This is a genomic window from Erythrobacter sp. NFXS35 (assembly GCF_040148725.1).
Taxonomy (GTDB): Bacteria; Pseudomonadota; Alphaproteobacteria; order Sphingomonadales; family Sphingomonadaceae; genus Erythrobacter.
In genome coordinates, this window is record NZ_JAGDEB010000003.1 from 1 (window position 1) to 230,686 (window position 230,686).

Annotated in this window: 206 protein-coding genes and 1 other RNA gene (1 of these 207 cut by a window edge); 111 read left to right on the forward strand and 96 right to left on the reverse strand. The window is 64.3% G+C overall.

Features of this window, described 5'->3' with window-relative positions; translation table 11 throughout:
• The coding region (locus tag J3454_RS11635; protein ID WP_349513951.1) for a glycoside hydrolase family 16 protein at positions 1–1,259 on the forward strand (1,259 nt) is incomplete at its 5' end.
• Positions 1,260–1,324: 65 nt separating this feature from the next.
• Here the strand turns inward: J3454_RS11635 and J3454_RS11640 are convergent.
• From J3454_RS11640 to J3454_RS11660, 5 genes are all read right to left on the reverse strand, one after another.
• Complete coding sequence (locus J3454_RS11640) at positions 1,325–2,539, reverse strand: PQQ-dependent sugar dehydrogenase (protein WP_349513952.1); 1,215 nt, start codon at positions 2,537–2,539, stop codon at positions 1,325–1,327.
• A gap of 56 nt (positions 2,540–2,595) precedes the next feature.
• On the reverse strand, positions 2,596–3,657 hold the full coding sequence (locus J3454_RS11645; protein ID WP_349513953.1) for an ATP-grasp domain-containing protein: 1,062 nt from the start codon (positions 3,655–3,657) through the stop codon (positions 2,596–2,598).
• Positions 3,654–4,856: a tyrosine/phenylalanine carboxypeptidase domain-containing protein gene (locus J3454_RS11650; RefSeq protein ID WP_349513954.1), complete on the reverse strand. Its 1,203-nt coding sequence runs from the start codon at positions 4,854–4,856 to the stop codon at positions 3,654–3,656. The genes J3454_RS11645 and J3454_RS11650 overlap by 4 nt, the downstream gene beginning before the upstream one ends.
• Positions 4,853–5,731, reverse strand: a complete 879-nt coding sequence (locus tag J3454_RS11655) for an N-formylglutamate amidohydrolase (protein ID WP_349513955.1) — start codon at positions 5,729–5,731, stop codon at positions 4,853–4,855. Before J3454_RS11655 ends, J3454_RS11650 begins: the two co-directional genes overlap by 4 nt.
• A 115-nt stretch (positions 5,732–5,846) precedes the next feature.
• Positions 5,847–6,455: an exopolysaccharide biosynthesis protein gene (locus J3454_RS11660; protein WP_349513956.1), complete on the reverse strand. Its 609-nt coding sequence runs from the start codon at positions 6,453–6,455 to the stop codon at positions 5,847–5,849.
• A 243-nt stretch (positions 6,456–6,698) separates the two neighbouring features.
• Between J3454_RS11660 and J3454_RS11665 the strand changes: the two genes are divergently transcribed.
• From J3454_RS11665 to J3454_RS11675, 3 genes are all read left to right on the forward strand, one after another.
• Positions 6,699–8,657 (forward strand): alkyl/aryl-sulfatase, encoded by a 1,959-nt coding sequence (locus J3454_RS11665; protein WP_349513957.1) that lies wholly within the window; start codon positions 6,699–6,701, stop codon positions 8,655–8,657.
• Between the two features lie 124 nt (positions 8,658–8,781).
• Positions 8,782–10,251: a DUF1800 domain-containing protein gene (locus J3454_RS11670; protein WP_349513958.1), complete on the forward strand. Its 1,470-nt coding sequence runs from the start codon at positions 8,782–8,784 to the stop codon at positions 10,249–10,251.
• A 6-nt stretch (positions 10,252–10,257) separates the two neighbouring features.
• Positions 10,258–11,430 (forward strand): DUF1501 domain-containing protein, encoded by a 1,173-nt coding sequence (locus tag J3454_RS11675; RefSeq protein WP_349513959.1) that lies wholly within the window; start codon positions 10,258–10,260, stop codon positions 11,428–11,430.
• Here J3454_RS11675 and J3454_RS11680 read toward each other — a convergent pair.
• The 3 genes from J3454_RS11680 to J3454_RS11690 form a co-directional block, all read right to left on the reverse strand.
• Positions 11,427–13,811, reverse strand: coding sequence for a glycoside hydrolase family 3 protein (locus tag J3454_RS11680; RefSeq protein WP_349513960.1), 2,385 nt, complete (start codon positions 13,809–13,811; stop codon positions 11,427–11,429). The two genes, J3454_RS11675 and J3454_RS11680, sit on opposite strands and share 4 nt — an antisense overlap.
• Before the next feature lie 103 nt (positions 13,812–13,914).
• Positions 13,915–15,126 carry an MFS transporter gene (locus tag J3454_RS11685; RefSeq protein ID WP_349513961.1) on the reverse strand — a complete coding sequence of 404 codons (1,212 nt, stop codon included), beginning with the start codon at positions 15,124–15,126 and terminating at the stop codon, positions 13,915–13,917.
• A complete protein-coding gene (locus J3454_RS11690; RefSeq protein WP_349513962.1) occupies positions 15,123–16,190 on the reverse strand; it encodes a LacI family DNA-binding transcriptional regulator in 1,068 nt (355 codons plus the stop codon). The genes J3454_RS11685 and J3454_RS11690 overlap by 4 nt, the downstream gene beginning before the upstream one ends.
• 383 nt (positions 16,191–16,573) lie before the next feature.
• Here J3454_RS11690 and J3454_RS11695 point away from each other — a divergent pair, with 383 nt between their 5' ends.
• The 3 genes from J3454_RS11695 (at position 16,574) to J3454_RS11705 (ending at position 20,589) form a co-directional block, all read left to right on the forward strand.
• Entirely contained in the window at positions 16,574–19,432 is a 2,859-nt protein-coding gene (locus tag J3454_RS11695) for a TonB-dependent receptor (protein ID WP_349513963.1), read from the forward strand.
• Positions 19,433–19,512: 80 nt separating this feature from the next.
• Positions 19,513–20,436, forward strand: coding sequence for a glycoside hydrolase family 16 protein (locus J3454_RS11700; RefSeq protein WP_349513964.1), 924 nt, complete (start codon positions 19,513–19,515; stop codon positions 20,434–20,436).
• Between the two features lie 21 nt (positions 20,437–20,457).
• Positions 20,458–20,589, forward strand: a complete 132-nt coding sequence (locus J3454_RS11705; protein ID WP_349513965.1) for a hypothetical protein — start codon at positions 20,458–20,460, stop codon at positions 20,587–20,589.
• Positions 20,590–20,594: 5 nt separating this feature from the next.
• Here J3454_RS11705 and J3454_RS11710 read toward each other — a convergent pair whose 3' ends face one another.
• From J3454_RS11710 to J3454_RS11730, 5 genes are all read right to left on the reverse strand, one after another.
• Positions 20,595–21,563: an NAD(P)/FAD-dependent oxidoreductase gene (locus J3454_RS11710; RefSeq protein ID WP_349513966.1), complete on the reverse strand. Its 969-nt coding sequence runs from the start codon at positions 21,561–21,563 to the stop codon at positions 20,595–20,597.
• 48 nt (positions 21,564–21,611) lie between these two features.
• Positions 21,612–22,598 (reverse strand): L-histidine N(alpha)-methyltransferase, encoded by a 987-nt coding sequence (gene egtD / locus J3454_RS11715; RefSeq protein ID WP_349513967.1) that lies wholly within the window; start codon positions 22,596–22,598, stop codon positions 21,612–21,614.
• Positions 22,595–23,872, reverse strand: coding sequence for an ergothioneine biosynthesis protein EgtB (egtB, locus tag J3454_RS11720; protein WP_349513968.1), 1,278 nt, complete (start codon positions 23,870–23,872; stop codon positions 22,595–22,597). Before egtB ends, egtD begins: the two co-directional genes overlap by 4 nt.
• A gap of 108 nt (positions 23,873–23,980) precedes the next feature.
• A complete protein-coding gene (locus J3454_RS11725; protein ID WP_349514576.1) occupies positions 23,981–25,366 on the reverse strand; it encodes a class II 3-deoxy-7-phosphoheptulonate synthase in 1,386 nt (461 codons plus the stop codon).
• A 135-nt stretch (positions 25,367–25,501) separates the two neighbouring features.
• Positions 25,502–28,495, reverse strand: a complete 2,994-nt coding sequence (locus J3454_RS11730) for a M16 family metallopeptidase (protein ID WP_349513969.1) — start codon at positions 28,493–28,495, stop codon at positions 25,502–25,504.
• An 88-nt stretch (positions 28,496–28,583) separates the two neighbouring features.
• On the opposite strand from J3454_RS11730, the gene J3454_RS11735 reads away from it, so the two are divergent.
• The 7 genes from J3454_RS11735 to J3454_RS11765 all read left to right on the forward strand — a co-directional run bounded on the left by J3454_RS11735 (position 28,584) and on the right by J3454_RS11765 (position 32,971).
• A complete protein-coding gene (locus J3454_RS11735; protein ID WP_296720584.1) occupies positions 28,584–29,162 on the forward strand; it encodes a NifU family protein in 579 nt (192 codons plus the stop codon).
• Between the two features lie 29 nt (positions 29,163–29,191).
• On the forward strand, positions 29,192–29,800 hold the full coding sequence (locus J3454_RS11740; protein ID WP_349513970.1) for a malonic semialdehyde reductase: 609 nt from the start codon (positions 29,192–29,194) through the stop codon (positions 29,798–29,800).
• Between the two features lie 51 nt (positions 29,801–29,851).
• Positions 29,852–30,484 (forward strand): tRNA (adenosine(37)-N6)-threonylcarbamoyltransferase complex dimerization subunit type 1 TsaB, encoded by a 633-nt coding sequence (gene tsaB / locus J3454_RS11745; protein WP_349513971.1) that lies wholly within the window; start codon positions 29,852–29,854, stop codon positions 30,482–30,484.
• Positions 30,481–30,957 (forward strand): GNAT family N-acetyltransferase, encoded by a 477-nt coding sequence (locus J3454_RS11750; protein ID WP_349513972.1) that lies wholly within the window; start codon positions 30,481–30,483, stop codon positions 30,955–30,957. Before tsaB ends, J3454_RS11750 begins: the two co-directional genes overlap by 4 nt.
• Before the next feature lie 116 nt (positions 30,958–31,073).
• A complete protein-coding gene (locus tag J3454_RS11755) occupies positions 31,074–31,517 on the forward strand; it encodes a Ros/MucR family transcriptional regulator (RefSeq protein ID WP_349513973.1) in 444 nt (147 codons plus the stop codon).
• 130 nt (positions 31,518–31,647) lie between these two features.
• Positions 31,648–32,070, forward strand: coding sequence for a Fur family transcriptional regulator (locus tag J3454_RS11760; protein WP_296720572.1), 423 nt, complete (start codon positions 31,648–31,650; stop codon positions 32,068–32,070).
• A gap of 94 nt (positions 32,071–32,164) precedes the next feature.
• Entirely contained in the window at positions 32,165–32,971 is an 807-nt protein-coding gene (locus tag J3454_RS11765; RefSeq protein WP_349514577.1) for a lysophospholipid acyltransferase family protein, read from the forward strand.
• Here the strand turns inward: J3454_RS11765 and J3454_RS11770 are convergent.
• The 3 genes from J3454_RS11770 to ybeY all read right to left on the reverse strand — a co-directional run bounded on the left by J3454_RS11770 (position 32,968) and on the right by ybeY (position 35,383).
• Positions 32,968–33,852: a LysR substrate-binding domain-containing protein gene (locus J3454_RS11770; RefSeq protein WP_349513974.1), complete on the reverse strand. Its 885-nt coding sequence runs from the start codon at positions 33,850–33,852 to the stop codon at positions 32,968–32,970. The two genes, J3454_RS11765 and J3454_RS11770, sit on opposite strands and share 4 nt — an antisense overlap.
• Before the next feature lie 94 nt (positions 33,853–33,946).
• Complete coding sequence (locus J3454_RS11775) at positions 33,947–34,876, reverse strand: hemolysin family protein (protein ID WP_349513975.1); 930 nt, start codon at positions 34,874–34,876, stop codon at positions 33,947–33,949.
• Between the two features lie 27 nt (positions 34,877–34,903).
• Positions 34,904–35,383: an rRNA maturation RNase YbeY gene (gene ybeY / locus J3454_RS11780; protein ID WP_349513976.1), complete on the reverse strand. Its 480-nt coding sequence runs from the start codon at positions 35,381–35,383 to the stop codon at positions 34,904–34,906.
• A gap of 211 nt (positions 35,384–35,594) precedes the next feature.
• On the opposite strand from ybeY, the gene J3454_RS11785 reads away from it, so the two are divergent.
• Positions 35,595–36,098 (forward strand): DUF421 domain-containing protein, encoded by a 504-nt coding sequence (locus tag J3454_RS11785; protein WP_349513977.1) that lies wholly within the window; start codon positions 35,595–35,597, stop codon positions 36,096–36,098.
• A 6-nt stretch (positions 36,099–36,104) separates the two neighbouring features.
• Here J3454_RS11785 and J3454_RS11790 read toward each other — a convergent pair whose 3' ends face one another.
• From J3454_RS11790 to J3454_RS11800, 3 genes are all read right to left on the reverse strand, one after another.
• Entirely contained in the window at positions 36,105–37,136 is a 1,032-nt protein-coding gene (locus tag J3454_RS11790) for a PhoH family protein (protein ID WP_349513978.1), read from the reverse strand.
• A 151-nt stretch (positions 37,137–37,287) separates the two neighbouring features.
• A complete protein-coding gene (miaB, locus tag J3454_RS11795) occupies positions 37,288–38,631 on the reverse strand; it encodes a tRNA (N6-isopentenyl adenosine(37)-C2)-methylthiotransferase MiaB (protein WP_349513979.1) in 1,344 nt (447 codons plus the stop codon).
• Between the two features lie 356 nt (positions 38,632–38,987).
• On the reverse strand, positions 38,988–39,461 hold the full coding sequence (locus J3454_RS11800) for a peptidylprolyl isomerase (protein WP_349513980.1): 474 nt from the start codon (positions 39,459–39,461) through the stop codon (positions 38,988–38,990).
• 102 nt (positions 39,462–39,563) lie between these two features.
• Between J3454_RS11800 and mgtE the strand changes: the two genes are divergently transcribed.
• Together mgtE and J3454_RS11810 are read left to right on the forward strand one after the other, a co-directional pair.
• Entirely contained in the window at positions 39,564–41,036 is a 1,473-nt protein-coding gene (gene mgtE / locus J3454_RS11805) for a magnesium transporter (RefSeq protein WP_349513981.1), read from the forward strand.
• Between the two features lie 72 nt (positions 41,037–41,108).
• Positions 41,109–41,513, forward strand: coding sequence for a DUF1489 family protein (locus J3454_RS11810; RefSeq protein ID WP_296720550.1), 405 nt, complete (start codon positions 41,109–41,111; stop codon positions 41,511–41,513).
• Between the two features lie 22 nt (positions 41,514–41,535).
• On the opposite strand, the gene J3454_RS11815 is transcribed toward J3454_RS11810, so the two are convergent.
• Positions 41,536–42,591, reverse strand: coding sequence for a BLUF domain-containing protein (locus tag J3454_RS11815; protein WP_349513982.1), 1,056 nt, complete (start codon positions 42,589–42,591; stop codon positions 41,536–41,538).
• Positions 42,592–42,827: 236 nt separating this feature from the next.
• On the reverse strand, positions 42,828–43,790 hold the full coding sequence (locus J3454_RS11820; protein WP_349513983.1) for a Vgb family protein: 963 nt from the start codon (positions 43,788–43,790) through the stop codon (positions 42,828–42,830).
• Between the two features lie 168 nt (positions 43,791–43,958).
• On the opposite strand from J3454_RS11820, the gene J3454_RS11825 reads away from it, so the two are divergent.
• The 13 genes from J3454_RS11825 (at position 43,959) to J3454_RS11885 (ending at position 62,327) form a co-directional block, all read left to right on the forward strand.
• Complete coding sequence (locus J3454_RS11825; RefSeq protein WP_349513984.1) at positions 43,959–45,044, forward strand: putative urea ABC transporter substrate-binding protein; 1,086 nt, start codon at positions 43,959–43,961, stop codon at positions 45,042–45,044.
• Between the two features lie 34 nt (positions 45,045–45,078).
• Positions 45,079–45,894 (forward strand): ABC transporter permease, encoded by an 816-nt coding sequence (locus J3454_RS11830; protein ID WP_349513985.1) that lies wholly within the window; start codon positions 45,079–45,081, stop codon positions 45,892–45,894.
• Positions 45,895–45,898: 4 nt separating this feature from the next.
• A complete protein-coding gene (locus J3454_RS11835; protein ID WP_502878592.1) occupies positions 45,899–46,672 on the forward strand; it encodes an ABC transporter ATP-binding protein in 774 nt (257 codons plus the stop codon).
• 12 nt (positions 46,673–46,684) lie between these two features.
• Positions 46,685–47,167: a CopG family ribbon-helix-helix protein gene (locus J3454_RS11840; RefSeq protein ID WP_349513986.1), complete on the forward strand. Its 483-nt coding sequence runs from the start codon at positions 46,685–46,687 to the stop codon at positions 47,165–47,167.
• On the forward strand, positions 47,164–47,988 hold the full coding sequence (locus tag J3454_RS11845; RefSeq protein WP_349513987.1) for an urea amidolyase associated protein UAAP1: 825 nt from the start codon (positions 47,164–47,166) through the stop codon (positions 47,986–47,988). The genes J3454_RS11840 and J3454_RS11845 overlap by 4 nt, the downstream gene beginning before the upstream one ends.
• Positions 47,989–48,007: 19 nt before the next feature.
• Complete coding sequence (locus J3454_RS11850) at positions 48,008–48,643, forward strand: urea amidolyase associated protein UAAP2 (RefSeq protein WP_349513988.1); 636 nt, start codon at positions 48,008–48,010, stop codon at positions 48,641–48,643.
• On the forward strand, positions 48,640–52,221 hold the full coding sequence (gene uca, locus J3454_RS11855; RefSeq protein ID WP_349513989.1) for an urea carboxylase: 3,582 nt from the start codon (positions 48,640–48,642) through the stop codon (positions 52,219–52,221). The genes J3454_RS11850 and uca overlap by 4 nt, the downstream gene beginning before the upstream one ends.
• On the forward strand, positions 52,218–53,984 hold the full coding sequence (atzF, locus tag J3454_RS11860) for an allophanate hydrolase (RefSeq protein ID WP_349513990.1): 1,767 nt from the start codon (positions 52,218–52,220) through the stop codon (positions 53,982–53,984). The genes uca and atzF overlap by 4 nt, the downstream gene beginning before the upstream one ends.
• Positions 53,985–54,037: 53 nt before the next feature.
• Positions 54,038–55,543, forward strand: coding sequence for an ATP-binding response regulator (locus J3454_RS11865; protein ID WP_349513991.1), 1,506 nt, complete (start codon positions 54,038–54,040; stop codon positions 55,541–55,543).
• A complete protein-coding gene (locus J3454_RS11870; protein WP_349513992.1) occupies positions 55,533–56,459 on the forward strand; it encodes a response regulator transcription factor in 927 nt (308 codons plus the stop codon). Before J3454_RS11865 ends, J3454_RS11870 begins: the two co-directional genes overlap by 11 nt.
• Before the next feature lie 353 nt (positions 56,460–56,812).
• Positions 56,813–57,820 (forward strand): sterol desaturase family protein, encoded by a 1,008-nt coding sequence (locus J3454_RS11875; RefSeq protein ID WP_349513993.1) that lies wholly within the window; start codon positions 56,813–56,815, stop codon positions 57,818–57,820.
• A 28-nt stretch (positions 57,821–57,848) separates the two neighbouring features.
• Positions 57,849–58,556, forward strand: coding sequence for a hypothetical protein (locus tag J3454_RS11880; RefSeq protein WP_349513994.1), 708 nt, complete (start codon positions 57,849–57,851; stop codon positions 58,554–58,556).
• Positions 58,557–58,997: 441 nt separating this feature from the next.
• A complete protein-coding gene (locus tag J3454_RS11885; protein WP_349513995.1) occupies positions 58,998–62,327 on the forward strand; it encodes a TonB-dependent receptor domain-containing protein in 3,330 nt (1,109 codons plus the stop codon).
• Between the two features lie 176 nt (positions 62,328–62,503).
• Here J3454_RS11885 and J3454_RS11890 read toward each other — a convergent pair whose 3' ends face one another.
• From J3454_RS11890 to J3454_RS11900, 3 genes are read right to left on the reverse strand one after another with little or no spacing between them, the layout of a single operon-like run.
• Positions 62,504–63,211, reverse strand: coding sequence for a DsbA family oxidoreductase (locus J3454_RS11890; protein WP_349513996.1), 708 nt, complete (start codon positions 63,209–63,211; stop codon positions 62,504–62,506).
• Positions 63,208–64,098: an NAD(+) diphosphatase gene (nudC, locus tag J3454_RS11895; RefSeq protein ID WP_349513997.1), complete on the reverse strand. Its 891-nt coding sequence runs from the start codon at positions 64,096–64,098 to the stop codon at positions 63,208–63,210. Before nudC ends, J3454_RS11890 begins: the two co-directional genes overlap by 4 nt.
• Positions 64,098–65,414 carry a serine hydrolase domain-containing protein gene (locus J3454_RS11900; RefSeq protein ID WP_349513998.1) on the reverse strand — a complete coding sequence of 439 codons (1,317 nt, stop codon included), beginning with the start codon at positions 65,412–65,414 and terminating at the stop codon, positions 64,098–64,100. Before J3454_RS11900 ends, nudC begins: the two co-directional genes overlap by 1 nt.
• 116 nt (positions 65,415–65,530) lie before the next feature.
• On the opposite strand from J3454_RS11900, the gene J3454_RS11905 reads away from it, so the two are divergent.
• The gene (locus J3454_RS11905; protein ID WP_349513999.1) at positions 65,531–65,752 is read left to right on the forward strand and encodes a hypothetical protein; all 222 of its coding nucleotides are present in this window, start codon (positions 65,531–65,533) and stop codon (positions 65,750–65,752) included.
• Here J3454_RS11905 and J3454_RS11910 read toward each other — a convergent pair.
• Positions 65,749–66,792 (reverse strand): A/G-specific adenine glycosylase, encoded by a 1,044-nt coding sequence (locus tag J3454_RS11910; protein WP_349514000.1) that lies wholly within the window; start codon positions 66,790–66,792, stop codon positions 65,749–65,751. The two genes, J3454_RS11905 and J3454_RS11910, sit on opposite strands and share 4 nt — an antisense overlap.
• A gap of 29 nt (positions 66,793–66,821) precedes the next feature.
• Between J3454_RS11910 and J3454_RS11915 the strand changes: the two genes are divergently transcribed.
• The 4 genes from J3454_RS11915 to J3454_RS11930 all read left to right on the forward strand — a co-directional run bounded on the left by J3454_RS11915 (position 66,822) and on the right by J3454_RS11930 (position 72,427).
• On the forward strand, positions 66,822–67,373 hold the full coding sequence (locus tag J3454_RS11915; protein ID WP_349514001.1) for a DUF721 domain-containing protein: 552 nt from the start codon (positions 66,822–66,824) through the stop codon (positions 67,371–67,373).
• Positions 67,370–68,137 (forward strand): DsbA family protein, encoded by a 768-nt coding sequence (locus J3454_RS11920; RefSeq protein WP_349514002.1) that lies wholly within the window; start codon positions 67,370–67,372, stop codon positions 68,135–68,137. The genes J3454_RS11915 and J3454_RS11920 overlap by 4 nt, the downstream gene beginning before the upstream one ends.
• An 89-nt stretch (positions 68,138–68,226) precedes the next feature.
• Positions 68,227–68,973: a thioredoxin domain-containing protein gene (locus tag J3454_RS11925; RefSeq protein ID WP_349514003.1), complete on the forward strand. Its 747-nt coding sequence runs from the start codon at positions 68,227–68,229 to the stop codon at positions 68,971–68,973.
• Between the two features lie 31 nt (positions 68,974–69,004).
• On the forward strand, positions 69,005–72,427 hold the full coding sequence (locus J3454_RS11930) for a chromosome segregation SMC family protein (RefSeq protein WP_349514004.1): 3,423 nt from the start codon (positions 69,005–69,007) through the stop codon (positions 72,425–72,427).
• A gap of 3 nt (positions 72,428–72,430) precedes the next feature.
• Here the strand turns inward: J3454_RS11930 and J3454_RS11935 are convergent, their stop codons facing one another.
• The 5 genes from J3454_RS11935 to rpmF all read right to left on the reverse strand — a co-directional run bounded on the left by J3454_RS11935 (position 72,431) and on the right by rpmF (position 75,612).
• Positions 72,431–72,862 (reverse strand): MerR family transcriptional regulator, encoded by a 432-nt coding sequence (locus J3454_RS11935; RefSeq protein WP_349514005.1) that lies wholly within the window; start codon positions 72,860–72,862, stop codon positions 72,431–72,433.
• Between the two features lie 32 nt (positions 72,863–72,894).
• Positions 72,895–73,194 carry an integration host factor subunit alpha gene (locus J3454_RS11940; protein WP_198157200.1) on the reverse strand — a complete coding sequence of 100 codons (300 nt, stop codon included), beginning with the start codon at positions 73,192–73,194 and terminating at the stop codon, positions 72,895–72,897.
• Between the two features lie 140 nt (positions 73,195–73,334).
• Positions 73,335–74,309, reverse strand: coding sequence for a beta-ketoacyl-ACP synthase III (locus J3454_RS11945; RefSeq protein WP_349514006.1), 975 nt, complete (start codon positions 74,307–74,309; stop codon positions 73,335–73,337).
• Positions 74,306–75,397 (reverse strand): phosphate acyltransferase PlsX, encoded by a 1,092-nt coding sequence (gene plsX / locus J3454_RS11950; RefSeq protein ID WP_349514007.1) that lies wholly within the window; start codon positions 75,395–75,397, stop codon positions 74,306–74,308. The genes J3454_RS11945 and plsX overlap by 4 nt, the downstream gene beginning before the upstream one ends.
• A 38-nt stretch (positions 75,398–75,435) precedes the next feature.
• Positions 75,436–75,612, reverse strand: coding sequence for a 50S ribosomal protein L32 (rpmF, locus tag J3454_RS11955; RefSeq protein WP_296720492.1), 177 nt, complete (start codon positions 75,610–75,612; stop codon positions 75,436–75,438).
• 240 nt (positions 75,613–75,852) lie between these two features.
• Between rpmF and J3454_RS11960 the strand changes: the two genes are divergently transcribed.
• Positions 75,853–76,248 carry an MAPEG family protein gene (locus tag J3454_RS11960; RefSeq protein WP_349514008.1) on the forward strand — a complete coding sequence of 132 codons (396 nt, stop codon included), beginning with the start codon at positions 75,853–75,855 and terminating at the stop codon, positions 76,246–76,248.
• A gap of 97 nt (positions 76,249–76,345) precedes the next feature.
• Here the strand turns inward: J3454_RS11960 and J3454_RS11965 are convergent, their stop codons facing one another.
• Entirely contained in the window at positions 76,346–76,987 is a 642-nt protein-coding gene (locus tag J3454_RS11965) for an MBL fold metallo-hydrolase (protein ID WP_349514579.1), read from the reverse strand.
• A 40-nt stretch (positions 76,988–77,027) separates the two neighbouring features.
• Positions 77,028–77,708 carry a LexA family transcriptional regulator gene (locus tag J3454_RS11970; protein ID WP_349514009.1) on the reverse strand — a complete coding sequence of 227 codons (681 nt, stop codon included), beginning with the start codon at positions 77,706–77,708 and terminating at the stop codon, positions 77,028–77,030.
• Positions 77,709–77,831: 123 nt separating this feature from the next.
• On the opposite strand from J3454_RS11970, the gene J3454_RS11975 reads away from it, so the two are divergent.
• Positions 77,832–78,035, forward strand: coding sequence for a hypothetical protein (locus J3454_RS11975; protein ID WP_349514010.1), 204 nt, complete (start codon positions 77,832–77,834; stop codon positions 78,033–78,035).
• Positions 78,032–78,466 (forward strand): hypothetical protein, encoded by a 435-nt coding sequence (locus J3454_RS11980; RefSeq protein ID WP_349514011.1) that lies wholly within the window; start codon positions 78,032–78,034, stop codon positions 78,464–78,466. The genes J3454_RS11975 and J3454_RS11980 overlap by 4 nt, the downstream gene beginning before the upstream one ends.
• A gap of 99 nt (positions 78,467–78,565) precedes the next feature.
• Here J3454_RS11980 and J3454_RS11985 read toward each other — a convergent pair whose 3' ends face one another.
• The 7 genes from J3454_RS11985 to fsa form a co-directional block, all read right to left on the reverse strand.
• Positions 78,566–80,002 carry an aldehyde dehydrogenase family protein gene (locus J3454_RS11985; protein WP_349514012.1) on the reverse strand — a complete coding sequence of 479 codons (1,437 nt, stop codon included), beginning with the start codon at positions 80,000–80,002 and terminating at the stop codon, positions 78,566–78,568.
• Positions 80,003–80,122: 120 nt separating this feature from the next.
• Positions 80,123–81,781, reverse strand: coding sequence for an acetolactate synthase large subunit (locus J3454_RS11990; protein ID WP_349514013.1), 1,659 nt, complete (start codon positions 81,779–81,781; stop codon positions 80,123–80,125).
• 188 nt (positions 81,782–81,969) lie between these two features.
• Positions 81,970–82,908 (reverse strand): D-2-hydroxyacid dehydrogenase, encoded by a 939-nt coding sequence (locus tag J3454_RS11995; RefSeq protein WP_349514014.1) that lies wholly within the window; start codon positions 82,906–82,908, stop codon positions 81,970–81,972.
• A 100-nt stretch (positions 82,909–83,008) separates the two neighbouring features.
• On the reverse strand, positions 83,009–84,481 hold the full coding sequence (gene cysS, locus J3454_RS12000) for a cysteine--tRNA ligase (RefSeq protein WP_349514015.1): 1,473 nt from the start codon (positions 84,479–84,481) through the stop codon (positions 83,009–83,011).
• 151 nt (positions 84,482–84,632) lie between these two features.
• On the reverse strand, positions 84,633–85,304 hold the full coding sequence (locus J3454_RS12005) for a nitroreductase (RefSeq protein WP_349514016.1): 672 nt from the start codon (positions 85,302–85,304) through the stop codon (positions 84,633–84,635).
• Positions 85,301–87,139, reverse strand: a complete 1,839-nt coding sequence (gene cobT / locus J3454_RS12010; protein WP_349514017.1) for a cobaltochelatase subunit CobT — start codon at positions 87,137–87,139, stop codon at positions 85,301–85,303. Before cobT ends, J3454_RS12005 begins: the two co-directional genes overlap by 4 nt.
• Before the next feature lie 95 nt (positions 87,140–87,234).
• Positions 87,235–87,888: a fructose-6-phosphate aldolase gene (gene fsa, locus J3454_RS12015; RefSeq protein ID WP_349514018.1), complete on the reverse strand. Its 654-nt coding sequence runs from the start codon at positions 87,886–87,888 to the stop codon at positions 87,235–87,237.
• A 39-nt stretch (positions 87,889–87,927) separates the two neighbouring features.
• Between fsa and J3454_RS12020 the strand changes: the two genes are divergently transcribed.
• The gene (locus tag J3454_RS12020) at positions 87,928–88,623 is read left to right on the forward strand and encodes a DUF2490 domain-containing protein (protein ID WP_349514019.1); all 696 of its coding nucleotides are present in this window, start codon (positions 87,928–87,930) and stop codon (positions 88,621–88,623) included.
• Positions 88,624–88,629: 6 nt separating this feature from the next.
• Here J3454_RS12020 and J3454_RS12025 read toward each other — a convergent pair whose 3' ends face one another.
• Positions 88,630–89,328: a DUF4197 domain-containing protein gene (locus J3454_RS12025; RefSeq protein ID WP_349514020.1), complete on the reverse strand. Its 699-nt coding sequence runs from the start codon at positions 89,326–89,328 to the stop codon at positions 88,630–88,632.
• Positions 89,329–89,383: 55 nt separating this feature from the next.
• Here J3454_RS12025 and J3454_RS12030 point away from each other — a divergent pair, with 55 nt between their 5' ends.
• The 5 genes from J3454_RS12030 to J3454_RS12050 all read left to right on the forward strand — a co-directional run bounded on the left by J3454_RS12030 (position 89,384) and on the right by J3454_RS12050 (position 95,572).
• On the forward strand, positions 89,384–91,564 hold the full coding sequence (locus J3454_RS12030; protein WP_349514021.1) for a primosomal protein N': 2,181 nt from the start codon (positions 89,384–89,386) through the stop codon (positions 91,562–91,564).
• A gap of 138 nt (positions 91,565–91,702) precedes the next feature.
• Positions 91,703–93,286 carry a cryptochrome/photolyase family protein gene (locus J3454_RS12035; RefSeq protein WP_349514022.1) on the forward strand — a complete coding sequence of 528 codons (1,584 nt, stop codon included), beginning with the start codon at positions 91,703–91,705 and terminating at the stop codon, positions 93,284–93,286.
• A 385-nt stretch (positions 93,287–93,671) separates the two neighbouring features.
• Positions 93,672–94,358, forward strand: a complete 687-nt coding sequence (locus J3454_RS12040) for a hypothetical protein (RefSeq protein WP_349514023.1) — start codon at positions 93,672–93,674, stop codon at positions 94,356–94,358.
• 160 nt (positions 94,359–94,518) lie between these two features.
• On the forward strand, positions 94,519–95,154 hold the full coding sequence (locus J3454_RS12045) for a glutathione S-transferase family protein (RefSeq protein WP_349514024.1): 636 nt from the start codon (positions 94,519–94,521) through the stop codon (positions 95,152–95,154).
• A gap of 178 nt (positions 95,155–95,332) precedes the next feature.
• Entirely contained in the window at positions 95,333–95,572 is a 240-nt protein-coding gene (locus tag J3454_RS12050) for a hypothetical protein (protein WP_349514025.1), read from the forward strand.
• Positions 95,573–95,952: 380 nt separating this feature from the next.
• Here J3454_RS12050 and J3454_RS12055 read toward each other — a convergent pair whose 3' ends face one another.
• Both J3454_RS12055 and J3454_RS12060 read right to left on the reverse strand, forming a co-directional pair.
• The gene (locus J3454_RS12055) at positions 95,953–96,279 is read right to left on the reverse strand and encodes a hypothetical protein (protein WP_349514026.1); all 327 of its coding nucleotides are present in this window, start codon (positions 96,277–96,279) and stop codon (positions 95,953–95,955) included.
• A 282-nt stretch (positions 96,280–96,561) separates the two neighbouring features.
• Entirely contained in the window at positions 96,562–97,596 is a 1,035-nt protein-coding gene (locus J3454_RS12060; RefSeq protein WP_349514027.1) for a bifunctional transcriptional activator/DNA repair enzyme AdaA, read from the reverse strand.
• Positions 97,597–97,688: 92 nt separating this feature from the next.
• Between J3454_RS12060 and J3454_RS12065 the strand changes: the two genes are divergently transcribed.
• Positions 97,689–99,254, forward strand: a complete 1,566-nt coding sequence (locus J3454_RS12065; RefSeq protein WP_349514028.1) for a S1C family serine protease — start codon at positions 97,689–97,691, stop codon at positions 99,252–99,254.
• 15 nt (positions 99,255–99,269) lie between these two features.
• Here the strand turns inward: J3454_RS12065 and J3454_RS12070 are convergent, their stop codons facing one another.
• The gene (locus J3454_RS12070) at positions 99,270–100,097 is read right to left on the reverse strand and encodes a TauD/TfdA dioxygenase family protein (protein WP_349514029.1); all 828 of its coding nucleotides are present in this window, start codon (positions 100,095–100,097) and stop codon (positions 99,270–99,272) included.
• A gap of 208 nt (positions 100,098–100,305) precedes the next feature.
• Between J3454_RS12070 and J3454_RS12075 the strand changes: the two genes are divergently transcribed.
• From J3454_RS12075 to J3454_RS12115, 9 genes are all read left to right on the forward strand, one after another.
• Positions 100,306–100,860: a F0F1 ATP synthase subunit delta gene (locus tag J3454_RS12075; RefSeq protein ID WP_349514030.1), complete on the forward strand. Its 555-nt coding sequence runs from the start codon at positions 100,306–100,308 to the stop codon at positions 100,858–100,860.
• A 41-nt stretch (positions 100,861–100,901) separates the two neighbouring features.
• Positions 100,902–102,431: a F0F1 ATP synthase subunit alpha gene (atpA, locus tag J3454_RS12080; RefSeq protein ID WP_349514031.1), complete on the forward strand. Its 1,530-nt coding sequence runs from the start codon at positions 100,902–100,904 to the stop codon at positions 102,429–102,431.
• A 12-nt stretch (positions 102,432–102,443) separates the two neighbouring features.
• Positions 102,444–103,313, forward strand: coding sequence for a F0F1 ATP synthase subunit gamma (locus J3454_RS12085; RefSeq protein ID WP_349514032.1), 870 nt, complete (start codon positions 102,444–102,446; stop codon positions 103,311–103,313).
• Entirely contained in the window at positions 103,310–103,741 is a 432-nt protein-coding gene (locus J3454_RS12090; protein WP_349514033.1) for a hypothetical protein, read from the forward strand. The genes J3454_RS12085 and J3454_RS12090 overlap by 4 nt, the downstream gene beginning before the upstream one ends.
• A gap of 49 nt (positions 103,742–103,790) precedes the next feature.
• Positions 103,791–105,248 carry a F0F1 ATP synthase subunit beta gene (gene atpD, locus J3454_RS12095; protein WP_349514034.1) on the forward strand — a complete coding sequence of 486 codons (1,458 nt, stop codon included), beginning with the start codon at positions 103,791–103,793 and terminating at the stop codon, positions 105,246–105,248.
• A 39-nt stretch (positions 105,249–105,287) separates the two neighbouring features.
• Positions 105,288–106,076 (forward strand): FkbM family methyltransferase, encoded by a 789-nt coding sequence (locus tag J3454_RS12100; protein ID WP_349514035.1) that lies wholly within the window; start codon positions 105,288–105,290, stop codon positions 106,074–106,076.
• 37 nt (positions 106,077–106,113) lie between these two features.
• Positions 106,114–106,371 (forward strand): ATP synthase F1 subunit epsilon, encoded by a 258-nt coding sequence (locus J3454_RS12105; protein ID WP_349514036.1) that lies wholly within the window; start codon positions 106,114–106,116, stop codon positions 106,369–106,371.
• 127 nt (positions 106,372–106,498) lie between these two features.
• Positions 106,499–108,652 (forward strand): prolyl oligopeptidase family serine peptidase, encoded by a 2,154-nt coding sequence (locus tag J3454_RS12110; protein WP_349514037.1) that lies wholly within the window; start codon positions 106,499–106,501, stop codon positions 108,650–108,652.
• A gap of 248 nt (positions 108,653–108,900) precedes the next feature.
• Positions 108,901–109,140, forward strand: a complete 240-nt coding sequence (locus J3454_RS12115; RefSeq protein ID WP_349514038.1) for a DUF1153 domain-containing protein — start codon at positions 108,901–108,903, stop codon at positions 109,138–109,140.
• A gap of 3 nt (positions 109,141–109,143) precedes the next feature.
• Here the strand turns inward: J3454_RS12115 and J3454_RS12120 are convergent, their stop codons facing one another.
• The 3 genes from J3454_RS12120 to glmU all read right to left on the reverse strand — a co-directional run bounded on the left by J3454_RS12120 (position 109,144) and on the right by glmU (position 111,447).
• Positions 109,144–109,740, reverse strand: a complete 597-nt coding sequence (locus J3454_RS12120) for an SOUL family heme-binding protein (RefSeq protein WP_349514039.1) — start codon at positions 109,738–109,740, stop codon at positions 109,144–109,146.
• A gap of 70 nt (positions 109,741–109,810) precedes the next feature.
• Complete coding sequence (locus J3454_RS12125; RefSeq protein ID WP_349514040.1) at positions 109,811–110,077, reverse strand: HNH endonuclease; 267 nt, start codon at positions 110,075–110,077, stop codon at positions 109,811–109,813.
• Entirely contained in the window at positions 110,074–111,447 is a 1,374-nt protein-coding gene (gene glmU / locus J3454_RS12130) for a bifunctional UDP-N-acetylglucosamine diphosphorylase/glucosamine-1-phosphate N-acetyltransferase GlmU (protein ID WP_349514041.1), read from the reverse strand. The genes J3454_RS12125 and glmU overlap by 4 nt, the downstream gene beginning before the upstream one ends.
• A gap of 92 nt (positions 111,448–111,539) precedes the next feature.
• Here glmU and J3454_RS12135 point away from each other — a divergent pair, with 92 nt between their 5' ends.
• Both J3454_RS12135 and J3454_RS12140 read left to right on the forward strand, forming a co-directional pair.
• Positions 111,540–112,250 carry an HAD hydrolase-like protein gene (locus J3454_RS12135; protein ID WP_349514042.1) on the forward strand — a complete coding sequence of 237 codons (711 nt, stop codon included), beginning with the start codon at positions 111,540–111,542 and terminating at the stop codon, positions 112,248–112,250.
• Positions 112,251–112,388: 138 nt separating this feature from the next.
• Complete coding sequence (locus J3454_RS12140) at positions 112,389–113,318, forward strand: SDR family NAD(P)-dependent oxidoreductase (RefSeq protein ID WP_349514043.1); 930 nt, start codon at positions 112,389–112,391, stop codon at positions 113,316–113,318.
• Between the two features lie 64 nt (positions 113,319–113,382).
• On the opposite strand, the gene J3454_RS12145 is transcribed toward J3454_RS12140, so the two are convergent.
• Genes J3454_RS12145 through J3454_RS12160 form a run of 4 tightly spaced genes read right to left on the reverse strand, consistent with a single transcriptional unit; the run spans position 113,383 to position 116,510 of the window.
• Positions 113,383–113,748, reverse strand: coding sequence for a DUF2794 domain-containing protein (locus J3454_RS12145; RefSeq protein WP_349514044.1), 366 nt, complete (start codon positions 113,746–113,748; stop codon positions 113,383–113,385).
• Positions 113,745–114,476, reverse strand: coding sequence for a serine O-acetyltransferase EpsC (epsC, locus tag J3454_RS12150; RefSeq protein ID WP_349514045.1), 732 nt, complete (start codon positions 114,474–114,476; stop codon positions 113,745–113,747). The genes J3454_RS12145 and epsC overlap by 4 nt, the downstream gene beginning before the upstream one ends.
• 49 nt (positions 114,477–114,525) lie before the next feature.
• Complete coding sequence (locus tag J3454_RS12155) at positions 114,526–115,185, reverse strand: HdaA/DnaA family protein (RefSeq protein ID WP_349514046.1); 660 nt, start codon at positions 115,183–115,185, stop codon at positions 114,526–114,528.
• A 20-nt stretch (positions 115,186–115,205) separates the two neighbouring features.
• Positions 115,206–116,510: a heavy-metal-associated domain-containing protein gene (locus J3454_RS12160; protein ID WP_349514047.1), complete on the reverse strand. Its 1,305-nt coding sequence runs from the start codon at positions 116,508–116,510 to the stop codon at positions 115,206–115,208.
• 70 nt (positions 116,511–116,580) lie between these two features.
• Here J3454_RS12160 and purM point away from each other — a divergent pair, with 70 nt between their 5' ends.
• Genes purM through J3454_RS12175 form a run of 3 tightly spaced genes read left to right on the forward strand, consistent with a single transcriptional unit; the run spans position 116,581 to position 119,841 of the window.
• Entirely contained in the window at positions 116,581–117,678 is a 1,098-nt protein-coding gene (purM, locus tag J3454_RS12165; RefSeq protein WP_349514048.1) for a phosphoribosylformylglycinamidine cyclo-ligase, read from the forward strand.
• The gene (gene purN / locus J3454_RS12170) at positions 117,671–118,636 is read left to right on the forward strand and encodes a phosphoribosylglycinamide formyltransferase (RefSeq protein ID WP_349514049.1); all 966 of its coding nucleotides are present in this window, start codon (positions 117,671–117,673) and stop codon (positions 118,634–118,636) included. Before purM ends, purN begins: the two co-directional genes overlap by 8 nt.
• Positions 118,636–119,841, forward strand: a complete 1,206-nt coding sequence (locus J3454_RS12175; protein WP_349514050.1) for a sulfotransferase family protein — start codon at positions 118,636–118,638, stop codon at positions 119,839–119,841. The genes purN and J3454_RS12175 overlap by 1 nt, the downstream gene beginning before the upstream one ends.
• Positions 119,842–119,899: 58 nt before the next feature.
• Here J3454_RS12175 and ndk read toward each other — a convergent pair whose 3' ends face one another.
• The 5 genes from ndk to J3454_RS12200 all read right to left on the reverse strand — a co-directional run bounded on the left by ndk (position 119,900) and on the right by J3454_RS12200 (position 123,097).
• Complete coding sequence (gene ndk / locus J3454_RS12180; RefSeq protein WP_296720395.1) at positions 119,900–120,322, reverse strand: nucleoside-diphosphate kinase; 423 nt, start codon at positions 120,320–120,322, stop codon at positions 119,900–119,902.
• A 136-nt stretch (positions 120,323–120,458) separates the two neighbouring features.
• Entirely contained in the window at positions 120,459–120,977 is a 519-nt protein-coding gene (locus J3454_RS12185) for a hypothetical protein (protein WP_349514051.1), read from the reverse strand.
• A 66-nt stretch (positions 120,978–121,043) separates the two neighbouring features.
• A complete protein-coding gene (locus tag J3454_RS12190; protein WP_349514052.1) occupies positions 121,044–121,478 on the reverse strand; it encodes a DNA polymerase III subunit chi in 435 nt (144 codons plus the stop codon).
• Positions 121,475–121,624 carry a DUF2256 domain-containing protein gene (locus J3454_RS12195; protein WP_349514053.1) on the reverse strand — a complete coding sequence of 50 codons (150 nt, stop codon included), beginning with the start codon at positions 121,622–121,624 and terminating at the stop codon, positions 121,475–121,477. The genes J3454_RS12190 and J3454_RS12195 overlap by 4 nt, the downstream gene beginning before the upstream one ends.
• Before the next feature lie 12 nt (positions 121,625–121,636).
• On the reverse strand, positions 121,637–123,097 hold the full coding sequence (locus J3454_RS12200; RefSeq protein ID WP_349514054.1) for a leucyl aminopeptidase: 1,461 nt from the start codon (positions 123,095–123,097) through the stop codon (positions 121,637–121,639).
• 159 nt (positions 123,098–123,256) lie between these two features.
• On the opposite strand from J3454_RS12200, the gene J3454_RS12205 reads away from it, so the two are divergent.
• From J3454_RS12205 to rsmA, 4 genes are all read left to right on the forward strand, one after another.
• Positions 123,257–125,542 (forward strand): LPS-assembly protein LptD, encoded by a 2,286-nt coding sequence (locus J3454_RS12205; RefSeq protein ID WP_349514055.1) that lies wholly within the window; start codon positions 123,257–123,259, stop codon positions 125,540–125,542.
• 176 nt (positions 125,543–125,718) lie between these two features.
• On the forward strand, positions 125,719–127,086 hold the full coding sequence (locus J3454_RS12210; RefSeq protein WP_349514056.1) for a peptidylprolyl isomerase: 1,368 nt from the start codon (positions 125,719–125,721) through the stop codon (positions 127,084–127,086).
• Positions 127,083–128,099, forward strand: coding sequence for a 4-hydroxythreonine-4-phosphate dehydrogenase PdxA (pdxA, locus tag J3454_RS12215; protein WP_349514057.1), 1,017 nt, complete (start codon positions 127,083–127,085; stop codon positions 128,097–128,099). The genes J3454_RS12210 and pdxA overlap by 4 nt, the downstream gene beginning before the upstream one ends.
• Positions 128,092–128,916, forward strand: a complete 825-nt coding sequence (rsmA, locus tag J3454_RS12220; RefSeq protein ID WP_349514058.1) for a 16S rRNA (adenine(1518)-N(6)/adenine(1519)-N(6))-dimethyltransferase RsmA — start codon at positions 128,092–128,094, stop codon at positions 128,914–128,916. Before pdxA ends, rsmA begins: the two co-directional genes overlap by 8 nt.
• Here the strand turns inward: rsmA and J3454_RS12225 are convergent.
• On the reverse strand, positions 128,906–129,319 hold the full coding sequence (locus J3454_RS12225; RefSeq protein ID WP_349514059.1) for an ion channel: 414 nt from the start codon (positions 129,317–129,319) through the stop codon (positions 128,906–128,908). The two genes, rsmA and J3454_RS12225, sit on opposite strands and share 11 nt — an antisense overlap.
• A gap of 115 nt (positions 129,320–129,434) precedes the next feature.
• The gene (locus tag J3454_RS12230; RefSeq protein ID WP_349514060.1) at positions 129,435–131,534 is read right to left on the reverse strand and encodes a malate synthase G; all 2,100 of its coding nucleotides are present in this window, start codon (positions 131,532–131,534) and stop codon (positions 129,435–129,437) included.
• Positions 131,535–131,688: 154 nt separating this feature from the next.
• Between J3454_RS12230 and J3454_RS12235 the strand changes: the two genes are divergently transcribed.
• The 4 genes from J3454_RS12235 to J3454_RS12250 all read left to right on the forward strand — a co-directional run bounded on the left by J3454_RS12235 (position 131,689) and on the right by J3454_RS12250 (position 135,510).
• The gene (locus J3454_RS12235) at positions 131,689–132,903 is read left to right on the forward strand and encodes a hydrolase (RefSeq protein ID WP_349514061.1); all 1,215 of its coding nucleotides are present in this window, start codon (positions 131,689–131,691) and stop codon (positions 132,901–132,903) included.
• Positions 132,900–133,916 (forward strand): arginine N-succinyltransferase, encoded by a 1,017-nt coding sequence (locus J3454_RS12240; RefSeq protein ID WP_349514062.1) that lies wholly within the window; start codon positions 132,900–132,902, stop codon positions 133,914–133,916. The genes J3454_RS12235 and J3454_RS12240 overlap by 4 nt, the downstream gene beginning before the upstream one ends.
• Positions 133,913–135,163, forward strand: coding sequence for an N-succinylarginine dihydrolase (locus J3454_RS12245; RefSeq protein WP_349514063.1), 1,251 nt, complete (start codon positions 133,913–133,915; stop codon positions 135,161–135,163). Before J3454_RS12240 ends, J3454_RS12245 begins: the two co-directional genes overlap by 4 nt.
• 92 nt (positions 135,164–135,255) lie before the next feature.
• Positions 135,256–135,510 carry a hypothetical protein gene (locus tag J3454_RS12250; RefSeq protein WP_349514064.1) on the forward strand — a complete coding sequence of 85 codons (255 nt, stop codon included), beginning with the start codon at positions 135,256–135,258 and terminating at the stop codon, positions 135,508–135,510.
• Between the two features lie 3 nt (positions 135,511–135,513).
• Here J3454_RS12250 and J3454_RS12255 read toward each other — a convergent pair whose 3' ends face one another.
• From J3454_RS12255 to mscL, 3 genes are all read right to left on the reverse strand, one after another.
• Positions 135,514–136,221 (reverse strand): hypothetical protein, encoded by a 708-nt coding sequence (locus J3454_RS12255; RefSeq protein WP_349514065.1) that lies wholly within the window; start codon positions 136,219–136,221, stop codon positions 135,514–135,516.
• Positions 136,222–136,282: 61 nt separating this feature from the next.
• Positions 136,283–136,637, reverse strand: a transfer-messenger RNA (tmRNA) gene (gene ssrA, locus J3454_RS12260).
• A 133-nt stretch (positions 136,638–136,770) separates the two neighbouring features.
• Positions 136,771–137,199: a large conductance mechanosensitive channel protein MscL gene (mscL, locus tag J3454_RS12265; RefSeq protein WP_349514066.1), complete on the reverse strand. Its 429-nt coding sequence runs from the start codon at positions 137,197–137,199 to the stop codon at positions 136,771–136,773.
• 177 nt (positions 137,200–137,376) lie between these two features.
• Here mscL and J3454_RS12270 point away from each other — a divergent pair, with 177 nt between their 5' ends.
• From J3454_RS12270 to J3454_RS12290, 5 genes are all read left to right on the forward strand, one after another.
• Positions 137,377–137,979 carry a LemA family protein gene (locus tag J3454_RS12270; protein ID WP_349514067.1) on the forward strand — a complete coding sequence of 201 codons (603 nt, stop codon included), beginning with the start codon at positions 137,377–137,379 and terminating at the stop codon, positions 137,977–137,979.
• 5 nt (positions 137,980–137,984) lie between these two features.
• Entirely contained in the window at positions 137,985–138,833 is an 849-nt protein-coding gene (locus J3454_RS12275) for a TPM domain-containing protein (RefSeq protein WP_502878593.1), read from the forward strand.
• A gap of 3 nt (positions 138,834–138,836) precedes the next feature.
• Complete coding sequence (locus J3454_RS12280; RefSeq protein ID WP_349514068.1) at positions 138,837–139,511, forward strand: TPM domain-containing protein; 675 nt, start codon at positions 138,837–138,839, stop codon at positions 139,509–139,511.
• Between the two features lie 116 nt (positions 139,512–139,627).
• Positions 139,628–140,149: an NUDIX hydrolase gene (locus J3454_RS12285; RefSeq protein WP_349514581.1), complete on the forward strand. Its 522-nt coding sequence runs from the start codon at positions 139,628–139,630 to the stop codon at positions 140,147–140,149.
• 3 nt (positions 140,150–140,152) lie between these two features.
• Positions 140,153–140,944 (forward strand): SDR family oxidoreductase, encoded by a 792-nt coding sequence (locus J3454_RS12290; RefSeq protein ID WP_349514069.1) that lies wholly within the window; start codon positions 140,153–140,155, stop codon positions 140,942–140,944.
• Between the two features lie 90 nt (positions 140,945–141,034).
• Here the strand turns inward: J3454_RS12290 and J3454_RS12295 are convergent, their stop codons facing one another.
• The 3 genes from J3454_RS12295 to J3454_RS12305 are packed head-to-tail and all read right to left on the reverse strand — an operon-like array spanning position 141,035 to position 141,551.
• On the reverse strand, positions 141,035–141,250 hold the full coding sequence (locus J3454_RS12295) for a PspC domain-containing protein (protein WP_296719730.1): 216 nt from the start codon (positions 141,248–141,250) through the stop codon (positions 141,035–141,037).
• Between the two features lie 32 nt (positions 141,251–141,282).
• Positions 141,283–141,396 (reverse strand): enoyl-CoA hydratase, encoded by a 114-nt coding sequence (locus J3454_RS12300; protein WP_349514070.1) that lies wholly within the window; start codon positions 141,394–141,396, stop codon positions 141,283–141,285.
• A 41-nt stretch (positions 141,397–141,437) separates the two neighbouring features.
• Positions 141,438–141,551, reverse strand: a complete 114-nt coding sequence (locus J3454_RS12305) for an enoyl-CoA hydratase (protein ID WP_296719735.1) — start codon at positions 141,549–141,551, stop codon at positions 141,438–141,440.
• 240 nt (positions 141,552–141,791) lie between these two features.
• Between J3454_RS12305 and recF the strand changes: the two genes are divergently transcribed.
• The gene (gene recF / locus J3454_RS12310; RefSeq protein WP_349514071.1) at positions 141,792–142,880 is read left to right on the forward strand and encodes a DNA replication/repair protein RecF; all 1,089 of its coding nucleotides are present in this window, start codon (positions 141,792–141,794) and stop codon (positions 142,878–142,880) included.
• On the opposite strand, the gene J3454_RS12315 is transcribed toward recF, so the two are convergent.
• Entirely contained in the window at positions 142,877–143,611 is a 735-nt protein-coding gene (locus tag J3454_RS12315; RefSeq protein ID WP_349514072.1) for an arylesterase, read from the reverse strand. The genes recF and J3454_RS12315 overlap by 4 nt on opposite strands.
• A gap of 59 nt (positions 143,612–143,670) precedes the next feature.
• On the opposite strand from J3454_RS12315, the gene J3454_RS12320 reads away from it, so the two are divergent.
• Together J3454_RS12320 and J3454_RS12325 are read left to right on the forward strand one after the other, a co-directional pair.
• The gene (locus tag J3454_RS12320; protein ID WP_349514073.1) at positions 143,671–144,384 is read left to right on the forward strand and encodes an ABC transporter ATP-binding protein; all 714 of its coding nucleotides are present in this window, start codon (positions 143,671–143,673) and stop codon (positions 144,382–144,384) included.
• Positions 144,381–146,906 (forward strand): ABC transporter permease, encoded by a 2,526-nt coding sequence (locus tag J3454_RS12325; RefSeq protein WP_349514074.1) that lies wholly within the window; start codon positions 144,381–144,383, stop codon positions 146,904–146,906. Before J3454_RS12320 ends, J3454_RS12325 begins: the two co-directional genes overlap by 4 nt.
• A 28-nt stretch (positions 146,907–146,934) precedes the next feature.
• Here the strand turns inward: J3454_RS12325 and J3454_RS12330 are convergent, their stop codons facing one another.
• Entirely contained in the window at positions 146,935–147,324 is a 390-nt protein-coding gene (locus tag J3454_RS12330; protein WP_349514075.1) for a DUF805 domain-containing protein, read from the reverse strand.
• A gap of 121 nt (positions 147,325–147,445) precedes the next feature.
• Positions 147,446–150,112: a TonB-dependent receptor gene (locus tag J3454_RS12335; RefSeq protein ID WP_349514076.1), complete on the reverse strand. Its 2,667-nt coding sequence runs from the start codon at positions 150,110–150,112 to the stop codon at positions 147,446–147,448.
• 419 nt (positions 150,113–150,531) lie between these two features.
• Here J3454_RS12335 and typA point away from each other — a divergent pair, with 419 nt between their 5' ends.
• The 3 genes from typA (at position 150,532) to J3454_RS12350 (ending at position 154,842) form a co-directional block, all read left to right on the forward strand.
• Positions 150,532–152,370: a translational GTPase TypA gene (gene typA / locus J3454_RS12340; protein ID WP_349514077.1), complete on the forward strand. Its 1,839-nt coding sequence runs from the start codon at positions 150,532–150,534 to the stop codon at positions 152,368–152,370.
• Between the two features lie 173 nt (positions 152,371–152,543).
• Complete coding sequence (putP, locus tag J3454_RS12345; protein ID WP_349514078.1) at positions 152,544–154,028, forward strand: sodium/proline symporter PutP; 1,485 nt, start codon at positions 152,544–152,546, stop codon at positions 154,026–154,028.
• Between the two features lie 85 nt (positions 154,029–154,113).
• Positions 154,114–154,842 (forward strand): extensin family protein, encoded by a 729-nt coding sequence (locus tag J3454_RS12350; protein WP_349514079.1) that lies wholly within the window; start codon positions 154,114–154,116, stop codon positions 154,840–154,842.
• A gap of 163 nt (positions 154,843–155,005) precedes the next feature.
• Here J3454_RS12350 and J3454_RS12355 read toward each other — a convergent pair whose 3' ends face one another.
• From J3454_RS12355 to J3454_RS12390, 8 genes are all read right to left on the reverse strand, one after another.
• A complete protein-coding gene (locus J3454_RS12355; protein WP_349514080.1) occupies positions 155,006–155,626 on the reverse strand; it encodes a response regulator transcription factor in 621 nt (206 codons plus the stop codon).
• Positions 155,627–155,768: 142 nt separating this feature from the next.
• Entirely contained in the window at positions 155,769–156,515 is a 747-nt protein-coding gene (locus J3454_RS12360; RefSeq protein ID WP_349514081.1) for a proteasome-type protease, read from the reverse strand.
• Positions 156,516–156,621: 106 nt separating this feature from the next.
• On the reverse strand, positions 156,622–157,467 hold the full coding sequence (locus tag J3454_RS12365; RefSeq protein WP_502878607.1) for a transglutaminase family protein: 846 nt from the start codon (positions 157,465–157,467) through the stop codon (positions 156,622–156,624).
• Positions 157,468–157,486: 19 nt separating this feature from the next.
• Positions 157,487–158,431 carry an alpha-E domain-containing protein gene (locus tag J3454_RS12370; protein WP_349514083.1) on the reverse strand — a complete coding sequence of 315 codons (945 nt, stop codon included), beginning with the start codon at positions 158,429–158,431 and terminating at the stop codon, positions 157,487–157,489.
• 18 nt (positions 158,432–158,449) lie between these two features.
• On the reverse strand, positions 158,450–159,880 hold the full coding sequence (locus J3454_RS12375) for a circularly permuted type 2 ATP-grasp protein (protein WP_349514084.1): 1,431 nt from the start codon (positions 159,878–159,880) through the stop codon (positions 158,450–158,452).
• A 96-nt stretch (positions 159,881–159,976) separates the two neighbouring features.
• A complete protein-coding gene (locus J3454_RS12380; protein WP_349514582.1) occupies positions 159,977–160,798 on the reverse strand; it encodes an esterase/lipase family protein in 822 nt (273 codons plus the stop codon).
• Between the two features lie 72 nt (positions 160,799–160,870).
• Positions 160,871–161,404, reverse strand: a complete 534-nt coding sequence (locus J3454_RS12385; RefSeq protein WP_349514085.1) for a DUF3617 domain-containing protein — start codon at positions 161,402–161,404, stop codon at positions 160,871–160,873.
• Positions 161,405–161,471: 67 nt separating this feature from the next.
• Entirely contained in the window at positions 161,472–161,939 is a 468-nt protein-coding gene (locus tag J3454_RS12390; protein WP_349514086.1) for a DUF3617 domain-containing protein, read from the reverse strand.
• Between the two features lie 115 nt (positions 161,940–162,054).
• On the opposite strand from J3454_RS12390, the gene uvrB reads away from it, so the two are divergent.
• The 5 genes from uvrB to J3454_RS12415 all read left to right on the forward strand — a co-directional run bounded on the left by uvrB (position 162,055) and on the right by J3454_RS12415 (position 167,133).
• Positions 162,055–164,250: an excinuclease ABC subunit UvrB gene (uvrB, locus tag J3454_RS12395; protein ID WP_349514087.1), complete on the forward strand. Its 2,196-nt coding sequence runs from the start codon at positions 162,055–162,057 to the stop codon at positions 164,248–164,250.
• Positions 164,251–164,519: 269 nt separating this feature from the next.
• Positions 164,520–164,696 carry a type II toxin-antitoxin system RelE/ParE family toxin gene (locus J3454_RS16210; protein WP_502878608.1) on the forward strand — a complete coding sequence of 59 codons (177 nt, stop codon included), beginning with the start codon at positions 164,520–164,522 and terminating at the stop codon, positions 164,694–164,696.
• Complete coding sequence (locus J3454_RS12405) at positions 164,671–164,991, forward strand: HigA family addiction module antitoxin (protein WP_349514088.1); 321 nt, start codon at positions 164,671–164,673, stop codon at positions 164,989–164,991. Before J3454_RS16210 ends, J3454_RS12405 begins: the two co-directional genes overlap by 26 nt.
• Before the next feature lie 49 nt (positions 164,992–165,040).
• The gene (locus tag J3454_RS12410; protein WP_349514089.1) at positions 165,041–166,552 is read left to right on the forward strand and encodes a S10 family peptidase; all 1,512 of its coding nucleotides are present in this window, start codon (positions 165,041–165,043) and stop codon (positions 166,550–166,552) included.
• Positions 166,553–166,572: 20 nt separating this feature from the next.
• Positions 166,573–167,133 (forward strand): hypothetical protein, encoded by a 561-nt coding sequence (locus J3454_RS12415; RefSeq protein WP_349514090.1) that lies wholly within the window; start codon positions 166,573–166,575, stop codon positions 167,131–167,133.
• On the opposite strand, the gene J3454_RS12420 is transcribed toward J3454_RS12415, so the two are convergent.
• Positions 167,051–169,111, reverse strand: a complete 2,061-nt coding sequence (locus J3454_RS12420; RefSeq protein WP_502878609.1) for a protein-disulfide reductase DsbD family protein — start codon at positions 169,109–169,111, stop codon at positions 167,051–167,053. The two genes, J3454_RS12415 and J3454_RS12420, sit on opposite strands and share 83 nt — an antisense overlap.
• A gap of 160 nt (positions 169,112–169,271) precedes the next feature.
• Here J3454_RS12420 and J3454_RS12425 point away from each other — a divergent pair, with 160 nt between their 5' ends.
• Positions 169,272–170,438: an FAD-dependent monooxygenase gene (locus J3454_RS12425; protein ID WP_502878610.1), complete on the forward strand. Its 1,167-nt coding sequence runs from the start codon at positions 169,272–169,274 to the stop codon at positions 170,436–170,438.
• An 18-nt stretch (positions 170,439–170,456) separates the two neighbouring features.
• On the opposite strand, the gene J3454_RS12430 is transcribed toward J3454_RS12425, so the two are convergent.
• The 3 genes from J3454_RS12430 to hemC are packed head-to-tail and all read right to left on the reverse strand — an operon-like array spanning position 170,457 to position 173,090.
• Positions 170,457–171,386, reverse strand: a complete 930-nt coding sequence (locus J3454_RS12430; RefSeq protein ID WP_349514093.1) for a hypothetical protein — start codon at positions 171,384–171,386, stop codon at positions 170,457–170,459.
• A 49-nt stretch (positions 171,387–171,435) separates the two neighbouring features.
• Positions 171,436–172,152, reverse strand: a complete 717-nt coding sequence (locus J3454_RS12435; protein ID WP_349514094.1) for a uroporphyrinogen-III synthase — start codon at positions 172,150–172,152, stop codon at positions 171,436–171,438.
• Positions 172,149–173,090 (reverse strand): hydroxymethylbilane synthase, encoded by a 942-nt coding sequence (hemC, locus tag J3454_RS12440; protein ID WP_349514095.1) that lies wholly within the window; start codon positions 173,088–173,090, stop codon positions 172,149–172,151. The genes J3454_RS12435 and hemC overlap by 4 nt, the downstream gene beginning before the upstream one ends.
• Positions 173,091–173,134: 44 nt before the next feature.
• On the opposite strand from hemC, the gene tsaD reads away from it, so the two are divergent.
• From tsaD to J3454_RS12490, 10 genes are all read left to right on the forward strand, one after another.
• The gene (gene tsaD / locus J3454_RS12445) at positions 173,135–174,232 is read left to right on the forward strand and encodes a tRNA (adenosine(37)-N6)-threonylcarbamoyltransferase complex transferase subunit TsaD (protein ID WP_349514096.1); all 1,098 of its coding nucleotides are present in this window, start codon (positions 173,135–173,137) and stop codon (positions 174,230–174,232) included.
• Positions 174,229–175,260, forward strand: a complete 1,032-nt coding sequence (locus tag J3454_RS12450; RefSeq protein WP_349514097.1) for an NAD(P)H-dependent glycerol-3-phosphate dehydrogenase — start codon at positions 174,229–174,231, stop codon at positions 175,258–175,260. The genes tsaD and J3454_RS12450 overlap by 4 nt, the downstream gene beginning before the upstream one ends.
• Entirely contained in the window at positions 175,257–176,804 is a 1,548-nt protein-coding gene (locus J3454_RS12455; RefSeq protein ID WP_502878594.1) for a lipopolysaccharide biosynthesis protein, read from the forward strand. Before J3454_RS12450 ends, J3454_RS12455 begins: the two co-directional genes overlap by 4 nt.
• Positions 176,805–176,875: 71 nt before the next feature.
• A complete protein-coding gene (locus tag J3454_RS12460; RefSeq protein WP_349514098.1) occupies positions 176,876–177,841 on the forward strand; it encodes a vWA domain-containing protein in 966 nt (321 codons plus the stop codon).
• Positions 177,783–178,550 (forward strand): YfbK domain-containing protein, encoded by a 768-nt coding sequence (locus J3454_RS12465; RefSeq protein ID WP_349514099.1) that lies wholly within the window; start codon positions 177,783–177,785, stop codon positions 178,548–178,550. The genes J3454_RS12460 and J3454_RS12465 overlap by 59 nt, the downstream gene beginning before the upstream one ends.
• A gap of 96 nt (positions 178,551–178,646) precedes the next feature.
• Positions 178,647–179,291 (forward strand): helix-hairpin-helix domain-containing protein, encoded by a 645-nt coding sequence (locus tag J3454_RS12470; protein ID WP_349514100.1) that lies wholly within the window; start codon positions 178,647–178,649, stop codon positions 179,289–179,291.
• 75 nt (positions 179,292–179,366) lie between these two features.
• On the forward strand, positions 179,367–179,723 hold the full coding sequence (locus J3454_RS12475; RefSeq protein WP_349514101.1) for a response regulator: 357 nt from the start codon (positions 179,367–179,369) through the stop codon (positions 179,721–179,723).
• Between the two features lie 142 nt (positions 179,724–179,865).
• Positions 179,866–181,041 (forward strand): acyl-CoA dehydrogenase, encoded by a 1,176-nt coding sequence (locus tag J3454_RS12480; protein ID WP_349514584.1) that lies wholly within the window; start codon positions 179,866–179,868, stop codon positions 181,039–181,041.
• 193 nt (positions 181,042–181,234) lie between these two features.
• The gene (gene maiA, locus J3454_RS12485) at positions 181,235–181,885 is read left to right on the forward strand and encodes a maleylacetoacetate isomerase (protein WP_349514102.1); all 651 of its coding nucleotides are present in this window, start codon (positions 181,235–181,237) and stop codon (positions 181,883–181,885) included.
• Positions 181,882–182,892: a fumarylacetoacetate hydrolase family protein gene (locus J3454_RS12490; RefSeq protein WP_349514103.1), complete on the forward strand. Its 1,011-nt coding sequence runs from the start codon at positions 181,882–181,884 to the stop codon at positions 182,890–182,892. Before maiA ends, J3454_RS12490 begins: the two co-directional genes overlap by 4 nt.
• Positions 182,893–182,898: 6 nt before the next feature.
• On the opposite strand, the gene ald is transcribed toward J3454_RS12490, so the two are convergent.
• Positions 182,899–183,987 (reverse strand): alanine dehydrogenase, encoded by a 1,089-nt coding sequence (gene ald, locus J3454_RS12495; RefSeq protein WP_349514104.1) that lies wholly within the window; start codon positions 183,985–183,987, stop codon positions 182,899–182,901.
• 95 nt (positions 183,988–184,082) lie between these two features.
• Here ald and J3454_RS12500 point away from each other — a divergent pair, with 95 nt between their 5' ends.
• Positions 184,083–185,534 (forward strand): NAD-dependent succinate-semialdehyde dehydrogenase, encoded by a 1,452-nt coding sequence (locus tag J3454_RS12500; RefSeq protein WP_349514105.1) that lies wholly within the window; start codon positions 184,083–184,085, stop codon positions 185,532–185,534.
• A gap of 271 nt (positions 185,535–185,805) precedes the next feature.
• Here the strand turns inward: J3454_RS12500 and J3454_RS12505 are convergent, their stop codons facing one another.
• The 11 genes from J3454_RS12505 to J3454_RS12555 form a co-directional block, all read right to left on the reverse strand.
• A complete protein-coding gene (locus J3454_RS12505; RefSeq protein WP_349514106.1) occupies positions 185,806–186,972 on the reverse strand; it encodes an alpha-hydroxy-acid oxidizing protein in 1,167 nt (388 codons plus the stop codon).
• 70 nt (positions 186,973–187,042) lie between these two features.
• Complete coding sequence (locus J3454_RS12510; protein WP_349514107.1) at positions 187,043–187,393, reverse strand: thiol-disulfide oxidoreductase DCC family protein; 351 nt, start codon at positions 187,391–187,393, stop codon at positions 187,043–187,045.
• The gene (locus J3454_RS12515; protein WP_349514108.1) at positions 187,390–187,524 is read right to left on the reverse strand and encodes a DUF2474 family protein; all 135 of its coding nucleotides are present in this window, start codon (positions 187,522–187,524) and stop codon (positions 187,390–187,392) included. The genes J3454_RS12510 and J3454_RS12515 overlap by 4 nt, the downstream gene beginning before the upstream one ends.
• On the reverse strand, positions 187,524–188,522 hold the full coding sequence (gene cydB, locus J3454_RS12520) for a cytochrome d ubiquinol oxidase subunit II (protein WP_349514109.1): 999 nt from the start codon (positions 188,520–188,522) through the stop codon (positions 187,524–187,526). Before cydB ends, J3454_RS12515 begins: the two co-directional genes overlap by 1 nt.
• Positions 188,519–189,985: a cytochrome ubiquinol oxidase subunit I gene (locus J3454_RS12525; protein WP_349514110.1), complete on the reverse strand. Its 1,467-nt coding sequence runs from the start codon at positions 189,983–189,985 to the stop codon at positions 188,519–188,521. Before J3454_RS12525 ends, cydB begins: the two co-directional genes overlap by 4 nt.
• Before the next feature lie 142 nt (positions 189,986–190,127).
• Complete coding sequence (locus J3454_RS12530; RefSeq protein ID WP_349514111.1) at positions 190,128–191,885, reverse strand: SulP family inorganic anion transporter; 1,758 nt, start codon at positions 191,883–191,885, stop codon at positions 190,128–190,130.
• Positions 191,886–191,896: 11 nt separating this feature from the next.
• Entirely contained in the window at positions 191,897–193,123 is a 1,227-nt protein-coding gene (locus tag J3454_RS12535; protein ID WP_349514112.1) for an NAD(P)/FAD-dependent oxidoreductase, read from the reverse strand.
• 23 nt (positions 193,124–193,146) lie between these two features.
• Positions 193,147–193,566: a protein tyrosine phosphatase family protein gene (locus tag J3454_RS12540; protein ID WP_349514113.1), complete on the reverse strand. Its 420-nt coding sequence runs from the start codon at positions 193,564–193,566 to the stop codon at positions 193,147–193,149.
• Positions 193,566–193,985, reverse strand: coding sequence for a DUF6691 family protein (locus J3454_RS12545; protein WP_502878595.1), 420 nt, complete (start codon positions 193,983–193,985; stop codon positions 193,566–193,568). Before J3454_RS12545 ends, J3454_RS12540 begins: the two co-directional genes overlap by 1 nt.
• Complete coding sequence (locus tag J3454_RS12550; RefSeq protein ID WP_349514115.1) at positions 193,982–194,446, reverse strand: YeeE/YedE family protein; 465 nt, start codon at positions 194,444–194,446, stop codon at positions 193,982–193,984. Before J3454_RS12550 ends, J3454_RS12545 begins: the two co-directional genes overlap by 4 nt.
• Positions 194,443–195,375, reverse strand: a complete 933-nt coding sequence (locus tag J3454_RS12555; RefSeq protein WP_349514116.1) for an MBL fold metallo-hydrolase — start codon at positions 195,373–195,375, stop codon at positions 194,443–194,445. The genes J3454_RS12550 and J3454_RS12555 overlap by 4 nt, the downstream gene beginning before the upstream one ends.
• A 74-nt stretch (positions 195,376–195,449) precedes the next feature.
• Between J3454_RS12555 and J3454_RS12560 the strand changes: the two genes are divergently transcribed.
• The 11 genes from J3454_RS12560 (at position 195,450) to J3454_RS12610 (ending at position 215,796) form a co-directional block, all read left to right on the forward strand.
• The gene (locus tag J3454_RS12560; protein WP_349514117.1) at positions 195,450–196,100 is read left to right on the forward strand and encodes a peroxiredoxin; all 651 of its coding nucleotides are present in this window, start codon (positions 195,450–195,452) and stop codon (positions 196,098–196,100) included.
• Positions 196,100–196,447 carry an ArsR/SmtB family transcription factor gene (locus J3454_RS12565; protein ID WP_349514118.1) on the forward strand — a complete coding sequence of 116 codons (348 nt, stop codon included), beginning with the start codon at positions 196,100–196,102 and terminating at the stop codon, positions 196,445–196,447. The genes J3454_RS12560 and J3454_RS12565 overlap by 1 nt, the downstream gene beginning before the upstream one ends.
• A 230-nt stretch (positions 196,448–196,677) precedes the next feature.
• On the forward strand, positions 196,678–198,465 hold the full coding sequence (locus J3454_RS12570) for a DEAD/DEAH box helicase (RefSeq protein WP_349514119.1): 1,788 nt from the start codon (positions 196,678–196,680) through the stop codon (positions 198,463–198,465).
• Positions 198,466–199,062: 597 nt separating this feature from the next.
• Positions 199,063–201,864, forward strand: coding sequence for a maltotransferase domain-containing protein (locus J3454_RS12575; protein WP_349514120.1), 2,802 nt, complete (start codon positions 199,063–199,065; stop codon positions 201,862–201,864).
• On the forward strand, positions 201,857–205,111 hold the full coding sequence (treS, locus tag J3454_RS12580) for a maltose alpha-D-glucosyltransferase (protein ID WP_349514121.1): 3,255 nt from the start codon (positions 201,857–201,859) through the stop codon (positions 205,109–205,111). The genes J3454_RS12575 and treS overlap by 8 nt, the downstream gene beginning before the upstream one ends.
• Entirely contained in the window at positions 205,108–207,315 is a 2,208-nt protein-coding gene (gene glgB / locus J3454_RS12585; protein ID WP_349514122.1) for a 1,4-alpha-glucan branching protein GlgB, read from the forward strand. Before treS ends, glgB begins: the two co-directional genes overlap by 4 nt.
• The gene (glgX, locus tag J3454_RS12590; RefSeq protein ID WP_349514123.1) at positions 207,312–209,411 is read left to right on the forward strand and encodes a glycogen debranching protein GlgX; all 2,100 of its coding nucleotides are present in this window, start codon (positions 207,312–207,314) and stop codon (positions 209,409–209,411) included. The genes glgB and glgX overlap by 4 nt, the downstream gene beginning before the upstream one ends.
• The gene (treZ, locus tag J3454_RS12595; protein ID WP_349514124.1) at positions 209,411–211,111 is read left to right on the forward strand and encodes a malto-oligosyltrehalose trehalohydrolase; all 1,701 of its coding nucleotides are present in this window, start codon (positions 209,411–209,413) and stop codon (positions 211,109–211,111) included. The genes glgX and treZ overlap by 1 nt, the downstream gene beginning before the upstream one ends.
• Positions 211,108–213,093 (forward strand): 4-alpha-glucanotransferase, encoded by a 1,986-nt coding sequence (malQ, locus tag J3454_RS12600; protein WP_349514125.1) that lies wholly within the window; start codon positions 211,108–211,110, stop codon positions 213,091–213,093. Before treZ ends, malQ begins: the two co-directional genes overlap by 4 nt.
• Positions 213,090–215,432, forward strand: a complete 2,343-nt coding sequence (gene treY / locus J3454_RS12605) for a malto-oligosyltrehalose synthase (RefSeq protein ID WP_349514126.1) — start codon at positions 213,090–213,092, stop codon at positions 215,430–215,432. The genes malQ and treY overlap by 4 nt, the downstream gene beginning before the upstream one ends.
• Before the next feature lie 100 nt (positions 215,433–215,532).
• The gene (locus J3454_RS12610) at positions 215,533–215,796 is read left to right on the forward strand and encodes a hypothetical protein (protein WP_349514127.1); all 264 of its coding nucleotides are present in this window, start codon (positions 215,533–215,535) and stop codon (positions 215,794–215,796) included.
• A 25-nt stretch (positions 215,797–215,821) separates the two neighbouring features.
• Here the strand turns inward: J3454_RS12610 and J3454_RS12615 are convergent, their stop codons facing one another.
• The 4 genes from J3454_RS12615 to J3454_RS12630 all read right to left on the reverse strand — a co-directional run bounded on the left by J3454_RS12615 (position 215,822) and on the right by J3454_RS12630 (position 223,717).
• The gene (locus J3454_RS12615; protein WP_349514128.1) at positions 215,822–217,792 is read right to left on the reverse strand and encodes a tetratricopeptide repeat-containing sulfotransferase family protein; all 1,971 of its coding nucleotides are present in this window, start codon (positions 217,790–217,792) and stop codon (positions 215,822–215,824) included.
• A 91-nt stretch (positions 217,793–217,883) separates the two neighbouring features.
• Positions 217,884–220,556, reverse strand: a complete 2,673-nt coding sequence (locus J3454_RS12620; RefSeq protein ID WP_349514129.1) for a TonB-dependent receptor — start codon at positions 220,554–220,556, stop codon at positions 217,884–217,886.
• A 351-nt stretch (positions 220,557–220,907) separates the two neighbouring features.
• A complete protein-coding gene (locus J3454_RS12625; RefSeq protein ID WP_349514130.1) occupies positions 220,908–222,650 on the reverse strand; it encodes a BCCT family transporter in 1,743 nt (580 codons plus the stop codon).
• 305 nt (positions 222,651–222,955) lie between these two features.
• Positions 222,956–223,717 (reverse strand): SDR family NAD(P)-dependent oxidoreductase, encoded by a 762-nt coding sequence (locus J3454_RS12630; RefSeq protein WP_349514131.1) that lies wholly within the window; start codon positions 223,715–223,717, stop codon positions 222,956–222,958.
• A 548-nt stretch (positions 223,718–224,265) separates the two neighbouring features.
• On the opposite strand from J3454_RS12630, the gene J3454_RS12635 reads away from it, so the two are divergent.
• The 3 genes from J3454_RS12635 to J3454_RS12645 all read left to right on the forward strand — a co-directional run bounded on the left by J3454_RS12635 (position 224,266) and on the right by J3454_RS12645 (position 227,087).
• Positions 224,266–225,414 (forward strand): hypothetical protein, encoded by a 1,149-nt coding sequence (locus J3454_RS12635; protein WP_349514132.1) that lies wholly within the window; start codon positions 224,266–224,268, stop codon positions 225,412–225,414.
• Positions 225,415–225,485: 71 nt separating this feature from the next.
• A complete protein-coding gene (locus J3454_RS12640) occupies positions 225,486–226,307 on the forward strand; it encodes a mechanosensitive ion channel domain-containing protein (RefSeq protein WP_349514133.1) in 822 nt (273 codons plus the stop codon).
• A 462-nt stretch (positions 226,308–226,769) separates the two neighbouring features.
• Complete coding sequence (locus tag J3454_RS12645; RefSeq protein WP_349514134.1) at positions 226,770–227,087, forward strand: TFIIB-type zinc ribbon-containing protein; 318 nt, start codon at positions 226,770–226,772, stop codon at positions 227,085–227,087.
• A 127-nt stretch (positions 227,088–227,214) separates the two neighbouring features.
• Here J3454_RS12645 and J3454_RS12650 read toward each other — a convergent pair whose 3' ends face one another.
• Both J3454_RS12650 and J3454_RS12655 read right to left on the reverse strand, forming a co-directional pair.
• The gene (locus tag J3454_RS12650; protein WP_349514135.1) at positions 227,215–228,192 is read right to left on the reverse strand and encodes a calcium/sodium antiporter; all 978 of its coding nucleotides are present in this window, start codon (positions 228,190–228,192) and stop codon (positions 227,215–227,217) included.
• Positions 228,192–228,527, reverse strand: a complete 336-nt coding sequence (locus J3454_RS12655) for a hypothetical protein (protein WP_349514136.1) — start codon at positions 228,525–228,527, stop codon at positions 228,192–228,194. The genes J3454_RS12650 and J3454_RS12655 overlap by 1 nt, the downstream gene beginning before the upstream one ends.
• Before the next feature lie 446 nt (positions 228,528–228,973).
• On the opposite strand from J3454_RS12655, the gene J3454_RS12660 reads away from it, so the two are divergent.
• Entirely contained in the window at positions 228,974–229,945 is a 972-nt protein-coding gene (locus tag J3454_RS12660) for a zinc transporter ZntB (protein ID WP_349514137.1), read from the forward strand.
• A 110-nt stretch (positions 229,946–230,055) separates the two neighbouring features.
• A protein-coding gene (locus tag J3454_RS12665) for a class I SAM-dependent methyltransferase (RefSeq protein WP_349514138.1) crosses the window boundary here: on the forward strand, positions 230,056–230,686 show its start. The gene runs 671 nt beyond the window's last position; the window shows 631 of its 1,302 coding nt (coding positions 1–631); the start codon lies at positions 230,056–230,058; the stop codon falls past the right edge of the window.

Genomic DNA, 230,686 nt, shown 5'->3' on the forward strand with positions numbered 1-230,686 from the left:
AAGCACCGCCGCCCCCGCCCCCGCCCCCGCCGCAGCCGGTAACCAATCCTTCTGGCCCTGCCGCAGCAACGAACCCGTTCGCCGGTTTCGATTTCGTCGGCGGGACAGTGTACCCCTCGAAGGCGCAGGTGCGCATAGGGGACGCCAACGTGCCGGTAGGTGCGACCGAGGCCCACGTTCCGATCTCGCTCGACCGGCCGACCCCCAACACCGTGGTCGCCCGTGTGCTGACCCGCAATGGCTCGGGCGGCATATACGGGGTGGAAGGGCAGCATTTCAGCCGGGTCAGCACGCATGTCATTTTCCGACCGGGCGATCCGCTGGAACAGACAGTGCGTGTCCCCTTGAAGAATATGGATGCCGGCCGGCATTTCGATCTGATCTTTCCGGAAGGTGTGGCTGGCGGGGCCACCGCCGACGGCAGGGGCAAGATCACAGCGGTCGAGGGTGCGTCGGCGACAACCGCCAGGACGAGCGGGTTTCGTCCCTCCCGCAGTTTTGCCGCAACCGGCACTCTGGCCTATCGACTGGATCCGAAGACCGTGCGGTGGAGCGATGCAGGCGGGGCCGATACCTGGATCACCAAACTTCCGCATGGCCGCACCCAGCCGGCCAATGCCGAAACCGGGCTTTACCTGGACACGGTGCTGCACCAGTCGCCATTGCCGCCGTTCGGGGTGGAGAACGACGAACTGGTGATCAGAAGCCAGCAGTTGCTCAGCCCGATCCTGCATGACGGAACCTACTGGTATCATGGGGCGGCGATGCTGACCGGTCAGAAGATGCCGGCGACCCAGTTGCAGTATGGCCAATACGAATGGGAAGCGCTCATGCCGAACCGTCGCGGCGGTTGGCCAGCGCTGTGGCTGTTGCCGACCACGGGCTGGCCGCCGGAGATCGATGTCTATGAAGGTTTCGGATATTCATCCGATTGGAACTTCAGCCGAAATTATGCCGCTAACATTCATGGCGGAACGAAAGGCAAGCGCTCCTTTACCGCACTGATGCAGGTCAATTCGGCGAGCGTGTATGGCGTAAGCGGTTTCGATAGTTCGTATCATCGCTTTGCGGTCGATATTGCCGCCGATTACATCACGTGGTTCGTCGACGGTAAGGAAGTCTACCAGACGGTGAACCCCTTCCGCGGGACCTCCTGGTTTCCCTTGATGAACGTGGCGGTAAAGCACGGCGGCGACTATGTGGGCGGCACGGGCGAAATGCGGGTGCGATCGTTCGCGGTCTGGAAAGCGCCAAGTTGAACCATCAGACCGAACACGGCATTCGCCTGAGCGAGGTCCGAATTACAAGCGCAACGTCAAAAGGGTCACTGCCCGCGGGGCAGTGCGCCTGCTCCGCTGCGATTGCCGTCCGCGCTGTCGGGCTTTGTTTGTAGCGGCTCGATCCGCCACACTTCTCCCGCGTTGCCATCTTTGGCGTTGGTGAGAAGCCAGATCGCCCCGTCCGGCCCCTGTTCGACCTCGCGGATGCGCGTGTTGAGGGGGATGAACTCAGTCCCCGCCACTTCGCCGCCTTCCATATCGACCCGCTCGATGCCGCCTGCCGATAGCGCGCCGAACAGGATGTCGCCGCGCCAATCGGGAAACATGTTGCCGGTATAAACGATCATGCCCGAAGGCGAACGCACAGGGCTCCAGTATTGAGCGGCGCCCTTGAACTGCGGATATTCTTCCGGATCGGGGATGTCCGTGCCATCATAGTTGATGCCTCGGCTGACGACCGGCCATCCGTAGTTGGCGCCGCGTTCGATCCGGTTCAACTCGTCCCCGCCGAGCGGCCCCATCTCGACCACCCAAAGCGCGCCGGTATAGGGGTCGACTGCGGCGGCTTCGATGTTGCGATGGCCGTAGGACCAGATCGCCTCGTCCGCGTCATTGCGGCCAACGAACGGATTGTCGCGCGGAATCGATCCATCGTCGTTGAGCCGCACGACCGTGCCGAGCGTGTTGGACAGATCCTGCGCAGGCGCGAATTTGAAGCGTTCGCCGAGCGCGAGGTACAGCTTTCCATCGGGCGCAAAGACGATGCGATTGCCGAAGTGATTGGGGCCTTCGACCTTCATCTGCTGCCGCCAGATCACCTCGAAGCCTTCGATCCGGTCACCGACCATCCGGCCCCGGCCCAGCGCGGTTCCGGCGGTGCCGCCATCGCCCGCTTCGGCGAAGGTCAGGTAGACCATGTTATTGCTGGCGAATTGCGGATGCAGGGCCACGTCCATCAACCCGCCCTGCCCCTGCGCCCACACCTCGGGCGTTCCCGCCACCGGTGCTGACACGCTGCCGTCAGCGGACACGATCACGAGATCGCCGGGCTTTTCGGTCACCAGCATCCGTCCATCGGGCAGGAAGGTCATGCCCCACGGCGTATCGAGCCCTTCGGCGACCTTGCGCACCGACAGATAGGCATCCTGGGTGGCGACGGATTCGGCCTGGTCGCTCGGCTGGGCGAACGCGGGCAAGGCCGCGCCCGCCAGTGCCAGCGCGCCAATTGCGGCGGCGGAAATCGTACGTCTGGCGATCATGTGCATCTCCTCTCGGCGCGAACCGCGCCTGTTAGCGTTGCCCCCTCGCCCGCGCATCAGATCACAGCCAGCTGCCGGTTGGTCAGCGTGCCGCCATACTGGCGCCGCAGCCTGACCTTGCGTTCGAGATCGCTGATCACGACGCCGGAAAAGTCGATCCCGCTCAGGTCGTCGATGAAGTTAAGCGCTCCGGGCGTGTCGACATTAACCTCCATCATCTTGTCCCCGGCGATGTCGAGCCCAGCGAAATACATGCCGTCGTCGATCAGCTTGGGACCGACGATTTCAGCGATTTTCAGCGCCGCCGCATCGGGAACGGCCATCTCCATCCCGCCGCCTGCCGAAATGTTCGATCGGTGATCCTCGGTCTGGCTGAAGCGGTGAATGCAGGCATAGGTGCCATCGACCTTGAGCGGGCGCCCGTTGAGCGTGATCATCCTGAGGTCGCCCTCGGCCGCGGCGGGCAGGTATTCCTGCACGATTGCGTAGCCATCACGCGTCACCGCCTCGATGATCTGGTTGAGGTTCTGGCGGTTATTGTCGTCGATGATGAATACGCCATGCCCTCCCGATCCCTGCAGCGGCTTGATCACGCCCTTGCCGCCGTGCGCCTCGAGGAAGCGGTGCACCTCGGCGGCTTCGCGGGTGATCGTGGTGGATGGGCGCACGGCTTCGGGGAAGAACTGGAAATAGGTCTTGTTGACTGCGTCAGTGAGATGGTTGGGATCGTTGAGCACAATCGTGTCGCCGAGCGATGCGAGTTGGGCGAACAGCAGGCTGGATGAAGGCGCCCAACTGCGCGTGGTCAATTCCTCCGCCGGGTCGCCGCGCAACATCAGGATGTCGTAATCGGCCAGCTTGATCCGCTCGCGCCCTTTTTCCGGGTCTTGCAGGTGCGCAAGGTAGGTGGTGTCGTCATCGAACTCGGCAACCTTGCTGATCGTCGCCATCGCGCAGATGCCGTCCTGCCAATCGTAGATGAAGTCACCCAGCCCGATCAGGGCGACCTTATGCCCGCGCGCCACCGCCTTGCGGGCAAGGCGGATGGTTGAATAATCGTCCTTTTCGGTGGCGACATCGTTGACGACGAAGGCGATGGCGATTCGGGTTTCGGTCATGCGGCGGGGCTTTCGTGAAAGAGGGCGTGGAGCGGCGTTTCCCGCGCCTCGGCAAGGCGCTGCGTTGCAGCACCATCGGTCAGGAAGGACGGCAGGATTTCGGGCGGCACCAGCACACCTTCGGCCAATAATTGTTCGATCGTGTGGAGGTGCTTCAATGCAAACTTGCCCAGCATCAGTACCTCCAGGTCGCCCCCGCGCGCCAGATAGGCGAGCAATTCGGCCAGCCCCTTGAGATAAAGCGCATCCTTGGTCAGCCCGCCGCCGCGCTTGGCCCTGAGCGCAGTGTCGAAGGCGGTGTCGTGCGGGATCGCGTGTTCCTCCACGAGGCAGGCGAAGATTTCCGGCCCCATCGCTTCGCGCACTGCCATGTCCGCAGCGATCACCCGCGCCGCGAGCGTGCGCAGGCGTTCGGCCGGGAAATAGCCCGCGAGATATTCGGCCAGCACCGCCAGCCCTTCCTGCAGCTCGTCGTAATCAGCGAGCCCCCCAGCCAGCACCTTCAGCGGCTGACGCCGCCCGTTGTGGCGGCTGATCGCGTGGGTGCCGATCTCGTGCTGGATCAGCGGATCGATGCGCGATGTCGGCGTGGCGTAATCGGAGGCGATGTGAAGGTTGCCTGCCGATACATACAACGACACGCCCGGATGCGGATCGAGGATCACCTCGCACGCGAAATCGGGATGCTGCGCGCGGGTGCGGGCGACCTCGGCGCGCGCTGCAGCGGCCATTTCGGCAGCACCCGCATCGCATTCGTCATCGGGAAACACCGGGACTTTCTCAAGCACCTCCTCTGCGGTCGCCAGCAGCCGCTCGCTGGCATGGCCGAACAGGTCCATGCTCGCCAGAATGAAGCCCGAACGCCCGCGCATCGATACCAGTTCGATCTGGCGGTCGATCTCGCGCTGCTTTTCCAGCAGCAATGCCTGAACAAGGCGGTTCTGGATGTCTTCGACCGGCAGGGCGAACAGGGCTTCCCGCAAGGCCGGCGCATCGCGCTGCAGCCCTTCGGCAAAGCGGCTCGCGGGCATTTCGCGGTAGTTCGAGCGGACAAAGCCCTCCCAGATTTCGGCGACGTTGATGGGTGTCAGGCGCGACAGCCAGTCGACCCGCGCGTCCATTTGGGCAAGCGCAAGATCGACCGCCACCGCGGCATCGCACATTCCTGTGGCCGGGCTGTTTCGGGCTGGCATATTCATGTGCGGGCCGCCAGCCAGTCGCCCGCCCTGGCAAGTCCGGCGTGGAAGCCTTCACGCAAGTCCTGCAGCGCAAGAATATCAGCCTTGCCTGACCATTCGTCCATGAAGATCTTCTTGTATTCCAGCGTGATCACGCACGCCTTCGCGCCGAAGGTGGCGTGCAGCCATTCAGGGAAGTTGCCCCCGTCCTTCCACCGGATATTCACCCGCACGTCCGGCATCGCATCCCTGACCGGACGGGACGCCAGACCTTCGGCAAACGCGGCGAGCAAGCCGCCATGCGCATCGTGATCCAGCGTGGTCGCGCCAAGATCGATGTCGGGATTGCCCGATTGCGGCGCGAGGCGCGCGTTCGGACTGCCACGCCGGTGATTATAGCTGTGCAGGTCCAGCACCAGCACTTCACCATGCGCCGCTATCATCGCCTTCACCCGCTCTGCCATCAGCGTGTAGAAGTGGCGGTGCATCGCGCGGCTGGCCTCGATTTCGGCGCGGGGCAAGGTGTCGTTCCAGACCCTCACACCCCATGTTTCAGCGGGATCGCTGGTGATGCAGCGTTCCACCGGGCGGTTGAGATCGCATTCGAAACGCGAACGGTTGGCGCGCAGCACGGTGTCGCCGGCGGGGAGGAAATAATCGGTGAGCGGATCTTCCTCGCGCAGTCGTCCGGCTTCGTCCAGCGCGAGGTGCGGCTGCAGCGAAGGCCGGATGGTGTGTCCTGCGTGGATCGCCGTCACGAGCACCGGCCCTTCTGTGACGAGCAGGTCCCAAGGCGGCGAACACGCCTGCTCCGCTGCTGTATTCTTGCCGCTGTCCGCTCTTGTGCCCACCGCATCGCGGGCTGTTTCTTCAGTGTCGATTGTGTCGTCTTGCATGACCGATCAACCGGCAAGCCGATGGCGCTGTTCCGCTGCTTGCGATGGAGCGACGGGGACAGTCGGCAGAGCGGTCTGCGCCAGGAGTTTCGTGCTAGCCTGCATGGATCGCGCCCTAGCCCGCCAGTCCCATTCCGATTGCCAAGACTGCGATGCTTATGCCAACGGCTGCGATCAGCAGCAGCCCATCGCGCACCAACAACGCCAGCCCGAACGCCGCAATGGGCAGCATTGGCGCAGAGCTGGCAAAGGGCACGAATTCGAGTGGCGGCACCGTAAGGCACAACACGATCACCATGGCCGCCGCGATGCGTGGCCATGGCTGCTTGACGAAGCGCGGCAAACGACCATGGAACCAGCGGTCGAGCCAGGATGCGACAGGGTTGAGCTTGTCCGCCGCCTTGTGCAGCTTCCCTGCGGAGACCGACCGCCTTTGAATGAAGCCGGGCAACCACAGGTGGTCCTTGTCCCACAGCAGTTGGGCCGCGGTGATTGCGATGAACAGCGCAAGAAATGTCGGAACGCCGGGGATACCGCCGATGGGCGTGCTCTCGAGCAGCGCCGGGATCAGCAGGGCCGGGCCGTACGATCTGTCCCCGATTGCATCCAACACATCGCCGACACTGACCTTGTCGCGGCGATCGGCCGTGATGCGCAGAAGGTCCAGGATATCGCAGACCGAATGAACGGCTTGCCGATCGTCGCGAGGTTCGGCGTCGCTCATGCACCTTTGCCTTTCCGGCGAATATTCTGTCCCAATGATCCGTCCGTGCGGCCGTGCCAGCGCGGCGCCGGTTGCCTGCGAGGCGGGCAAGGTCGAATTTGCCGCCGACAGACACGCTCAGGTTGTCGGCAGTTGTCCTGCCTCGCACTCGCATGGATTAGGCGCGCAAAGGTCGGTGCAGGACCGCTTGAATCCCCTCCCCCACGCGGGCATCACAAGCTTGAGACAAAAGGGGAGTGGGTAATGCGCAAATCGATACTGGCAGCAGGCAGCGGGTTGGCCATATTGGCCGCGACAGGCGCGGGCGCGCAGACAACGGGTGACATTGCGCCTGCCTCGCAAGCAACCATCGCCGCGCAGCGATCTGCCGCCGACACGCTGCCGGACGACGGCACGCGCGATGCGGCATTCTCCACCCGCGGCTTCATTGCCACCCTGCCCGATCCGATGATCCGCAACGCGGCTGGCGAACCGGTCTGGAACCTCGATGCCTATGGCTTCGTCGCTGGCGCGGCCCCCGATAGTGTCCACCCGAGCCTGTGGCGCCACATGCGCCATCTGAAGCATCACGGACTCTACCGCGTCACCGAAAACCTGTGGCAGGTGCGCGGCTTCGACCTTGCCAACATGACGATCATCCGGGGCGAGACGGGCTGGATCGTGATCGATCCGCTGACCAGCGTCGAGACAGCGAAGGCGGCGATGGCGCTGGTGAATGCCACGCTGGGAACACGGCCGATCAGCGCGGTGATCTATTCGCACAGCCATGCCGATCATTTCGGCGGGGTGCGCGGGGTGATCGACGCCGACGATGCGACATCGGGTCGCGTGGTCGTGATCGCGCCCGAAGGCTTCATGGACGAAGCCACGTCAGAAAACGTCATGGCGGGCGGCGCGATGCTGCGGCGCGCGGCCTATCAGTTCGCCACCGGCATGGCGCCGGGGCCGCAAGGGCAGATGGGCAGCGGCATCGGAATGGGCGTATCGGGCGGAACATTGTCGCTGATCGCGCCGACCGATACCATCGCCGCCACCGGCGACACACGGGTGGTGGACGGGGTGCGCCTCGAATTCCAGATCGTTTCGGGCAGCGAGGCGCCGGCGGAGTTCAACGTCTTCATTGCGCCGGAAAAAACGTTCCTCGCCGCGGAAATCGCGACCTGCACGATGCACAATATCCTCACGCCGCGCGGCGCCAAGGTGCGCGATGCGCGGGCCTGGGCACACTATCTCGACGAGGCAGCGCGGCGCTACGCCCCGCAAAGCGACACGGTGATTTCGAGCCATTGCTGGCCGATCTTCGGGCGCGCCGAAGGCACCCAATGGCTGGAGGCGCAACGCGACAATTACCGTTATCTGCATGATCAAACCGTGCGCCGGATGAACCGCGGCGAGACCATGGCCGAGATCGCGGAAAGCCTGACCCTGCCTGCAGACCTCGGGCAGGAATGGTCGACCCACGGCTATTACGGCACCTACAGCCACAATGCGAAGGCGATCTACCAGTTCTATCTTGGCTGGTATGACGCCGTGCCCGCCAACCTCAACCCGCATCCGCCGGTGGAGCGTGCCGCGAAACTGGTCGATGCACTGGGCGGCGAGGGCCGCGTGCTGGCGCTGGCGCACAAAGCGATGGCGGGCGGCGATTACCGCTGGTCTTCGGACCTGTTGCAGAACCTCGTGTTTGCCGAGCCGGACAATGCGGCGGCACGCGCAGCGCTGGCGGAAAGTTACGAACAGCAGGGCTACCAGTCGGAAAGCGCGATCTGGCGCAACCAGTTCCTTGCTGCAGCGCGCGATCTGCGCGGCGCGGCCCCGCGCAACGCCGCGCCCCAGAGCACCGATCTGATCGCCGCCGTCGCCACGCAGGAATTGCTCGATTCCACCGCCACCCGGTTCGCTCCGGAACGCTTCGGCAATCGCAGTCTTACTGCCAGCCTGGAACTGACCGACCGCAAGGAGAAGGCGATGCTGGAGACCAATGGCCGCGTGCTGATCGGCCGTGTGGGCGATGCGCCAGCCGATGCCGACATCACGGTCCGCGGGCCGCGGGCAATGATGCTGGCGCTGCTGTTCCTGAAGCAGCCGGTCAGCGCCTTGCAAGCGGCCGGGCTTCAGGTCGAAGGCGATCCGGCTGCTCTCCAGCACCTGATCGACGCGCTCGATCCCATGCCGCAGGGCTTCGCCATCGTCGAACCGTAGAAGAGCGGCATGTCCGCACGAAGGGAACGCGGCGCTGATCCGTTCGGCAATGAGACGGCGGTTTGTCATGGGCCATGCCGCGAAAGGAAAACGCGATGGAGTCGATAAAAGACGAGATCCGTCGATGAGCAAGGTCGGCATTGCGCTCAACCGCTTCGGCTATGGCCTTGCACGGGGCGAGCGGCCACCGGCCGACCCCGAAGCTTATCTGCTGCGCCAGCTCGATACCTTCGACCCCGCGCCGCGCCCGATCGCTGCGCGCAGCGCGACACGCGGCAAGACGGGCGAAATGCTGCAATTGCTGCGGGACTTGCGCGAACGGATACAGCAAACGGGCGATCCGGCAATGAACGAGGCTGGCGTCGGCACGATGATGACCGAAGCCGGCATGGACAATCAGCGCGCCGCCGCGCTTGCCGCCTTGCCGCCCGAATACCGCGAGAAACTGGCCGAAGCGCGCCGCGTGGTGATCGACGATCTGGCGGTGCGGGTGAAAGTCGCCATCGACGGCCCCACGCCGCTGGTCGAACGGCTTGTGCATTTCTGGTCGAACCATTTCAGCGTCTCCGTCGGCAAGCCGGGGACGCAGTTCGAAGTCGGCCCGCTCGAATTCGAGGCGATCCGCCCAAATGTGCTGGGCCGCTTTTCCGACATGCTCAAGGCCGCCGTACTGCATCCGGCGATGCTGCTCTATCTCGACCAGTTCCAGTCGACCGGGCCGGGCTCCCGGGTCCAGCAACGCCGCAGGCGGTGGGCGAACCAGCAGGGCGGGCGCGGCGGGCTGAATGAAAATCTCGCCCGCGAAGTCCTCGAACTGCATACGCTCGGCGCCGGGGGCGGCTACGATCAGGACGACGTGACCGAGCTTGCCCGCGCGCTGACCGGATGGACAGTGCCGGGGATCGGGCGGGTTGGCCGGTTTGCCGAAGACCAGCCGAGCGGCGCGGCCTTCGTGGCGCTGGCGCATGAGCCGGGTGCGCGCACGATCATGGGCCGCCGCTACCCCGCGGGCGGCCCGCAGCAGGCGCTGGCGGTGCTGGACGATCTGGCCGCACATCCTGCCACGGCGCGCTTCATTGCCACCAAGCTGGCCCGCCATTTTGCCGGAGACACACCGCCGCCCAGCCTCATCACCCGGCTCGAAGCCGATTTTCGCACCACCGGCGGCGATCTTGCCGGCCTGACCCGCACCCTGATTGCTTCGCCTGAAGCGTGGGTGCCGGGGCCGGTCAAGTTCCGCGCGCCGTTCGAATGGTTTGTTGCCGCGGCCCGGCTCACGGGGATCGAGGGGCTGGAGCCGCGCCGGATTGGGCGCGCGCTCAACGAACTGGGCCAATCGCCGTGGCGCGCGCCCTCGCCCGCCGGCTATGATGATCTTGCCGCCAGCTGGGCCGCGCCCGACCTGCTGCTGCGCCGCGCCGAACTGGCCGAACGCATGGTGCAGGCTGTGCCCGCCGACGATGTCATCGCCCGCGCCGAAGCCGCCTTCCCCGATACACTGAGCGACACCACTCGCACGCTGCTCACCCGCGCCGAAAGCGGGCGGCAGGCGCTCGCGCTGCTACTGGTCGCCCCTGAAATGATGCGGAGATAGGCCATCATGCTCATCCCTCTCAATCGCCGCACGCTGATTGCCGGATCGCTTGCGCTGGGCGCCAGCGGATTCGCCCTGCCCCGCATCGCGCTGGCGCAGGCGAGCGGCACGCGCAATCTGCTGTTCGTGCTGCTGCGCGGCGCGGCCGATGGATTGTCGATGCTCGCCCCGGTCGGCGATCACGGCCTTGAAGCCCTGCGCGGGGCCAGCCTTGCCGATTACGACGGCGCACCCCGGATCGGCAGCTTCTTTTCGCTCCATCCGGCGCTGACGGAGATCGCCAAGGCAGCGCAGGCAGGCGAGGCGCTGTTCGTCCACGCCGCCGCCACCGCCTATCGCGAGCGTTCGCATTTCGACGGGCAGAACCTGCTCGAAAGCGGCGGGCAGGTGCCTTATGCGGCCAAGGACGGGTGGCTCAACCGGCTGGTCGGCCTGATGAACGCAGCGGCATCGGGGGAACCGCTGCGCGCATTGGCGATCGCGCCCTCCGTGCCGCTGGCACTGCGCGGCGATGCGCCGGTGTCGAGCTACGCGCCATCATCCCTGCCCGATGCGAGCGCGGATTTCATTGCCCGGGTTGGCGCGCTGTATGAAAGCGACGCCGAACTGGCGAGCCTGTGGGCACGCGCGCTCGAAACGCGGGCAATGGCAAGCGACGATGGCCTGCGGAACCTGCGCGATGCGAGCGCCAACGGAGCCCTGGTCGCCTCGCTGATGCGCGGAGAACGCGGCGCGCGGATCGCGATGATCGAACTGGACGGCTGGGACACCCACGCCAATCAGCGCGGCGCGTTTGCCCGGCAGGCGCGCGGGCTCGATGCGCTGCTTGCCGCCTATCGCAGCGGCATGGGCGATGGCTGGCGCGACACGATAGTGCTGGTGGCTACCGAATTCGGGCGCACGGCGCAGCTTAATGGCACCGGCGGCACCGATCACGGAACCGCCAGCACTGCGATGGCGCTGGGCGGCGGAGTGCGGGGCGGACGGGTGTTGGCCGATTGGCCGGGGCTTGGCACAAACCAGCTGTACGAAGGCCGCGATCTTGCGCCCACCACCGCGCTGGAAAGCGTGCTGGCCGGCGCGGTGGCCGAACATCTGGGGCTGGACCCGGCGCAGGCCATGGCCCGGCTGTTTCCCGGCCGCAGCGCCGCGCCGTTATCGGGTATCGTGCGCGGTTAGAACGAACACTCCGTCGCTTCGGCGGCGCTATCGCGGCTGATTTCGCTGATCTGGATCACGAAAGCGTCTTCGGACGCAAAGGTCAGGCGGCCCCCCGCTTCGCCCAGACACGCCGCGCTCAGCACCATTGCGCGCCAGCCCTTGCCCTCGGCGACTGAAAGCGGCTGGGTGATGTCGAACGGCTTGCCTCCTGCGGTGACGGTGACCGACGCGGTGGGCCGTGCGCTCACTTGATAGGCGATGCGCCACGCGGCCCCGCTGTCGGGCCCGGTCAGGGTCAGCTTTGCGCCGCGGGCAAAGGCGATGCGGCGGGCGTCTTCCTGCGCCTTGCGATCAATGCCGCTCGCGGTGATGCCATTGCCGGTGCCGCGCAGATCGGGCAGCACGGCATTATCGGCCACTGCCTGCACTTGCACGCCGAGCCGCCCGGCAGCGAACCACGCCGCGCCGTTATCGGCAGTCAGTGCATTGCAGGTTTCGTCCAGCGGCGCGAGGCGCGCGGCAGCGCCCAGATCAAGCCCGTAGCCCAGCGGAAACAGCGCGCCCTCGGGCCCGTTGAGCGGTGCGCCTTCGCAGCTTGCCGGCCAGCTGAAGGACAATCTCCCGGTTGCAGGATGCTGCCCGAACAACACGTCGGCCACCCCTGCCCCTTCGCTTCCGGGAAGCCATGCGGCGACAAAGGCTTCCGCGGCGTTGAGTTCGCGGTTCATCCACAGCGGGCGGCCAGACAGGAACACAGCCACGGTGGGGATGCCTTGCGCACGATACGCTTTGAGCAGTGCCAGCCCCTCTTCGTCGCGGAAGGCCAGATCCTTCCGGTCGCCGACAAATTCGGCATAGGGCTCCTCGCCGAACACGACGATGGCGACGTCAGGCTTCCCGCCCGCTTGTCCGTCCTTCGCCAGCACTGCTTGCCCGCCCGCCGCCTTGGCCGCAGCGGCAATCCCGTCAAAGATCGAGGTTGCGCCGGGAAAGTCGGCAGCGGTCAGATCGCCTCCGCCCTGCCACGTGACGGACCAGCCGCCCGCCTGCTGCGCGATATTGTCCGCCGCGCTTCCGGCCACTTCGATCCGCGCACCGGGCTTCAACGGCAGGACGCCGTGGTTCTTGAGCAATACCTGCGATTTCGCCGCCGCCTCGCGCGCAATGGCGCGGTGTTCGGGCGACCCAAGCAGGTCCCAGCGTCCGCCATAGGCGCGATCAGAGGGCTTCACCTGCCCATCGAACGTGCCCAGCTGCCGCTTAAGGCGCAGCACCCGCAGCACCGCTTCGTCGAGCCGCTGCATCGGAATGGTGCCGTTCCTGACCTGCTTGACCAGCGAGGCATGGAGCGCCTTCCAGTCTTCGGGCACCATGTAGACATCGAGCCCCGCCAGCAGCGCCTGCGGACAATCGGAATTGGTGCATCCCGCGACCTGCCCGTGCCCGTTCCAATCACCGACAACCACCCCGTCAAAGCCCAGCCGCCCTCGCAATTCGCCGGTCAGCAGCGGAGCATTGCCGTGCATCTTGGTGCCGTTGATTGAATTGAAGCTGGCCATCACGCTGGCGACCCCGGCCTCGATCGCGGCGGGGTACGGCGCGGCGTGGATCGCCATCAGTTCGGCAAGGTCGCCGTTCACATCGCCCTGATCAACGCCTTGCGCGGTGCCGCCGTCGCCAAAGAAATGCTTGGCCGTGGCCGCGACCTTGTCGGCGCCCAGAAAGCCCGGTTCGCCGGGGCGTCCCTGTAAGCCTTCAACCATCGCCGCGCCGAGCCGAGCGACCAGTTGCGGATCTTCGGAATAGCTTTCGTAGGTGCGGCCCCAGCGGTCGTCACGCGCGACCGCGATGGTCGGAGCAAAGGTCCAGTCGATGCCGGTGACCGCGATTTCAACCGCGGTGGCGGCACCGATGCGGCGGATCAGATCAGCGTCACCCGCCGCGCCCAGCGCAATATTGTGCGGAAAAACGGTCGCCCCGATGACGTTGGCATGGCCATGCACCGCATCGGTCGCCCACAGCGCCGGAACCGCCGGTTCGCCGCCGGGCAGCGGCGCCGTGGATGCTTCCCAGAATTCATCGGCGAGCTTCAGCCAATCCGCTGCTGGCGCCTTGTCATCGCCGTATGGCCCGGAATTGCCGCCGTTGAGAATCGTGCCAAACCGGTAGCGGCGCACATCGGCAGGCGTGATCGAGCCGATATCCGGCATGACGATCTGCGCCACCTTACGCTCGAGGCTCATCGCCGCGAGCAATTGCTCAGGGCTAGGAGGCGCAGCCTCTGACTGCGCGACAGGCGGTGTACCCATCGGCTGCAACGGAGCCGTTGTGGAACAGCCGGCCAGCAGGACAGCAAAGCCCACGCTCGCTGCAAGCTGCCCGAAAATTTTACGCGTCACCAGGCAAGTCCCTCCCAAGACCATCGATCGGCTGGCCGTGCGTTCTGTTGAGAACGTTATCAAGATACTACAAACCCCGCATCCTTTTGCAAGCCTCATGCGGTCAGGCGATGCAGGTTCCCACAGGTCGTGCAAAGGATGCCAGCAGCACCGCGCTCGCCAGCGACAGCCCCGCGAACAGCACGAACAGCGCAGAATAGCCAAGCCCCGGCACCAGCAGCACCGTCAGCCACGGCATCACCATTGCCGGCAGCGTGTTGGTGAGGTTGAACAACCCCAGGTCGCGCCCGCGATGTTGCGGCGCAGGCAGCACCCGCAAGGTCTGGCTGGTATGCAGCGAAAGAAAGATCGCCGCGGCTATGGCGAACAGCACATAACCCGCCACTGCCAACGAAAGCGTGCCCGCCCCCGCCATCACCAGCATTCCCGCTGCACACAACGCCGCGCATCCCGCCAGCGGCAGGATCGGGCGACCATGGCGGTCCGACCAGCGCCCCAGCAGCAGCGACAGCGGCACCGCACAGACCAGCACCACGCTGAAGATATTGGCAGCCGCATTCTCGGGGAAACCCGGTGCCAGCGAGCGGAGCCAGAACAGCAGGAACGCGAACATCCCGCCTTCGGCCACCTGCACCAGAAACCGCGCCAGCCACATCCGCCGCACCGCGTGGTCGACCATTGCCGCATCGTCCCTGGCTACCGCGCTCCGCGGGTGCATCAGCGCCGCACGCGTCCGCCTGCCGCCGAAGATCACCGCCGGCAGCACCAGCGCCGCGACCAGCGCCGCCACCAGCCACAACCGCCCATCTGCCGGAACCAGCCCGGCATAAGTCACCAGCGATCCAGCCAAGGCACCAAGCGCCGGAGACACCGCCAAAGCGCCGCCGAGCACGCCCTTCTGGCTATCGGGAAAGCAATCCCCCGCCCATGCCATCAGCGGTGCAAGCATCAGGTTGAGCCCGACCTGCCAGGCCATCACCAGCAGCACCAACTCGCTGGCCGATCGCGCTTCGCCCACCGCAAGCAGCAGCCCGCTGGAAAGCGCCAGCCCTGCCACGATCCACGGGCGGCGTACGGCGAAGCGGTCGCTCAGTGCCCCGGCGGCGAGGTTGGCGATACTTGCAACCACCGCGCCGAAGAATGACACCTGCGCGAGCACCGCCACATCCTCAGTCCCCTGCAATTCGGCGATGCGCTGCGGCAACAGCACGGTCAGCAGCGGGACATAAGCGACTGCCCCGCCCGCCGCAGCCAATGCGAACAGCACCAGAAACCAGCCCGGTTGGCGTGCAGCTTCCGGCAGCGTCGCGTTCAAGCGGTGCCCGATGCGCTGGGAGGCGCGGGCGCGGTGGACGAACGCTCGATCAGACTGGCGGCCACTTCGATCACCCCATCGCCTCCCTCCTCGCGGCCGTGCAGGATAAGCTGCTCGACCGCGCGCGAAACAGTTTCGGCAATCGGCTGGTCGATGGCGGTTAGCGGCGGCTGAGTGAAACGCACGATCGGGGTGTTATCGAAGGACACCAGCGACAGGTCGCGCGGCACGCTCATACCGCGGTCCCGCGCCACTTCCAGCGCGGCCAGCGCCATCTGATCGCTGCTGGCGATGATCGCGGTCAGATCAGGATTGCGATCGAGCAGGGCGCGCGTCGCCCGAGTGCCGGATTCGTAGCCGAAATCGCCCGCTTCGAGCAGCCCTTCCCACGGTAGCCCATGTTCGCCGAGCGCGCGTTTCCACCCCTCGATCCGCCAGCCGCTAAGGCTGTATTGCGCCGGCCCGGCGATCATTGCGATGCGGCGGTGGCCGAGTTCGATCAATCTGCTGGTGGCGAGATGCGCCGCGCCGTCATCGCCCATCGTCAGCGCGACGCCCGGCCCCGGCTCCATCGATCCGATCCGGGCAAAGGGAATATCCCGCTCCGCCAGCAGCGCCGTGATCAGCTGGTTTTCCGAATGCGGCGGGGTCAGCACCACGCCGTCAGGCTGCAGTGCCGAAATCGCCGCGCCCAACTCGCGCTCGACATGATCGGAATGGGTGTCGATCAGTTCGACCATCATGCGGTAGCCGTGTTTGGAGCAGGTCAGTATCCCGCCCAGCAACATCTGGTCCACCCAATCGGTGCCGCGCCGCTCGCGCCAGTCGGCCAGCGTGCGCTCGCGGTCATTGATGGCGAGGATGATGTAGGATCGCGACCCGCTCATGCGCTGGGCCGCAAGGCTCGGCACATAGCCCAGACGATCGATCGAAGCGCGCACCTTGTCGCGCAATTGGGAGCGCACGTTCGGCCCGCCATTGACGACGCGGCTTACCGTCTGGAGCGAGACTCCCGCATCCTCGGCAACGTCCCTGATCGTGACTGATTTGCGCCCGCGCGCCATTGGCCCTGTGTTCCCGTCCCGCTCATCACATGCACGCGCGCGCCGTATCGGGATCGCTCGCGCAGCGATAGACCCTGATCCAGTCGATTGCGAATTGCGCGGGAAAGGTGCTGGCTGCAAGCCCTTTCGCATTGTTTTCTTCCGCCAGTGACTGCCCCCGTCGCGGTTCTGCATGGCATTGGCGGGCGCATCGCAATGCGCAGCACAGCGTCCCTTGCCATTGCGCGCTGCGGTGTTCGATCGAGCGGCTATGACCATGCGGCGCGCCCGGTCATCGCAGATGTTGCCGATCAGCCATTTGTCCCCACGCGTAATGAAAGGCACAAAAATTCCATTTGTGAACGATCACAATTTGGCGCTATACCCAAAAACGAAAAGATCGCATGAGCGAAATGCAATGGGGAGAGAGCAAAATGCACCTACATCGTCGGATGTTGTTGACCAGCGTCGCAATTCTGGTTCTCGCACAACCAGCCTTCGCGCAAGACCAGGCCTCGGATGTGCCTGCCGATCAGGCGCAGGAACCACAGGTCGAGGCACAGGGTCGCGAAATTATCGTCACCGTCGACCGCCGCGAGCAGTCCCTGCAGGACTTTGCCGGCACGGCGTTCGCCATCAGCGGCGATGATTTGCAGGCTATCGGCGTGCAGAACATCACCGACCTTCAAAACCAGATTCCGGGCCTTTCGGTTGCAAACAACCAGGGCAATATTGAGGTTTACATCCGTGGTATCGGTTCAAGCAACAATACCGAGTTGGGTGACCCGGCGGCGGCCTTCCACTTCGATGGCGTCAACATCCCGCGTCCATCAGGTATCGGTTCTGCGTTCCATGACATTGAGCGCGTTGAAGTGAACGTGGGCCCTCAGGGCACGCTGCGCGGTCGGAATGCGACTGCTGGTTCGATCAACGCGATCAGCTTTCGCCCCGGTCTTGGCGGTTTTGACGGAGCGATTGACGTCGAGTACGGCAATTTCGATCACCGCTCGGTGCGCGCAGTATTGAACCTTCCGCTGTCGGATACGGTCGCGGTCCGCTTTTCCGGACTCTATCAGGCTAATGATTCCTATTACAACAACGTCGGTCCTGTCCAAGGGATTGGTGTTGCCGAGGCGCAAGACAATCTGTCCGGCCGTGCGCAGATTTTGTGGGAGCCCACCGATCGGCTGACGATCCTTGTCGCGGGTGACTACATTGCCGAAAACGGCACAGGCTACACCGGCACCAATTATGCGCTGCCCCTGGGGGCGCTTGAAGATGGCGACATCACACAGGCAGAATTCGACAATATCGACCCTCGCGATGTGATCGCGCGCGGTATCACGCCGCAGCTCAATACCGATCACTGGGGGATCAGGGCCACCATCGAATATGAAGGTGATGGCTTCAACGTCGAATATACCGGCAGCTTTCGCGATGCGGTTTACGATTACGAAGCGACCACGCCGCTGTCGCCTGACTTTCCCGGCGCATTGGATCGCCTGTCGGAGCGCGACAATATTTTCACACCCGAGCCGGGTGATGTGATCAGCGATCCGATCATTCTGGCCGAAAATCTCGACAACTTCTCGCGCTTTCGGATCATCTCGGATTCCCGCTCGCAATTCCATGAGTTGCGGATCTTCAACGCCGAGGGCCCCTTTATCTGGAGCTTTGGCGGGGTGTACATCAGCGAAGAACAGCGATCCTTCCTTGGCTCCACGGGGGATCGTGGCCTCTTCTTTCAGGGCATCGAATTCAACACCAGAACCGACACCGAATCCTACGGGATCTACGGCGATGCGACGTATGAGGTGGCCGACAATTTCCGCGTGACCGCCGGGCTGCGTTACACCGATGACAGGAAGGAACGGACAGGCGTGGCTGCGCGCTATGGCCTTGCGCTGGGGGGCGGCAGCTTTGAATGTTGCGGCGGTGTCCGTGTGGGTACCGAGGGCTTTGAGTTTGCCGCTTTTGACCGGACCATCATCAATCCCGATACCGATGGCGATGGCACAATTTCAAACGCAGAAATCTTCGCATTTCACGCTGACGGGATCGCGCAGTCCGGTGCGCGTGACAATCTGGGGGCCATTCTGGCGAACGGGCCGCAAGCCATTTTCGCAACCCCCTTCCCTGAAGGCGGCGATGGCACCATCCTGACGACGCCGTGTATCGATACAGTATCGTTCGACTTCTTCAGCTGCCAGGGCTTCACCAATGGTGAGTTTGCACCGGGCGTTTTCCCCATCAATCCGGGCGCTTTCACCTTCGCCGTTCCGTTTGGCGGGCAGATTTTCCAGCAGGATGGCGAATTTCAGGATGACTTTGTCGACTGGCGCCTGCGTGCCGAATTCGACATCACGCCAGACAATCTGATCTACGCGCTGGTTGCCAATGGCCACAAATCGGGTGGCTTCAACGACAATCTCGGCGACAATGGCATTGCCCCCACCTACGGAACCGAAAACGTCGTGCTGTATGAAATCGGCAGCAAGAACGAATTCGAAATCGGCGGACGCAAGGCCTATCTCAACGGCTCATTGTTCTACAATGATTATTCCGATCAGGTGTTTACGGGCCTTCTGAGCGTTGAAACGGCAGTTGAAATTGCAAACGAACTGCTGGGGCAGGTCGTTGAAGTCCCAGAGGGGACAAACGCTGCCCTGGTCGTGTCATTCAGCTTCAACGCTGCAGATTCGGAGATTTACGGAGCCCAGGTCGAAGGCGGTTTTCAATTGCCTGGCAACATCGACGTCGGTTTCACCGCGCTCTGGCTTGAGGCCAAGATCAAGGATGCGGAAGATATTCCTGACTTCCGCTTCCAGCCCGATGTCGACTCCGGCAACGCCGTATTTCGTCCGATTGCCGGCAATCGCCTCCCGCGCACGCCGCGCTGGCAGCTGAATGGCAAGATCAGCCAGGTGATCGAGCTGCCCAAAGGTCAGCTCGATTGGGTCGCGTCTTTGGGTTATCGCTCTTCGCAATTCCATACGATTTTCAACAGTCTGGTATTCGATGCGGACAATAACGGTACGCCGGTCACCGGTGGCCGTCTGCTTGACAGGATCGATGGCTATGCCACGTTGGATATCGGGGCTGGCTGGACCATTGACGACGCGAGCAAATACCGCCTCGAAGTCTATGGCAACAACGTGACCAACCAGCAGGAAGAAGCCGCGGTTATCATCACCCAGTTCGATAACACCCGCTTCTTCATCCGACCCCGGACCTACGGCGTGCGCTTTGCCGCCAAGTTCTAGGCGCGGGCACACGCTTGCGGCGTCCCTTCGGCAGGGACGCCGCACCGTATGGACTGCGATGGGTAAAAGGCTGATTGGAAATGATTGCAAGAACCTGGCTTTCTGGATCGCTCGGCATCGTAAGCCTTGCCGGGGTGCCCATGGAGACAGCCGGTCAGGAACAGGAACGGGGTGCTTCCGCTGCCCTCGCCGAAGGATCGCCCGCACAAGCGGACGACACCGTACCAACCAAGGTCCCCGAGGGGTACGCTCTGGTTTGGTCGGATGAGTTCGACGCGCCCGGTTTGCCCGATCCTTTAAAGTGGAAATATGACACGTTCCGCAACAAGGACGGCTGGTTCAATAACGAAAAGCAATACTACGCAGCTGGGCGGGAAGAGAATGCCCGTGTGGTCAATGGACGGCTTATAATAGAAGCCCACAATGAAGATCTGTCACAGGCGGGTTTGGCCGATTGGGGCAAGCAGCAATTCAGCTCGGCACGGTTGATAACGCGGGGTCTCGGAGACTGGACTTACGGCTTTTTCGAGATCAGGGCCAAGCTTCCCTGCGGAAGTGGCACATGGCCCGCAATTTGGATGCTGCCTTCGGACGAGAGCGTGAAATGGCCGGAAGGCGGCGAGATCGACATCATGGAGCATGTCGGATTTGATCCCGGCGTCATCCATCACAGCATCCATACGTCCGCGTTCAACTTTTCCCGTGGAACCCAGAAGACGTCGAGCCACGAGGTGCCCGACGCCTGCAACTCGATGCACAAGTACCAACTCTTGTGGACTGCCGATTTCATGGTGTTCGGCGTGGATGATCGGCCGAAATTGCTGTTCAAGAAAGAGAGCGACAAGCAGGCGCGCTGGCCGTTTGACCAACCACAACACTTGCTCTTGAACATCGCAGTCGGCGGAAACTGGGGCGGCCAAAAAGGAATTGATGCCGCCGCCTTCCCCGCCAGGTTTGAGGTCGACTACGTTCGCGTCTATCAGCCACGCACCGCACCGGGTTGACCGCGTTCAGGCCACAACGCAATGGCCGATGCGCTCGATACGCCCAAGGCGCGGGAGGAAGTGAACGAGATGGAGAAATCGATCCGCTGTCTCGTCCAGCAGATGCCGGGGCACGGCGATTATCTTGTGCGCTATTGCCCGGCTGCGGGCTGAGCGGCTTAACCTGCGGCGAGTGCCAAGCCTGCCAGCGCCCTGCCGGAAAGCCACGCCCCTTCGACGCGGGGGCTGTGCAGGTAATCGCCCGCAATCCCGATGGCTGCCTGGGCATCGTAGCGCGCACCCTCACCCGCCCGCGCGCCGATCGGCGTCTGCGGCATGGCGTAAAGCCAGCGATGCGCGTCAAGGTGCATCGGAGCAACCGGAGCGATGCCAATTGCCGCGAAGAAATCGGCCAGCAACGCCGCAGCGGCCGCATCTTTCGGCAGGTCGAGCACCTCACGGCTGCGCGCCGGGCTGGCGTGGATCACCCAGGTTTCGGCTCCGCTGCGACCCGGCTTGGCCGAATTGCGCGCCGCCCATGATATCGGCGCGGTATCGCTGCGGATTGTGTCTGCGGCGAAGGGCAGAGGCTCGCTAAAGGCAACCATCACCGCCCAGCACGGAGCGGATACGACATCGCTCGCCAGCGCCGCCAGATCGGGCGCGGCACCGGCCAGCAGAACTGCGGCCTGTTCGGCAGGCACCGCGACCAATGCGCGGGCAGCGGCAAACACCTCACCGTCCGTTTCGATGCGCCAGCCCGAGCCGCTCCGCGAAAGCCGCTCGGCCCGCACGCCCCAGCGCACGTTGAGCGCCTGCGCCATTGCCTTCACCGGAGCGTTCATCCCCGGCACCCCGACCCATGCCTCGTCCCCCGCAGCAGGCCATCGGGCGGCAACGCCCGCCGCTTCCCACGCCGCCACAGCACACTTAAACGCCGGATCGCGCGCGGTGAAATACTGCGCGCCGTGATCGAAAGCGATGCTTTGCCCTCCGATCTCCGCCCGCCGTGCTGCCATTCGCCCGCCGGGCCCGCGCCCCTTGTCGAGCACCGTCACCGAAGCTCCGCTGCGCGCCAGTACGCTGGCACACGAAAGGCCCGCCATGCCCGCGCCGATAACGCAATAATCGCTGAAGTTTCCATCCATCCCGCGCCAACGCACGGGAGCTTGGGAGGTTTCAGCAGAATTGGGGTATCAGGGCGCGCTGCGCGGCGCCCTTGCTTCGGCCAGCAATAGCGAGAAACGTTGCTCGCTGTCAGTCCAGCGCGCACGCGGCTCCCACCCACCTGCCGCCAGCAGGGTGTTGGAGGTGCGGCGGGTGAACTTGTGGCTGTTTTCGGTGTGGATGCTCTCGCCCGCCGTCAGGCCGAAACGCTGCCCGCTGACCGAAAAGCTGACATCCTCCTGCGCAACCAGATGCATCTCGATCCGCGCATAGGTGTCGTTCCAGCGCGCTTCGTGCTTGAAGACCGCGACCGGAATATCGGCCTGCAACTCACGGTTGATGCGGTGGAGCAGGTTGAGGTTGAACTTCGCCGTGGTTCCGGCAGCGTCGTCATAGGCGGCGACGAGCACGTCTTCGTCCTTGATCAGATCCATCCCGATCAGCAGCAGCGCGCCCACCCCCAAGGTTTCGCGCATCGACCGCAGCAGATCGGTGGCGGTGCGGGCGACCATGTTGCCGATAGTCGATCCGGGGAAGAATCCCAGCTTGGGCAGCCCGTCGACCTCGGCCGGCAGTTCGACCCGGCGCATGAAATCGGCCTCGACCGGCCAGACCGGCAGGCCCGGAAACTTGGCGGCGAGATCGGCAGCAGCAGCTCGCAGGAAATCGCCGGAAATATCCAGCGGGACGTAAGCCGAAGGCGCAATCGCCGACAGCAGCAGCGGGGTCTTGACCGACGAGCCGGATCCGAATTCGACCACAGCCCGGCCCGGCCCGATCAGATCGGCAAATTCCTTCGCGCCGCCGCGCAGAATCTCGGTTTCAGCGCGGGCGGGGTAATATTCGGGCAGCTGCGTGATATCCTCGAACAGCTGCGATCCGGCATCATCGTAGAACCAGCGCGCGGGCACAGCCTTCTGCGCTTCCGCCAGCCCGTCGAGCACATCGGCGCGGAAGGCCGTGTCCACGCCGGTCGCATCGCGCTCGACCAGCTTCAATCCTTTGGGCGTGGTCATGAATTGCCATCCTTTGCCAGCCTGAGGCCGGTGAACTGCCAGCGTTGGTGGGGGTAGAAGAAATTGCGGTACGACGCGCGCGAGTGGCCGCGCACCGTGGCGCAGCTGGCCCCGCGCAGCACCACCTGCCCGCTCATGAACTTGCCGTTATATTCGCCCACCGCACCCTCTGCCGGACGGAAGCGGGGGTACGGCAGGTATGCCGAGCGGGTGAACTGCCAGCCATCGCCGAACAGCCCAGCGCCGCCGCGCGGCAGCGGGGGCGCAGCGGCATCGAGTTGGTTGCCGCCATCCGGATCATGCGCGGGCAGCACCGCAGCGCCATCCTGACCGCGAGCAATGGCTTCCCATTCGAACTCGGTCGGCAGGCGCGCACCGGCCCATGTGGCGTAGGCATCGGCTTCGAAATGCGAGATGTGTGTGACGGGCGCATTGGGGTCGCGCACCTGCCAGCCCTGATGGGTAAAGTGCTCGTCTTCGCGCCAATAGAGCGGCGCAGCAATCCCTTCGCGCTGAACCCACGCCCAGCCATCGGCGAGCCACAGACGCGCATCGCGGTAGCCGCCATCGGCGACGAACTCCGCCCATTCGCCGTTCGTCACCAGCCGGTCCGCCAGCGCGAAAGGTTCGAGCAGCACGCGGTGACGCGGGCCTTCGTTATCGAACGCAAAGCCCTCTTCGTCATGACCGATAAGCGCGATACCGCCGGGGTGTTGGTGCCAACCGATCGACGAGGCGGCCTTGGCGGAAGCGGTCGGCCCGCCTTCCCACATCGCCGGGCCAAGCGGGTTCTGGAACAGCGCGTGCTTGATATCGGTCAGCAGCAATTCGGTATGCTGTTGTTCGTGCGCGACCCCCAGCGCGACCAGTCCGGCCAGCGCCGGATCATCCAGCAGCGGTGTCATGGCGTCATTGATCGCGGCGCGCCACTCCAGCACCTGCTCCAGCGTCGGGCGTGACAGCAATCCGCGCGCGAAGCGGTCAATCCGCGCGCCTTCTGCTTCATAATAGGAATTGAACAGGAACGGCCAATCCGCGTCACACAACTGGTATCCCGGCGCGTGATCGCGCAGCAGGAAAGTCTCCCAGAACCATGTGGTGTGCGCGAGGTGCCACTTGGCAGGACTGGCATCCTCCATCGACTGGAGCGTGGCATCGGCATCGCTGAGCGGGGCAACCAAAGCTTCGGTCAGGGCGCGGGTGGCGCGGAATTGTGCCGACAGCGAGGGGACGGATTGACCGTCAGCCGCGCCGATGGGCTCGCTACGGGGCACGGGATTCTCCTGTCGTCGCCTTGCTTCCTTGCCCGATCATGCCGCAAAAGCGTGACAAGCGAAAGGCATAGGCGAATGCACCTGCCCCGCGGGGCAACCGGCTCGTCCCTATGCCGCGTTGGCGCTGATCCCGGCATCGCGCGTCCCGGCCGCCTCGTTGAGCATTTCTGCGACGAGGAAAGCGAGTTCGAGCGATTGTTCAGCATTGAGCCGCGGGTCGCAGTGCGTGTGATAGCGGTCGCCCAGCCGTTCCTCGGTGATCGCCACCGCGCCGCCGACGCACTCCGTCACGTCCTGTCCGGTCATCTCGATATGGATGCCGCCCGGATGGGTCCCTTCAGCGCGGTGCACGGCGAAGAAGCCCTTCACTTCGCGCAGGATGCGGTCGAACGGGCGCGTCTTGAAGCCGCTGTCCGACTTCACGACGTTGCCGTGCATCGGATCGCAGCTCCACAGCACAGAATGCCCTTCGCGCTCCACCGCGCGCACCAGCTTCGGCAGGCCGTCCTCGACCTTGTCATGCCCGAACCGGCTGATCAGCGTGATGCGCCCCGCCTCGCGCTTGGGGTTCAATTCGTCGAGCAGCCGGATCAGCGCGTCAGGCTCAAGGCTCGGCCCGCACTTCATGCCCAGCGGATTGCCGATCCCGCGCGCGAATTCTATGTGCGCGCTGCCCGGAAAGCGGGTGCGATCGCCGATCCAAAGCATGTGCGCGCTGGTCGCGAACCAATCGCCGGTCAACGAATCCTGCCGCGTCATGGCCTGTTCGTAAGGCAGCAGCAACGCTTCGTGACTGGTGTAGAAGCTGGTGCCCTGCAACTGCGGCACGGTGGCAGGGTCGATCCCGCAGGCCTCCATGAAATCGAGCGATTCGCCAATCCGGTCGGCCATCTGCGCAAATTTCTCGGTCCACGGCGTGCGGCCCATGAAATCGAGCGTCCACTGATGGACTTGCCTGAGGTTGGCATAACCCCCGCCCGCAAAGGCGCGCAGCAGGTTCAAGGTCGCGGCGGCCTGCGAATAGGCGCGCACCATGCGGGCCGGATCGTTGCGGCGCGACACCGGATCGAATTCGATGCCGTTGATATTGTCGCCAAGGTAGCTTGGCAGGGTCACACCATCGATCGTCTCGGTCGGCGAGGAGCGCGGCTTGGCGAACTGGCCTGCCATGCGCCCCACCTTCACCACCGGACGCTTGCTGGCGAAGGTCATCACCACCGCCATCTGCAGCAGCACGCGGAAGGTATCGCGGATGTTGTTGGGATGAAATTCGGCAAAGCTTTCCGCGCAGTCCCCGCCTTGCAGCAGGAACCCGTGGCCGTTCGCGACATCGGCCAGATCGGCCTTCAGCGCGCGTGCCTCACCTGCGAACACCAGCGGCGGATAGGAAGCGAGCGTGGTCTCCGCCTCGACCAGTTCGGCCGCGTCCTCGTATAGCGGGAGATGCCGCGCTTCGCAGGCTTTCCAGCTTTCCGGGTTCCAGGTCTTGGGCACGTTCACTTCTCTTTCCATCCGTGGCGCGAAATCACCGCGCGGGGGCGCCCGCTACAGGAGGCGGGTTTCAATTGTAAAGCGACAATGGCCGCCGGGACAACATTATTTCCCGCGCAGACTGATGCGCCAACCCGATCAGCGCCCGATCACTTCGCCCCGGGTAGCGGCAGTGCCGCCCGCGGAGGCTTCGGCCAGTTCCTGCCCTTCCGGGATGATCGCCAGCCGGAATGGCACGCCATTCGCGAAATAGCGATCGGCCAGGAACTGCATCACCTGCGGGCTGGTTTGCGAATAATCGGCCAGCAGCGTGCGCAGCAAGGCGACGCGCTGCGGATCGGTGGTCGCGCCTTCCAGATTATACAGCCAGAACTGGTTTCCGGTGGACGCGCGCCGGATCAGCTGGGCGAGCGGTTCCGTCACGCGCGAAAGCTCGTCCGCGGTGGGCGGATTGGCGGCCAGATCTTTCGCGATTCTATCCGCTTCGGCGAAGAACACCGGGACGAATTCGGGCTCCAGCTGAGCGAGCGCGGTGATGCGGCCGCCGCTGGGCAGATCCTCGGGCCAGTTGGAAAACACCTGCGGCGAATAGCTGGCACCGGCCTTTTCCCGCAGCGCATCGAGCAGGCGGTTGTTGAACAGCTGGGTGAGGATTTCGAGCTGGCGGCTTTCGCGCAGGCTCGCCACGCCGCCGCCGCTGGGCCAGGCAACCACGGCGGCGGCCTGATTGGCATCGCCGCGATGGGTGACGACAGCCGGCGCCTCGGTGGTGGCGGCAAAGGACGGCACCCGCGCCGCCACGTCTGCCGGAACCGCCTCACGCGGGGCCAGCGCACCGAAGGTCAGGCGCAGCTGCTCGACGATAGCCGCCTTGTCGAATTCGCCGAACACCAGCACTTCGATCGGGCCTTGCTGCAGCAGCGGCTCCCATACCGCGCGGAAACCTTCGGGCGTCACGGCCTGAAGCGCCGCCGGATCGGGCGTGGCAAACCGCAGGTCGCGCCCGGTCACGAGATATTCGAGATCACGGTTGAGCACGCCGCCGGGACTGGTCGAATAGGTGTTGTAGGCGAGTTCCGCCCCGGCCTTGGCGCGGATCACCGGCTCAGGATCCCAGCGAGGCATCCCGAGCTTGGCGGCGAACAGGTAGAGCTGGTCGGCGACGTCGTCCGAACGGGTCTGCGCGGTGAGCGTGAAGACCGCATCGTCGATCGAAAAGTCGAAGCCGAGCTTGCGGCCTGTCGCCAATCGATCAATCTCGTTCTGCCCCAGTTCGCCGAGGCCCGAACCGACCAGCGCTGCCTCGCCCATCGGGGCATAGACTGCGCTTTCGGCATCGAATGCGCGGTAGCCCGCGCCGAAGCGCACGCGCACCGTCACCCGGCCGGGCTCGGCATCATTGGCCCACAAAAGCGCTTTCACACCATTGGCAAACTCGACCTGCTCGATTTCGAGAACACCCAGCGGCTGCTGGCTGACAATCGTGCCCGGATCGCCCACCGGCGGCAATTCGTCGAACGAAATGCTCTCCGCCGCCAGCCGTGCGCTGCCATCCGCGGCGGCCTCGCTGGCGAGCGCCAGCCGCAGGGCGTTTGCGTCCGCCTCGCCTGCAGCGGGCGTGACATAGACCGAGCGCGTGACCACACCTTCGAACAGCGCCTGCGTGCGTGCCAGCACTTCATCGGGATTGAGGCGGGCTGTCATCCCGCGAAACACATCAAGCACCACGTCCGGCGCAGCGACGGTTTCGCGGATATCGACCGCATTGACCAGATTATCGGCAAGACTGGAGCCGGACTGGACGCTCTCCTGTTCGACCTCGTTGGCGAACACCACGTCGAATTCGGCCGCCTCGCGATCGATCTCCTCCTGCGTCGGCGGATTGGTAATGGCATCGGCTATCACGCTGCGCACATCGGCGAGCGCGGCCTGCCAATCGTCTGTCAGCGGCGCGAAGGTCACGAAGGTCGCATCGGTCGAGCGTGAGACGTCGTCCTGCTGAACCTGCGCATACAGGAAACTGCCGCCGCCGCGCGCACGCGATTCCAGCCGCCGGTTGATGATCGACTGCGCAATCGCATCGAGCAGCAGGCCTTCATTATATTCGATTGTGTCCTGCACGGCGCGCCACGGACGCATGATCGCATAGGTCAGGCTGCGCGGCAGATCGGCCTCCACCCCCACGGCCAGTTCGCCGATGGGTGTGCCGGATACCGGGCTTTGCGCTGCTCCGGCGGGTGCGGACGGATCGCCGAAATCGGGCGCAACGCCGGGTTTGCCGGTGCCCTTCCAGTCCCCGAACCATTGTTCGACCAGCCCGGCCAGCACCAGCGGATCGGCATCGCCCGCGACCACGATCACGGTGTTTTCCGGCCGGTACCAGCGTTCGTAAAACGCCTTCACGTCCGCGCCGTTGGCGGCCCTCAGGGTTTCGTCGGTACCGATCGGATTGCGGGTGGCGAGCCGTTGTCCGGCGAAGAAGGTGCGCCGGGTGATATCGGCCATCCGCTGCCCCGCCCCGCCGCGTTCACGCTTTTCGGCGAGCACGATCGGACGTTCGGCTTCGACATTGGCATCATTGAGAACGGGCGCCTTTATCATGCCCGACAGCAGCTTGAAACTTTCCGCCAGCTTGCCGTCGTTGATGTCGGGGATGTCGAGCTTGTAGACGGTGTGGGTCGGGCTGGTTTCGGCATTGGCATCGCTGCCGAAGGTCGCGCCGAGCCGCTGCCAGGCGGAAATCGCCTCGGCCTGTCCGAGATATTGGCTTTCACGGAACAGCAGGTGTTCGAGCAGGTGGGCGTAGCCCTGCTCGCTGTCCTGTTCGTGCAGCGAACCTGCATCCACCCGCACCCGGATCGAGATCTGGCGCGGCGGCACGCCGTTGCGGCGCACGGCATAGCGAAGACCGTTCTCCATCTCGCCGAACAGCCACTTGTCATCGACCGGGACATCCGAACCGCGATAGAGCCACGGCACTTCGCCCTCTGCCTGAACCGCGACCGGGGCCGGGACTGTCGGCGCAGGCTGTGCGGCCGTTACAGGCGCCTGCTGGGCCAGCAGCGGCTGAGCCAGAACGACGGGAGCAAGCAGAAGGGCGAGAGCGCGGGCCGCGCGGGAGAACGACGTCATACGGCAGCTTATAGTCTGCCCGACCCTGAAGCGATAGTGAATGCTTGCATCCTTGCCCTTGGGGCTGCGGACACCTAAGTTGACGGACATGTTCATAGAAACCGAAACCACACCCAACCCCGCCGCGCTCAAGTTCCTTCCCGGTCAGACCGTGATGGACGCTGGCACGCGCGAATTCGCTTCGCCCGAAGCTGCCGAGGCCAGCCCGCTGGCGCAGGCGATCTTCGATACGGGCGAGGTGGTGAACGTGTTCTTCGGCGCCGATTTCGTCAGTGTCACCGCTGCGCCGGGCGCGGACTGGAGCGCGCTGAAGCCGCAGGTGATCGCGATCCTGCTCGATCATTTCGTCTCAGAAGCCCCGCTGTTTGCAGGCGGTAGCGGAAACGGCATTGCCGTCCCTCCCGAAGACGAGGCCGTGGTCGAAGAACGCGCCGAAGACGCCGAGGTCATCGCCGCGATCAACGAACTGCTCGAAACCCGCGTACGCCCGGCCGTGGCCGGCGACGGCGGCGACATCGCCTATCGCGGTTTCCGCGACGGGGTGGTGTACCTGACCCTGCAAGGATCATGTTCGGGCTGCCCGTCGAGCACCGCGACCCTGAAGCACGGGATTGAAGGGCTGCTGAAACATTACGTGCCCGAAGTCGTTGAAGTCAGGGCCGCCTGAACCTTTCAATCACATCGCGGGGATTTCCCATGACGACGCAATTCCACGACCACGTCCTGTCGGACGCGGCGCTCGCCCAGCTGTTCAATGAAGCGCGCAGCTATAATGACTGGCTGGACCGCGAGGTCACGGACGAGCAACTCCACGCGATCTGGGATCTTATGAAAATGGCTCCCACCTCCGCCAACATGCAGCCGGCGCGGATCGTGTGGGTCAAATCGCCTGACGCCAAAGCGAAGCTGACGGAATGCGTCATGGAAGGCAACAAGGCCAAGGTCGCCGCGGCGCCCGTCACCGCCGTGATCGGCTACGACATCGATTTCCACGAAGAACTGCCGTGGCTATTCCCGCACACCGATGCGAAAAGCTGGTTCGACGGCGATGAGGAAGGCCGCAAGGAAGGCGCGTTCCGCAATTCCTCCCTGCAAGGCGCCTACCTGATGCTTGCCGCACGCGCGCTGGGGCTGGATTGCGGGCCGATGTCGGGCTTCGATGCGGCGGCTGTCAACGCTGCCTTCTTCGCGGACGAGCCCCGCCACCGCGCCAATTTCATCTGCGCGATCGGCTACGGCGATCCCGCCAGCATCTTCGATCGGAGCCCGCGCCCGGATTTCGCGACCTTCAACCGGATTGCCTGACGCGCATCTCCCGCTTGCGCCCTGCCACGCGCTGAGGCATCGGGCGGGGATATGCGGGTGCTCGCCATAGAAACCGCCTCCGAGGCCTGTTCCATCGCTCTGTTCGATGACGAGCGGTTGATCGCGCGCGACCATCGCGTGATCGGCCGCGGCCATGCCGAGGCGCTGGTGCCGATGATCGGTGCGCTGCCGGACAAGGGGCGCGCGGATCGCATCCTCGTCTCGCTCGGCCCTGGCAGCTTCACCGGGGTGCGCATCGGTCTTGCCACGGCGCGCGCACTGGGATTTGCATGGGGCGCAGAGGTGCGCGGCTATCCGACACTGGCACTGGTTGCGGCGCAGGCCCGCGTCGACCACCCGCACGCAGCGGTGACGGTGTGCGTGACCGGCGGGCACGGGGAATGGTTCGTGACCGATTTCGGCGCAGATGGAATGCCGGAGAGCGAAGCCGCCTCGCTCACCCCCGATGCCGCCGCCGCGCGCGCCTGCCGAACGGTCGTTGCCGGCAGCCGCGCAGAGGAGTTCGCGGCGCTGCGAGGCGGAGCGGAACTGGTCGTCGCCGCCCTGCTGCCCGATGCATCCGCCGTGCCGCTGTTGCCCGCCGATCTGCTGACCGGCAATCTGACCCCGATCTATGGCCGCGCGCCGGACGCCACACCGATGTCGGGGCGTGTCCCCGCATGACCGCTTGTCCGCGCCTGCTCGACCGGATCATGGCAGTGATGGAGGCGGCGTTCGATCCGGCTTACGGCGAGGCCTGGAACCGGCGGCAGGTGGCCGATGCCCTTGCCATGCCCAGCACTCATGCGCTGGTGGTCGATGGGGATGGTGATCTGGTATCCGATGGTACAGGCGACGTCGGCACGCCGGCAGGGTTCGTGCTCAGCCGCCACGTGCTCGACGAGGAGGAGCTGCTGCTGATCGCGGTCGTTCCCGGTGCCCGGCGGCGCGGAATCGGCGCGATCCTGATAAACCATCTGTTCGATGCTGCCCGCAGCCGTGGAATAACGAGGATTTATCTGGAGATGCGGCGCGGGAATCCTGCACTTCACCTTTATCGCAAGCTTGGTTTTGCCGCTATCGGGGAGCGGCCCAAATATTACCGCATGACCAATGGCGAGCGGATAGACGCGATTACTTTTGGCCGCTCAATTTGATTTGGCACAATCCGTCCCATCTACGGGGCTAAGTGAAGTCTCCCAGTTGCAAATCTTGAGCGGTTCGGCCATGACCGAAAGGTTGGGGAATATATCGAACATTGACTGAGGAATTTATGCAAGACGTGGAAAATGAAATGAACGAAACGCTTATTACGCTCACCAGCGATATCGTCTCGGCGCATGTCAGCAATAATGATGTTGCTGTCGGCGATCTGCCGGGACTGATTACCAACGTCTATGCGGCGCTTGCCAACCTCGGCGAAAAACCTGTGGTGGAAGAGCCCAAGCCACAGCCCGCCGTTGCCATTCGCAATTCGGTGAAGCCCGAATACATCGTGTGCCTGGAAGACGGCAAGAAGCTGAAAATGCTCAAGCGTTATCTGCGCACCAACTTCAACATGACGCCGGAAGAATACCGCGCACGTTGGAACCTGCCCGCAGACTACCCGATGGTCGCCCCCGCCTATGCCGAAAAGCGGCGCGACCTGGCCAAGAAGATCGGTCTTGGCCGCAAGCCCGGCACCACCCGTCCGCGGCGCGCCAAAAAGACGACCTGAACGCTCGCGACCGGTCCTGTTGAGAGGGGCCGGAAGCCAGCTTGAGCAAGCAGCCCTGTCCCTATAAGGATAGGGCTGCTTTGCTATGCTAGGCCCCGATGGGTTTGGCCATTCGGCGATGGAGCTGTCATTGACCCAGAAAATAGATCTCGAACAATTATGCGCGGAAAAAGGTCTGCGCATAACCGAACAGCGCCGCGTCATCGCCAGAGTGTTGTCCGAAAGCGAGGATCATCCCGATGTCGAACTGTTGCACACGCGTGCATCGGCGATCGACCCCAAGATCTCGATTGCAACGGTCTACCGCACCGTGCGCCTGTTCGAGGAAGCGGGCATTCTCGACCGTCACGATTTCGGCGATGGCCGCTCGCGGTATGAACCCGTGCCCGAGGCGCATCACGATCACCTGATCGATGTCGAGACCGGCAAGGTCGTCGAATTTGTCGATCCCGAAGTCGAGGCGCTCCAGCGACAGATCGCCGAGCGCCTGGGTTACCGCCTCGTCGATCACCGGATGGAACTATACGGTGTGCGGCTCTCGCGTGAGGACTGAGGTGGACGGCGCCCCGCGCACGTCCGCTAAAGAGCAGCGCGAGTGGGAACTGCGCCAAGCCGCCGCGCGCGGCGAGATCACCCCGATCTCACCCATGGGCCGGGTTCGCATCACGATGCGGGCGCTGGCGCTGATCGGCCTGATCGCGGTGTTCGTGCCGCTGCACTACCTTTACCGCACCTTCGCCTATGGCTCGCCCTTCCCGATGCTGTTTCTGCGCTATGCCGCGCGGGTATGCGGTGCCAAGGTCGAGGTGATCGGCACCCATCTGCGGCGCGACGTGTTTTATGTCGCCAACCATATTTCGTGGATCGATATCCTCGCTCTGGCAGGTGCCAGCGGCACGGCTTTCGTCGCCAAGGCGGAACTCGAAGCCTCGCCGGTTGTCGGCTGGCTCGCCAGCCTCAATCGCACCGTCTTCGTCAAGCGCGAGCACCGCATGGGCGTGGCCGAGCAGATCAACGCCTTGAAGGAGGCGCTGGTCGATAACTGGTCGGTCACCGTCTTCCCTGAAGGCACCACCACCGACGGGCAATCGCTGCTACCGTTCAAGACCAGCATGCTGTCGGTGCTGGAACCGCCGCCACCGGGCGTGCTGGTGCAGCCGGTGGTACTCGATTACGGGCCGGTCGCCGAATGGATCGGCTGGATCGGCGAGGAAGGCGGGCTCAACAACGCCAAGCGCTTGCTGGCGCGCAAGGGGACCTTCCGGCTGCGGCTGCATTATCTGGAGCCCTTCAGCCCCGAAGATTTCCGCGGGCGTAAGGCCATCAGTCACGAATCGCGCCGCCGGATCGAGGAAACCTTGCTGGAAGTCCTCTGCCGTCCGCTGCGTGAATTCGCGCACACCGTCCCGCCGGTACGTTATGAACCCCGCGTGGATGGAGAACGGGTCGACTAAAGCCCGGCTCTCACCAGCCAATCGTGGAAGATCCGCACCGGCCGGCTCTCCAGCGCGACCGGCTTGCATACGAACCAGTAGCTATAGGGGCTTTCCACCGGCGCGCCGGGCAGATTGGTGAGCCGGTTGTCGCTGGCGCGGCGCAGGTGATCGTCGTGCATGATCGCGATTCCGAGGCCCTGCGCGGCGGCTTCGAGCATGAGCGCGCCCGAATCGTAATGATCGATCGCGCTCGCTTCCATGTCCTCCAGCCGGTTGGCCTTTTTCCACGCCACGAAGCTTTCGGGCAGTTCATTGTGGATCAGGAAAGTCTGCTTCGCCAGATTCTCGGCTGTGACCTCCGACCCGATGTTGCGCGCCACTTCCTTGCTGCAGATGGCGTGGACGAGATTGTGATCGAGCCGCACCGCGTGCAGCCCGCTGGCCGGCCCGCGCGACAGGATGATCGCTGCGTCGAGCGTGTCGCCCACCCGGTCTTCCAGATGCGGCGCGGTGTCGATGTCGATATGCAGCAGCGGGTGACGCTTGCGCAGTTCGCCCAGCCGCGGGAACAATCGCTGGCTGCCGAACATCGGCAGCACGCCGAGCCGCAGCCGCAGCAGCGCGATGTTGTCCGACTGGCTCTCCACTGCCCGCGCCAGCGCCTCCATATGCGGGTTGACCGCCTCGTAGAACGCCTGGCCTTCATCGGTCAGTTGCATCGACTGGCGGGCGCGGGTGAACAGCTTCTTGCCGACGAATTCTTCAAGATTGCTGATCCGCCGCGACAGCGCCGACGGGCTGAGGCCGATTTCCTCCGCTGCCGCGCGGGCGGAACCCATTCGGACCGTGCGCATGAAAGCTTCGAGCGCGCGCAATGGAGGCAGACGACGTTTGGGCATGGAACCTCTCCTTGGTGAAGGGAGATACGCACGAGGCCACCATTTGGGTGCAAAAAATCGAAGAAAAATTGCATCCGTCGCCAGCGCGTTGCGCCTACTGCACGTCGCTCTCCACCTGCGGCGGATGCAGCCGCAGGCGTTTCACGTGGGTTTCGTCACCCGCTGTGACTTCAATCCTCCAGCCGCTCGCATGTTCCAGCACAGTGCCGACCGGCGGCACGGCTTCGGCCAGCACAAAGGCCAACCCGCCCAGCGTATCGACCGCTTCCTCGACTTCCGCCAGCCGCGGGTCGACCTTTTCGGCAACGTCGTCGAGTTCGGCGCGGGCATCGCAATCCCACATCCCCTCGCCAATCGCCACGATCAGGTCTTCGGGCGCGTCGTCGTGTTCATCCTCGATATTGCCGACGATTTCCTCGACCAGATCCTCGATTGTGATGAGCCCGTCAGTGCCCGAGAATTCATCGACCACGATCGCCAGATGCACCCGCCGCGCGCGCATGTCGGCCAGCACATCCAGCGCCCCGCGCGCCTGCGGAACATACAGCGGCTGCCGCAGCAGCACCGTCCAGTCGTCAGGCGCAGGGGTGCCGTTGGCCAGGAAAGGGAACACGTCCTTGATGTGGATCATCCCGATCACGTCATCCAGTGTCTCGCGATAGACCGGCATGCGTGAATGGCCGTGTTCGCTGAATGCCGCCACCATTTCGGCCCAGCTGATCGACGCTTCGACCGCGATGATCTCTCCGCGCGGCACGGCGACGTCATCGGCATCGTGATCGGAGAAGTGCAGCAGGTTGCGCAGCATCTGCCGCTCTACCCGTGACAGGTCGCCGGGCGTATCACTGCTGTCGTCGGAACCGGACGAACCGTTCTCGTCCTCGTGCTCGTCGATCGCTTCTTCAAGCTGTTCGCGCAAGGATCGCGCGCCTTCGAGCTTCAGGATCTTGCGCAGGGCAGGCCAAAGCCCGCCGCTACTGTCCGCGTCTCCCGAAGAAGATGCGGAAGATGGGGAATCGGCCATGGCCTTAGTCAACGCTCCTTGCAGTGTTCATGCGCCATATGGGTCGTTGATACCCAGTTTTGCAAGTATCGCGGTTTCAATAGCCTCCATTTCGTCGGCCTGTGCGTCGCTTTCGACGTGATCGTGACCCGCCAGGTGCAGCAATCCATGGACGATCAGATGCGCCGCATGGCTCTCGAGCGGCACGCCCTTGTCCGCCGCCTCGCGCGCGCAGGTTGCATACGCCAGCGCGATATCGCCCAGCATCACCGGTGGACCACCGGGGGCCAGATCGTCCAACTCCTCGCGTTCGAGCATCGGGAAACTGAGCACATTGGTCGGCTTGTCGCGTGCCCGCCATTCGCGGTTGAGGCTGTGCACTTCTGTGTCCGACGTGAACAGGATGCTGGCGATCAGCCGCGGATTGGCCAGCAGCGGCTCGCCCTCCCCCACGGCGCGCACCGCACGCTCCGCCAGTGCTTCCCAATCGCCATCCGGCCAACCTTCGATGTCGCAATCAAGCTGCATGGCGCGCCTGTAGGAGACACATGAGACACTGTACAGGAACCGAAAACCCGCCCTGCCCAGCCGGGTATTTGGCAGAGGCAGATAAAGGCAGGTAATCGGCGCGGATCATGCTGCGGCCGATAGCGTGTCGGCTTACGGTAGGAAAGGGCGGCAGCTTGCCAGCCGGTCTCGCCCGAAAAGGAACAAAACTGCGCAAACGCGTTCACCTCTCATGCTGTTCGATGACTTTTATGACCTTCTGCGGGTGGCGGTGGTATCGCTGCTGGCCTATGCCGCGCTGGTGATGGTCCTGCGGCTGGCGGGCAAGCGATCGCTGGCGAAGCTCAATGCGTTCGATCTGGTGGTCACGGTCGCGCTGGGTTCGACGCTGGCGACGGTGCTGCTCAGTTCCGATGTCGCCTTGCTGGAAGGGCTGCTGGCCTTTGTCATGCTGGCGCTGCTGCAATGGGTCGTGTCCCGCCTGTCGATCACATCGCAGACCTTCCGCAACCTCGTGCGCAGCCAGCCGCGCCTGCTGTTCGAAGACGGGCATTACCGCACGCAGGCAATGGCCGACGAACGCGTGACCAAGGACGAAATGGAGGCCGCGATCCGTTCCTCCGGGGTCGCCCATCTGGAAGATGTCGCCGCCGTTGTGTTGGAAACCGACGGAAGCCTGAGCGTGATCAAGGGTTCCGAAAAACCGTTGACCGTGCTGGACAGCGTCCGGCGGTAGGTCAGGCTACGACCCCTCGCCTTCATAGGCTTCGACGATCCGGCCCACGATCGGATGGCGCACCACGTCGGCGACGGTGAAGCGGATCGTGCCGAAGCCTTCGATATCCTCCAGCCGGGCAACCGCATCGTTCAACCCGCTGTTGGTCGGGCCGCCCGGAATATCGACCTGCTTGGGATCGCCGCAGATCACCATCCGGCTGTTCTGGCCGAAGCGGGTGAGGAACATCTTCATCTGTTCGCGCGTGGTGTTCTGCGCTTCGTCGAGGATGACGAAGGCATCGGCCAGCGTGCGCCCGCGCATGAAGGCGATCGGCGCGATTTCGATCTCGCCCGAGGCAATGCGCCGCTCCACCTGTTCGGGGGGCATGCAGTCGTTCAGCGCATCATATAACGGGCGCAGATAGGGATCGACCTTGTCTTTCATGTCGCCGGGCAGGAAGCCGAGTTTCTCCCCCGCCTCCACCGCCGGACGCGACAGGATCAGGCGTTGGACGCTTCCGGTAATCAGCTGACTGACCGCCTGCGCCACCGCGATATAGGTCTTGCCGGTGCCTGCCGGACCAAGCGCGAAGATGATATCGTCCTTGGCGAGGCTGCGCATGTAATCGATCTGGGTCGCAGACCGGGGCACGATGGTTTTCTTGCGCGTGCGGATCATGATCGGCGGGCCATCGACGTCGCCGGAAATTATCCCTTCCAGCGTCGGTTCGTTCGACATTGCGATCAGCGATTCGATTGCGCCGCTATCGAGTGCTTCGCCGCGCGCCAGCCTGTCGTACATGGTGGTGAGCGTTTCGCGGGCGCGGGCGACATCGTCCTCCGGCCCTTCGATCACCACCTGATGCCCGCGTGCGTGAATATACACGCCGAGCCGGTTTTCGACCTGCACCAGATTGGCATCGAACTGCCCGAACAGCGGGCCGAGCAGCGATTGGTTCTCGAAGGTCAGTTCCAGCCGGGCGCGCCGGGGAACGGAAATGCCGCGAGGATCGGGCGAAAGAGCCGGGTGTTCGGCACGGGAGGGTCGTCGGCCCATAGGTTCCTTTGCATGAGGCCGAAGAAGAATTCCCGGCCCACGAGTCGGAAAGGTAAGCACGCCTCCCGCCAAAGCAAGCTGGCAGCGACGAGATGGCGGTGGAAAGTCACCGAGTTGCAACTTGGGAAGTCGGCTGGAGTCAGACTGGCGCTCAGGCCGGAAGGATCGCGCGAACCTGTCCCATCAACGAATTCGGCCCTGCTTCGGCGATGGTGACTTCGACCAGATCGCCAATGGCGTAGTCGCCCTCAAACCACACCGATTGGAGCCACGGCGACTTGCCGAGCCATTGGCCGGGGTTGCGCCCGGTGCGTTCGACCAGCACGCGGCAGGTCTTGCCGACGCTGGCTTTGTTGAAGGCGAACTGATGGTGGGCGATGCGTGCTTGCAGGCGTTGCAGGCGTTCGTCCATGACCTCGGGCGCGATCTGGCCGTCCATTGTTGCGGCGGGCGTGCCGGGTCGCGGCGAGTATTTGAAGCTGAAGGCGTGGGCGTAGCCGACTTGATCGACGATCCGCAGTGTGTCTTCGAACTCCGCCTCGGTTTCGCCGGGGAAGCCGACGATGAAATCGCCCGAAAGCGCAATATCGGGGCGGACGGCGCGGAACTTCTCCAGCAGCTTGAGGTAGCTTTCCGCTGTGTGCTGGCGGTTCATCGCCTTCAGCACCCGGTCGCTGCCGCTCTGCACGGGAAGGTGTAGATAGGGCATCAGCTTGGGCACTTCGCCATGCGCGGCGATCAGGGCTTCGTCCATGTCGTTGGGGTGGCTGGTGGTGTAGCGGATGCGCTCCAGCCCGTCGATGTCGGCGAGCGCGTGGATCAGGCCTGCGAGTCCCGCAGCCCTGCCCTTCTCGTCCTCGCCCGACCATGCGTTGACGTTTTGCCCGAGCAAGGTGATCTCGCACGCACCGGTTTCGACCAGTTTGCGCGCTTCGGCGACCAGATGGCTGAACGGCCGCGAGATTTCCGCGCCGCGGGTGTAGGGCACCACGCAATAGGTGCAGAACTTGTCGCAGCCTTCCTGCACGGTGAGGAAGGCGCTCGGCCCGCGTTTCTTGCGTTGGGGGAGCGCGTCGAACTTGGCGATGGCGGGCATGTCGGTATCGGTCGCGCGCTCGCCGCTTGCCGCCTTGTCGAGCATCTCGGGCAGGCGGTGATAGGCCTGCGGGCCGACCACGATGCTGACCGCCGGCGCGCGCGCCATGATCTCCTCGCCCTCGGCCTGCGCAACGCAGCCCGCGACCGCGATCAGGGGCTGCTTGCCTGCTTTGTTGCCCGCCTTCACCAGGCGGCCGATGTCCGAATAGACCTTCTCGGCGGCTTTCTCGCGGATGTGGCAGGTGTTGAGGATGACGAGGTCCGCCTCCTCGCCCTCGGGCGCGGGCTGGATGCCGCGTTCGCCCAGCAATTCGGCCATGCGCTCGCCATCATAGACGTTCATCTGGCAGCCGAAGCTTTTGACCCGGTAGGTCTGGGGAGGCGCGGAGGGTTTCATGAGGGGTGAGCCTTTAGCGACTTCGAGGAACATGTTCAACGAAACGAGGGCAAATCTCTGTCGCGAAAAACGTGTCCCAAAAAGTAGCCGAACGCCCACCCGAGCCAGTTCAGCCACTCCACTAACATTGCGGCTATGACCGACCACCCCACGATATTGACGGCCTCCGTCGGATCACGCGCCACCATAACGAGGACCTGAGCCACGTATATCCAGAAGGGCAAGGGCCAAAAGATCGCTCCTCGCAACCATCGCGGCCATCTGAAACGCGGTACCACGTATCGGGCTGCGAGGAACGCCAGCAGCCCTGTCGCTATCGCGTAAATCAAGGCCATCCAAGACATCGCGACTCTTGCTTAAGCAACCGTCGCCTTGACGATCTTGCCCGGTGCGCGCGGCGGTTCGCCCTTCGGAAGCGCGTGGACGTGTTCCATCCCGCTCTCGACCACGCCCCACACGGTGTACTGCTTGTCGAGGAAGCGCGCATCGTCGAGGCAGATGAAGAACTGCGAATTGGCGCTGTCGGGGTTCTGCGAGCGCGCCATCGAGCACACGCCTTCGACGTGGGGTTCGGCGTTGAATTCGGCCTTCAGGTCGGGCTTGTCGCTGCCACCCATGCCGGTGCCGGTCGGATCGCCGCCCTGCGCCATGAAGCCGTTGATGACACGGTGGAAGATCACGCCATCATAGAAGCCTTCGCCCGCCAGTTCGGCGATGCGCTCGACATGGCCGGGGGCCAGATCGGGACGCAGCTTGATCACGACGTCCTTGGGCTCGCCCCCGTCTTCATTGGCGCCGGTGTCGAGGGTGAAGGTGAGGGTGTCGGCCATTATCGTGTCTCCTGAATGAATTTGGCCGCTTCTATAGCGTGCGAGGCGTGACTGTCACCCTCCCCGCTTGCTTTTCGACCCTCCCCGCCTAAACGCCTGCATATGGCTGACGATCGCATCCCCGAAGACGATCTGCTGATCGCCGACCCCGCTGCGGAGTCGGCGACCGAATCGACTGAGATCGAGGTGCGCCCGGACGACCGCGTCGACGATGAACGTCATGACGAGGAAAACCGGCTCAAGCCCGAATATGTCAGCGCCGTCCACTTGGCACTGGAAGCAGGCGACAAGGGCGCGGTCTATGACCTGGTCGAACCGCTCCACGCCGCCGACATCGCCGACCTGATCGAACTGCTCGACCGGTCGGAACGCGCGCAGCTCGCCTCGGCCATCAGCGATCTGATGACCGGCGACGTGATCGCGGAACTCAACGATTACGTCCGCGAAGACCTGATGGACACGCTGTCCGCGCACGCGGTCGCCACCATCGCCGAACAGCTCGACACCGACGACGCGGTGCAGCTGATCGAGGATCTCAACGAGGCCGATCAGCGCGCCGTGATGGCCGAGCTGGAGCCGGAAACCCGCGCCGCCGTTTCCAGCGCGCTTGCCTATCCCGAAGAAACCGCAGGCCGGTTGATGAGCCGCGATTTCGTGGCGGTTCCCGAACATATGACGGTCGGCAACCTGATCGACTTCCTGCGCGAGGAAGGCGATCTCAGCCACGATTTCTTCGAAGTCTTCATCATCGACGAACGCCACCACCCGGTCGGCACCTGCGCGCTAAATTGGGTGCTCACCACCCCGCGCTCCGTGCGCCTGACCGATCTGATGAAGCGCGACCAGACCCTGATCCCGGTGACGATGGATCAGGAGGAGGTCGCGCTGATGTTCCAGAAATATGCGCTGATTTCGGCCGCCGTGGTGGACGAAAGCGGGCGGCTGGTCGGGCAGATGACGGTCGACGACGTGGTCCACATCATCTCCGAAGAAGCGGGCGAGGATGCGCTGCTGATGTCGGGCGCGGGCGACGGCGACATCAACGAACCTCTGCGCGAGGCCTATTCCAGCCGGGTGCGCTGGCTGATCGCCAATCTCGGCACGGCGGTGGTGGCATCGGCAATCATCGCGTTTTTCGGGGCGGCGATCGAATCGCTGGTGGCCTTGGCGGTCCTCATGCCGATCGTCGCCAGCATCGGCGGCAATGCCGGCACGCAGACGATGGCGGTGGCAGTGCGCGCGATTGCGACCAACCAGCTCACCCGCGCCAACACGCGGCGAATATTGTGGCGGGAGTTTCGCGTCGCGCTGCTCAATGGCGGTACGATTGCGCTGTTGATCGGTTTGGCCGCCGGGCTGTTGTTCTCGCCGATGATGGGCGTGGTGATCGCGCTCGCCATGGTCATCAATATCGGCGTCGCGGGGCTGGCGGGCGTGCTGGTGCCGGTAATATTCGAACGGCTGGATCAGGACCCGGCGGTGGCTTCATCTGTGTTCGTGACGATGATTACGGATTCGATGGGGTTCTTCGCGTTTCTGGGGCTGGCTGTGGCGGCTGGGCTCGCTCCGCTATAAACGCTCCGCTGTGATCCTCTCTGCACGAACCACACGGCTCGCAATACCGCGCAAACTCGCTAGATTGGCCCCATGCCGCTCCACATGACCAAGATCGCGTTCGGCGCGAAAAGCTATGAAGATCTCGCCGGATGGTATGCCAATCACGAGCGGGACCGCAGCGAAATCCGCCTGACCACCCGCAACCGCCCGACCCGGCACGCCGAGTTGGTGGGCGGATCGCTGTACTGGATTCTCAACCACGCACTGGTGGCGCGTTCGACGATCCTCGGCTTCGAGAAGACCGAGGACGGGCGCTGGGACATCTGCCTCGAGCCTGTGCTGGTGCGGGTCCATCCGCAGGGCAAGCGCGCGCATCAGGGCTGGCGTTACCTGACCGAGGGCAAGGCTCCGCGCGATCTGGATGCGGGCGAGGATATCGGCGATGCCCTGCCCGGCAAGCTGGCGGCCAAGCTGGAGCGGCTGGGGCTGGTCTGACCGTTACTGGCCTGGTCTGATCTTACTGGATCGTGCGGCCCTGCCGGATCAGCTGCGCCAGCCGCGCGCTGGTGCCATCAAGGCTGCGCCTCGCGTGATCCGCACCGACCGAGGCCGCCGTCGCCGTCGCTTCGGCGAACAAACGCCCACCGACCGAAACCACCACCAGATGTCCGGGCGCGGCCTTGCGGCTGATCTCCACCGCTTCGCGCAGGCGGGTGAGTGCGCGCTGCCGCGGCAGGGCATCCGACAGGCCGATATCGACCGCGTCGTGATCCTGCGCGGCGACCTGATTGGCGAGCGCTTCCTTGGTCTGCGGAAAGGCCATTTCCACCCGCCAGCCGGCATCGGTGAACTGGTCGGCGAGCATGGTCGTGCCCAGCATGTGCGGCTCGCCCGGCGCGGTTGCCAGCAGGATCGAATAGCGGCTGCGGCGCAGGGTGCTGGTGCAGGCATGGGTGCGCACCGCGTGTCCGGCCAGTTGCAGCATGCTGAGCCCGATGGTCAGGTCGATCTCGCTGCACCGATCGGCCAGCCAGGCATCGCCCATCGCGCGGGCGACCGGCTCGATCAGGTGAGCGACGATATCGTCCGCGCTCCAGCCCTGTTCGGCGATGCTGGCAAGCAGGGCGTTGATCCGCGTGTCATCTGCTTCAAGCGCGATCTGCACCAGCCCCGGCACGTAATGCGCCAGCGCATGCGGCGCGAGATCGCTGGAGCGCGATGGGCGGGCCAGGCCCTGTTCGCGGCTGTAGAGCAGCAGATCCCAGTTCGAGAACAACCGGCTGGAGACCATGTGGTCGGTAAGGATTTCGATGTCGCTGTGGCGTTGATCGCGCAGGATCGATGCCCATACCACTTCCAGCGCCTCGGGCGGGCCTTCCAGCGTCTGCAGGAACCGGCCATTGTCATAGAGCAACATGCCGGTCACGCCGAGGCTGCGATTGCGCTGCTGCGCCCGCGCCACCATCTGTTTGAGATCAGTTTCCGAAGGCCGCGAGACAGCGCGGCTCTGGTAGGTGAGACAGCCGATCCAGGCGCCTACGCCCGCAACCACCGATTCCGTATGCACGTGCATTGCATCCTCCCCTCGACCGATCGGGATGCACGGGTTTACCGAATGAGCTTCTTTGTGGCCCTTTGCGATAACCCGTTGGACGATCCCCATCCGCGGAATTACTCAAATTCGAGAGGTGAGCCGATCACGGCAAAGCAACCGGCCCCCTCACAGACCTGTCGCGCCACCGGCACAACAGAACCGGAAGAAGCACAGGTTCACCTATGATAAAGAGAAGGTCAATCCTTAAAAGGGATTCACCGTGGATATGGGGCGCTCCACCACGACAGAGTCTGGTTATCGTGCGCCGATGTCCACACGCCTGCGGGGGTGTAACGCAGTGCGCCGCTGCCCACAACGTCGCCGAGTCGCCCGCGGATTGCGAGGGTTTCGGCATCGATCACCACCAGCGTCTGATCATCGGTTGTGCGCAGCCACACCGCGCCATCACCAGTATCGATATCGCCCCATTTCAGATTGTCGCCGACCTTGGTGCGGCCCGCCACGGCGAGCGACTCGGGATCGACCTTGGCCACGGTGCCATCGCCCTGCTCCTGCACCCACACCGCGCCTTCGCCCGCAACGAGGAAGCCCGGCGTATCGCCAAGCGCGACCGTGCCGACCACGGTGTTGGTGGCGGGGTCGATTTTCTGTAACAGCTTGCCTTCGCTGCTGACCGCCCAGATCGCATCGAAGCCGAACGCAAGATACCAGGTTTCCGGCGCAACATCGATGGTGGCGATCACCGCGTTGGTGGCAGGGTCGATCCGCGCGACCTTGCCCGCCGGATCGCTCGCCACCCACACCGACCCTGCGCCCGCGACCACGTTGGTTTCGCCCTTGGGGTTGGCGAGGCCGCTGGCGACGGTGGCTTCGAGCGTCGCTGTTTCGAGGTTGATGCGGTAGATTTCCGCACCCTTGCAATTGGCGACCCACAGCGACCCTTCGGCAATCGCCATCGTGCCGCAGGGGCGCGGGACGGCGAAGCTGGCGAGCTTTTCGGTGGTCGACCACTGTTCCACCCGGCCATCATTCGTGACCCACACCGTGTCGCCATCGACCGCAAGAAAATCGGCGAAGCCGGGGACTTCCAGCGCCTTTTCCACCAGATCGGGCGCGGGGCCGGTCGCGGACGGCGGCGGTTCTTCCGCAGCGCAGGATGCCAGCAGGGCCGAAGCCATGACGATCGAAAGAGGGCGTGCTGCCGGAGGTCTGACCATCGCAATCCTTTCCAAGATCGGCCGGAAACGTGGGTGGGCCAAACAGGCGCATCCCGACCATAATGACACATGGGTTAGACATATTACATTTCTGCGCAATCGTAATAATTCCCCATAGACAAATGGTGCGGATGGGGTGATGCTGCGATTGCGAAAGGAAACCGACTCATGCTCCATCAGCTTCGCCGCGCGGCCAGCTTCCTGCTCATCACCTGCGCGCTGGCGGTGGCGGCCTGCTCCCCTTCCGCCGAAGAAGCGGCCGAGCCGCGCACCGACTTCGACATTGGCTGGTCGATCTATGCCGGGTGGATGCCATGGCCCTATGCCCAGCAGGCCGGGATCGTCGACAAGTGGGCCGACAAGTACGGTATCGAAATCAACTTCGTGCAGGTCAATGACTATGTCGAGTCGGTCAACCAGTACACTGCTGGCAAGCTTGACGGGGTGACAGTCGCCAACATGGACGCGCTCACCATCCCGGCCGCGGGCGGGAAGGATACCAGCGCGATCATTCTGGGCGATTATTCCAACGGCAATGATGCGGTGCTGCTGAAGGACGCGAACAATGTGGCGGCGATCAAGGGCCGCGATGTCTACCTGGTCGAACTGTCGGTGTCGCATTACCTGCTGGCCCGCGCACTGGAAGAAAGCGCGCTGGCGATGACCGACGTGAAAACGATGAACACCTCGGACGCGGACATTGCAGGCGCCTTCGCCTCGCCGCAGATCACTGCCGCTGTGGCGTGGAACCCGCAGGTCACCACCATGAAGGAGGTCGCCGGAACCACCGCCGTCTTCACATCGGCCGATATTCCGGGCGAGATCCTCGATCTGCTGGTGGTGGACACCGCCACGCTGAAGGCCAACCCGAACCTTGGCAAGGCGCTGGCGGGCATCTGGTACGAAACCATGGCGCTGATGGCGAAAGACGATGCCGAAGGCGCAGCCGCGCGCGCAGCGATGGCCAAGCTGGCCGGCACCACGCCCGAAGCCTTCGAAGGGCAGCTGGCCACCACCTTCCTCTATACCGATCCCGCAGCGGCAGTGGCGGCAATGGCATCGCCCGATCTCGTCACCACCATGACCCGCGTGCGCGACTTCAGCTTTGCCCAAGGGCTGTTCGGTCAGGGTGCACGCTCGGCCGACGCGGTCGGCATGGCGTTTCCGGGCGGCAAGGCGCTGGGCGACACAGACAATATCACCCTGCGGTTCGATCCCACCTTCATGCAGATGGCAGCGGACGGGGCGCTCTGAGGGCTGCGGGGGCGGATAGCAGGACGCTGACCAGATGCGCTGGGTAAATCGCACGATCTGGCGGGGCAATGCGCTGCTGCTGGGCGCGCTGCCGCTGGCACTGCTGGCTCTGACCTACATCATCGCCGCCGCCAGCCGCAATGCCGCCAATCCTTCCGACAAGATCCTGCCACTGCCCGGCGCCATGATCGAGGCGATGGCGGTGCTGGTGTTCGAAGCCGATCCGCTGTCCGGCCAATATCTGTTCTGGGCGGATACGCTGGCCAGCCTGCAACGGCTGGGGTTCGGGCTGGGCATCGCCACACTGTCGGCGCTGCTGGTCGGGCTGGTGCTGGGCGCGCTGCCGCCGGTGCGGGCGACCTTCGGGCCGACGGTAACGGCCATCGCGGTAATCCCGCCGATCGCGCTGCTGCCGATCCTGTTCATCGTCTTCGGCCTCGGCGAAACCGCCAAGGTCGCGCTGATCGTGATCGGCATCACGCCGTTCATGATCCGCGATGTCGCGGGCCATATCGCCGCCCTGCCGCGCGAGCAGGTGGTGAAGGCGCTGACGCTGGGTGCATCGAGCTGGCAACTGCTGCTGCGCGTCGCGCTGCCGCAGGCGATGCCGCGCCTGATCCAAAGCTTGCGGCTCTCGCTCGGCCCGGCTTGGGTGTTCCTGATCTCGGCCGAGGCGATCGCGGCGGACGTGGGCCTTGGCTACCGCATCTTTCTCGTCCGGCGTTACCTCGCGATGGACGTGATCCTGCCCTATGTCGCGTGGATCGCGCTGCTGGCCGTGGCGATCGACTTCCTGCTCACCCGCACCAGCCGCAGCCTGTTCGGCTGGGCGCACAAGGCAGGGCATTGATACGATGCTGAGCCTCAACAACCTGTGGGTCGAATATGGCGAGAAGGTCGTGCTCGAACGCATATCGCTCGACATTGCCGAAGGCGCGTTCGTGTCGATCATCGGGCCGTCCGGCGCGGGCAAGAGCAGCCTGCTGCGCGTCATCCTCGGACAGGACCAGCCGAGCCGGGGCACCATTCTGCTCGACGACAAGCCGCTGCCCGCTGAATGCGGGCCGGATCGCGGGGTGGTGTTCCAGCGCTATTCGGTGTTCCCGCATCTGACGGTGCTGGGCAACACGATGCTGGGGCTTGAGTTTGCCGGAGCGCCCTTCACCGCCCGACTCTTCGGCAGCGCGCGCCGCGCGGCCATCGCGCAGGCCGAAGAAATGCTGGCGGCGGTCGGCCTTTCGGACAGCCTGAACCTTTACCCTTCCGAAATGTCGGGCGGGATGCAGCAGCGCCTCGCCATCGCGCAGGCGCTGATCAAACGGCCGCGCATCCTGTTGCTGGATGAACCCTTCGGCGCGCTCGATCCGGGTATCCGCACCGATATGCACGCGCTCATCACCCGGCTGTGGCGCGAATTCGGCCTGACGATCGTCATGGTCACCCACGACATCAAGGAAGCCTTCGGCCTCGGCACGCGGGTGCTCACGCTCGACAAGCGCCGCCACGATCCGCACGCGCCGAACCGCTATGGCGCAGGGGTGATCTACGACATCGCATTGACGCGCAGAATGGCGGCGGAAGCAGATCTTGAAGCTGGTATTACGATTGACAAGAATGGTAATAATTGAGATGGTTTCCGCATGAGCACCGAGCCTTCCCGTCTTGCCCGACTCAGCATGAGCCTTCCCGCTGACCTGTTCCGGCAGCTGGACATGATGGTCGACGAACGCGGCCTGCCATCCCGCTCGCAACTGATCGCCGAACTGATCCGCCATGCGCTGGCCGAGCATGAGGCGCTGACCCGGCCTGACGATATGCTCGCGGGCACGGTAACGATTGTCTACGCCGGCAGCGGCGGACGGGTGCGCCAGCAACTGGCTGAAACGCAGTCCGATTACCTGAAAGAGGTGATCTCCTCGCAGCACGTGTTCCTCGAACAGGACCAGTCGCTGGAAGTGCTGCTGGTGCAGGGCCCAGCGGTGCGGCTGAAGCAGCTGTGCGACGCTCTGCGCACCATCAGGGGCGTGCAGCAATTGCAGCTGGTCACCACCACCGCGCTGTTGCCGCCGCTGCACGAGCAGGACGACGCCGCGCCCGCCACCGGACAGGAGGCCGCCGAATGAGCGCGAATCTCGCCGATCCGAAAGCCGCGCGCGATCATGCCCGCGCGCAAGGCGGCACGCGGGTGGAGGCGATGCCGACCCTGCCGCCTGCCGCCGACGATCTGCCCGACGGCGTATCGCCTGACGATCTGCTGTGGGAAGAAACGATCGCGCCGGGCGGCTATGCCTCCCGCCGGATCGCGCGCGGCACGCGGCTGCGGCTGATCGATACCGGTGGCGATGCCTGCGCTTCGCTGAACATCTTCAATGCCGAACTGCCGACCGAACGGCTGAATGTCGCGGACACGGTGAAGGTCCAGTGGAACGCCTATCTCGGCGCGGGCAAGCTTCTGCTGGGCGACATGGGCCGGGTACTGGCGACCATTATCGCCGACGATGCCGAAACCCACGATGCGTTCTGCGGCACCTCCAACGCCGCCACCAATGCCGCGAAATACGGCGAAGGGCGCAATTCCGGCGCATTCCCCAACGGGCGCGACCGGTTGATTTTGGGCGCGGCCAAGCACGGGCTGACCCGGCGCGATGTCCATCCGTGTGTGAACCTGTTCAAAGGCACAAAGATCGAAGCCGACGGCGCCATCACACCGGTCATCGGCCCCTTCGCACCGGGACGCAGCGTCATCCTGCGCGCCGAGATGGATGTGATCGTGGTGCTCGCCAACTGCCCCCATGTCCGCGATCCGCGCGCTGAATGGCACTCCACCCCGCTGCGCATCACCGCGTGGCGCGGGCCAGTGACCTCCGAAGACGATCCCTCGCGCAACGCCGCGCCAGAAGCCACGCGCGCCTTCCTCAATGTCGAGGACTACTACCGCCGCTGAGCAGGAAGCACGAAACCCAATGACTGACGACCCGGCCCTCTCCGGCCTTTCCGGTGCCATTGTTCACGACGAAATCGTCCCCGCCCGCGCTCCGTGGCTGCACCATGTCGCAGCAGGGCAGACGCTGCGGATCGTCGATGTCGAAGGCAATCAGGCGGTCGATTTCCTGATCTATGCCGGCGCCGATGATGCCGAGCGTTACTCGGCGCAGGATACGGTCGCGGCGCAGGGCAACCTGTTCCTGCGCACCGGCACCGTGTTGCTGTCGAACGAAGGCAATCCGATGATGACCATCACCGGCAGCGCGGTGGATTACCACGATACCATTGGCGGCGCGTGTTCGTGCGAATCCAATACCTTGCGCTACGGCCATCACACCAAGTCGCAGCACGCCTGCGTCGAGAACTTCCTCGAAGCCAACCTGTGGGAAGGGCGCGGCAAGCGTGACATGGTGCCCAACATCAACTTCTTCATGAACGTGCCGGTCGAGGATGACGGGACGCTCGGCATCGTCGACGGCATTTCCGCGCCCGGCCTCACGGTCGATCTGCGCGCCGAAATGGACGTGATTGTGGTGGTGTCGAACTGCCCGCAGATCAACAATCCCTGCAACGCCTTCAATCCCACGCCTGTGCGCATGATCGTTACCGCATGAGTTTCGATACCGTTCTGGTGGCGAACCGGGGCGCCATCGCCACCCGGATCATTCGCACGCTGCAGCGCATGGGCCTGCGTTCGGTTGCAGTCTATTCCGAGGCCGACGCCGGGTCGCTTCATGTCGCGCAGGCCGATGTGGCGGTGCGCATCGGCCCCGCGCCTGCCAGCGAAAGCTATCTCGATGTCGCGGCGATCCTGAAGGCGGCGAAGGATACCGGCGCGGGCGCGATCCATCCGGGTTACGGTTTCCTTGCCGAAAACGCCGATTTCGCCGAGGCCTGCGCGGCGGCGGGCATCGCCTTCATAGGCCCGACGCCGGACAATATTCGCACCTTCGGCCTCAAACATTCCGCCCGCGCGCTGGCCGCCGCGCATGACTTGCCGCTGGCGCCCGGCACAGGGCTGTTGACGGACGAGGACGAAGCTGCCGAAGCCGCTGCGCGGATCGGCTATCCGGTGATGCTCAAGGCGACCGCAGGCGGCGGCGGCATCGGGATGCGAATCTGCGCCGATGAAGCCGCATTGCGCGAAGGCTTTGCCACAGTCGTGCGGCAGGGCGAGGCGAGTTTCGGCGATGCGGGCGTGTTCCTTGAACGCTACATCGCCAATGCCCGCCATATCGAGGTGCAGATCTTCGGCGACGGCGCGGGCCGCGTCATGCCGCTGGGCGAGCGCGACTGTTCGCTGCAACGCCGCAATCAGAAGGTGGTCGAGGAAGCCCCCGCCCCGTGCCTGTCCGACACCAACCGTGCCGAACTGATCGCGGCGGCCGTGCGGCTGGGCGAGGCGGCGGGCTATCTCTCCGCCGGCACAGTCGAATTCCTGTTCGATGCCGACCGCGCCGAGTTCTTCTTCCTCGAAATGAACACAAGGCTGCAGGTCGAACACGGCGTCACCGAGGAGGTGATGGGGATCGATCTGGTCGAATGGATGATCCGCGGCGCAGCGGATGATTTCACCTTCCTCGATGCCCCTGCGCCCACGCCGAAGGGCCACGCGGTGCAGGTGCGGCTTTATGCCGAAGACCCGGCGCTCGATTACCGCCCGACCACCGGCACGCTCACCAATGTCGCCTTCCCCAAGGATATCCGGGCCGAGACATGGGTGATGGCGGGCAGCAATGTCAGCGCATGGTACGACCCGATGCTGGCCAAGCTGATCGTCCATGCCGGAACCCGCGCGGATGCGATTGCGGCGATGCAGCGTGCGCTGGGGGCGAGCCGGATCGACGGGATCGAGACCAACCTGCGCTGGTTGCGCGATGTGCTGCGCGAGCCGGGCTTCATCAGCGGCGATGTGACCACCCGGCTGCTTGCCGGGGTTGCACACCGGCCTGCCAGTATCCGGGTGATTTCGGGCGGCACTTCGACCACAGTGCAGGATTGGCCCGGACGGCTGGGCCTGTGGAATGTGGGTGTGCCGCCGTCGGGGCCGATGGACGATTGCTCGCTGCGGCTCGGCAATCTGCTGCTCGGCAATCCGGAGGGCACCGCCGGGCTGGAGATTACCGCCAGTGGGCCGACATTGCTGTTCGAGAGCGCGGCACGCATCTGCCTGACCGGCGCGGATTGCGGCGCGAAGCTTGATGGCCAGCCTGTCGCGATCGGCGTGCCGATCGACATCGCCGCCGGGCAGACGCTCACCATGGGCCGGGTCTCGGGCGGAGGGATGCGCGGATACATCCTGTTCGCGGGCGGGCTGGATATTCCGGCCTATCTCGGCAGCGCGAGCACCTTCACTCTCGGCCAGTTTGGCGGCCATGCAGCGCGGCCGCTGGTCGCGGGCGATGTGCTGCATCTGGGGCAGGCGAAAACGGCGGTGCCTGCCGTGGCCGAGAGCCTGCCAGAGCTTGGCAAAAGCTGGACCTTGCGCGTACTCTACGGCCCGCACGGCGCGCCCGATTTCTTCACGGCCGACGATATCGCCCGCTTCCTCGAAGCCGATTGGCAAGTGCATTACAATTCCAACCGCACCGGCGTGCGCCTCGTCGGCCCCAAACCCGAATGGGCGCGGCGCGACGGGGGCGAGGCGGGGCTGCATCCGTCGAACATTCACGACAATCCCTACGCCATCGGCGCTGTGGACTTTACCGGTGACATGCCGATTATCCTCGGGCCGGACGGGCCATCATTGGGCGGCTTCGTGTGCCCCTTCACCGTGATCGCGGCGGACCGCTGGAAGATCGGGCAGCTTGCGCCCGATGACCGGGTGCGCTTTGTCCCCGTGAGCATCGCTGACGCCATGACGGCCAACGCCGCCCCCCTCACCGCTGCGCCACCGCCCACCCCTGGCCGAACCATCGCCGAACTCTCGCCGATCCTCGCCGAAACGCCTGCCGAGGGCGCGCGCCCGCGCACCACCTATCGCCAGCAGGGCGACCGCAACATCCTCGTCGAATATGGCGATATCGTACTCGATATCGAGCTGCGCATCCGCGTCCATGCGCTGATGCGGGCGCTGGAGGACGCCGCCCTGCCCGGCGTGATCGATATCACCCCCGGCATCCGCTCGCTGCAACTGCATTTCGACGGCAAGGTGCTCGATCAGCCGCGCGCCCTCGCCGCCTTGATGCAGGCCGAGCAAGCAATGGGCGATCTCGATGATTTCACCATCCCTTCGCGCATCGTCCACCTGCCGCTGAGCTGGCGCGATCCGGCGATCACCGAAACCATCGAGAAATACATAGCCGCCGTGCGCGACGATGCGCCGTGGTGCCCCGACAATATCGAGTTCATCCGCCGCATCAACGGCCTGCCGGATAGTGATGCGGTCGAGAACCTGATCTTCGATGCCAGCTATCTCGTGCTCGGTTTGGGCGACGTTTACCTCGGCGCGCCGGTCGCCACGCCGGTCGATCCGCGCCACCGGCTTGTCACCACCAAATACAATCCGGCACGCACCTGGACCCCGCCCAACGTGGTCGGGATCGGCGGGGCGTATATGTGCATCTACGGGATGGAGGGGCCGGGCGGATACCAGCTGTTCGGGCGCACCATTCAGGTGTGGAACACGCACCGGCAGACCGATGCCTTCGTCGATGGTAAGCCGTGGCTGCTGCGCTTTTTCGACCAGATCCGTTTCTACCCCGTCTCCGCCGAAGAACTGGCGGAATGGCGGCGCGATTTTCCCACCGGGCGCCGCTCGATCCGGATCGAGCAGAGCACCTTCCGCCTCGCCGATTACCGCGCCTTTCTGGCCAACAATGCCGACAGCATCGCCGCCTTCGAGAGCGCCCGACAGGCCGCCTTCGATTCCGAACGCGCCGCGTGGGAGGCCTCGGGCGAGTTCGACCGCGTCACCGATCTGCTCGCCGAGGATACGCCTGCCGAGGCTGCAATCGAAATTCCCGAGGGCGCCGACCTCATCGAGGCCCCCTTCGGCGGGTCAGTGTGGAAACTGCTGGTCGGCCCCGGCGACATAGTGGAAGCGGGCGACGTGATCGCAGTGATCGAGGCGATGAAGATGGAATGCCCGTTCGAAAGCCCGGCCGGCGGCACCATCGCCGCGCTTTACATCACAGAGCGCCAGTCGCTGCAGCCCGGCGCGCCGATGCTGGCCTTGAGGAGAGCGCCATGACCGCGCCGGAGCGTCTTTCCGCTGGTGCCATCGCCGCCGCCGTCAACGGGCGCGAGACCAGCGCGCTCGCAGTGATGGAAGCCACGCTCGCCCGCCTTGCCGCCTATGACGCGATCCAGCCGCAGGTGTGGATCAGCCGCGCCGCGCCCGATGATCTGCTGGCAGCTGCCCGCGCCATCGATGCGCGCGTGGCCGCGGGCGAGAACTTGCCGCTCGCAGGCGTGCCTTACGCGGTAAAGGACAATATTGACGTGGCGGGGTTCGCCACCACCGCCGCCTGCCCCGCCTTCGCCTATCGGCCGGAACGATCCGCTGGGGTGATCGAACGGCTGGAAAGCGCGGGCGCGATCTGCGTTGGCAAGACCAATCTCGATCAGTTCGCCACCGGACTTGTCGGTACGCGCAGCCCGCACGGCGCGCCGCGCAATACCTCCAACCTTGCCTATGTCAGCGGCGGTTCCAGCTCCGGCTCCGCGGTAGTGGTGGCGGCAGGCCTGGTCGCCTTTGCGCTCGGCACCGACACGGCGGGATCGGGGCGCGTGCCGGCCGCCTTCAATCACCTCGTCGGCCTCAAGCCCAGCAAGGGCCGCTGGAGCACGCGCGGGTTGGTCCCCGCCTGCCGCAGCATCGATTGCATCACGGTGTTCACAGACGCGCTCGGCGATGCGCGGCTGGTCGACAGCGTGGTGGCGAGCTTCGATCCCGCAGACCCCTTCTCCCGGCCACATGCCGATGCGCCGATCTCCGGCAAGCGCATCGGTATTCCCCGGCCCGATCAGCTTGTGTTCTTCGGCGATCTGCAATCGGAAGAACTCTACGCCCGCGCCCTGGATGTGCTGGCGAAGGATGCCGAACTGATCGCAATCGACATCGAACCGCTGCTCGAAGCCGCGCAGCTGCTCTATGGTGGCCCGTGGGTGGCCGAGCGTACCGCCGCGCTCGAAACGTTGTTGCGCAACAACCCCGAAGCCATCGACCCGGTCGTGCGCAGCGTGGTGGAGCCGGGGCTGGATATCAGCGCGGTGGAGGTGTGGAACGGCATCTACCGCCTCGCCGAACTCGCCCGCCATGCCGAGGCGCTGTGGGACAATGTCGATGCGCTCGCCTTCCCCACCACCGGCACCACCTACCGCGTTGCCGAGCTTGCCGCTGCGCCCATCGCGCTCAACAGCAATCTCGGGCGCTACACCAATTTCGTGAACCTGCTCGACATGGCGGCGGTCGCGGTTCCGGCGGGCGCGCGCACCAACGCCACTGGCTTCGGCATCACCCTGATCGGCCCGGCGCATAGCGATCTGGCGCTGATCGACTTGGCCGAATCCTACCTCGCCGCCGCCGCCCTGCCCGCCCTGCCCCCGCTCGATACCGGAGACCACATGGACACGATCAAACTCGCCGTCGTCGGCGCTCACCTTGAAGGCATGCCGCTGCACTGGCAGCTGACCAGCCGGGACGCGAAATTCGTCGGCGCCTTCACCACCGCGCCGAATTACCGGCTTTATGCCCTGGCCGATTCTGTTCCGCCCAAGCCTGCGCTGGTACACAGCGCGGAAGGCGCGGCGATCGCGCTGGAGGTGTACGAGCTCGACATGGCCGCATTCGGCAGCTTCGTCGCCGAAGTGCCGCCGCCGCTCGCGATCGGCACGGTCACGCTGTCCGACGGCACCAGCGTCAAGGGGTTCGTGGCAGAGCCGCGCGCACTTGACGGGGCGCAGGATATCACTCACCTCGGTGGCTGGCGCGCTTATATCGGGGGGCTGTAATTGCCGCGCATCATCACTGATATCCTTCTGCAATTCCGGCGATGGTTGCAGCCGTGAACGGACACGCGACCGATAGTCTGTTGGCATGGCTGCGCCAGAGCGGCGAACACAGCCATGCCAAGGCGCTGTCGGCATTGATGGAAGATCACGCCGCCCTGACCCTCACCAAGAACGCTGCCGAAGCCGCGAATGAGGCCAAGACCCGCTTCCTTGCCAGCGTCAGCCACGAAATCCGCTCGCCGCTCAACGCGATCTACGGCTATGCCCAGCTGCTCGAACGCGGCGACGGCACCAACGCGGTGGAGTCGGCCAAGGTGATCCGGCGCAGCGCCGAGCACCTGTCGAACCTGGTGGAAGGTCTGCTGGATATTGCGCAGGTCGAAAGCGGATCCTTGCGGCTGGCGCGAGACACGATCCGGCTGCCCGCGTTTCTGGAACAGCTGATCGACATGTTCCAGCCGCAGGCCGCGATGAAAGGTCTCGCGCTGCGGCTGGAAGCGCCCGCCAGCCTGCCCGAATTCGTTCGCACCGATCCCAAGCGGCTGCGGCAGGTGCTGATCAACCTGCTGGCGAACGCGATCAAGTTCACCGATCGCGGCGAAGTCACGCTCATCGTGCATTATCGCAACGAACTCGCGACCTTCGAAGTGGTCGACAGCGGCGTCGGCATCGCGCCTGCTGATATCGCCCGGATCCTGCTGCCGTTCGAACGCGGCGGCAGTGCCTCGGCGGACCGTGCGGGGATCGGGCTGGGCCTCGCGATCACGCAGGCGCTGGTGCACATCATGGGCGGCGATCTGCGGGTGGAGAGCAAGCCCTGCGAAGGATCGCGCTTCATCGTCCGGCTGATGCTGTCGCAGCCCCTGTCCCCGCCCACCGACATGCCCGACGCCAAACCGACGCGGCTCTATCTCGGACGCGAACGCAGGGTGCTGCTGATTGACGATGATCCCGCCCATCGCGAAGCCTTGCGCGGCCTGCTCGAACCGCGCGGCTTCCGGGTGCTGAGCGCCGAGGGCGGCGAGCAGGGGTTGGCGATCGCGGGAGAAGCCCAGCCCGATCTGGTGCTGCTGGACGTGTCGATGCCCGGCATCAGCGGGTGGGAAGTCGCCAAATTGCTGCGAGCACGCCACGGTCCGCGGCTGCGGATCGTGATGCTGTCGGGCGAAGCGGCGCAATCCGGCCCGGTCGACGACGCCCCCCCTGCCCATGATATGTTCGTCGCCAAGCCCTTTGATTTCAACGTTCTGCTCGATGTCATCAGCACGCAGCTTGGACTGGAGTGGCCGCAGACGCAGCCGCGTGACGGTGCGGGCGCAGCGCCACCTGGCGCCAACTTGCCGCCCCTTCTGGCAGCCGAAGCCCGGCCCCACCTCGCCGAGATCGTGCGGCTGGTGCGGATCGGCCATGTGCGCGCGATCGAGAGCCGGATCGATGCCATCGCCGCGCTGGGCGGGCAGGCGGCGACGTTGGCCGAGAGTATGCGCGTCCACCTCGACAGGTTCGACCTCAAATCGCTCGCCGCGCTGGCCAGAACGGAGGATCCCGATGATCGTTAGCGATCCTGCGGGCAGCACCCGCGACTGCATTCTTGTGGTCGACGACAATCCGGAATCGCTGCGCTTCCTGGTCGATGCACTCGAGAACGAAGGCATGGACGTGCTGATCGCTCGCAGCGGCGAGGCGACGATCGAACTGCTGGGCGAGGCTGCGCCCGACCTGATCCTGATGGACGCGCTGATGCCCGGCATGAGCGGCCTCGAGACGACCCGGCGGATCAAGGCCGATCCTGCCATCGCGCATATCCCGGTCATCTTCATGACCGGGATGACCGACCCCGAACACCTGGTCGAAGCGCTGCGGACCGGCGGCGTGGATTATGTGCGCAAACCCGTGGAGGTGGGCGAATTGCTGGCGCGTATGCGGGTTCATCTGGCCAATGCGCGCACATCCTACCGCTCGCGCCTTGCCTTGGGACGAGCCGGTCGCAGTCTGGCTGCAGTGAGCCCGCAAGGCGAACTGGTATGGTGTACGCCGCAGGCGGAAAGCCTGTTCCAGCGCCTCGATCCGGCTTGGGAGATGGACAGCCGCAATCTGCCCGGCTCCATTCAGCTGGCCCTTCGCCAGCTGCTGATCGAGCCCGGCCATTCCGCCGCCGCCAACCTGACGGTGGCAGGCATCGACATCGAAATCGCGCTGGCGGAAAACGACCGGCCGGGCGAAGCGCTGTTCAAGATCACCGAGGCGGGCGAGGCATCCAAGGTCGAACTGCTGCTCAGGCAGACGGCTCTCACGCGGCGCGAGGCGGAAGTGCTGCTATGGGTCAGCTACGGCAAGACCAACCGCACCGTCAGCGAGATCCTCGGGATCAGCCCGCGCACCGTCAACAAGCATCTGGAGCAGGTTTTCCGCAAGCTGGGCGTGGAAACCCGCGCTGCGGCGACGGCGATCGCCGTGCGTTACCTTTCCGAGTGAATCCATGGCGCTGCGCCAGATTGAGGAACCCTGCCGTTCAGCCCTACGTCATTCGGCCACTTCCGCGTGAAAACCGCTGCCGATACCGCCCCGGCAAGATAGCTTGCGATTGAGTGTGCGGCTCCGGCTTCCGGGCGTGTGAATGCGGGCATCAGGTCTTACGAATTGACGCTTTTTTGACGATCCGGTCGGTTGACCGTCGTGATGCCGGGGGGGCATGGCGACAGACGAACGGAAAAGCAAAAATCTGGCGGCAATGACCGGAAGCCCGGTCCGTATTCGGATTTCGAACGGCGCCGGAGCGCACCTGAGCAAGCATGATCGAAGACGAGAATATGTGATTGGAGTGCGCAATGGCCGGAGTACGGGTTGGAAATCGGATCATCGGCGCTGATGCGCCGGTAACGGTTGGCTGGGACAATATCGGCCGCGTCGAAGGCGGGCCGATCAAGCAGTTCATCTTCACCCACTTCCAGCCGGCTGTGCTGTTCGGCCTGATCGCGTTCTGGTATTATGCGCCCAATGAATGGGCGCTGGCATCGATCGGCATCATCATCGGCCTCGGCTTCAAGGTGTTCCTGCTGGGGCTGGAATGGGTCAATCCGCGCTATCGCAGCTGGCAGCTGACCTGGAAGGAATTCGCCACCGACGTGTTCTATGTCGGCATGGGCTACACGCTGCTCCGGATGGTCGATACCTATATCGGCGACGGCGTCATGATTGGGGCTGTTCAGGGCGCGTTCGATTGGGACAAGTTCGCGTGGTTCACCGGCCTGCCGCTGTTGGTGCAGGCGCTGCTGATTTCGATGATTTTCGATTTCGGCCAGTACTGGATGCATCGCGGTATGCACAACTGGTATCCGCTGTGGCTGGCCCACGCGCCGCACCACTACATCACCCAACTCAACATCAACAAGGGCAACGTCGGCAACCCGATCGAGCTGTTCCTGATCGGGCTGGGCATCGGCGGATTCTTCGACTTCCTGCCGCGCGCCTTCCTGATCGCTGGCGCCATCGGCATGGCCGTGGGCACCTATCAGCACATCAACGTGCGGTTCAACACACCGCGCTGGTGGCGGTTCATCTTCAACACCACCGAACATCACAGCGTTCACCACTCGCAGGATTACGAGGCGACCCGCAGCAATTATTCGGGCACCTGGATCATCTGGGACCGCATCTTCGGCACCTGCATCGATGGTGAGGCCGAATTGCTGGGCATGGAAGGCGGGCGCCGGATGGATATCCGCGAGACGATGCTGTTCCCCTTCACCGAAGCCTACAAGGATTTCCGCGCCTGGCTGAGCAAGCCTGCCCGGACGCCCGAGCCCGCGCCGCACCAGCCGGAACCTGCAGAGTGATCCGGAAGGACGGGGACGGTCACTGAGCATGCATATCAATCTGCCGTATATCGACCGCATCTGGCGGGCCAGGGGCGAGGTCGTTCTCGATGAGCCGCTGACGCCTGAAGAAGCTTTCGACCGGCTCGATCCGCTGTTCCAGACTGCAGGCAGCGCCTATGCGGTCGAGGGTGACACGCTGGGCTATTCCAAGCACAACCCGGCCGCGCAGGACAAGCTTGCCACCTTCACCCGCGGCACGCTGCGGCTGGTTCGGCAGGACGGCCGTTCACGGCTGGTGTTCGACGTGTCGAGCACTGCGCTGCTGCTCTGTTTCCTTGCGCCGCTGCTGTTCCTCGGTTTTGCGCAGACGATGGTAGCGCTGAACGCGTGGCACAATGCCGACGCCGAAGCGGTCGAAGCGCCCGAAAAGGACAAAGAGGCCGAGAAGCCGAAGGTCAAGCGGGAACTCCACCCCCTCGACAAGCTGCTCGGCGCGCCCGAGCCCGACGATCCGAACAAGAAGAAAGACAAGGAAAAGGACAAAGACAAGGAGAAGAAGGAGAAATTCGATCCGACCCGCGCCTATGTGCTCGCCGGGTTGTTCTTCCTGATCTACCTCGTCGGCCGCGTGCTGGAACCATACCTGTTCAAGCGAACCTTGCGCGCAGTGCTGGCGACCGGACAAACAGAGTTGGAGGGCGCCGGCGAACACGCCGCGAGCGCACCCCCTGCCCCGCAGCCAGAAGCAAGCTGAGCATTCTCCCTGCCGAGCGCGCCTCCCTGCCGATTGGGAGCGTGGAGGCTTTGGCGAGCACTTGCCGCAATCCGCTGAAATAGTCGGCGTGACATGAAAGCCACAACTGAGCGGCCGGATTGACTGCATGTGGGCTGCATAAGTCATATGCCCCATAGCAGCTGCCATTACGAAACTGCATCAATGTGAAGGTTATCTTGCACGACAGGGGAAGCGTGCGGGTTGTTGGGAAACCAGCGAATAACATACGCGGGGCCACTGATACGTGCAGGGTTTCGTTCCATCCACCGGAGCCGTCTCCGGAGGACCAATACTCGTGCCTGACTGAATTTCCACGTACAACATCGTGCCGAAGCGTTACAAATATTAAAAAGAAGATGGGGCTTTACCATGAAGAACTTCCGCAGCTCTCACCGTGCACTCCTATTCGCGGCGGCAAGCATGATGCCTTTTGCCGCGCAGGCTCAATCAGTTTCCGAACCGGATGAAGCAGCGCCTCCAAAGGAAGATACGGCGATCGTCGTGACCGGGTCGCGTATCGCGACCGATTCGACGACAACGCTGGCCAGCCCCGTTCAGGTGATCACTGCCGAGGATTTCAGGAACTCTGGCGAAATCGATATCACCCAGACACTGCGCGAGATTCCCGCGCTGCAAGGGTCCGATCCGGCCAACCTCGACAGCGCGCAGGGCTTTGCGCTGTCGGGTGCCAGCACCCTGAACTTGCGCGGACTGGGGGCAAACAGAACGCTTGTCCTTCAGGATGGTCGCCGCCACGTGCCCGGTATCGCCGGGACCGCCACCGTTGATGTCGGCGCGATCCCTCAGGCACTGATCCGCGAGGTGCAGGTGCTGACGGGCGGTGCATCGGGCGTCTATGGTGCCGACGCCGTTTCGGGCGTGGTCAACTACATCACGCGTACGGGCCGCGATTTTGACGGTCTTGAGTACCGCCTCCAGACCGGCATCAGCGACAAGGGCGATTCCGAGGAAGTTTATGGCTCGGTTGCCGGGGGCGGAACCTTCCAGGGCGGCCGGGGTAGCGCCGTTTTCGCCGTCGAATACTCGAAGAACACGGCAATCCTCGCAGGCGATCGTGACTTCGCCGCAGGGCCGGGGTCGTTCAATTTCGGCCAGAGCAACGCGTTCCTGAACGAGCAGCTCGGCCTCGACCCGGCTTCAGAGAATGCGTTCATCCCCAACTTCAGGCTTCCGGTTTCCAGCGCTCAGGGCATCATCGCAGTCGGTGGCTTCCCGTTCGATCGGCTGGCTTTCGGCCCGCGGGTCGCCCAAAACTTCCTTCCGGGAACCAGCACCGTTCCGAACTTCACCGGGACCAATATTCCTATCCTGCAAATTATCGATCCAGCGACAGGGCAGTTGCGCGCTTATAATCCTGGTCTTTCGACCGGCGCCTTTAATGCCAGCGGCGGTGACGGGATTTTTTCGGGCAACGCCCCGGGCCTGACGCTCATTCCAGAGTCGACCCGCGTCGTTGCCGCCGCAGGGCTGGATTACGAGGTCACCAGCACGATCAAGGTCTTCGCCGATGCAAAGTTCGCCTATGTCGAGACGAGCGATATCTCCGGCGTTCCGTTTGCCGACGACCTTTTCCTCTCGGGCGACAATCCCTTCCTTCCGGCGCAACTTCAGGATCAGCTTGCGGAAGTTGGCACCTCGTTCGTGGGCGTAGCGCTCGATAACCTCGCTTCTGACACGGGCCGCGGAACCGATATCGAGCGGTCGACCATTCGTGCGACGGGCGGGCTGCGCTGGGAAGCGCCAGCCAGCAATGTCAGCTTCGAAGCGAGCTACACCTGGGGCCGCACTCAGGTGGACGACACAGGCCGCCGCCAGCGTCTCAACGATCGCTACTTCACCGCGTTCGACGCTGTTGCTCTTTCACAGGACAACATCGACGGCATCGATCCGATCTTCAATTTCCAGAACGGCTCGGGAACGCTCAAGGCCGTGCGTAATGGCGCGGACATCGAAATCACCTCGGGCAATGCGCAGGTTGGCGATATCGTATGCCGCGCCGAAGTCACCGGGCTGCCGTCAGCGTCCAACGCTCCGTTCCTGGTCGGCGGTCCGCCGATATATCCCATCGCCGAATTCGATGATGATGATAACATCCTCAACGAAGTCACGATCAATGGTGTCAGGGTAAATGGCCAGACGCGCCCGGTCACCTTCCAGATCGGTGACGGCACCTGTGCACCGCTGAATCTGCTGGGTGACTTCATGAGCCAGGGGGCCGCGCTCGATTTCGCCTTTGTCGATATCAAGCAGGACACGGTGATCGAACAGCAGCAGTTCCTTGCGGTTCTCGCCGGCGATACCGAACATCTGTTCGAATTGCCGGGTGGACCGATCGGTTTCGCGGCAGGCTTCGAATATCGCCGTGACCAGTCGCGCTTCACGCGTGACCGCCTCGAATCGATCGAAGGCCGTGTGATCGAGAACGTCGCTGCGCCGCTGTTCAATTCGCCGCTCAACGGCGAAGGCATCAGCGTTTACGAAGTGTTCGGCGAAATTCGTGTCCCGATCCTCAGCGATATACCGTTTGTCGACAATCTCGAAGTCACGGCCGCCGGTCGCTATTCGGATTACAACACGATCGGCTCGACCGAGACCTATTCGTTCGGAGGGCAGTATAGCCCGGTCGATTGGTTGACCTTCCGCGGCACCTATTCGCGGGCCATCCGCGCACCCAATATCGGGGAGCTGTTCGCGCCGCAATCCATCGCCACCATCGGGGTCAATCAGGACCCCTGTGACAACAACAACATCACGCTCGGAACCAGCAACCGTGTCACAAACTGTGCGCAATTCGTGGTCGACGGGTTCGATTCGCAGGACTTCCTGACGGCCTTCTCCACGGGCACGACCGGCGGTAACCCGCTGCTGAGGGAGGAAACCTCAGACAGCTTCACCATCGGCGGTATCTTCCAGCCGCGCGGTGTTTTCGGCGGTGCACTGGATAACTTCGTTTTCATCGTCGATTACTACGACATTGAAATCGAAGACGCGGTCGGCAGTCTGACCGGCGCGGCGATTGCGGCGGCCTGCGTCGACTTGCCTTCGACAGACAACCAGTTCTGCGATGCAATCGAGCGCGATCCCAACCGCGGCGGTGCGATTGTCGGATTTACCTCGGGCAACATCAACCTTCAGGTTCTGCGTGCCCGCGGTATCGACTTCGAAACGCGCTACAGCTTCGATGCGCCGTTCGGTAATGGTGACTGGGGCAGCTTTACGCTGAGAGCTGCCGGCACGCACTTCCTCGAGCGGTTCACGGAAGGCGATCCTGTCATCCAGCAGACGATTGCCGATGAGCCCGATCCGGTTCAACAGCAGTTGCTCATCACCGATCAGGCAATCAACAGCGATCTGCTTGGCGTGATTGGTGTGCCGGACTGGATTGTGAACTTCAGCGTCAACTGGGAGTTCGACAAGTTCAACATCGGCTGGCGCACGCGCTGGGAAGATTCCACGCTGCAAGTCTCGAACAATGCCGCGACTGACGTCGAAATTGTTGACGGCGAAGTTGTAGTGTTGCCGAACGTGGGCGTTCTCGATCCGCGCCAGCTCTTCACCGGCGACGGGTTCGAGCACGACATCAGCCTCAGCTACGAAGCGACTGAAAGCTTCCAGATCTATGGCGGTGTCAACAACCTGACTGATACGGAACCCTTCCTCGGCAGTCTGTCCCGTCCGGCCGGCCCACGCGGCAGGTTCTTCTTTCTCGGAGTGTCCGGATCGTTCTGATCCGGTTTGAACTGAACGCAAAGAATGGGGCGCGAAGGCAATGACCTTCGCGCCCCTTTTCTTTCGTTTACGGGCTTGCTTTCGTTGCCGGGTCAGGACCTGACCGGGCCTGTCGCTGTTTGCGCAGTTGACGCCGGACACGCCGCCCCCGCCTCGACTGGCGGACGCGGAAAGCCTTAGTGCAAGGTTCGGCTTTTTGCTGCCACGCGGCGCAAGGCGTTGACATAGACCTCGGGTTCCTGCGCGCCGGGGATCAGGAACTTCACCCCCGAAGCATTGGCAACGATCATCGCCGGCACCCCGGCGATGTTCATGTCCCACGCCTCGTGCTCCTCGGCCAACACGCGGGCTTCCAGATCCGGATCGTCGAGCGCCGCCTTGGCCGCTTCTCGGTGCAGGCCGACGCTGGCGGCGATATCGAGCAGCACGCTGCGATCCCCCAGCCTCTCGCGCCGGTTGAAATGGGCGCGGAACAGCGCGAGCTTCAATTCGGTCTGAACCTGCGGCCCCGCTTGTTCGAGCGCGAAGGCCAGCAGCTTGTGGCACAGCCTCGTGTTCCACATCATCGCGGGCGGTGCGTCGCCCTCTCCCTCGTAGGACAGCGAGACGCCCGCCGCTTCGGCAATCGCCTTCATCCGACCACGCAGGCCAGCGCCTTCTTCTGCAGACCGTCCATATTTGCGCTGAAGGTGGGCTTCCTGCTCCTCGCCCTCGGCAGGCATCTGCGGGTTTAGTTCGAACGGTCGCCAACGGATTTCCGCCGCGATCTCGCCGTCGAGTTCGGCCAGCGCCTTGGTCAGCTGTCCGTAGCCGATCAGGCACCACGGACACATGACATCGGAATAGATGTCGATCGTGAGGGCGTGGGGAGCTTCGGGTGTCACCTGTCGAGCCACCATGTGATGAGGTGATGGGCAATCGCGAATTTCTGCGGGAAGATCAGCAGTTCGTTGCCATCCGGCCCGGCGGCGCGGGCATCCTCCAGTTCGGCGCGGGTGAACCAGCGGGCATCGTCCAGTTCTGTGCGGTCGATGGTAATTTCCGGATCGTCGGCCACGCTGGTGCAACCGATCATCAGCTGGCTGGGGAACGGCCACGGCTGGCTGGCGATATAGCGCACGTCGCGCACCCGCAGGCCCGCTTCTTCGTGAACTTCGCGCGCGACCGCTTCCTCGATGGTCTCGCCCGGTTCGACGAAGCCTGCCAGCGCCGAATACATCCGCGGCGGAAAGCGCGGCTGGCGGCCCAACAGCAACTTGCCCTCGTGTTCGACCAGCATGATGGTTACCGGATCGGTACGCGGGAAATGTTGGGCGCCGCAAGCTTCGCAATTGCGCTGCCAGCCGCCCTTGGCCAGCTTCGTCGCCGCACCGCAACTGGCGCAGAAGCGGTGGCGCGCGTGCCAATCGATTAGGCTGCGCGCCCCTCCATAAATTGCCAGTTCCTCGGGCCGCAGCATCTGCATGACCTGCCACGCCCGCGGCATGGCGGGGCCGCTTGCGCCTTCGACCGGAACCGGCGCGAAATGCGCGCGGTCGTCCAGCATCCCGAGGAACACCAGTTCCGCATCTGGCTCCACATCGGCCAGCGTGTGCCACAGCAGCCGCCCGTCATCATCGAATTCAGGCAGCAAACCGTCGAGATTCAGCACCCGCGCGCGCCAGTTCATGAGATTGCCGAGCGCCGCCGGATCGACCCGGATATTGTCCGCCCGGTCGATCGGCGATCCGGCGAAGGCCATTGCCGCAGAAGGCACGTGGGCAACCGGCATCAAGCTGCCTTTTTGCCGCGCATCGCCGCCAGATCGGCCTCCATCGCGGCCAGGAATTCGTCGCGCACCGGATAGGCTTCAGACGGCATGTACTGGGTGAACAGGGTGGAACGCAGCTTCAATCCGTAATCGACCGCCGCCAGCGTGCCGGCCGCCCCGCCCCAGCCGAAGGTCTGCCCGACCGACCGACCGCCCGCGCCGTGGCCCTGCCCCGCCATCCAGCTGCCGCTGGTATCGACCGTGGCAGGCAAAAGGTTCGACGTGCCGACCCGCACCGCCTCCAAGCTCATCACCCGCACCCGGTCGATGGTGCCGTAGCCAAGCAGCATCCGCAGGAAGCGGTCATAATCTTTCGGGCTGGACACCAACCCGCCGCCGCCTGCGGGCACTTCGGGCGGATCGAGGAAAATCGAATTGACCCCCGGATCGATGGGGAAGGCATTGCCGGCAATAATGCCGTAATTGTCGGTGAGCCGCGCAGCCTCGCTTTGCGGCACCTGCATCCATGTGCTGGTCATCCCGCAGGGTTCGAAGATGCGCTGGCGCAGGAACGCCTCGAAATCCATCCCGCTCGCCACCTCGATCACCCGGCCGAGCAGATCGATGCTGGCCGAATAACTCCACGTGGTCGCGGGCTGATACATCAGCGGCAGTTCCGCGAGGCGATCGGCGAAGGCTTCCAGACCCGGCGCGGGCGTGACCGGGGGAAAGCCGGGGATCGGCATCCGGCTTACCCGGCCGCCGACGAGCCCAGCCTGATTATAGGCATCGAGCAGCGGACCTTTGCTGACGACCTGATAGCCCAGCCCTGCGGTATGGGTGAGCAACTGGCGGATGGTGATCGGACGTTCGGCAGGCACGGTGTTGTCCAGCGGGCCTTCGGGATCGACCAGCACCTGCATGTCACGGAAGGCGGGCAGGATATCGTGCAGCGGCTGATCCAGCCCCAGCTTGCCTTCATCGATCAGGATCATTGTTGCCATGCCGGTGATCGGCTTCGACATCGAATAGATGCGGAACAGGGAGTTCTCGTCCACCGGGGTCGGCCGTGCGAGCGACAGCGTGCCACCGCCGACGGTATGGGCGTGCGGCTGCCGCCCCCAGCCGAAGGTCAGCAACATGTTGGCGACCTTGCGTTCGGCCACGTAGCGATTGGCCAGCGCGGCGACGTTGCGCCAGTTCTCCGAGACATCATGCGCCAGCAGCGCACGTCCGAATGGCAGCCCGGACAGAGCTGCGCCCGCCGCCAGTAACGATCCGCCACGGAACAGGGTGCGGCGGGAGAGGACAGCGGCTTGGCATTCTTGGGGGGTCATGGTGCAGAATCTCCGAGAGGCTTTGATCCCTTGTCTGGGGCAGCCGGGCGCACGGGTCAATTGCGGGAACGGTCTGCGGACTTGCAAAGGGACGGTGTGGTAGGCATATAAGACACATGCTCAACGCACTTGCCTTTCTCATCGGCCTCATCAGCCTCGTGATCGTCATCCCGGCGCAGATCCCGCTTTTGGGCTGGGCCAACTGGTTCGCTCTGCCGCTGATCGTGCTCGGGATCATCATCGGTGCGCTGTCTTCCAAGGACGGCGGGCGCAATTTCTGCCTCGTCGTGCTGCTGATTGCCGCGGTTCGCCTGATGCTCGGCGGCGGCTTCTTCTAGACGCTCGCCACCGCCAGTCGCGCCGCCTTGGCGAACAGCGTCGCCAGCCCCGCGTTGTCGATCCCCTCGATCGGCCACCATTGACCCTCGCCCTCGGGCGGGATGTCCGTGTGGAGGGCGATGACCTCCAGTGTCAGTTGCGCATGGGTAAAACCGTGCCGCACAGCCCCCAGTGTACGCCACTCGCCTGCCACCGGCGGAACGCCAGAGCCATTGTCTTGCGCGCTCCAGCCATCATCGGGCAGCGCCCGCATCCCGCCCAGCATCCCGCTGTCCGGGCGGGTGACCAGCCACACCTCGGCGCCCTTGTTGCGCGTCATCCAGAATGCCGTGCCACGCCGCTCGGGCACAGGCTTTTTTGCTGGCTTGACCGGCAGACGTTCCGGATCGCCAGCGGCATAGCCTGCGCAAAGCTCGCGTAACGGGCAAAGCAGGCAGCGCGGCGCCTTGCTGGTGCAGATCTGCGACCCGAGGTCCATCATGCCTTGTGCAAAGTCGCCGGCCCTGATGTGAGGGGTGATCGTGCCGGTAGCAGCGCGGATCGCCTTGCGCGCTGCGGGCAAGGGTTCGTCAATCGCAAACAATCGCGCTGCGACCCGCTCGACATTCGCATCGACCACCACCGCCCGCTGACCGAACGCAATCGCCGCGATGGCCGCGGCGGTATAATCGCCCAGACCCGGAAGGCGGCGCAATTCCGCCTCGGTGGAGGGAAAGCCGCCGCGTGCTGCCACTTCGCGCCCGCACTTCACCAGATTGCGGGCACGCGAGTAATAGCCCAGCCCCGCCCATGCCGCCATGACATCATCCTCAGGCGCGGCGGCCAGCGCCTCGACCGTCGGCCAGCGTGCGGTGAACTTCGCGAAGTAAGGCTTCACCGCCGCCACGGTGGTCTGTTGAAGCATGACCTCGGACAGCCAGACGCGGTACGGCCACGCCGGATCATCCGGCGGCGGATTTCCGGGCGGATTGCGCCACGGCAGATCGCGAGCGTGGCCATCATACCAGCCAAGCAAAATGTCGGAGATACTGGCAGTCACGTCCCGCCTATGGCATGGCAGGCGCAATCATGGGAAGCGACAAGAAACCTCCGGCCAAGTCTGGCATGACCAAGCCTTACACGAGGCCGCGCGGCAGGGGTGCGCGCGCCATCGGCGACCTGATGCCCGAAATCGGCCGCACCGCGTTTCGCCGCTTCGGCTTCGTGCAAAGCTCGGTCGTCACCCGCTGGCCGGAAATCGTCGGCCCCACCCACGCCCGCATCTGCAGTCCCGAAGCGATCCGCTTCCCGCCCGGCGAGAAGGCGGAAGGCATCCTGCAACTGGTTGTGGTTCCCGCCCATGCGCCGCTGATCCAGCAGGTCGTCCCGGAAATCATCGACCGGGTGAACCGCTTCTTTGGCTACAAGGCGGTGGCGCGGGTCAAGCTGCGGCAGGGCGCGGTCAAGCCCGCCCTTGCCGACAAGCCCGCCAAGGCGCCGCCTTCGCTGAAACCCATCCCGCTGGAACTGGGCGACAGTTTGCGCGATATCGGCGATCCGGAACTGCGCACCGTGCTGGAATCTCTCGCCCGCAGCTTTGGCGATAACGAAACACCGGATAAGGAACAGGACTTTCCATGATCTTGCGCCCGCTCACAGCCGTTGGTGCCGGATTGGCCGCCGCGCTTATCGCGCTGGCAGCGCCCACAGCCGCGCAGCAGACCCTCGACCAATCCCGCAGCGCCTTTGATGGCGTCAGTCCTCAGGGCAATTGGAGCGCGGCCATTGCCCGCACCGATCGCGGTCACCTGATCGGCAATCCCGAAGCCGATACCCGCCTGATCGAATTCATCAGCTATACCTGCAGCCACTGCGCCAGCTTCGCGATGGAAGGCGAACCGGCGATCGACATTACCTTGCTTACGCCGGGCAAAATGGCGGTGGAAGTGCGGCCGGTGATCCGCAACGCGCTGGACCTTACCGTTTCGCTGCTCGCCCAGTGTGGCGATCCGGCGGGCTTCAAGGATCGCCACCGCGCCTTCATGTATGGTCAGAGCCAGTGGCTCGCGAAGTTCCAGAATGCGCCGCAAAGCCAGAAGGCGATCTGGTCGCGGGCTGACAAGGCATCGCGGATGAGTGCCGCGAGCGCGCTTGGCCTCATCGACATGCTGGTGCAGCGCGGCCAGTGGATCGCCGATGTGAATGCCTGCGTGATGGACGACGTGGCGGCGCAGAAGCTGGTGAACGACGGCGCTGCGGACCGGCTCGAATTGAAAGTTGCGGTCACGCCCAGCTTCGCGCTCGACGACCAATTGCTCGTCGACGTCCACAGCTGGGCCGGGCTGTACCCGCTGCTTTCGGCTCGGTTCGCCCCGGATGTCGCCGACGAATCCGGCGGCGGCTGATCCAGTTATTCACAGCGTCCGCCTGCGGCCTTGCTGGCACGGCGCACCCGCGGCTATTCTTTTGATCTCATGTTCCAAGGACGTCTTCGATGAAACTCACCCGCCTTTCCGCGCTCGGCCTGCTTGCCGCCGCCCCGCTCGCTCTCGCCGGCTGTGATGATGCCGCCGCCCCCGGCGGGGTTGCGAGCGGCGAGCCCTTGCCCGCAGTCGCCGCGCCCGAAGGCACCAGCTGGGCCAACACCGTGACCGTGACGCCCGAAGGCGGCTACATGATCGGCAATCCCGATGCCCCGCTGAAGCTGGTGGAATATGCCTCGCACACCTGCGGGGCCTGCGCCAACTTCGCCGCCACCGCCAAACCGGCGCTGAAAGAGAAATACATCCCCACCGGCAATGTCAGTTTCGAACTGCGCAATCTGGTGCGCGATCCGATCGACCTCACCATTGCCACTCTGGTGCGGTGCGGGGCGAAGGAGAACATGCAGCCGCTGTCCGATCAGGCCTGGGCCTCGCTCAACGATATTTTTGCGCAGGTCGACGCCAATCAGGCGCTCTACCAGTCCGCCGGGAGCCAGCCGGTCGATCAGCGCTTCATCACCATCGCCCAATCCGCTGGGCTGATCGATTACTTCGCCGCACGCGGGCTGAGTGCCGATCAGTCGCGCGCCTGCCTGGCCGATACCGAGGCAGTGGAGGCGATTGCCGAAGCGTCGCAGAACCAGGCCGAAGAACTGGGCATCAACGCTACCCCGACCTTCCTGCTCAACGGCAAGAAGCTCGACGTCAATTCCTGGGATCAGCTCGAACCGCTGCTGCAGCGCGCCGGCGCGCGCTAAGGCAAGACGCGGGGGGCGCGGCGATAACCTGATGCAGTTCCACCGGCTCAAGCTCACGGGGTTCAAGAGCTTTGTCGAGCCGGCGGAATTGCGTATCGAACCCGGCCTGACCGGGGTCGTCGGCCCCAATGGCTGCGGCAAGTCCAACCTGCTTGAAGCAATCCGGTGGGTGATGGGGGAAACCTCGGCCAAATCGCTGCGGTCGGGCGGTATGGAAGACGTGATCTTTGCGGGCACCTCCACCCGCCCGCCGCGAGACTTTGCCGAAGTGGTGCTGCACGCCAGCGACGATGCGGATGATGAACTGGTGGTCACCCGCCGGATCGAGCGCGGCGCGGGCAGCGCCTACCGCGTCAATGGCCGTGATGTGCGCGCCAAGGATGTCGCGCTAACCTTCGCCGATGCCGCTACCGGCGCGCATTCGCCGGCGCTGGTGAGTCAGGGCAAGATCGCCACCGTGATCGCCGCCCGCCCGGCAGAACGCCGCGCGATGCTGGAAGAAGCCGCCGGGATCGCCGGTCTGCACGTCCGCCGCAAGGACGCCGAAAGCAAGCTGCGCGGGGCGGAGGCGAACCTTGCCCGGCTTGACGACCTGATGGCCGGGCTCGACGCGCAGATGTCCTCGCTGAAGCGGCAGGCCAAGCAGGCCGAACGTTACACCGAACTGACCCACCGGATTCAGGCTGCCGAGGCCCGGCTGCTGTTCGCCCGCTGGCGCGAGGCCGCGTTCGCCGCCAAGGAAGCGCGCGCGGCTGCAGAGGGTGCCAACGCCGCGGTCGCAGAGGCGCAAGGCCTGGTCGCGGCTGCACAGAAAGAACAGGCCGAAGCCGCACAAGCCCTCGCCGCAGCACGCGATGAACTCGCCGACCGGCGCGACGATGCCAGCGCCCACGGGCACCGCATGGCCGCGCTGTCCGAAAAGCTCGAAGCTGCCGAAACCCGCCTTGCCGATCTCACCCGCCAGCAGACCCGGCTGGAGGAAGACCGCAAGGATGCCGACCGGCTGACCAGCAGCGCGGTCGAGGCCTTGGCGCGGCTCGAAAACGAAGTCACCGCCAGCCGCAGCGCCGTGACCGAGGCCGATGCCGCGCGCCCCGCGCTCGCCAACCGCGCCGAGGACGCCGAACGCGCCAGCCGCGCCGCCGAACTGGCGCTAGCGAAAGCGACCGCCGATCACGCCGGGGTCGAGGCCGAATGGCGCGTGGCCGAAGCGGCGGTCGAACAGGCCGAAGCGCGGCTCGCGCGGGTCGAGGGCGACATGGCACGGATCGCTCGCACCCGAGCCGAACTGGCGCAAAACGGCGATCCGCAAGCCAATGTCATCGCCGCACGCGCGTCGGCTGAGACTGCCGCGGGCGAGGTGGCGCGGCTGCGCGAAAAACTCGATGCCGATCAGGCGCGCAAGGGCGAATTGCAGATGCTGCGCGACAAAGCCGCCAGCGCGCTTGCCGCCGCCCGCGCCGAACTCGCCGGGATCGAGCGCGAACATGCCGCTCTCGCCCGCGACCGCGATGCGCGGGCCAAGCGGGAGGCCGGGCGGCGGGGGATGGCCACTGCGCTTGACCGCGTGCGGGTGGAGCCGGGCTATGAACGCGCGCTCGCCGCAGTGCTGGGGCGCGATGGCAAGTCGCCCCTCGGCGCGCCCGCAGCGGCGCAGGATGGGCGGTTCTGGACCGGGGCCGATGCGCCTGCACAGGTGGCAGACAGCCTGCTCGCCCATATGGGCGATTGCCCGCCGGAACTCGCCGCGCGTCTTGCCCTGGTGCATTGCGCGGACAACGACGATGGCCGGACGCTTGGCCCTGGCGAATGGCTGGTGACCCGCTCCGGACACCTGCGCCGCTGGGACGGGTTCATTGCGCGCGGCGAAGGCGCGGCAGAGGCGGCGCAGCTGGAGGCTGCCAACCGCTTTGCCGAACTCGACGCCTCACTGCCGCCCTTGCGCGATGCCGCTACCAATGCCGAGGCCGAGGACAAGGCGGTGCGCGAGGAACTGGCCGCGCTCCAGACCGCGCTGGTCGGACAGGAACGCAGCCTCGCAGGTACGATCGAAGCCGAACGGCAGGCGCTGCGGCGGCTCGACCAAGCCGAAGCCGCCAAGGAACGGCTCGCTGCAAGGCTGGCGGAACTCGCCGCCAGTGCCGGCGAGACCGAGATGCAGCTCGCCGCCGCAAAGGATGATCTGGCCACTGCGAACGCGCAGCGCCAGCGCCTGCCCGCGCGCGATGCCGGGCGTGCGTCACTGGAAGCGGCGCAAGCGAAGAACGCCGCCGCCCGCAGCGCCGTGCAGGCCGCACTGGCCGAACTTGCCGCGCAGGATCAGGCGCTGGCCGTCGCGCGGGAACGGCTCGCAGCGCAGCAGGCCGAGCAAGCCGGGTGGAAGGCGCGGTCCAGCGATGCCGAGCGGCGCATGGCCGAAACGGCGCGCAGACTGGCCGAAATCGCCGAGGACCGCGCCGTCCACGCGGCCAAGCCCGCCGCACTCACCGCCGAGATCGAAGCGGGCGAAGCCACCCGCACGCGCCTCACCGCCGAACTCAGCGCTGCCGAGGCCGCAATGCGCGAGGCCGAGACCCGCCAACGCGCAGCTGACGCGGACCTCGCCGCCCGCACCGAAACGCTGGCGCAGGCCCGCGAAGGCCGCGCCAGCCTCGCCGCGCGGGCCGAGAACGAGGAATCGCGGCGCACTGAACTCGCGCGGATTTCCGGCGAGCGGTTCCAGTGCCCGCCCCCGCTGCTGGGCGAACGCTTCGGCTTCGGCGAAGAGGATATTGCGCCCGCCAGCAGCGAATCCGAGGAACTGGAACGCCTCACCGCCTCGCGGGAGCGGATCGGGCCGGTCAACCTCGTCGCCGCCGAGGAATTGGCGCGGATCGAGGGCGAGCATGGCAGCAGCGCCAGCGAGCAGGCCGAACTGGTCGAAGCCATCGCCCGCCTGCGCGGCTCGATCGGCAATCTCAACCGCGAGGGTCGCGAACGGTTGCGCGCCGCTTTCGAGGAAGTCGATGGGCATTTCCGCGTGCTGTTCACCCGGTTGTTCGAAGGGGGGCAAGCGCATCTGGCGCTGGTCGATAGTGATGATCCGTTGGAGGCGGGGCTGGAAATCTACGCCCAGCCGCCCGGTAAGCGGCTGCAATCGCTGTCCTTGCTGTCAGGCGGCGAGCAGGCCTTGACCGCGACCGCGCTGATCTTCGCGCTGTTCCTCACGAACCCCGCGCCGATCTGCGTGCTCGACGAAGTCGACGCGCCGCTGGACGACGCCAATGTCGAACGTTTCTGTGACCTGCTCGATTCGATGGTTCGCACCACCACGACCCGCTACCTGATCGTTACCCACAACGCGGTGACGATGAGCCGCATGCACCGATTATTCGGGGTGACGATGGCGGAAAAGGGCGTCTCGCGCCTCGTCAGCGTCGATCTGGGAGAGGCCGCGCTGCTGGCGGCGGAGTAAGACCTACGCTTCGAGCGCCGCTGCCAGACGTGCGCGGATCGCCTTCAGCGCGGTAATGGTTTCGCCAATGTCCGCAACTTCCGTCACCATCAGGCGAATGCCCGGCGCGGGAGCAGGCTCGACCTCGGCCCTGCGATCACCGGCGCGGCGATCCTGTGTGCGGCGATCGAGATCGCCCTTGCCAGCGGCGCGCAGCACAGCTTCGGCGCCTTTGAGGGTATAGCCTTCACGGTTGACCAGCCGATCGATCGCCGCGACCATGGCGACATCGCTGGGCCGGTAATAGCGCCGCCCACCGCTGCGCTTGAGCGGTTTGAGCAACGGGAACTGCTGTTCCCAGTAACGCAGCACGTGGGGCTTGATGCCGAGCGCCTCGCTGACTTCGCCGATGGTGCGCAGCGCGCCTTCGTCTTTCCCGTCACCGAACTCGGTCATCAGACCCCATCCTCTGCGCGCTCCTTGGAGCATCAGCCTTTGGCAATGCGTTCCTTGAGCAGCTGGCTCGCGCGGAAGGTCATCACCCGGCGCGGTGTGATCGGCACTTCCACCCCGGTTTTGGGATTGCGGCCGATCCGTTCGTTCTTGTCGCGCAACACGAAGCTGCCGAACCCCGAAATCTTGACGTTTTCGCCCCGCGCCAAAGCATCGCTCATTTTGCCGAGGATCGATTCGACCATTTCAAGGGATTCCGCCCGGCTGAAACCCATTTTGCGATTGATGGTTTCCGCCAGATCGGCGCGAGTCAAAGTTCCTACCGAACGCATCATGCGCTTTCTCCTTCGTTGGCGCGACCCATCCGAAGACCCTTAGCTTACAATTTTTCATCAGGTTTGCAATGTGATGACGCAGATAATGTTGAGTTTTCAGCAACTGTGTTAGCTTTCTCGCGTCACCATACCGGCACGCCTCACAGCCGGATCAGGCTGGCCCCCCAGGTAAAGCCGCCACCCATGGCCTCCAGCATGACCAGATCGCCCGGCTTGATTCGCCCATCCTTGCGCGCCACATCGAGCGCCAGTGGCACCGATGCTGCCGAAGTGTTGGCGTGGCGATCCACCGTTACGATCACCTTTTCGGCCGCGATCCCGAGCTTCCTCGCCGTCGCATCCAGGATCCGCGCATTGGCCTGATGCGGCACCACCCAATCGATCTCGTCAGCGGTAACACCTGTTTCTTCAAGCACTTCCCTGAGCACGCTTGAAAGATTGACTACGGCATGGCGGAACACTTCGGGCCCGCGCATCCGCACATGACCGACGGTCTGCGTGGTCGAAGGGCCACCGTCGACATAGAGCAGATCATGGCACGCACCATCCGCATGCAGCCGACTTGCGATGATGCCAGGCGCATCCTTGCCGCTGTCCCCGCCAGAGGGCGCTTCGAGCACGACGGCTCCAGCCCCGTCACCGAATAGCACGCAGGTGGTGCGGTCTTCCCAGTCGAGGATGCGGCTGAAGGTTTCCGCCCCGATCACCAGCGCGCGTTTTGCCATGCCGGTGCGCAGCAGCGAGTCGGCAGTGGCGAGAGCATAAAGAAAGCCCGAACACACTGCCGCGACATCGAAGGCGATCCCGCCATTGCAGCCCAACGCGGCCTGCACCTTGGTGGCGGTGGCCGGGAAGGTGTTGTCCGGCGTGGCAGTGGCGAGCACGATCAGTCCGATGCTCGACGCATCGACGCCCGCATCAGCCAGCGCCGCGCGCGCTGCCGCGGTCGCCAGTGTGGCGGTGGTTTCGCCCTCGCCTGCAATGTAGCGCTGCCGAATGCCGGTGCGTTCGACGATCCATTCGTCGGACGTTTCAACGCGTTCGGCCAGCTCGGCATTGGTCACCACCTTGGCGGGAAGCGCCGATCCGGTTCCCAGCAATCGCGAACCGTTCATGCCGCGGCCTCGCCGCCCTTGGGCCCGGAAATCCGGCTGTTCTGGCCCAGCGCGCCCTCGCCCAATTGCGACAGGTCGTGCGCGATCCGCTCGGTAAGCTTGTTTTCCAGCAGTCGCGCCGCGACCGCCACCGCATTGGCAACACCCTTGGCATTGGCGCTACCGTGGCTTTTCACCACCACGCCGTTGAGGCCGAGAAATACCGCGCCATTGTGGTTGTTGGGATCGAGATGGTGCTTGAGCAACTCGGTCGCCGGGCGCGACACCAGAAACCCGATCTTCGACCGCAGCGATGAAGTGAACGCCTGCCGCAGCAGATCGGTGACAAAGCGCGCCGATCCTTCGATTGCCTTCAACGCGATGTTGCCGGAAAAACCATCGGTCACAACCACATGGGTCTCGCCCCGGTTGATCTTGTCGCTTTCGACAAACCCGTCGAACATCAACGCCAGCCCGCCATCTTCCCGCGCGGAAGCGGCAGTGAGCATCGCGGCGGCATCGCGCAGTTCCTCGGTGCCCTTGATTTCCTCGGTACCGATATTGAGCAGCCGGACGACCGGGCGTTCGAAGCCGTTGACGATCCGCGAATAGGCCGCGCCCATCACGGCGAACTGCACCAGATTACGGGCATCGGCTTCGGTATTGGCGCCCAGATCGAGCATCACCACGTCATGCGCCTGCAAGGTCGGCATGATTGCGGCCAGCGCCGGACGATCAATGCCCGGCAGGGTGCGCAGCGCAATCTTGCTCATTGCCATCAGCGCGCCGGTATTGCCCGCACTGACGGCGGCTCCGGCATCGCCGGTCTTCACGGCATTAACGGTCAGGCCCATGCTGGTGGTCTTGGCACGGCGCATCGCACGGCTGGGCAGTTCATCGCCGCCCACCACGCCTTCGCAATGGAGGATTTCGGAAGCCCCGCGCATGCCGGGGTGATTGTCGAGTGCGGCGGCGATGCGTTTTTCATCACCGACCAACAGGAACTTGAAGTCCTCGTGCTGACGGCGGGCGAGCGCCGCGCCTTCAACCATCACGCGCACGCCTTCATCCCCGCCCATCGCGTCAACGGCGATACGCGGCAAGTTCATCGTGCTAATCTCCGGTCTATTGTCTGAGCCAACGGCGATCAGCCGACGGCGACAACCTGACGCCCGTTGTAGTGGCCGCAATGGCCGCAGATGTTGTGCGGGCGCTTCAGTTCACCGCAGTTGCCGCATTCGCCGAAGGCTTCGACCTTCAGCGCGTCGTGTGAACGACGCATACCGCGACGGCTGGGGGATACTTTTCTCTTGGGGACAGCCATGGTGGCACCAATTCCTCGAATATTTGCGTTTGCCTGCGCCACCGGCCCTGTTGATAGCGACGGCGTGATTCTCAAAGGCCGCCCTTACGGCAAGGAAGCGTCACGCACAAGCCGCAGCCCTTGCGTGTATTCCTTGGCCAGCAGTGGCGGGAAGGCGGGCGCTATAACGCAAAATTCGCGCGTTGCAAGCGGTGTGCAGTGGCCCTAGCACTGGCGAAGAAATCATCAGGGGATCCTTTCATGACTGTACTTCCTGTGACGCTGGCCGCAGCGGCGGCAGCGGCGATACTCAATATCTGGCTGTCGATCCGCATCGGCGCGCTGCGGACCGCGCTCGGCATCAGTGTGGGCGATGGAGGGAGCGAGCCGTTGCAGCGGCGGATGCGGGCGCAGCTCAACTATGTCGAGAATACTGCCTTCGTGCTGGTGCTGATCGGCGCGATCGAGCTGGCAGGCCGGGGCAGCTGGTGGCTGGCCTACGTGGCAGCGGCATACTTCATCGGCCGCGTGGCGCACGGGTTCGGAATGGACGGCGGCAAGGCCAAGATCGGGCGGATGATCGGCACGCTGCTGACGATGCTGGTGCAGGTTGGCCTTGCGGTGGCTGCGGTGCTGATTGTTATGGGGGTGATGTAGGCACGTCGTCATTGCGAGCGGAGCGAAGCAATCCAGAGTGGCGCGCGAGACGCTCTGGATTGCCGCGGCGCCTTCGGCTCCTCGCAATGACGAGAATTCAGCTTAGCGCATAGTCGCTCACAAACGCGTTCGTCTTGCGCTCGCGCCCAAAGGTGCTGGTGGGGCCGTGGCCGGGAATGAACATCACGTCCTCGCCGAGCGGCCATAGACGCTGGGTAATGCTGTCGATCAGATCCTGATGATTGCCGCGGGGGAAGTCCGTGCGGCCGATGCTGCCCTGGAACAAGACATCGCCGACGATCGCGAAGCGGCTGGGCGCATGAAAGAACACCACGTGGCCGGGCGTGTGGCCGGGGCAGTGGATCACGTCGAGCGTCAGATCGCCCACCGTCACCGTGTCGCCGTGGTGGAGCCAGCGGGTCGGTTCGAAGCTTTTGGCGACCATCCCCCAGCGCGGGCCGTCATCGTCGAGCTGCTCGATCCAGAAGCGGTCGTCCTCGTGCGGGCCTTCAATGTCGAGCCCCAGTTCCTCGGCCAGCATCCCGGCCTGCCCGCAATGGTCGAGGTGCCCGTGGGTGACGAGGATCTTTTCGAGGGTCACGCCCGCCTTGGCGACGCCCTCTTTCAGCTTGTCCAGATCGCCGCCGGGATCGACCAGTGCGCCTTTCATTGTCTTGGTGCACCAGATCAGCGAGCAGTTCTGCTGCAGCGGCGTCACCGGAATGATCGCGGCGCGCATAGGGGGGAGCGGTTTGGGGGCGTCGGTCATGGAGGCAGGCTTAAACCCGCCCCCCCTTCCACACAACCCGCCCGATGATCGCCACCTCATCCGCCGCCACTTCGACCGGCGGGTAGGCGAAGTTCTGGGAGAGCAGCGCAATCCGCCCCGGCCCGGCGCTGGCGATGCGTTTTACCATCAGCGTTTCGCCAACGCGCACCACATGGATGCCGTCGCGGAACGGGCGGGGTGAACGGTCGACGAGGATTTCGTCGCCGTCATTCAGCAGCGGCTCCATCGAATCCCCCTCGACCCGGATCGCGGAAAGGTGCGCGCTTTCCAATCCCTGTTCGGCGAGCCAGCGGCGCGAGAAGCGGAAGGTGTCGAACGCATCCTCCCCGCCCGCGACCGCGCCCGGCCCCGCCGACGCGCCCAGATCGAGCCGGGGCACGTCCACCCACGCGCCCGATTCGCGCCGCTTGGAGGTTTGTGCGAAGGATATATCCTTCGCCTCGCGCAATTCCTTCTCCCCCACACCAAGGAAGCGGGCGAGCGTCGCGCGGTCCCGTTCCTCCAGTTTGCGCGGACTACCTTTGCGAATGAATTGCTGCAGATAGGAAGGATTGCGCCCGAGCAGTTCCGACAGAGCCGCAAGGCTCACCCCGCGCTCCTGCGACAATTCGAGGAGCCGGGCGCGAGGGCCATCAGGGCCGTGACGGAGGTTTTGCGGGTCGGTAACCATGGAAATATCCTACACCTAGGATTTTTCCTAGACAAGTAGGAAATCAACTGGAACATTTAAGGAACATCGAGCGATTCGCCCGGTGATCGCCACCCTCCAAGCACTCAACAGGGACGCAAAACCATGCTGCTTCGGAAAATCGAAATCTTCCTGCGTGAGCATTCCATGCCCGCCACCAAGTTCGGGCGGCTCGCTGCCCATGACCCGCGCTTCGTGCTCGATCTGCGCATGGGCCGCATCCCCCGCCCCGATACCGAACTGCGCACCCGCGCATGGATGCAGGGCTATGCCGACCGCGCCGCAGCCGAAATGAAGGAGGCCGCATGATGCTGACCGAATCGCACCGCGATCCCTTCGCCCACGCCTTTGCCAATCTGGGCGCCGATCTTGACCTTGAAATGAAGTCGGCGGCCCGCCAACCCTTGCGCGCCGGTTTCCGCCCGCGCCGCACCACGGCCGACCGGGTGCGCACCGCGCTGATGCAATTGACCGGCGGCAGCGGAACGGTGCTCGCCCACGAGGAGAAGGCCTGGGCCTCGATCACCTTTTCGGGCACCCGCCACGAGGTAGTGCTGGAGTTCTCCGGAACAGAAGCCGTGGCAGGCGGCGAGGAGTTGATCGAGCGCCTGCCCGATCACGAATTCACCCTGCCCGGCCAGTTGGTCGCCGATGCGACCGTTACCGCAGTCGACCACCGCTTCGGCGCGATGGAGCGGCTGGAGGTGACAGCGGTTCTGCTGTTGCTGGAGGACGTGTGATAACACACCCGCCTTCCCGGGCTTGACCCGGGACCCCGCTGACTTCCTGCCGCGAAGAAGAAGCGGGGCCCCGGCTCGGAGGCCGGGGAGGCGATGTTGTTAAGTGCGCCGCACCACCAGGTTCCTGATCTCGCTCATGTCCTCTATGGCGAAGCGGATGCCTTCGCGGCCCAGGCCGGAGTCCTTCACGCCGCCGTAGGGCATGTTGTCGACGCGGTAGCTCGGGACATCGTTGATCACCACGCCGCCCACGTCGAGCCGGTCCCACGCGTCGAACATCTGGAACAGGTCGCGGGTGAAGATGCCCGCCTGCAAGCCGAAGCGCGAGTCGTTGACCTCCTCCAGCGCGGCATCGAAATCTTCGAAGCGTTGCAGGATCGCGAGCGGACCGAAGGCTTCCTCGTCGCGTGCCTTGGCACCGGCGGGCACGTTCTCCAGCAGCGTCGCTTCGAGCATATTCCCGCGGCTGAGGCCGCCGCCGCAAAGGAGGCTCGCGCCAGCATCCACCGCCTCGTCGATCCAGCACTTGAGCCGCTTCGCCTCGCTGTCGGAGATCATCGGACCGATGAAGGTGTCGCGGTCCTTGGGATCGCCCGCCACCAGCGTCTTGGTCTTGGCGACCAGCATGTCCTTGAAGCGTTCATACACAGCCGCGTGGATCAGGATGCGCTGCACCCCGATGCAGGACTGGCCCGACTGGTAGAACGCGCCGAAGATCACGCGCTCCAGCGCGTCGTCGAGATCGGCGTCCTTGTCGATCACCACCGCCGCATTGCCGCCGAGTTCGAGCACCACCTTCTTCTTGCCCGCCTTCGCCTTCAGGTCCCAGCCCACGCCGGGCGAGCCGGTGAAGGAGAGCAGTTTCAGGCGCTCGTCTTCGGTGAACAGGTCCGCGCCGTCGCGGCTGGCGGGCAGGATGCTGAATGCGCCTTCGGGCAGCACGTCGCACTCCGCCAGCACCTCGCCCATGATGATCGCACCCAGCGGGGTCTTGGATGCGGGCTTCATCACGAAGGGGCAGCCCATCGCGATGGCCGGCGCGATCTTGTGCGCGGCGAGATTGAGCGGGAAATTGAACGGCGAGATGAAGCTGCACGGCCCAATCGGCACGCGCTTCCACATCCCCATGTAACCCTTGGCCCGCGCCGAAATATCGAGCGGCTGGACTTCGCCGTAGTTCCTCACCGATTCCTCGGCGGCAATGCGGAAGGTGTCGATCAGCCGCGTAACCTCGCCTTCGGCATCGTTGATCGGCTTACCCGCCTCGACGCACAGCGCGTAGGCCAATTCGTCGAACCGCTCACGGAACCGCGCGACGCAGTGCATCAGCACGTCCTGCTTCTCGTAGGACGCCAGCTTCGCCATCGGCTCGGCCGCACGCACCGCGCCCGCAATCGCCTCCTCGATCACATCGGGGGTCGCCAACGCGGTGCGGAACGCGACCTCGCCGGTGTACTTGTCCGTCACCGCAAGATCGGTGTTGGGCTGCGCCGCCTTGTTGTTGAGATACAGCGGGTAGGTGTCTTTCAATTTCATCGGGCATCCTTCCCCCCTCCCGCTTGCAGGAGGGGCCGGGGGTGGGCCTTGGGAGGCGAGCACCGTTCGACAACGCACCCTCCCCTGACCCCTCCCGCAAGCGGGAGGGGGATTTGCAGCTTACAATTCCTTGCTCAGCCGCTTGATATCATGGTTCAGGATCTGGTCGTTCTCGGTGTAGTCGACCGGGCAATCGATCAGATGCACCCCCGGCGTGTCGCGGCAATGGGCGAGCACTTCGCGCAGGTGATCGCTGCTTTCGGCCCGGTGGCCGATGGCCCCATAGCTTTCGGCATATTTCACGAAATCGGGGTTACCATAGGTCAGCCCGAAATCGGCAAAGCCCATGTTGGCCTGCTTCCACCGGATCATCCCATAAGCATCGTCGCGCAGGATCAGCACGGTCAGGTTCAGGCCGAGCCGGACGGCGGTTTCCATCTCCTGGCTGTTCATCATGAACCCGCCGTCACCGCAGATCGCCATCACCTTGCGTTCCGGATACAGCATCGCGCTCATCATCGCCGACGGAAGCCCCGCCCCCATCGTCGCCAGCGCGTTGTCGAGCAGCACGGTGTTGGGCAAGTAGGCGGTATATCCGCGCGCGAACCAGATCTTGTAGACCCCGTTATCGAGGCAGATGATGCCATCACGCGGCAAGCAATCGCGCACCTGCTTGACGAGATGCGGCGGGAAGATCGGGAAGCGCGCATCCCCGGCCAGCTTGCCGGTGTGTTCCAGTTCGGCTTGATGATAGGCCAGGATATGGTCGAAATTCCAGTCGCGATTGGGCGAGACATCTTCCTTGATCTGCCAGATCGCATTACCGATATCCCCGATCACTTCGATCTGGGGGAAGTAGACCGGATCAACCTCGGCAGTCTTGGTCGAGATGTGGATCACGGTGACGCCGTTGTCTTTCATGAAGAACGGCGGCTTTTCGATCACGTCGTGCCCGACATTGATGATGCAATCGCTGGCCTCGACCGCACGGTGGACAAAATCGCCCGCCGAAAGCGCGGCGCAGCCGACGAATTTGGGGTGGCGTTCATCGATCACGCCCTTGCCCATCTGGGTCGTGAGGAAGGGGATGCCGGCCTTCTCGACCAGTTGTTCGAGCATCCGGCCCGCTTTCTTGCGGTTGGCGCCTGCGCCGATAACGATGATTGGGCTCTTGGCTTTCTCAATCGCTTCAACCGCCGCGCGCACGGCCTTGGGCTCGGCCGAAGGACGCCGAGCGATGCTCTTGGGCAGCGGCTTCCAGTCAGTGGTGGGTTCCTCGGCGATGTCCTCGGGCAGTTCGATCAGCGTGGCGCCGGGCTTTTCCTCCTCGGCAAGACGATAGGCCTCGCGCACACGGCTCGGCAGGTTGTCGCCCGCAGCGATCTGGATCGCATATTTGGTGATCGGCTTCATCAGCGCGACGATATCGACGATCTGGAACCGGCCCTGCTTCGATTTCTTGATCGGTTTCTGCCCAGTGATCATCAACACCGGCATCCCGCCCAGTTGCGCATAGGCCGCAGAGGTCACGAAATTGGTCGCCCCCGGACCCAGCGTGGCGACGCACACGCCGGTCTTGCCGGTGTGGCGGCCATAGGTCGCGGCCATGAAGCCTGCGCCCTGTTCGTGGCGGGTCAGGATCAGCTTGATCTGTTTCGAGCGGCCCAGAGAATCGAGGAAATCGAGGTTTTCCTCCCCCGGAACCCCGAAAATATACTCGCAGCCCTCCGCTTCGAGACACTCGACAAAAACGTCCGAAGCTTTCTTGGTATCGCTCATTTCTGCACTTCCCCCCATTGCCGCGGGAAGCCCCTGGCTCCCTTTACGCGCCTCGGGCGCGCCCCTGGCGCACCTTGCCGCGCTATCCGCCTCCATGCGGTAGCTGCGCGATGTGACCCCACCGTGATGGACTGTCGCAGGCCTCATGTCTTGCAGAAAAGCGCCAAGCTGCAAGCCGCTGGGGCTATTCAGTAGCCCTTGCGCGGATCGAATATCGGCGCGACCGGCTCGCCGCGCAGATATTTGTCCAAGTTGCCGATAAAGCGATCGGCGCTGCGGATGAACATCTTGTCCTGCGCCCGGCCCGAAAGATGCATCGAGATATGCACGTTCTCGAAAGTCCAAAGCGGATGGTCTGCGGGGAGCGGTTCGGGCGTGGTGACATCGAGGAACGCGCCGCCGATATCCTTGCAGCGCAAGGCTTCCACCAGCGCAGGCTGATCGATCACGCTGCCGCGCGCGATATTGACGATCACCGCGTCGGACTTCATCGTCGCAAGCTCCGCCGCGCCGATCATGCCTTCCGTTTCGGGCGTGGCCGGCACCGCGAGGATGATCCAGTCGAACTCACCCAGCCGCGCCCGCCATTCGTCGGGACGCAAGGTGCCCTCCCCGGCGGAACGGCGGACCACGCTGACATCGATGTCGAACGCCTTCAGACGCGGCTCGATCAACCGGCCGATCGCGCCATAACCGAGCAGCAACGCCTTCGATCCGGCCAATTCACGCTTCCCCGGCGAATCGAACATCCATTCGCGCCGGTCCTGCGCGCGCATCAACTCGCGGTAACCCTTGGCGATGTTCAGCATCCCCATCACCACGTATTCAGCGATGGTGACGGCGTTGATCCCCGCGCCGTTGGTGACGGTAACTCCGCGTTCGATCAGCACATCCATCGGCAGGAAATCGAGCCCGGCGTAGATCGAATTGAGCCATTTCAGCTTTTTCGCCGCGCGCAGGGTTTCGACCATTGCGGCCTGATCGTTCATGTCGAACCAGCCGATTTCGGCGTCAGCGACCGCCTCGATCGACTGTTCGGGGGTCATGAACCAGCGCACGTCGAGGCCATCGGGCAAACGCGGTTCGAGCATCGGGCGGATCAGGCCGGAGATGGCTAAGGTGGTCATGACTTTTCTCCCGTCGTCATTGCGAGCGTAGCGAAGCAATCCAGAGCGGATCGCGCGACGCTCTGGATTGCTTCGTCGCTGTGCTCCTCGCAATGACGAATTAGGATAGCTTCCACTCCCAGCCCAGTGGATCGCCGTCCATCACTTCGACCCCAGAGGCGGCGAGTTCGTCGCGGATCGCATCCGAGGCGGCGAAGTCCTTGGCGGCGCGCGCTTCCTTGCGGCGGGCGAGCGCAGCTTCGATTTCGGCTTCGGTGATGGTCGCGGAGACGGGGCGGATGCGCAGGTCGGTGCGGGTGAGCTTCAGGAGATTTAGGCCCAGCACCGCGTCGAGGTCACGCACAGCATCGAGGCGGTCATGGTGTGAGACCTTCTTCAGCCCGAACAACTCTTCGAGCGCGGTAAGCGCGACCGGAGTGTTGAGATCATCGCCAATCGCTGCGTCAAACTTGTCACGCAAATCGAAGACCTTCGGGTGCACCCGGTCATCCGACTTCCAGTTGCCGTGGCACAGATCATCAAGCTGGTAGACCGCCAGCACCATCCGCTTCAACCGTGTAAGCGCTGCGCCCAGCCCCTCCCACGAGAACTCGAGCTCACTCCGATAATGCGCCTGCAAGCACATCAGCCGATACGCCAGCGGGTGATAGCCCCTGTCGACCAGCAATTGCAGCCGCAAGAACTCGCCCGAAGACTTCGACATCTTGCCGCTGCGCTCGACGAGAAAGTTGTTGTGCATCCAGATTTTCGCGCCGGAATTCTTCGGATCATCGAGCCCGCCATCGTCCTTGGCGTTGCAGCAGAACGCCTGATTCTGCGCAATCTCGTTGGGGTGATGAATCTCGCGGTGGTCGATTCCGCCGGTGTGGATGTCGAACGGGAAGCCCAGCAACGCCTCGCCCATTACCGAGCATTCGAGATGCCACCCCGGCGCGCCACGACCCCACGGCGAATCCCACTCCATCTGCCGCGTCTCGCCTGCCGGAGTCTTGCGCCAGATCGCGAAGTCCGCCGCGTTGCGCTTGCCCTCGACGCTTTCGATGCGGCCTTCCCCGTCCTCGGTCACAGCCCGCGCCAGCCGCCCGTAATCCGCAACCGTGGAGACATCGAAATAAAGCCCGCTCTCCAATTCGTAGCAGTGCTTGTCCGCGATGCTCTTGCCCCAGTCGATCATCGCCTCGACATATTCGGTGGCGCGAGGGTGCTGTTTCGGCTGGACGTTCAGCCGCCCCAGATCGCGCTCGAAATCTTCCTGATAGAACCGCGCGATATCCCAAGCGCTCTTGCCCTCGCGCGCGGCCATGCGCTCCATCTTGTCCTCGCCCTCATCGGCGTCGGACGTCAGGTGGCCAACATCGGTGATGTTGACGACGTGGGTGAGCTTGTAGCCCTTCCACTGCAGCGTGCGCCCAAGCGTATCGGCGAAGACATAGGCACGCATATTGCCGATATGCTGGTAGTTATAGACCGTCGGCCCGCAGGTATAGACGCGTGCTTCCCCTGCGTGGACAGGTTCGAACACCTCCAGTTGGCGGGTAAGCGAGTTGAACAGCTTGAGGGGCGCGTCGGTCATATGCGCGCTTTGGCCAGCCAAGCCCTTGGCGTCAATTATCTCGTCATTGCGAGCCGCAGGCGAAGCAATCCATGATCCGGTGTTTCTGCAAGTGCCGGGGTCGGGCCTTGGATTGCCGCGTCGCTTCGCTCCTCGCAATGACGATGCTGGATCAGAACCCGAGGAACTTGACCTGTTCGTCGAGCGGGACGCGCTCACGCTCGAAATTATTCCCCGGGGCGTTCTCGTCGCGATACCCGATCGCCATCCCGCAGAAGAACATCGTGCTGTCGTGATCCAGCCCGAGAAACTCGCGGATGTCATTGGCATAGAACGCCATGAATTCCTGAAAGCAGCTGTCCAGCCCCTCTTCGCGCAGCAGGAGCGCGACCGTCTGCAGCCACATCCCGGTGTCCGACCATTGCGGTTCGAGCATGAAGCGCGGGAAATGGCACAGGAGCAGCGCGGGCGCGTCGAAATTGGTGGTGTTGCGCGCCATCGCCGCCATCCGCCCCGGGCCATCGTCGCGGGCGATCCCCATCGCCTCGAACATGCCCTTGGAGATACCGTTCAGCCGCTCCTTGTATTCGGGGTGCGCGGCGGGCGCATCCCAGCTGTATTCGAGCTCACCCATCGGCTTGCCGGCAATCCGCGCGCGCAGATCGGCGAGCGGCTGGCCGGTCACGATGGCCGCCTGCCACGGCTGATAATTGCACCCCGAAGGCGACCAGCGGGCCTTGTCCATGACGCGGCGGATGGTTTCGTAATCCACCGGCTTGTCGAGAAAGTGCCGGACAGAACGGCGGGTGGTGACGGCTTCGGTGACGGTGGTGGCGATGCTCATTTTCTTTTTGTACCCTTCTCATCCTCGAACAGTTCCGCCAGCTGCTCCATGATCGTGCCGCCAAGCTGTTCCACATCCATGATCGTCACAGCGCGGCGATAATAGCGCGTGACATCGTGGCCGATGCCGATAGCCACCAGCTGGACGGGCGAAACCTTCTCGATCCACTCGATCACGCTGCGCAGGTGCGCTTCGAGATAGCCCGCCGAGTTCACCGACAGCGTCGAATCGTCCACCGGCGCGCCGTCGCTGATCACCATCAGGATGCGGCGTTCTTCGGGGCGGTAAAGCAGACGGCTGTGCGCCCAGATCAGCGCCTCGCCGTCGATATTTTCTTTCAGCAGCCCCTCGCGCATCATCAGGCCGAGATTCCGGCGCGCACGGCGCCACGGCTCGTCGGCCTGCTTGTAGATGATGTGGCGCAGGTCGTTGAGGCGGCCCGGACCCTGCGGCTTGCCGTCGGCGAGCCATGCCTCGCGGCTCTGTCCGCCCTTCCACGCGCGGGTGGTGAAGCCGAGGATTTCGGTCTTGACCCCGCAGCGTTCCAATGTGCGCGCCAGAATGTCGGCGCTGATCGCGGCGATGCTGATCGGGCGCCCACGCATCGAGCCGGAATTGTCGATCAGCAGTGTGACGATGGTGTCCTTGAACTCGACATCGCGTTCGACCTTGTAGCTGAGCGCGGTGCCGGGCGAGATGATGACGCGGGCCAGCCGGGCGGCATCGAGCACGCCTTCCTCCATGTCGAAATCCCAGCTGCGGTTCTGCTGCGCCATAAGGCGGCGTTGCAAGCGATTGGCGAGCCGTGTCACCACGCCCTGAAGGCCGGTCAACTGGCTATCGAGATAGGCACGCAACCGGTCCAGTTCCTCGGCATCGCATAGATCGGGCGCAGCGATTTCTTCGTCGAAACGGGTGGTGAAGGCCTTGTAGTCGATGCTGGGCGGGATGTCGGCCTGCGGACGGTTGGGGCGGACGGGCGCGTCGGAGGCATCGCCTTCCTCACCGGGTTCGCCTTCGGACATTTCGCCCTCGGTTTCAGCCTCGGAGGATTCGTCGCCCTCGCCGTCGCCTTCCGCCATGTCGCCTGCCATTTCGGCGGCCTGCGGATCGCCCTCGCCCTGGTTTTCGTCCTCGCCGGTCTGTTCGTCGTCCGCGCCGTCATCCTCGTCGGGCGAATCGCTGTCGCTCTCGTCGGGCGCGTCCGTGGGCCGGGTCAGATCGAGTTCGCGCAGCATGTCGAGCGCCAGCTTCTGGAATTCCTCCTGATCGCTCAGCCTCTCGGCCAGCGCGCCGAAGTCCTTGCCGACTTTCTCCTCCAGAAAATCGCGCACCAACTCGATCCCGCCCTGCGCCTTGGCCGGCACCGCCTCACCCGTCAGCGCTTCGCGCACCAGCAGCGCGAGCGCGGTCTGGAGCGGAACTTCAGACGAATTCTGCGCGCGCACAATCTTGTCGCCTGCCGTGCGCAGTTCGGTTGCGGCATCGAGGTTAGCCCGCATCCCGCCGAAACGGTTTGCGCCCAAAGCCTCGTAACGCACCTGTTCGATCGCGTCATAGCAGGCGCGCGCGATCGGTTCGGGCGGCGCGGATTTGGCGTGCAGCCCGGCATCGTGGTGGCGCAGTTTCAGCGCGAAGGAATCCGCGAACCCGCGGGCCTCGGTCACCTGATCGGACGGCAGATCCCGCCCGGGCAGCGGCACGCGGAAGCGGTTGCCCGCCGCGCCCGGCACATCGGCGCTCCACGCGACCTCGACCTCCGGATCGCGCGCAATCGCCCGCGAAGCGCCAGTCAGCGCCTGTTTGAACAGATCGAGCGGGGATTGATCGGCCATAAAACTCCTCGTGCGCTTCCGCGAAGGCGGAAGCCTCATGCCGCAAACGCGCACTTGCGGCATGAGGTCCCCGCCTGCGCGGGGACTCGCAAAAATCAGATGATACTCTGACCCGTCTTGGCCCAATCGGCCATGAAGCCTTCGATACCCTTGTCGGTCAGCACGTGCTTGAACAGGTCGTGGATCACCTTGGGCGGTGCGGTCATGACATCGGCGCCGATCTTGGCGGCCTGCAAGACGTGGGTGGTGTGGCGCACCGATGCAACGAGGATTTCGGTGGCGAAGGCGTAATTGTCGTAGATCAGGCGGATGTCTTCGATCAGGTCCATCCCGTCGAAGCCGTTATCGTCATGCCGCCCGACGAAGGGCGAGATGAAGCTCGCCCCGGCCTTGGCTGCCAGCAGCGCCTGATTCGCGGAGAAGCACAGCGTCACATTGACCATCGTGCCTTCACCCGTCAGCGCCTTGCAGGTCTTCAGCCCATCCACCGTCAGCGGCACCTTGATGCAGACATTGTCCGCGATTTTGCGCAGGATTTCGGCCTCTTTCATCATGGTTTGGTGATCGAGTGCGACCACCTCGGCGCTGACGGGGCCATCGACCAGCTTGCAGATTTCGGCGGTGACTTCCTTGAAGTCCAAACCCGACTTGGCGATGAGCGAGGGATTGGTGGTCACCCCGTCGAGCAGGCCGGTGGCAGCGAGTTCGCGGATCGGTTCGATCTCGGCGGTGTCGACGAAGAATTTCACGAAAGTCTCCTAATCCATTTTAGAAAATGCGACATTGATATGGCAAATGTGACAGGCTGGCACTACGGGGCCGCCATGATTCCTGCCGCTCTCCGATATTCGATGCTGCTTGCCGCCACCTGCGCGGCTTGGCAACCGTCCAAAGCAAACGCCGCCGAAGAAGATACGCAATTCTGGCTGGGGGCAAACGCGACCGGCGAGGTGGCGGACCGCACCACGGTGACGCTCGACACCACCCAGCGCTGGCGCGCGAATCGCGCAGGCGGCGATCAGCAGACCATCCGGGTCACTGTCGAACGCGAGGTGGACGAAGACGCGCGGCTGGGCGGCGGCATCGGCGTGTTCGAAACCGAAGGCGGCCTCACCGAGATTCGCGTGCATCAGCAGGCGGTATTCACCCCCGGACGGTTCGAACTGCGCAGTCGGTTGGAGGAACGGTTCTTCGACGGCGCGGATCAGGTGGAACTGCGCCTGCGCCAGCGGGTGCACTATATTCATCCGGTCGCCGAAGGCTGGCGCGCAATGGTGGGCGGGGAATGGCTCGGCCTGCTGCAGTCACGCAGAAGCGGCGAAGGCTTTTCGACCGACCAGTGGCGCGCACAGACGAGCCTCACCCACCGCGCCGCCAAGAATCTGGATGTCGGCGTGATCTACTGGCTGGTGGTGTCCCCGCGCGGAGACCGGCCCGACCGGATCAATCACATCCCGCAGGCGGTGGTGACCTACCGGTTCTGAGCCGCGTCAAATTCGGTTCGCCAGCCCGAACACGCCGATCAGCACCGGATCGCGGGTGCTTTGCGGATTGGCGCGGATTGCGGCTTCCTCGCGCGCGATTTCGCCCCAGATCGCATCGTCGACCTCGCGTCCGATGCGCGTCGCGACGTCGCGCGGATCGACCCCGACCAGCGCACCGATCGCCTGCCCGATCAGCGGATCTTCGGTCAGCCGGATCGCTTCGCCCAGTTCGGGCACGATCGCGTCCAGCAGGGCGGTGCCCATCTCCAGCCGTAGAAAGGTGCTCGCGGCGCTTGGCCCGCCGCGCACCAGTTCGATTGCGTTGGCGAACCCGATCACTTCCACCGCATCTGTCACCACCGGTGCCGCGCGGTAGCTGGCGTCGATCGCGAAGGTGGCGAAGCGTTCCTCCAGCCGGTCCTTGAACAATTGCGAGGTGAGGATGCGCGACATGGTATCGCCGCGCGCACCGAGGAATTGATCGAGCCCGATGCGCGCCACCTGTTCATCCCAGAACCCGCCCGGCTCGGTGAGGCGGGCAAACGCATTCTCCGACGACAGCAACAGCAGGCGGCGAATGGCCTCGACCGTGCTGAAACCGCCGCCGGTACCGGCACAGGCGGGCAGCAGCAGCAATGCGCCTCCGCCAGCGGCGCCAGCCAGCAGCGAACGTCGGGTGGGGGTAAGATTGAGCGTATCGGACATTTTTGCGGTCTCCGTGCTTGCCCCCACCTCCTGCCGCCGCCCATATGGCGCTACGATGAACCGCACCAAGGACCGAATACGCCTGCTTGTCCTCAACGCCGCGCTCGGCCCGCTGGATTACCGGCTGGCCGAAGGCGTGAGCGCGCCTGCAGGCAGCGTGGTGGTGGCCCCGCTCGGCCCGCGCAAGGTGACGGGCATCGTGTGGGACGAAGGCCGCTTGCCGGGAGACGAAATCGCGCTCGAACGCCTGCGCCCGATCCTTGAAGTGGCGCCGGTGCCGCCCCTCCCCGCACCGCTGCGGCGGCTGATCGAGTGGACGGCGGATTATTACTGCGCGCCGCTCGCCAGCGTGGCGCGCATGGCGCTGGCCAGCGGCGGAGCGCTGGGCGGCCCGGCGACGATGACCGAATACCGGCTGACCGGCGCGGACGGCTCGGGAAGGCTCACTGCGCAACGCAAGACCGCGCTGGAGAAGCTTGCCGATGAACAGGGCACCATGCGCGAACTCGCCGCGCAGGCAGGTGTTTCCGAAGGGGTGCTGCGCGGCATGGCGGGGGCGGGGTTGATCGAACCGGTCACCGTCGCGATCGACCGGCCCTACCCCCCCGCCGACCCCGATCATGCGCCGCCCGACCTGTCGCCGGTACAGGCCGAGGTATCGGCGCGGCTGGTCGATGCGGTGCGGGCGCGCGAATACGCCCCGTTCCTGCTCGACGGGGTAACGGGGTCGGGCAAGACCGAGACCTATTTCGAGCCCGTGGCAGAGGCGATCCGGCTGCGCCGTCAGGTTTTGGTGCTGCTCCCCGAAATCGCGCTGACCGAGAATTTCCTCAGCCGCTTTGCCGCCCGCTTCGGCGCGGCCCCGGTGCTGTGGCATTCCTCCTTGAAGTCCACCGAGCGACGGCGCGCATGGCGGGCAATCGCGGACGGAAGCGCGCAGGTCGTGGTCGGCGCGCGTTCGGCGCTGTTCCTGCCTTACGCCAATCTTGGCCTGATCGTGGTCGACGAAGCCCACGAGATCAGCTTCAAGCAGGACGACGGCGTGCGGTACAACGCCCGCGACGTTTCGGTGATGCGCGCGCGGTTCGAAGGGGTGCCGGTGATCCTCGCCAGCGCCACGCCCGCGCTCGAAAGCCTGCACATGGCCGACATCGGGGTTTACGAGAAACTGGATCTGCCGAGCAGATTCGGCGGGGCGAGCCTGCCTGCGGTGCGGCTCGTCAACCTCACCGATGAAAAGCCCGGCAGCGGGCGCTGGCTGGCCGGGCCGCTGGTCGATGGCTTGCGTGAACGGCTGGAGAAGGGCGAACAATCGCTGCTGTTCCTCAACCGCCGCGGCTATGCGCCGCTGACCCTGTGCCGCAATTGCGGGCATCGCTTCAAATGCCCTTCGTGCAGCGCGTGGCTGGTCGAACACCGCCTGTCTGCGCGGCTCGCCTGCCACCATTGCGGGTTCGAAACGCGGGTGCCGGAAAAGTGCCCCGAATGCGGCGAGAGCGATTGCTTGGTCGCCTGCGGCCCCGGCGTGGAACGTATCGCCGACGAGGTGCGCGACCTGTTCCCGCAGGCGCGCATCGCGGTCGCCACCTCGGACACGTTGAACACGCCCGAACGCGCCGCGCAATTCATCGCCGAGGCAGAAGCCAAGGCAATCGACATCATCATCGGCACGCAGCTGGTGACCAAGGGGTTCCACTTTCCCGAACTGACGCTGGTGGGCGTGGTCGATGCCGATCTCGGCCTTGAAGGCGGCGATCTGCGCGCGGCGGAGCGCACCTATAGCCAGGTCGCGCAGGTCGCAGGCCGGGCCGGACGCGGGGCGAAACCGGGCGAGGTGCTGATCCAGACCCGCCACCCCGATGCCCCGGTCATCGCCGCCTTGGCAGACGGGGACCGCGACGCCTTCTACGCCGCCGAGACCGAGGCCCGGCGCGATGCCAATGCGCCGCCATTCGGGCGTTGGGCGGCAATCATCCTGTCATCCGAGGACGAGAAGGAAGCGCGGCAGGCCGCCATCCGGCTGGGCGATGCGCGGCCCCGGCTGGACGATGTCCAGATCCTCGGCCCCGCCCCTGCCCCGCTGGCGCTGCTGCGCGGGCGCTATCGCTATCGCTTTCTGGTGAACGCCCGGCGCAGCGCGAACCTGCAAGCGGTTTTGCGCGACTGGATCGCCAGCGTGCAGTTCACACCGGGGGTGCGGGTGGGCGTGGATATTGATCCCTATTCGTTTGTGTAACTCGTCATTGCGAGGCGACGTAGTCGCCGCGGCAACCCAGGAACCAACCTTGGAGCCAAATGATGATGCCGGCCATGGATTGCTTCGCCTTCGGCTCGCAATGACGAAACCGAAATAGGCGCGAGACGTATGGCTCCCATGACCGCTCCCATCCTCGTTCCGATCCTTGGCGACCAGCTTTCGCGCAACCTCTCCAGCCTTGATGGGTTCAAACCCGGCCAAGCCACTATACTGATGATGGAAGTGTGGGACGAGGCGACCTATGTGAAGCACCACAAGCAGAAGATCGTGCTGATCTTCTCCGCCATGCGCCACTTTGCCGCAGAGCTGCGCGCCGACGGCTGGCAGGTCGATTACGTGACCCTCGACGACCCAGCCAACACCGGCAGCTTCACCGGCGAAGTCGCCCGTGCGGTCGAGCGCCACGGGGCGTCCGAAGTGCGCGTGACCGAGGCGGGCGAGTGGCGGGTGCAGCAGGCCATGGAAGAATGGGCGGACCGCCTGCCCTGCCCGGTCACGATCTGCCCCGACACCCGCTTCATCGCCGCCCACGAGGATTTCCGCAGGTTCGCGAAAAACCGCAAGCATCTCACGATGGAGTATTTCTACCGCGACATGCGCCGCAAAACCGGGCTGCTGATGGAAGGCGACAAGCCAACCGGCGGTGCTTGGAACTATGACGCGGAAAACCGCGAGCCGCCCAAGGAAGGGATGAATCCGCCCCCCACCCCCAAATTCAGTCCCGATGCGATTACACAGGACGTCATCGCGCTGGTCGCCGCCCGCTTCCCCGACCATTTCGGCGACCTGGAACCCTTCGGCTGGCCCGTCACCCGCACCGAGGCTCTGGAGGCTGCCGAAGCGTTCTTCGCCCGCCGCCTCGAAAAATTCGGGCCCTATCAGGACGCGATGGTTCACGGGGAGGACGATCTGTATCACTCGATGCTTTCGACGAGCCTCAATTGCGGGCTGCTCGATCCGCGCGAATTGTGCGAGATGGCGGAGACCGCCTACCGCAAACGCCGCGCGCCGCTGAATTCTGTCGAAGGGTTTATCCGCCAGATCATCGGCTGGCGCGAATATGTGCGGGGGTTCTACTGGTACACCATGCCGGGGCTGGTCGAGGCGAACGAACTCGATGCCACCCGCCCGCTCCCCGAATTCTTCTGGACTGGCGACACTGACATGCGCTGCCTTGCCGATTGCGTGCGCACCACGCGCGAGGACGCCCACGCGCACCATATCCAGCGGCTGATGGTGCTCGGCAATTTCTGCCTGATCGCGGGCATCGACCCGAAGCAGGTCGCGGACTGGTATCTCGTCGTCTATGCCGATGCCTATGAATGGGTCGAACTGCCCAATGTCGCCGCCATGATCCTCTACGCCGATGGCGGCAGGCTCGCGACCAAGCCCTATGCCGCGTCCGGCAATTACATCAACAAGATGTCCGATTACTGCGGAAAATGCCGCTACAAGGTCAGCCACAAGACCGGCCCGGACGCCTGCCCGTTCAACCCGCTGTACTGGCACTTCCTGGACCGCAATCGCGCAGGGCTCCAAAGCAACCACCGCATCGGCCGCATCTTCGCCACATGGGACCGGATGGGCGAGGCCAAGCAGCGCGACTATCTGGAGAGTGCGGAAACGTTCCTGGCTTCGCTGGAACCGGCACGCGCAGGCTGGGCACGGACCATCCCCGATGAGCCACCCGGCGCGGGATGAACGATCAGGTCACACAGACAATAAAAATTGAATACGGTTCCGAACACTTGGCCGATTCGATTTGCGGCTAACCATGCTTTGGGCAGCGCGATCAGCCCGAGCCTCGATTGCGTCTTCATAGATCGGATCAACCTGCCTTCAGCACAAATCCCGGCATTTCGGGCGCTTATAGAAGCTGTCATATTTGGATTGATTATTCCAAATATATCAATTCTGTAGTATAGCACTACATGGAGCGCTCCCACCGTCCCGCCCCCTGACTGTAGGAGTTAATAACATGCTTTCGTATTCACGCCGAGCAGGTCTCGGCGCAGCCGCCCTTGCGCTCGTTTCTCTGGGAAACCCCGCGCAGGCTGCCGAGTTGCCCTGCTTCGAGGAAACTTCGATGCAATCCGCGCGGATCCACGATCTGCGCGTGATGCTGATGGTCAATGCCCTGAAGTGCCGAACACGACATCCGCAAACCTTGCGCAGCTACGGCAATCTGCTCGACGAACGCGGCCAGGAATTTGCCGATCACAACCGGCAGGTGCTGTCCGCGATGATCGACAGATACGGACCGCTGCAGGGGCCGGGCGCCTATAACCGCTATGAAACAGCGTTGGCCAACTACCACTCCATGCCCGAACCTTCGCAAAGGCAGTGCGAGGATGTCGCGGCCTATATCAGCCTTGCCGCGCGCGCCGATCATGCCGAACTGGCAACATTATCGAAATTGGCAACCAACCGGTCGATTGACGCCTGCCTCACACCTTTGAACGGCGCGGACGATGACGAGCTGGCAAAGTTGGACCCGTCGCCAGAACCCGCGATGCTGACCCAAGCTGCCGCAGCGGAGGGAGCGCCAGAAATGGTCGACGGCATCCCGACCTACCACGTCCCCGGCACCGGCCCCGACACCGCGCCCGAGCCACTGGAAAAAGTTGCGCTTCCCGCATTCGAGACGACCGACGTGGAGCCGGAAAAGCCGCAACCCGCCCAGGCTTCCGCCGCCGAGGACAAGCTCGATCAGGCAATTCTCGCCCTGAGCGAGGCGGTCGCGGCGCTGAGCGATCTTCGCCGCGAGCCCTGAGGGCCGAGCGCAAAGCGAATAGCGTCCGATCGCGCAGGGGGATCGGATAGGGGGCGGGGGCGCCCCCTTTTTTGCGGGCTGATTTTTGCACCACCGGTGCATTTTCGGGTTGCGCGATGGCCTCTGTCGGTGTCCACCTGTGCCGAACAGGGAGAGCCCAATGCTGACCATCCACCACCTGCGCCTGTCGCAATCCGAACGCATCGTCTGGCTGGCCGAGGAGCTCGGGCTGGATTACGATCTGAAGCTCTACACCCGCCGCGCCGACAACCGTCTGGCGCCCGACGAATACAAGGCGCTCCACCCGATGGGCATCGCGCCGGTCATCAGCGACGGCGATTTCGTACTGGGCGAAAGCGGGGCCATCATCGATTATATCGCGGCGAAGTATGCACCCGGCACGGCTTTGGTCCCCGGCCCCGATCACCCCGACTACGCCGACCACCTGTTCTATTATCACTGGGCCAACGCGACCTTCATGACCAACGGCATGATGGCGCTGGTGGCGCAGTTCATGGGCGCGAAGGAACTGCCCGCTTTCGTCGCCGACCGGGTGCAGAAAGGCTGGGCCATCGTCGAAAAGCGGCTGGGCGAGGCCGAGTATTTCGGAGGATCACAGCTGACCACGGCGGATATCATGATGGGCTTTCAGCTCACCACCAGCCGCGCGATGAGCGGGACCGGCATCGACGGAATGCCGAACCTGCAAGCCTACCTCAATCGCATCGGCGAGCGGCCAGCGTACCAAGCCGCGATGGCGAAATGCGAACCGGGGATGCCGCCGAAACTGGATTGAAGCTGTACAGGCCCAACCTCATTTGAAGCCGAAATCGGCCCACCAGCCCACGACCCGTCGCACAAGCGGCGCAGCCGGTCTTGTGGCGCGGAACAGCCTGTCTTTCCTGCCGGTTCTGGAAACGACACGCGTAGGAGCACGCTCCACACCGCCCTGAACCGCAAGAGAGGATGACACCATGGCCAAGCCCCCCAAACCGCAGGATTCGCGCGCAAAATGGATCTGGGTGGCGCTGATCGTGGTGCTGACGGTGCTGGTGGTCGCGCTCGCGTTCAACCCCTCGGGCGACCGGGACGGCACGATGGAAGATCCGATCGTGATGGACGATCCGGGCGACGGCACCGGCGTGGGCCAAGCCCCGCCAGCCGGCGGGCCTGCGCCCGAACCTTTCGCACCGGGGGGTGATCCTGACAATTAACGATTGCGGTCGCGGAAATACGCCTAGTGACTGGCCTGCTTTTGGGGTTCGGAAACCGATTTCGCCGTGTCCAAAATAGGGTGGTTTTTCGCCATCCACCCGATCGTCGTCCCGGACTTGATCCGGGGTGAGGCTTTTCTTCTTCAACGCTGCGATGGCAAAAAACCGAGCTTCGTGTCCCCGGCGCTCGCCGGGACGGGCAAGCACGGGGCGACGAGGTTCATTGACGACGGAAATCGTCGCCACCTGAATTTCCGCTTCTGGCGATAAACCCAACGATGCTGCCCGGCAGGTTTCGGACTGAGCAAGGGAACTGCGGATGAGTGGGTGGTTAGGCGAATGTCTGCTCCCGATCATACGGAGCAGAAACGGGCGTCCAACTAGATTGCCCACGTTGCTGTGCACCCTTGACGGATCCACTTGTCTTCGCGCTTCGAGAAGTAGCAGATGCCACCCCCACCGAGCATCTCTCCACCAAACCAACCCCCAGAGATTGCCGCCTTCGTGCCATCGGCCGACAGCCAGAACTTATCGAAGGGCAGGCCATGCAACCCGTTGAGCGACACCGCACCATCAGGGCAGTTCATGCGAGCAGGCAGATCAACAAACTCTTTGTCTGCGATGACACCGTCTAGTTCGGCGATCCTGTCCGGGTTCTTCTCCCACGATACGGTCCCGAAGGGACCCCACTTCACGTCCTCTGCCATCTGGCAGATTGCTTCCGTCTCATTCGCCGAGGATTCGAAAGGCGGAGGAGAAGTCACGCAGGCCGACAAAGTTATGATCCCAAGACCCCCAAGGTAGCGCAACGGCAACATCATAGTCTGGCGTTAAGCGATCGCTTGAGCTTTGAAAACGACCGATCCGGGGTCGCTAGCCGAAAGGCCGCTTTTGTCTGCATTCCTTCAAAAGCTGCCCAGCCTATGCGGTGCCCGAATGGCCATGTAGGCTCGCCTATTCGGCGAACCGTACTGAGGAATTTCAAATCCTCACCGCCCCTCCCGCCGCAGCAACTCCGCCTTGATCTCCAACCCATAGGCATAGCCGCCCAGCGTGCCGTCGCTGGCGATGACGCGGTGGCAGGGGATCAGCACCGCCACATGGTTCGCCCCGTTGGCTCCGCCCACCGCGCGACTGGCCTTGGGGTCGCCCAAAGCCGCCGCCAAAGCGCCATAGCTGCGGGTCTCTCCATGCGGGATGCGGCGCAATTCCTCCCAGACGCGCTGCTGGAAGGCCGTGCCTTTCACATCGAGCGGGATCGCGGCGCTTCCCGGCCCCGGCTGTTCGATCGCCGCGACCACGGCCGCGAACAACTCTCTGAAATCTTCGCCCGCTGCGACCAGTTCGGCCCGAGGAAACCGCGCCTGCAATTCCGCCTCCCCCTCGCCGAACGCCAGACAGCAAACACCCTTGTCAGTCGCCGCCACCAGCATCGGGCCGAGCGTGGTCGGCAAAACCGCCCAATGCACCAGCTTGTCCGCGCCGCCTCTGCTCCAGTCGCTTGCCGTCATGCCCAGCCTGCCTTTCATCTCTGCGTAGAACTGTTTCTGGCCCGAATAGCCCGCGATTTCGAGCGCATGCGCCACGCTTTGCCCCGCACTTAATCCCGCCCGCACCCGCTCATCGCGCAATGCTCTGGCAAAGGCGGCGGGCGAGATTCCGACGCTGCGTTTGAACAGGCGCTGGAAATGTGCGGGCGCATAGCCAGTCAATTCGCTCAGCGCCGCGAGCGTCATCGCGCCCTCCGCCCGGATCGCGGCGATGGCGGCCAGCACGCAGGCTTCTTCGGCGCTCTGCGTATTGGGAGCGCAGCGTTTGCAAGCCCTCAGCCCGGCGCTTTCGGCGGCGTTCCAGCATGAATAGAACCGCACATTCCTGCGCAAGGGCACGCGCGCCGGACAGGACGGGCGGCAGTATATCCCGGTGGAATGCACGCCGGTCACGAACACACCGTCGAACCGCCGGTCCTTGGCGAGCACGATCCGCCAGCGGTCGTCATCGGTGATGTTCGCTAAATGTTTCACGTGAAACACTGTGCCACAGTGCAAAGCGCGCCGCACCCCCGCCGATTGCGTTCAATGTCGCGCCCGCCGAAAAAGCCGGTATAAGCCGCGCCATGAACCGCCTGCATTTCGCTTTCGCCCTGCTCCTGACCCTGCTGGCTGCTCCGGCGCTTGCCGACCCGGGCGATATCGACGCAGCGGCACGCGGCGTGGTGCGCGTGGTGCTGATCGGGGAGCGCGGGGGTGAGATCACGGCAATTTCCCACGGCAGCGGCTTTGCCGTCACGCCCACGCGGATCGTCACCAACGCCCATGTCATTCGTGAGGCATTGCAGGATGACACGCTTAGGATCGGCGTCGTGCCGAGCGAGGGCGAAGGCGGCACCTTTGCCCGCGTGGTGGCGGTTTCCCCGCGCAATGATCTGGCGCTGATCGAGATCGCGCAAGGTTCCTTGCGCCTGCCGCCGCTGACGCTGGCGGGCGGGGTGAGCCGCGATCTGGGCGACGTATCGGCGGTGGGTTATCCGATGAATGTCGATCTGGCGCAGGGGCTGGAGATGAACGACATTTTCCGCGCCCAGCCGCCGGTCAAATCGCGCGGGTTCCTGTCGGGCGAGCGGCCCAGCCGCCAGTTCGACACGCTGCTCCACACTGCACCCATTGCTCGCGGCAATTCGGGCGGGCCGCTGCTGGACGGGTGCGGACGGGTGGTCGGGGTGAATTCCTTCGGCGCGGATTCGACGAGCGGCGATGCGGAATTCTATTTCGCGGTGTCTTTGCGCGAATTGCTGCCGTTTCTGCGCGAAAACGGGGTGGAGCCGGTGACCAATGCCCTGCCCTGTCGATCAATTGAGGAGTTGAACGCCGAGGAACGCCAGCGGATGATGGCCGCCCAATCGCAGGCCCGCGAACGGCTGGCGGAGCGCACGACCCGGTTGCGCGAGGTGCGCGAGACGGCGCGGCTGAGGGCGCAGATGGAAGTGCTCGAAGCGCGCGAGAACGCGATGGCGCTGGCGCTGATCGCGCTGCTGGTGGCGGCCGGCAGCGGGGCGGTGGCGGTGCAATGGCGGCGCGATCCGGCGCGGGTGAAACATGCCGGGATTGCCGCAGGTGTCGCAGGCGCGGCCGTGATTGCAGGCGTGCTGCTGTGGCTGACCCGGCCCGGCCTGTCCGAGATCGAGGACCGCGTCGCCGCAGCGCTCGCCGAAGCGGAAGGCGATACGGGCGGCGGCACCGGCGCGGCCCAGCCTTCGCTCGCGGCGGATGGCACGCTGATCTGTTCGTTCCAGCCCGACCGCAGCCGCGTGACTGCGGCCCGCACCGACGATGTCGAGCTGGAATGGAACGCGGACGGCTGCGTCAATGGCCGCACCCAGTACGGCCTTTCGGCAGGCGGTGCATGGAGCCGGGTACTGGTGCTGGAGGACGAGGCGGCGGTCGCGATCAACAGCTACGATCCCGACACGCGCACCTTCCGCACCGACCGCTATCTGCTGGGCAAGGACGTGATGGACACGGTGCTGGAGGCGCGCAGCCAGTACACTCCGCCCACCTGCAGCATCAGCGAAGCGGCGCGCACCTTGGGTGAGCAGCAATCCGCGCTGGTCGCGCTGCTGCCGGATCGGCCCAACGAACGGCTGATTTACGACTGCGGGGCGAAGGCGGGAACCGGAGGATAGCGCCGCGACCTGGAATTACGCCGCCAGTGCCTCGCCGCTCAACGTGATCCGGTGCATCTCGCGCGCATGGCCGTGATAGTCGTTCAGCGCGTTGTGCCACGTCGTCCGGTTATCCCAGATCGCGACCGTGCCGGGCTCCCACACCACGCGGCACTGGTTATCGTCCCGCACTGCTGCGGCGAGCAGTTGCGACAGCAGCGGCAGGCTTTCCTCGCGGGTCTGGCCGACGAAGTGCATCGTGAAGGCACCGTTGACATACAGCAGCCGCCGCCCCGTCACCGGATGGCGGATCACCACCGGATGCACCGCGCCGGTGCGGATATCCTGCCCGCGCAACGCCTTGCCCTGATCGGTCTGCGCATACAGGCCATCGGCCTTGTAGACGTGATCAGCAGTGTGGAACGCCTCCAGCCCCTCGATCGCGGCCCTGACCTCGTCCGAAAGGTCATCATAGGCTGCGCCCATGTGCGCGAACAGGGTATCACCCCCGGCAGGCGGCAACACACGGGCGACCAGGATCGATCCCATCGCGGGCACAGGGTCATAAGAATGATCGGTGTGCCACGCCCCGCCGATATTGGTGGTCTGGTCGGGCGCCTTCGCCACCAGCGCGATTTCCGGCCAGCGCGGATCGAGCGGGAAGTAGTTGTTGAGGTCGATCCCGCCCCAGGACTTCGCGAAGGCGATATGATCTTCCGGCGCAAAGTCCTGATCCCGGAACACCGCCACCCCGTGTTCGTAGATCGCCTGCTTGATCGCTTCCATATCGGCATCGCTGCAATGCTTCAGCGAAACGCCCGCGAATTCGACCCCGCAGCGCGGGGCCATAGGCTTCATTTCCATCGATCCTCTCCCTCGGGCGTTCAGCGCCTCTTGCCTGCGCAATCTGTCGCGCTGCCGCTTTCCTGTCCAGAGAATCCCGCCCACCGGCTTGCACCTTCGGGAATCAATTGCTAGGCGCGCGCCAGCCTCGGCAGGCAGCCATTGCGCTCGCCCCCCGCCCGAAGCCCAAGCAATTATCCTTCGAAGCTCGCAAGAGGACAGAACACGCGTGGATATTTCCGCCGGTATCAAGGCCAGCCTGGCTGGACGCTACGCTTCGGCCCTGTTCGATCTCGCAAGCGAGAACGGCAAGGTCACCCCTGTCGAGAGCGATCTCGAAACCCTTAGTGCTGCGCTCGCCGAATCGGCCGATCTGGCCGCGCTGACCACCAACCCGGAACTGTCGCGCGATGCGCAGGGCGCTGCGATGGCGGCGGTGGCGAAAAAGCTGAAGCTTTCAACGCTGACCATGAATTTCCTCGGTGTGCTCGCCGCCAACCGCCGACTGGGCAAACTGCCGGGCATCATTTCCGCCTTCAAGGCGATTGCCGCGGCCCAGCGCGGTGAAATCAACGCCACCGTCACCAGCGCGCACCCGCTGTCGGACGAGCAACTGGCCACGCTCAAGCACAAGCTGACCGCGCGCCAAGGCCGCACTGTCATGCTCACCGCCTCGGTCGATCCCGATCTGCTCGGCGGCCTTGTCGTCACCATCGGATCGCAGCGCATCGATGCCTCGATCCGCACCCGTCTCAACTCGCTTGCCCAAAGCATGAAGGCGTAAGCCGCACCAACACGCCCATGAAGGCTTAAAGGACACTACCGATGCAAATCCGCGCCGCAGAAATCTCCAAGGTCATCAAGGACCAGATCGCCAATTTCGGCACCGAAGCTGAAGTCAGCGAAACCGGTTCCGTTTTGAGCGTGGGTGACGGGATCGCCCGCATCCACGGGCTCGATCAGGTGCAGGCCGGCGAGATGGTGGAATTCGCCAACGGGGTGCAGGGCATGGCCCTGAACCTCGAAGCCGACAATGTCGGTGTCGTGATTTTCGGCTCGGATGCCGAGATTAAGGAAGGCGATGTCGTCAAGCGCACCGGCACCATCGTCGACGTGCCGGTCGGCAAGGGCCTGCTTGGCCGCGTTGTCGATGCGCTGGGCAACCCGATCGACGGCAAGGGCCCGATCGACACGACCGAGCGTCGCCGCGTCGAAGTGAAGGCACCGGGCATCATCCCGCGCGAATCCGTCTCGGAACCCGTCCAGACCGGCCTCAAGGCGATTGACGCGCTGGTGCCGGTGGGCCGCGGTCAGCGCGAGCTGATCATCGGTGACCGTCAGACCGGCAAGACCGCCGTCGCGATCGACACCTTCATCAACCAGAAGGAAGCCAACGCGGGCGACGACGAGAGCAAGAAGCTCTACTGCGTCTATGTCGCGGTCGGCCAGAAGCGTTCCACCGTGGCGCAGATCGTCAAGCAGCTCGAAGAAAACGGCGCGATGGAATATTCCATCGTCATCGCCGCAACCGCTTCGGAGCCCGCTCCGCTGCAGTACCTCGCGCCCTATACCGGCTGCGCGATGGGTGAATTCTTCCGCGACAACGGCATGCACGCCGTGATCGTGTATGACGATTTGTCGAAGCAGGCCGTGGCGTATCGCCAGATGTCGCTGCTGCTGCGTCGTCCTCCGGGCCGTGAAGCCTATCCCGGCGACGTATTCTATCTTCACAGCCGCCTGCTGGAGCGTGCGGCCAAGATGAACGAAGAAAACGGCCACGGTTCGCTCACCGCGCTGCCGATCATCGAAACGCAGGCGGGCGACGTGTCGGCCTACATCCCGACCAACGTGATCTCGATCACCGACGGGCAGATCTTCCTTGAAACCGGCCTGTTCTTCCAGGGCATCCGCCCTGCGATCAACGTCGGCCTTTCGGTGTCGCGTGTGGGCGGTGCTGCCCAGACCAAGGCGATGAAGAAGGTTTCGGGCTCGATGAAGCTCGATCTTGCGCAGTACCGCGAAATGGCGGCGTTCGCACAGTTCGGTTCCGACCTCGACGCCTCGACCCAGAAGCTGCTGAACCGCGGTGCGCGCCTGACCGAACTTCTCAAGCAGAAGCAGTTCAATCCGATGCCGTTCGAAGAGCAGACCCTGTCGATTTACGCCGGCACCAACGGCTACCTCGACGCGATCCCGGTGAACCGCGTGGGCGAGTATGAGAGCCAGATGCTCGAATTCATGCGCCGCGAACATGGCGACGTGCTGACCGAGATCCGCACCAGCAAGAAGTTCGAAGGCGAAGTGGCGGACAAGGCCAAGGCCGCGCTGCAAACCTTCGCCAAGCAGTTCGCGTAAGGACGCCGCCCAGTGCCCTCACTCAAGGAACTCAAAGGTCGGATCAACTCGGTCAAATCGACCCAGAAGATCACCAAGGCCAAGCAGATGGTCGCAGCCGCCAAGCTGCGCCGTGCGCAGGCTGCGGCCGAGGCTGGCCGGCCCTATGCCACGCGGCTTGCGGCGGTGATGGCGAGCCTTGCGGGCAAGGTGTCGGGCGATAGCGCGCCGCGGCTCCTCGCCGGCACCGGATCGGATCAGCGCCACCTGCTGGTGGTGGTCAACACCGACAAGGGGCTGTGCGGAGGCTTGAACTCCAACCTCGTCAAGGCCGCCAAGATCAAGGCGAAGGAATTGATGGCGGCCGGCAAGACGGTCGAATTCTACCTCGTCGGCAAGAAGGGCCGCGCGCCGCTGAAGCGCGAATATCCCAGCCTGATCGGTGCCGGTTACGACACCAGCACGGTTAAGACCCCGGGGTTCGACGAAGCCGAAGCCATCGCCAACGAACTGATCGGCATGTTCGGTTCGGGCGAATTCGATATCGCGCATCTGATCTACCCAACCTTCAAGTCGGCGCTGGTGCAGGACCCAACCATCAATCAGCTGATCCCGGTTCCCGCACCTGCCGCCGCGCAGGATACCGGCGCGGTGGTTGACTATGAGCCGGGCGAGGAGGAAATCCTCGAAGAACTGCTGCCGCGCTATGTGCGCACCCAGCTGTTCGGCGCGCTGCTTGAACGCGAAGCATCGGAACAGGGCGCGTCGATGACCGCGATGGACAACGCCACGCGCAACGCGGGCGATCTGATCCAGAAGCTGACCATCCAGTACAACCGCAGCCGTCAGGCCGCGATCACGACCGAGTTGATCGAAATTATCGCAGGAGCAGAAGCGCTATGAAAAGGTTCATCGCCCTCACTCTCATCGCCACCCTCGCCGCTTGCGGAAATCCGAGCGGGGAAGATACTGCCGATCTGGCCCCCGACGCGGTCGAAGCGGACGTTTCGGGCGGCGGGATCATCGGCGACAGTTCCGACGCGCCCGATATGGCGACGGTTCAGATGGCACTCGAAGAAGCTTGCCCCACCTTGCGCAACACCATCCGGACATCGACCTGTCTGGCGCAAAATCTCGGTGCGTCCTTCACTTGCGAGTTCGCGTTCGAAACCGATCCCGAAGGCACGGAGCGCAGCCTGACCATCGAACAGCTCGGCGAAGGCTGGACGGTCGCGCAAGAGCCGCGCTTCTGCGAATCCCTCGAGCGTGCGAATGCCATGGCGGATCAGCCCGCCGCCGACGTTGCGATCGATACCCAACCCACCGAATAATCGGCACGGCAATTCAACACCCGCCGCCGCAAGCCTACAGGAAACAACAATGGCCACCGCCCCCGCTTTGAACCAGACCACCAACGGCACCATCAGCCAAGTCATCGGCGCTGTCGTCGACGTGCAGTTCCCCGGTGAACTACCCGCGATTCTGACCGCGCTGGAAACCAAGAACAACGACAAGACGCTGGTGCTCGAAGTCGCCCAGCACCTTGGCGAAAACACCGTGCGCACCATCGCGATGGACGCGACCGAAGGCCTCGTGCGCGGCACCGAGGTGGTCAATACCGGCGCGCAGATTAGCGTTCCCGTCGGACCCAAGGTTCTGGGCCGGATCATGAACGTGATCGGCGAAGCGATCGACGAACGCGGTCCGATCGGCGCTGACAGCACCATGCCAATCCATGCCGAAGCCCCGCTGTTCGTCGACCAGTCGACCGACGCGGCGATCCTTGTCACCGGCATCAAGGTGATCGACCTGCTCGCGCCCTATGCGCGCGGCGGCAAGATCGGCCTGTTCGGCGGCGCTGGCGTCGGCAAGACCGTGCTGATCCAGGAACTCATCAACAACATCGCCAAGGGCCACGGCGGCGTGTCGGTGTTCGCTGGTGTGGGTGAACGCACCCGCGAAGGCAACGACCTGTATCATGAATTCCTCGACGCGGGCGTTATCGCCAAGGACGCCGATGGCAATGCGACCAGCGAAGGCTCCAAGGTGGCGCTGGTGTTCGGCCAGATGAACGAGCCTCCGGGCGCGCGTGCCCGCGTGGCACTGTCGGGCCTGACCATGGCGGAATATTTCCGCGACGTCGAAGGCCAGGACGTATTGTTCTTCGTCGACAACATCTTCCGCTTCACGCAGGCGGGTTCGGAAGTGTCGGCGCTGCTCGGCCGTATTCCTTCGGCTGTGGGTTACCAGCCCACCCTCGCCACCGACATGGGCAAGCTGCAGGAACGCATCACCTCGACCAACAAGGGCTCGATCACCTCGGTGCAGGCGATCTACGTTCCCGCGGACGATTTGACCGACCCGGCGCCTGCTGCGTCCTTCGCTCACTTGGATGCGACCACCACGCTGAGCCGTGCGATCTCGGAACTCGGCATCTACCCTGCCGTGGATCCGCTGGACTCGACCAGCCGCGTGCTCGAACCCCGCGTCGTTGGTGCCGAGCATTACGAAACCGCCCGCCGCGTTCAGGAAACCCTGCAGAAGTACAAGAGCCTGCAGGACATCATCGCCATTCTCGGGATGGATGAGCTTTCGGAAGAGGACAAGCTGATCGTCGCCCGCGCGCGCAAGCTTCAGAAGTTCCTCAGCCAGCCGTTCCACGTCGCCGAAGTGTTCACCAACATCCCTGGCGTATTCGTGCAGCTCGAAGACACGGTGAAGAGCTTCAAGGCGGTGGTCGACGGCGAATATGACCACCTGCCCGAAAGCGCCTTCTACATGGTTGGCGGGATCGAACAGGCGGTCGACAAGGCCAAGAAGCTGGCCGAGGACGCGTAATCGGATGTCGCCATTGTCGGCAGGCCGGGTTCTGCAGGCATGGCAACCGCCGCCAACGCTCCCTTCATCGGGTATTCAGGGGGTAAGGCAATGATGATGGATGCAGTGCGGCGCGCCGGTTTCCGGTATCTGGCTAGCGGTAGGAAGGTTCCGCAAGCTCGCCAGATACAACGCTTTCTGGACCGGGATTCGCTTATCCAAGTTCTGCGTCAGCTGGAAGTAGATTGTGTCTTCGATATCGGGGCCAATCGCGGGCAATATGCAACGAGCCTCAGGGAAATCGGGTACGCGGGCGAAATCCACTCGTTCGAGCCGATCCCGGGCGATTTCGGCGTACTCAGTGCGACCGCAGCCTCGGATTCCCTGTGGCACGTCCACAATTTCGCGCTGGGACGTACTGCCGGAACGGCCGAATTCAATCTGGTCGACGGGGGCGGCGAATGCACTGTCTTCAGTTCGTTTCTGAAGCCGAACCACGCCATGATCCCGGAGCGGGTGACTAAAATCCCGGTCGAGATCAAAACGCTCGACGCGCTTGTCGCCGATATCGAACCGCTACGCGATCCAGCCAGACGGCTTTTTATGAAGATGGACACACAAGGCTTCGATATCGAGGTATGCGAGGGTGCAAAGGCTGTGCTGCCCCGGATCATTGGGCTGCAATCGGAGATTTCGGTGACCCAAATCTACGCCGGGCAGCCCGACTATATCGAAGCCCTGCGTTACTACCGCGACCTCGGTTTCAGCCTGATGGATCTCGCCGTGGTCAACCGCACCGCCAGCCGCGCGGTCCTCGAATATGACTGCATCATGGCGCGAGTCGATTAGGTTCGCGCATACCCAACAATCTGAATCGGAAACATCGATGCCCCTCCACTTCGAACTCGTGACCCCCGCCAAGCTTGTCCGTTCGGAAGACGTCCACATGGTGGTCGTCCCCGGTACGGAAGGCGAATTCGGCGTTCTGGAAGGCCATGCGCCCTTCATGTCGACCATCCGCGACGGCGCGGTACAGGTGTTCGCCAGCGCCAATGCCGCGCCCGAGATCATTCAAGTGCGCGGCGGCTTTGCCGAGGTCAATGAAAAGGGCCTCACCGTGCTGGCCGAACACGTCGAGGGATAATCCCTCACCAATCGACGAACGACCAACGAGGGCGGGCCAATGGCCTGCCCTTTTTGTTTGAATCCCCTTCCCTTCGCGCCCTTCCCTCGTCACAACATCGCTCTGCATTCCCTACAGGAGAGGACGCTTGAAACTTGTCTCCACCCTTGCTCTGGCGCTGGCCATGACCATTGCCTCCACCACTGGCGCAGCTGCGCAAGAATTACCGGTCGACGGTGTCCCCGGCCCCGAGCAGGACCCCTATATCTGGCTTGAGGAAGCTCGCTCCAAGGAAGCACTCGACTGGGTGGCCGAGGAAAACACCCGCACCCTCGCCGCGTTTGAAGCCGATCCGCGATACGACCAGTTGAAGGCCGAGGCGCTGGCGATTTTCGACAGCGAAGACCGCATCCCCTTTGTCAGCTTCCGCCCCGATGGGCTCTACAATTTCTGGCAGGACAAGGCCAACCCCAAGGGGCTGCTGCGCCGCACCACGCTGGAAAGCTACCGCACCGACGATCCGCAATGGGAAGTGGTGCTGGATATTGATGCGCTCGCCAAGGCCGAAGGCAAGGAGTGGGTCTATCAGGGTTCGACCTGTCTGCCCCCCGCGCTCACCAAGTGCATGATCGCGCTGTCCGACGGCGGCGAGGACGCCACCATCATGCGCGAATTCGATACCGCGACGAGGCAGTTCGTCGAAGGCGGCTTCGTGCTCGACCAGAAAAGCCAGGGCGGCGTCAGCTGGGTTGACGCGGATACGCTGCTGGTCAGCCGCGGTTTCGGGGAAGGCACCCTGACCGAGAGCGAATATCCCTTCACCACCCGCGTATGGAAGCGCGGCACCGCGATCGAAAACGCGCCCGAGATTTTCCGTGGTGAACCGACCGATGTCTCCTCCGGCGCCTATCTTCTGCGTGATAACGACGCGGTGATCCACGCCCGCATGGCGCGGCGCGGGGTCAGCTTTCACGAAAGCGAATATTTCGTCGAGAAAGACGGCGAATGGCTGCAGCTCGACATCCCCAAGAAGGCCAGTCCCTACGGTATCGTCGATGGCCACATTCTCTATTCGACCGACGTCGACTGGACGGTGGACGGGCAGACCTTCCCCGCCGACAGCCTGATCGCGATGGATCTGGAAGAATGGAAGGCCGACCCCAACGGCGCGACCAAGACGCTGGTGTGGGCGCCTGGCGATCGCCAGACCAAGCAGGGCGGCACGGTCACGGCCAATTCGCTGTATGTCACGCTGCTCGACAATGTGATCGGCAAGGTGCTGGAGTTCAACCATGAGGGCGGCCAGTGGGTCAGCCGCGAAGTCGCCCTGCCCGCGAATGCCACGCTCGGGATCGCGGCGTCTTCGGACGAGACCGACCAGATCATGTACACGGTCAGCGATTTCCTCAATCCGACCACGCTCTACTACACCGATGGCAGCGCGCCCCCGGCGGTGCTCAAGACCAGCCCCGCCTATTTCGAGCCCGAAGGCATGGAGGTCGAACAGCACGAGGCGACCAGCAAGGACGGGACGAAGATCCCCTACTTCATCGTCAAGCCCAAGGGCATGACGCTGGACGGCTCCACCGCAACCCTGCTGACCGGTTACGGCGGTTTCCAGATCGCGCGGCTGCCCGCCTATCTCGGCAGCACAGGCAAGCTGTGGGTGGAAAAGGGCGGCGCCTATGTGCTCGCCAACCTGCGCGGCGGGGGCGAGTTCGGGCCGCAATGGCACCAGACCGCGATCCGCGAGAACAAGCAGCGCACGTGGGATGATTTCATCGCGGTGGGCGAGGATCTGGTTAAGCGCGGCTTCACCTCCCCCCAGCATCTCGGCATCCAGGGCGGCTCGCAGGGCGGTCTGCTGGTCGGCACCGCTTTCACCCAGCGGCCCGACCTGTTCGGCGCGGCCATCGTGCAGATCCCGCTGTTCGACATGCTGCGCTATCACCTGATCGGTCGCGGGGCTTCGTGGATCGGCGAATACGGCGATCCGCGCATTCCCGAACAGCGCGCCTGGATCGCGGGCTATTCGCCTTATCAGAAGATCGTGGAAGGCGTGGATTACCCCGCGCCGTTTCTGTGGGCCTCTACGGCTGACGACCGCACCCATCCGGCCCATGCGCGGAAAGGTGCGGCCAAACTGAAGGAATTGGGTCAGCCCTATTACTACTTCGAGGACACCACCGGCGGCCATTCCGGCGGCGTCGACAACGAACAGCGCGCCAAGCTGCAGGCGCTGCAATTCGTTTACCTGATGAAGCGCCTGATGGACGAACCCAAGGCTGGCAGCGGCGAGTAGGCCGCGCTCACACCGCGCAATCAAGGGGCGGCTCCGGCATGGGGCCGCCCTTTTTGCATTAATGAACCGCGTGCTGCATCCGCCACCTGTAAAGCAGCCCGACACTGGGCCTCGGCTCGTCGCACAGGCGGCACGGGGCGTTTCAACAACGCCCGCTTAACCCTGTTCTGCAGCAACTCGTTAAGTCTGCCCGTCAACACTCGAACTATCGGGGGCGATGACGGCACGAGCACACAAGGAACTGATGAATGGCGTACCCCAGGGATATTTCGATAGCCGAAGCGATCAAGCGCTATGGCCTGCCGCGCAATCACCGCGTCCACTGGTCGAAGGCGCGCAAGGACGATGTCGTGCGCGCCGTGCGGGAACAGGCGATCAGCTTTCACGAAGCACGCCAACGCTATCTGCTCAGCCGCAGCGAGTTCGAGCAGTGGGAGCGCGATTATGTCGCCTCGGGCGGCGATGCGGCGCGCATGGAGAACGCTTGAGGATTATGCTGGGCCGACCGGGATCAGCACTTCGTTGCGGCGCAGAGGGCCGGGCACCATCGGCGCATCATAAAAGGCGAATTCCGCATCGCCTGCCGGCGCGATGGCCTGCCCGGCCAGCCATCTGCGCAGTTGCGCCTCGCGCTCGGCGAGATCGGCCGCGCCGCCATTGCCGGAAAACCGCACCGCCGCCATCCGCCGCGCGGGCACCTCGGTCAGCGTGATGTCGGCAGGCGCGGGAGGGAGCGTATCGAGCGTGTATTGGGATGGCATCACGAACCGCATCTGCCAGCGTCCCGCCTCTGTTTCCTGTTGGATCACCGGCGCGGTCATCGCGATGCTTTCGCCGCCTGCGGGTCGATCCTGCGCGAAGATATAGGCTGCGAGCCGCCTGAAGCTGGGCCCGCTGGCGCCTCGCCGATCACCGGACGATGTGACCTCGGCCACGACCAGCGGCGGGTAATCGCGCAATTCGAAGTCGCCCTCGGATTTCAGGAGCGCGAAGTCAGGCTCCTCGGTGTTGCGTTTCTGGGCGTACACGGCGGCGGCTCCCGCGGCTACGAGGCCGATCCCTGCGGCAATCCATCGTCCGGCTTTCATGGCTTATCTCCTGATTCAGTCTCGCTGTATCAGCCGATGGCGCAATCAAAGGTTCCCCGCGCCCGCCGCTTCAGCGGGTCGGAGCGTCGAAATCGGCGGGCTTGTTCGCCACCCAAGCAACGAATTTGGCGATGGCCGGGTTATCGCGGATCACGCTGGCATCATCGCCGATGCGCGCTAGTTCGTTGTTGGTGAAGTTGGCGTGGATCGTCTTGTGGCAGATCGGGTGGACAGCCACCTTGATCTTGCCCTTCTTCGCCTTGGGCACCGGGTGGTGCCACTGCACGATATCGCCGAGCGGGCGGTCACACAGCCAGCAGGTTTGGGGGTCGCTCACTTCTTCTCCGCCGCTTTCTTCTTCTTCATCGCGTCGTGGAAGCGGTCGGCCCAGCCCGGTTTCACCAGCTGTTCGGCGCGCACCATCCGCAGCTCGCCCTCTGCCACGTCGCGGCTGACGGTCGATCCCGCCGCAACAATCGCATCCGCGCCGATGCTGACGGGCGCGACCAGTGCCGAGTTCGAGCCGATGAAGGCGCGCTCGCCGATCACGGTCTTGTGCTTGAAATATCCGTCATAATTGCAGGTGATCGTGCCTGCGCCGATATTCGCGCCCGCGCCGATGGTTGCATCGCCAAGATAGGTGAGGTGGCTCGCCTTCGCGCCCTCGCCAAGCACCGCGTTCTTCACCTCGACGAAATTGCCGACGAAGCTGCCTTCACCCAGCACGGTGCCGGGGCGCAGGCGGGCGAAGGGGCCGACCTTGACTCCGCTCGCCAGCTTCGCGCCTTCAATATGGCTGTTGGCGCGGATCAGCACATTGTCGGCAATGGTCACGCCCGGGCCGAAGAACACGTTGGGTTCAATCGTGACGTCGCGCCCCAGCACCGTATCCCAGCTGAAGAACACCGTGTCGGGCGCGATCAGCGTCGCGCCTTCGTCCATCGCCCGGATGCGCCGCGCGGCCTGCCAGCGTGCTTCGGCCCCGGCGAGCTCGGCGCGAGAGTTGATCCCCGCCACCTCGTCCGCGTCGGTCTCGATCACCACCACCTTTTCGCCGCGCGCAATCGCACCCGTCGCAACGTCCGGAAGGTAGTATTCCCCTTGCGCGTTGTCGTCGCCGACCGCTTCGAGCAACGGCCACATATCGTCCGAATGAGCGACGATCAGGCCCGAATTGCACAGATTGCAGGCGCGCTCGGCTTCGGTTGCATCCTTGTATTCGACCATCTTGCTGACCGTGCCATCGGCCTCGGCGATGATCCGGCCATAGGCGAGCGGATCATCAGGGCGGAAGCCGAGCACCGCAACCTTGGCCCCGCCATCCAGCGCGGCGAACAGCCGGCGCACGGTGTCGGCACGCACCATCGGACAATCGCCGAAGCACACCAGCACCAGCCCGCTGAAATCCGTCAGAGCCTCCTTGGCCTGCAGCGCGGCATGGGCAGTGCCGAGCTGCGGTTCCTGCAAGGCCACCGTCACATTGCGCCCCGCCAGCGCGCTGCACAATTGTTCATGCCGGTCGCCCGCCACCACCACCGTCCGCGCCAGCGAGGCTTGTGCAAGGCTGTCGAGCAGGTGATCCAGCATCGCCCGCCCGGCGATAGGATGCAGCACCTTGTGCCTATCGCTCTTCATGCGGGTGCCCTTGCCAGCGGCAAGGATGATGGCGGCAAAGGGATGCGCGGTGGCAGTGGTCGTATCGGTCATGGCGCCTGTCCTTAGGGAAAGCCGCGCTTGCCAGCAATTGCTTGCGGTTTGAAGAACGTTGCTCCACCGCCCCCAATATTCCGGAGGCATGCATGACGACAGATTTCCCCTTCGCTGCGGTCGGGTTCGATCTCGATGGCACCCTGCTCGATACCTTCCGCGATCTGGGCACAGCGGTGAATCACGCGTTGGTGCTGGGCGGGTTTGCCGAGGTGTCGGTGGAAAGCAGCAAGGATCTGATCGGCGGCGGGGCGAAGGTCATGCTGGCCCGCGCTCTGGATGCGCAAGGCGGTCTGCCGGAGGACGAGTTCCGGCGGCTCTACAAGGCGATGCTCGCCTTCTACGCCGATCACAACGCCGTCCACACTGCGCCTTATCCAGGCGTGCGCGAGGCTTTGGCCGAGCTTGGCGGATTGGGCGTGCGCATGGCGGTGGTCACCAACAAGTTCGAAAGCTTTGCCCGCAGCGTGCTGACCCAGGTCGATCTGATCGGCGTGTTCGACGCCGTGATCGGCGGAGACAGCATGGGCAAGGGGGAGGACGGCAAGTTCCTCGCCAAGCCGCACCCTGCCCCTGTTCTGGCAGCGCGCGAGGCCTGCGGGGGCGGGCGCATGGCATTTATCGGCGATTCGTCCTATGACGTGCGCAGCGCGAAAGCAGCGGGCGTTCCGGTGCTTGCGGCAGGTTATGGCTATTGCGACGCGGCCCCGCATGATCTGGGCGCAGATGCGGTGATCGATTCGTTCGAAGAGCTTGTCCCCGCGCTTCATCGGCTTGGTCAAACGTTTGGACAATCCGCCTGACCTTACGGCATCCGCCGCTGACAGTTCGGCTGTTGCAAGGCACGCGCGAAAGTGCCACGCAGCGCCCGCCATTCAGGTTTACGCGGGCGTAAAGCGCGAACAGCGCCGCGCCCCACTCGCAAGACAGGAGAGACACGCATGAGCATCAATTTCAAGGACAAGGTCGCTATCGTCACCGGCGCCGGCGGCGGTTTGGGCAAGGCCTATGCATTGGAACTCGCCAAGCGCGGCGCGAAGGTCGTGGTCAACGACCTCGGCGGATCGCGTGACGGCACCGGCACTTCGGACGCGGCAGCCCAGGTGGTCGAGGAAATCGAACGCGCGGGCGGCGAAGCGGTCGCCAATGGCGGTTCGGTGACCGAATACGACCAGATGGAAAAGATGGTCGCGGATGCCAAGCAGAAGTGGGGCGGCGTCCATGTGCTGATCAACAATGCCGGCGTGCTGCGCGACAAGACCTTCATCAAGATGGACCCGGCCGACTTCGAATTCGTGGTCAAGGTGCACCTCACCGGCAGCGCCTTCGCCACCAAGGCGTGCTGGGAAACCTTCCGCGAACAGGGCTATGGCCGCGTGCTCATGACCGCGTCCTCGACCGGCCTTTTCGGCAATTTCGGTCAGGCAAACTACGGCGCGGCCAAGCTGGGCCTCGCGGGTCTGACCAAGACGTTGCAGCTTGAAGGCGCGAAGTATAATATCCGCGTCAACACGCTGTCGCCGGTCGCGGGCACGCGCATGACCGAAGACTTGTTCCCCGAAGAAGCGTTCAAGCTGTTCGCGCCGGAAAATGTGGTGCCTGCCGCGCTGTTCCTCGTCAGCGAGGATTCGCCCACCAATGCCATCGTCGGCGCGGGTGCAGGCGGTTTCCATTCCTCGTGGACGGTGATGAACGACGCTGTGTGGCTGCCCGAAGGCGAACGCACCGTCGAAGGCTTTGCGGCGCATTGGGAAGAGATCAATTCCTTCACCAACCTCATCGCCCCGCAATCGGGCAGCGAGCAATCGGGCAATATCCTGAAAGCGATGCAGAAGGTCACCGGCACCGGTCCGGGCAGCGCGCGCGGGTAAGCTTTCTTCTATCTACGGAACAAGGCCCGTCCCTCACAAGGGGCGGGCCTTTGCTTTGCTATAGCTAATCCACTGCTTTCAGCAGCCGGCGCTCCATCGGGGCGAGGACATTGGCGAGGTCGTGCCCGCGCTTCAAGACCTGCCCGTGTTCGCCGAACAGCGTCCACATGCCCTGCTTGCCCCGCAGCGCCGGGCGCTTCTCCACGCGCGCCTGCGGGCGTTCAGCGGTGCGGCGGAAGGCCGCGAAGGTGGCGGCGTGCTTGTCGAAATCCATCGCATAGTCGCGCCATTCTCCGGCGGCGACCATCCGGCCATAGAGGTCGAGAATGCGCATCAACTCGGCCCGTTCGAACCCGACCTGCTGCGCGCTCCGGCCCGGAAAGCTCACCACCTGACCGGCGAGGCCGGAAATCTGCCCGCTGTTCTTCAATCTTCGGTTCCGCTTTTCAACGGCGCTTCATCCTCCAACGGCTCGCCGCGGTCGGCCAGCAGCGCCTTCATCGCGGCCACCTCGTCCCTCAGGCTCGCCAATTCGGATTCGAGCTTTTCTACGCAATCGCGGCGCGGCCGGCCTTCGTCGTCGCACGGCGGATCGTCGCAGGGCGTGCCGTAGGGGATGAATTCCTTGATCCATTCCTCCGCTGGCACCAGTGTGGAGCGTGCCTTCAGCCCCACCATGGTCGCGCCTGCAGGCACATCGTCAGTCACCACAGCATTGGCGCCGACGCGCGCGCGTGCGCCGACCACGATCGGGCCGATGATCTGCGCGCCCGAACCGATGATGACATTGTCCTCCAGCGTCGGGTGGCGTTTACCGCCCTTGCCGTTGGTGGGATTGGTGCCGCCCAGCGTCACGCATTGGTAAATCGTGACATCATCGCCGATCTCGGCGGTCTCACCAATCACCGTAAAGCCGTGGTCGATGAACAGGTTGCGGCCAATGGTCGCCCCGGGATGAATGTCGATCGCGGTCAGCAATCGCGACAGATGGTTGACGAAGCGGGCGAGGAAATACAGCCGCGCCTGAAATAGCCAGTGCGCGATGCGGTGAAGGCCGAGGGCCAGCACACCGGGGTAAAGCAATATCTCCCAGCGCGAACGCGGCGCGGGGTCGCGGGCGCGGACCGAGTCCAGATAGCTGATCAGGCGATCGAACATGTTGTCTCAATCCCACCAAACGCCGCGCGATGCAACTCGCGGCGAGGAGCTAGAACAAGCGCTGCTGCTCCGGGCCGTGAAGGGCTTCGAGCGCAGCGCGCCAAATGGACATGGTGGCAGGGCTCTGGCGTTCAAGGCTGATGCGGTCGATTGTCGCCACCAGAGCCTCGATTCCGGCAAAGCTGCGGACCGTGCGGGGCACCAGATATTCGGTCGCATCATCGGGCAAGGTGAGGCCGCGCTGCTCGGCATGGGCAAGGATTAAATCGCCCGCCATCGCATCGTCCGGCGCGCGAAGCGCAAGTTGCAGCGAACCGCCAATGCGCGAGGCAAGATCAGGCAGCACGATGCGCCAGCCGCCATGTTCGTCATCGACATTGGCAACCAGCAACAGCGTCCCCCCTTCGCGCGACCCGCCCTGCTGAACCGCGTTCCACTGGTGAAACAGTTCGGTCTCGTCGGCGGCTTGCGCATTGTCGATCACCTCCAGCCGCTCGGCTCCGGCAAGACCTTGCGCCCAGCGCGCCAGCAACGACTTGCCCGAACGCGGCGGGCCGGTGAGCACAGCGACGTGAAACGGCCAGCGCGCAGAATCCTGCAATGCCTCGATCACCTGCGCATTGGCATTGCCGATGACGATGCGCTGCGCATCGGCCTGCTTGCGCGCGCCCAACGGCAGAGCGATCTGGGACGGGGGATTCCGGCTCATGCGCACGTGCGTCCCGCCGGTCAGCGGCTGATGGCGAGCGCGTTCGCCCCCCGCCGCACCGCGAAGCCGCGCGATTCGAGCGCCGCGGCGAGTTCTTCCAGCGTGCCGGCATAGCTCACGCTCATCACCGAGGTGCCGCCGATTGCGGTGCTGGTCACACCCACCCCGCGCACGCCCGCCGAGCCGCGCACCGCGCCGAGCGCGCCATCGAACGCCGCTGCATCGGGCGTGGCAAACTGCACGACGATGGCGCGCACCGCAGCCTCGCCCTGCTCGGTGCTGGAATCCGGCTGGGTCTCGATCTGCGGGACGTTGCCTGCCGCTGCGGCGGCCGCCTCGGCTGCTGCGCGTTCGCGCACGGCACGGCCGATGTCGATCAAGCGCTGGATTGCCGGGTCGACATCGCCCGAACCGCCCAGCCGCAAGGTCGGATCGGGCCTGAGCTTGCCGCTCGCCAATCCGCCGGTGAAGATCGTGTCCATCCGGTCCACCGCGCGGCCAAGCATCGCGGGCACCTCGTCGGGACCGGCGGCCTCCAGCGTAAAGGTTTCGAGCAAGTGGCTGTCGGGGCCGTACCGCGCAGTGAAAGTACCTTCCACCGGCCCGCCGGGAAATTGGTAGTCGAGCCGGGCGAACGCCATCAGCGTATCGGCAGCGCCGTATTGGTCGAGCGTGCTGCGCCACCATGCGCGGCTATGCCGTCCGGTCTGGCCAAAATTGATCAGCAGCGAATCGCCCCCCGCCCCGCTCGGCCGGACATAGTCGATGCGGCTGGAACCGGGATTGAACTCAGCCCAGGCGCGCTGCCAGGCATTGCGCCGTTCAAAGGCCGTGTAGGTGCCGCCGCTGACCTCGACCGGGATCAGCAGCATCGGCGCCGATCGCACCGCCTGCTGCGCTCCGCCGAGATAACCGCTGGCGCGCTGACGATCGAACACCACGCCGAGTGTGGCGATATACCGCTTCGGCCCCAGCCGCTCGCGCTCGATCACCACGGCCGAAACCAGTTCATCGAGCTGGCTGTCGGAAATTGTCGGGCCCTTTATCTTCTCCCACGCCTTGCGCTGCGCCTCGCGCCAGCCCTTGCTGCGCGCTTCCTCGGCAGAATCGGCGGTGACATCGATGCTGATGCCGCGCACTTCGATGTCGGCGCTGGCGGCGGTGGGCGCGATGCCGCGCTCGCCCGCCACCTGCGCCACAAGCGCATAGCCGCCGCCCAGCAGCGCGAGCGCCAGCGCGATGCCGCCCAGCTGACGGATCAGCGGTCGAACACCAGCGGCGTGGGGGGCGGCACCATGGCCGGGCAAGGAGAGAGATGTGCTCATCGGGGAAAATCGCGCGCCTTTTGCCCAATGCCGAGTGGAATTCCAAGCGCGAAAGGGTAATGACCCATGCATGAGCGGAAAGAACTCTCCCTACACCTATGCCGAGGCAGGTGTTTCGATCGAAGCGGGCAATGCGCTGGTGAAGGCCATCGCCCCGCTGGCCAAGGCCACGGCGCGCCCAGGTGCGACCAGCGAGCTGGGGGGATTCGGCGGATTCTTCGACCCCAAGGCAGCGGGTTACAGCGATCCGCTACTGGTCGCCGCCAATGACGGGGTCGGCACCAAACTGAAGCTCGCCATTGAACATGACCGGCATGACACCGTCGGGATCGATCTGGTTGCGATGTGCGTCAACGACCTGATCGTTCAGGGCGCCGAGCCTTTGTTCTTCCTCGATTATTTCGCCACCGGAAAGCTGGAAAACGGCGTCGCGGAACGCGTGGTCGCCGGGATTGCCCAAGGCTGCAAAATGGCAGGCTGCGCGCTGATCGGAGGCGAGACGGCGGAAATGCCGGGAATGTATGCGGCAGGCGACTATGACCTTGCGGGCTTCTGCGTGGGCGCGGTGGAACGCGGCGAGCAGTTGACGGGCGACAAGGTTGCGCCCGGTGACGTTCTGCTGGGCCTCGCGTCATCCGGGGTACACTCCAACGGCTATTCGCTGGTGCGGCGCTTGGCGGCGGACAAAGGCTGGAAGCTGAACCGCCCCGCCCTGTTCGATCAGGAGCAATTGCTCATCGACGCGCTGATCGCGCCCACGCGCATTTATGTGGCGAGCCTGCTGCCGCTGATCCGCGAAGGCCACATCAACGCGCTGGCCCACATCACCGGCGGCGGGCTGCTCGAAAACATTCCGCGCATCCTGCCCGATGGCGCTCACGCAGTGGTCGATGCCGACCTGTGGCCCCAGCCCCGGCTGATGGCCTTCCTGCAGGCACAGGGGCATATCGAGCCCGAAGAAATGGCGCGCACGTTCAACTGCGGCGTGGGGATGGTGCTGGCCGTGGCGGCGGACAAGGTCGCGGACGTGACCGCGCAGCTTGAAGCGGCGGGTGAATCTGTGTTCCCGGTCGGCCGGATCGATGCGGGTGAAAAAGGGTGCACCGTGCGCGGCAGCGTGGAGACATGGGCGGCGAAAAGCGATTGGAGCGCGACGCACCTTGGCTGAAAAAGCCCGCATCGCAATTCTGATTTCGGGCGCGGGCACCAACATGGCCGCGCTGCTCTATGCCAGCCGCCTTGGCGATTCCGCCTATGAGGTGGTGCTGGTCGCCAGCAACGACCCCGCCGCACCCGGCCTCGCGCTGGCCGAGCTGGAAGGCGTGCCGACCTTCGCCCATGCGCACAAGGGCATGACCCGCGAGGCACATGACGCCGCAATGGAAGCCGCCGTGCTGGAGTCAGGAGCCGATCATATCGTGCTGGCCGGATACATGCGCATCCTGTCGGACGGGTTTGTGCAGCGCTGGCAAGGCCGGATGCTCAACATCCATCCCTCGCTGCTGCCCAAATACAAGGGATTGGATACCTTCGCCCGCGCCATTGCGGCAGGAGACCGCCATGCCGGGGCGAGCGTGCATCTGGTCACGCCCGACCTCGATTCGGGCGAAGTGCTGGCGCAGGTCCGCGTCGCCATCGCACCCGGTGACACGCCCGCCAGCCTCGCCGAGCGGGTGCGGTTCGCCGAACACCAGATCTACTCGCGTGCGGTGGCCGAATATGTGTCGCGCTGGCGCAATCCGGGGTGGTTGCTCGAACGGCTGCGCGAACGTGCGCTGGCTCTGCCTGAGACGTCCGAACAGGAAAGCTTCGGCTCGGTCGGTTTCCGCGTCGGTGAGGGCAAGTCCGGCAAGTATTTCGCCTATTTCTCCGACCGCCCCCACGGTCACGAACGGATCGCGCTGCTGGTGAAGACAAGCGGGATGGACGAGCTTCATGCACTGGTCGAGGACCAGCCGGAGACCTATTTCAAACCCGCCTTCTACGGCGCGAACGGCTGGGTGGGACTGGTGCTCGACCGGCCCGATCTGGACTGGGCCGATGTCGATGCATGGCTGCAGCGCAGCTGGCGGACGGTCGCGCCCAAGCGACTGACGCGCTTCATGGATGTGGCGGACGAATTCTGATGGCACCGGTCCGCGATCACCTGCTGGCGCGCGGGGCGCTGGCGCAGCGGGCCAATGATTTTCTCGGCAAGGCATGGCAGCGCGGCTGGCTTCCGCCGCCCGACCTTGATCCTGAGGCGCTGTGGACGCTCGCGGCCAAGTCACATGGCACACAGGCCGAGGCCGCAGAGCATGGCGGCAGAAGCGCCGAGGACGTCGCCGATTTCCGGGATCGGCTGGCACGAATGGTCGCGGCGGTGGAGGCTGAGGCAGATCTCAACCCATTGGGCAGGGCGATGGCTTGGGGGCAATTGTCGCGCGTCGTGAAGAACCGCCTCGCTTTCGGCGCGCTGTGGCTGCAACGGCCCGAACTGCTCGGCACCGTGCTTGCCCCGCCGATCATTGTCATCGGTCACATGCGAAGCGGCACCACCCGCATTCACAAGCTATTGGCCGCCGATCCGGCGCATTCGCACACCCGCTATTGCGATGCCTACCACCCTGTTCCGGGGCGCTTCGGCATGAACCGGGTCGTCAGCGCGCTGGAGCTGGCGATGCTCGGCGCGCTCAATCCGTGGATGCAGTCGATCCATCCGATGGCGCCCGGCGAGGTTGAGGAGGAGCTGGCGTGGATCTCGGCTGCGTTGCACCATTCGATCTACGAATCGCAGTGGCATATTCCGACCTATTCAGCCTGGAGCGAGGGCCGCGATCCCGCCCCGATCTACCGCGAAATGGCGCGCATTTTGCGCACCGATGCCGCAACGCGCGCAGTAGCGGACAGGCCGCGGGTGATGAAGGTGCCTGCTTTCTCCGAAGACCTCACCACCCTGCTCGGCCTGTTCCCCGATGCGCGGCTGGTGATTGCCCACCGCGACCATGATGCGGTGTTGCGCAGCGCGGTATCGCTCGCCGCGAACCAGATGGCGATGCAGTCCGACACCTGCGACATTGCCGCGATCGAAGCGCGCTGGCGGCACAAGATTGCACTGCGGGAGGCGCGGATGGCAGAGGCGCTGGCTGAATGGAAAGGCCCAGTGGCGCAGCTGCATTTCGATGAACTGGGCACAGATTGGCAAGGCGCGATCCGGCGCTGCTACGCCGATCTGGGCCTCACCCTGACGCCGCAGGCAATGGCGGCGATGCGCAAGCTGATGGCAGCGGGCGAAAACGGACAACACCGCGCGCATTCGGATCAACTCGCCCGCTTTGCCGAGGCAGGATAAACGAAAAAGGGCCGCCCCAAACGGGACGGCCCTTTGCGTTTCAGCCGGTCTGAAAAGATCAGCCGACGATTTCGTCGTCGTTGAAGAAGAACGCGATTTCGATCGCGGCGTTTTCTTCCGAATCCGAACCGTGGACGGTGTTCTCGCCGATCGACAGCGCCAGTTCCTTGCGGATCGTGCCGGGTTCGGCGTTTTCGGGATTGGTCGCGCCCATGATATCGCGGTTGCGGGTCACAGCGTCTTCACCTTCGAGCACCTGCACCACCACTGGCTCGCTCATCATGAAATCGACCAGCTCGCCGAAGAACGGGCGTTCGCGGTGCACGCCGTAGAAGCCTTCGGCCTGTTCGCGGGTCATGTGGATACGCTTGCTGGCGACGACGCGCAGGCCGGCATCTTCCAGCATCTTGGTGACCGCGCCGGTCAGGTTGCGGCGGGTGGCATCGGGCTTGATAATCGAAAAGGTGCGGGTAACCGCCATGATGTAAGCTCCTGTGAACGTCTTTTTATGGGAAATCTTGGCCGCGCCCGTAGATGCTGCGCTGCAAAATGGCAAGCGCCGCAAAGCGCGATTCCGCGCGTTGAGCGATGTTGCCATTCAGTCCCGTGGGATGCGTTCAGCCCGTCTTGCTGCCGATGATCAACTGGCCAGTGGTGGCATCGCCTTCGCCGGGTGTGGCGGTGACCGACAGGGTGGACCCGTCCGCCTTGCGCTCGCCCCCGATCATCAGGCTGCCGTTCATGTTGGCATCGATCTGGATGGCGAACCCGGCATCCTCGGCTTGCTGACGGAAATGAGCCATCACCTTGTCGGCGGCGGCTTCGGTCTCGAACATCACCATCGTGCCCTTGCCATCCGGCTGATCGACGACGGTGTTGGTGATGACCTTCGCGCCGGGATAGAGGCTGAAGCCGTCAGGCAGATCGGCCGGCACGTCGGCGCCGGATCGCAAGGTGGCGGTGCCGTCCTTGCCTCTGATCGTCATCGAGGTTTCGCCGCTGTCCCCGTCGATGGTGTATTCGGCGTTGCCGTCCTCGGTCGTGAATTCGCCCGAAGTTTCCGAACCGCAGGCCACAAGCACCAGCATCGCGCCGCCCGCCATTGCCTTTGCCATACCCATTGCCAGTTTGCGCATCTTCCTGTTCCCCCAAATCCGGTCCAGCGCGCCAGCATCACCGATTGCCGCGCTATCGGCAAGTGCTCATGCCTTCTTCACCCAGCGCCCGCTTTCCTGCGCAAAATAGGCGCGTTCAATATCCTCGCGGCCATCGTGTGCGCGCCATGCCGCACGCGCCGCAGGAGCGGCCTCCGGCTTGAACAACAGAAACACACGGGCAAACCCTTCGCTATCCCGGAACACGCCATCGGCAAAGATCAGGTGGGTGGCGCCATTGGCCGGGGTCGGATCGTCCGACAGGAGGATCGGCTGGCGCTCGGCTCCGGCTGCGTCCGCTTCTCCATTGGCGAGGAAACTATCCGGCCCGGCCTGCCACAATTCGCGGGCGATCGCCGCACGCTGATCGGCCTCGGCCGCCACCACCAGCACCCGTGCGCCTTCGCCCAGCACACGGCTGGCAATCAGGGCGACGACTTTTTCGACCGGATCATCGGTGACCTGCCAAAAATCGAATTTCATGCGGCCCCCTTCCCGCGCCTGCACCGATCGGAACAATACTTCACATTGTCCCAATCGCGCTCCCACTTTTTGCGCCATGCAAAAGGCAGCCCGCAGGCGAGGCAGGTCTTTGTCGGCAGATCGGATTTGCGCCTCATTTTTGGCATGAGGCGCGCTCCTTACTGTTCGACCACATCCCGCACGAACTGGTCGAGCAGCCGCACGCCATAGCCAGTCGCGCCCTTGTCCCAGCTGTGGCCAGGCTTGTTCGCCCACACCATGCCGGCGATGTCGAGATGCGCCCAAGGGGTACCGTTCTTGATGAAGCGCTGGAGGAACTGCGCGGCGGTGATCGATCCGGCCTCGCGCGGGCCGACATTCTTGATGTCGGCAATCGGCGAATCAATCAGCTTGTCGTAATTCGGACCCAGCGGCATCCGCCACAGCTTGTCGCCGGTGGCCTTGCCCGCTGCGGTCAATTGGTCGGCCAGCGTATCGTCATTGGCGAACATCCCGCCATGTTCATTGCCCAGCGCGATGATCATTGCGCCTGTCAGCGTGGCAAGATCGACGATCCGCGCGGCGTCATATTGTTCCTGCGCCCAATGCAACGCGTCGCAGAGCACCAGCCGCCCTTCGGCATCGGTGTTGAGCACTTCGACCGTCTGCCCGCTCATGGTGGTGACGATGTCGCCCGGGCGCTGCGCCTTGCCGTCGGGCATGTTCTCGACCAGGCCCATCACGCCGATCACGTTGGCCTTGGCCTTGCGTCCCGCAAGCGCCAGCATCGCCCCTGCAACCGCGCCCGCGCCGCCCATATCCCACTTCATGTCTTCCATGCCCGGCGGCGGCTTCAGCGAGATGCCGCCGGTGTCGAAGGTCACGCCCTTGCCGACGAAGACGGTCGGCTTGTCGTTTGCCGCGCCGCCGTTCCAGCGGATCGTGAGCAGTTTCGATTCGCGTTCCGAACCCTTGCCCACACCGATCAGCGCACCCATGCCGAGCGCTTCCATCTCGGCCTCGCCCAGCACGGTGATTTCCACACCGGTTCCAGCGAAAGCTTCCTCGCACGCGGCGACGAAGCTTGCGGGGTAGATCACGTTGGCCGGTTCGGCGACCAGTACGCGGGTGAACTCGACACCCTTGGCCAGCGCCGCCTCGCGCTCCCAGGCGGCTTCGGTGCCATCGGGCGCTCCGGTGACGTGGATGGTGGCGAGACTGGGGCGCTTGTCCGCGGCCAGCTTGGTGCGATACTTGTCATGCCGCCAGCCACGCAACCGCAGGCCCAGCAGCACCGCCGCGGCATCATCGGCGGAAAGCCCTGCGCCGCCGAGGTCGAGCACCATCGCGGTTTCACCCGAAACCAGATACTTGGCGGTCAGCCCTGCGCCTGCCCGTTCGAGGTTGAGCCGCCGCTCGCCCGCAGTCGGCTCGCCCGCGCCTGCGAGCGCGATCCGCCGCAGCGTGCCGCCCTCGCTGGTGAAACCTTCGAACACCTGACCAACACGGCCGGTGAAGCGCGCCGCCGCCGCACCATCGACCAGCGCCTGATCGATTCCGGCAAGGCTGGCGCCCTGGTTAGCGATCCGCGCGCGCAGGCGGATTTCGGCGGGGGGCGAGGCGGTGAAATGGATCTGCATGGTGTCTCCGCTGGATGGGGCAGAATGCCGGCGCAGCGCATGGCTTCGCCCGATAAGAGAAAGCCGCAGCCGCCACCTGCCGACGCATTGGCCGAGAAGGCGCGCACAAGGCCGCAAACGCGATTGCGATTAGGCGCGAGCGGTGCAATAGGCAAGGCCATGTCGGGAGGCTTGTCGATCGGATCGCGCGATGCTGCGCGCCCAGCCTTGCGCTTCCCGGCGCGGCGGGCGGCGTCGCGGGTGGCGCTGGCGTTGGTTCTGCTGGGCGTCCCCACCACGCTCGCTGCGAAGGATGCCCCTGATCCCGATCCGGTGGTGCAGGCGCAAGATGATACAGCGGCACCGGTGATCGATTTCGAGGCCGAGCAACTCGATTACGATAACGAGACCGATACCGTCACCGCACGCGGCAATGTCATCCTGCGTTCTGAAGACCGCTCTGTTCGGGCCGACCAGGTGAGTTGGGATCGCCGCTCCGGCCAGATCATCGCCACCGGCGATGTTCGGCTGTTGGACGAGGCTGGCAACCAGCTGTTTACCGATCAGGTCGAACTGAGCGAGACCTTCGAAACAGGCGCAATGGCCGAACTGCTGATCGCCTTGCGCGCCGGAGGCAGGCTGGCTGCACGCTCGGCTGAGCGGGGCGAGGATGGCGTCGCGCTGCTGAACGACGCCGCCTATACCGCCTGCGCCGTTACCGGTGCGGAAGGCTGCCCGAAGGATCCGAGCTGGCGCATCACCGCCGAGCGCGTGACCTTCGACCCGGAAACACAACGGGTGGAATTCACAGGAGCCATGCTGGAACTGTTCGGCGCGCGCATCCTGCCGCTGCCGGGCCTTGCGCTGCGCACCGACGGCAAGGCCGAATCCGGCTTTCTCGTCCCCGATTTCCGCATCAGCCAGGTTAACGGCCTGGAGCTGTCCAGCGAGTATTACTGGCGGCTTGCCGATAACCGCGACCTGACACTGGGCGCCTATGTGTTCTCCAACGTCGCCCCGATGGCGAGCGCGCAATGGCGGCATTTGACCGACAAGGGCGCTTATCAGGTCACCGGCTATCTTACCGCCAGCGACCGGCTGACCGATCTCACCGGTGACGAAAGTTTCGAGCGCGATCCGCGCGGTTACATCGAAGGCAATGGCCGCTTCCAGTTCTCGCCAGAATGGAGCCTCACCACCTCGGTCCGGCTCGCCAGCGATCGCACCTTCCTGCGCCGCTACGATATCAGCCGTGACGACCGGCTGCGTTCGACCATCAATCTCGAACGCATCACCGACGATTCCTATTTCTCGCTCGCCGGATGGGCAACGCAGACCCTGCGCATCAACGCCGACCAGGGCCAGGTGCCGCTCGCCCTGCCCGCACTCGACTATCGCAAGATCGTCGACGCTCCGGTGCTGGGCGGCGAAATCGAATTTCAGGTCAACAGTCTCGCCCTGCTACGCAACGATGGGCAGGACACGCAGCGCGCCTTTGCCGGGGCGAAGTGGGATCTGCAGCGGCTGACAGGGCTGGGTCAGGTGGTAACGCTGACGGCGCTGGTGCGCGGCGACATCTACAACACCGACAACATCCTTGCCACCACCACCCCCAGCTATCGCGGTACCGAGGGCTGGACCACGCGCGGGATCGCCACCGCTGCGATCGACATCGAATGGCCTTTCGTGGGCGAGGCGTTCGGCGGCACGCAGGTGTTGAAGCCGCGAGTGCAGATCGTCGCCAGCCCCAAGCTACGAAACCTCGCCGTACCCAACGAAGACGCACGCGCGATCGACCTTGAGGATTCCAATCTTTTCGCGCTCAACCGTTTCCCCGGTTACGACCGGGTCGAGGACGGCACCCGCATCACCTGGGGACTGGACTGGGAATTGCAGCGCCCCGGTTGGCGGGTGTCGACCACCATCGGCCAATCCTACCGATTCGATGACCCGGAAGAACAGATTTTTCCCGTCGGCACCGGCCTGTCCGAACGCGTGTCGGACTTCGTCGGACGCACGCAGATCCGGTTCCGCGATTATGTCAGTCTCACGCACCGCTTCCGGCTCGACAAGGACAATCTCGCGGTGCGCCGAAATGAAATCGACGCCACAATCGGATCGCGCCGCACCTACCTGGAATTCGGCTACCTGCAACTGAACCGCGACATTCAGACCGTGGAGGACCTGCGCGACCGCGAGGAACTGCGCGCCGCCGCTCGCATCGCGATCGGACGCAAATGGTCGATCTTCGGATCTGGCGTGGTCAATCTCACCGATGCAGCGGATGATCCGATTTTCCAGCCCGACGGGTTCGAGCCGATCCGCACCCGGCTCGGTATTGCCTATCAGGACGATTGCATCGAACTGGGCGCGACCTGGCGGCGCGATTTCATCTCGGCGGGAGACGCGGCGCGCGGCAATGCGTTTCAGGTGTTCTTTGCCCTGCGCAACCTCGGTTTCCGGTAACGGTCGCACGAATTGGCAGCGCGAAGAATTCGGGCTAAGGCCGCGTCGCAATAGATGGGGGGCAGTGCCGGGGGTGGCACAACTCAGCTTCCGTTCAGCCGCGATCACGCAACCGCGGCACATATTGCGTGAGGGGTCGCGCAGGAATTACCAAAGGCGGGAATGAACGAGTGACAATGAAACTGTTTTCCAAGAATGCCGGGCTGAGGACGCGTAGTGGCGTGATGCTGGCAGGACTTGCCGCCCTCGTCATGGTGCCCGCTTCCGCGCCCGCGCAGACGGTTGCCGTTCCGACAGCCGACAACCCCTTTGGCCTGCCCGAGGACGTCACCATTTTCGGCAAGACCGATCCCGATCGCCGCACCGCAACGGCGGTGGTGAACGGCTACGTCATCACCGGCACCGATATCGATCAGCGCGTGGCACTGGTCACTTCTGCTTCGGAAGCGCCGATCCCCGAAGAGGAGCTGCTGCGCCTGCGTGTGCAGGTGCTGCGCAACCTGATCGACGAAACGCTCAAGGTGCAGGCCGCCGAGGCAGCCGAGATGAAGGTTGCGCGCGAAGAAGTGGAGCAGACCTATCAGCAGCTTGCCGCCCAGAACTTCGCCACCGAGCCGAAGAAAATGGACGAATACCTGCTGTCGATCGGGTCATCGCCCGATTCGCTCAAGCGCCAGATCGAAGGCGAGGTAGCGTGGGAAAACCTGCTTCGTCGCAACATCATGCCGTTCGTCAATGTCTCGGCCGAGGAAGTGAACGACGTGCTCGCCCGGCTCGAGGCTTCGCGCGGGACGGACGAATACCGGCTCGGCGAAATCTACCTGTCCGCCACCACCGAAAACCGCGAGGCGGTACTGGCCAATGCGCAGGCGATCATGGAGCAATTGCAGCAGGGCGGCAGCTTTGTGGCCTATGCGCGGCAGTTCTCGGAAGCGACCACGGCGGTTGTCGGCGGCGATCTGGGCTGGGTGCGGTTGGGCCAGCTTCCGCCGCAGCTGGCGACCGCCGCCCGGCAGCTGCAGCCGGGGCAATTACAAGGGCCAGTGGAGATTCCCGGCGGCTTTTCGATCATCTACCTGATCAACAAGCGGCAGGTGCTGATGGCCGACCCCAATGAAGCCTTGCTGAGCCTCAAGCAGATTGCCATCACCTTTCAGCCGGGCGTTACCGAAGCCGAGGCGGAGGCCAAGGTCAGCCAGTTCGGTGAATACGTCGAATCCCTACGCGGCTGCGGGGATGTGGAGGCCGGGGCAGCGGCGGTCGACGCGCAGGTCGTCACCAATGATCAGATCAAGGCCGGCAGCCTGCCCGAACAGCTGCGCACGATCATACTCAACCTGCAGATCGGGCAGACCACCCCTCTGTTCGGCGGCGTGGAGGAAGGCGTACGTGTGTTGATGCTCTGCGGTCGCGACGATCCCGAGGATGCCGGCGCACCGACCTTTGCCGCAGTCATGGACGATATCGAGCAGGAGCGCATCAACAAGCGTGCCCAGCGCTATCTGCGCGATCTGCGCAACGACGCCTATATCGAGTACAATTGAACCCACAGGCGGCTCCCCTCGCCATCGCGCTGGGCGATCCGGCGGGCATCGGCCCGGAGGTGATTCTCGGCGCGTGGGTGCGCCTGCGGCAGGAACGCCGCGCACCGACCGCGTTTGTCGTGGGTGGGCCGGAAATCCTGCGCATGATCGCCGAAGCGCTGGGCATCGATTGCCCGATCGTGCCGATTGCCGATCCGGCCGAAGCCCTGTTCGCATCGGCTGCCGGCCTGCCGGTGATGGCCGGGCTGGATGCACCGTGGGCTCCGGGGAGTCCCGATTCTGAAGGCGCGCGGCTGGCGCTCGCATCGCTCAGCTGGGCAACGAAGTTCAGCCTGTCAGGCGTCGCCTCGGGCCTTGTCACCGCGCCGGTCGCCAAGAGCGCGCTGGCGGCGATCGGATGGGATTATCCCGGGCAAACCGAATTCCTCGCCGAAGCCTGCGATCTGGCCTATCGCGATGCGGTGATGATGCTGGCGGGGCCGAGCCTGCGCACCGTTCCGCTGACGGTTCACACGCCGCTGGCCGAAGTACCCACGCTACTCTCCACCGATCTCATCACTCACAAGGCGCGGATCGTCGCGGCGGGCCTGAGCCGCGACTTCGGCATCGCCAACCCGCGCCTCGCCATCGCCGCGCTGAACCCGCATGCGGGCGAAGGCGGCAAGTTCGGTGATGAGGAAACGCGCATTATCGCCCCCGCCATCGCCGCGCTTCAGGCCGAGGGTATCGATGTGTTCGGCCCGGTGCCGGGCGACGCGCTGTTCACCCCCCGGATGCGGACGACCTATGACGCGGCGCTCGCGATGTATCACGATCAGGCACTGATCCCGCTAAAGGCTCTGGAGGTGGACGAAGGCGTGAACGTGACGCTCGGCCTGCCGATTATCCGCACCTCGCCCGATCACGGCACCGCCTTCGACATTGCCGGGCGCGGGCTGGCCGATCCCGGCGCGATGCTGGCAGCAATCGTGATGGCTACAGACATGGCTGCGGCGCGTACTGGCAATGGCTGACCTCCCCCCCATCCGCGATGTCATCAAGCGACACGGTCTCGCCGCCTCCAAGGCGCTGGGGCAGAACTTCCTGCTCGATGAACAATTGCTCGCCCGCATCGCTGCGCTGCCGGGCGATCTGACGGGCACGGCTGTGCTCGAAGTCGGCCCCGGCCCCGGCGGGTTGACGCGGGCGCTGCTGAAAGCCGGAGCGCTGGTCACCGCCATCGAAATGGACCGCCGCTGCCTGCCTGCGCTGGCAGAACTGAGCGAGAGCTTTCCGGGGCAGCTGACCGTGATCGAAGGCGACGCGCTCAAACTCGATCACGGCGCGCTGATGGGCGGCGAACCGTTCCACGTGCTGTCGAATCTGCCCTACAACGTCGGCACCGCGCTGTTCGTGCGATGGCTGAGCGGCGAAAGCTGGCCGCCACAATGGCAATCGCTCACGCTCATGTTCCAGCGCGAGGTTGCCGACCGGATCGTCGCCTCGGCGGGTGAGGACGCCTATGGCCGCCTCGCCGTGCTCGCCCAGTGGCGCAGTGCGGCGACCATGGCGATGAAGGTCCACCGCAGCGCCTTCACCCCGCCCCCCAAGGTGATGAGCGCAATTGTCCATGTTGCCCCTGCCGCGATGCCCGAAGGCGTGTCGGCACGAATGCTCGAACGCCTGACCGAGGCCGCCTTCGGCCAGCGTCGCAAGATGCTGCGTCAGAGCCTGAAGGGCGTGCCGGGCGCATTGGCGGCGCTGGCCAGCCTCGGCATCGACGAAACGCGGCGCGCCGAGACGGTCAGCGTGGCAGAGTTTGTGGCGATCGCGCGGGCGCTCAATCCCTGAAGGTTTCGCCCCAGATCGTGTAGATGAAGCTGGCCGACCAGGTGATCAGCATGAAACCGCTCAGCGAAAGCAGCATCACCAGCAACCGGATCGCTCCGTGGGCTTCGAGCTGGGTGTAGCCCAGGGTGGCAAACGAAACCCCGGCAAAATAGAGATAATCCGCCGCCGAACTGCCGAAACCCTCGGTCAGCGTGCCGTGATCCGGGTTGGCCAGCAGATAGGCCAGCAGAACCGCCGCCAGTGCGATTTCGAACAGGTGCAACAGGGCAAGCCCCCAGAAGGTGAACAGCAGGCCGATCGAGCTGTGCGCTTTGCCGTCCGGCCTTACCTTCCTGATAAGCTCCAGACCGCCGAGATGAACCAGGCCGTACGCGAACAGCAGGCCGACACCCCAGGCAAGCACGGAGAGTTCCGCATCCGTCATTTCGGGAAGAAGCGGAACCAGACGGCGAATGTTCCACGTTCAGCCCCGGCGAGCGGTCAATTCATCTTGTCATGCAGTGCGCCGCAGCGGTGGGTTACCCCTGACCCTTGGCCACCTGCCGCCATTGATGCAACAGCGGTTCGGTATAGCCGCTGGGTTGATCAACGCCCTTGAATATCAGGTCCTTAGCCGCGCGATAGGCCGGGCCGTCCTGGTTGCCGGTGAGCGGCACATAGAGCGGGTCGCCTGCGTTCTGCGCATCGACCTTGGCGGCCATGCGGGCGAGCGAATCCAGCACCTGCGCCTCGCTCACCACGCCGTGCAGCAGCCAGTTGGCGATGTGCTGCGAGGAAATGCGCAAGGTCGCGCGGTCTTCCATCAAGCCGACGTCGTTGATGTCCGGCACCTTGGAACAGCCGACGCCCGCATCGACCCAGCGCACCACATAACCGAGCAGGCCTTGGCAGTTATTGTCGAGTTCATCGCGGATTTCTTCGACCGACCAGTTCACGCCCTCGGCAAGCGGAATGCTGAGCAGCGCATCCAGACCCGCCGGTTCGGGCAGGCTCTGCTGGATCGCAAACACATTCTCCTGATGATAGTGCAGCGCATGAAGTGTCGCGGCGGTGGGGGACGGCACCCATGCTGTGTTCGCCCCGGCGCGCAGGTGGCCGATTTTCTCGACCATCATCTGCCCCATCAGGTCGGGCGCGGCCCACATCCCCTTGCCGATCTGCGCCTTGCCTGACAGGCCGTGCTTGAGGCCGATGGCGACGTTCCGCGCCTCGTAGGCCTTGAGCCAGTCGGAACCCTTCATCGCGCCCTTGCGCAGCATCGGCCCGGCGCGCATCGCGGTGTGGATTTCATCCCCCGTCCGGTCGAGAAAGCCGGTGTTGATGAACACGATCCGGTCACGCACGGCGTGGATGCAGGCGGCCAGGTTCGCGCTGGTCCGGCGTTCCTCGTCCATCACTCCGACCTTGATGGTGTGGCGCGGGAGCTTGAGCAGGTCTTCCACCGCGTCGAACAGGTCGTTGGTGAAGGCGCATTCTTCCGGGCCATGCATCTTGGGCTTCACGATGTAGATCGATCCGCAGCGAGAATTGCCGAATGTGCTGCGGCCTTCGACATCGAGCGTGCTGATCGCGCTGGTGAAGACCGCGTCCATGATGCCTTCGGGAATCTCGATGCCGTCCCGCAGGCGGATCGCGGGGTTGGTCATCAGGTGGCCGACATTGCGCACGAACATCAGGCTGCGACCGGGAAGCGAGTGCCGGGCTCCATCAGGCGCGGTGTAGGTCTTGTCGGCCGCAAGCTTGCGCGTGAGCGTGCGCCCGCCCTTGTCGAAACTTTCCTCCAAATCGCCGCGGATGATGCCGAGCCAGTTGGTGTAGGCCAGCAGCTTATCCTCGGCATCGACAGCCGCGACAGAATCCTCGCAATCGGCGATGGTGGTCAGCGCGGATTCAACGATGATGTCGGCGATCCCGGCCTTGTCGGTAGCGCCCACCGGGGTGTTCGAATCGAATACAACCTCGATGTGCAACCCATTGTTCTTGAAAAGCAGGCCTTTTTCGGTGTGGCCGACCCACTGGCTTTCGTCCTGCAACTTGCCATCGTGCTGATCGGCAAGGTCGGCCCAGCTCTGGTCGACCAGAGGCAGCGCCTGATCCAGAAATTTGCGCCCCTGCGCGATCACCGCCGCTCCGCGCGTTTCGTCGTAGCCGCCCGGACGCGCCGGGGGCGCATCGAGCGCATCGGTACCGTAGAAGGCGTCATACAGGCTGCCCCAGCGCGCATTGGCGGCATTCAGCAGGAACCGCGCATTGAGGATCGGTACCACCAATTGCGGCCCGGCCATCGTCGCGATTTCGGGATCGACGTTTTGGGTGCCGATCTGAAACCCGCCCGGTTCGGGCACGAGATAGCCGATTTGTGTGAGGAATGCCTTGTAAGCCTCTGCATCATGTGGCTTTCCGGCGCGTTCGACGTGCCATGCATCGATCGAAGCCTGCAATTCCTCGCGCCTGGCCAACAGCGCCCGGTTGCGCGGTACGAAATCTGCCAGCAGACCAGCAAAACCCTGCCAGAAGGCATCCACGTCGCGGCCCAGCGGCTTCAGCACCTGGGCTTCAAGGAAGCTCGCCAAACGGGATTCGATGGCAAGTTCGGCGCGGGTGGTCATGTCAGTCATCAGTGTCCTCTTGGATCTGGCTGCGGGGGCAAGTCCTGGGGAGGGGAGAACGGCGGGCGCTATGGCGCAGGGGGCGGTGCATTGCAACGGGCTGGCGACCCGCAACGGGTTGGACTGGCGCGCCCGGGCGGCTAGAGGTGACCGGATGACTACGATGAACCCTTCTCCCTTCGATCCAACCGCCATGCTCGCGCAGGTGCAGGCGTGGAGCGCAATCAACACCGGCACCGGCAATCTTCCCGGTCTCGCGCAGCAAGCCGCCGCGCTCACCGAAGCTTTCGCCGCCCTGCCCGGCACCGTCGAGTTGGTCGACCCGGCCCCTGTCACTGCGGTCGCCGCCGATGGCTCCGCCTTCGAAAAGCCCCACGGTCAGCATCTGGTGGTGCGCGTACGCCCGCAGGCCAACCGCCGCATCCTGCTGACCGGGCATATGGACACGGTGTTTCCTGCCGATCATCCGTTTCAATCCCAGCGCTGGCTCGACGACGAGACTCTGAACGGGCCGGGCGTGGCCGATATGAAGGGCGGGATCGCAGTGATGCTGCACGCGTTGCTGGCATTCGAGCAGACCGCAGGCGCCTCGGCCCTCGGCTACGATGTGCTGATCAATGCCGACGAGGAAACCGGATCGCTCGCCAGCGCCGCGCTGATCGCGGAGATGGCGGCGGGCAAGCTGGCGGCGCTGACCTATGAACCCGCTGCCCTGCCCGATGGCACGCTGGCGCATGAGCGCGGCGGGACGGGGAATTACTCGATCACGATCTCCGGCAAATCCGCCCACGCCGGTCGCAACCCGCATGAGGGGCGCAATGCCATCGTCGCAGCCGCCGATCTGATCCTGCGGCTGAAGGAGATGGAGAACGATGATCTGACCATCAACCCGGCCAAGCTGGAAGGTGGCGCAGCCAATAATGTGGTGCCCGATCATGCTCTGCTGCGGTTCAACATTCGCCCGAAATCTACCGCCGCGATGGAGGCTTTCGACAATAACCTCAACACACTGCTAGGGAGTATTGAGGCCACGCATGAAGTGGCCACCCACCGCCACGGCGGCGTCACCCGTCCGCCCAAGGCCGTTGATCCTGCAGCACAGCGCCTGTTCGATCTGGTGCGGACATGCGGCGCGGAACTGGGGCAGGACATCGGCTGGCAATCCACCGGCGGCGTGTGCGACGGTAACAACATCGCTGCCTGCGGCGTGCCGGTGGTTGACACCATGGGGGTGCGCGGCGGCGCTATCCATTCTCCGCAGGAATATCTGATCGTCCCCAGCCTTGCCGAGCGTGCGGCCCTTTCCGCCCGCGTGATCGAGCGATTGTCGCAAGGTGCTTTGACCCAGGGCGTTTTAGCCGAAGGAACAGCTGCATGAGCTTCCGCCTGCGCGCCGCACGCGCTTCCGATCTCGAAGCGCTTTACGAAATGGCCAAGCTGACCGGCGGGGGCTTCACCAACCTTCCGCCCGATCGCGCCGCGCTCAAAGCCAAGCTCGAACGGGCCGAAGGATCCTTTGCACGCGATTCCGATACGCTGTCGGACGAACTTTTCGTGCTGGTGCTCGAAAACGTCAGCACCGGGGCGGTGCGCGGCACCTGTCAGTTGATGACGCAGGTGGGCCAACGCTGGCCGTTCTATTCCTATCGGCTCAACACGCTCACCCAATATTCGCAGGAGCTAGACCGCACGGTGCGCGCCGAATTGCTCAGCCTCGTCACCGATCTAGAAGGATCGAGTGAAGTCGGCGGGCTGTTCCTCCACCCCAATGAGCGCGCCGGCGGGCTGGGCCTGCTGCTCGCCCGGTCGCGCTACATGTTCGTGGCGATGCACCGGCGCCGGTTTGCCGAGCGGATCATTGCCGAATTGCGCGGCATTATCGACGAGCGCGGCGGATCGCCTTTCTGGGAAGGGGTCGCAGGGCGGTTCTTCGGGATGAGCTTTCAGGACGCGGACTATTTCAACGCGATCAACGGCAACCAGTTCATCGCCGACCTGATGCCCAAGCACCCGGTCTATATCGCGATGCTGGATGACGATGCGCGCAGCGTGATCGGCGTACCCCACCCCACCGGGCGCGCAGCGATGCGGATGCTGGAAAACGAAGGATTTCGCCATGATGGCTATGTCGACATCTTCGATGGCGGACCGACCATGGTGGCGCATACCGATCTGGTAACCAGCGTGAAGGACAGTACGAGCGCCAACCTGACCGACCTGACCCTTACCGAAGGTGAGCGGGCAATTCTCGCCACAGGACGGCTCGACAGCTTCCGCGCCTGTTTCGGCGCACGGGCGCTGGATGGGGACGGAGGAATCGCAATCGATTCGGCCAGCGCCGATCTGCTCGACGTGTGCGAAGGCGACGAAGTGTGGAGCGTGGCGCGATGAGCCGGACCGAGATCAATTTCGACGGAATCGTCGGCCCCAGTCACAATTACGCCGGTCTAAGCCTCGGCAATATCGCCAGCGCCAGCCATGCGGGCGATGCCTCCTATCCGCGCGCTGCGGCGCTTCAGGGTGTGGCAAAGATGCGCGGCAATCTGGCGCGGCTGGGGGTGCAGGGATACTTGCTGCCCCTGCCCCGCCCCAACATCGCTTTGCAGGCTGCCCTGGCGCTCGACGGCAGCGAGCCGGCGCAACTGCGCGCCGCACCATGGTCGGCATCGAGCATGTGGACCGCCAACGCCGCGACTGTCTCGCCTGCCCCCGACACCGCCGACGGGCGCTGCCACCTGACGCCCGCAAACCTCGTCACCATGCTCCATCGTGCGCAGGAATGGCCCGATACCAAGCGCCAGCTGGACATCGCGTTCGGCGACACCCGCCACTTCGTGATCCACGACGCCGTCCCGCCCAGTTTCGGCGATGAAGGCGCGGCCAATCACATGCGGCTGTGCGACAGCCACGATGCGCCCGGCGTCGAGGTGTTCGTCTACGGCAGAACTGGCGGGCGCTTCCCCGCACGCCAGCACGAACAGGCCAGCCGCCTCGTTGCCCGCGCCCACGGCCTCGATCCTGCGAGCACGGTATTTATCGAGCAGAACCCGGCTGCGATCGAGGCCGGCGCGTTCCACAATGATGTCGTCGCGGTGGCGAACGGGCGGGTGCTGTTCACCCATGCCGAGGCCTTCGCCGATCAGCAGGGTGCCTATGACACGATCCGCGCCGCTTACCCGGCACTCGAAATCGTGGAAGTGCCGTCGAGCGCGGTGACGCTGCAAGAAGCGATCCGCACCTACCTGTTCAACGCGCAGCTGGTGACGCTGCCCGACTCCACGATGGCGCTGATCGTGCCGGAGGAATGCCGCGAAAGCTCGGCTGTCTGGGGGTGGTGCGAAGCGATGCTGGAAGGAAATGGTCCGATCCGGCAGGTCATACCTGTCGACGTGCGGCAGTCGATGGCCAATGGCGGCGGCCCGGCCTGCCTGCGCCTGCGGATGGTGTGCGATCCGGCGACGGTCGATCCGCGCTTCCTGCTGGACGAGGCGCGCGCCGACCTGATCGAACGCACCATCGCCGCGCATTGGCCGGAGCAGATAGACCCCTCCGATGTCGGCACGCAATCTCTCGCGACCAGCGTGATTGCAGCACGTCTCGCCCTGCTCGATGCGCTCGATCTGGCACAGCTTGGTTAACGTGTTTGCGCAATCGCGCGCGATGGGGCTAGGGTTACCGCATTGTTAAATCGGGGCCGCCAGTCGGCGCCGAAGCTGCCCCGGGAGAGCCCATGCTGCGTAAGATCGCCAGGCTATTCGTGATCAAGACGCGGTTCGAGGCGTTTCTGATCATCTATGCCCTCGCGCTCGGGGCCACGGCGCGCGGTTCGGCCTATCTGGATCAGTTCCCCGGCTTCGGCGGACAATTATTGTTCCTTGCCACCACGGGCGCCGTATTTCTGGCGGGCGCAAAAATGCTCGACTGCATCCGGCTAGAAAAGGAATTGGCGCAGTTGCGCGCACAGAACAGCGATCGTCCGGATTGATCGCTACCGCTCGCCGCGCTCGGAACCGGCGAGACCCTGAAGCGGCCCGTCGAGAATCGGGTTTCCGTCACCGTCATAGCGGGGCAGCAACGCCAGATCGTCCGCGTTGCGGAGCATAAGGGTCAATTGCTTGTTCTTCCGATCCCGCCGCGCCCCCGCAAAAGCGACGTCCAACCTGGGCATGGCCCGCACCACGATCCGGCGGTTGCGGAACGCGACCCTGAGGGTCGCGAGCGAAGGCCTTACGAATTTGCGATTCCGATCGCCTTCGACAGTAATGCCGCTGCCCAGATCGGGGCGCGCAACCGGTTCGTCCGAAACCTGTGGGAGGTTTAACAGATCGAATAGGGTCTGTTCGTTCATCTCGATGCTAATGTTGTTACGATCGGAGATGCGGCTCTGGTCGAGTTGCGGCATCCCGAAGTCGAACTCGGTCATATCGTAAAGGTTGGGGGTCTGCTGCAGCAGGATGTATTTGTCGCCGTGCTTCGTTACGTCGGCAATATCGAGTATCGCCGCTATCTCGCGTTCCTCGCCGGGACGCAGCTTGCGCGCGGTACGCAGGACCTGTTTGGGCTGCAGGCACCCGCCTTCGCAGATAGTGCGCATCCGGGCGAGATAGGACTCGCGGTCTTCCTGGGAAGCGGCGGGCATTGGGAGGGCGAGCGACCCGGCCAACCCCAACAGCATAGCGACCGAAATACGACGCAAGGCGACCTCCTGCGCACCGAAAGGGGTGGGGGATTCTGTTGCTAGGCTCCCCCGGGCCCCCGGTCTCCGATTCTGTTGCCCGGCTCGGTCCAGCCGCGCTTTTTAGCCTAATAATGTCAGGGCGTTAGCCCATCAATTACGCAGCGATTGCGAGTGCTTCGTTATCGTTGGCACTTATGGTTTTTGAGCCTTATGCGGGTTACTCAGCCCGGGCAAAAACTACGCTTTTCAACACACGTCGATCCTGGTTCGGCCCCATCAGGAGTTGCGGTTGCCATGGTTATGGGCCGCCGCTTCTGGTGGAGCCGCCGGGTACTGCCCCCGGGTCCGTTGCGTCTATTATACGCAGCAATTTATCGCCATAGTCGGTTGCCCGACACGGCTGATATAGCGTGCCAATCCTGAATGTGAAGTGACCGTGCTTTTGTTTATGCCCGCTCCTCCGAGCGCGCTTATCCTCGCTCATGCTGGCTGCGCCAGCGTCGCTGCGGGCGGGCGGTCTGCCTTCCGGCCCTGCGGGCCGTTTGGGACAAATCCGCCCCGCCGCTCCTATTTCTTCAGCGCATCGCGAATTTCGGTCAGCAGCTCCACCTCGGTCGGACCGACTGGGCCTGGCACGGCCTCCTCCTCCTGTTTTGCGAACTGCGCGGTGATCCTGGTGGCATAGCGCACCAGCAGAAAGATGATCACAGCCAGGATAACGAAATTGATCACGGTGGAAAAAAACGCCCCCAGCGCCATCACATTCGCCCCCGCCTCACGCGCTGCGGCGAGCGGTGTGCCCGGCGCGACCTCGCCCGACAAGACAATATACCGGTCGGAAAAATCCACATTGCCGAACACCGCGCCCACCACCGGCATGATGACATCGTCGGTCAGCGATTTCACGATTCCGGAAAACGCGCCGCCGATGATGACGGCGACCGCCAGTTCCATGACATTGCCCTTGGCGATGAAGGCCTTGAATTCCGACAGCATGTTGATCCCCTTTTGCCCGCTGTTTGCCCCTTTCTGGCACTCCCTCACCAACCTGCCAAGCCACGCGTTTTTGTCCTCCACCGCTTGAACCGACAGGGGGGTGTGCTATATCGACAATACAGGAACTTGCTGCGCCGCCTTTGTCCTACGGCGCGCGCCTTCAGGAGGGATCGATTGATGACGTTCACCACCATGCTGCGCGGCGCCTTTGCCGCCGTGGCCGCACTGAGCCTTGCGGCCTGCGGGATCAACTCGGTGCCGACCGCCGAGGAACAGGCCAAGGCCAAGTGGGCCGATGTTGAAGCGCAGTTTCAGCGCCGCGCGAATCTTGTCCCCAACCTCGCCGAAGTCGCGCGCGGCGCGGCCGAGAGCGAGCGCAGCATCCTCACCGAAGTGACCGAAGCCCGCGCCCGCGCCACCAGCGTCAATGTCAGCGCCGACAACCTCGACGATCCCGCCGCGATGGAGCAATTCGCCGCTGCACAGGGCCAGTTGAGCCAAGGCATCGGACGTCTGCTCGCCAGCTTCGAAGCCTATCCGCAGATCCAGTCGAACCAGAACTTCCTCGCGCTGCAAAGCCAGCTCGAAGGGACGGAGAACCGCATCGCTGTCGCTATCCGCGACTATAACGAGGCGGTGCGCCAGTATAACACCACGATCCGCACCTTCCCCGACATCATCGGCGCGACCGTTGTCCACGGGGCCGAGCCGCTGGTGCCCTACGCAGCCGTAACCGAAGGCGCCGAGGCCGCGCCCACGCTCGACATGACGAGCAACTGATCGGCGTGCTTCGCCATCTGCTCATGATGCTCGCGGTGGCGGGGGCGCTGTTTGCGTCCCCCCTCGCCGCGCAGCCGCAATTCCCCGAACTCACCGGGCGGGTGGTCGACAATGCCGACATTCTCTCGCCCGAGGCCGAAGCGGCACTGACGGCCAAGCTGGAGGCGCTGGAAACGCAGTCGCAGCGGCAGTTGGTGGTTGCCACGGTGCCCGATCTGCAGGGCTATGACATTTCCGATTACGGGTATCAGCTGGGCCGCGCGTGGGGTCTTGGCGACGCGACCCGCAATGACGGCGCGTTGCTGCTGGTCGCGCCCAATGAGCGCAAGGTGCGGATCGAGGTCGGCTATGGCCTGGAAGGCTATCTCACCGATGCCTTGTCTGCGCTGATCATCCAGAACGCAATCCTGCCGGAATTCCGTGAAGGCGATTTCGCCGGCGGAATTGCGGCCGGAACCGACGCGATCATCACCCAGCTGCAATTGCCGCCCGAGGAAGCAGCGCAGGTCGCCGCTGCGGCGAGCGAGGCGCGGCAAAGCGACGGCGGATTCCCCATCGGCGTCCTGATCTGGCTTGCCTTCATGTTCTTCTTCTTCATCCTGCCCCTGCTCGCAGGGCGGAGGCGGCGGCGTAAATACCGCTCCAAGGGTGACGGCCCATGGGGCAGCCGCGGGCGCGGGGTGGGCGATACCGCGCGCGACATTATCCTGTGGGAAGTGGGCAGCGCGATCCTGCGCGGCGCGATGTCTGGCGGCGACAGTGACGGCTGGGGCGGCGGCGGCTTCGGCGGGGGCGGCGGCTTTTCGGGCGGTGGCGGCTCGTTCGGGGGCGGCGGCGCCTCGGGAGGATGGTAGATCATGGCCTATCTCGATGATGCCGGACGCAGGCTGGTCGCCGAAGCGGTGACCGAAGCAGAAAGCGCGACCTCCGGCGAGATCGTGACCGTGCTGGCCGATCGATCCGACGGTTATACCGATGTCGCGCTGCTGTGGGCGATTGGCGCGGCGTTCACCGTGATGAGCGTGTTCGCAGCTTTCCCGCAGCCGTTCCTGCAATTGTGGGACAGTATGATCGGCGGCTGGGGCCATGAATGGACCACCGGCGAACTTGCCAGCATGGTAATCGGACTGGGTCTTATCACCTTCCTGCTGGTACTGCTGGTGCAGCAGTGGGAGCCGCTGAAATTCGCGCTCATCCCCGGCCCGGCGAAGTCCGCGCGCGTCCACGATCAGGCGGTGCGGCAGTTCAAGGTGGGGGCGGAACGGCGCACCACCGGTCATACCGGCGTGATGATCTACCTTTCGATGCGCGAACACCGCGCGGAAATCGTCGCGGATCAAAGCATAGCCAGCATAGTCCCGGCAGAAGTGTGGGGCGAGGCGATGGGCGATATGCTCGGCGAAATCCGGAACGGCGCCATCGCCGAGGGGCTGGCCGTGGGCATCCGCGATGTCGGCTTCGTGCTGGCGCAGCATTTCCCGCGCGGAGAGGACGACGTGAACGAACTGCCCGACCGGCTGATCGAGGTTTAGGCGCCCTTCCCCCTTGACCCGGCGCCGCAGAGCCTGTCTCGAAGGGGTGCGACATTGCCTGCCCCACGGAGCTTCCCTTGCAAAAAGACAAAGACGCCGACCTTCCCGAACAGGTCATGTGGGAAGGCCGCTTCATCACCGCCAAGACCCGCGGCCGCTGGGAATATGTCGGGCGCGCGCGCGGCATCCGGGCGGCGGCGATCATTGCGCTGGATGATGATCCGGACGGCACCCGCCACGTGCTGCTCGTCAGCCAGTATCGCGTGCCCCTGGGGCGCTTCAGCCTGGAGATCCCCGCCGGCCTGATCGGCGACGACGAAGGCAGCGAGGGCGAGGATGCCGCCGCCGCCGCCGCGCGCGAGCTGGAAGAGGAAACCGGCTACCGCGCCGGGCAGCTGGACGTGCTGGGCGAATTTTATTCCTCTCCCGGCATGGTGTCCGAGGCATTCACCTTGCTACGCGCCCGCGATCTGGAGCGCGTCGGCGAAGGGGGCGGCACCGATAGCGAGAATATCACCGTCCACCGGATTGCCTTGCGCGATCTGTCGCGCTTCGTGGCCGAATGGCGGCGCGCAGGCCACGCGGTCGATGTGCGCATCGCGATGTTGCTTACACCGGATTACTTGGGAGAGGATTGAGACATGGTAGAACGGGCGGGACGGGTCGCGGGCAAGCTCGCATTGGTCACAGGCGGCGCACAAGGGCTGGGCCGTGCGCATTGCATCCGGCTGGCGCAGGAAGGCGCGCGTGTACTGGCGACTGATATCAACGGCGCAGGCGCAGAGGAAACCGCGGCGATCATCAATGCCGAGATGGGCACAGGCACCGCTTTCGGTATTGCGCATGACGTGACCGACCCCGCGCAGTGGGACGCCGCGGTCGATGCCGCGCGCGAACACCTCGGCGGGCTGAACGTGCTGGTCAACAATGCCGGGATCGGGGTGGCGGGCAATATCGAAACCTGCGATTTCGCCGATTGGCAGCGTTGCTTCGACATCAACGTCAATTCGATCTTTCACGGCTGCCAGAAGGCGCTGCCGCTGATGCGCGAACACGCGCCGGGGTCGATCATCAACATCTCCAGCATCGCGGGCCTGATCGCGAGTGATACGATGCCGGCCTACAACGCGTCAAAGGCGGCGGTGTGGATGCTGTCGAAGTCGATTGCGCTGCACTGCGCCAAGAAGAACATGAATATCCGCTGCAATTCGGTGCATCCGACCTTCGTCGACACGCCGATCCTGGACGGGACGGCCAAGGCGGCGTCGCTCGAAAAGGGTGTCCTGCTGGAAAAGCTGGCGCGTCAGATTCCGCTCAAATTCGTGGGCGAGCCTAACGACATCGCCAATGCGGTGCTGTATCTCGCCAGCGACGAAAGCCGCTTCATGACGGGGGCGGAACTGAAGCTCGACGGCGGCATCAGCGCGATGTGAAAAAAGAAGGGGCCGATGTGGCCCCTTCCCGGTTGTCTTCGATCAGGTGCAGCGGCCCGATAACCGGGAACCGCTTTTCAGTCGCTGCACTCAATCCGCGATCAGTGCGATCGCAAGGTAGATCAGCACCGGAGCGCCAAAACCGAGCAGGGTCGCGGCGACAAAGCCGATCCGCACAAGCATCGTGTCGATGCCGAAATAGTCGCCGATCCCGGCGCAGACGCCGAAGACCTTGGCATTGGTCTTGTCGAGGCGGAAGCCAGCGCGGGGCGGCTTGCCATCGGGATTGCGGGTCACATTGGTCATTATTCAAAAAACTCCTGTTGCGGGTCGGGCGATCAGGCGATCATGCCGGGACTGGCGGGGATGATCGTATAAGCAAAGCTTGCCACCGTCAGGATTACGGCGAAGGCGGCAGAAGCGAGGCGGGCACTGGTTTCGGGGCCGAACATGGTCAATTGGTTCCTTTGAGTAAGTGGTTGTCGCAGCAGGCTCAGGCGATGAGGCCGGGGCTGGCGGGGATGATCGCATAGGCAAAGAACGCGGCCGAAATGACGACAGAGAAAGCGGCGGCGAACAGGCGATCCGGGGAAGAAATGGCAAACATTGTGAAGTCTCCTTGGGTTTTTTGCTGTCCCGCGGGCTCATCCCGGGGACGCAAAGTGTCTTGCAGGAGGTGTGCCAAACTCGGAAAATGGCGGAAATCAGCCAATCCGATACTTTCTGGCGGGCGACGCGCCATTCACCTTGGCGAAAGCTTGGGAAAATATCCCAAGGGTTGGGATTGGTCATTTGCGGCACTGCGGACTGGCCAAGGCCCCGCCCTCCCGCTACCCGCGCAGGCACCATGGGTCTGAGCAGGATCAGCGTCGAAAATTTCCGCAATCACGCCGCGACCACGCTGGGCGAGACCGGTCATTTCAACCTGCTGGTGGGCGAGAACGGGGCGGGCAAGACCAACCTGCTCGAAGCGCTCTCGCTGCTTGGGCCGGGGCGCGGGTTGCGGCGCGCCAACCTTGCCGAACTGGCGCGCAAAGCGGCGCCGGGCGATGCGCCCCTGCCTTTCGCCATCGGCGCGAGCCTGACCGAACAGGGGACCGTCTCCGCGCGGCTCGGCACCTATACAGAGCCTGGGCAGCCCGGACGGCGGCTGGTGCGGGTCAATGGCGCTCCCGCAAGCGCGGCGAGCCTGGCCGAATGGCTGGCGATGTCATGGCTCACCCCGGCAATGGACGGATTGTTCACCGATAGCGCGGGCGCGCGGCGGCGCTTCGTCGATCGCATGGCGCTCGCCATCGCGCCCGATCATGCGCGGCAGGTCAACGCGCTCGAAGCGGCCCTGCGCGAACGCGGGCGCCTCCTGGAGAACGGCGCCGATGGCCGCTGGCTGGACGCGGTCGAGGCGCAGGCCGCCGAGCATGGCACACAAGTCAGCGCCAGACGCGCCGAACTGGTGGCGCGTCTGGCGGACGAGCTTTCCGCACTGCCGCCGGAACCCTTCGCCCGCCCTGCCCTCACCTACCGCCCCGGCGGGCCGGTCGACGAGGTCGCCCTGCGCGCCGAATTCGCCCGCAATCGCCCGCGTGATCGCGCGGCGGGTCGCGCGCTGACCGGGCCGCAGCGCGATGAGTTGGAAGTGGTGATGGCCAGCACCCGCCAGCCCGCTGCATCGTGCTCGACCGGCGAGCAGAAGGCGATGCTGATCGCAATCACGCTGGCCCACGGCGTTCTTGCATCCGCTGGTCGCCCCAGCGTGTTGCTGCTCGATGAAGTCGCCGCCCATCTCGACCCAGTGCGCCGCACCGAGTTGTTCCGCCGGTTGCGCGAAGGGCTTGCACAGGTGTGGATGACCGGCACCGAACTCGCCCCGTTCGAGGCGATCCGCAGCGAGGCCGCAATCTGGCGGGTCAGTGGCGGAAGCGTGGAGCGGCTCTAACCCGCGTCAGGCGGAGGCAAAGCTTCTTCGACCTCGTCAAGCGTCGCCGCGACCAACCGCTCGATCCCCTCAGCCGTGGGGTGGATGCGATCGGACTGAAACAGTTCGGGCTCCTGGTAGATCTCTTCCAGCCAGAACGGGATCAGGTCTGCGCCGTACTCCTGAGCCAGATCGCGGTACAACGCATCGAACTGCGCCTGGAACTCCGGCCCGTAATTGGGGGGGCTGCGCATCCCCATCAGCAGCACTGGAACGCCTTCACGCTGCAGGATCGTCAGCATCTTGCCGAGATTCGCCTTGGTTTCCTCCGGCGAAAGTCCGCGCAGCAGATCATTGCCGCCCAGTTCCAAGATGAACAGCGCCGGGGGCTGTTCCATCGCGGCCAATGTGAATTCGAGCCGTTGCAGTCCGGCCGCAGTGGTATCGCCCGACACCCCGGCATTGACGATTTCGGCATTGATGCCCTTGGCCCGCAGCGCGTTTTCCAGCTTTTCCGGATAGGAATCGCGCGGATCGAGGTTGTAACCTGCAAACAGGCTGTCGCCGAACGCGATAATGGTGCGTTCCGGCCCCATCACCGGGATCGGCGGCGGGCCTTCACCAGAACCCAGCGCCGCCCCCGAGGCGGGCGGCACCGTTGCGTCTTCAGCGGCATCATCGCATCCAGCCAGCGCTGCCAGCGCCAAGACCGCCCCTAGACCGCCGATTTTCGACCAAACGCGCCTGTGCATCCGCGAACCTTCCATGCCTGTACCTTGTTGTAACACCCCACCTATGCCATCGGAACCTTGTGACAAGTCCCTCTCTTGCAATCTCCGCCCGCAATCTCACCCTGACGCTGGGCAGCAATGCCGCGCCGGTCACGATCCTGCGGGGTATCGATCTCGACATCGCCCGCGGCGAGGTGGTTGCGCTGCTCGGCCCGTCCGGTTCGGGCAAAAGCTCGCTGATGGCGGTGCTATCGGGGCTGGAGCGCGCCAGCGGCGGCAGCGTGATGGTGGCGGGCGCGGATTTTGCCGGGCTTTCGGAAGATGGCCTTGCCGCCGCGCGTCGGGGAAGGATCGGAATCGTGCTGCAGGCCTTCCACCTGCTACCCACCATGACGGCGGCTGAAAACGTCGCGACCCCGATGGAACTGGCGAGCATGGAGAACGCCCGCCCGCGCGCGATTGCCGAGCTGGAAGCCGTGGGCCTCGGCCATCGCACCGGACATTATCCCACCCAGCTTTCGGGCGGCGAACAACAGCGCGTCGCCATTGCGCGGGCCACTGCGCCGCGCCCGGAACTGATCTTCGCGGACGAACCGACCGGCAATCTCGATGCGGCGACCGGCGCGGAAATCATCGACCTGCTGTTCGCCCGCCGCGCCGAGACGGGGGCGACGCTGCTGATCATCACCCATGATGCAAGCCTTGCCGCGCGCTGCGAACGGGTGCTGACCATGGCCGACGGAGTGATCGTTTCCGACACCGCGCCGGCGACGGTCGCATCGGGCGCGGCATGAATCTTACCTGGGGCACCGCCTGGACCATCGCCCGCCGCGATCTCAATGCGCGGTTCAAGGGGCTACGGCTGCTGCTGGTGTGCATCTTCCTCGGCACTGCGGCGCTGGCAGCGATCGGCACGCTGACCTCGGCGATCGAGCGCGAGCTGGCGTCGAGCGGGCAGGAACTGCTCGGCGGCGATCTCGAAGTCGAGGTGTGGCAGCGCGATCTTTCGGCAGAGGAAATGGCCGCGCTTGAGGAATATGGCGAAGTTTCGGGCGGCTTCCGCCTGCAGGCGATGGCCAGCACGCCCGATGCCGCCGCGCCGATCGAGCTGAAGGCGGTGGACGCCAAGTGGCCGATGTTCGGCACGCTGGTGCTGGCCGACGGGCGCGAAGTGGCTGCGCCCTCCGGAACCGATGCATGGATCGCGCAAGGTGCGATAGAGCGGCTGGGGATTGCCGTCGGCGACAGTTTCACCGTCGGCACCGTGACCCTTACCGCAGCAGGGATCATCGCGGACGAGCCTGATCGCCTGTCCGAAGGTTTCCAGCTTGGCCCGACGGTGATCGTGGCCGAAGATATCGCGGCCAAGGCTGGATTGCTGCAACCCGGCGCGCTCTACCAGAGCAAGCACCGCGTCGCCTTTGCCGATCCCGCCCGCAATCCCGAGGCGGCGGAGGAGGCGCTGAGCAAGGCCTTTCCCGATGCCGGGTTCGACATCCGCACCCGCGACCGCGCCTCTCCCGGCGCGGACCGCTTCGTGCGGCAGATGTCCGATTTCCTCACGCTGGTGGGGCTCGCCGCGCTGGTGATCGCCGGGATCGGGATCGCAGGTGGCGTGTCCTCCTATCTCGACCAGCGCCGCACCAGCATCGCCACGCTCAAGGTGCTGGGCGCGACGTCATCCGATATCGTCCGTATCTATGCGCTGCAGATCGGCGTGGCGGCGCTGGTGGGCAGCATTGCAGGCCTCGCCGCAGGCGTGCTGGTCACACCGCTGCTCGCGGCCGCGCTCGCCGGGCTGCTGCCGGTCGAAAGCGGGTTCATTATCGCCCCCCCTGCTCTGCTGCTGGCGGCGAGTTATGGCCTGCTGGTCGCCTTCGCCTTTGCCGCAGCGCCGCTGCTGCGCGCCCGCACCTTCCCCGCGATGGCGTTGATGCGGTCAGGCGTGGTGCCGTTGGCGCGGGACAAGCGCGCTTTGATCGCCACCGGCATTGGCCTTGCCGCTATCTGCGCGCTGGCGCTTGTCACCACCGATCAGCCGATGCTGTCGGGCGGGTTCCTGCTGGGCGCAGGGGTTGCACTGGCGCTCCTCGCTGGTCTTGGCTGGGCGATCCAGCGGCTTGCGGGCCGTTTGCCGCGCCCGGCCAATCCGCTGTTGCGCAGCGCGCTCGCCAATCTCCACCGTCCGGGCGCACCCACCGGCGCGCTGGTGACGGCGCTGGGCTTCGGGTTGGCCGCCTTCGTCCTGCTCGCCGCAGTGCAGAGCGCGATCGACGGCAATATCCAGCAGCGCGTACCCCGCGAAGCGCCCGATTACTTCGTGCTCGACGTGCCGCGCGACAAGGAGTCCCGTTTTTTCGAACTCATTCAGGCGGACTTCCCCAAGGCCGGAATCCGCTCCGTGCCGACCATGCGCGGGGCAGTGCTGGCCTATGGACCGAAAGACGCGATGGTCCGCGTCGCCGAACTGGAGGAAATTCCTGACGGCGCATGGGCGCTGCGCGGCGAGCGCGGCCTGACCTATGCCGACCGCCTGCCGCCGGGCAACCGGGTTGTCGCAGGCGAGTGGTGGAGCCCGCTGCAGGACGGCGAGCCGCTGGTGTCGGTCGATGCGGAACTGGCCCGCGCGACTGGCCTGAAGGTCGGGGATTATCTCACCGTCGGCATACTCGGGGTGGAACGCACCGCGCGCATCGCCAACCTGCGCGAAATCGACTGGGAGAGCCTAGGCTTTAACTTCACGCTCGTATTCAGCCGCAATGCGATCAGCGACGCGCCGCACAATCTTGCGGCCACCATCGACCTGCCCGAAGGCGCCGATCCGGCTGCACGTGGCGCACTGCTGCGGGCAATGGTACGCGAGCTGCCGTCCAGTTCCGTGATCGAGATTGGCGGCATTCTGGTCGAGGCGCGCAAGCTGCTCGAACAGGTGAGCCTTGCCACGCTGGCGGCGGCGGCTGTGACCGTGCTGGCTGGGCTCGCCGTGCTGATGGGCGCGATTGCCGCGGCGCGGGCGGCACGCACCTATGATACCGTGATGCTGCGGGTGTTGGGCGCGAGTAGGCGGCAGATCCTGCTGCTGCAACTGGCGGAATACGGGCTCATCGCCGGCCTGCTTGCGCTGGTTGCGCTAGGGCTCGGATCGGCGCTGGCGTGGGTGGTGATCACCCAGCTGTTCACCTTCGACTGGCTGCCCGATTGGGGGCAGGTACTCGGCGTTCTGGGCCTCGGCGTGGCATTGGTGCTGGCCTTCGCGCTGGCCGGTTCGCTACCGCTGCTCAGAGCGAAGCCGGCGCGGGCGCTGCGGGAACTTTAACGCCCCCGAACGCCCGCGCGGTGTGCCATCAGGCGAAAACGTCTTCGGCGTGAGGATCTTTGGGATCAGGCCCGAAACGATTGGGGCCATCGGTACCGGGAAGGCACATGAACACAAAGACGATCAGGCTGCCGACGAACGGGATGAAGCCGATCAGCACAAACCAGCCGGACTTGTCTTGATCGTGGAACCGCCGGACCTGCACGGCCAAGCTGGGTATGATAATCGCCACGATCAGCAACAAGGAGAGGGGGCCGTAAGCATCCCCGACTAAGCCTGAAAGACCAAGCACCGCTTCGATCACGCCGACGATAATCACTGCGATTACAACCGCGAGCAAGAACAGCCAGTATTCCTTACGGCGCGACCGCCCCTGAAAATCGGCGTACCGCTTGAGCGGCATAAGCATATATTCCATTCGAGATCCCCCTCTTGCTGAGTTAGCGCGCCCAAATCATCACATCCCTTGCAGTTACGCAAACAAAAAGGCCCCGCGCATCATCTGCGCGGGGCCGTTTTGTTGAGCTATGAATATCCGATCAGAAGCGGAAGCGGACAAGGCCACCGTAAGTGCGCGGCGCGTTCGGATAGCCTGACACCGTGCCCGCCTGCGCAACGCCGTCGAAAACGGTGGTTACGAACTGGTCGTCGAGCAGGTTACGGGCAAAAGCACCGATTTCGATCCCGTTCTCGAGCGCAAGCGTCATGGCGGCGTTCACCAGATTGACTTCACGGTCGAAGATTTGTGTGTTGCCCAGCGCACGGTTGAACGTCGGCAGACCGTTATTGATCGGCGTGTTGCTTTCATGCGCGTAGTCAATGCGGGTGAGCAGCTTGTTGCCGCTCGAGCCGAACTCGTGCGTGTAGGTGGCCGAGGTGGCAAGCGCCCACTCGGGAACCCCGCCGACCTGCTCACCGGACAAATCGCCGAGCACACTGCCCGGGAAGCTGTCGAAGACCGAGTCGAGGTAGGTGGCCGCGAAAGTCAGCACGAGACCATCGGTCGGGCTAATGGTGGTATCGAACTCGAAGCCCCTTACCGACTGCTGACCGGCATTCTGGAGCGCGAAGCCGAGCCCGGTGAAGGCAAGCGACTGGAACCCGTCGATGGTCTGGTCGAACAGCGCAAGGTTGAATCCCATGCCTTGCCACTGGCCCTTCATACCGATTTCATAGACCTCGGCCTTTTCCGGCCCGGCAAAGCGGGTACCGGTCGACAGGTTCGGGGTCGCCAGCCCAGCGTCTATGATCGGCGACGCCGGCGCGGCGAAGGTAGAGCCCGGCGATCGGGCCGTCGGACCAAGTATCCCGCCCGGCCCCGGCGTGTAGTCGGTCAGCAACGGCCGACTATCACGCGAAAGGTTGACCGAGCTTGCCTTGAAGCCGGTGGCGTAGCTGGCATAGACATTCAGTTCGTTGGAGACCTGATAGGCCACGCGTAACAGGTATGTCAGCTCATCATCGCGGGTTCGGCCATCCTCAACCGCATTAGGTACGTTCGGGAACGGAGTCTGGAACTGCAATGGGGCAAGTGCCAGTGCGGTGTTCAGCGCCGGATTTGTCGCCCCGGCGATCAGCGCCTGCTGAAGCGGAACGGGCAAGGCCTGGAACTGCGCACGGGTCAGGACATCCGGAATGGCCGGATTGGCGAGGCTCGCACCAATGATCCCGACATCAACAAGGTTGATGTTGGCGAGCGGATCGAGCGCGTCGAAATTGATCGCGAAATCCTTGCGGTCGTCGGTGTAGTTGAACCCGCCTGTGAAGACGAGACCGTCGATCGGCTCGAAATCGACCGTGCCGAAGATCGACCACGACTGGTTGTCCACCGCAAATCGTTCGCGCGACAGGAAGTCCCCGCCGAAGATGCCGCCAGCCGGAATACCAAGCCCGTTTTCGGCACCTGCCAGCACTGCATTGCCCACCGCGATACGCTGGGCGCCGGTCGGGTTGGGCGGCAGCAGCGCAGCCGGCGCGGCTTGGAATGCGGCGAAGTCACGCAGATCTTCACCAACCGTCAGAAAGCTGTTCTGTTCAATCTTTTCGTCGAAGTAAAAACCGCCGAGCAGAAAGTTAAGCGGGCCGTCGAAATCAGAACTGACCCGGAATTCCTGAGTGAAGGTGTCGACCCCTTGATCGCGACCTTCCGAAGTCAAGTCGGCGCTGGTGAAGTCAACATCCTGAAGGAAGGAGTTGCGCAGTTCACGGTAGGCGGTGATCGAGGTGAATGTCAGATCGCCCAACGCCCAGTCGAGCTGGCCGGAGAAGCCATAGTTCTCGTTCTTGTTGACCGGCACGACGTTAAGGAAGTTGTCGAAACTGAAGAAGTCGGTCGGGAACTGGCCACCCACCGCAGTAACTGCACCAGCCGTAAGCGGGCCGACAACAAGGTTGCTGGTCTGACAGCAGATTTCGTCGATCTTGCCATAGTCGGCGATCAAGCGGATCTTGATGTCGGCGGAGGGCTCGATCAGCAACTGACCGCGTGCCGACCAGCGATTACGATCGTTGATTTCTTCGTCGAGATTGACAATCCGTCCGAAACCGTCGCGCTGCTGGTAGGTGCCGTCAAGCGACCAGGCAATGTTGTCAGTAATCGGGCCTGTCACTTCGCCACGCAGGAACTTCTGATCGAAATTGCCGTAAACCGCTTCGACCTGTCCGCCGAACTGGTACTGCGGCTCTTTGGTGATGATCGAGATCACGCCTGCAGAGGCGTTTTTGCCAAACAGCGTTGATTGTGGCCCGTTGAGCACTTCGACACGCTGGATCATGTTGAGGTCGGAAAGGGCCGAGGCCGAGCGTGAACGGAACACGCCGTCGATGAACACGCCGACCGAAGGTTCGACGCCGAAGTTATTGTCACCGTTGCCGAAGCCGCGAATGATGAAGGTGGTTGCCGAGGATGTCTGCAACTGGCTGACCCGCAGCGACGGGACCACGGTCTGCAGGTCGAGCACGTCACGGATCTGCGCCTGCTCGATCACTTCGCCGCTGGTGACGGACACTGCGATCGGAACTTCCTGCAGCGTCTGTTCGCGCTTCGACGCCGTAACAATGATCTGATTACTGGCTTCGGGAGCCTCGAGTTCGGGCTCCTGTTCCTGCGCCGCAGCAACGCTTGGCGTAGTTATGACGAAGGCGGCAGCACCCGCAAGCAGGGCCAGTCGGTATGATCCGGCAGTGCCGGTCAAGTTCGAACGCATGGAAGTTCCTCTCCTCAAATCCCTCGACCCCGGCGCCGGTATTCCGGCCCGCACCTTCAGGTGCGTTGTTTCCCGTGGTCGTGGGGCGAACTGATAAGCCAGTGACGATGTTGCGACAAGCGCAAACCCCGCGCTTTTCCGGGGCAAAACTGCGCTGTGTGGCGCAGGGGCAACAGTGCGGGACCCTCAGTAGCGCGCAATCAGCCTGCCAAAGCTTGCCCACGGCACGCTCTTGCGCTAGGCGGCGCGGCGATGTTGCAACGCAGCAAGCAGCACGCTCACGGCACGTTTGCCGTAGCGTCGCGGCCTGTCGCCAACCCGCCACAAACCCGGCCTAACCCCGCGCGCCTGGCCGTGCGCCAAGCTTTTGACCTGCCCGGAGCCCCTGCCTCCGGGTCGCAGAGTGGAAAATACGAAAAATGTCCTCCTCGCTGAGAAATATCGCGATTATCGCCCACGTTGACCACGGCAAGACCACGCTGGTCGACCAGTTGTTTCGCCAATCCGGCACCTACCGCGAGAATCAGCGGATCGAGGAGCGCGCGATGGATTCGGGCGATCTCGAAAAGGAACGCGGGATCACCATCCTTGCCAAGTGCACCAGCGTCGAATGGACGCCCGAAGGCGGCGGTGAGACCACGCGCATCAATATCGTCGACACCCCCGGACACGCCGACTTCGGCGCCGAGGTGGAACGCATCCTCAGCATGGTCGACGGAGTGATCCTGCTAGTCGACAGCGCAGAAGGGGCGATGCCGCAGACCAAGTTCGTTACCGGCAAGGCGCTGGCGCTGGGCCTGCGCCCGATTGTCGTCGTCAACAAGATCGACCGCTCCGACAGCCGCCCGCAGGAAGTCCTGGACGAGGTGTTCGACCTGTTCGTCAGCCTGGATGCCGATGACGACCAGCTCGAATTCCCGGTGCTCTATGCTTCGGGCCGCGATGGCTATGCCAGCGAAGATCAGGACCGGCGCGAAGGCAGCCTTGCCCCGCTGTTCGCCAAGATCGTCGAGCACGTGCCCTCGCCCGGTCTGGATACCACCGCGAAGTTCAGCTTCCTCGCCACGCTGCTCGATCGCGACAATTTCATGGGCCGCGTCATTACGGGCCGGGTGCAGTCGGGCACGATCAAGGTCAATGACCCGATCCACGCGATCGACATGGACGGCAAGGTTATCGAAGTCGGCCGCGCGACCAAGCTGATGAGCTTTGACGGGCTCGAACGCGTGCCGGTCGAAAGCGCCAAGGCGGGCGACATCATCGCGCTGGCCGGCCTTGAGAAAGCCACCGTCGCCAACACCATCTGCGACCCTTCGGTGAACGAGCCGATCGCTGCCCAGCCGATCGACCCGCCGACGCTGGCGATGCGCTTTGCCGTCAACGACAGCCCGCTCGCCGGGCGCGAAGGCAGCAAGGTGACCAGCCGCATGATCCGCGACCGCCTGCTGCGCGAAGCGGAAACCAACGTCGCGATCCGCGTCACCGAATCCGAAGACAAGGATGCCTTCGAAGTCGCCGGACGCGGTGAATTGCAGCTGGGCGTGCTGATCGAGACGATGCGCCGCGAAGGCTTCGAGCTCGGCATCAGCCGCCCCCGGGTGCTGTTCCGCGAAGAAGACGGCAAGCGCATGGAGCCGTTCGAAACCGTCGTGATCGACGTGGATGACGAACATTCGGGCACCGTCGTGGAGAAGATGCAGCGCCGCAAGGCCGACCTTACCGAAATGCGCCCCTCGGGCGTCGGCAAGACCCGCATCACCTTCTCCGCCCCGTCACGCGGGCTGATCGGCTATCACGGCGAATTCCTGTCCGACACCCGCGGCACCGGGATCATGAACCGCCTGTTCGAAAAGTATGATGCCTACAAAGGCCCGATCGAAGGCCGCAATAACGGCGTGTTGATTTCGAACGGCGATGGCGATGCCAATGCCTATGCGCTCAACATGCTGGAAGAACGCGGCGAATTGTTCATCGGCGCGCAGATGAAGGTCTATGCCGGAATGATCATCGGCGAAAACGCCAAGCCCGACGATCTCGAAGTCAACCCGATGAAGGCCAAGCAGCTTTCCAACGTGCGTTCCAGCGGCAAGGATGATGCAATCCGCCTCACCCCGCCGCGCCGCATGACGCTGGAACAGTCGATCGCCTATATCGACAACGACGAAATGGTTGAAGTGACCCCGCAATCGATCCGCCTGCGCAAGGCCGAACTCGACCCGAACGAGCGCAAGAAGTTGCGTCGCAAGAAGGGCGATTGACGGTCGGATCCGGGCCGGCGCTGACACGTGCCGGCCTGCCCTGCGACATGATCTTGCCCAAACCCTCGCGGCAGAGACATAGACTTAGCTGAGCCGGCGCTATCGGGCGCAATCCTTGCGAATTGCGGCCTACCGGTGGTCAAGCACGGCCCGGCTTGTTACCCCCCGCGCCCATGAACAGCGCCACCCTTGCCAGCCTCGCCGCCTATTTCGTTCTCATGCTCGCCATCGGCCTTTACGCCTGGCGCAAATCGACCGGGGATTCGGAAGGCTACCTGCTCGCCGGGCGCAATCTGCCGCCTTCGGTTGCAGCACTTTCGGCCGGGGCTTCGGATATGTCGGGCTGGCTGCTGCTGGGCCTGCCGGGCGCGCTGTATGCCGCCGGACTGGTCGAGGCATGGATCGGGATCGGCCTGTTCCTGGGCGCGCTCGCCAACTGGGTCATCGTCGCCCCGCGCCTGCGCGAACAGACCGAGCGGATCGGCAATGCGCTAACCATCCCGCAATTCCTCGCCAACCGCTTTCCCGAACGCGGCACGGCGCTGCGCGTGACATCGGCGATCATCATCGTGGTGTTCTTCACCGTCTACACCGCCGCAGGGCTGGTAGGCGGCGGCAAGCTGTTCGAGACAGCGTTTGCAGGCATCCTGCCGAACACGATGTTCAGCGATTACATGCTCGGCATCCTCATCACCGCCGGGATCGTGCTGGCCTACACCATGATCGGCGGGTTTCTGGCCGTCAGCCTGACCGATTTCGTGCAAGGGCTGATCATGATGTTCGCGCTGATCATCATGCCGCTGGTGGTGATGTTCGGCCCCGGAGGCTCTGCGGGCGGCAGCTTGCAGGAGGTTCCGGTCGACGGCTTTCTGAACCTGACTCAGGGGCTGACCGCAATCGGCTTCATCAGCGCTGTGACCTGGGGGCTGGGCTATTTCGGGCAGCCGCACATCATCGTGCGCTTCATGGCAATCGACAAGGTCAAGAACGTGCCGCGCGCCGCCGCTTTCGGCATGGGCTGGATGGGTATCGCGTTGATCGGCTCAATCGGCCTTGGCATCGCCGGGCGCGCCTATGTCGAGCGCAACGGGCTGGTGATCGACGATCCAGAAACGATCTTCATCGTACTCGCGCAATTGCTGTTCCACCCGGCGGTGACCGGCTTCCTCTATGCCGCGCTGCTGGCCGCGATCATGAGTACGATCTCATCGCAATTGCTGGTCTCATCATCCTCGCTGACGGAAGATTTCTACCGCCTGTTCCTGCGCCGCAATGCGTCCGAGCGTGAGGCGGTGAATGTTAGCAGGGTGGCGGTGGCGCTGGTGGCGGTCGCGGCCAGCGTGCTGGCAAGCGACCCGAACAGCGAAGTGCTGGGCCTTGTTGCGAATGCCTGGGCAGGGTTCGGCGCTGCGTTCGGCCCGCTGATCCTGCTGGCGCTGCTGTGGCATGGCAAGGATGGGGTAGGCATGACCGGCACAGGCGCCGTCGCCGGACTGGTAACCGGTGCAGGTGTCGTCGCGGCATGGATCACGCTTGGCTGGAACCAGGCGTTTCTGGGCGGCCCCGGCCTGTACGAGATCGTCCCCGGCTTTGGCGCAGCGATGCTGGCGATCATCGTGGTGAGCAAGGCGACCCAGAAAAGACCGCTGGCTGCGTAACGCCTTCGCACAAGGTACAGGCAAGGGTCGCCCGATCCGCCCCGTTTTTGCAGCGTTAACCATAATTGTGCAATAAAGCTGCGTGATGAGGCGAACGACACACATCCGCGCAAATCTGCTGCTGGCCTGTGCCCTGGCGCTGGCGGGCTGCGGCTCGCTGGTGCCGGGCGGTAGCAGCGGCGCGGCGCCTGGAACGGCAAACCCTGCCGCCGGCACGCAGGCGCGACCCGCCACGCGGGTTGCCTCGGTCCCGCAAAGCTATTCCGCCAACACCGCCGATCAAACCTGCCTTGCCGATCTCGGCGCGGCCGGGGCGCGGTTCCAGCCCCTGCCCGATGCCTATGCTGCCCCGGGGTGCAACAAGCTGGGCACGGTGCAATTATCCGCGCTGGCGGGCGACCGTTCGAGCTTCGGTGTCAGCAATCTCGGCCCGGTCCGCTGCGACACGGCCAAGGCGTTCAACGAATGGGCGCGGTTCGGCGTCGACCGCGCCGCTCGCCAGATGCTCGGCAGCCCGATTGCCCGGATCGAGACGATGGGTTCCTATGCCTGCCGCAATGTCGCGGGCAGCGACCGGCGCTCTGCCCATGCCCGCGCCGAAGCGATCGATGTATCGGGCTTCGTACTCGAGGATGGCCGCCGGATCGTGCTGCGGCGCGACTGGGACGGCGGCGATGCGGCCACGCGCGCATTCCTGCGCGTAGTGCACAAAAGCGCTTGTAAGCGGTTCGGCACAGTGCTCGGCCCGGAATACAACGCCGCGCACGCGGATCATTTTCATCTGGAAGGCACCGGCGCCCGGTTCTGCCGGTAGGCCGGTCTCAGCCACGCTCGCAGCCGATGCCCCAAAGGTTTGGCGGCCCCGCCGCGACTGACCGACATCGTGAGGTCAAGAGCGCCGGGGCCGCCCGGGGGTACCGGCCCGTCCATTATTGCCTCCCGACGCGGCGTAAACCGGCAGGCAGGGTTTCACCGCGCTAGGCGCGCACTCTAGGTTCGAGCTTCGCTTCGAGCTGTAGCCGGACAGCTTCGGCAGCGTGGCGTGCGCCCAGCTTGTTCATCATGTTGGCGCGGTGGATTTCCACCGTTCGCGGGCTGATAGCGAGTTCGCGCGCGATCGCCTTGTTGCTGCTTCCTTCGGCCAGCCAGTCCAGCACTTCGCGCTCGCGCGTCGAGAGCGTGGAGATCCGGTCGCGCGCCTCGATCATGCGGCGGCGGGCGGCACCGAACTGTTCGGCCTCCTTGCCGATGCGGGTGAGGCAGCGGGTGAAACGTTCGGGATCGAGCGGCAGCGCGAGATAATCGAGCGCGCCCGACTTGATCGCCTCGACAATCCGGTTCGGTCGGGGCTGCTCCTCGACCGCGATCAGCGGCAGCCAGATCCCGAGGCGGCCCAGCCGATCGAGGATCATCCCCACCCCGCCTTCTTCCGCCGTATCGCGGGCAATGATGATGCCTTCGCGCGGCGGGTGAACCGAAAGCTCCGACAGGTCACCATAGACTTCGCTATGGTGGCCCAAAGCAAATCCGACCCTTGCCAGTTCGGCACGCTGGCGGCTGCAGGAGTCGATGAAGTGGAGGGTTGCTTTACGTGTCATGCGATGATGACTGCGCCAAACCCTTAGGCAATTCACGCAAGAGCGCCGCCAATCCGGAGGAAACACCCTATCCTATGTTAGTCAAACTCCTGACGAAATTAGCTTTTTTTAGTCCAAAACGAACCTTGATTATGTCCGCGGATCAGCTGTCACCGGCAAAAGTATAGGATGGCAGCGAATGAAACGCCGATCGCAATGCGTCGCCCCAGCCCGATGAAATCGTGGCAAAATATGGATCGTCGGCGGAAACGCGGTGTTCGTGCGTGGGCGCGAAGGCATCCTTGCCGATTACCAGCAAATCCAGCGGCAACCCGACTGAAAGGTTCGCTTTCAAAGTGGAATCGAAACTCACCATCAGCAGCTTGACCGCGTCCTCGAAGCTCATGTCGGGCTCGTAACCGCGGATCAGGATCGGACGGCCATACTTGGTCTCGCCGATCTGGAAGAACGGGGTGTCCCAGCTGGCCTCGATGAAGTTGCCTTCGGGATAGACCATGAACAGGCGCGGCTGCATCCCGGCGATCTGGCCGGCCACGATCATGGTGGCGGTAAAGCGCCCTTTGCCGGTATCGCCGTTGGTGCGCTGCGCATCCTCGATCGTGGCACGTAGCAGGCGACCGATCTCGGTCACGACCTGGAACATGGTCGGCCCCTTCAGCAGGGCGTTGTCGCGCTCGCTCGGCGCCTTGGTGCGCTCGTCCAGCTGGCTGATCACCGCCTGCGTGGTGGCAAGATTGCCCGCGGTCATAACCGCGATCATGCGTTCGCCCGGCACGGTCCAGTGGAACAGCTTGCGGAAGGTGGAGATGTTGTCGACGCCCGAATTGGTGCGGGTGTCGCTCATCAGCACGAGGCCTTGTTCGAGCACCATGCCAACGCAATAGGTCATGTCGAATTCTCTCCGGGCCGCTGCAACAGGAGGGTCGCCCTAGCCCAATTGCAGGCAACGCGCAAAGCCGCGTGTGACCTGTTTTGGCTTACTGTGTTGTCTGGTTCTAAGACTGCGATTGCGATTGTGATTGTGACTGCGAGGCTGGTTGGGACTCCACCGCGACATCGACCCGGAGCTTTTCCTCGGTGTCGCCGAAACTGATACCCGTCACCGGCGCAGCGTCGCGGTAATCGCTCCCGGTCGCGACCCGGACATAGCGCGGATCGGGGCATATCCCGTTCGAGACATCGAAGCCGACCCACCCCAGCCCTTCGACATGAGCTTCGGCCCAGGCGTGGGTGGCTTCCTGATCGATGCGATCATCCATCATCAGGTAACCGCTGACGTATCGCGCCGGAATCCCGCTCGCCCGCGCCGCGCCGATGAAGATATGCGCATGATCCTGACACACGCCCGCGCCGAGGCCGATCGCTTCTTCCGCCAACGTGGCGGAATCGGTGCGCCCAGTTTCATAGGCGACCCGTTCGCGGATCAGGGCGGACAGCGCGTGGAGGAAATCGAGCGGCGCTTGGTCCGACGGCCCCTGAACCTCCCGCAGCAACGCCCGCAGCTTCGGACCCGGACGGGTGAGCGGGGTCTGACGCAGGAAACTCCAAAGCGGCAGGTGGCCCGAATGACGGCCGATCACCCCGGCATTGTCGTCCGTCTCGACCACCCCTTCGCAGATCACCGTCACCTCGCGCGCGCCCTGTTCCAGCCCGATCAGCGTGACGTGGTTGAAATGCTGGTCGTCATATTCGAGTTCGGCATGGGCATTCTCGAAGCGCATCTGCCATTCGATGATCCGCTGGCCCTGGGTCTCCTTGGGTGTCAGCCGCAACCGCTGCAGCGCGTGCATCACCGGCGCGGAAAAAGCGTAGTGGGTCGTGTGCCGGATCGCCAGTCTCATCGTGCTCATGCAAGCGTCCTTATGCGTGGAACCGGTAATCTTCGGCGATTGCGCGGGCAATCGCGGCATCGCGGGCGAGGAAATCGACAAGGAATTCGTGCAGCCCGGCCTCGAAGATCTGTTCGACCGTCAGATGGCCGATGCGGGTATCGGCATCGCGCATCAGCGCATGGCAACTGCCCTCGACCCCGTGATTGCGGGCAAGCGCGGCGAGACAATCGCGCAGCGCGTTGCGGCAAAACGCAAGGCTACGCGGGAATCGATCGTCTAACACCAGGAATTCGACGATCCCGCGCGCCTCGATCTTTCCGGCGTTGAGCCAGCTATAGACCCGAGCGCCCGCGACGGAACGCAGCACCTGCTCCCACTGCCCGGTATCCAGGCTCGATCCGACATAGGAAAGCGAGGGCAGCAGCAGGAAATACTTCATGTCGAGAATGCGTGCGGTACTGTCGGCGCGCTCAATGAAGGTGCCTGCGCGACTGAAGTGGTATCCATCGTCGCGCAGCATCGACCCGTCGAAGGCGCCGTGCACCTGCGTCCCCGCTCGCCGGATCACGCCCAGCACCTCGCCGACCGCCGTCTGGCCAACGGGTCGCGCCAGCAGCTTGTCCAGCTTCATCCAGTTGTCATTGACTGCTTCCCATGCGTCGCTGGAGATATTGGTGCGGGCTGTGCGCGCATTGCTGCGCACCGCGCCGAACATCGCGCGGACGTTGCCGGGGTTCGATGGCTCGCGCAGCACGAAGTTCCAGACCGTCTGCGCATCATAGCCGTCATGCGCGGCTTCGTAAGCCCGTTGCAGACCGAGCGTCGCGATCACCGAGCGCCATTCCGCCTCGGCCGTTGCCAGATCACGGGTCAGCGCCATGCGTAGCGCCGCTTCGAGCAGGCGGGCCGTGTTCTCGGCCCGCTCAAGATAGCGGAACATCCAGAACAGCCCGTTCGCTGTGCGGCCTAGCATGGTGTGTCCCTCCCCATCCTAGTCCTTCAGCACCCAGGTATCCTTAGTGCCGCCCCCCTGCGAGGAATTGACCACCAGCGATCCCTTTTTCAGCGCCACCCGCGTCAGCCCGCCGGGCGTGATGTCGATCCCCTCGGGCGAGACCAGCACGAAGGGGCGCAGATCGAGATGGCGCGGGGCAAGCCCGGCGCGGGTGTAGATTGGGCAGGTCGACAGCGCCAGCGTGGGCTGGGCGATGTAGTTATCGGGCTTGCCGATCAGTTTCTCGCGGAACGCGGCGATCTCGCGCTTGGACGATGTCGGTCCGATCAACATGCCGTAGCCGCCTGATCCGTGCACCTCTTTCACCACCAGTTCGGCCAGGTTGTCGAGCACATAGGCCAAACTGTCCTTGTCTGCGCAGCGCCACGTCTGGACATTGGGCAGCAGCGGTTTTTCGCCGGTGTAGAATTCGACGATGTCGGGCATGAACGAATAGATCGCCTTGTCATCGGCCACGCCGGTACCCGGCGCATTGGCGATGGTGATCCCGCCCGATCGGTAGACATCCATGATGCCGGGGACGCCCAGCATGCTGTCGGGATTGAAGGTCAGTGGATCGAGATATTCGTCGTCGACCCGGCGATACAGCACGTCGATCGGCTTGTAGCCGCGGGTGGTGCGCATCTGCACGCGGCCCTCGACCACGCGCAGGTCGCTGCCTTCGACCAGTTCAGCGCCCATCTGGTCGGCCAGAAAGGCGTGTTCAAAATAGGCCGAATTGTAGATGCCGGGGGTAAGCACCGCCACCGTCGGCTTGCCGCCTTCGAAAGCAGGCGGCACACAGGCGGCAAGGCTGCGGGCAAGGCGGCGCGGGTAGTTGGATACGCTCTCCACCGCGATGCGGCTGAACAGATCGGGGAACATCCCCATCATCGTCTCGCGGTTCTCCAGCATGTAGGAGACACCCGACGGCGTGCGCGCGTTATCTTCCAGCACGAAGAATTCGTCCGGCCCGGTGCGTACCAGATCGATGCCGACAATATGGGTGTAGATCCCGCCCGGCGGGGTGAAGCCGACCATGTTGGCGAGCCACGCGTCGTTGGATTGCAGCAGGCGTTCGGGCAGGCGTCCGGCGCGCACGATTTCCTGGCGGTGGTAAAGGTCGTAGAGGAACGAATTGAGCGCCCGCACCCGCTGTTCGATCCCGCGAGACAGGCGCCGCCATTCGGCTGCGGTGATGATGCGTGGCACCATGTCGAACGGGATCAGGCGTTCTTCCGCCGAATCCTCGCCATAGACGTTGAAGGTAATCCCGGTGCGGCGGAAGCTGTCGTCGGCCTCGCGGTTCTTGCGGCGCAGGAATTCGGCGGGCTGTTCGTCATACCAGCGACAATAGTCCGCATAGGCCGGCCGGGTCTGACCGCTGCCATCGAACATCTCGTCAAAATTGCCGTCGTCCGCGATCATCAACCCCCGCACGATCCTTTAGGTGCAATGCAGCAACCTAACGGGCCTTTTACAAAAAGAAAGGGCTTGCAGCGTGCAGCGGCCCGGTGAAACGCTTCAGCGGGTCGCTTCGAGTTCGTTCAGCAAGGTCATGATGACCTGCGGTTCGTAGGTGAAGCCCATATGCGTGCAGCGCACCGCCAGCGCGCGGTCGCGCTCGCCCGCGCGGCCAGCGGCGCAACGCGGGGCGATGGCGCCGTCATTGGCGCTCCACATGGCGACTGTCTCGACCGGAGGCTTCGCCGCAAGATCGGCGTCGATCGGCGGCGCATCGACGCTATGGCCGGTGATGAACTGATAGGCGCGCCAGACATTATTGGCGCGCGGAGAGCCCGAGAAGGGCGAACCCATGGTGATAACCTTCGCGACCGCCTGCGGCTGACGCTTGGCCAGTTCGCGGGCGAACAGCCCGCCCAGGCTCCAGCCGACCAGCACCACCGGTTTGCCGTGGCACGCGTGAAGATCGACCAGCCGCGCCTCTAGCTGTGTGAAGCGCTCCTCGTCCGGCCCCCAGTTGAAGCCCAGCCCCCAGCGCTTGGTGCGATGGCCTGCGATTTCGAGTTGCTGCGCCAGATAGCGCATGCGCACCGGATGGGTGGCGAAACCGGGCAGCAGCATCACCGTCTGCGGATTGGCGCTCAGGGCGATGTCCAGCTTGCGATAGCGGCGACGCACGGGTTCGAGCAGCACCGCCGCTTCGGCCAGCATCCGCACCAGTCGCGGCTTTCCCGCCTCGTGTTCCTCGGGGCAGACTTCGCGTGCCAGCGCGACCCGGCGGCCGAACTCGCTCTGCTCAAGGGCCGCCCGCGCACCTTGCCCGGCAGCAGCGAACTGACGGGGGAGGCGCGGCAAATCAGGGGCGAAACGGAGCGGGGACATATGCATGGTGTAACACGTTTGTAGCTGAATGTTCCATGAAATGTCACACTCGGCATCGCCCGCAGCGGCGGCTTACTCTGCAGGACAATCGCCGATGCGTTCGTGCTTCGCGGCGAAGCTCATGGTGCCCTCGCCCAGTTCCGGCACGTTCATCGCCATGGTCGCGGTGAAATCGGTGCTGGTGGGCGTGGCAGTGCCGTTCATTGTCATGCGCGCATCGCCATCAGGCGTCTTGCACACCATCACCGCATCCATCTCGCCGCCGGTGAGATCGAAGCTTTCATAGGAGCATTCCCCGTTCTGGCCGCGCTTCATCATTTCCTCGAAGCCTTGGGCCACCTCTTCTTCGGTCAGGCAGTATTCGGTGGTGGTAGATGCGCCCGCGCCGTGGCCTTCCATTCCGGCAGGCATTCCGGGAATATCCATGCCGGTCATGGTGATGGTGGCCTTGTACTGGCCGGGTTCGGGCATGATACCTTCGGCTTCGACCTTGCTGGCGACTTCGCCCGCGCTCACAGCGCCGTCACCATCAGCATCGACCGAAGATTCCCCCCCGCAAGCCGCAAGCGCCAAGGCTGCCAGAGCCGGTGCCATGAGATAACGCATTCAATCTCTCCTTGGTAGTAACGTGGAAACAGGTCGGCCCCCGTGGACAAGCCAGATGCCGCAACGCTCAGCAGTCGCCGATGCGCCTCTGCCTGACCCGCATGGACATCGATCCGGGGCCAGGCCCCATATTGCCCCTCATCATCATCGTCACATCCGAGGTGGTCGGCGTGCCCGTGCCGGTCATCGTCAGCGTCATCGGCCCATTATCGGTGTCGCAGACCATTTCTGCGTTCATCTTGCCGCCGGTCGCGGAGAAGCTTTTATACTTGCACTCGCCATCCTGCGACTTGCGCAGCGCGTCCTTGTATCCTTCCTCGACCTCTTCGGGCGTAAGGCAGATCGTGACGGAACGTTCGAACGCGCCTTTCATCATGCCCATCATGTTGGCGGGCACGCCCGGTATATCCATGGAAATCAGCTCGACGCGCGATTCATACTGTCCCGGCAGCGGCTTCATGTCCTCGTCCAACGTCTGGGCCATCACCGCTCCCGCACCCAGAAGCGCAACCGCACTGCTCAACCAAACCTTCATTGCCCAGATCTCCTCTTCAGCCATGTGAGTCGCCGCGACCGGAGGCCTTCTTGTTGCAGGCTAAGGGGCAAAGCCCCACTTCACAACCGCCCCCATCGCTCTCATATCTGCGGTCATGGCAGAACTTGTAATCCGACGCGGGCTGGACGAGCCCGATACGAGCTCGGACTTCACCCCTCACCGCCCCGCCCGCCCGGACAAGTCGATGGGCGGCATCCCGTTCAAACTGGTGTCGGAATACGAACCGGCCGGCGATCAGCCGACCGCGATCGCCGAACTGACGCAAAGCGCGCTGGCGGACGAGAAGACGCAGGTGCTGCTGGGCGTCACCGGTAGCGGCAAGACCTTCACCATGGCCAAGGTGATCGAGACGCTGCAGCGCCCCGCCCTCATCCTTGCGCCCAACAAGATCCTGGCCGCGCAGTTATACGGCGAATTCAAGAGCTTCTTCCCCGAAAACGCAGTCGAATATTTCGTCAGTTACTACGATTACTACCAGCCCGAAGCCTACGTCCCGCGCTCGGACACCTACATCGAGAAAGAGTCGAGCGTGAACGAGGCGATCGACCGGATGCGCCATTCGGCCACGCGGTCCTTGCTGGAACGCGATGACGTCATCATCGTCGCCTCGGTTTCGTGCCTCTACGGCATCGGTTCGGTCGAGACCTATTCGGCGATGATCTTCGACATCAAGGCGGGCGAAACAGTCGACCAACGCGAATTGATCCGCAAGCTGGTCGCGCTGCAATACAAGCGCAACGATGCCGCCTTCACCCGAGGCACGTTTCGGGTGCGCGGCGACAACCTGGAAATCTTCCCCTCGCACTATGAGGACATGGCTTGGCGGGTCAGCTTCTTCGGCGACGAGATCGAGGCGATCAGCGAATTCGATCCGCTGACCGGCACCAAGGGCGCGAGCCTCGAGAAGGTGCGGGTCTATGCCAATTCGCACTACGTGACGCCGGGCCCGACGATGAAGCAGGCGGCGGCGGCGATCAAATTCGAGCTGGAGGAACGGCTGAAAGAACTGGAGGCGGAAGGCAAACTGCTCGAACGCCAGCGGCTGGAACAACGCACGCATTTCGACCTCGAAATGATCGCGGCGACCGGAAGCTGCGCGGGGATCGAGAACTACAGCCGCTTCCTTACCGGCCGCCTGCCGGGCGAACCGCCGCCGACCTTGTTCGAATACCTGCCCGAAAACGCGCTGCTGTTCGTTGATGAAAGCCACCAGACCGTGCCGCAGATCGGCGCGATGGCGAAGGGCGATCACCGCCGCAAGCTGACGCTGGCCGAATATGGCTTCCGCCTGCCAAGCTGCATCGACAACCGCCCGCTGCGCTTCAACGAATGGGACGCGATGCGCCCGCAGACCTTTGCGGTCTCGGCCACGCCAGGACATTGGGAAATGGAGCAGACCGGCGGCGTCTTCGCCGAACAGGTGATCCGCCCCACGGGGTTGATCGACCCGCCGGTGGAGATCCGTCCGGTTGAAGATCAAGTGCAGGATTGCATTGTCGAATGCAAAGCCACTGCGGCCAAGGGTTTCCGCACGCTGGTGACCACGCTGACCAAGCGGATGGCCGAAGACCTGACCGAGTTCATGCATGAAGCAGGCGTGCGGGTCCGCTACATGCACTCGGACGTGGAGACACTCGAACGCATCGAACTGATCCGCGATCTTCGCCTCGGCGTCTATGACGTGCTGATCGGCATCAACCTGCTGCGCGAAGGGCTCGATATTCCCGAATGCGGGTTGGTGGCGATCCTCGATGCAGACAAGGAAGGCTTTCTGCGCAGCGAAACCTCGCTGATCCAGACCATCGGCCGCGCCGCGCGCAATGTCGATGGCCGGGTGATCCTCTACGCCGACCGCATCACCGGCAGCATGGAGCGCGCGCTGGCGGAAACCGACCGCCGCCGCTCCAAGCAGGAAGCGTATAACGAGGAACACGGCATCACGCCGCAAACCATCAAGCGCAATATCCACGACATCGTCGCGCACACGGCCTCGCAAGACAGCGTGGTGGTGGGCACCGGCGACGACGAGCGCAACAACATGGTCGGCCACAACCTGCGCAGTTACATCGAAGACCTCGAAAAGCGGATGCGCAACGCGGCGGCCAATCTGGAGTTCGAGGAAGCCGGAAGGCTCCGCGACGAAATCCGGCGGTTGGAAGCGGATGAACTCGGGATACCCGACGGCGAAAAACGCGCGCCGATTGTGGGGCGCAGCAACGAAGGCAAGCCGGGGACGCGCAAGACGCGTTATGGGAAGGTGCGGGCTAAGCGGATGGGCGGGAAGGCTTGAAGTTAGTTTTCCACAAGACTGCTCATGGATCACTAAACTATACGGCACGCCTTCTTGCGGGCTAGAGACCTGTCAACAGAGAAAACTCAATTTTTTTAAATCTCCGCTGTTGCTCAAAAGAAAATTGCCTGATTAATGATTGGCTGCACTTTTGAGAGGCAGCCATGATTGAGTCTTTTTCCTGCATTGAGACCAAACGCCTGTGGTCGGGCCGTCGAAGCCGTAAGCTGCCCGCCGACATTCAGGCGCGTGCGATCATTAAGCTCGCTATGATTGACGCCGCCGAAACGCTCGACGATCTCAAGCTGCCGCCCAGCAACCGCTTGCATGAACTCAAAGACGACCGTGCCGGCCAGCATTCCATTTCAATTAACATGAAATGGCGTATATGTTTCCGCTGGAACAACGGAAGCGCTTACGATGTCGAAATCGTCGACTACCACTGACACCTCGGACTGGCTGCACATCCCGCACGCGGGCGAATTGCTGGTCACGGAATTCATGGAGCCTTTGAAGCTCGATACCGCCGGCTTGGCTCAAGCCATCGCGGTCGAGCCTGCGCGCCTGCAAGCCTTGATCGACGGCGATACCCGCATCGACGGCGAACTCGACCTGCGCCTGTCGCGGTATTTCCGCATGTCGGAAGGGTTTTTCCTGCGGCTTCAGACGAGTGCCGAACTCCGCACAGCCAAACGCGCGCTCAATGGTGAGTTGGACCGCATCCAACCCCGCGCCGCCTGACGCACCTCGTACTTGAACCGCGCCCACAACACTGCCACTTCCTGCCCGCATGAACCGTCGATTCCCCGCAGCGCTTGCCGCGCTCACCCTCGCCGCATTTGCCACGCCCGCCGCCGCGCAGGATGCGCCTGACGCCAAGGCCGAGGCGGCCAAGTCTGCCGCGCCCAGCCCGCAGGTCAAGACCCGCGACCTGACCGGCACGTTCGGCGGGCAGCGCGTGGCCTACCGCGCGACCATTGCCGATACGATCCTGTCGGACGATGCGGGCAAGGCCGAAGCTGTCATCGTCACCACCTCCTATGTCAAAACTCCCGCTGACCAATCGCGCCCGGTGTTCTTCATCTACAATGGCGGGCCGGGCTCGGGCTCGGTGTGGCTGCAGATGGGCGCCTTCGGGCCGAAGCGGGTGGCGATCCCGTCCGACGCGCGCGACGATGGCGCGCCGCCCTATCCGCTGGTCGACAACCCGGAAAGCCTGCTCGACGTCGCCGACCTCGTCTTCATCGACCCGCCCGGCACCGGCTTCAGCTATCTGACCAAAGGCACCGACCCCAAGAAATATTACGGCCTCAAACAGGACGGCCGCGCTGTCGCTGACGTGATCCGGCGCTGGATCAATGACAATGGCCGCTGGTCCTCCCCCAAATATCTCGGCGGGGAAAGCTACGGCACCAGCCGCACCGCGATGGTGGTGGATGAACTGGAAGGCAGCACCTACAACGATGTCGGCCTCAACGGGCTGATCCTGATCTCCACCATCCTCGATTTCGCCGGGCGTGAACCGACGCCGGGGAACGAGATGGCCTATGTCGTCGCACTGCCCAACATGGCGACGGCAGCCTATTTCCACGGCAAGGCGCAGGCCGCGTCGGTCGAAGCCATTGCCGAAGAAGCGCGCCAGTTCGCCATCGGACCATATGCCACCGCACTGCTGAAAGGGCAGGAATTGCCGCAAGCGGAGCGCGCCGCCATTCGCGCGGAGCTTTCCCGCCTGACCGGGTTGTCCGAAGAGTACCTCGAACAGGCCGACCTGCGCGTGACCGATCAGCGGTTCTACAAGGAATTGCTGCGCGACCGAGGGCTGACCGTCGGGCGGCTGGATTCGCGCTACACCGGCACCGACTTCGACAATGCCGGGGAAACGCCCGATGCCGACCCAAGCTTCTACGGCATCGATGCAGGCTACACCGCCGCGATCAACCAATGGGCGCGTGAGACACTGGGCTACACCACCGACCGCCAATACCAGGCGATCGGCAATGTCGGCGGGCAATGGGACTGGTCGCTGGGCAGCGGCTGGGGGCGCAACGCGTACCTGAACATTGCGCCCTTGATTGGGCAGGCAATGCGCCAGAACAGCGGGCTGCGGCTGTTCAATGCGCAGGGCTATTACGATTTCGCCACGCCGTTTTTCGGTGCGGAATATTCGCTGAAGCGCACCGGCATCCCGCAGGACCGGATCACGTGGAAATATTACGATGCGGGCCACATGATGTATATTCGCGACGAGGACCGCGCGAAGCTTTCCCGCGACATCCGCGCCTTCATACGGGCACGGTGATGCGCGGTAAGCGTATTTCTTTGGCAACTGCCCTGGTCGCAGCGCTGGCGCTGCACGCCTGCAAGCCGCCCCCTACCGATGCCGCCACCGCGCGCGCAGACAGCCTGCCCCTGCCCGCCGCTCCGTCCACCCCGCTTCCTTCGCCCGACACCACCGGCGCGGTCTGGGCGGCGAGCGGCGGTCCGGAAGGCGCCACACCGATGCGATTGGTCTATGGCATTCCGGGTGAGCCGGTGCTGCTCGCACTGGAATGCCTCGAACCCGGTACACCCGATGCGCGCCTCAGGATTTCACGCCAATCCCCGGCAGACAAGGGCGCTGGCGCGCTGCTGGCGCTGATCGGGAATGGCTATATCGGGCGGTTCCCGGTCGATTCGACCGATCAGGGCGGGCGGCTGATGTGGCAGGGCGAAGTGCCCGCCGATGCGCAAGGCTGGAATGCGCTGATCGGGCAGCGGGAAGCAACCGCGACCGTTCCCGGCGCGGGGCTGGTCCGGCTTAATCCGAGCCCGCTGCCGGCCCAGTTGGTCGAGGCCTGCCGAGCGATTGATCCGCCTGAGCCACCAGAAGGTCAGGCGTAAGCACCTGCGGCAGTTGCTCCGGCGCTGAAGCTCCCGGCGCGTACCACAGATACAGCGGCACACCTGCCGCCCCCTGCTGCGTCAGAAACTGCGTGATCGCTTCGTCGCGCACCGTCCAGTCGCCTACCATGGTCACCACGCCCGCTTCTTCGAACGCATCGCGCACCGCCTCGCGCTCGATCGCGACGCTTTCGTTGACCTTGCAGGTCACGCACCAATCGGCGGTGAACCACAGGAACACCGGCTGGCCGCTGGCGCGCGCTGCGGCGAGAGCTTCGGCGCTGAAGGCTTGCGGATTGTGGATGCTCTCCCGCGCCTCTGCCCCTTTGGCTTCGTAAACCGACGGCAGAGCAATCGCGGCGAAGGCGAGGAACGGCGCGGCGACGAGGCCGAAGGCGGGCCACGCCAGCTTGCCCGCCTGTCGCAGGCGTCCGACGATCCACAGCGCAATCAGCACGCCGATGACCAGCAGCAGCGCGATCCCGCCGAACGCCCGCCCGCCCAGTTGCGCGGTGAGCCAGATCAACGCGAGCGCGGTCAGGCCCATCGGGATCGCCATGATCCGCCGGAACCGCTCCATCCACGGACCCGGCCGCGGCAGCATCCGCCGCAGCGCGGGGATGAAGCCGAGCAGCAGGAACGGCAGAGCCAGTCCCAGCCCCAACAATGCGAACAGCAACAGCGCCTGCGGCACCGGCAGCAACAGCGCCGCGCCCAATGCCGCCGCCATGAACGGCCCGGTGCAGGGCGTGGCCACGAAAGCGGCGAGCAGCCCGGTGGCGAAGGCGCCCGCAGGCTTGCCGCCGCTGGTGACGCTGAGCGAAGGCAGTTCGAACAGTCCGGCGAAGTTGGCGGTGATCGCTGCCGCCAGCACCAGCAGTGCGACGACCACGCCCGGCTCCTGCAACTGAAACGCCCAGCCGACCTGCTCGCCCGCCGCCCGCAGCGCCAGCAGCAGCGCGCCAAGCCCGACGCAGGCCAGCACCACGCCCGCGGTGTAGGCCAGCCCCTCGGCCCGGGCCTTGGCCTCGCTTTCCCCAGCGCGGGCGAGGCTGAGCGCCTTGAGGCTCAGGATCGGGAACACGCAGGGCATGATGTTGAGCAGCAATCCGCCAGCCAGCGCGCCGAGGATCAGCGTCCATAGCGGCGGGGTTGCCATACCGACCGGCCCGGCAACTATCTCGCCGCCCGTGGGGACATCGCCGGGGATCGCGCCGAACTCCACCCCCGTTCCTTCACCGAATGCAATGATGCCCTCCACCGCGCTCGGCGTGTCGGCGCGGTATTCGGCGAGCGGGATATCGACCGTCAGCACATCGCCGACGCGGCGGAAGGTTTGCGGCGCGGCGTAATCGACCAGATTTTCGTTGGCGATGAAGATGTGCGGATTATCGAGCGCCACGCTGGCGGGCAGAGGGATCGCAAGGCGCAGAACCCGGCTGCCGATATCGAAGTTTGCCCTGGCAGAAAGTGGCGGCGCGACCTCCGCCCGCCAGCGCGCAAAGTCGCCGTTCTGGCGTGATGCCAGCACGGCATCCTGCGGCACGCAGATCTTGTCGGTGCAGGCGAGATATTCGACATGGCCGGTGATCGGCCCGACATCCATCAAATCGGCATCCGGCCCGACCTTCACCGGCACCAGCACCGTGTAAGTGCCCTCATAAATGTGGTTCATCAGCCCGCTGATCGTCAGCCGCTGTGGCACCGGATAGAGGGGCTCGCCCATTGCCCAGCCAGCGGGCAGATCGAGCGTCAGCCGCATCCCCTGCCCCGCATCGCCGGGGTTCGACCAATAGCCGTGCCATTCCTCGGACCTGGGCGTGAAGCGCAGCGCGAGCATCCATTCCTCGCCCGCGTTCGGCGCACCATCGGCGAACAGCTGCACGGCGATGTTCTCGTCGCCATATCGCGCCTCGACCGGCACTTCCTGCGCATGACCCGCCGCCGCCAGCATCACGCTTGCGATGAGCGCAAGCATCCATGCAAGCAATTGACGGATCGGGAGCGGGAAGGTTCTTGCGCGGGACACGAATAGCCCTCTAGGCTCAGCCAGCAATCTTCGCAATCGGAGCGAAACCGTGACCAAGCCTGACACTGAAACGCGCGACCTGGTGATCCTCGGCGGGGGGCTGGTGGGGATGACGCTGGCGCTGGCGGCGGCGAAAAAAGGCTTGTCGAGCCACGTGATCGACCGCGCCGATCCGGCGGAACTGACCGCCGAAGGTTTCGACGACCGCGCCACCGCGATCTCCACCGCCAGTTGGCACCTGTTCGAAAATATCGGAATCGCCGCCGGCCTCGAACAATTTGCCTGCGACATCGCCAGCATCGCGGTGACCGATCAGAACAAGCCTGGCAGGCTCGATTTCCAGCCCGGCGCGGCTGGCGGCACGCTGGGACGGATGTTCCCCAATCGCCGCCTTCGCCTCGCGCTGTTCGAAGCGGCGGCCAAGGAACCGCTGATCCACTGGACCTCCATGGCACACGTGATCGAACGCCAGCGCAGCGAATATGGCGTTGCCGCCGTGCTGGCCGATAGCCGCAAGCTGAAGGGTCGGCTGATGGTCGCCGCTGAAGGCCGCCAGTCGCCCACCCGCGATTCTGCCGGAATCACGCTGGCGAAATGGGATTACAAGCACCGCGCGATCATCGCCGGGCTGACGCATGAAAAGCCGCACGGCAATGTCGCCTGGGAAATCTTCTACCCCGCGGGGCCATTCGCGCTGCTGCCGCTGAATGACGATGCCGATGGCACGCACCGGTCCTCGCTGGTGTGGACCGTTTCGGAAGCAGATGGTGCAGGCGTGATGAAGCTGGGCGACCGCGCATTCCTCGCCGAAGTCGAAAAGCGGATGGGCGGGGTGCTGGGCAAGGTGCAGACGGTCGGCGCACGGTCGTCATGGCCGCTGGGATTTCACCACACCGCGAAGATCACCGCCGAACGCCTCGCACTGGTCGGGGATTCGGCGCACGGCATCCACCCGATCGCCGGACAGGGGTTGAACCTCGGCCTGCGCGATGTCGGCGCACTGGTGGAGGTGCTGGCCGATGGCGCACGGCTCGGTCTCGACCCGGGCGATCCCGAGCTGCTCAAGCGTTATGAAACGTGGCGCGGGCTCGACAGCTTCATGGTGGCGCTGGCGACCGACGGGCTGACGCGGTTGTTCGGCGTGCCGGGCAAGACCGCATCCGCCGTGCGCCGCCTCGGCATGGCGGCGGTGCAGCGCACCCCGATGCTGAAGGATTTCTTCATGGACGAAGCACGCGGCGTTTCGGGCGATCTACCGGCAATTCTGCGGGGTTAGGTAACCCGCTTTCCCGAGTTACTGACCCAGAACCAGTGGGCTCAACTGCCGCACCGGATTGCCTGCCCCGTCACGCAATCCGCGTTGATCGAGCACGGCGGCGGTTTCGATCACTTCCAGCGCTTCCATCGCCGTGCGATACCGCTCGGCATCCGCGATCCATGCGGCGGCCTTGTCGGCGCCCGGCATCCCCTTCACCTCGTCGATCGCATTCTGATAGCGGCCCTGTTCCAGTGCCCAGCGCGCACGCTCCAACCGGCGCTCCGGCTGCGGCGAAGGCGTGCTTTCGCGGCGAAACACGAACAGCTGGCCGAGTTCGCGCTGGAATGTCTCCCACGATGGCCCCTGATTGCTTTCGCGCAGCTGCGGACCCAGCCCTTCGAGCCGGGCCACAAGCCCGTCGAGCCGCACCGGACTGCGCGAGAATTCGACGATGGTGCTGACCGCGTTGGGCCATTGGTCGCCGAACCGCAGCCGCAGCTGATCGGCCAGATAGCCCAGTTCCGCCCCGCGTTCGACCGCGCGTCGGGTGGCAAAGGCAATCAGGAGACTTTCCGCGCGCGCGGCATTGCCCGCCGCCGCCTGCGCCTGCAGATCGAGCCGGGCGAGCCGCTGTTCGGCGGCGGCCAGCCGCTGGTCCAACCCGCCCTGTTGTTCAGCCACGCGAGTCACGGCCTCGACCGCCTCCTCCGCATTGTCGGCCTTGATCGCGTCGGCAAGCGGCGTTGGCGAAGGCGTTTGCGGCAGGCCCGTTGACGCCTGGGGTGTTTCGCCCGCTTCGGCCACGATCACCGCATCGGCGCCGATCGGCGCGGCGCGTTCGGGCTGGAGATTGTACCACACCACCCAGCCCACCAGCGCGCCGCCCGCGATGAAGGCGGTCAGCACGGCCAGCATCAATCCCCGACCCGAGGACGGTTTGCGGCGGCTTGTATATTTCGGTTCCATTATGATCCGTTCTGCGACCTTGCGTATCCCCGCCGCGCCGGCGCCGCGATTACGGCTTTCCGGCAGGAGGAACGGGCATGGAGCGCCACTTTTGGCACAAGTCAAATACCAATGCGAGGAACGCAGGCTCATCGGGCCGGGGCGCGATGTGGACGGCGGCCCAGCCCCGTCCTGCCGCATCCGCGATCCGGGGGCCGAGCGCGGCCAACGCAATCCGCCCACGATCCAATGCCAGCCGGTCGCACTCGGCCGCGAAATGCCGCGCGGTCGCCGCCGAATGCAGCAGCACCAGAGCCTCTCCCGATCCCAGCAGTTGCGCGGAGGGATCGAGCGGCAGCGGACAATTGCGATAGGCGATCACAGTGTCGAAGGTGACGCCCGAAGCCGGGGTCAGCGGAACGTGTTCCTCCCCGGCAATCCGCAGCAGGTGGCGCGGGCCGGGAATAGCATCGAGCACCCCTTGCAATCCCCCGCTGCCGACCATTTCGACCACGAACCCGGCCGTGCGTGCGGCGCTGGCGGTTGCCTCGCCCACGGCGAAGACCGGTTTGTCTGCCAGCCGTGCCAGCTGCGGCCCGCCATGCGCGAACACATTGGCGCTGCCGATCAGCAGGGCATCGAACAGGGCAGGATCGGGACAATTCCAGGACACAGGCCGGATTACGGACAAGGCGTGCCCGGTGATCGCAAGCCCCAGCGCGCGCGCCTTTTCCAGCGTGGCGGTCAGCCCCGGCTCGGGCCGCAATGCGAGCAGGTTTGCGCTCATCCCGCCGTTCGGAAATGCTGAGCGATGCCGGCCGTGGCACGCGCCAGCAGATCGGCCGCCAGCGCGCGGACGGGGGCATGATCGCCCACGGCAAAGCGCGCGCTGCCTTCGATCCGCTCGGCCCCATCAGGGCTGAACAGCGCGGCACGCATCGCGAGTTCGCCGCCCGCCAATTCGCACAGCACCGCAACCGGCGAATGGCAGGTCCCGCCCAGTTCGGCCAGCAGCGCGCGCTCGGCCTCCAGCTCGGCGCGGGTGGGGGCGTGGTCGATTGCCGCAAGCAGCGCGGTGGTGGCCGCATCATCGGCGCGGCATTCGATCGCGATCACGCCTTGCGCGGCGGCGGGAATCCAGTCGACCTGATCGAGCGGCTGCCCGACTTCGCTCTGCCCCAGCCGTTCCAGCCCGGCAGCGGCAAGGAACGTCACATCCGCCTCCCCCGCCTGCAGCTTGCCGAGCCGGGTGGCGACATTGCCGCGGAAGGTCACGACCCGGCAATCGGGCCGCAGGTTGAGCAGCTGCGCGGCGCGGCGCGGGGCGCTGGTGCCGACAACCGCGCCTTGCGGGATATCCGCGATGCTGGCCGCCCCGACCAGACTATCGCGCCGGTCGGCGCGCGGCAGGAACGCGGCAAAATGGAATTCGCGCGGACGAATCGTTTCGACATCCTTGGCCGAATGCACCGACAGATCGATCCGACCTTCGCCGAGCCATTGATCGAGTTCCTTGGTCCACAGCGCCTTGCCGCCGATTTCGGACAGCGGCCGGTCGAGCACCTTGTCCCCGCTCGCCAGCACAGGGACGAGTGCAATCGCGTCCTCGTCCCAACTGTGGGCCGCGCACAGGCGAGCACGTGTTTCGACCGCCTGCGCCATCGCGAGGGGGGAATTGCGGGTGCCGAGGCGTAATCTCGGGGATGCTGCGGGTACGTCGGTCATAGCTAAGCTTGCCCTAGCTTTCATAGCGACTAGATGGAAGTCGGATGGGATCGGCAACGCACACCTCTGATGCAGCTATCGCGCGCCCGCTAGTTCTGGGCATAGAATCGAGCTGCGATGAAACCGCTGTGGCACTGGTGCGCGGCGACGGCGCGATCATTGCGCAGGCCATCGCCAGTCAGGAAGCGGAACACGCGCCCTATGGCGGCGTGGTGCCCGAAATCGCGGCGCGGGCGCACGCCGAACGGGTCGCGCCGATGATCGCACACGTCATGGCGGAGGCGGGGCTGAGCCTCGACGAGGTGGATGCCATCGCCGCCACCGCCGGACCGGGGCTGATCGGCGGGGTAATGGTCGGCCTTGTCAGTGCAAAGGCGTTGGCGATGGCAGCGGGCAAACCGCTGCTGGCGGTCAACCATCTGGAAGGTCACGCGCTTTCGCCCCGGCTGGCGGATGCGGGCCTCGGCTTTCCCTATCTGCTGCTGCTGGTATCGGGAGGGCACTGCCAGATCCTCGCCGTCGAGGGCGTGGGACAATATCGCCGCCTTGCCACCACCATTGATGATGCGCTGGGAGAGGCGTTCGACAAGACCGCCAAGCTGCTTGGCCTCGGCTATCCCGGCGGGCCTGCGGTGGAGCGGCTGGCTTTGCAGGGCAATCCCAGGGCGGTGCCTTTGCCGCGCCCGTTAAAGGGTTCACCCGAGCCGCATTTCTCCTTCGCCGGCCTCAAAAGCGCGGTAATGCGCGCGGTGGAAAGCGGCGCGCACAAGCCTGCCGATATCGCCGCAAGTTTTCAGCAGGCCGCCGTCGAATGCCTGATCGATCGGCTGCAATTCGCGCTGACCCGCGCTGGCCCCTTCCCGGCGCTGGTGGTGGCAGGCGGGGTCGCGGCGAATCAGACCGTGCGCGCCGCGCTTGAAGCCTTCGCCGGGAAGAACGCCATGCGCTTCACTGCGCCGCCGCTGGCGCTGTGCACCGATAATGCCGCGATGATCGCATGGGCCGGGTGCGAGCGGCTGGCGAGTGAAGGTTGGACGCGGGACGGCGACTTCGCCGGAGACCCGCTCGACTTCGTCGCTCGCCCGCGCTGGCCGCTCGATGCCAGCGCCGATACGGTGCGCGGAGCCGGAGTGAAGGCATGACAGCACAGCCAACCATCGGCCCAAAGACATTGGGGGTTATCGGCGCTGGCGCATGGGGCACGGCGCTGGCGCAGATGCTCTCCAGCGACGGGCGCGACGTGCTGCTATGGGCTTACGAGCCGGAAGTGGTCGCCGCGATCAACGCCGATCATCGCAATCCGCTCTATCTGCCGACCGCCGCCCTCGCCCCCACCATCCGGGCGACCGGCGACCTTGCCGAATTCGCCGGGATCGACACCGTGCTGGCGGTCACGCCCGCGCAGGTGCTGGGCAAGGTGCTGGCCGGTCTGCCGCGCAGCCCACGCGATCTGGTGCTGTGCTCCAAGGGGATCGAGGCAGGCACCGGACGGCTGATGAACGACGTTGCGCGAGACGCCGCGCCCGGCAGCGCCATCGCGGTATTATCCGGCCCGACCTTCGCGCATGAGGTCGCCGCCGGGCTGCCGACCGCCGTAACCCTCGCCTGCGGGGGCGGCAATGACCAATGGGACCGGATCTCCCCCGCCATCGCCCGGCCCGCCTTCCGCCCGTATTATTCCGATGATGTGGTTGGCGCGGAGATCGGCGGCGCGGTCAAGAACGTGCTCGCCATTGCCTGCGGCGTGGTGGAAGGGCTCGCGCTCGGCCAGAACGCTCGCGCCGCATTGATCGCGCGCGGATATGCCGAGATGCTGCGGTTTGGCGAATCGCTGGGCGCACGTGCCGAAACGCTCAGCGGATTGTGCGGTCTCGGCGATCTGGTGCTGACCTGTTCCTCCACCTCCAGCCGCAATTTCTCGCTTGGCAAGGAACTTGGAGCGGGTGCCTCGGCTGCCAAGCTGATGGCCGACCGCCGCACCGTGGCCGAAGGCGCGCACACCGCGCCGGTGCTCGCCGAACTGGCCGATAAGCGCGGAACGCCGATGCCGATTGTCGCTGCGGTCAATGCCATCCTTGGCGGTGAAAGCGCGCGCGCAATCGTTGCCGGACTGCTCGCCCGCCCGCTCAAGGCCGAACGGGAAGCCTCCGACAAGGAACACGAGGCGTGAGCCAGCCTCCCGCCCAGCCTGCCGCCGCGCCTGAAAAGGGGGGCGACGATCTCGCCACGCTGGCAAAGGGCGGGCGCACCAACACCATGGGTTTCGTCATCCGGCTGGTGGCGCGCATTCCGTTCCTGGTTATCGCGACCCGCCTGTATGGGGCCGAGTCGCTGGGCCGCTTCGCATCGGCAATGGTGCTGATCGAGATCATCGCGCTGATCTGTTCGCTGGGCGAGAAACGCGGTCTGGCGCAGCGCCTGTCCGAAGGCGCAGGCGAGGATCGCAGCAAGGAAGTGAACCTCGTCTACGACGGGATCCTGCTGGCGCTGGCCTATTCGCTGGTCGCCGCCGGGCTGCTGCTGCTGTTCCCGGAACCGATGTTCCCCAACGGCATGAACTCGCCGCTCGACATGTGGCTGGTGGCCACCATTCCCGCCTTCGCCGTCACCGAGATCTTGCTTGCCGCGCAGGCCTACCGGTTCGACATCGCCACCACCGTCCGGGCGCGGGCGATTGTCGAACCGTGGACGATCTCGATTGCAGCTGGGGTGTTCTTCTTCATCCCCGAAACGCGCGATGCAGGGCTGGCGCTGGCCTTCATCGCCTCGATCTATGCCGGGTTGCTGACCGCGCTTTGGCCGTTCCTGCGCACCTTCGGTCTGCCGCGCAACTGGAGGCCTGCGCCCCGTGCGATGCTGGCGATGTCCACCCGCGCGTTCCCGCTGGTCGGAGCCGACGCGATCGAGCGCGGCACGCGGCTGCTGGATATTTTCATCCTCGGCCTGTTCGCGCCCCCGCAGGCGGTCGGCATCTATTACGCCGCGCAGCAGATCGCATCGCTGCCGCAGAAGCTGAAGACCAGTTTCGAACCGATCCTGTCACCGGTCATCACCAAGAACCTGCGGATCGGCAACATGGGTGCCATTGCCGCGCAGGTGCGGCAGGTGGGGTTCTGGATCATCGCGGTGCAACTGGGCATCGCGCTGGTGCTGGGTCTGCCGGGCGAAGCGGTAATGGGTCTGTGGGGGCCGGATTATGTCGCGGGCACTGCGGCCCTCGCCTTGCTGCTGGCAGCCGAAGTGGTCGCCTCCATGGCGGTCGTCTCGGAAAGCGTGCTGGTATACATTGCGAGGAAGCGCAATCTGGCGATTTCGGTCGGGGTGATCGCGCTACAGGCGGGCCTGACAGTGGCGCTGATCCTCGCCGCGCGCAATGCGGGGCTTGGCGCGGGATACGAAGCGGCGGGGGCGGCGGGCGCGTTGATGATCGCGCTGGCGGTATCCAGCCTGGTCAAGGCGCTGCTGCTCAAACACTTGCTGGCAGCGCCCGTTTCCAACTGGCGCTGGCCACTGGTTCATGCCGCCGCCGCAGCGGTGGTGGTGGGCTATGTCTTCACTCTGCTGCCCGAATGGATCGAGCTGCTGTTCGGCATTCCGGCGGTGCTCGGCACCTATGCGCTGGTGATCTGGCGGCGCGGCTTCGGCGAGGAGGACAAGGTGCTGTTCCGCAAGAATGTGGTGCCCGCACCGGTCAGCGATTCGTCCGCCGTTTAGGGCGTTCAGTCGCTATTCACGGCCGCGAATCGATTTTCCCCGTCGCTGAAACAAGCGGGGAGAACAAGGTGATGCGTGGGACTCGTCTGATCGGAATGGCGGCGCTGTGCGCTGTGGTTGCAGGCTGCGCGAAGGAAGCGCCCGAAAACCTCGCCAAGGCTCCGGCGCTTCCGTCAGTGGTGGGCGCTCCGCCCCCGCCGCCGCCGCCCCCGCCGCCCTCAATCGCGCCCGCGTCTCAGGAAGTTCTTGCCGTCACCGCGAGGCGCCGTAGCGATGCTGTCATGGCTTCACGGGCCTATTTCGCTCCGCCCGTCATGGTCGCGACCGATCCGGGCCGCGAGCAATATGACGGCAAGGAAGTCTCCCCCGTCAAGCTGACCAGTGCCGAACCGGTCTCCACCTTCAGCGTCGATGTCGATACCGGCGCCTATGCCAACACCCGCCGGTTCTTGACGCAAGGCATGATGCCCCCGCAGGATGCGGTGCGCACCGAGGAAATGATCAACTATTTCCGCTACGACTACGCGCGCCCGAAAGACCGCAGCCAGCCTTTCACCGTGACGACCGATGTCGCGAAGACGCCGTGGAACGACGGCACCTACCTGATGCGCATCGGCCTGCGCGGTTACGATATCGACACCGCCGAACGCCCGCCCGCCAACCTCGTATTCCTGATGGATGTCTCGGGATCGATGAACGCTGCCGACAAGCTGCCGCTGGTCAAGACCGCGCTCGCCGGACTGGCGGGCGAATTGTCGGCGAAGGACAAGGTTGCGATCGTGGTCTATGCGGGCGCGGCTGGCATGGTGCTGGAACCCACCAGCGACACCGGCAAGATCCGCCGCGCGCTGGAGAGCCTGTCTGCTGGCGGATCGACCGCAGGGGGCGCAGGCATCGAACTCGCCTACCGCATCGCCGAAGACAATTTCATCAAGGGCGGGGTCAACCGCGTGATCCTTGCCACCGACGGCGATTTCAATGTCGTGCGTTTCGAACACCAAGGCCCTGATCGAACTGATCGAAAACAAGCGCGATAGCGGCATCACGCTGACCACGCTCGGCTTCGGTCAAGGCAATTACAACGAAGCGATGATGGAGCAGATCGCCAATCACGGGAACGGCAATTATTTCTACATCGACAGCGCGCTGGAAGCGAAGAAGGTGCTGGGCGAGGAGATGTCGAGCACGCTGTTCACCATCGCCAAGGATGTGAAGATCCAGGTGGAATTCAACCCTGCGGTGATCGGCCAGTACCGTCTGGTCGGCTATGAGAACCGTGCCTTGCACGAAGAGGATTTCGACAATGATCTGGTCGACGCAGGCGATATCGGCGCAGGCCATCAGGTGACGGCGATCTACGAAGTGGTGCCGGTGGGCGGCAAGGGCTGGATCGCGCCGCGCAAGTATGAAGACAAGCCCGATGCCGCCGCCACCGCACGTCTGGCCGAAGCCGCCAACGTCAAGCTGCGCTACAAGCTGCCCAACGGGAAAACCTCGAAACTGATCGAGCAGGCGCTCGCTTCGGGAGCGTTCAAGTCTGCCGCGCTGCCGAGGGGTGATTTCGCCTTCGCCGCTGCGGTCGCCGCCTTCGGGCAGGTGCTGCGGGGCGACGAGATGATGATGGGCTACAGCTTCGATCAGATCGGCGGGCTGGCCGGCGATCAGAACAGATCGGGCAAGGACAATTTCTGGCGGCAGGAATTCCTGCGGCTCAACGCGCTGGCGGGGAGCATGAAGGGCGGCTGAGGCCCAGGCTGTATTGCCGCGTTAAGGGGTTGGGCTTGACCCGGCAGGGCTGCTAAGGGCGCGGGCAACCGAATCCTGAACGGAGCTTTTTCCCGCATGTCGCCAGATATCACCGCTGCCCTGCCCCTGATCGTCATCGGCCTTGTGCTGCTGGTGCTGGTCGTCTGGCTGGTCATGCGCACGAACCGCAAATCGCGGGTGGTCGATCAGAACGCCACCACCAAGACCGACGTGCTCGATGACGGGGCCGAGCGGGCCAGGCGCAATCAGGCGCTGATCGACGCGCCGCGTGCGCCGGAGGTGTCGCAGGGGCCGCTGTCCGCCGCCGCCAACACCCAGACGATCGCCGCCGCGCCGCTGGGAACCGATGCCGAGGCTGGGCCGCAAGTGGCCCCGGCCACCGCCGCATCTGCCGAAGCTGCCGCACCTGCCGCGCCTCCTGCAACGCGCCCGGTGCCCGCGCCAATGACCCCGCCGACGCCCCCTGCCGCGACCGGTGGCAGCGACGATCTGACTCGAATCAAGGGAGTCGGCCCCAAACTGGCGGCGCTTCTAGGCGATCTTGGCGTTTCCAGCTTTGGCCAGATCGCCGAATGGTCGGCTGCCGATATTGAGCGCATGGACGCGCAGCTGGGGCGTTTTTCCGGGCGCATCGCCCGCGATCAATGGGTTGCGCAGGCCCGGTTACTGGCAGCGGGCGACGAAACGGGCTTCTCCGAAAGGTTCGGTCGGAACGGATAAGAAACGCGCAAGGTTTGCCTCCAAATCGTGTTACTCTCCGCCGTAGGGGGAGTCGTGGACACGGGGAGAGGACCCATGCCCTTGCGGATTTTGGTGGCGGAAGACGAATTCATAACGGCCTTCGACCTGTGCGATACCTTCGAGGAAGCGGGTTATGAGGTCGAAGGGCCGCATGCCGGGATATCCTCGGCGATGCTCGCCTGTCAGAAGGAAAAGCCCGATCTGGCGATCCTCGATATCGAACTGGTCGATGGGCTGACCTACGAACTGGCGCAGAAACTGATCGACGATGATGTGCCGGTGATCCTCCATTCCGAACGGGCCGATCGCGATGCAATCGCCGCCCGTTTTCCACGCGCGGTCGCGGTGGCGAAGCCCTGCCCGCCAGCCGCACTGCTGGATATGGTCGGGCGCGCGCTGGCGACCTGCTGAAAGGGCCGCCAGCGCGCCGCTCACCACCACGCTTCGCCGCGCTACCCCTTGCCCCGCCCCGCCAAGCCTGCAAAAGCTGGGCAAAGAAAAAGCAGGAGCAATCATCGTGCATGGCACCACGCCCGCAGCGCCGAAAAGCGGCATCGTCCCGTTCAACTGGGAAGACCCGTTCGACATCGAAAGCCAGCTGACCGAGGAAGAGCGGATGATCCGCGACGCCGCGCACGGCTTTGCGCAAAGCGAATTGCAGCCGCGCGTGATCGATGCCTTCCGCGAAGAGGTGGACGCGCCCGAACTGTTCCCGCTGATGGGCAAGGCCGGGCTGCTGGGTGCGACCATCCCCGAAGAATTCGGCGGCGCGGGCGCGGGCTATGTCGCCTACGGCCTGATCGCGCGCGAAATCGAGCGGGTGGATTCCGGATACCGCTCGATGGCGAGCGTGCAGTCCAGCCTCGTGATGCATCCGATCTACGCCTATGGTTCTGACGAACAGCGCCGCAAATACCTGCCCGGTCTGGCCGCTGGCGAGTTGATCGGGTGTTTCGGCCTCACTGAACCCGATGCGGGCAGCGATCCTGCGGGGATGAAGACCTTCGCCCGCAAGGACGGCAATGATTACGTCATCTCGGGCAGCAAGACCTGGATTTCCAATTCGCCCTTCGCCGATGTGTTCGTGATCTGGGCCAAGTCCGAGGAACACGGCGGTGCGATCCGCGGTTTTGTGCTGGAAAAAGGCATGACCGGGCTGTCCGCGCCCAAGATCAAGGGCAAGATATCCTTGCGCGCCTCGACCACCGGGATGATCGTGATGGATGAAGTGCGGGTGCCTGCGTCCGCGCTGCTGCCCAATGTCGAAGGGCTGAAAGGCCCGTTCGGCTGCCTCAACCGCGCGCGTTACGGGATTTCGTGGGGCGCGATGGGCGCAGCGGAATTCTGCCTTGCCGCCGCGCGGCAATACGGCCTCGACCGGCACCAGTTCGGACGACCCCTGGCAGGCACGCAGCTGTTCCAGAAAAAGCTCGCCGACATGATGAGCGACATCGCCCTGGGCCTGCAGGCGTCCTTGCGCGTGGGCCGCTTGATCGACGAAGGGCGGTTCGCGCCCGACATGATTTCGATCGTGAAGCGCAACAATGTCGGCAAGGCGCTCGATATCGCGCGGGCCGCACGCGACATGCACGGCGGCAACGGCATTTCCGAGGAATATCAGGTCATCCGTCACGCGGTGAACCTCGAAACGGTCAACACCTACGAAGGCACGCATGATGTCCACGCGCTGATCCTGGGCCGTGCGATCACGGGGATTGCAGCGTTCTGATGGGGACCTTGGGGAAGGCTCTGTCCTACACCTGCGCATCGCGGCATGGTGGCCGGATGGAAACGCGGGCAGCGAGGAGCAGCAAGAACGATTTTGGACCGCTGATCGAGGGGCGCGGTTTTCTGTTCCTGAACAGTGTCTCATGTGTCTCCTACAAGCGTCTGCAAGCACCCCGGATCGCGGGATTTCGCACATGAAGCTCTATGGCTACTTCCGCTCCTCGACCTCGTACCGTCTGCGGATTGCACTGAATCTCAAGGGGCTGGCGTTCGAGAACGTGCCGGTGAACCTCGTCACGGCTCAGAACAAGGACGCGGCCTTCACGCAGCGCAACCCGTTCGGATCGCTGCCGATGCTGGAGGCGGACGGGCGCGACCGCGCACAGTCGATGGCGCTGCTGGAATGGCTGGACGAGGCTTATCCCGATGCCCCGCTGCTGCCGGGCGACATCGAAGCGCGCTATACCATGCGCGAACTCGCCTACGCCGTCGCGACCGAGATTCACGCGGTCAACAACCTGCCGGTGCTGAAATACCTGAAGGACCCGCTGGGCCACTCGCAGGACGAGATCGACACGTGGTACCGCCATTGGCTGGCGCGCACGCTGGTGCCGGTGGAGGCGCGGCTGGCACAGCTTGGAACCGGCGACTTCGTTCACGGCGATGCGCCCGGCCTGTTCGAGGTGGTGCTGATCCCGCAGCTCTACAATGCGCGGCGGTTCGATTACGACCTGTCGGCCAGTCCGCACCTGACCCGGATCGAGGCCGCGTGCCTAGCCCTGCCCGCCTTCGCGGACGCCCATCCCGATAACCAACACGATTCGCCCGAGAGGAACCCACAATGAAGCTCGCAACCCTCGACAATGGCACGCGTGACGGGATGCTGGTGGTGGTGTCGAAAGACCTCACCCGCTGCTGCGCCGCCGGTTACATCGCGCCGACCTTGCAAGCCGCGCTCGACAATTGGGAGCGGGTCGCGCCCGAGCTCGAACTGCTCGCCCGCGATGTCGAGCATGAGACCGTGCCGTGCGAGCGCTTTCACGAACGTCAGGCCCATTCGCCCCTGCCGCGCGCGTACCAGTGGGCCGATGGGAGCGCCTATATCAATCATGTCGAACTGGTGCGCCAAGCGCGCGGGAGCAAGGTGCCGGACAGCTTCTACTCCGATCCGCTGATGTATCAGGGCGGATCTGACGCTTTCCTGCCGCCGCGCGCAGACATACCGCTGGGCGATGCGGCATGGGGCTGCGACATGGAGGGCGAAATTGCCTGCATCACCGACGATGTGCCGATGGGCGTCAGTGCAGAAAACGCAGCGGGACACATCAAGCTCATAATGCTGGTGAACGACGTATCCTTGCGAGGGCTGATTCCGGCGGAACTGGAAAAGGGCTTCGGCTTCTTCCAGTCCAAGCCCGCCAGCGCGTTTTCACCGGTTGCGGTCACGCCCGACGAATTGGGCGAAGCATGGGCGGACAGCCTGATCCACCTGCCGCTGATGGTGGACTATAACGGCGCGCCGTTCGGCAGAGCGAATGCAGGGCAGGATGCGACCTTCAACCTTGCGCAGCTGGTCGCCCACGCTGCCAAGACCCGCAACCTGGGCGCGGGCACGGTGATCGGCACCGGCACGGTATCGAACAAGGGCGCGGACGGCGGCGCGGGAACGCCTGTGGCTGACGGCGGCGCGGGCTATTCCTGCATCGCGGAAATCCGCATGATCGAGACGATCCGCGATGGCCAGCCCAAGACGCCGTTCATGCAGCCGGGCGACACGGTGCGGATCGAGATGCGCGATGCAGACAACCACTCGATCTTCGGCGCAATCGAGCAGCAGGTGGTGGCGGTCTGAGAAGGTTTAGCTCTCGAAACCGAGGCTCTCCGCCACCGCTGCGTTGACGATCCGGCCCTGATGCACGTTCAGGCCGGGGGCAAGGTGGGGATCGTCCTCGCACGCCTTTAACCCCTTGTTTGCCAACGCCAAACCGAACGGCAGGGTTGCGTTGTTGAGCGCGTATGAACTCGTCAGCGGCACCGCACCGGGCATGTTGGCGACGCAGTAGTGGATGATGCCGTCCACCTCGTAAGTCGGGTTCTCGTGCGTGGTGGCATGTGAGGTTTCGAAGCACCCGCCCTGATCGATCGCAACATCGACCAGCACCGCGCGGTTCTTCATGTCACCAAGCATCGCGCGGGTCACAAGGTGCGGCGCGCTGGCGCCCGGGATCAGCACCGCGCCGATGACCACGTCGGCCTCGCTCACCGCCTGTTCGATCGTGCCCGCGGTCGAATAGCGGGTGATCGCGCGGCCCTGGAACATCTCGTCCAACTGCCGCAAGCGCGGGAGCGAGCGGTCGAAGATCTCCACCGTCGCGCCCAGCCCCACAGCCATGCGCGCAGCCTGCGTGCCGACCACGCCGCCGCCGAGCACCACGACCCGCGCCGGGAGCACGCCGGGAACCCCGCCCATCAAGGTGCCGCGCCCGCCATTGTTCGCCCGCAGCGCATGCGCACCCGCCTCGATCGAAAGGCGCCCGGCAACCTCGCTCATGGGGGCGAGCAGGGGCAAGCCGCCGCCCGGCCCGGTGACAGTTTCATAGGCGATCGCCGAAACACCTGCACTCATCAGCCCGCGCGCCTGGTCGGGATCGGGCGCAAGGTGGAGATAGGTGAACAGAATCTGGCCTTCGCGAAGCTGCACCCATTCGCCGGGCTGCGGTTCCTTGACCTTCACCACCATTTCGGCGCGGGCGAACACCTCTGCGGCGCTGTCGACCACGTCGGCACCGGCCTTGCGGTACGTGTCGTCTTCCTTGTCGATCCCCAGCCCTGCGCCGGCCTGGACGATCACGCGGTGTCCGGCAGCGATGTATTCGCGCACCGCTTCGGGGGTGAGGCCGACGCGAAACTCGCTTGGTTTAATTTCCTTGGGAACGCCGACCAGCATGATTCTCTCCTCGCGATGCAGCGGAATCGCGGCTAGAGTAGGCGCAACATAATTACAAGTTCGCGCAAGGTCGAATCAAACCGAGGAGCAAGCCCATGGCCGCCTATCCCACTCTCAAGATGCTCATCGATGGTGAGTGGATCGAAACCGGGGAAGCAGGGACGATGGCGGTGGTAAACCCGGCCACCGGGCAGGCCATCGGACATTGCCCCAAGGCGAGCCCGCAGCAGCTCGATGCCGCGCTCAAGGCGGCTGACGACGCCTTCGCGCACTGGAGCCGCACCTCGGGCGCGGAGCGCCATAGCTTCCTGCGCCGCGCCGCCGACCTGCTGCGCGAACGCGCGCCTGCCATTGCCCGCATCGTCACGGCCGAGATGGGCAAGCCGCACGCGCAGGCAGTGGGCGAAATCACCGGGCTGGCCGATGTGACCGACTTCCTTGGCGAGGAGGCCAAACGCAAGGGGGGCCGCCTGATCCCGACCCGCGGCGCGAACCTGATCGCACAGATGGTAACGCACGAACCGATTGGCCCAAGCGTGCTGCTCACTCCGTGGAATTTCCCGGTCAACCTGCCGGGCAAGAAAATCGCCGGCGCACTGGCGGCGGGCTGCACCGCGATCCTGAAACCGGCGGAGAACACCCCGGCCTCGGCGCAATTGCTGGTCGAATGTTTTGTCGATGCGGGTCTGCCAAAGGGCGTGCTGAACCTCGTCTATGGCGATCCCGGCCCTGTGTCAGAACACCTGATTGCCTCGCCGGTTACCCGCAAGGTCAGCTTCACCGGATCGACTGCAGTGGGCAAGCAATTGGGCGCGCTGGCGGCCAGTCACATGAAGCGCTTTACGCCCGAGCTTGGTGGCCATGCGCCGGTGATCGTCAGCCGCCATGCCGATCTCGACCGCGCCGTCGCAATGTGCGCGGCCACCAAGTTCCGCAACGCCGGGCAGGTTTGCGTCTCGCCCACGCGATTCCTGGTGGACAAGGCGATCTACGACAACTTCGTCGCCGAATTCGCCGCTCACGCGGGCAAGCTGAAGGTGGGCGATCCGGGCGCCGACGAAAGCGTAGACATGGGGCCACTTGCCCACGGGCGCCGGATTGCCGCAATGGAGGCGGTGGTCGCCGATGCCGGAGGAAATCGCGGCGAAGTGGTGACGGGCGGTTCCGCCATCACCGGAAGCGGTTTCTTCTTCCAGCCGACTGTCATCGCCAATCCGGCGCCCGACAGCCGGTTCATGACGGAAGAGCCCTTTGGCCCGATTGCCGGTGTTGTTCCCTATGAACGGATCGAAGACGCGGTGCGGATCGCCAATTCCCTACGCTATGGCCTTGCAGCCTATGCTTTCAGCGGCGATCTGGACGAAGCGCATTACCTCGGGCGGGTTTTGCGCGCAGGGATGGTGGGGATCAACCAGTTGATCGTGGCGTCACCCGAAACCCCGTTCGGCGGGGTCGGCGACAGCGGCTTCGGTTCCGAAGGGGGTGAGGAAGGCTATCTCGCCTTCACGGACACCAAGCTGGTGATGATGGCAAAGTCCGGCGGCTGATGCCAGCGGTCGGTTTACGCGATCAGGCTGGCGAGCCGCGATAGCAGCGAGCCACGGCTCTGCATCGGCTGGATGCGGCCATAGCGCGCTCGTCGCGAGAATTCGTCCTGAATGCAGACGGTCCGACACATTGGATCCGGCCCGCTGGACCAGATTGTTGGTCTTGCCATTGATCGCTTCCCGATTCGCGTTTCTTGTCATCACCAAACTAACAGCAAATCTGTGGAAAAAGTATGAAGAACATGGTTAACCGCCTTGCGTCCGCCTCGGCCTATCGATCCGTGCGCCGCACCCCGGCAGATCGGACGTCTTTCAGGGTCGGATAACCGTTAACGGCCATCAAAAGATCGGCCTCGGCCAGGATCGAACGTAACACCCAGGCCGCGCCCTCCGCGCCGCCGAGGGCGAGACCATAGGTATAGGGCCGACCCACACCGACCGCGCGCGCGCCCATCGCCAGCGCCTTGATCGCATCGGTTCCGGAGCGCACGCCGCTGTCGAACAGCACCGGCGTATCGCCCGCAGCTGCGACCACGTCGGCAAGCAGATCGATGGTGGCGATCCCGCCATTGGCCTGCCGCCCACCGTGGTTGGAGCAGTACACCGCGTCCGCCCCGCAATCGACCGCGCGGCGCGCATCGTCGGGGTGGCAGATGCCCTTGAGCACGATCGGCAGTTTCGTCACCGATTTGAACCACGCCATGTCATCCCACGTCAGAACTTGGCCAAATGTCGCCGCCCAAGTGAAGATTGCCGCCGCCGGGTCTTCCTCGGGCGGCTTGGCGAGCAGCGAGCGGAAGACGGGATCGGTGAAGTAGTTCTGCAGCACCTTGCCGCGCAGCTGCGGGAAGTTCGAGGCGTTCAAATCGCGCGGGCGCCAGCCGGTTACCCAGGTATCCAGCGTCACCACCAGGGCGCTGTAGCCCGCATCCTCGGCGCGGCGGATCAGGCTGGTGGCGAGCTCCCTGTTCTTGGGCGTGTAAAGCTGAAACCACGCGGGCGTATCCCCGCAGGCCGCCTTCACATCCTCCAGCCGATCATTGGCGAGGGTCGATGCGCAGAACGGCACCCCCGTCATTGCCGAAGCGCGTGCAGCGGCCATGTCGCCATGGCGATCCTGAGACGCCTCTCCGTTCAATCCGATCGGCGCCATGAACAGCGGCGTAGGATAGGTCTGGCCGAACAATTCGATGGAAAGGTCGCGCTCCGCACAATCGACCATCATGCGCGGCACCATGCCCCAGTGGCGAAAGGCAGCGGCGTTCTGGTCCTGCGTGTGTTCGTCCCCGCACCCGCCCGCGACATAATTCGTCAGGCTCGGCCCCAATGCCTCGTGCGCGCGTTTTTCCAGCGTGGCGAAATCGACCGGAAAGGTCGGCAGGATGCCGCGCAGGCCGGCATTGTAGATCTCGTTCTGCATTGCGCCGAAATAGGTCATGGCGTTGCTCTCTCCCGTTTTCTGTTTGGCAGAGATTCAGACCATGCAGCGCTGCGGGGCAAGCGGTTTTTCAAGCAAAGAAGCGTTGCAGCCGGGGTCGGACCTTGAGGAATTGCAGGTAGGCCGCCTCCAGCACGCGCAGCACCGTGCCATTGCGCGCCGCCAGCCCGAGCGGGCGCAGCAGCGGGATTGCGCGCCACATCGCTGCGAAGGCCGCTGCGCCGTCATGTACTACGCCGCCTTCTTCGGCATGGAAACGGGCGAGCAGCGCTGCGCGGTCGATCGGACAGGAGAGGTCTGCGCCCTTGGCCACATCGACAAAGGTGATCGCCTTGCGCTTGTCGAGCCGCCGCATCAGCGCGATCTCGCGCTGGCACAGCGGGCAATCGCCGTCGAACCAGACCTTCACCGGCTGGTTCACGGCGCGATCCACAACCGGATTATGTAAGCGACCACGCCGAGCACCGCGACGCTCGCCGCCCAGATGCCCGCCATCCAAAGCAGACGCTTCCACAGCGGGGGTTCTGGCGGCGGCTCCGGTGGAGCGAGCATCAGTGATACCCCTCGTCCGCAACCTTGCCGCGGAACACCCAGTATGCCCAGATGGTGTAGGCGATGATCAGCGGCATCGTGATCGCCACGCCGACGAGCATGAAAATCTGGCTGCTTTCCGGCGCGGCAGCGTCCCAGATGGTGACGCCGGGCGGGACGACATAGGGAAAGATCGTTACCCCCAGCCCCGCCATACCGAGGAAAAACAGTGCAATGGCCAGCCAGAACGGCTTGGAATTGCGGTCCCGCGTGATCGCCCGCAGCATCGAGATCGCGATGATCGCGGTCACAATCGGCACTGGCGCAACCCAGTATATCTGCGGAGCGGCCAGCCAGTGCGAGGCATATTCGGGATTGAGCGTGATGTTGTAGAGGCTCACCGCGCCCATCAGCACGATCGTCGCCGCCGCCGACCGCACAGCCAGCTTGCGCGCATGGGCCTGCTCGTCGCCGTCGAGCTTCCAGATCAGCCAGGTGCTGCCCAGCAGCGCATAGCCCGCCACCGTGCCGAGGCCGGTCAGCAGCGTATAGGGCGTGAGCCAATCAAACCAGCTTCCGGCATAGGCGCGGCCTTCCACCTCGATCCCCTGCAACAGCGCGCCCAGCGTCATGCCCTGCGCCAGTGCGGCGACCAGCGAGCCGCCGGTGAAGGCGCCGTCCCAAAACGCGCGGTGGGCCGGATCGCGCCAGCGGAACTCGAACGCGACTCCGCGGAAGACGAGGCCCAGCAGCATCGCAATGATCAGCGGATAGGTCGCAGGCAGGATCACCGCATAGGCCAGCGGGAAGGCGGCGAATAATCCGCCCCCTCCCAGCACCAGCCAGGTCTCGTTCCCGTCCCACACCGGCGCGATCGAGTTCATCGCCCGGTCGCGTTCGCGCCCGACAGCGAAGGTCGGAAAAAGGATGCCAATGCCGAGGTCGAACCCGTCCATCACCACATAGGCGAAGACGGCAAAGGCGATGATGAATGCCCAGATGACGGTCAGATCCATCATGCGTCCTCCCGCTCGCCATGCCGGTTGGCCTGATTATCGCCGGGCCAGGTGTCGTCCTGTCCCGGATTCTGCGACGGCCCCGGCGTGATCCCGGCGGTACGGATCGGGCCGACATCGCCGCGCTTCACGCCGTACTCGCCAGCATGCGGCGCCTTGCCCATCAATTTGAGGATGTACCAGATGCCGATGCCGAAAACAGCGAAGTATACCAGCACGAAAGCGAGCAGCGACGCGGCAACTGCAGGCGCATCCAGCGGACTGGCGGCATCGGCAGTGCGCAGCAGGCCATAAACGACATAGGGTTGGCGGCCGACTTCGGTGGTGATCCACCCGGCCAGCACTGCGGCGAACCCGGACGGCCCCATCAGCACAGCGGTGCGGTGCAGCCACGGCATGTCATATAGCCTGCCGCGCACCCTGCCCCACAGGCTCCACAGCCCGATACCGAGCATTGCAAAACCGATGCCGACCATGATCCGGAAGCTCCAGAACACGACCTCGACCGGCGGTTCCTCGTCATCGGGAATGGTATCGAGCCCCGCCATCGGCGCGTTCAGATCATGCTTGAGGATCAGCGAGGATGCCTTGGGAATTTCTATGGAATACCGCACCGTCTTCGTCTCGGAATCCGGGATGCCGAACAGGATCAGCGGTGCGCCTTCGGGGTGGCTGTCGAAATGCCCCTCCATCGCCATGACCTTCTGCGGCTGGTGTTCGAGCGTGTTGAGCCCGTGCATATCGCCTGCGAAAATCTGCAACGGCGTGACGATTGCCGCCATCCACATGGCCATCGAGAACATCGTGCGTGCGTGCGGGCTGGCGCGGTCTTTCAACAGGTGCCACGCACCCACGGCTCCGACGACGAAGGCGGTGGTGAGATAAGCCGCCATCACCGTGTGAACGAGGCGGTACGGGAAGCTCGGATTGAAAACGATATCCCACCAGCTTTCGCCAGGCATGAATTGACCGTTGGCACCCATGACGTAGCCGACGGGCGTGTGCATCCAACTGTTCACCGACAGAATCCAGAAGGCGGACACGAAGGTGCCCAGCGCCACCATCAACGTTGCGGCGAAATGCAGCTTCTTGCCGACCTTGTTCATCCCGAACAGCATCACGCCGAGGAAGCCCGCTTCGAGAAAAAAGGCGGTCAGCACTTCGTACGCCATCAGCGGTCCGATCACCGGCCCGGCGACGTCGGAGAATACCGACCAGTTGGTGCCGAACTGGTAGGACATCACGATGCCGGACACGACGCCCATCGCAAAGGCAATGGCGAAGATCTTCAGCCAATATTTGAACAGGTCGAGATAGACCGGCTTGCCGGTCTTCAGCCACAGCCCTTCGAGCACCGCGAGAAAGCTCGCCAACCCGATCGAAAACGCCGGGAAGAAGAAATGGAAGCTCACCGTGAAGGCAAACTGAATCCGCGCGAGCATCAAGGCGTCGAGATTTTCCAACATGGCTAGCAGCTAATCCCTTGTCGGCAGCGATCAATTGCAATGGCTGCACGCGATATACGGTTTGAAGGCGAAAGGGTTGCACCGCCGGACGGGTTTGGGGGGAGTGTCCGGCGGTGCATAGGGTGGGCGAAGCAGGACCGGCTCAGATGAGACCGCGTGCTTCGTCCGGGATCGGGGGCGGCAGCTCATCGCCGTTATCGAGCGCCAGATCGGCAAAGGCCTTATCCTGCGACAGAAACACGCGGCCTTGTATGTCGTCGAGAAAATGAGTGCGTTTCAACCGGTCCATCACCGGGCCTTTCACTTCCGACAGGTGCAGCTTCACCCCGGCATCGGCGAGGCGGTGATTGATCGCCTCCAGGCTCTCCAGCCCCGAAGCGTCAATCGCGTTGACCGCACTGCACATCAGCACCACGTGCCGCAGCGCCGGACGTTCGGCGACCTGTTCCAGCACATATTCCTCCAGCCAGCGGGCGTTGAGATAGGTCAGGCTTTCATCGATCCGGATCGACAGCAGGTGCGGCAGGGTCAGCACTGTGTGGCGATCGACATTGCGGAAATGCTCGGTCCCCGGCACCCGTCCGACGATGGCGGCATGGGGACGGCTGGCGCGCCACAGGTAGAGCAGCAGGCCAACGGCAACCCCGGCGATCACGCCCATTTCGACCCCGGCCAGCAGAGTGATGGCAATGGTTGCCGCGTGGGCGGCAAAATCGGCCTTGGAATAGGCCCATAACAGGCCCGGTGTCTTGAGATCGACCAGGCTCAGCACGGCAACGATGATGGTCGCGGCGAGCGTCGCGTTGGGCAGGTGGAACAAGAGCGGGGTCAGGAACAAGCTGGCGAGTGCGATGCCCACCGCAGTGTATGCGCCCGCCGCCGGGGTTTGCGCGCCCGCATCGAAGTTCACCACAGAACGGGCAAAGCCGCCCGTTACCGGATAGCCGCCCGACAGAGCCGAAGCGATATTGGACGCGCCCAGCCCGATCAGTTCCTGATCCGGCGCGATCCTCTGGCGGCGCTTGGCCGCGAGCGTCTGGGCGACCGAGACGCTCTCGACAAAGCCGATCACCGAAATCAGCAACGCAGGCACCCACAGCGCCTCGATCAGCGCGAGGTCGGCCTGCGGCAGAGCGAAAGGCGGCAGGCCTTGCGGAATGGCTCCCACCACTGAAACCCCGCGCGCCTCCAGCCCGAACGCAACGACAGCGATGATCGTCATCGCAACAGCCACCACCGGCCCGGCCTTGGCGGTCATGTCGGCCGCGCGCGGTGCGAGCCCGAGCGTCATCAGCGCGGGCTTCGCGCCCTTGCGCACCCAGAACAGGAACAGCGTTGCCGGGATGCCGATGGCGAGGGTGGGAAGATTGATATTCCCCAGTGCGCCCGCCAGCCCGGCCAGCATTTCCGGCCAGGTCTCGCCCGAGGCCCTGACCCCAAGGATATGCTTGAGCTGGCTGGTGGCGATCAGAATCCCGCTGGCCGAAATGAACCCGCTGATCACCGGGTGCGACAACAGGTTCGCCAGGAACCCCAGCCGCAGCAGACCAAGCACCGTCAGCATCACACCCGACAGCGCCGCGAGGGTGATCGCCGCTTCCATGTAGGCCGCCGTCCCCGACGCCGCGACCGCGCCCGCCGCACTCGCCGTCATCAGTGAAATCACCGCTACCGGGCCGACCGCCAGCGTGCGGCTGGTGCCGAACAGCGCATAGGCGACAAGCGGCAGGATCGAGGCGTAGAGCCCCACCACCGGCGGCAATCCCGCCAGCATCGCATAGGCAAGGCTCTGCGGGATCAGCATGATGGTGACGATCACCGCCGCCATCAGGTCGCTGGTCAGGACATCGCGATTATAGGTGCGGCCCCATTCGAGGATCGGGAGATAGCGCTGGAGCATGGCGGGCGCTCCTATTGTGCGATCAGGCCGCCAGGCCCGGCCAGCCACTCGCGCCCCTTGAGCATCCCGTTCCAGTAGATCCACGGCAACAGGTCAGCCTTGAGCATCCACGAAAGGCGTGCCGGTTTGGTCCCGTCGACCAGCCATGTCGGGAAGCTCGGCGCGAGCTTGCCGCCATAGGCGAATTCGGCGAGCACGATCTTGCCGCGCTCCACGGTAAGCGGGCAGGAGCCATAGCCGTCATAGCCTGCCGTCGGCCCTTTTCCGGACAGCTGGCGCAACGCATTGACCGCAACCACCGGCGCCTGCTTGCGTGCAGCAGCAGCGGTCTTGGCGTTGGGCATGGAACCGGCATCGCCAAGGCCGAAGATATTGGGCCAGCGCACGTGCTGGAGCGTGTGCTGGTCGACATCCGTAAAGCCGCTCTCCGCCGCCAGCGGGCTATCGGCGAGGAATTGCGGGGCGACCTGCGGCGGAACGACATGCATCATGTCGAAACTCCGGGTCACCTCACCCTCGGCCGTTTGGAACACCGCGACCTGCGCCCGCCCGTCGACCGCGACAAGATTGCTGCCAAGCGCAAGATCGATGCCGTATTTTCCGACATATTCCATCAGTGCCGGAACATAGTCCGCAACCCCGAACAACACGCCGCCAGCATTGCGGAATTCCACCGCGATATCGCTCAACACGCCTGCGCGCCGCCAGTGGTCGCAGGCGAGATACATCACTTTTTGAGGCGCGCCTGCACATTTGATCGGCATCGGCGGCTGCGTGAAGATCGCCTTGCCCGACCTCAAGTTCTGCACCAGTTCCCAGGTGTAAGGTGCCAGATCGGCGCGGTAATTGGAGGTGACGCCGTTCTGCCCGAGCGTTTCTTCGAGCCCCGCAATCCTTTCCCAGGCGAGCCGGATTCCCGGAGCGACGATCAGCACCTCATACCGGATGGTACTGCCGTTGGCGAGCGTGACCTGATTATCGTCGGGCTGGAAGCTTGCCGTCGCCTGCCTGATCCATGTCGCGCCTTTGGGGATCACACTCGCCATCGGGCGCATGGTGCTGTCAAGGTCGAACACCCCGCCGCCGACCATCGTCCAGCCGGGCTGATAGGCGTGGGTCTCGCCCGGCTCGATGATCGCGATGTCGAGCCGGGGCTGGCGCTTCAGTATTGAAGCCGCCGTGGCAATTCCTGCTGCTCCGCCGCCGACGATGACGACCTTGTGAGATGCTGTGTTCATGATGATCCCTATTCCGAATTCGATCAGTCGCTGGCCGCCAGGCGATCGGCGAGCGCTGACACATCGTATCCGGCTGCCTTGGCGCGGGCGATGCGATCTTCTGCGCTGATCCCGCCGACATTGGCGAGCGCGTCCAGAGTCACGGAACGCGTCCCGGTGCGGCAATAGGCGAGCACCTTGCCCTGTGTTCCGCGCCGGATGGCTCCGAATGCGGCAACCGCCGCTGGCGGAAATAGACCGCCCGCCACCGGTATGTGGTGGAACGCCAACCCTGCCTCCTGGGCGGCGCGGCGCATTTCATCGAGCGGAGGCTGGCCCGGCTCCTCGCCATCGGGACGGTTGCAGATCACCGCAGAGAAGCCTTGCGCGGCAAGGGCGAACAACTCCTCGGGCGCGGGTTGCGGGGCGACCGCGAGAGTCTCGTCGACGATACGCAGTTCCATCATGCTTTTCCTTCCCTCAGCCGCACCAGCAGCATTCCCGCCAGCATCGCGGCCACAAAAATCGCCGCCGAAGGCGGGGCAATCGCGATTGCGGCGAAGCCGGGCCCGGGGCAAAGGCCCGCGATCCCCCAGCCGATCCCGAACAGCGCCGATCCTCCGACCAGTCGCAGAGTGATGTCGCTGCGATCAGGCAGTGCAAAGCCTTCGCCAAAAACCGGGCGCAGCATCCGGCGCTGCATGGCCCAAGCCAGCGCCATCACTATCACCGCCCCGCCCATCACGAATGCGAGCGTCGGATCCCAGTTGCCGAAGATATCGAGAAACCCGCGCACCCGCGCCGGATCGGTCATCCCGCCCAGCGCCAGACCGGCACCGAAGATCGTGCCGGAAACGAGCGAAACGAGCAGGTCACGCATCATCCCAGCACCTCCAGCCCGAGCGCGTTCATCGCCGCGACCGTGGCAAATCCGGTTGCCATGAAGGTGGCGGTGGCGACCAGCGAGCGCTGCGACAGGCGGCTCATGCCGCACACCCCGTGTCCGCTGGTACAGCCCGAACCGAGCCGCGTGCCGATGCCGACGATCAGTCCTGCGATGACGAGCGGCACTGGCCCGGCAAAGTCCGGTGTCGCAGCGCCCGAAAGGTTCATGACGGCCAGCGCGCCCAGCGGCAGGCCGATCACGAACGCCCATGCTGCCGGGCGTGGCATCGAGCCGGACCCGATACTGAAGGCACGGGCAGCGATGCCGGAAACCCCGGCAATTCGCCCCGCCCCCAGCAGCATCAGCGCCGCCGCCAGCCCGATCAGCACCCCGCCCGCAAGGCCCGCAAGGGGAGCCGCCTCAGGAAAGCCAGGCAAGGATGTCCCCAGCAAGCTCATACGGCGTTGATCGGCAGCTTGAGATAGGTGACGCCGTTTTCGTCGGCGGGCGGCATGTGGCCTGCACGCATGTTGACCTGCACCGAAGGCAGGATCAGCCGCGGCATATCCAGCGTCGCATCGCGGGCCTCGCGCATTTGCACGAATTCATCTTCGGTGATGCCGTCATGGGCGTGGATATTGCCCTCGCGCTCGGCCGCGACGGTGGTCTCCCACACATATTGGCTGCGGCCGTTGGGCAGGTAATCGTGGCACATGAACAGCCGGGTTTCGGGCGGCAGCGACAAGATGCGCCGCAGCGAACGGAACAGCTGGCGCGCATCGCCTCCGGGGAAGTCGGCGCGTGCGGTCCCGTAATCGGGCATGAACATGGTGTCGCCGGTGAACACTGCCTCGCCCACGACATAGGCGATATCGGCCGGCGTGTGGCCGGGGACATGCATGACAGTGACCGGGATAGCGCCGATGGTGAAGGTATCGCCATCCTTGAACAGGGCATCGAACTGCGAACCATCCCGCTCGAACTCGGTGCCAGCGTTGAACAGCTTGCCGAACACATTCTGCACCGTCGTGATGTCGGCGCCGATCGCAATCTTCCCGCCCAGCTTTTCTTGCAGATAGGGCGCAGCCGAAAGGTGGTCGGCGTGGGCATGGGTCTCCAGCAGCCAAGCCACTTTCAGATTATGCGAATTGACGTAATCGATCACCTTGTCCGCCGAGACCGTCGAGGTGCGCCCCGCACTGGGGTCGAAATCAAGCACGGAATCGACGATCGCCGCCTCCATCGTTGCCGGATCGTGCACAACGTAGGTGACAGTGTAGGTCGCGGGATCAAAGAAACTCGCGATTTGCGGACGGAGCGAGGCGTCAGCGTGCGCCTGCTCGACCTGAGCGGTAGTCGCCTCCAGGACCGAATCAACTGCACTCATGATAATTCTCCATTTGGTTACATAAACTGTGTATATGTGTTGCAATGCTGGAGTCAAGTGCTATGGAGGACAGCATGAGCGAACACACCACCATCCCTACCCCTTGCGCGGGCCTGCGCATCGGCGACATGGCCCCGGATTTCGAAGCGCGCAGCACCATTGGCCCGGTGCGGCTGTCAGCCTATCGCAAGCGCTGGCTGGTGCTGTTTTCGCATCCGGCCGACTTCACACCGGTCTGCACCACCGAATTCGTCGCCCTGGCGCGCGAGGCTGCGGCCTTCGAGCAGCGCAATTGCACGCTCATGGCGCTATCGGTCGACAGCCTGTTTTCGCATTTTGCGTGGCTGCGCATGATCCGCGACAAGTTCGACCTTGAAGTGCGCTTCCCTATCCTTGAAGATCCGACGCTGGTGATCGGCCGCGCTTTCGGCATGGTTTCGGCTCAGGACAATGACAGCGCCACTGTGCGCACCACCTTCTTTATCGACCCCGACGGGGTAATCAGGGCTATGACCTGCTACCCGGCAAACCTCGGCCGTTCGGTGCCGGAAATGCTCCGTATCCTCGACGGGTTGCAGGCGATCGACGCCCGCGGCGCGCTCGCACCCGCAAATTGGCAACCGGGCGAACCCATGCTGAGCCCCCCGTCCCACGACCTCGACGATGTCTATGCCGCCGACGACATTACCGGCTGGTTCCTGCGCGATACCGGAAGCAAAAGCTGATGGAAGAGGACGATCTGATCGAAGCATTGAAGGCTTTGGCCCACCCGCTGCGCTTCCGCATTCTCACTGCGCTGATTGCGGGCGAACGCAATGTCGGCGAAATCGAGCAGGTGACAGGCATCGGACAGCCCGGGCTTTCGCAGCAGCTCGGTGTGCTGCGCAAGGCAAAGCTGGTCGATACCCGCAAGGAAGCCAAGCTGGTGTTCTATGCTGTGGACGAAGCACAGATCGGAGCGGTCACTGCCGCGCTGGCCGCGCTTGCGCCGGGAATTGCAATCACGGCCGAACCGCCCTCCTCGCTGCGCACCCCCGCCCCTGGAGTCGCCAATTTCGCACGGATGTCTTGACCGCCCAATAGTAGCCAAAGTGGCATTATCAGGTCCTCACCTAACGCCGGTCGAGGGGAATTTGCCTCGTGCATTGCGCTGATATAATCTTTTCTAAAGCCAGAACGCAAAACCCGGCCTATGGAGACCGCAAATCGCCGGTCAGCCGGGCATGAAACCCCATGATCGAAACGCGACTGCGCAATTCGCTGCGGTCCTGCGTGCCACACTCTCATCCTTAGGCCAATGTCATGAACTTCCCCCCGCTCCCCTCCAGTATTGAAGCCGCCTTGGCCGATCGCGGCTATTCGGCGGCCACACAGGTGCAAGGCGAAGTCCTGCAGCCCGAAGCAGCCGGCCGCGACCTGATCGTTTCGGCCCAGACCGGTTCCGGCAAGACCATCGCCTTCGGCCTTGCCATGACCGAGCAACTGCTCAACGAAGAGGGCAAGGCTCCCTATTCCATAAAGCCGCTGGGTCTGGTGATTGCGCCGACCCGCGAACTGGCGTTGCAGGTGAGCCGGGAACTGGCTTGGCTCTATGCCCGCACAGGCGCACGCATTGCGACCTGCGTTGGCGGGATGAACCCGTCGGAAGAACGTAAGGCCTTGCGTTCAGGCGCAACCATTGTGGTGGGAACCCCGGGCCGGTTGCGCGACCATCTCGAACGCGGGGCGCTCGATCTGTCTGCGCTGGCTGCGGTCGTGCTCGATGAAGCTGACGAGATGCTCGACATGGGCTTCCGCGAGGAGCTTGAGGAAATTCTCGATGCAACGCCGGATGGGCGCCGCACGCTGTTGTTTTCGGCCACGATCCCCCGCCCGATCGAGGTGCTCGCCCGCCGTTACCAGCGCGATGCCCTGCGCATCGCCACGATCAGCGATGGACGCGGCCACGGCGATATCGCCTATCAGGCTGTCACGGTATCCCCGCCGGAAATCGAGAACGCGGTGGTCAACCTGTTACGCTATCACGAGGCCGAAACGGCTATCCTGTTTTGCGCCACCCGCGAGAAAGTCCGCCACCTCCACGCAGTCCTGCAAGAGCGCGGCTTCGGGGTCGTTGCCTTGTCGGGGGAACATTCGCAGTCGGAACGCAATCAAGCGCTGCAGGCGCTGCGCGACCGCCGGGCGCGGGTCTGCGTCGCCACCGATGTCGCCGCGCGCGGAATTGACCTGCCCTCGCTCAGCCTCGTCATCCATGTCGAAGTGCCGCGCGATGCCGAAGCCTTGCAGCACCGTTCGGGCCGGACCGGCCGTGCCGGGAAAAAGGGCACCGCAGTTCTGATCGTGCCGTTCTCGCGGCGCAGGCAGGTGGAATCGATGTTGGGCCGTGCCAAGATCGAGGCGGAATGGACCGACGCACCCGATCGGGAATCGATCAAGGCGAAGGACCGCGAGCGCTTGCTCGAAAAGCTGCTGCAGCCCATCATCGTGGACGACGGCGACCGCGACCTGGCAGAGCGCCTGCTGGCCGAACGCACGCCGCAGGAAATCGCCGCCATGCTGGTGCAGGCGCATCGTGCGAAGCTGCCGGAACCCGAAGATCTGATGGCCAACACCCCCGAAGCGCGGCGCGAGGCGCAGAAGGATCGCCATCGCGCCGGATTCGAGGACACCGTGTGGTTCCGGATGGACCTTGGTCGCCGCCAGAATGCCGACCCGCGCTGGGTGCTGCCGTTGCTCTGCCGACGGGGACACATCACGCGCAACGAAATCGGCGCCATCCGCATCGGCCAGAACGAGACGTTCTTCCAGATCCCGCGTCCCATCGCCGACAAGTTCGCCGATGCTGCTGCACGAACAGCGATCAGCGAAGGCGATGACGAACCTGTCACCATCGAACGCTCCGAAAGTGGACCGCGCGATGTCGCCAGGGTCAATCGCAAGGCCTCCCATTCACGCGACAACGCCAATGCGCCGCGCGTGAATCCCAAGCCCCGCTTCAACAAGTTCGACAAGAACAAGAAGCGGGAAAAAGGGACCAATCCGTCGAAGCCGCACAGGGGCGGCAAACCGTCGCCGCAGGGCAAGACCTGAGGCGATTGCCATCGGCTCACCAGTGACCGGTGGATAACGCCCGCCGCTTCGTGATCTCCCCGCTTCCCTGCCTCTGGGCTTACGCTGCGTCATTGCAGACAGTTGCAGTTTAGCCGCCTTTGCCGGGCGGCCATATCACTGTGCGGGTTTACCCCGGATTTCGACCTCGCAACCGACCCTGTCGTCGCAGCCACGCATCTGCGTCCGTTGCCGCAAAAAGGGTTTTGCGGTGACCTGACCACCTGTGAGCGCTTAACCGGTGGAACATTCCGCCTGATGCCCTGTTGAATTTTCATGGGTGAAAAAAGACGAACAGCGAGCGCATTTTCCAAAAAGTCCGGCACAGAGGGTCTGAGTCTCTGTTCCTTTGACCGGAACCCCTCCAGCTTCGAAATCGATAATGTTCAGAGTTCCGGCTTTGAGGGTGCCCTTATTTCAATCGACCCGGGCCACGACGAAGCGATACTTACTAACTTCGATCAATATACCGGGAAGGTATTTTTAAGGCTTCCCATCGACAGGTTTGCCGCAGATGATGAACTTGTCGCTCTGCATCCGGAATATTTTGCTATTCGGCGCGATGCGAGTGCAGAGGAGGTGCTCGATCCGCGCCGGCCTGCCCCGGCAACAGGCGAAGCGCGCGCGCGATTGCGGGTTGTTACGCTGGAGCACGACGTAGGTCGCCGGATCGCAGACCGCCTTCATGCGCTTGCCGATCAGGGCGCCGCAGGGTTCGTTTTCGACGGACTCGAAGCGAGCGCCGCGCCATTTCTACGCAAGCTCCTGCCCGAACTTCGCGGTCGTCACGCAGGCCTGACGCTGGTGGCAGCGACCCCGGGTCTTTCGCGCGAAGACGCCGCTACGCTTGCCGGTTCCGGGTTCGACTATTGCCTTTCCTCCTTCGGCTGGTGGGACATGAAAGCGCGTTGGCTTATGGACGAACACCGGGCGATTTCTCCCATTTGCCCGCTGATCGCCGAAATTACGCCAGCCGCCGCAAGCCGGGCGAGCGATCCCGCTGCTGCGCACGCGCTGCTGATCGCCGCGAGCTTTACAGGCGCGGGCGTGATCGTGCCGGATGATCTGGCGGCGCGGTTGAAGGAACGCCCGGGGCTTTGGGCGGGGCGCGATGATCTTGGCGGGCGCAGCATACCGCAGGGGGGGATGGAATTCCTGACCTCGATCGGTGCGCCCACCACCGGAATCGTGCGCTACGACACCCTGACCGAGCGCGATGCACGCCGCGCGGTGGCGCTGCTGCTCAACCCGGCAAGCGAGCCGCGGGCACTGCCTGCCACCCTGCTGGACGGGCAAAGGTTTCGTCTGCCGGAAGCGGCGGGCAGCAGCGATACACTGACCCCGCATGAAGCGCGATTGATCGAACTTGAAGCGCCGCGCGCCATCACGATGAAACCGCGCGGCTCGCGCAAGGCGGCAAGCGCCGCGGCGGCGCTCCCACGGATCGTGATCGAGAATCTTGCTCCGGTGGCCGCGGGCGGGCCGTTTGCGGTCAAGTGCGTGGTTGGCGAACGGATCGACGTAACCGCACACATCTACGCTGACGGCCATGAGAAGATCGGTGCACGCCTGCTGTGGCGGGCCGAGGACGAGAAAGAATGGCGCGCCGTTCAGATGCTCGAAGAAAGCAACGACGAATGGTCCGCCGCCTTCGCCCCCGAACGGCTCGGGCGGCATGAATACACCGTCGAGGCATGGGACGACCGGTTTGGCTATTTCCGTGAAAGCATCGGCAAGAAGGTCGACGCCGGGGTAGCCCAACCGGTCGAATTCGAGGAGGGGCGGCAGTTCCTTGAGGCCGCGCGCGACCGCGCCGACGCGGGCCACCGGGACACGCTCGAACATGCGCTGGGCCTGCTCGGGAAGGCTGCGGATGACGCTGCGCGCCGCGACGTCTTCACCGATCCCGCCGTCGTCGAGGCTATGGAAGCGCTCGACGCGCACCACCACCGCGCCATAGCGGCTCCGGTGCTGGTCGATGCCGAACGCCGCGAGGCGGGGTTCTCAAGCTGGTACGAACTCTTCCCCCGCTCGATGACCGAAGACAAGGCGCGGCACGGCACGCTGCGTGACGTGATCGACCACCTTCCGCGCGTCGCTGCGATGGGGTTCGACACCCTGTATTTTCCTCCGATTCACCCGATCGGGACGACCAACCGCAAGGGGCCGAACAACACCCTGACGCCTGAGAAAGACGATCCGGGCAGTCCCTATGCGATCGGCAGCGCGGAAGGCGGGCACGACGCGATCCACTCCGAACTCGGCACCTTCGATGATTTCCGCGCCCTCGGCGCGGCAGCCAACGCACACGGGCTCGAGATCGCGCTCGACTTCGCGATCCAGTGTTCGCCCGACCACCCGTGGCTGAAGGAGCACCCCGGCTGGTTCGCGTGGCGGCCCGACGGCAGCATGAAATACGCCGAGAACCCGCCCAAGAAGTATCAGGACATCGTTAATGTCGATTTCTACGGGCCGGATGCGGTGCCGGGCTTGTGGGTGGCGCTGCGGGACGTGGTGCTGCTGTGGGTGCGCGAGGGCGTGAAGGTGTTCCGGGTCGACAATCCGCACACCAAGCCGTTCGCCTTCTGGGAGTGGATGATCCGCGAGGTGCGCGCCGCGCATCCTGAAGTCATCTTCCTGTCCGAAGCCTTCACCCGGCCCAAGGTGATGTACCGCCTCGCCAAGATCGGATTCTCGCAGAGCTATACCTATTTCACCTGGCGCAATTCCAAAGCGGAGTTGACCGAGTATATCGAGGAGTTGACGCAGGAAGCGCCGAAGGATTTCTTCCGCCCGCATTTCTTCGTCAACACGCCCGACATCAACCCGGTGTTCCTGCAAACCGGCGGGCGGCCAGCGCACCGCATCCGGGCCGTGCTGGCCGCCACGCTATCGGGCCTGTGGGGCGTCTATTCGGGGTTCGAGCTGTGCGATGCCGCGCCGCTGCCGGGGCGCGAGGAATATGCCGATTCCGAGAAATACGAAATCCGTCCGCGCAATTGGCGCGCGCCGGGCGACATCGTCGAGGACGTGACCCTGCTCAATCGCCTGCGCCGTTCGCACCCGGCGCTGCAGACGCACCGCAACACGATCTTTCTGCCCGCGCATAATGATAACATCATCTATTACGCCAAGCCTGCGCCTGATGGCGACGAGATGATCCTGATCGCGGTCAATCTCGATCCGCACGGCGCGCATGGGTGCGAATTCGAGGTGCCCCTGTGGGAGTTCGGCCTGCCCGATGACGGCGAAGTCGCGGTCGAGGATCTTGCAAGCGGCGCAAGCTTCCGCTGGCAGGGCAAAGTCCAGTCGCTCCACCTGACGCCCGATGATCCCTACCGCATCTGGCGCATAACGCCGACAGGAGGCGCGCATGGCTGAGACTGCTCTCCGACTGCCGTTCGAAGAAACGAACTTGGACCCCTCGTGGTACAAGGACGCGGTCATCTATCAGCTTCACGTCAAGAGCTTCTTCGATTCCGACAATGACGGGATCGGCGACTTTCAGGGGCTGATCGGCAAGCTCGATCACATCGCCAATCTCGGCGTCACTGCAATATGGCTGCTGCCGTTCTACCCCAGCCCCCGGCGCGACGACGGCTACGACATTGCCGATTATTACGGGGTCAGCCCCGATTACGGCACGCTGGAAGATTTTCGCACCTTTGTCGAAGCGGCGCACGCACGCGGGATCCGCGTCATCACCGAACTCGTGATCAACCACACCTCGGATCAACACCCTTGGTTTCAGGCCGCGCGCAAAGCGCCTCCTGGAAGCCCGGAGCGCGAGTTCTACGTGTGGTCGGACGATGACCAGAAATACGCCGGCACGCGGATCATCTTCTGCGACACCGAGAAATCGAACTGGAGTTGGGACGAGGAAGCGGGCGCATATTTCTGGCACCGTTTCTATTCGCACCAGCCCGATCTCAATTTCGACAATCCCAAGGTGCTCGAGGAAGTCCTCAAGGCGATGCATTTCTGGCTCGATACCGGGGTGGACGGGCTGCGGCTCGACGCCATTCCCTATCTGATCGAGCGCGAGGGCACCTCCAACGAGAACCTGCCCGAAACCCACGACGTGCTGCGCAAGATCCGCGCCGACCTCGACGAGCATTATCCCGACCGAATGCTGATTGCCGAGGCCAATATGTGGCCCGAGGACACGCAGCAATATTTCGGCCCCAACGGCGAGGAATGCCACATGGCGTTCCATTTCCCGCTGATGCCGCGGATGTACATGGCGCTGGCGCAAGAAGACCGCTTCCCGATCACCGACATCATGCGCCAGACCCCGCCGATCCCGGAACAATCGCAATGGGCGATCTTCCTGCGCAACCATGACGAACTGACGCTGGAAATGGTCACCGATGCCGAGCGCGATTACTTGTGGGAGACCTATGCATCCGAACACCGGGCGCGGATCAACCTCGGCATTCGCCGCCGCCTCGCCCCGTTGATGGGCCGCGACCGGCGCCGGATCGAGTTGATGAACGCGCTGCTGCTGACCATGCCGGGTACGCCAATCATCTATTACGGCGACGAGATCGGGATGGGGGACAACATCTTTCTCGGCGACCGCGACGGCGTGCGCACCCCGATGCAGTGGTCGCCAGATCGTTCGGGCGGTTTCAGCCGGGCCGATCCCGCGCGGCTCGCGCTGCCGCCAATCCAGGACCCGCTCTACGGCTATGAAGTGGTGAATGTCGAAAGCCAGGAGCGCGACAGCCATTCACTGCTGAACTGGACCCGGCGGATGCTCGCGGTGCGCAAGGAATACCGCGCTTTTGGCCGGGGCAGTCAGCGGTTCCTCAAGCCGCGCAACCGCAAGGTGCTGGCCTATCTGCGCGAACAGCCTGCATCCGATGGCGGCAGCGAAAGCGAGACCATCCTGTGCGTCGCCAACCTCGCCTCCAGCGCGCAGGCGGTCGAACTCGATCTTGCCGAATTTTCCGGCCACGTTCCGGTCGAACTATCGGGCGAAACCCCGTTCCCGGCGATCGGCCAATTGCCCTTCCTGCTCACCCTTCCGCCCTACGGCTTCTACTGGTTCCGGCTGGTCGAAGATGTAGAGGCACCCGAATGGAGTTCGGGCGCACCCAACGAAGATGTCGAACACCACACCTTCGTGCTCAGGCCCGAACTTGCCGACGTGCTGGAAGACGCGAACCGCGAGGTGCTCGAAGACGAGATCCTGCCTGACTACATCCCCGACCGCCGCTGGTTCGGCGAAAAGGACGTGGACATCGATGAGACCCATGTGGTGCGCCATGTCCAGCTCGACGAAGACCTGATCCTGACCGAAGTCGACGTCTCCAACGGCAAGAGCATCTACGCCCTGCCGCTCGGGATTGCGTGGGAGGGGGAACACGAAGGGCCGTTCGCGCCCAATCTCGCGCTCGCCCGGGCGCGGCGCGGACGCCATGTGGGCCTCCTGACCGATGGCTTCGCCGTCAACAGCTTCCCGCGCGCGATCATCCGTTCGTTCCGCGAAAACGCCGAATATGCGGTGGGCCGGGGCAAGCTGATATTCGCGCGCGAAAATGGCTTCGACCTCGACGAGGACACGCCGGCCGAATGGCTCGCCGCCGAGCAGTCGAACTCCACCCTGATCCTTGCGGAGAAGGTCGTGGTCAAGCTGCTGCGCCGCCTTCAGCCGGGCATCCATCCGGAAGTCGAAGTTACCAAATACCTGTGTGATCGCCAATTCGCGGCTGTCGCGCCGTTCCTCGGCGAAGCGCGGCGGGTCACATCCGACGGGACGAGCTATACGTTGATCCTCGCGCAGGGATTTGTGCGCAATCAGGGTGACGGCTGGCGCTGGACGCTGAACGCGCTCGAACGAGTGGCGCTCGATGCGCGCGACCTGCCCGATGAAGGCTCCCCGGTTCCCGGCTACGGGCATTTCGCAGGGCGCATCGGGCAGCGGCTGGCCGAGATGCATGCGCTGCTGGCGGAACCCACGGACGACCCCGCCTTCGCGCCTGAAACGCTGGACCGGGGCGCTGCCGGCCGGCTCGCCGAGCGCGTGAACGAGGGCTTCGACCGTGCGCTCGCAATTCTGCACCGGGCGGAATGGGAGGACGCAGAGGCCGAGGCACTCGCCCGGCTTGACCGGCGCCGTGAGGCGTTGCGCGATCGGATCGTCGCGATCGCCGCCGATGCGACCGGAACCCCCACCACGCGCATTCATGGCGACCTCCACCTCGGACAATTGCTCGTGGCGGGTGACGAGGTGGTGTTCATCGACTTCGAAGGCGAACCGAGCCGCCCGGTCGAGGAACGCCGGGCCAAGGACGTGCCGCTGCGCGATGTCGCGGGAATCCTGCGCAGCTTCGCCTATGCAAGCGCGGCTGTCCGGCGCGAGTTGCCGGCGCTTGCCACACGCGAGGCGGAGCGCGCGGCGCAGCTTTTCACCCGTTTCGAGATCGAGGCCCGGCGCGACTTCCTTGCCGCCTACCGCAAGGTGGCCGAGCCTTTCCCTGCCCCCCTCGTCGACCTCTTCGAATTCGAGAAGGCCACTTACGAGGTCGCCTACGAAGCCGCGAGCCGGCCCGACTGGCTTGCGATCCCGCTTGCCGGTCTTGCCGCCGCTGCCGAGCGCCTGATGTCAGGAGATACACATTGAGTCCCTTCACCTCGGAACCCGATCACGGTCTTGCAGCAATTGCTTCCGAAGCGGTCGAGGGCCGCCTCACCGATCCGTTCGCCGTTTTCGGTCCGCACGGCGAGGGCGCCAACCGGGTCGTGCGCAGTTTCCTGCCGGGCGCAGAAGGCGCCACTCTGGTGAACGCGAAGTCGGGCAAGACCATCGCCGCGATGGAGGACGTCGGCCACGGCCTGTTCGTCGGCAAGCTGGGGCGCAATCGCCATTACCGCCTCAAGATCCGTTGGCCCGATACGGTGCAGGAGACAGAAGACCCCTATAATTTCGGCGTGGTGCTGGGCGATCTCGATCTGCACCTGTTTTCCGAAGGCCGGCACCGCGACTTGGCACGCAACTTCGGCGCGGTGCCGCGCCGGATCGACGGCACGCAGGGCGTGGTATTCAGCGTCTGGGCGCCCAATGCCCGGAGGGTGTCGGTGGTGGGCGACTTCAACGGCTGGGACGGCCGCCGCCACCCGATGCGGCTGCGCCACGATGCGGGGGTTTGGGAACTGTTCGTACCCCGCATCGGCCCTGGCGAACGCTACAAGTTCGAAATAGCAGGCGCCAATGGCGCGGTGGTGCAAAAGGCCGATCCGCTTGCGCGGCGCACCGAGCTGCCGCCCGCCACCGCCTCGGTAATCGAAGCGCTACCCGATTTCACATGGTCGGATGACGACTGGATGGAGCGCCGCCACGCCGCGCAGCAACCCGACCGGCCCATGGCGATTTACGAGGTTCATCCCGGAAGCTGGATGAAACCGGGTGAGGATATCCATTCAACCTTCGGTTGGCGCGCGCTGGCGGAACGGCTGATCCCCTATGTCGCCGATCTCGGCTTCACCCATGTCGAGTTCCTGCCGATCATGGAGCATCCCTTTGCAGGATCGTGGGGCTATCAGCCGCTGTCGCAATTTGCGCCTTCGGCCCGCTTCGGCACGCCCGAAGGTTTCGCGCATTTCGTTGACGCAGCACACCGAGCCGGAATCGGCGTGATCCTCGATTGGGTCCCGGCCCACTTCCCCACCGATGCGCACGGCCTTGCCACCTTCGATGGCACACACCTTTACGAACACGCCGACCCGCGCGAGGGTTTCCACCAGGATTGGGATACGTTGATCTACAATCTAGGACGGCGTGAGGTTGCGGGCTTCCTGCTGTCGAGCGCGCTGTGGTGGGCGCGCGAGTTCCATGTCGACGGGCTGCGCGTCGATGCTGTCGCCTCGATGCTCTATCGCGACTACAGCCGCAAGGAAGGCGAGTGGGTGCCCAATATCCACGGCGGGCGCGAGAACCTCGAAAGCATCGCCTTTCTGCGCGAATTGAACCAGCGCCTCGCCGCAGATGGAATGGGCGCAATCACGCTGGCCGAGGAATCGACTGCCTTCCCCGGCGTTACTGCGCCGGTGGCCGAAGGCGGGCTGGGCTTCGATTACAAATGGAACATGGGCTGGATGCACGACAGCCTCGAATATATGTCTCGCGATCCGGTGCACCGTTCGTGGCACCACAACGAAATCACTTTCAGCCTCGTCTATTCCTTTTCCGAAAAGTTCGTTCTGCCGATCAGCCATGACGAAGTGGTGCACGGGAAAGGCTCGTTGCTCGGCAAGATGCCCGGCGACGAATGGCGCCGATTAGCCAACCTGCGCGCCTATTTCGCGGTGATGTGGAGCCATCCGGGCAAAAAGCTGCTGTTTATGGGCTGCGAACTGGGCCAGCCGACCGAATGGAACCACGACGCGCAGATCCCGTGGGATCTGCTGGAGGACCCAAAGCACGCGGGTATCCAGCGGCTGGTGCGCGATCTGAACCGGCTCCATGCTGAGGAAGGCGCGCTTCACGCCCGTGATGCCGATCCGGCGCATTTCGACTGGATCATCGGTAATGACAGCACCAACAGCGTGCTGGTGTGGCAACGGGAGGGCAAGGAAGGCGACGCACCGCTGGTAATCGCCGCGAACCTCACGCCCGAACCACAGCGCGACTATCGCGTCGGGGCGCTGCATCGCGGAACCTGGGACGAAATTTTCAACAGCGACGCCGAAATATACGGCGGTTCCGGAATGGGCAATGGCGGGAGCCTGCAGACCTCGGACGAACCGCTGCATGGCCGCCCCGCCTCGCTCTCGCTCGTCCTGCCACCGCTCGGCGTGATCGTCCTCAAGCCCGGGAGCGGCGCTTGATCGGCGGCCGGTTGGAGCCCGGTGCTCCCTATCCGCTTGGCTCGACCTTCGACGGGTTGGGCGTGAACTTCGCCGTCTTTTCCGCGCACGCGGAGCGGATCGAGCTGTGCTTGTTCGATGCGACCGGCAAACGCCAGCTCGCCACCTACGACCTGCCGGAATGGACCGACGAGATCTGGCACGGCTACCTGCCGGGCGCACGCCCGGGTCAGCTTTACGGGTTTCGCGCCCACGGCCCCTATGCCCCGCACGAAGGCCACCGCTTCAATCCCAGCAAGCTGCTGATCGATCCCTATGCCCGCAAGCTGGAAGGCCCACTGCGCTGGACCGACGCGCTGCACGGCTACAACATTCGCTCGCCCCGCGCCGATCTCAGCCAGGACCGGCGCGACAGTGCCCGCGCGATCCCAAAGAGCGTTGTCACCCACGAAAGCTTCGACTGGTCGCAGGACCGCCGCCCGTGTACCCCGTGGTCCGAAACGCTGATCTACGAAACCCATGTCAGGGGGCTAACCAAGCTGCTCGAGGACGTGCCGCCGGCCGAACGCGGAACCTACGCCGCCCTCGCCCACCCCAGCGTGATCGAGCATCTCCAGCGCCTCGGCGTCACCGCGCTCGAACTGCTGCCGGTGCAGGATTTTACCAACGACCGATTCCTGCAGGAGAAGGGCCTATCCAACTATTGGGGCTATAACACCCTGTCGTTCTTTGCCCCGCAGCGAAGTTATTTCGCCTCGCCGGGCGATCACGACGAACTGCGCATCGCGGTGCGCCGGTTGCACGCGGCGGGGATCGAGGTGATCCTCGATGTCGTTTACAATCACACCTGCGAGGGATCGGAACTCGGCCCGACGCTGAGCTGGCGTGGGCTCGACAACGCCGCCTATTACCGGCTGCAGGACAGCGACCGGCGGCATCTGGTCAACGATACCGGGACGGGCAACACGCTCAACTTCTCGCGCACGCGGGTGGTGCAGATGGTGATGGATTCGCTGCGTTACTGGGCGACCAGCTACGGGATTGACGGGTTCCGGTTCGATCTCGGCACGGTGCTGGGCCGCACCGACGAAGGGTTCCGCCCCAATGCCCCGCTGTTCGCCGCGATCCGGCAGGACCCGGTGCTGCAGAAGCTGAAGCTGATCGCCGAGCCGTGGGATATCGGGCCGGGCGGCTACCAGCTGGGCAACTATCCGCCGGGCTTTGCCGAATGGAACGACCGATTTCGCGATTCGGTGCGCCGCTACTGGCGCGGCGACAGCGCGCAACGTCCGGAACTCGCCGCACGCATCGCAGGATCGGGTGACCTGTTCGACCGCCGTGCGCGGCGACCCTGGGCCTCGGTCAACTTTCTCACCAGCCACGACGGCTACACCCTCGCCGACCTCACCGCCTACGAGCATCGCCACAACGAAGCGAACAAGGAAGGCAACCGCGACGGGCATGACCACAATTACGCGCGCAACTGGGGCGAGGAAGGGCCGAGCGAGGACGAGGAAACGAACGCCACCCGTGCACTGGTGCGCCGCTCGATGCTGGTCACATTGTTCGGCTCGCTGGGCACACCGATGCTGCTGGGCGGCGACGAGTTCGGCCGCACCCAGCGCGGCAACAACAACGCCTATTGTCAGGACAACGGGATCAACTGGTTCGACTGGCAACAGGCGCGCTCGGACGATGGCGAAGCGATGACCCGGTTCGTCGCGCGGTTGGCGCAGATTCGCCGCCGCCACCCGGTGTTGCGCAGCGCCACCTTTTTGCACGGCAACGAGGAGGCCGCCGAGGATTTGCCCGACATCGACTGGTGGGACGAACGCGGGATGCGCCTTGCGCCCGAGGACTGGGACAATGGCGAGGGCCGTGCGTTGCTGATGCGCCGGGCCGAGCGGCGCGAAGACGGGTCCATTGCGACGGTGAGCCTGCTGCTCAATGCCAGCGACGAGGCGCTGACCTTCAATTTGCCCCCTCCGGACGTTCCCCGCCGCCTGCTGATCGACTCCGCGCATCCCGAGGCGGAGGAGCAGGACGGCATCCTCGACACCTACCTTCTCGCATCACGCGCGGCGGCGCTGCTGGCGTGGCAACAGGAGCGGGGATAATGCGCTGGGGCCCGCGACTTCTTGGCGGCGGCAGGGCCGAGTTTTCCGTATGGGCACCCTCCGCGAGCACGATGACGCTGGTCCTCGCCGACGGGGACGAGATGGCGATGGAGGAGCGTGCGGGCGGCTGGTTTACCGCGCAGGCCAGCGCGCCGGATGGCACGCGTTACCGCTTTCGCCTGCCGGATGGGCGCGAGGTGCCCGATCCAGCGTCCAGAAGACAGGACAGCGGAGTCCACGGCTGGAGCGTGGTCTGCGATCCTGATGACTATGTCTGGCGCAATCCGGACTGGCGCGGGCGACCGTGGGAGGAAACTGTCATCTGGGAGTGCCACGCGGGTGTGCTCGGCGGGTTTTCCGGTGTCGCAGAGACGCTGCCCGGACTCGCGGCAATGGGCGTTACCGCAGTCGAACTGATGCCGGTCGCGGCGTTCGCCGGGAATCGTAATTGGGGGTATGACGGAGTTCTGCCTTACGCTCCGGCAGAATGCTACGGATCGCCCGCAGAACTGAAAGCACTGGTCGACCGGGCGCATGAACTCGGTATCTCGATGATCCTCGATGTGGTCTACAACCACTTCGGGCCGGACGGAAATTACCTCGGCGCCTATGCCGCAGACTTCTTCCACGATGCGCACACACCGTGGGGGCAGGCCGTCAGCGTGGACAAGGAGCCGGTGGCGCGGTTTTTCATCGATAACGCGCTGATGTGGCTGGAGGAGTATCGCTTCGACGGGCTGCGGTTCGATGCAGTGCACGCGATTGGCGACAATGCTTTCCTCGATCGTATGGCACGCGAACTGCGCGCCGCGACTGAAGGCCGGCATGTCTATTTGGTGCTGGAAAATGAAGCGAACGATCCTGAACGGCTCGAAGGACCGTTCGATTCGCAGTGGAACGATGATTTTCACAACGCGCTCCACGTGCTGCTGACAGGCGAGACCGCCAGCTATTACAAAGCGTTCGCCGATGATCCTGCCAAGCGCCTCGCCCGCTGCCTCGCCGAGGGTTTTTCTTATCAGGGCGAAGACGTCGAACCGGGCCGCACCCGCGGGGCGTCCAGCGGCCACTTGCCGCCGACCGCCTTCGTCAATTTCGTCCAGAACCACGATCAGGTCGGCAACCGCGCGTTAGGTGAGCGCCTGCTGTCGCTGGTGGGCGATCCGGCGGCGCGGGCGGCGACCGCGCTGTTGCTGCTGTCGCCCGGCATCCCGTTGCTGTTCATGGGCGAGGAGGTCGGCTCTCTCGCACCCTTCCTGTTCTTCACCGATTTTCATGATGACCTCGCCGATGCGGTGCGCGAGGGGCGGCGGCGGGAGTTTGCGGAGTTCCCCGCCTTCGCTGACCCGGCGGCGCGCGCGGCAATCCCCGATCCAAATGCGCGCGCGACTTTCACCGCGTCGCGGCCTGAACCGGGGCCGGATGCCAAGGATTGGCGCGCACTGTATCGCGACCTGCTGGCGGTGCGCGCCGGCCACCTCGTCCCGCACCTTGCCGGGACCAGGAGTCTGGGCGCAGAAGCAGTCGGTAAGCGGGCGGTTCGCGCCGGATGGCGGCTCGGCGACGGAACCGTGTGGCAGGTTTGCGCCGGCTTCGACCCATCGGGTTTTTTGGGAAGTCTTCCACAAGGCGAGGCTGTGCGCCAGGTTGGCGATCCGGCCTCCGGCCCATTCTGCATCGTCACCCGCGAGGAAGCATGAGCGGGCTCGATCGCCTTGCCCGCGAAGCCGGGCTGCTGCCCCAGTGGGAGGACGCGGCGGGGACAGCGCAGGAGGTGAGTGCCGAGACGCTGGAGTTGGTGCTGGCTGCGCTCGGCCTGCCTGCCGCAACGCCGGAAGAGATCGACACCAGCCATCAGCGGCTCGCCGACTTGCGCGCCGAAGGCGGACAGCGCTTCATCTCCGCGACCGTCAGGGAAACCATTATGCTGCCTGCGGGTATTGACACGCCGGCTGCACTGGTCCTCGAAAACGGCGAGCGCCGCAATATCGATCAGGCCGCCCGCACTATCGGGGCAATCCCCGAGCCGGGCTACCACCGCCTGCTTCATGGCAGAGGCGAGACCACGATTGCCGTCGCGCCCGAACGCTGCCTTGGTGTCGGCGATGTCGTGCCCGGCGGCAGGGCATGGGGCATCGCCGTACAGCTTCCCTCACTGCGCGGGCAAACGCATGGTGGCGGCGCTTTCGGCGATCTCGGGACACTGGCGCAAGCGGCCGAAGCGCTGGGTCGCAGCGGCGCGGACTTCGTCGCGATCAGCCCCATCCATGCCCTGTTTCCGGCAGACCCGCGCCGCTTCAGCCCGTATTCGCCGTCGAGCCGGACCTTTCTCAACGCTTTGCTGGCCGACCCTGCATTGGTCGGGGGCGAGGCAGAAGCGGACGCATCCGGCGGCGATCTCATCAATTGGGAAGCGGCCATCCCCGACAGGCTCGCACGCCTGCGCGGCCTGTTCGACGCAGCCTCTCCCGCAGAACGCCGCCGCATCGCCTCGCTCGATCACGTGTCCGATGATGAGCGCGCTGTCCACGCCCTGCACGATGCGCTGCACGCGCATTTCACTGGCGAAGGCCAGCACGGCTGGCGCGAATGGCCTGCTGAATACCGCCAGCCGGACAGCGCGGCGGCGATCGCCTTTACCGCTGAAAATTCCGACGAAATCGCCTTTTATGGCTGGTTGCAGGGTCTTGCCCGTCACAGCTTGTTGAACGCCCAGCGCACTGCGTGCGGCGCAGGAATGGGCTGCGGGATTGTGACCGACCTTGCGGTGGGGGTCGATCCGGGCGGAGCGGATTGCTGGACGCGGCCCGAGGCCTTCCTCGAAGGGCTGTCGGTCGGCGCTCCGCCCGACCTGCTCGGCCCCGAAGGGCAGGACTGGGGGCTCACCACCTTCAACCCGCTCACCCTGCATAACGATGAATTCCGCGCCTTCCGCAAGACGCTGGCGGCGGCAATGGGCGCGGCGGGCGGGGTGCGGATCGACCATATGCTCGGCCTTGGGCGGCTGTGGGTGGTTCCGCATGGGTATCCATCTTCAATGGGCTGCTATCTGACGATGCCGCAGCGCGACCTCATGAACGTGCTCGCGCTCGAAAGCTGGCGGCACCGCTGCATTGTGATCGGCGAGGATCTGGGCACCGTCCCCCCCGGTTTCCGCGACGCGATGCGGGCGCGCCGCGTCCACGGAATGCGCGTGTTGTGGTTCGAACGGGACGCGGACGGCGTCTTCACCGATCCCGCTGACTGGACGCGCGAGGCGGCCGCGATGACCAGCACCCATGATGTGCCGACACTCGCCGGATGGTGGCGAGGACGCGATCTCGACTGGGCGCAGGCTTTGGGGCGCATTGCTGATGAGGCGGAGAGCCGTACACAGCGCAAGGCGGAGAAGGCAGCGCTCTGGCGCGCATTGTGCGACGCGGGCCACGCCGAAGGGCCGCCCCCCGCCGACCCCGCGCCGTTCGTCACCGCCGCCATCGCCCATGTCGCCGCCAGTGCCTGCGATCTGGCGCTGGTGCCGCTCGAAGACCTCGCCGGGCTTCCCGAACAGCCCAACCTGCCCGGCACGATTGACGAGCATCCCAACTGGCGCCGCCGGATGCCGCATACGGTAGAAACATTGCTGGCCCGGCCCGAAGTGGCCGCACGGGCGGCGGCGCTCAACCAAAGCAGACCGGCATGATCCCGCGCGCAACCTATCGGCTCCAGTTCCACCCCGGCTTCACACTGGAGGACGCACGGCGGATCGTGCCGTACCTCGCCGATCTGGGGGTCAGCCACATCTATTGCTCCCCGCTGGCCGAGGCGCGGACCGGATCGACCCACGGCTATGACGTGACCGATCCGGCGCGGATCAGCGACATCCTCGGCGGGGAACGGGCGCTGCGCACGCTGGCGAGCGAACTTGCGGAGCACGGCATGGGCCTGATCCTCGACATCGTCCCCAATCACATGGCAGCGAGCCTCGAAAACCCGTGGTGGGCCGATGTGCTGCGGCACGGGCAAGCGAGCCGCTACGCCGATTTCTTCGATATCGACTGGAGCCGCCATGACGGGCGCATCCTGCTGCCGGTGCTCGGCGCGCCGACCGAAGAAGCTTTGGCCGCCGGTGACATCACCATCGCCGAGACAGGCGAAGGCCCGGTCTTGCGGCTCTATGGCGAGCAGGATTTTCCGCTTGCGCCAGGCACAGGCGACGGGGGCGACATCACGGCGATCCTTGCGCGGCAGCACTATCGGGTCGCGTGGTGGCGGCGGGGCCATGACGAGCTCAACTGGCGTCGCTTCTTCAGCATCAGCGAACTCGTTGGACTTCGGATCGAGGACGACGGCGTGTTCGAAGCGGTTCATGCCCTGCCCCTGCAGCTCTACCGCGAAGGGGTGATCGACGGGCTCAGGATCGACCATGTCGACGGGCTGACCGACCCGGCGGCTTATCTTCGCAAACTGCGCGGACGGCTGGAGGCGGCAGGGCGCGAGGACGGTCCGGCATGGCTTATCGTCGAGAAGATCCTCGCTCCCGGCGAAACCCTCCCCGGCGACTGGCCGGTGGACGGGACGACCGGCTATGAGTTTATGGAACAGGTATCGCTGCTGCTCCACGCTCCCACGGCGGGCCCGGTGCTGGAGCAGGATTGGGCGCGGGTATCGGACCGTCCGGCCGATTTCGAGGAGGAGGAACGGCTTGCGCGCCGTCAGTTGCTGCAATGGGAATTCGGCGCCCAGTTCGATGCTTGTGTCGATGCAGTCATGGCGCTCGCCCAGCGCTCGCCCGCGACAGCCCGCCACACTCGGACAGCTTGGACGCGTGCGGTCGAGGCGTTGCTGATAGCCTTCCCTGCCTACCGCACCTACGGAACCGGACGCGCCGCGCCGCCCGAGGACGCACGCACCCGCGCCAATGCCGCGCGCAATCTGCCTGCCGTCGCCCCGCCGGGAGAGGCGGCGCTGGGCCAAACGATCCTCGGCTGGCTTGCCGGTGATGGCCCTGCAGCCGCGCACGCTGCGGAGTTCGTCCAGCGGTTCCAGCAGCTATCTGCGCCGATCGCGGCCAAGGCTGTCGAAGACACCGCCTTTTACCGCCACGGGCGGCTGATTTCTCGCAATGATGTCGGCTTCGCGCCGGCGCGTTTTTCCGCGCCGCCCGATGAGTTCCATGAATGGCAGGAGGCCCGCGCGGCGCGCTGGCCGCGGTCGATGCTCACCACCGCGACCCATGACCACAAACGCGGCGAGGATGTGCGCGCCCGGCTGTTCGCCATCAGCGAAGTGGCGAAGGAATGGACCGGCCTCAGCGCCCAGTGGCGGCAGGCCTGGCCGCGCGCGGGCGGGATTGATCCGGGTGACCTCAACATGCTGTTACAGGCCATCGTCGGCGCCTGGCCGGATGAAGACGGCGAACTCCCCCGCTACGCCGAGCGCCTGCGCGGCTATGCGGTCAAGACCCTGCGCGAGGCCAAGCTGCGTTCGTCCTGGACGGCGCCCGATGAGGCTTACGAGCGGGCCATGACGGACGCTGTCGACGCGCTGGTTTTGAGCGGGGAAGCGCAGCAAATCAGGGCTGAGATCGGCGACTTTCTGGACCGAATTCGCCCGGCCGAGCGGATCAAGGGCCTTGCCCAGCTTTTCCTGCGCCTGACCTGCCCCGGCATTCCCGATACCTATCAGGGGACAGAGCTGGCCGACCGAAGCCTCGTCGATCCCGATAATCGCCGCGCAGTGAATTTTGCTGTGCGCGAGCGGGTTATGCGGGCTGCAGACGACGAGAAGCTCGTGCTGCTGCGCGACCTGCTTCATCTGCGTGCGCAGCATCACGATGCGTTCGCTGGCGACTACCGCAGGATCGCTTCGGACCCTGATTGTATCGCCTTCTCGCGCGGGGCTGGCGCCGAACGGCTGGTCATGGTGACCGCGCTGCGGAGCAAGGCAGGAAGCCCTCGCGATTGGGTGCATGGAATGGAAACGGGCGAATTGCGCGACCTGCTTGGCGCGGTTCTGCCCTGCGCGGTGTTCGCCACTTGATGATCGCAGCGAAACTTGCCGTTCGTCGCACACTGCAAGGTCACCCATGTTAGCGACACCCATGAAGCCGCGTGGTTCACTTGGATGGAGGTGATTCGCCATGTCCGTCACGATTGAAGCTCCGGGTCATTCCTACAGTCTGGTTGTCGATGACAGCACCGGGCCAGCGCAGGTGATCGAGATGGATGGTGCCGATCCCCAGATGGCGCTCGATGTCGTGCAAAGGCAGTTGCCCGGACGGGAAGTCGAACTGTTCGAGGACGGAAGGCGCCTCGGGACAGTCAAGTGCACCCGCGATGGCTATTGGCTGGTCCTGCCGCGTCATGTGCTGATGCATCGAAGCCCGGCCGTGACTTCATCGTAGCCGCGGCGATAGCCGGACAAGCGCGTCAGACAGCCAGTGCAGCCTTCAATTCGTCCAGCCACGGTTCGAACGGCTTCCACGCGCCCTGCCCCTTGCGGTTGATCGGCTGGCGCACCTGTTCGCTCGAAGCGGTGCGCACCGCACGCTGGGTCTTGTGGAAATCGAGACAGGCAGGCTCGAACGGCAGCCCGAGGAAGTCGAGCATCCGCCGGGTCTCGCCTTCCAGATCGTCGAGCACGTCCTCGTGTTGCACGCGCAGCACCTTGCCCGGCAGCGCCGCGTCCCAATGGTCCATCAGGGTCACGTAGTCGGCATAGTAGCGTCCGACCTCGGTGAGGCCATAGGTGAACTCCTGCCCTTCGGCGAACAGCTGCTTGAAGCCAGAAAAGCAGCAATCCATCGGATCGCGCCGGGCATCGATGATCTTCGCATTCGGCAGGATCAGATGGATCAGCCCGATATGCCGGAAATTGTTCGGCATCTTGTCGATGAAGAACGGCGCGCCCGCGCGGTGAATGCGGGTGTTGGCGATAAAATCCTCGCCAAAACCGGCAAGCTGCTCGGCAGTCAGATCATGCAGCACTTGCGGATAACGGTTTTCGCCCACGCGCCGCCCACGCAGGCGGTGCGCGAGCGCAAGAATGTTGGGCAGTTCAAGCGTGCCGTCGATCTGCGAATGGCTGGCGAGGATCTGTTCGAGCAAGGTCGAACCGGCCCGCGGCAGGCCGAGGATGAAGATCGGGTCGGGCGCATGATGGCCTGCACCCTCGTGCTGCGCAAACAGCTCAGCGGTGCAAGCTTCCTTCTGGCGGGCCAGCTCGGCGCTCATCGCATCGGCACTGTAACGGGTCTGCGCGCGCTTCAGCCGATTGCCTTGATCGTAGGCGGCGAAGCTGGCCGCGTATTCCCCGCGATCCTCGTGTGCCTTGCCGAGCGCGAAGGCGATATGCACACGATCCATGAAGGCCAGATCGCCGCGCGCAGCCTGCATTTGCATCCGCTCAACCTCGTCGTCGGGGAAGCGATAGGTCTTGAGATTGGCCAGCGCATACCAGGCATCGCCGTGATCGGGCTTGGCCGCGATTGCCGCGCGATAGCTGGCAATCGCCTCGGCGGAAGCGCCAGTGGTCTTGAGCGCGTGGCCCTTGCTGGTGAGGTTGGCAGGGTCGCCGGGCAGCTTTTCGAGCACTTGATCGAACAGCGCAAGCCCGCGCTCGTAATCGCCGCTCTGCATGCTCTCGATCGCGAGGCGCGACTGGAACACGGGGCTGTCAGGATCGCGTAGGTAGAGCGCTTCGGCCTCGGCCCGTGCCTTGGCGAAGTTCTGCCTCCGCCGCAGCACGTCGATATAATCGAGCCTGATCTGCACGTCGTCCGGCCGGAAGGCGAGCGCGCTGTCGAGCAGGAATTCCGCTTCCTCCAGCACGCCGAACTCGATCCCGATCCGCGCCAGCAGCCGCATCCCCTCGACATGGTTCGCATCGCGCGCCGGATGGGCGCGCAGGTAATGGCGGCAATTCTCCTCGGCACGCAGCAGCCGCCCTTCGGCAAGGTGGTTGGTGACCGCCACCAGTTCGCGTGGGAGCCGGGCTAGCCGCTGCTGCTGGAAGGTGGCCATATTGGCCTCGCCCGCGCGCCCGGATGCGGCGAGCAGCCGCGCCTGTTCGCGCCAGCTTGCCTCCAGCGCCGGATTGAAACGGGTCGCCCGCTGGAACGCCGCCAGCGCCGCCGCCTTGTGGCCCTGCGCCAGCGCCAGATGGCCCGCCTCCTGCCATGCGCGGCCATATTCGGGCATGGCGGCATGGAGCCGATCGAGATAGACCTCGGCCTCGGTGAAGGTCTTGCAATACCGCGCAGCCACCGCCGCAAGATAGAGCGCCTCGCCATCCTCCGGCGCGCTTTCAAGCAGCGCACGCGCCAGCGCCAGCCCTTCTGCAAAGCGGCCCGTCTTCAGCGCCTCCTGCGCGGATGTTAGCTGAGTTTCGCGGGTAGTCATGGCGATCGTCCTACACGCCTTCGTCCTGCAAACAAGGCGGCGGGAGTGAGCCTCTGCCCACCCCCGCCGCCATTCTTCGCTTCAGAACCGATCAGTAGTCGTAGCCAACCCGGAAGCCGACTGTGAGCGGACGGTTTGTGACGATCCGCGCCCGATCATTGACGAAATTGCCCGAGACCTGAGCGCGTTCGTCGAACAGGTTATCGCCGAAGACCTCAAAGCTCCACTGGTCTTTCTCGATCCCCGCGGCGAAATCGACCACTGTGTAGCTGTCGAGCTGCAGACGGTTGATTTCGATGATGTCGGTGAACTTGCTGGCCGAGTGGGTCACCTGCGGCATGACATAGGCGCCCAGAGTCGAGGTCAGGTCGAACTCGTAGCGCACCCGGAAGTTGCCCTGGAATGAGGGGGCGAAGGCGAGTTCCGAACCCTCCACCACATCATTGGTCGGGATCAGCACATTGGTGATCTCGGTATCGAGGATCGAGAACGCGCCAGCCACGGTCAGCCCCGGCACCGCATAGGGCGCGAAGGTGAAGTCCGCTTCCAGCCCGTAAATCTTCGCATCGGCGGCATTGGCCGAGAAGAACAGATTGGTGATCGAGGGGTCGAAGATCGTCGTCTGCAAGTTCGCAATGTCGACATAGAACGCGCTGCCGTTGAAGCGCAGCTGTCCGTCCACCAGTTCGAGCTTCCAGCCGAACTCGTAATTCTGCACCTCGTCGGTCGCCAGTTCGAACGGCACGGTAAAGTTGTTCGGCCCCGGTGCGCCGCCGGGCCGGTTGAGCAGCCCCGGACGGAAGCCTTCCGAATAAGTCGCATAGAACAGCGTGTCGGGCGTCGGTGTCAGCGTGACCGTGCCCTTCAGGATGGTGCCCTTGGTCGCTGCCACATCGGGCGCACGCACCGAATTGAACACCCGCTGTGCCTGCGTCGGGGAAAGCCCGGCGGCCTCGATATCGGCAAGGCTGTCATCCAGCGTGAAGTTCTGCCGCAGGGCTTCGGAGCATGACAGGTTGAAGAAGAAATTGCCGTCACCGTCATACAGATCGGAGATGTTGGTGCCGAAAGCGTTCTCGTCATTGCCGCTGGTGTTGCAGAAGCTGGCATTGGCGCCGCCTTCGAGATCGACCTCGACATCGTAGTATCTTGCGCCGAGCGTTACGGTAAGCAGATCAGGCACGATGTCGATCGCGGCCTCGCCGAACAGACCGAATTGCTTATCGGTGCGGCGGATGTCGTTCCTGAAGATCGCATCACGCGGGAACGCCCCGTCATCGGAGCTGAAAATGCCGGGGAACGTGAAGTTCGGCGCAAACCCGCCGAACGGCGCGGCATCGACGTTACCGGGATAGTTGAAGTCGTTGCGTTCCTTCAGTTCGAGGTCGGAATAGAACCCGCCTGCGGTCGCGCGCACCGGCCAGCTTTCCGGCGTCGAAAACCGCAATTCCTGCGTGAAAACCTGCGTCTGACTGTCCGAGGTGACGTAGAGGTTCGGTTCCTGACATGTGCCGCTGGGTGCGGCCGCGCCCGGATAGCTCACCGATCCGTCGCAGATGTAATACGGCAGATACTGACCGACGAACAGGTAATCGGTATAGTCGATGCGCTGATCGGTGCGGCGGTCGGTATAGGCGCCGGTATAGACCACATCGAGCATGGCGATCCGGCCTTCGACGGTCCAGCTGGTGTTGGAGAAATCATCCTCCAGCCGGTCATCCTCAAAGCGCTGGATTTCCAAATCACCGAGTCCGCCAAGTTCCGGGTCGGCGAAGAACACGCCGTCCGTCTCCAGGCTCTGACGGGTATGGGCGACTGTCACCGTCCAGTCCGGTGTGACCTCCCAGAGGGCGGTGGCGCGGAAACCCGAATACTGGGTGTCGTTGAAGTTGTCGCGCACCAGACCGGCATTGTCGGCTTCGAGGAAGGTCACATCCGAAAGATCTGCGGTCGACTGGAACCCGGCGCGGTTGGCGTTGACCGGAACGCCGTTGGCGCGCACCGTTCCCTCGGGCCGGAAGCGCGCGCTTTCGGACAGGTCGCGCCTGCCCGCGACGTTATCGATGAAGCCGCCCTGGTCATCGAGGTAGACCACCCCGCGTACGGCCAACGTATCGGTCACGGGCACATTGAGCATGGCCTTTACCGAATAGCTCTCCTCCCCGCCCTTCGTGAAGGACACGCTGGAATCGAAGCCCGCATCGAAGCCGGACAGATCGGGCTTGTTGGTGATCAGCCGGACCACGCCCGCCTGCGAACTGGCGCCGAACAATGTGCCCTGAGGGCCCGACAGCACTTCGATCCGCTGCATGTCGGCGGCATAGACATCAAGATTGCGGCCCGGCTGCGCGAGCGGCTGCTCATCGAGATAGAAGGCGACGTTGGGCGCAAGGCCGGCCACGCCCGCCGTCGTCAGGTTGGGCGTGGTCGAGGCAAGGCCGCGGATGTAGATCGTGTTCTGCCCCGGCCCGGTACCGCCTGCGGTCACGTTGGGCAACTGGTCGAGATAGTCCTCAAAGGTGTCGATCGCGAGCTCGGAAAGCTGCTCCTCACCAATGGCCGTGACCGAGATCGGCACGTCCTGCAGATCCTCGGTGCGCTTCTGCGCGGTAACGACGATGGTCTTGATCCCGCCTTGCTGGCGTGGCCGCTGTTTGGCGGCGGGCGAGGTGGTGGTGGCGGAATCCGCATCCTGCGCGACGACAGGAGACGCAATCGCGATTGCAAGCGCGCCAATCGACGCGCCGCCAAGAATCTTCATCATGTAAGGCCCCTTTGAGCTTCGGAACGGGCCGGTATGCGAGGAACGCAACGACATGGCCCAAGAAATAGCACGCGCACACGGATGCACTGTGGCGAACATCATTCCGCTACCAAGGGAAGCTTGCGGTTTCCACCGCAGTCGAGCAAATCACGCAAAAGCTATCTGATGTTGTTGTATAATCACAACACTAAAGAATACTCAAGTATTACTCAAAGTATATGTAGCCCTGCTACGAAAATTTTTCTTGGAATTTCATATATTGGCTAATTTTCGAGTGAATATTTTGACATTTTGTTGATTACCAAGAAAATTTTATATTTTTACTGTAGAACCGGCAAATAGGGGGCCAAGTCATCCAGCAACGGATACTTTCTCAGCCCATTCCTCGCACGCCTGCGCGGTGGTCGGAACGCCGTGCCGCTTGCGGATAAGATCGAACACCACCGCCTTGATAATCGCCACGCACATCAGTGCGACGACAAAGGAAAACGGCAGCGCGCCGATGATCATCGTGATGCGAATCGCTTCGATCCCGCCCAAGATCAGCATCGAACCGACCACGAACGCGATCGCCGCGCCCCAGAACAGGATGTGGTAGCGACGACTGCCTTCGTCATCGCCCGCGCCGTTGATCGTGTTGACGATCAGGATCGCGCTGTCTGCCGATGTCACCAAATAGGTCATCAACAGCACCACCACGAGGCCCGCGACCAGCAGCGCCAGCCCCGGATCGAGCAGAACGGCCAGCGTGGCGAAAAGTTGGTCCGACATCGGCGCACCGACGATCCGACCTCCGGCCATACCCGATAATTCCAGCTCGATCGCAGTGCCCCCCACCAGCGCCATCCACACGAAGCACATCAGCGAAGGAACAATTGTTACCCCGAACATATATTCGCGGATCGTTCGCCCGCGAGAAATGCGGGCGATGAACATCCCGACGAATGGTGCAAAGGCAATCCACCACGCCCAGTAGAACACCGTCCAGTCGAGTTGCCACTGGTTGAGCGCCGCCCCGAGCGTAGTGCCGTCCCGGTCCCACAGCCTGAGCGATTGCTGCGGCAAAGTGGTGAGATAGTCCCACAAGCCCACGCCCAGCAGTTCCAGCCCGAACAGGCCCGCACCCAGCGCCGCAAACAGCGCAAGCAGCGCGATCGACAGGCCCATGTTGATGTTCGAAAGCCATTTGATCCCGCGTCCCACGCCCGACAGCGCGCTGATCGTCGAGGCGCCCACCAGCACCGTCAGCGACACGATGATTGCCAGCGAGGATGCCGATCCGTCATCCGCCAGCAGCCAATCGCCCAGCCCCAACCGCGCGAGGCCCGCGACGAATTGTTCGACCCCCAGCCCCATCGTCACCGCTACGCCGAGGATGGTCGCCACCACCGCGACAATATCCACGACATGGCCCACCGGCCCTTCCATTACCTTCCCGAACAGCGGCGCCAACGCCGAACGGATAGTCAGCGGCAGGTTGCGGCGATGCGCGACATAGCCGATCGCAAGCCCCACCAGTGCATAGGTGCACCATGCGCCCAGCCCCCAGTGAAGGAAGGTGTACATATAGGCCGGGCGCACGGCCTCACGGCTCTGCGGATCGGCCATTCCGCGGATGATGTCGGGATTGTTGACGAAATGGGCGAGCGGCTCGCCTGTCGAATAGGTTAGCATGCCAATACCGATCCCGGCCCCGAACAGCATCGAGAACCACGAGAAGCGGCTGAATTCCGGTTTTTCGCCGGGCGGGCCGATCCTGAGTGAGCCGGTTCCGGGCACCAGCGCCAGTAAGAGGCAGGCGACGATGAGGCTGGCGACGAGATAGACGTACCAGCCGCCGAAGGTCGCAATGATGGTCGAATTGGCGGCGCCGAGCGTCTTTCCGGCGTTCACGGGGAAGAAGATCGCCCACATGATCAGCAGCGACACGATTACCTTGGCCGGGATCGTCACCGCCCGGCTGAACCCGTCATAGAAACCGCGGTCATGGGTTTCGATGTCGAGTTCGACCAGCGGCGGATCGATTGGCCAGTCGCCAAGTGCGTCTGCCTGCGGGTCTGTCTGCAAGTGCGCTTCGCCCGGCCTGCTGGTCATAGCGTTCCTATCCCGGACGCAACCGTGGCAAGTGGCGACGCAGGATCACGCGGCCGGCATTGCTGCCAAGGCTTTGTCCGCTTTCGTGAAAAGGCATGGGATGCGTCCCGAACGGACACCAACGAAAAGGACATGCGCATAGCCGCAATGTCCTACCGCCCCCAGTTGCGGAAAATCTGTTGGGGGCTGTCCTACCCCCCTGACGGGCATTTGCAACCCCGCGGGACCGCAAGAACGCCAACCGCAGCGACCGCTGCTGATGCATCGCCGCGACCGCAGCCGGGGAACCGCCGAACGGATTTCGGTTACCGGATGCCCTTGCCCTGCCCTCCGTCAACACTGAGAGCCGCGCCCGTCACCCAGCCCGCACGCGCGGATACCAGCCACACGGCTGCGTCTGCGATCTCTTCGGGTCTGCCCAGACGACCGGAGGGAATGCTTCTCTGCACCATGGCGTAGACCGGCGGATTTTCGGTGCGCATCAAATCCCAGCCGCCGCCGGGAAACTCGACCGAGCCGGGCAGCAGCGCATTCGCCCTGATGCCGTTCGCCGCTTCGTTCATGGCGAGTTTCTTGGCATAGGCGTTCAGCGCCGCCTTGGCTGCCGTGTAGCCATAATCCTCCATCGGGGACGCCTCGATCGCCGACACGGAAGATACGAGCAGGATCGAGCCGCTGCCGTGCGCCCGCATTCCCGGCAGCACGGCGTCCACCAGTCGCACCGCGCCCATCAGGTCAACCGACAGGCTTTTGTCCCAGTCCCCGCGCGTGCCGCCGACAGCGAGAGACGACGCGTTGCTGACGAGAATGTCGATCCGGCCGAAATGCTTTAGCGCCGCCTCCCCCAGGCTACGGACAGCGGCATCATCGGCAACGTCGCACGGCATCGCGAGAACCTCGGCGCCGGCGGCTACCAACTCCGCCGCAACCTCACCGAGCGCTTCCTCCCCCCGCGCAGCAAGGCAAAGCTTCGCTCCCTCGGCTGCCAACCCCTTGGCAATGGCACGCCCGATACCGCGGCTCGCCCCGGTAACCAGTGCGACTTTCCCTTCCAGTTCGAGCTCCATAATTTCCCCCCAGCACTTTCGAGCCGACAATGTGCGGCGCGTAGCAGCAAAGGTCCAGCAGGAAAGGAGGCCTCAAGAAGCCTGCATGAACGCACCCAATCCAAAGCCGAAATGCCGGGTCCCGAGGATATGCCAAACGGTTCTGCAAGCACAGGGCACGGTCTAGGATTGTAACTCGTCCATCAATTTGCCGGACGGCCGGCCATGCGATCAATATCCGCTTAGAGTTGGAACCACTGATCATAGGCTTCGGGCCAAAATCATCGAGATCCCGTAGAACCCAACGTGTTCGACCAGGAGAACGAGAACTGGTTCGTCTGGTGACCTGACGAACACTCCTCGCCGCAGCATAGGGTTCTATACTGCGGCGAGGGAACTCATGGCCGCCCGCCGGTCGTTCCTCATCTCTCCATGCGCTTCATGCCGACATCTCCGGCGCGGCGGAACAATGCCATGCTCCAGCCAGTTCCCCATCGCACCGTGATTTTCTGGCGCATTGGAGAGCCGTGCCTGCCCGACCCGACCCTCGACCCCTTCAGGTGGGTGTGGTGCTTGCCGCCACGAGCAGCATACCTCACGACCAGCTCGTCAGCTTCGCTCGGCAATTGATGCAGGACGCACTTCCCGAGCTGGAAACGGCCACGGGCCGCCCTTGGCACTTCCACATCACCGAGCCGCTCTCGCTAGGATCGAACGAGCGGCGTCATGCCGGGGACTTTCTCGGTGAGGGTAGCTTACGGCTGGTCGAAGGTTCGTTCGATCTGATCGTGATCATCACGGATATCGCCGTCATGTCGCGGCGGGACCGCATCGTGTTCGGATTGTCCTCGCCGCTCGCCCGAACGGTGGTGCTCTCGACCCACCGCTTGCGGAGGTTAGGCAGGGGAGACAAGCTAGCCCTTGATGCAAGGCAGGTCAGGATGGACGCTGCCGCCTTGCTGCTGCACCTGATCGGCCAGACCCTCGGTGCACCCTCAGACCCGCGTCCTGGCACGGCCATGTCACCCTTTCAGCCCGATCCCCAGCGGGACAGGGTGCCGCCGTTCGGCGACAGGAAAGCGATGGAGCATCTTGCATCGCGCTTCCCCGAACGAGAGCATAGCGTGGGCAGCCCTGCCGGTGATCTTGGCGTTCATCTCGGTTCCGCCCTGCGCCACCCACGGCTGGTGCTGAGGGCGCTGCTCAGGAACCGCGCGATCCTGCTTCCGCTGAAGATGCCAGCGCTGGCGACGGCGGCCGTCGCGCCCGTTTTCGTGCTGGTCTTCAGTGCCGAATTCTGGGACGCGGGTCTCGGCATGAGCCAGCTGACCGCATGGAGCTATGCCGGGGTCAGCATCCTTGCGGCGAGCCTGTTCCTGTGTTTCGCGCAGCGCCTGTTCCTTCCCCGCAAGGAAAGCCACATCGTGCCCGAACATCTCGCCGTGGCGAACGTGGTGATCTTCCTTTCAATGCTGATGGCGATCATCGGCCTGTTCGTGATGGTGGCCGCGCTGGCACTGGCGATCGAGCTGTGGGTCTTCCCATCAGATCTCATCTCGACCTGGCCGACCCTGAGCAATGAGCAGGCGGGCATTGCCGACCTGCTGAAGATCGCCGTCTTCATCAGCACGGTGGGGGTGACCACCGGAGCGCTGGCAGGCGGACTGCACCGCCGCCAGGTCTTGCGCCACATGGCGCTGTTTCAAACTGAAGTCTGAGTGAAGCTTGCGGAGGCGCGCGTGAACGGCACATCTGGCGCCCAGCCGCCGAGCCATTTAAAGGCTTTCGCATGACCTTGCCGTTTCCCGCTCAATCTTCGCTTCCCGACCTGCTCGCTTCGATTGCACTGCTTTCGGCCTTGATGCTCGTGGGGTGGATCACGCGGCGCGCGTTGAAGGCTCGTGCCGACCTGCCTCCTCAGGCAGCGCGCCGGTGGAGCGCCAATATCCGCAATGCGCTGCTGCTCGTCGCGATGGTCGGGCTGTTGATGATCTGGGCGCCGCAGCTGCGAACCTTCGCGCTCTCACTAACGGCGGTGGCCGTGGCGGTCGTCGTTGCGACCAAGGAGCTGATCCTTTGCCTTTCAGGGTCTGCGTTCCGCACCTTCAACCGCGCCTACACAATCGGCGACATCATCGAGATCGGCGAATATCGCGGCGAGGTGCTCGACATCAATCTGCTCGCCTCGCGCCTCAGGGAGGTTGACCGGCGTGAAGGTTCGATCCGGCTGCTCAAACAGACCGCGGTGGTGCCGCACAGCCTGCTGTTTTCAACCCCCGTGCGGATCGTAGCGAGGGCAGGTTCCCTTCCCGAGCATGTGTTCTCTCTCGTGTTCGAGACCAAGCTGAACCTCTTCTCGCGGCTGGAGGAGATCGAGGCCGCAGCACGCTCGGCCTACGACGAATGCGCTGCCCGGAGTAACAGCGATGAGCCGGAGCAAGCCGTGGCCGTCACCGTGACGATCAAGACGACGGAACTGGGAAGACAGAAACTGGAATTCGCCTTCAGGTCGCGGCTTGAAGACGCAGCCACCATCGAGAATGTGATCGCAGCGGCAGTTGGTTCGTGGGTTATGTCCCAAAATGAAGGCGAGATAGCCGCCGAGACTTGAGGAAAGGCTCGCGGGTGGGTCGCCATCACTTCGGCGCCTCTCCAGCGACCGGCGCGAACAGCCAGTCGAGATATGCCGCCAACCTCACCCCGCCCTTTTGCAGCCGCAAATCGGCGGCGGCGAGGTGCTGGTATTGATAAGCGCAGCCAAGGCTTGGCACCGCCCGATCGGTGACGCATGAGATTTCCTTTCGCGCCTCCGACCATATCTGGCAGGATGACCTTCCGGTGGCGGCGACAGGCTGCGATGTGAGCTGGAGCAACGTGGCTTGCGATGTCTGACTGGAAGAACGAACCGGCCTATCGCAAGTTGCTGCAAGCTTTCTCCGCTGTCAGCTATGGTCGCCGCCCATTGCGTTGCCCGACTGAGTTAGCCGCTGATTGTCCAGCGCCGATCGCGGGAAATGCGCCCCGCGCTGCCGCTGACGCCCTGGTGTCGATGGCCCAACAAAAGGAAGCCCTCATGCCTTTGCTGCTCTGCCCGAATGATAATAGCTCGATGCAGACCGTGGACCGTGACGGGGTGCAATTCGATATGTGCCCCACCTGCCGCGGTGTGTGGCTCGATCGGGGCGAGTTGGAAAAACTCATGGCCGCTGCACAAGAGAGCGCCTCGTCCTCGCAACCACAACGTCGCTCACCCCCGCCCCAGCAGCCGATCTACGGCGATTACGGTGAGGGTGGAGAACGCGGGGAACGAGGGGGATACGGCGAGCGCGGCGAGTATGGCGAGCGCGGTTACCGGAAAAAGCGCAGCTCGATCTTCGACATATTCGATTGAAATAGGCGGGGCCATCCCCCGGGTGAATGTGCTGGTAGCAGAGGAGGGACTCGCCTCACGCGCGGACAGGGCATTCAGTCGGCAGATGCGTTTTCATCGACGCAGAGTGCGCGACCGGACTCCCTGATCAGACAAGCCCGGCAGTAACCGCTGCGTAAGCCACATAGCCAGCCACAAGCAGGGCACCCTCCACCCGGGAAAGCCTGCGGCCACTATATGCGAACAGCATCACCACCGCCGATACCCCAACTAGCACGGGGAGGTCGAAGCGAAGTATCCCCGCAGGTATCTCGGTCGGCGCAACGATCCCGGTCACACCTCCGATGAAGAGAATGTTGTAGATGTTCGAGCCGAGCACGTTGCCAAGCGCGATCTCGCCCTGACGTTTGATGGCAGCGATGGCCGAGGTCACCAGTTCTGGGAGCGAAGTCCCGACTGCGACCACTGTGAGGCCGATAACCTCGTCGGACACGCCCAGATCAGAGGCGATGGTGATGGCGGAATCGACCAGCAGGCTGCCTCCGGCAATGATGAGCACCATCCCCGCCAGAAAGAGCGCACCGGCCAGAAGGATCACGCCGCGCGGCTTTGTCGCTGGGATCAGCGCCGAATCCACCGCCTCTAGCGCCATGGCCTTGTCGTATGCGGCACTATGCCCGGCTCCGGCCTTCTCCTGCCGAAAGGCGAGATACACATAAGCGACCATAAGGATGACCAGCACGATCCCCACCCCGCGCGAAAGGCCGAAAGTGTAGCCGATAGCAATCAGGATCGCGGCACAAGCCAGCCCGGCGCCCCCGTCGCGCCACAAAACTCCGCGTGCAACCGCGAACGGCGAAACCGCGACCGCAAACCCGAGGATCAGGAGCAAGTTGGCAATATTCGAGCCCACGATATTGCCCAGCGCAATCCCCGGAGAACCTGCCAGCGCTGCCTGGACGCTGGCGGCAAGTTCCGGCATCGAAGTGCCCATTCCGACGATGGTGAGTCCAATGAGCATCGGCGAAAGACCGAAATGTTCGGCGATGCGAACTGCGCCGCGAACAAGGAGTTCGCCTCCGGCAATCAGCAGCACGAGACCGAGGACCAAAAACAGATAGGTCATTAGATCAGATCCAGAGCAACGCGAAAGCCGCCCAATAATGCGGCAATCGCCGTGGTAACGGCAGCGCGGGCATTGAGAATGCGCGCACGATTGAGCGCGGTGATCAGCCGGTTGATGTCGGCATGATTGAACTCCTCGAACTTGCTCACCCTTCGCTGGGGCTTGCCGGCGGCTTGCAGCCAGAACCATGCGGAGAACACCGCGGCAACTACGATGGCGAGGTCCAGCACATAAACCGCTACACCCATCGGCACATCCCGGCGCATTCGATCCGATTGACGGAAGCCCGCAGACACGTACGTTCGCTCGTGATGAATTTCATCCTGAACCTCCATGGAATCTATGCCACGGGGTCGCGATTGTTCCGCCAGAGCCCTGCAACCGACGCTATTACGCACCGACGCATCCGAAATGACCAATGTTCGAACCTTGCGTTTACGATGGAGGACAGAAGGGTTGCGAGATAGGGACTGCATCAGGCATGTCGCATGCTCCTGTGTGAAGTGCGACTATCGTCGCACCAAATGCTGATGTTGCATCGGCGAAGGCTGGAGAGGTCTGCCGCGAGCCTGTATGTTGCTCGCGGCAGATCAAGATCGCTGCGCTCTGATAACGCCACCACGAAAAGCAACGGCAGCGTTTCCGTATCGCTGCGGAGATGGAAGTCCTGGGTCACTTCGCCCTATCGCACCCGGGTGTCGCCAATCAGGCGTGCGGCGGTGGGAAACGGGCAAAACGCGCCAGTGCTTGCGATACTCGGGCCACGGGCTAGAGATCTTGAATGCTTGATCCAGATTGCCTCAAGACACTGCCAGCTTTGGTGCTGGAAAGGGGCGTCGTCCGTGAAATTCCAGCATCTGAGGTCGCAAGCTACCGCGGAGATGGATTTGTCTGGCTTCACGTCGAGGGCGCAGGCCGCAACGGGCGGCCCGACCTGCCCTCTTACCTTCCCGGCCTCGCCGCGAACGCCTTGCTGGCGAGTGAGACCCGCCCCCGGTGTGAACAGATCGACGATGGCGCGATTATCAACCTTCGCGGCAATGCGCTCGAACCGACGGCTGACAGCGATCGACTGGTCTCGATCCGGGTGTGGGTCGAAGGTCGCCGCGTCACTTCCGTCACGCGCAACCCGTTGGCTGCGCTCGCCAAGGTCGAAACGGCCATGCAGGCGGGGAAGCTGTGCGATGGCGGGGACTTCGTCGCCGCGCTGGCACAGGCGATCAGCACCGAGCTGGATCCCGAGATCGCCGAGTTGGGCGACCTGCTCGACGATTGCGAGGGCGAGATCGAGAGCGCCGATATCTACGCCCTGCGACGCCGCATCGCCGCACTGAGATCGCAGGCGATTGCGCTACGCCGCTTTGTCGCACCCGACCGAGACGCTCTGGCATCGTTGGCGCAACTGCCTTTCACGTGGATCAGCCATGACGACCGGATGCATCTGCGCGATGCGGCTGACCGTTTCGCACGCATGGCTGAGGAGCTGGAAGCGGTGCGCGAACGCGCCGCGCTGCTGCACGAACAACTCACCGATCTCAGAGCCGAGATCGTTGACCGGCGCAGCCTTGCGATTGCCGTGGTGGCCTTCATCTTCCTGCCCTTGACCTTCGTTACCGGACTGTTGGGCATGAATGTCGACGGCATCCCCTTCGCCAACGAAGACTGGGCTTTCTGGGGGGTGTTCGGCATCTGCCTCCTCATCGCACTGGTGGTGCTGGGGTGGTTCGCCGTTCGCCAATGGCTGGACGACTAAGTTCCGCCACATTGTTCAACTCCCTGTAAGCCTGTCGGGAGCAAGGAACGAATTGCCGTTCGGTTCAGCCTTTTCTCCCGGCAATTCCCTCCCAGATCGGATCCGCTTTTATGACTTCCCGCGAAACCACCAGCATTCTCGCCTTGCGCGAGGACACAGCGTCCGGCCGTGGTGCCTCCGTTTCCGATGTCCTCCATCGCCTCGCCTTCGGGGCGATCGGCTGGCCGTGGCTGCTCTACAGCCTGTGGGGCGGCACGCAGGAATCCAAGCGGCGGCTGATGGCGCGGATCGGACTCGCCGAAGGAGCGCTACCCAATCTTGGCAGCTGGAAGGCGGACACGGGTTTTCTCCATCGCATCGTCGATGCGGTCGAGGAACTGCGCCCGCAAGTGGTGGTCGAGCTCGGGGCCGGAGCTTCGACGCTGGTCTGTGCCAAAGCGCTTGCCCGCAATGGCGGTGGGCGGCTGATCAGTTTCGACCAGCATCGCGATTTCGTTGAGGCCACCGCAAATTGGGTCGCCGAGGAAGGGGCCGAGGCAGACGTTCGTTGGGCGCCGTTGGTGGACGGCGCGACCGAATGGCCCGGCCGATGGTACGAACTGCACGGGGTACCCGCGCAGATCGACCTTCTGATCATCGACGGCCCGCCGTGGGCGGTGCATCCCTTCGTCCGTGGTGCGGCCGAGTCCCTGTTCGATCGCCTGTCGCCGGGTGGTATGGTGTTGCTAGACGATGCCGCGC

Coding starts and splice junctions, on each gene's coding strand:
- J3454_RS11640 (WP_349513952.1), bottom strand. CDS start 2,539: ATGATCGCCAGACGTACGATTTCCGCCGCCGCAATTGGCGCGCTGGCA.
- J3454_RS11645 (WP_349513953.1), bottom strand. CDS start 3,657: ATGACCGAAACCCGAATCGCCATCGCCTTCGTCGTCAACGATGTCGCC.
- J3454_RS11650 (WP_349513954.1), bottom strand. CDS start 4,856: ATGAATATGCCAGCCCGAAACAGCCCGGCCACAGGAATGTGCGATGCC.
- J3454_RS11655 (WP_349513955.1), bottom strand. CDS start 5,731: ATGCAAGACGACACAATCGACACTGAAGAAACAGCCCGCGATGCGGTG.
- J3454_RS11660 (WP_349513956.1), bottom strand. CDS start 6,455: ATGAGCGACGCCGAACCTCGCGACGATCGGCAAGCCGTTCATTCGGTC.
- J3454_RS11665 (WP_349513957.1), top strand. CDS start 6,699: ATGCGCAAATCGATACTGGCAGCAGGCAGCGGGTTGGCCATATTGGCC.
- J3454_RS11670 (WP_349513958.1), top strand. CDS start 8,782: ATGAGCAAGGTCGGCATTGCGCTCAACCGCTTCGGCTATGGCCTTGCA.
- J3454_RS11675 (WP_349513959.1), top strand. CDS start 10,258: ATGCTCATCCCTCTCAATCGCCGCACGCTGATTGCCGGATCGCTTGCG.
- J3454_RS11690 (WP_349513962.1), bottom strand. CDS start 16,190: ATGGCGCGCGGGCGCAAATCAGTCACGATCAGGGACGTTGCCGAGGAT.
- J3454_RS11695 (WP_349513963.1), top strand. CDS start 16,574: ATGAGCGAAATGCAATGGGGAGAGAGCAAAATGCACCTACATCGTCGG.
- J3454_RS11700 (WP_349513964.1), top strand. CDS start 19,513: ATGATTGCAAGAACCTGGCTTTCTGGATCGCTCGGCATCGTAAGCCTT.
- J3454_RS11705 (WP_349513965.1), top strand. CDS start 20,458: ATGGCCGATGCGCTCGATACGCCCAAGGCGCGGGAGGAAGTGAACGAG.
- J3454_RS11710 (WP_349513966.1), bottom strand. CDS start 21,563: ATGGATGGAAACTTCAGCGATTATTGCGTTATCGGCGCGGGCATGGCG.
- egtD (WP_349513967.1), bottom strand. CDS start 22,598: ATGACCACGCCCAAAGGATTGAAGCTGGTCGAGCGCGATGCGACCGGC.
- J3454_RS11730 (WP_349513969.1), bottom strand. CDS start 28,495: ATGACGTCGTTCTCCCGCGCGGCCCGCGCTCTCGCCCTTCTGCTTGCT.
- J3454_RS11735 (WP_296720584.1), top strand. CDS start 28,584: ATGTTCATAGAAACCGAAACCACACCCAACCCCGCCGCGCTCAAGTTC.
- J3454_RS11740 (WP_349513970.1), top strand. CDS start 29,192: ATGACGACGCAATTCCACGACCACGTCCTGTCGGACGCGGCGCTCGCC.
- tsaB (WP_349513971.1), top strand. CDS start 29,852: ATGCGGGTGCTCGCCATAGAAACCGCCTCCGAGGCCTGTTCCATCGCT.
- J3454_RS11750 (WP_349513972.1), top strand. CDS start 30,481: ATGACCGCTTGTCCGCGCCTGCTCGACCGGATCATGGCAGTGATGGAG.
- J3454_RS11755 (WP_349513973.1), top strand. CDS start 31,074: ATGCAAGACGTGGAAAATGAAATGAACGAAACGCTTATTACGCTCACC.
- J3454_RS11765 (WP_349514577.1), top strand. CDS start 32,165: ATGGGCCGGGTTCGCATCACGATGCGGGCGCTGGCGCTGATCGGCCTG.
- J3454_RS11770 (WP_349513974.1), bottom strand. CDS start 33,852: ATGCCCAAACGTCGTCTGCCTCCATTGCGCGCGCTCGAAGCTTTCATG.
- J3454_RS11775 (WP_349513975.1), bottom strand. CDS start 34,876: ATGGCCGATTCCCCATCTTCCGCATCTTCTTCGGGAGACGCGGACAGT.
- ybeY (WP_349513976.1), bottom strand. CDS start 35,383: ATGCAGCTTGATTGCGACATCGAAGGTTGGCCGGATGGCGATTGGGAA.
- J3454_RS11785 (WP_349513977.1), top strand. CDS start 35,595: ATGCTGTTCGATGACTTTTATGACCTTCTGCGGGTGGCGGTGGTATCG.
- J3454_RS11790 (WP_349513978.1), bottom strand. CDS start 37,136: ATGGGCCGACGACCCTCCCGTGCCGAACACCCGGCTCTTTCGCCCGAT.
- miaB (WP_349513979.1), bottom strand. CDS start 38,631: ATGAAACCCTCCGCGCCTCCCCAGACCTACCGGGTCAAAAGCTTCGGC.
- J3454_RS11800 (WP_349513980.1), bottom strand. CDS start 39,461: ATGGCCGACACCCTCACCTTCACCCTCGACACCGGCGCCAATGAAGAC.
- mgtE (WP_349513981.1), top strand. CDS start 39,564: ATGGCTGACGATCGCATCCCCGAAGACGATCTGCTGATCGCCGACCCC.
- J3454_RS11810 (WP_296720550.1), top strand. CDS start 41,109: ATGCCGCTCCACATGACCAAGATCGCGTTCGGCGCGAAAAGCTATGAA.
- J3454_RS11815 (WP_349513982.1), bottom strand. CDS start 42,591: ATGCACGTGCATACGGAATCGGTGGTTGCGGGCGTAGGCGCCTGGATC.
- J3454_RS11820 (WP_349513983.1), bottom strand. CDS start 43,790: ATGGTCAGACCTCCGGCAGCACGCCCTCTTTCGATCGTCATGGCTTCG.
- J3454_RS11825 (WP_349513984.1), top strand. CDS start 43,959: ATGCTCCATCAGCTTCGCCGCGCGGCCAGCTTCCTGCTCATCACCTGC.
- J3454_RS11830 (WP_349513985.1), top strand. CDS start 45,079: ATGCGCTGGGTAAATCGCACGATCTGGCGGGGCAATGCGCTGCTGCTG.
- J3454_RS11835 (WP_502878592.1), top strand. CDS start 45,899: ATGCTGAGCCTCAACAACCTGTGGGTCGAATATGGCGAGAAGGTCGTG.
- J3454_RS11840 (WP_349513986.1), top strand. CDS start 46,685: ATGAGCACCGAGCCTTCCCGTCTTGCCCGACTCAGCATGAGCCTTCCC.
- J3454_RS11845 (WP_349513987.1), top strand. CDS start 47,164: ATGAGCGCGAATCTCGCCGATCCGAAAGCCGCGCGCGATCATGCCCGC.
- J3454_RS11850 (WP_349513988.1), top strand. CDS start 48,008: ATGACTGACGACCCGGCCCTCTCCGGCCTTTCCGGTGCCATTGTTCAC.
- uca (WP_349513989.1), top strand. CDS start 48,640: ATGAGTTTCGATACCGTTCTGGTGGCGAACCGGGGCGCCATCGCCACC.
- atzF (WP_349513990.1), top strand. CDS start 52,218: ATGACCGCGCCGGAGCGTCTTTCCGCTGGTGCCATCGCCGCCGCCGTC.
- J3454_RS11870 (WP_349513992.1), top strand. CDS start 55,533: ATGATCGTTAGCGATCCTGCGGGCAGCACCCGCGACTGCATTCTTGTG.
- J3454_RS11875 (WP_349513993.1), top strand. CDS start 56,813: ATGGCCGGAGTACGGGTTGGAAATCGGATCATCGGCGCTGATGCGCCG.
- J3454_RS11880 (WP_349513994.1), top strand. CDS start 57,849: ATGCATATCAATCTGCCGTATATCGACCGCATCTGGCGGGCCAGGGGC.
- J3454_RS11885 (WP_349513995.1), top strand. CDS start 58,998: ATGATGCCTTTTGCCGCGCAGGCTCAATCAGTTTCCGAACCGGATGAA.
- nudC (WP_349513997.1), bottom strand. CDS start 64,098: ATGCCGGTTGCCCACGTGCCTTCTGCGGCAATGGCCTTCGCCGGATCG.
- J3454_RS11900 (WP_349513998.1), bottom strand. CDS start 65,414: ATGACCCCCCAAGAATGCCAAGCCGCTGTCCTCTCCCGCCGCACCCTG.
- J3454_RS11905 (WP_349513999.1), top strand. CDS start 65,531: ATGCTCAACGCACTTGCCTTTCTCATCGGCCTCATCAGCCTCGTGATC.
- J3454_RS11915 (WP_349514001.1), top strand. CDS start 66,822: ATGGGAAGCGACAAGAAACCTCCGGCCAAGTCTGGCATGACCAAGCCT.
- J3454_RS11920 (WP_349514002.1), top strand. CDS start 67,370: ATGATCTTGCGCCCGCTCACAGCCGTTGGTGCCGGATTGGCCGCCGCG.
- J3454_RS11925 (WP_349514003.1), top strand. CDS start 68,227: ATGAAACTCACCCGCCTTTCCGCGCTCGGCCTGCTTGCCGCCGCCCCG.
- J3454_RS11930 (WP_349514004.1), top strand. CDS start 69,005: ATGCAGTTCCACCGGCTCAAGCTCACGGGGTTCAAGAGCTTTGTCGAG.
- J3454_RS11935 (WP_349514005.1), bottom strand. CDS start 72,862: ATGACCGAGTTCGGTGACGGGAAAGACGAAGGCGCGCTGCGCACCATC.
- J3454_RS11940 (WP_198157200.1), bottom strand. CDS start 73,194: ATGATGCGTTCGGTAGGAACTTTGACTCGCGCCGATCTGGCGGAAACC.
- J3454_RS11945 (WP_349514006.1), bottom strand. CDS start 74,309: ATGAACGGTTCGCGATTGCTGGGAACCGGATCGGCGCTTCCCGCCAAG.
- plsX (WP_349514007.1), bottom strand. CDS start 75,397: ATGAACTTGCCGCGTATCGCCGTTGACGCGATGGGCGGGGATGAAGGC.
- rpmF (WP_296720492.1), bottom strand. CDS start 75,612: ATGGCTGTCCCCAAGAGAAAAGTATCCCCCAGCCGTCGCGGTATGCGT.
- J3454_RS11960 (WP_349514008.1), top strand. CDS start 75,853: ATGACTGTACTTCCTGTGACGCTGGCCGCAGCGGCGGCAGCGGCGATA.
- J3454_RS11965 (WP_349514579.1), bottom strand. CDS start 76,987: ATGCGCGCCGCGATCATTCCGGTGACGCCGCTGCAGCAGAACTGCTCG.
- J3454_RS11970 (WP_349514009.1), bottom strand. CDS start 77,708: ATGGTTACCGACCCGCAAAACCTCCGTCACGGCCCTGATGGCCCTCGC.
- J3454_RS11975 (WP_349514010.1), top strand. CDS start 77,832: ATGCTGCTTCGGAAAATCGAAATCTTCCTGCGTGAGCATTCCATGCCC.
- J3454_RS11980 (WP_349514011.1), top strand. CDS start 78,032: ATGATGCTGACCGAATCGCACCGCGATCCCTTCGCCCACGCCTTTGCC.
- J3454_RS11985 (WP_349514012.1), bottom strand. CDS start 80,002: ATGAAATTGAAAGACACCTACCCGCTGTATCTCAACAACAAGGCGGCG.
- J3454_RS11990 (WP_349514013.1), bottom strand. CDS start 81,781: ATGAGCGATACCAAGAAAGCTTCGGACGTTTTTGTCGAGTGTCTCGAA.
- J3454_RS11995 (WP_349514014.1), bottom strand. CDS start 82,908: ATGACCACCTTAGCCATCTCCGGCCTGATCCGCCCGATGCTCGAACCG.
- cysS (WP_349514015.1), bottom strand. CDS start 84,481: ATGACCGACGCGCCCCTCAAGCTGTTCAACTCGCTTACCCGCCAACTG.
- J3454_RS12005 (WP_349514016.1), bottom strand. CDS start 85,304: ATGAGCATCGCCACCACCGTCACCGAAGCCGTCACCACCCGCCGTTCT.
- cobT (WP_349514017.1), bottom strand. CDS start 87,139: ATGGCCGATCAATCCCCGCTCGATCTGTTCAAACAGGCGCTGACTGGC.
- J3454_RS12020 (WP_349514019.1), top strand. CDS start 87,928: ATGGCAAATGTGACAGGCTGGCACTACGGGGCCGCCATGATTCCTGCC.
- J3454_RS12025 (WP_349514020.1), bottom strand. CDS start 89,328: ATGTCCGATACGCTCAATCTTACCCCCACCCGACGTTCGCTGCTGGCT.
- J3454_RS12030 (WP_349514021.1), top strand. CDS start 89,384: ATGAACCGCACCAAGGACCGAATACGCCTGCTTGTCCTCAACGCCGCG.
- J3454_RS12035 (WP_349514022.1), top strand. CDS start 91,703: ATGACCGCTCCCATCCTCGTTCCGATCCTTGGCGACCAGCTTTCGCGC.
- J3454_RS12040 (WP_349514023.1), top strand. CDS start 93,672: ATGCAATCCGCGCGGATCCACGATCTGCGCGTGATGCTGATGGTCAAT.
- J3454_RS12045 (WP_349514024.1), top strand. CDS start 94,519: ATGCTGACCATCCACCACCTGCGCCTGTCGCAATCCGAACGCATCGTC.
- J3454_RS12050 (WP_349514025.1), top strand. CDS start 95,333: ATGGCCAAGCCCCCCAAACCGCAGGATTCGCGCGCAAAATGGATCTGG.
- J3454_RS12055 (WP_349514026.1), bottom strand. CDS start 96,279: ATGGCAGAGGACGTGAAGTGGGGTCCCTTCGGGACCGTATCGTGGGAG.
- J3454_RS12065 (WP_349514028.1), top strand. CDS start 97,689: ATGAACCGCCTGCATTTCGCTTTCGCCCTGCTCCTGACCCTGCTGGCT.
- J3454_RS12070 (WP_349514029.1), bottom strand. CDS start 100,097: ATGGAAATGAAGCCTATGGCCCCGCGCTGCGGGGTCGAATTCGCGGGC.
- atpA (WP_349514031.1), top strand. CDS start 100,902: ATGCAAATCCGCGCCGCAGAAATCTCCAAGGTCATCAAGGACCAGATC.
- J3454_RS12090 (WP_349514033.1), top strand. CDS start 103,310: ATGAAAAGGTTCATCGCCCTCACTCTCATCGCCACCCTCGCCGCTTGC.
- atpD (WP_349514034.1), top strand. CDS start 103,791: ATGGCCACCGCCCCCGCTTTGAACCAGACCACCAACGGCACCATCAGC.
- J3454_RS12100 (WP_349514035.1), top strand. CDS start 105,288: ATGGCAACCGCCGCCAACGCTCCCTTCATCGGGTATTCAGGGGGTAAG.
- J3454_RS12105 (WP_349514036.1), top strand. CDS start 106,114: ATGCCCCTCCACTTCGAACTCGTGACCCCCGCCAAGCTTGTCCGTTCG.
- J3454_RS12115 (WP_349514038.1), top strand. CDS start 108,901: ATGGCGTACCCCAGGGATATTTCGATAGCCGAAGCGATCAAGCGCTAT.
- J3454_RS12120 (WP_349514039.1), bottom strand. CDS start 109,740: ATGAAAGCCGGACGATGGATTGCCGCAGGGATCGGCCTCGTAGCCGCG.
- glmU (WP_349514041.1), bottom strand. CDS start 111,447: ATGACCGATACGACCACTGCCACCGCGCATCCCTTTGCCGCCATCATC.
- J3454_RS12135 (WP_349514042.1), top strand. CDS start 111,540: ATGACGACAGATTTCCCCTTCGCTGCGGTCGGGTTCGATCTCGATGGC.
- J3454_RS12140 (WP_349514043.1), top strand. CDS start 112,389: ATGAGCATCAATTTCAAGGACAAGGTCGCTATCGTCACCGGCGCCGGC.
- epsC (WP_349514045.1), bottom strand. CDS start 114,476: ATGTTCGATCGCCTGATCAGCTATCTGGACTCGGTCCGCGCCCGCGAC.
- J3454_RS12155 (WP_349514046.1), bottom strand. CDS start 115,185: ATGAGCCGGAATCCCCCGTCCCAGATCGCTCTGCCGTTGGGCGCGCGC.
- J3454_RS12160 (WP_349514047.1), bottom strand. CDS start 116,510: ATGAGCACATCTCTCTCCTTGCCCGGCCATGGTGCCGCCCCCCACGCC.
- purM (WP_349514048.1), top strand. CDS start 116,581: ATGAGCGGAAAGAACTCTCCCTACACCTATGCCGAGGCAGGTGTTTCG.
- J3454_RS12175 (WP_349514050.1), top strand. CDS start 118,636: ATGGCACCGGTCCGCGATCACCTGCTGGCGCGCGGGGCGCTGGCGCAG.
- ndk (WP_296720395.1), bottom strand. CDS start 120,322: ATGGCGGTTACCCGCACCTTTTCGATTATCAAGCCCGATGCCACCCGC.
- J3454_RS12185 (WP_349514051.1), bottom strand. CDS start 120,977: ATGCGCAAACTGGCAATGGGTATGGCAAAGGCAATGGCGGGCGGCGCG.
- J3454_RS12190 (WP_349514052.1), bottom strand. CDS start 121,478: ATGAAATTCGATTTTTGGCAGGTCACCGATGATCCGGTCGAAAAAGTC.
- J3454_RS12195 (WP_349514053.1), bottom strand. CDS start 121,624: ATGCCAAAAATGAGGCGCAAATCCGATCTGCCGACAAAGACCTGCCTC.
- J3454_RS12200 (WP_349514054.1), bottom strand. CDS start 123,097: ATGCAGATCCATTTCACCGCCTCGCCCCCCGCCGAAATCCGCCTGCGC.
- J3454_RS12205 (WP_349514055.1), top strand. CDS start 123,257: ATGTCGGGAGGCTTGTCGATCGGATCGCGCGATGCTGCGCGCCCAGCC.
- J3454_RS12210 (WP_349514056.1), top strand. CDS start 125,719: ATGAAACTGTTTTCCAAGAATGCCGGGCTGAGGACGCGTAGTGGCGTG.
- rsmA (WP_349514058.1), top strand. CDS start 128,092: ATGGCTGACCTCCCCCCCATCCGCGATGTCATCAAGCGACACGGTCTC.
- J3454_RS12230 (WP_349514060.1), bottom strand. CDS start 131,534: ATGACTGACATGACCACCCGCGCCGAACTTGCCATCGAATCCCGTTTG.
- J3454_RS12235 (WP_349514061.1), top strand. CDS start 131,689: ATGAACCCTTCTCCCTTCGATCCAACCGCCATGCTCGCGCAGGTGCAG.
- J3454_RS12240 (WP_349514062.1), top strand. CDS start 132,900: ATGAGCTTCCGCCTGCGCGCCGCACGCGCTTCCGATCTCGAAGCGCTT.
- J3454_RS12245 (WP_349514063.1), top strand. CDS start 133,913: ATGAGCCGGACCGAGATCAATTTCGACGGAATCGTCGGCCCCAGTCAC.
- J3454_RS12250 (WP_349514064.1), top strand. CDS start 135,256: ATGCTGCGTAAGATCGCCAGGCTATTCGTGATCAAGACGCGGTTCGAG.
- mscL (WP_349514066.1), bottom strand. CDS start 137,199: ATGCTGTCGGAATTCAAGGCCTTCATCGCCAAGGGCAATGTCATGGAA.
- J3454_RS12270 (WP_349514067.1), top strand. CDS start 137,377: ATGACGTTCACCACCATGCTGCGCGGCGCCTTTGCCGCCGTGGCCGCA.
- J3454_RS12280 (WP_349514068.1), top strand. CDS start 138,837: ATGGCCTATCTCGATGATGCCGGACGCAGGCTGGTCGCCGAAGCGGTG.
- J3454_RS12285 (WP_349514581.1), top strand. CDS start 139,628: ATGTGGGAAGGCCGCTTCATCACCGCCAAGACCCGCGGCCGCTGGGAA.
- J3454_RS12290 (WP_349514069.1), top strand. CDS start 140,153: ATGGTAGAACGGGCGGGACGGGTCGCGGGCAAGCTCGCATTGGTCACA.
- J3454_RS12295 (WP_296719730.1), bottom strand. CDS start 141,250: ATGACCAATGTGACCCGCAATCCCGATGGCAAGCCGCCCCGCGCTGGC.
- J3454_RS12300 (WP_349514070.1), bottom strand. CDS start 141,396: ATGTTCGGCCCCGAAACCAGTGCCCGCCTCGCTTCTGCCGCCTTCGCC.
- J3454_RS12305 (WP_296719735.1), bottom strand. CDS start 141,551: ATGTTTGCCATTTCTTCCCCGGATCGCCTGTTCGCCGCCGCTTTCTCT.
- recF (WP_349514071.1), top strand. CDS start 141,792: ATGGGTCTGAGCAGGATCAGCGTCGAAAATTTCCGCAATCACGCCGCG.
- J3454_RS12315 (WP_349514072.1), bottom strand. CDS start 143,611: ATGCACAGGCGCGTTTGGTCGAAAATCGGCGGTCTAGGGGCGGTCTTG.
- J3454_RS12325 (WP_349514074.1), top strand. CDS start 144,381: ATGAATCTTACCTGGGGCACCGCCTGGACCATCGCCCGCCGCGATCTC.
- J3454_RS12330 (WP_349514075.1), bottom strand. CDS start 147,324: ATGGAATATATGCTTATGCCGCTCAAGCGGTACGCCGATTTTCAGGGG.
- J3454_RS12335 (WP_349514076.1), bottom strand. CDS start 150,112: ATGCGTTCGAACTTGACCGGCACTGCCGGATCATACCGACTGGCCCTG.
- typA (WP_349514077.1), top strand. CDS start 150,532: ATGTCCTCCTCGCTGAGAAATATCGCGATTATCGCCCACGTTGACCAC.
- putP (WP_349514078.1), top strand. CDS start 152,544: ATGAACAGCGCCACCCTTGCCAGCCTCGCCGCCTATTTCGTTCTCATG.
- J3454_RS12350 (WP_349514079.1), top strand. CDS start 154,114: ATGAGGCGAACGACACACATCCGCGCAAATCTGCTGCTGGCCTGTGCC.
- J3454_RS12355 (WP_349514080.1), bottom strand. CDS start 155,626: ATGACACGTAAAGCAACCCTCCACTTCATCGACTCCTGCAGCCGCCAG.
- J3454_RS12360 (WP_349514081.1), bottom strand. CDS start 156,515: ATGACCTATTGCGTTGGCATGGTGCTCGAACAAGGCCTCGTGCTGATG.
- J3454_RS12365 (WP_502878607.1), bottom strand. CDS start 157,467: ATGAGACTGGCGATCCGGCACACGACCCACTACGCTTTTTCCGCGCCG.
- J3454_RS12370 (WP_349514083.1), bottom strand. CDS start 158,431: ATGCTAGGCCGCACAGCGAACGGGCTGTTCTGGATGTTCCGCTATCTT.
- J3454_RS12375 (WP_349514084.1), bottom strand. CDS start 159,880: ATGATCGCGGACGACGGCAATTTTGACGAGATGTTCGATGGCAGCGGT.
- J3454_RS12380 (WP_349514582.1), bottom strand. CDS start 160,798: ATGTCCCCGCTCCGTTTCGCCCCTGATTTGCCGCGCCTCCCCCGTCAG.
- J3454_RS12385 (WP_349514085.1), bottom strand. CDS start 161,404: ATGCGTTATCTCATGGCACCGGCTCTGGCAGCCTTGGCGCTTGCGGCT.
- J3454_RS12390 (WP_349514086.1), bottom strand. CDS start 161,939: ATGAAGGTTTGGTTGAGCAGTGCGGTTGCGCTTCTGGGTGCGGGAGCG.
- uvrB (WP_349514087.1), top strand. CDS start 162,055: ATGGCAGAACTTGTAATCCGACGCGGGCTGGACGAGCCCGATACGAGC.
- J3454_RS16210 (WP_502878608.1), top strand. CDS start 164,520: ATGATTGACGCCGCCGAAACGCTCGACGATCTCAAGCTGCCGCCCAGC.
- J3454_RS12405 (WP_349514088.1), top strand. CDS start 164,671: ATGTCGAAATCGTCGACTACCACTGACACCTCGGACTGGCTGCACATC.
- J3454_RS12410 (WP_349514089.1), top strand. CDS start 165,041: ATGAACCGTCGATTCCCCGCAGCGCTTGCCGCGCTCACCCTCGCCGCA.
- J3454_RS12420 (WP_502878609.1), bottom strand. CDS start 169,111: ATGCTTGCGCTCATCGCAAGCGTGATGCTGGCGGCGGCGGGTCATGCG.
- J3454_RS12425 (WP_502878610.1), top strand. CDS start 169,272: ATGACGCTGGCGCTGGCGGCGGCGAAAAAAGGCTTGTCGAGCCACGTG.
- J3454_RS12430 (WP_349514093.1), bottom strand. CDS start 171,386: ATGGAACCGAAATATACAAGCCGCCGCAAACCGTCCTCGGGTCGGGGA.
- J3454_RS12435 (WP_349514094.1), bottom strand. CDS start 172,152: ATGAGCGCAAACCTGCTCGCATTGCGGCCCGAGCCGGGGCTGACCGCC.
- hemC (WP_349514095.1), bottom strand. CDS start 173,090: ATGACCGACGTACCCGCAGCATCCCCGAGATTACGCCTCGGCACCCGC.
- tsaD (WP_349514096.1), top strand. CDS start 173,135: ATGGGATCGGCAACGCACACCTCTGATGCAGCTATCGCGCGCCCGCTA.
- J3454_RS12450 (WP_349514097.1), top strand. CDS start 174,229: ATGACAGCACAGCCAACCATCGGCCCAAAGACATTGGGGGTTATCGGC.
- J3454_RS12460 (WP_349514098.1), top strand. CDS start 176,876: ATGCGTGGGACTCGTCTGATCGGAATGGCGGCGCTGTGCGCTGTGGTT.
- J3454_RS12465 (WP_349514099.1), top strand. CDS start 177,783: ATGTCGTGCGTTTCGAACACCAAGGCCCTGATCGAACTGATCGAAAAC.
- J3454_RS12470 (WP_349514100.1), top strand. CDS start 178,647: ATGTCGCCAGATATCACCGCTGCCCTGCCCCTGATCGTCATCGGCCTT.
- J3454_RS12475 (WP_349514101.1), top strand. CDS start 179,367: ATGCCCTTGCGGATTTTGGTGGCGGAAGACGAATTCATAACGGCCTTC.
- maiA (WP_349514102.1), top strand. CDS start 181,235: ATGAAGCTCTATGGCTACTTCCGCTCCTCGACCTCGTACCGTCTGCGG.
- J3454_RS12490 (WP_349514103.1), top strand. CDS start 181,882: ATGAAGCTCGCAACCCTCGACAATGGCACGCGTGACGGGATGCTGGTG.
- ald (WP_349514104.1), bottom strand. CDS start 183,987: ATGCTGGTCGGCGTTCCCAAGGAAATTAAACCAAGCGAGTTTCGCGTC.
- J3454_RS12500 (WP_349514105.1), top strand. CDS start 184,083: ATGGCCGCCTATCCCACTCTCAAGATGCTCATCGATGGTGAGTGGATC.
- J3454_RS12505 (WP_349514106.1), bottom strand. CDS start 186,972: ATGACCTATTTCGGCGCAATGCAGAACGAGATCTACAATGCCGGCCTG.
- J3454_RS12515 (WP_349514108.1), bottom strand. CDS start 187,524: ATGCTCGCTCCACCGGAGCCGCCGCCAGAACCCCCGCTGTGGAAGCGT.
- cydB (WP_349514109.1), bottom strand. CDS start 188,522: ATGATGGATCTGACCGTCATCTGGGCATTCATCATCGCCTTTGCCGTC.
- J3454_RS12525 (WP_349514110.1), bottom strand. CDS start 189,985: ATGTTGGAAAATCTCGACGCCTTGATGCTCGCGCGGATTCAGTTTGCC.
- J3454_RS12530 (WP_349514111.1), bottom strand. CDS start 191,885: ATGCTCCAGCGCTATCTCCCGATCCTCGAATGGGGCCGCACCTATAAT.
- J3454_RS12535 (WP_349514112.1), bottom strand. CDS start 193,123: ATGAACACAGCATCTCACAAGGTCGTCATCGTCGGCGGCGGAGCAGCA.
- J3454_RS12540 (WP_349514113.1), bottom strand. CDS start 193,566: ATGGAACTGCGTATCGTCGACGAGACTCTCGCGGTCGCCCCGCAACCC.
- J3454_RS12545 (WP_502878595.1), bottom strand. CDS start 193,985: ATGATGCGTGACCTGCTCGTTTCGCTCGTTTCCGGCACGATCTTCGGT.
- J3454_RS12550 (WP_349514115.1), bottom strand. CDS start 194,446: ATGAGCTTGCTGGGGACATCCTTGCCTGGCTTTCCTGAGGCGGCTCCC.
- J3454_RS12555 (WP_349514116.1), bottom strand. CDS start 195,375: ATGAGTGCAGTTGATTCGGTCCTGGAGGCGACTACCGCTCAGGTCGAG.
- J3454_RS12560 (WP_349514117.1), top strand. CDS start 195,450: ATGAGCGAACACACCACCATCCCTACCCCTTGCGCGGGCCTGCGCATC.
- J3454_RS12565 (WP_349514118.1), top strand. CDS start 196,100: ATGGAAGAGGACGATCTGATCGAAGCATTGAAGGCTTTGGCCCACCCG.
- J3454_RS12570 (WP_349514119.1), top strand. CDS start 196,678: ATGAACTTCCCCCCGCTCCCCTCCAGTATTGAAGCCGCCTTGGCCGAT.
- treS (WP_349514121.1), top strand. CDS start 201,857: ATGGCTGAGACTGCTCTCCGACTGCCGTTCGAAGAAACGAACTTGGAC.
- treZ (WP_349514124.1), top strand. CDS start 209,411: ATGCGCTGGGGCCCGCGACTTCTTGGCGGCGGCAGGGCCGAGTTTTCC.
- malQ (WP_349514125.1), top strand. CDS start 211,108: ATGAGCGGGCTCGATCGCCTTGCCCGCGAAGCCGGGCTGCTGCCCCAG.
- treY (WP_349514126.1), top strand. CDS start 213,090: ATGATCCCGCGCGCAACCTATCGGCTCCAGTTCCACCCCGGCTTCACA.
- J3454_RS12610 (WP_349514127.1), top strand. CDS start 215,533: ATGTCCGTCACGATTGAAGCTCCGGGTCATTCCTACAGTCTGGTTGTC.
- J3454_RS12615 (WP_349514128.1), bottom strand. CDS start 217,792: ATGACTACCCGCGAAACTCAGCTAACATCCGCGCAGGAGGCGCTGAAG.
- J3454_RS12620 (WP_349514129.1), bottom strand. CDS start 220,556: ATGATGAAGATTCTTGGCGGCGCGTCGATTGGCGCGCTTGCAATCGCG.
- J3454_RS12625 (WP_349514130.1), bottom strand. CDS start 222,650: ATGACCAGCAGGCCGGGCGAAGCGCACTTGCAGACAGACCCGCAGGCA.
- J3454_RS12630 (WP_349514131.1), bottom strand. CDS start 223,717: ATGGAGCTCGAACTGGAAGGGAAAGTCGCACTGGTTACCGGGGCGAGC.
- J3454_RS12640 (WP_349514133.1), top strand. CDS start 225,486: ATGACCTTGCCGTTTCCCGCTCAATCTTCGCTTCCCGACCTGCTCGCT.
- J3454_RS12645 (WP_349514134.1), top strand. CDS start 226,770: ATGCCTTTGCTGCTCTGCCCGAATGATAATAGCTCGATGCAGACCGTG.
- J3454_RS12650 (WP_349514135.1), bottom strand. CDS start 228,192: ATGACCTATCTGTTTTTGGTCCTCGGTCTCGTGCTGCTGATTGCCGGA.
- J3454_RS12655 (WP_349514136.1), bottom strand. CDS start 228,527: ATGGAGGTTCAGGATGAAATTCATCACGAGCGAACGTACGTGTCTGCG.
- J3454_RS12660 (WP_349514137.1), top strand. CDS start 228,974: ATGCTTGATCCAGATTGCCTCAAGACACTGCCAGCTTTGGTGCTGGAA.